The organism is Minwuia thermotolerans (genome assembly GCF_002924445.1).
Taxonomy (GTDB): domain Bacteria; phylum Pseudomonadota; class Alphaproteobacteria; order Minwuiales; family Minwuiaceae; genus Minwuia; species Minwuia thermotolerans.
Window position 1 is genome coordinate 1 of sequence record NZ_PIGG01000014.1, and the last position, 174,679, is coordinate 174,679.

At 67.8% G+C, this 174,679-nt stretch carries 159 protein-coding genes and 1 other RNA gene; 74 read left to right on the forward strand and 86 right to left on the reverse strand.

Annotated features, from left to right (window positions below):
* Nucleotides 1-177: 177 nt before the first annotated feature.
* The 19 genes from CWC60_RS02355 to CWC60_RS02445 all read right to left on the reverse strand — a co-directional run bounded on the left by CWC60_RS02355 (nucleotide 178) and on the right by CWC60_RS02445 (nucleotide 21,712).
* A complete protein-coding gene (locus CWC60_RS02355; protein WP_109792458.1) occupies nucleotides 178-1,380 on the reverse strand; it encodes a CaiB/BaiF CoA transferase family protein in 1,203 nt (400 codons plus the stop codon).
* 42 nt (nucleotides 1,381-1,422) lie between these two features.
* The gene (locus CWC60_RS02360) at nucleotides 1,423-2,181 is read right to left on the reverse strand and encodes an SDR family NAD(P)-dependent oxidoreductase (RefSeq protein ID WP_109792459.1); all 759 of its coding nucleotides are present in this window, start codon (nucleotides 2,179-2,181) and stop codon (nucleotides 1,423-1,425) included.
* A gap of 135 nt (nucleotides 2,182-2,316) precedes the next feature.
* A complete protein-coding gene (locus CWC60_RS02365) occupies nucleotides 2,317-4,083 on the reverse strand; it encodes an aminopeptidase P family protein (RefSeq protein ID WP_109792460.1) in 1,767 nt (588 codons plus the stop codon).
* Nucleotides 4,080-4,928 carry a 50S ribosomal protein L11 methyltransferase gene (locus CWC60_RS02370; protein WP_109792461.1) on the reverse strand — a complete coding sequence of 283 codons (849 nt, stop codon included), beginning with the start codon at nucleotides 4,926-4,928 and terminating at the stop codon, nucleotides 4,080-4,082. Before CWC60_RS02370 ends, CWC60_RS02365 begins: the two co-directional genes overlap by 4 nt.
* Nucleotides 4,921-5,643, reverse strand: a complete 723-nt coding sequence (locus tag CWC60_RS02375; RefSeq protein WP_164516326.1) for a DUF1194 domain-containing protein — start codon at nucleotides 5,641-5,643, stop codon at nucleotides 4,921-4,923. Before CWC60_RS02375 ends, CWC60_RS02370 begins: the two co-directional genes overlap by 8 nt.
* Nucleotides 5,640-6,476, reverse strand: coding sequence for a class I SAM-dependent methyltransferase (locus CWC60_RS02380; RefSeq protein WP_109792463.1), 837 nt, complete (start codon nucleotides 6,474-6,476; stop codon nucleotides 5,640-5,642). Before CWC60_RS02380 ends, CWC60_RS02375 begins: the two co-directional genes overlap by 4 nt.
* Before the next feature lie 11 nt (nucleotides 6,477-6,487).
* Nucleotides 6,488-8,377, reverse strand: a complete 1,890-nt coding sequence (gene asnB, locus CWC60_RS02385) for an asparagine synthase (glutamine-hydrolyzing) (RefSeq protein WP_109792464.1) — start codon at nucleotides 8,375-8,377, stop codon at nucleotides 6,488-6,490.
* An 18-nt stretch (nucleotides 8,378-8,395) separates the two neighbouring features.
* A complete protein-coding gene (locus CWC60_RS02390; protein WP_109792465.1) occupies nucleotides 8,396-9,565 on the reverse strand; it encodes an ABC transporter permease in 1,170 nt (389 codons plus the stop codon).
* A complete protein-coding gene (locus tag CWC60_RS02395; RefSeq protein WP_109792466.1) occupies nucleotides 9,562-10,587 on the reverse strand; it encodes an ABC transporter permease in 1,026 nt (341 codons plus the stop codon). Before CWC60_RS02395 ends, CWC60_RS02390 begins: the two co-directional genes overlap by 4 nt.
* Nucleotides 10,588-10,607: 20 nt before the next feature.
* The gene (locus CWC60_RS02400; protein WP_109792467.1) at nucleotides 10,608-12,521 is read right to left on the reverse strand and encodes an ABC transporter substrate-binding protein; all 1,914 of its coding nucleotides are present in this window, start codon (nucleotides 12,519-12,521) and stop codon (nucleotides 10,608-10,610) included.
* Entirely contained in the window at nucleotides 12,518-14,416 is a 1,899-nt protein-coding gene (locus tag CWC60_RS02405) for an ABC transporter ATP-binding protein (protein ID WP_109792468.1), read from the reverse strand. Before CWC60_RS02405 ends, CWC60_RS02400 begins: the two co-directional genes overlap by 4 nt.
* Nucleotides 14,417-14,929, reverse strand: a complete 513-nt coding sequence (locus CWC60_RS02410) for a hypothetical protein (RefSeq protein ID WP_109796324.1) — start codon at nucleotides 14,927-14,929, stop codon at nucleotides 14,417-14,419. It abuts the gene before it with no gap.
* Complete coding sequence (locus CWC60_RS02415; protein ID WP_109796323.1) at nucleotides 14,926-16,032, reverse strand: glycosyltransferase family protein; 1,107 nt, start codon at nucleotides 16,030-16,032, stop codon at nucleotides 14,926-14,928. The genes CWC60_RS02410 and CWC60_RS02415 overlap by 4 nt, the downstream gene beginning before the upstream one ends.
* Before the next feature lie 11 nt (nucleotides 16,033-16,043).
* On the reverse strand, nucleotides 16,044-16,619 hold the full coding sequence (locus CWC60_RS02420; protein ID WP_109792471.1) for a histidine phosphatase family protein: 576 nt from the start codon (nucleotides 16,617-16,619) through the stop codon (nucleotides 16,044-16,046).
* Nucleotides 16,607-17,689: a glycosyltransferase family 4 protein gene (locus CWC60_RS02425; RefSeq protein ID WP_109792472.1), complete on the reverse strand. Its 1,083-nt coding sequence runs from the start codon at nucleotides 17,687-17,689 to the stop codon at nucleotides 16,607-16,609. The genes CWC60_RS02420 and CWC60_RS02425 overlap by 13 nt, the downstream gene beginning before the upstream one ends.
* Entirely contained in the window at nucleotides 17,689-18,891 is a 1,203-nt protein-coding gene (locus CWC60_RS02430; protein ID WP_109792473.1) for a glycosyltransferase, read from the reverse strand. The genes CWC60_RS02425 and CWC60_RS02430 overlap by 1 nt, the downstream gene beginning before the upstream one ends.
* A gap of 11 nt (nucleotides 18,892-18,902) precedes the next feature.
* Complete coding sequence (locus CWC60_RS02435; RefSeq protein ID WP_109792474.1) at nucleotides 18,903-19,685, reverse strand: TylF/MycF/NovP-related O-methyltransferase; 783 nt, start codon at nucleotides 19,683-19,685, stop codon at nucleotides 18,903-18,905.
* Entirely contained in the window at nucleotides 19,685-20,428 is a 744-nt protein-coding gene (locus tag CWC60_RS02440) for a phytanoyl-CoA dioxygenase family protein (protein WP_109792475.1), read from the reverse strand. Before CWC60_RS02440 ends, CWC60_RS02435 begins: the two co-directional genes overlap by 1 nt.
* A 66-nt stretch (nucleotides 20,429-20,494) precedes the next feature.
* Nucleotides 20,495-21,712, reverse strand: coding sequence for a glycosyltransferase family protein (locus CWC60_RS02445; RefSeq protein WP_109792476.1), 1,218 nt, complete (start codon nucleotides 21,710-21,712; stop codon nucleotides 20,495-20,497).
* Nucleotides 21,713-21,896: 184 nt separating this feature from the next.
* Between CWC60_RS02445 and CWC60_RS02450 the strand changes: the two genes are divergently transcribed.
* The 4 genes from CWC60_RS02450 to CWC60_RS02465 are packed head-to-tail and all read left to right on the forward strand — an operon-like array spanning nucleotide 21,897 to nucleotide 26,103.
* On the forward strand, nucleotides 21,897-24,623 hold the full coding sequence (locus CWC60_RS02450; RefSeq protein WP_164516328.1) for an ABC transporter ATP-binding protein: 2,727 nt from the start codon (nucleotides 21,897-21,899) through the stop codon (nucleotides 24,621-24,623).
* Between the two features lie 28 nt (nucleotides 24,624-24,651).
* On the forward strand, nucleotides 24,652-25,128 hold the full coding sequence (locus CWC60_RS02455) for a cyclic nucleotide-binding domain-containing protein (protein ID WP_109792478.1): 477 nt from the start codon (nucleotides 24,652-24,654) through the stop codon (nucleotides 25,126-25,128).
* Between the two features lie 10 nt (nucleotides 25,129-25,138).
* Nucleotides 25,139-25,630, forward strand: coding sequence for a class I SAM-dependent methyltransferase (locus CWC60_RS02460; protein ID WP_109792479.1), 492 nt, complete (start codon nucleotides 25,139-25,141; stop codon nucleotides 25,628-25,630).
* 2 nt (nucleotides 25,631-25,632) lie between these two features.
* Nucleotides 25,633-26,103 carry a PaaI family thioesterase gene (locus CWC60_RS02465; RefSeq protein ID WP_109792480.1) on the forward strand — a complete coding sequence of 157 codons (471 nt, stop codon included), beginning with the start codon at nucleotides 25,633-25,635 and terminating at the stop codon, nucleotides 26,101-26,103.
* Between the two features lie 3 nt (nucleotides 26,104-26,106).
* On the opposite strand, the gene CWC60_RS02470 is transcribed toward CWC60_RS02465, so the two are convergent.
* From CWC60_RS02470 to ribA, 6 genes are all read right to left on the reverse strand, one after another.
* On the reverse strand, nucleotides 26,107-27,312 hold the full coding sequence (locus CWC60_RS02470; RefSeq protein ID WP_109792481.1) for an MFS transporter: 1,206 nt from the start codon (nucleotides 27,310-27,312) through the stop codon (nucleotides 26,107-26,109).
* Nucleotides 27,313-27,344: 32 nt separating this feature from the next.
* Complete coding sequence (locus CWC60_RS02475) at nucleotides 27,345-27,812, reverse strand: PaaI family thioesterase (protein ID WP_109792482.1); 468 nt, start codon at nucleotides 27,810-27,812, stop codon at nucleotides 27,345-27,347.
* A gap of 64 nt (nucleotides 27,813-27,876) precedes the next feature.
* The gene (locus CWC60_RS02480) at nucleotides 27,877-28,938 is read right to left on the reverse strand and encodes a COX15/CtaA family protein (protein ID WP_109792483.1); all 1,062 of its coding nucleotides are present in this window, start codon (nucleotides 28,936-28,938) and stop codon (nucleotides 27,877-27,879) included.
* A 126-nt stretch (nucleotides 28,939-29,064) separates the two neighbouring features.
* Entirely contained in the window at nucleotides 29,065-30,516 is a 1,452-nt protein-coding gene (locus tag CWC60_RS02485; RefSeq protein WP_109792484.1) for a DegQ family serine endoprotease, read from the reverse strand.
* 302 nt (nucleotides 30,517-30,818) lie between these two features.
* Nucleotides 30,819-31,265 (reverse strand): hypothetical protein, encoded by a 447-nt coding sequence (locus tag CWC60_RS23440; RefSeq protein WP_164516329.1) that lies wholly within the window; start codon nucleotides 31,263-31,265, stop codon nucleotides 30,819-30,821.
* A 112-nt stretch (nucleotides 31,266-31,377) separates the two neighbouring features.
* Nucleotides 31,378-32,451, reverse strand: coding sequence for a GTP cyclohydrolase II (gene ribA / locus CWC60_RS02490; RefSeq protein ID WP_206419733.1), 1,074 nt, complete (start codon nucleotides 32,449-32,451; stop codon nucleotides 31,378-31,380).
* A 305-nt stretch (nucleotides 32,452-32,756) separates the two neighbouring features.
* Here ribA and CWC60_RS02495 point away from each other — a divergent pair, with 305 nt between their 5' ends.
* Nucleotides 32,757-33,443, forward strand: a complete 687-nt coding sequence (locus CWC60_RS02495; RefSeq protein ID WP_109792605.1) for a response regulator transcription factor — start codon at nucleotides 32,757-32,759, stop codon at nucleotides 33,441-33,443.
* 47 nt (nucleotides 33,444-33,490) lie between these two features.
* On the forward strand, nucleotides 33,491-34,975 hold the full coding sequence (locus tag CWC60_RS02500; protein WP_109792486.1) for a cobyric acid synthase: 1,485 nt from the start codon (nucleotides 33,491-33,493) through the stop codon (nucleotides 34,973-34,975).
* 4 nt (nucleotides 34,976-34,979) lie between these two features.
* Here CWC60_RS02500 and CWC60_RS02505 read toward each other — a convergent pair whose 3' ends face one another.
* The 4 genes from CWC60_RS02505 to CWC60_RS02520 are packed head-to-tail and all read right to left on the reverse strand — an operon-like array spanning nucleotide 34,980 to nucleotide 38,808.
* Nucleotides 34,980-35,864 (reverse strand): AEC family transporter, encoded by an 885-nt coding sequence (locus CWC60_RS02505; protein ID WP_109792487.1) that lies wholly within the window; start codon nucleotides 35,862-35,864, stop codon nucleotides 34,980-34,982.
* A gap of 12 nt (nucleotides 35,865-35,876) precedes the next feature.
* A complete protein-coding gene (locus CWC60_RS02510) occupies nucleotides 35,877-37,148 on the reverse strand; it encodes an HlyC/CorC family transporter (protein WP_109792488.1) in 1,272 nt (423 codons plus the stop codon).
* Nucleotides 37,149-37,150: 2 nt separating this feature from the next.
* On the reverse strand, nucleotides 37,151-38,257 hold the full coding sequence (aroB, locus tag CWC60_RS02515) for a 3-dehydroquinate synthase (RefSeq protein ID WP_109792489.1): 1,107 nt from the start codon (nucleotides 38,255-38,257) through the stop codon (nucleotides 37,151-37,153).
* Complete coding sequence (locus CWC60_RS02520; protein WP_109792490.1) at nucleotides 38,254-38,808, reverse strand: shikimate kinase; 555 nt, start codon at nucleotides 38,806-38,808, stop codon at nucleotides 38,254-38,256. Before CWC60_RS02520 ends, aroB begins: the two co-directional genes overlap by 4 nt.
* A gap of 174 nt (nucleotides 38,809-38,982) precedes the next feature.
* Here CWC60_RS02520 and CWC60_RS23445 point away from each other — a divergent pair, with 174 nt between their 5' ends.
* From CWC60_RS23445 to CWC60_RS02535, 4 genes are read left to right on the forward strand one after another with little or no spacing between them, the layout of a single operon-like run.
* Entirely contained in the window at nucleotides 38,983-39,123 is a 141-nt protein-coding gene (locus CWC60_RS23445) for a hypothetical protein (protein ID WP_164516330.1), read from the forward strand.
* Nucleotides 39,104-40,786 carry a hypothetical protein gene (locus CWC60_RS02525; protein ID WP_109792491.1) on the forward strand — a complete coding sequence of 561 codons (1,683 nt, stop codon included), beginning with the start codon at nucleotides 39,104-39,106 and terminating at the stop codon, nucleotides 40,784-40,786. The genes CWC60_RS23445 and CWC60_RS02525 overlap by 20 nt, the downstream gene beginning before the upstream one ends.
* The gene (locus CWC60_RS02530) at nucleotides 40,770-41,708 is read left to right on the forward strand and encodes a site-specific tyrosine recombinase XerD (RefSeq protein ID WP_206419735.1); all 939 of its coding nucleotides are present in this window, start codon (nucleotides 40,770-40,772) and stop codon (nucleotides 41,706-41,708) included. Before CWC60_RS02525 ends, CWC60_RS02530 begins: the two co-directional genes overlap by 17 nt.
* Nucleotides 41,709-41,753: 45 nt before the next feature.
* Nucleotides 41,754-42,731, forward strand: a complete 978-nt coding sequence (locus CWC60_RS02535; protein WP_109792493.1) for an HpcH/HpaI aldolase/citrate lyase family protein — start codon at nucleotides 41,754-41,756, stop codon at nucleotides 42,729-42,731.
* A gap of 129 nt (nucleotides 42,732-42,860) precedes the next feature.
* On the opposite strand, the gene ggt is transcribed toward CWC60_RS02535, so the two are convergent.
* From ggt to CWC60_RS02555, 4 genes are all read right to left on the reverse strand, one after another.
* Complete coding sequence (gene ggt / locus CWC60_RS02540; RefSeq protein WP_109792494.1) at nucleotides 42,861-44,537, reverse strand: gamma-glutamyltransferase; 1,677 nt, start codon at nucleotides 44,535-44,537, stop codon at nucleotides 42,861-42,863.
* Nucleotides 44,538-44,625: 88 nt separating this feature from the next.
* A non-coding RNA gene (ssrS, locus tag CWC60_RS02545) (6S RNA) lies at nucleotides 44,626-44,786 on the reverse strand.
* Nucleotides 44,787-44,832: 46 nt separating this feature from the next.
* Nucleotides 44,833-45,162 (reverse strand): cell division protein ZapA, encoded by a 330-nt coding sequence (locus tag CWC60_RS02550; protein ID WP_109792495.1) that lies wholly within the window; start codon nucleotides 45,160-45,162, stop codon nucleotides 44,833-44,835.
* A 4-nt stretch (nucleotides 45,163-45,166) separates the two neighbouring features.
* Nucleotides 45,167-45,466, reverse strand: a complete 300-nt coding sequence (locus tag CWC60_RS02555; RefSeq protein ID WP_109792496.1) for a hypothetical protein — start codon at nucleotides 45,464-45,466, stop codon at nucleotides 45,167-45,169.
* 326 nt (nucleotides 45,467-45,792) lie between these two features.
* Between CWC60_RS02555 and tkt the strand changes: the two genes are divergently transcribed.
* From tkt to CWC60_RS02575, 4 genes are read left to right on the forward strand one after another with little or no spacing between them, the layout of a single operon-like run.
* On the forward strand, nucleotides 45,793-47,745 hold the full coding sequence (tkt, locus tag CWC60_RS02560; RefSeq protein WP_420891144.1) for a transketolase: 1,953 nt from the start codon (nucleotides 45,793-45,795) through the stop codon (nucleotides 47,743-47,745).
* Nucleotides 47,746-47,763: 18 nt separating this feature from the next.
* Nucleotides 47,764-48,771, forward strand: coding sequence for a type I glyceraldehyde-3-phosphate dehydrogenase (gene gap / locus CWC60_RS02565; RefSeq protein ID WP_109792498.1), 1,008 nt, complete (start codon nucleotides 47,764-47,766; stop codon nucleotides 48,769-48,771).
* Nucleotides 48,772-48,786: 15 nt separating this feature from the next.
* Entirely contained in the window at nucleotides 48,787-49,980 is a 1,194-nt protein-coding gene (locus CWC60_RS02570) for a phosphoglycerate kinase (protein ID WP_109792499.1), read from the forward strand.
* A 22-nt stretch (nucleotides 49,981-50,002) separates the two neighbouring features.
* The gene (locus tag CWC60_RS02575; RefSeq protein ID WP_109792500.1) at nucleotides 50,003-51,025 is read left to right on the forward strand and encodes a class I fructose-bisphosphate aldolase; all 1,023 of its coding nucleotides are present in this window, start codon (nucleotides 50,003-50,005) and stop codon (nucleotides 51,023-51,025) included.
* Between the two features lie 327 nt (nucleotides 51,026-51,352).
* Here CWC60_RS02575 and CWC60_RS02580 read toward each other — a convergent pair whose 3' ends face one another.
* On the reverse strand, nucleotides 51,353-51,946 hold the full coding sequence (locus CWC60_RS02580) for a superoxide dismutase (RefSeq protein WP_109792501.1): 594 nt from the start codon (nucleotides 51,944-51,946) through the stop codon (nucleotides 51,353-51,355).
* A 193-nt stretch (nucleotides 51,947-52,139) separates the two neighbouring features.
* On the opposite strand from CWC60_RS02580, the gene CWC60_RS02585 reads away from it, so the two are divergent.
* The 3 genes from CWC60_RS02585 to CWC60_RS02595 all read left to right on the forward strand — a co-directional run bounded on the left by CWC60_RS02585 (nucleotide 52,140) and on the right by CWC60_RS02595 (nucleotide 54,426).
* Nucleotides 52,140-52,910, forward strand: coding sequence for an SDR family oxidoreductase (locus CWC60_RS02585; RefSeq protein ID WP_109792502.1), 771 nt, complete (start codon nucleotides 52,140-52,142; stop codon nucleotides 52,908-52,910).
* A gap of 177 nt (nucleotides 52,911-53,087) precedes the next feature.
* Nucleotides 53,088-53,813: a glutaredoxin family protein gene (locus CWC60_RS02590; protein ID WP_109792606.1), complete on the forward strand. Its 726-nt coding sequence runs from the start codon at nucleotides 53,088-53,090 to the stop codon at nucleotides 53,811-53,813.
* 16 nt (nucleotides 53,814-53,829) lie between these two features.
* Entirely contained in the window at nucleotides 53,830-54,426 is a 597-nt protein-coding gene (locus CWC60_RS02595; protein ID WP_109792503.1) for a 2-hydroxychromene-2-carboxylate isomerase, read from the forward strand.
* A gap of 4 nt (nucleotides 54,427-54,430) precedes the next feature.
* Here the strand turns inward: CWC60_RS02595 and CWC60_RS02600 are convergent, their stop codons facing one another.
* Genes CWC60_RS02600 through CWC60_RS02610 form a run of 3 tightly spaced genes read right to left on the reverse strand, consistent with a single transcriptional unit; the run spans nucleotide 54,431 to nucleotide 56,619 of the window.
* Nucleotides 54,431-55,171 (reverse strand): SDR family oxidoreductase, encoded by a 741-nt coding sequence (locus CWC60_RS02600; RefSeq protein ID WP_109792504.1) that lies wholly within the window; start codon nucleotides 55,169-55,171, stop codon nucleotides 54,431-54,433.
* A 23-nt stretch (nucleotides 55,172-55,194) separates the two neighbouring features.
* Complete coding sequence (locus CWC60_RS02605) at nucleotides 55,195-56,079, reverse strand: class I SAM-dependent methyltransferase (protein ID WP_109792505.1); 885 nt, start codon at nucleotides 56,077-56,079, stop codon at nucleotides 55,195-55,197.
* Nucleotides 56,080-56,085: 6 nt separating this feature from the next.
* Entirely contained in the window at nucleotides 56,086-56,619 is a 534-nt protein-coding gene (locus CWC60_RS02610) for a peptidylprolyl isomerase (RefSeq protein ID WP_109792506.1), read from the reverse strand.
* A 109-nt stretch (nucleotides 56,620-56,728) separates the two neighbouring features.
* Between CWC60_RS02610 and CWC60_RS02615 the strand changes: the two genes are divergently transcribed.
* Nucleotides 56,729-57,223: a DinB family protein gene (locus tag CWC60_RS02615; protein WP_109792607.1), complete on the forward strand. Its 495-nt coding sequence runs from the start codon at nucleotides 56,729-56,731 to the stop codon at nucleotides 57,221-57,223.
* A 4-nt stretch (nucleotides 57,224-57,227) separates the two neighbouring features.
* Here CWC60_RS02615 and CWC60_RS02620 read toward each other — a convergent pair whose 3' ends face one another.
* The 12 genes from CWC60_RS02620 to CWC60_RS02675 all read right to left on the reverse strand — a co-directional run bounded on the left by CWC60_RS02620 (nucleotide 57,228) and on the right by CWC60_RS02675 (nucleotide 67,199).
* On the reverse strand, nucleotides 57,228-57,776 hold the full coding sequence (locus CWC60_RS02620) for an NUDIX hydrolase (RefSeq protein ID WP_109792507.1): 549 nt from the start codon (nucleotides 57,774-57,776) through the stop codon (nucleotides 57,228-57,230).
* Between the two features lie 347 nt (nucleotides 57,777-58,123).
* On the reverse strand, nucleotides 58,124-59,605 hold the full coding sequence (gene ccmI, locus CWC60_RS02625) for a c-type cytochrome biogenesis protein CcmI (RefSeq protein ID WP_109792508.1): 1,482 nt from the start codon (nucleotides 59,603-59,605) through the stop codon (nucleotides 58,124-58,126).
* Between the two features lie 6 nt (nucleotides 59,606-59,611).
* Nucleotides 59,612-60,100 (reverse strand): cytochrome c-type biogenesis protein, encoded by a 489-nt coding sequence (locus tag CWC60_RS02630; RefSeq protein ID WP_109792509.1) that lies wholly within the window; start codon nucleotides 60,098-60,100, stop codon nucleotides 59,612-59,614.
* On the reverse strand, nucleotides 60,097-60,669 hold the full coding sequence (locus CWC60_RS02635; protein WP_109792510.1) for a DsbE family thiol:disulfide interchange protein: 573 nt from the start codon (nucleotides 60,667-60,669) through the stop codon (nucleotides 60,097-60,099). Before CWC60_RS02635 ends, CWC60_RS02630 begins: the two co-directional genes overlap by 4 nt.
* A gap of 2 nt (nucleotides 60,670-60,671) precedes the next feature.
* Nucleotides 60,672-62,669 carry a heme lyase CcmF/NrfE family subunit gene (locus CWC60_RS02640; protein WP_109792511.1) on the reverse strand — a complete coding sequence of 666 codons (1,998 nt, stop codon included), beginning with the start codon at nucleotides 62,667-62,669 and terminating at the stop codon, nucleotides 60,672-60,674.
* Entirely contained in the window at nucleotides 62,669-63,130 is a 462-nt protein-coding gene (gene ccmE, locus CWC60_RS02645; RefSeq protein ID WP_109792608.1) for a cytochrome c maturation protein CcmE, read from the reverse strand. The genes CWC60_RS02640 and ccmE overlap by 1 nt, the downstream gene beginning before the upstream one ends.
* An 8-nt stretch (nucleotides 63,131-63,138) precedes the next feature.
* On the reverse strand, nucleotides 63,139-63,321 hold the full coding sequence (ccmD, locus tag CWC60_RS02650) for a heme exporter protein CcmD (RefSeq protein ID WP_109792512.1): 183 nt from the start codon (nucleotides 63,319-63,321) through the stop codon (nucleotides 63,139-63,141).
* A gap of 37 nt (nucleotides 63,322-63,358) precedes the next feature.
* Nucleotides 63,359-64,102, reverse strand: a complete 744-nt coding sequence (locus CWC60_RS02655; protein WP_109792513.1) for a heme ABC transporter permease — start codon at nucleotides 64,100-64,102, stop codon at nucleotides 63,359-63,361.
* An 81-nt stretch (nucleotides 64,103-64,183) separates the two neighbouring features.
* Entirely contained in the window at nucleotides 64,184-64,852 is a 669-nt protein-coding gene (gene ccmB, locus CWC60_RS02660) for a heme exporter protein CcmB (protein WP_109792514.1), read from the reverse strand.
* A gap of 2 nt (nucleotides 64,853-64,854) precedes the next feature.
* Nucleotides 64,855-65,499: a cytochrome c biogenesis heme-transporting ATPase CcmA gene (gene ccmA / locus CWC60_RS02665; protein WP_206419738.1), complete on the reverse strand. Its 645-nt coding sequence runs from the start codon at nucleotides 65,497-65,499 to the stop codon at nucleotides 64,855-64,857.
* A gap of 11 nt (nucleotides 65,500-65,510) precedes the next feature.
* Nucleotides 65,511-65,870 carry a dihydroneopterin aldolase gene (locus CWC60_RS02670; protein WP_206419739.1) on the reverse strand — a complete coding sequence of 120 codons (360 nt, stop codon included), beginning with the start codon at nucleotides 65,868-65,870 and terminating at the stop codon, nucleotides 65,511-65,513.
* Between the two features lie 132 nt (nucleotides 65,871-66,002).
* On the reverse strand, nucleotides 66,003-67,199 hold the full coding sequence (locus CWC60_RS02675) for an acyl-CoA dehydrogenase family protein (protein WP_109792515.1): 1,197 nt from the start codon (nucleotides 67,197-67,199) through the stop codon (nucleotides 66,003-66,005).
* Between the two features lie 136 nt (nucleotides 67,200-67,335).
* On the opposite strand from CWC60_RS02675, the gene CWC60_RS02680 reads away from it, so the two are divergent.
* Nucleotides 67,336-69,321, forward strand: a complete 1,986-nt coding sequence (locus tag CWC60_RS02680) for an acetyl-CoA carboxylase biotin carboxylase subunit (RefSeq protein ID WP_109792516.1) — start codon at nucleotides 67,336-67,338, stop codon at nucleotides 69,319-69,321.
* A gap of 1 nt (nucleotide 69,322) precedes the next feature.
* Here CWC60_RS02680 and CWC60_RS02685 read toward each other — a convergent pair whose 3' ends face one another.
* Nucleotides 69,323-70,735, reverse strand: coding sequence for an MATE family efflux transporter (locus CWC60_RS02685; protein WP_125182709.1), 1,413 nt, complete (start codon nucleotides 70,733-70,735; stop codon nucleotides 69,323-69,325).
* A gap of 129 nt (nucleotides 70,736-70,864) precedes the next feature.
* Here CWC60_RS02685 and CWC60_RS02690 point away from each other — a divergent pair, with 129 nt between their 5' ends.
* From CWC60_RS02690 to CWC60_RS02700, 3 genes are all read left to right on the forward strand, one after another.
* Nucleotides 70,865-71,161 (forward strand): acylphosphatase, encoded by a 297-nt coding sequence (locus tag CWC60_RS02690; protein WP_109792611.1) that lies wholly within the window; start codon nucleotides 70,865-70,867, stop codon nucleotides 71,159-71,161.
* Nucleotides 71,162-71,258: 97 nt separating this feature from the next.
* Entirely contained in the window at nucleotides 71,259-72,110 is an 852-nt protein-coding gene (locus CWC60_RS02695; RefSeq protein WP_164516331.1) for an LLM class F420-dependent oxidoreductase, read from the forward strand.
* Nucleotides 72,111-72,626: 516 nt separating this feature from the next.
* Nucleotides 72,627-73,865: a sensor histidine kinase gene (locus CWC60_RS02700; protein ID WP_109792519.1), complete on the forward strand. Its 1,239-nt coding sequence runs from the start codon at nucleotides 72,627-72,629 to the stop codon at nucleotides 73,863-73,865.
* On the opposite strand, the gene CWC60_RS02705 is transcribed toward CWC60_RS02700, so the two are convergent.
* Both CWC60_RS02705 and CWC60_RS02710 read right to left on the reverse strand, forming a co-directional pair.
* On the reverse strand, nucleotides 73,829-74,674 hold the full coding sequence (locus CWC60_RS02705) for a branched-chain amino acid aminotransferase (protein WP_109792520.1): 846 nt from the start codon (nucleotides 74,672-74,674) through the stop codon (nucleotides 73,829-73,831). The two genes, CWC60_RS02700 and CWC60_RS02705, sit on opposite strands and share 37 nt — an antisense overlap.
* Nucleotides 74,675-74,707: 33 nt before the next feature.
* Nucleotides 74,708-75,331, reverse strand: coding sequence for a S24 family peptidase (locus tag CWC60_RS02710; protein ID WP_109792521.1), 624 nt, complete (start codon nucleotides 75,329-75,331; stop codon nucleotides 74,708-74,710).
* 178 nt (nucleotides 75,332-75,509) lie between these two features.
* Between CWC60_RS02710 and CWC60_RS02715 the strand changes: the two genes are divergently transcribed.
* Nucleotides 75,510-76,499 carry a quinone-dependent dihydroorotate dehydrogenase gene (locus tag CWC60_RS02715; RefSeq protein WP_109792522.1) on the forward strand — a complete coding sequence of 330 codons (990 nt, stop codon included), beginning with the start codon at nucleotides 75,510-75,512 and terminating at the stop codon, nucleotides 76,497-76,499.
* Nucleotides 76,496-77,404 (forward strand): DMT family transporter, encoded by a 909-nt coding sequence (locus tag CWC60_RS02720; RefSeq protein ID WP_109792523.1) that lies wholly within the window; start codon nucleotides 76,496-76,498, stop codon nucleotides 77,402-77,404. Before CWC60_RS02715 ends, CWC60_RS02720 begins: the two co-directional genes overlap by 4 nt.
* Here the strand turns inward: CWC60_RS02720 and CWC60_RS02725 are convergent.
* The 3 genes from CWC60_RS02725 to CWC60_RS02735 form a co-directional block, all read right to left on the reverse strand.
* Complete coding sequence (locus tag CWC60_RS02725) at nucleotides 77,396-78,628, reverse strand: pyridoxal-phosphate-dependent aminotransferase family protein (protein ID WP_109792524.1); 1,233 nt, start codon at nucleotides 78,626-78,628, stop codon at nucleotides 77,396-77,398. The two genes, CWC60_RS02720 and CWC60_RS02725, sit on opposite strands and share 9 nt — an antisense overlap.
* A gap of 105 nt (nucleotides 78,629-78,733) precedes the next feature.
* A complete protein-coding gene (locus CWC60_RS02730; RefSeq protein WP_125182710.1) occupies nucleotides 78,734-79,696 on the reverse strand; it encodes a hypothetical protein in 963 nt (320 codons plus the stop codon).
* Nucleotides 79,697-79,765: 69 nt separating this feature from the next.
* The gene (locus tag CWC60_RS02735; protein ID WP_109792526.1) at nucleotides 79,766-80,176 is read right to left on the reverse strand and encodes a PaaI family thioesterase; all 411 of its coding nucleotides are present in this window, start codon (nucleotides 80,174-80,176) and stop codon (nucleotides 79,766-79,768) included.
* Nucleotides 80,177-80,346: 170 nt separating this feature from the next.
* On the opposite strand from CWC60_RS02735, the gene CWC60_RS23450 reads away from it, so the two are divergent.
* Together CWC60_RS23450 and CWC60_RS02740 are read left to right on the forward strand one after the other, a co-directional pair.
* Nucleotides 80,347-80,535 carry a hypothetical protein gene (locus CWC60_RS23450; protein ID WP_164516332.1) on the forward strand — a complete coding sequence of 63 codons (189 nt, stop codon included), beginning with the start codon at nucleotides 80,347-80,349 and terminating at the stop codon, nucleotides 80,533-80,535.
* Nucleotides 80,536-80,594: 59 nt separating this feature from the next.
* The gene (locus CWC60_RS02740; protein ID WP_164516333.1) at nucleotides 80,595-82,289 is read left to right on the forward strand and encodes an extracellular solute-binding protein; all 1,695 of its coding nucleotides are present in this window, start codon (nucleotides 80,595-80,597) and stop codon (nucleotides 82,287-82,289) included.
* A 70-nt stretch (nucleotides 82,290-82,359) separates the two neighbouring features.
* Here CWC60_RS02740 and CWC60_RS02745 read toward each other — a convergent pair whose 3' ends face one another.
* Nucleotides 82,360-83,511: a C4-dicarboxylate TRAP transporter substrate-binding protein gene (locus CWC60_RS02745; protein ID WP_109792528.1), complete on the reverse strand. Its 1,152-nt coding sequence runs from the start codon at nucleotides 83,509-83,511 to the stop codon at nucleotides 82,360-82,362.
* A 197-nt stretch (nucleotides 83,512-83,708) separates the two neighbouring features.
* On the opposite strand from CWC60_RS02745, the gene CWC60_RS02750 reads away from it, so the two are divergent.
* The 4 genes from CWC60_RS02750 to CWC60_RS02765 all read left to right on the forward strand — a co-directional run bounded on the left by CWC60_RS02750 (nucleotide 83,709) and on the right by CWC60_RS02765 (nucleotide 85,697).
* Nucleotides 83,709-84,128 carry a secondary thiamine-phosphate synthase enzyme YjbQ gene (locus tag CWC60_RS02750; protein WP_206419740.1) on the forward strand — a complete coding sequence of 140 codons (420 nt, stop codon included), beginning with the start codon at nucleotides 83,709-83,711 and terminating at the stop codon, nucleotides 84,126-84,128.
* A gap of 85 nt (nucleotides 84,129-84,213) precedes the next feature.
* A complete protein-coding gene (locus tag CWC60_RS02755; RefSeq protein WP_109792530.1) occupies nucleotides 84,214-84,840 on the forward strand; it encodes a TetR/AcrR family transcriptional regulator in 627 nt (208 codons plus the stop codon).
* A complete protein-coding gene (locus tag CWC60_RS02760; protein ID WP_206419741.1) occupies nucleotides 84,833-85,324 on the forward strand; it encodes an SRPBCC family protein in 492 nt (163 codons plus the stop codon). The genes CWC60_RS02755 and CWC60_RS02760 overlap by 8 nt, the downstream gene beginning before the upstream one ends.
* A 22-nt stretch (nucleotides 85,325-85,346) precedes the next feature.
* A complete protein-coding gene (locus tag CWC60_RS02765) occupies nucleotides 85,347-85,697 on the forward strand; it encodes a DUF1428 domain-containing protein (protein WP_109792532.1) in 351 nt (116 codons plus the stop codon).
* Nucleotides 85,698-85,738: 41 nt separating this feature from the next.
* On the opposite strand, the gene CWC60_RS02770 is transcribed toward CWC60_RS02765, so the two are convergent.
* The 3 genes from CWC60_RS02770 to CWC60_RS02780 all read right to left on the reverse strand — a co-directional run bounded on the left by CWC60_RS02770 (nucleotide 85,739) and on the right by CWC60_RS02780 (nucleotide 90,607).
* A complete protein-coding gene (locus tag CWC60_RS02770) occupies nucleotides 85,739-88,165 on the reverse strand; it encodes an HWE histidine kinase domain-containing protein (RefSeq protein ID WP_109792533.1) in 2,427 nt (808 codons plus the stop codon).
* A gap of 136 nt (nucleotides 88,166-88,301) precedes the next feature.
* Nucleotides 88,302-89,486 (reverse strand): acetyl-CoA C-acyltransferase, encoded by a 1,185-nt coding sequence (locus CWC60_RS02775; protein WP_109792534.1) that lies wholly within the window; start codon nucleotides 89,484-89,486, stop codon nucleotides 88,302-88,304.
* Nucleotides 89,487-89,596: 110 nt separating this feature from the next.
* The gene (locus CWC60_RS02780) at nucleotides 89,597-90,607 is read right to left on the reverse strand and encodes a zinc-dependent alcohol dehydrogenase family protein (protein WP_109792535.1); all 1,011 of its coding nucleotides are present in this window, start codon (nucleotides 90,605-90,607) and stop codon (nucleotides 89,597-89,599) included.
* 117 nt (nucleotides 90,608-90,724) lie between these two features.
* Here CWC60_RS02780 and CWC60_RS02785 point away from each other — a divergent pair, with 117 nt between their 5' ends.
* Genes CWC60_RS02785 through ruvX form a run of 3 tightly spaced genes read left to right on the forward strand, consistent with a single transcriptional unit; the run spans nucleotide 90,725 to nucleotide 92,441 of the window.
* Entirely contained in the window at nucleotides 90,725-91,171 is a 447-nt protein-coding gene (locus CWC60_RS02785; RefSeq protein WP_109792536.1) for a TM2 domain-containing protein, read from the forward strand.
* A gap of 8 nt (nucleotides 91,172-91,179) precedes the next feature.
* Entirely contained in the window at nucleotides 91,180-91,983 is an 804-nt protein-coding gene (locus tag CWC60_RS02790; protein WP_109792537.1) for a phytanoyl-CoA dioxygenase family protein, read from the forward strand.
* Between the two features lie 5 nt (nucleotides 91,984-91,988).
* The gene (gene ruvX, locus CWC60_RS02795) at nucleotides 91,989-92,441 is read left to right on the forward strand and encodes a Holliday junction resolvase RuvX (protein WP_420891145.1); all 453 of its coding nucleotides are present in this window, start codon (nucleotides 91,989-91,991) and stop codon (nucleotides 92,439-92,441) included.
* 1 nt (nucleotide 92,442) lies between these two features.
* On the opposite strand, the gene CWC60_RS02800 is transcribed toward ruvX, so the two are convergent.
* On the reverse strand, nucleotides 92,443-93,309 hold the full coding sequence (locus CWC60_RS02800) for an alpha/beta hydrolase (RefSeq protein ID WP_164516334.1): 867 nt from the start codon (nucleotides 93,307-93,309) through the stop codon (nucleotides 92,443-92,445).
* Nucleotides 93,310-93,482: 173 nt separating this feature from the next.
* Between CWC60_RS02800 and CWC60_RS02805 the strand changes: the two genes are divergently transcribed.
* A complete protein-coding gene (locus tag CWC60_RS02805; RefSeq protein ID WP_164516335.1) occupies nucleotides 93,483-93,896 on the forward strand; it encodes a nuclear transport factor 2 family protein in 414 nt (137 codons plus the stop codon).
* On the opposite strand, the gene CWC60_RS02810 is transcribed toward CWC60_RS02805, so the two are convergent.
* The 5 genes from CWC60_RS02810 to CWC60_RS02830 form a co-directional block, all read right to left on the reverse strand.
* Nucleotides 93,890-94,471, reverse strand: coding sequence for a uracil-DNA glycosylase family protein (locus tag CWC60_RS02810; protein ID WP_241147890.1), 582 nt, complete (start codon nucleotides 94,469-94,471; stop codon nucleotides 93,890-93,892). The genes CWC60_RS02805 and CWC60_RS02810 overlap by 7 nt on opposite strands.
* 75 nt (nucleotides 94,472-94,546) lie before the next feature.
* Nucleotides 94,547-95,830 carry a 2Fe-2S iron-sulfur cluster-binding protein gene (locus CWC60_RS02815; protein WP_109792541.1) on the reverse strand — a complete coding sequence of 428 codons (1,284 nt, stop codon included), beginning with the start codon at nucleotides 95,828-95,830 and terminating at the stop codon, nucleotides 94,547-94,549.
* An 82-nt stretch (nucleotides 95,831-95,912) separates the two neighbouring features.
* A complete protein-coding gene (locus CWC60_RS02820) occupies nucleotides 95,913-97,412 on the reverse strand; it encodes a hypothetical protein (protein WP_109792542.1) in 1,500 nt (499 codons plus the stop codon).
* A 105-nt stretch (nucleotides 97,413-97,517) separates the two neighbouring features.
* On the reverse strand, nucleotides 97,518-99,305 hold the full coding sequence (locus CWC60_RS02825; protein ID WP_109792543.1) for a multiheme c-type cytochrome: 1,788 nt from the start codon (nucleotides 99,303-99,305) through the stop codon (nucleotides 97,518-97,520).
* A 2-nt stretch (nucleotides 99,306-99,307) separates the two neighbouring features.
* Nucleotides 99,308-100,813, reverse strand: coding sequence for a cytochrome c3 family protein (locus tag CWC60_RS02830; protein ID WP_125182711.1), 1,506 nt, complete (start codon nucleotides 100,811-100,813; stop codon nucleotides 99,308-99,310).
* 124 nt (nucleotides 100,814-100,937) lie between these two features.
* Here CWC60_RS02830 and CWC60_RS23200 point away from each other — a divergent pair, with 124 nt between their 5' ends.
* A complete protein-coding gene (locus CWC60_RS23200) occupies nucleotides 100,938-101,264 on the forward strand; it encodes a hypothetical protein (protein ID WP_125182712.1) in 327 nt (108 codons plus the stop codon).
* A gap of 58 nt (nucleotides 101,265-101,322) precedes the next feature.
* On the opposite strand, the gene CWC60_RS02835 is transcribed toward CWC60_RS23200, so the two are convergent.
* From CWC60_RS02835 to CWC60_RS02845, 3 genes are all read right to left on the reverse strand, one after another.
* Nucleotides 101,323-102,138 carry a hypothetical protein gene (locus tag CWC60_RS02835; protein ID WP_109792545.1) on the reverse strand — a complete coding sequence of 272 codons (816 nt, stop codon included), beginning with the start codon at nucleotides 102,136-102,138 and terminating at the stop codon, nucleotides 101,323-101,325.
* Nucleotides 102,135-103,742: a cyclic nucleotide-binding domain-containing protein gene (locus tag CWC60_RS02840; RefSeq protein WP_164516336.1), complete on the reverse strand. Its 1,608-nt coding sequence runs from the start codon at nucleotides 103,740-103,742 to the stop codon at nucleotides 102,135-102,137. Before CWC60_RS02840 ends, CWC60_RS02835 begins: the two co-directional genes overlap by 4 nt.
* A gap of 209 nt (nucleotides 103,743-103,951) precedes the next feature.
* Nucleotides 103,952-104,935, reverse strand: a complete 984-nt coding sequence (locus CWC60_RS02845) for a multiheme c-type cytochrome (protein ID WP_109792547.1) — start codon at nucleotides 104,933-104,935, stop codon at nucleotides 103,952-103,954.
* A 199-nt stretch (nucleotides 104,936-105,134) separates the two neighbouring features.
* On the opposite strand from CWC60_RS02845, the gene CWC60_RS02850 reads away from it, so the two are divergent.
* From CWC60_RS02850 to CWC60_RS02865, 3 genes are all read left to right on the forward strand, one after another.
* A complete protein-coding gene (locus CWC60_RS02850) occupies nucleotides 105,135-105,443 on the forward strand; it encodes a tetratricopeptide repeat protein (protein ID WP_109792548.1) in 309 nt (102 codons plus the stop codon).
* Between the two features lie 291 nt (nucleotides 105,444-105,734).
* Nucleotides 105,735-106,859 carry a porin gene (locus CWC60_RS02855; RefSeq protein ID WP_164516337.1) on the forward strand — a complete coding sequence of 375 codons (1,125 nt, stop codon included), beginning with the start codon at nucleotides 105,735-105,737 and terminating at the stop codon, nucleotides 106,857-106,859.
* Nucleotides 106,860-107,230: 371 nt separating this feature from the next.
* Nucleotides 107,231-107,863 carry a hypothetical protein gene (locus CWC60_RS02865; RefSeq protein ID WP_125182713.1) on the forward strand — a complete coding sequence of 211 codons (633 nt, stop codon included), beginning with the start codon at nucleotides 107,231-107,233 and terminating at the stop codon, nucleotides 107,861-107,863.
* Nucleotides 107,864-107,882: 19 nt separating this feature from the next.
* On the opposite strand, the gene CWC60_RS02870 is transcribed toward CWC60_RS02865, so the two are convergent.
* Entirely contained in the window at nucleotides 107,883-108,905 is a 1,023-nt protein-coding gene (locus CWC60_RS02870) for a histone deacetylase family protein (protein ID WP_109792552.1), read from the reverse strand.
* A 55-nt stretch (nucleotides 108,906-108,960) separates the two neighbouring features.
* Between CWC60_RS02870 and CWC60_RS02875 the strand changes: the two genes are divergently transcribed.
* Entirely contained in the window at nucleotides 108,961-110,235 is a 1,275-nt protein-coding gene (locus CWC60_RS02875) for a D-amino acid dehydrogenase (protein WP_164516338.1), read from the forward strand.
* Here the strand turns inward: CWC60_RS02875 and CWC60_RS02880 are convergent.
* From CWC60_RS02880 to CWC60_RS02915, 7 genes are all read right to left on the reverse strand, one after another.
* Nucleotides 110,208-111,080: a hypothetical protein gene (locus tag CWC60_RS02880; protein WP_109792554.1), complete on the reverse strand. Its 873-nt coding sequence runs from the start codon at nucleotides 111,078-111,080 to the stop codon at nucleotides 110,208-110,210. The genes CWC60_RS02875 and CWC60_RS02880 overlap by 28 nt on opposite strands.
* The gene (locus CWC60_RS02885) at nucleotides 111,070-113,295 is read right to left on the reverse strand and encodes a glycosyltransferase (RefSeq protein WP_109792555.1); all 2,226 of its coding nucleotides are present in this window, start codon (nucleotides 113,293-113,295) and stop codon (nucleotides 111,070-111,072) included. The genes CWC60_RS02880 and CWC60_RS02885 overlap by 11 nt, the downstream gene beginning before the upstream one ends.
* A gap of 31 nt (nucleotides 113,296-113,326) precedes the next feature.
* A complete protein-coding gene (locus CWC60_RS02890; RefSeq protein WP_109792556.1) occupies nucleotides 113,327-114,421 on the reverse strand; it encodes a hypothetical protein in 1,095 nt (364 codons plus the stop codon).
* Entirely contained in the window at nucleotides 114,418-115,050 is a 633-nt protein-coding gene (locus tag CWC60_RS23205; RefSeq protein WP_125182714.1) for a hypothetical protein, read from the reverse strand. Before CWC60_RS23205 ends, CWC60_RS02890 begins: the two co-directional genes overlap by 4 nt.
* Nucleotides 115,051-115,391: 341 nt before the next feature.
* On the reverse strand, nucleotides 115,392-115,853 hold the full coding sequence (locus tag CWC60_RS02905; RefSeq protein WP_109792559.1) for a hypothetical protein: 462 nt from the start codon (nucleotides 115,851-115,853) through the stop codon (nucleotides 115,392-115,394).
* Between the two features lie 56 nt (nucleotides 115,854-115,909).
* A complete protein-coding gene (locus CWC60_RS02910) occupies nucleotides 115,910-116,863 on the reverse strand; it encodes an outer membrane beta-barrel protein (protein WP_109792560.1) in 954 nt (317 codons plus the stop codon).
* A 353-nt stretch (nucleotides 116,864-117,216) separates the two neighbouring features.
* Complete coding sequence (locus CWC60_RS02915; RefSeq protein ID WP_109792561.1) at nucleotides 117,217-118,191, reverse strand: NADPH:quinone oxidoreductase family protein; 975 nt, start codon at nucleotides 118,189-118,191, stop codon at nucleotides 117,217-117,219.
* A 126-nt stretch (nucleotides 118,192-118,317) separates the two neighbouring features.
* Here CWC60_RS02915 and CWC60_RS02920 point away from each other — a divergent pair, with 126 nt between their 5' ends.
* The 18 genes from CWC60_RS02920 (at nucleotide 118,318) to CWC60_RS03005 (ending at nucleotide 144,245) form a co-directional block, all read left to right on the forward strand.
* Entirely contained in the window at nucleotides 118,318-119,061 is a 744-nt protein-coding gene (locus CWC60_RS02920; protein ID WP_109792562.1) for a cytochrome c biogenesis CcdA family protein, read from the forward strand.
* Between the two features lie 138 nt (nucleotides 119,062-119,199).
* The gene (locus CWC60_RS02925; protein ID WP_109792613.1) at nucleotides 119,200-121,995 is read left to right on the forward strand and encodes a molybdopterin oxidoreductase family protein; all 2,796 of its coding nucleotides are present in this window, start codon (nucleotides 119,200-119,202) and stop codon (nucleotides 121,993-121,995) included.
* Nucleotides 121,992-122,726: a 4Fe-4S dicluster domain-containing protein gene (locus CWC60_RS02930; RefSeq protein ID WP_109792563.1), complete on the forward strand. Its 735-nt coding sequence runs from the start codon at nucleotides 121,992-121,994 to the stop codon at nucleotides 122,724-122,726. Before CWC60_RS02925 ends, CWC60_RS02930 begins: the two co-directional genes overlap by 4 nt.
* 57 nt (nucleotides 122,727-122,783) lie before the next feature.
* Nucleotides 122,784-123,713 (forward strand): dimethyl sulfoxide reductase anchor subunit family protein, encoded by a 930-nt coding sequence (locus tag CWC60_RS02935; RefSeq protein WP_109792564.1) that lies wholly within the window; start codon nucleotides 122,784-122,786, stop codon nucleotides 123,711-123,713.
* 88 nt (nucleotides 123,714-123,801) lie between these two features.
* Nucleotides 123,802-124,632 (forward strand): FAD binding domain-containing protein, encoded by an 831-nt coding sequence (locus CWC60_RS02940; protein WP_109792565.1) that lies wholly within the window; start codon nucleotides 123,802-123,804, stop codon nucleotides 124,630-124,632.
* Entirely contained in the window at nucleotides 124,629-127,385 is a 2,757-nt protein-coding gene (locus tag CWC60_RS02945) for a molybdopterin-dependent oxidoreductase (protein ID WP_109792566.1), read from the forward strand. The genes CWC60_RS02940 and CWC60_RS02945 overlap by 4 nt, the downstream gene beginning before the upstream one ends.
* Nucleotides 127,382-128,818, forward strand: coding sequence for a 6-hydroxynicotinate reductase (locus CWC60_RS02950; protein ID WP_109792567.1), 1,437 nt, complete (start codon nucleotides 127,382-127,384; stop codon nucleotides 128,816-128,818). Before CWC60_RS02945 ends, CWC60_RS02950 begins: the two co-directional genes overlap by 4 nt.
* Nucleotides 128,815-129,801 (forward strand): UPF0280 family protein, encoded by a 987-nt coding sequence (locus CWC60_RS02955; RefSeq protein ID WP_109792568.1) that lies wholly within the window; start codon nucleotides 128,815-128,817, stop codon nucleotides 129,799-129,801. The genes CWC60_RS02950 and CWC60_RS02955 overlap by 4 nt, the downstream gene beginning before the upstream one ends.
* Entirely contained in the window at nucleotides 129,798-130,838 is a 1,041-nt protein-coding gene (locus tag CWC60_RS02960; RefSeq protein ID WP_109792569.1) for an aromatic ring-hydroxylating dioxygenase subunit alpha, read from the forward strand. The genes CWC60_RS02955 and CWC60_RS02960 overlap by 4 nt, the downstream gene beginning before the upstream one ends.
* The gene (locus CWC60_RS02965) at nucleotides 130,835-131,269 is read left to right on the forward strand and encodes a MarR family winged helix-turn-helix transcriptional regulator (protein ID WP_109792570.1); all 435 of its coding nucleotides are present in this window, start codon (nucleotides 130,835-130,837) and stop codon (nucleotides 131,267-131,269) included. The genes CWC60_RS02960 and CWC60_RS02965 overlap by 4 nt, the downstream gene beginning before the upstream one ends.
* A 4-nt stretch (nucleotides 131,270-131,273) precedes the next feature.
* Entirely contained in the window at nucleotides 131,274-133,337 is a 2,064-nt protein-coding gene (locus tag CWC60_RS02970; RefSeq protein ID WP_109792571.1) for a hydantoinase/oxoprolinase family protein, read from the forward strand.
* Nucleotides 133,334-135,094 carry a hydantoinase B/oxoprolinase family protein gene (locus CWC60_RS02975; protein ID WP_109792572.1) on the forward strand — a complete coding sequence of 587 codons (1,761 nt, stop codon included), beginning with the start codon at nucleotides 133,334-133,336 and terminating at the stop codon, nucleotides 135,092-135,094. Before CWC60_RS02970 ends, CWC60_RS02975 begins: the two co-directional genes overlap by 4 nt.
* An 84-nt stretch (nucleotides 135,095-135,178) precedes the next feature.
* Nucleotides 135,179-135,448, forward strand: a complete 270-nt coding sequence (rpsT, locus tag CWC60_RS02980; protein WP_109792573.1) for a 30S ribosomal protein S20 — start codon at nucleotides 135,179-135,181, stop codon at nucleotides 135,446-135,448.
* 472 nt (nucleotides 135,449-135,920) lie between these two features.
* Nucleotides 135,921-137,330: a chromosomal replication initiator protein DnaA gene (gene dnaA, locus CWC60_RS02985; protein ID WP_109792614.1), complete on the forward strand. Its 1,410-nt coding sequence runs from the start codon at nucleotides 135,921-135,923 to the stop codon at nucleotides 137,328-137,330.
* Between the two features lie 149 nt (nucleotides 137,331-137,479).
* Nucleotides 137,480-138,592, forward strand: a complete 1,113-nt coding sequence (dnaN, locus tag CWC60_RS02990) for a DNA polymerase III subunit beta (RefSeq protein ID WP_109792574.1) — start codon at nucleotides 137,480-137,482, stop codon at nucleotides 138,590-138,592.
* A gap of 10 nt (nucleotides 138,593-138,602) precedes the next feature.
* A complete protein-coding gene (gene recF, locus CWC60_RS02995) occupies nucleotides 138,603-139,757 on the forward strand; it encodes a DNA replication/repair protein RecF (protein ID WP_109792575.1) in 1,155 nt (384 codons plus the stop codon).
* A 10-nt stretch (nucleotides 139,758-139,767) separates the two neighbouring features.
* On the forward strand, nucleotides 139,768-142,194 hold the full coding sequence (gene gyrB / locus CWC60_RS03000; protein WP_109792576.1) for a DNA topoisomerase (ATP-hydrolyzing) subunit B: 2,427 nt from the start codon (nucleotides 139,768-139,770) through the stop codon (nucleotides 142,192-142,194).
* A gap of 101 nt (nucleotides 142,195-142,295) precedes the next feature.
* Nucleotides 142,296-144,245, forward strand: coding sequence for a transglycosylase domain-containing protein (locus CWC60_RS03005; protein ID WP_109792577.1), 1,950 nt, complete (start codon nucleotides 142,296-142,298; stop codon nucleotides 144,243-144,245).
* A 47-nt stretch (nucleotides 144,246-144,292) separates the two neighbouring features.
* On the opposite strand, the gene CWC60_RS03010 is transcribed toward CWC60_RS03005, so the two are convergent.
* From CWC60_RS03010 to CWC60_RS03025, 4 genes are all read right to left on the reverse strand, one after another.
* Complete coding sequence (locus CWC60_RS03010; RefSeq protein ID WP_109792578.1) at nucleotides 144,293-145,153, reverse strand: alpha/beta hydrolase; 861 nt, start codon at nucleotides 145,151-145,153, stop codon at nucleotides 144,293-144,295.
* A 97-nt stretch (nucleotides 145,154-145,250) separates the two neighbouring features.
* On the reverse strand, nucleotides 145,251-146,957 hold the full coding sequence (locus tag CWC60_RS03015; RefSeq protein WP_206419744.1) for a long-chain-fatty-acid--CoA ligase: 1,707 nt from the start codon (nucleotides 146,955-146,957) through the stop codon (nucleotides 145,251-145,253).
* A gap of 169 nt (nucleotides 146,958-147,126) precedes the next feature.
* On the reverse strand, nucleotides 147,127-147,603 hold the full coding sequence (locus tag CWC60_RS03020; RefSeq protein ID WP_109796322.1) for a hypothetical protein: 477 nt from the start codon (nucleotides 147,601-147,603) through the stop codon (nucleotides 147,127-147,129).
* 95 nt (nucleotides 147,604-147,698) lie between these two features.
* Complete coding sequence (locus tag CWC60_RS03025) at nucleotides 147,699-148,544, reverse strand: CmcJ/NvfI family oxidoreductase (protein WP_125182715.1); 846 nt, start codon at nucleotides 148,542-148,544, stop codon at nucleotides 147,699-147,701.
* A gap of 220 nt (nucleotides 148,545-148,764) precedes the next feature.
* Between CWC60_RS03025 and CWC60_RS03035 the strand changes: the two genes are divergently transcribed.
* Together CWC60_RS03035 and CWC60_RS03040 are read left to right on the forward strand one after the other, a co-directional pair.
* Nucleotides 148,765-149,889 (forward strand): alpha-D-ribose 1-methylphosphonate 5-triphosphate diphosphatase, encoded by a 1,125-nt coding sequence (locus CWC60_RS03035; protein WP_109792583.1) that lies wholly within the window; start codon nucleotides 148,765-148,767, stop codon nucleotides 149,887-149,889.
* 86 nt (nucleotides 149,890-149,975) lie between these two features.
* On the forward strand, nucleotides 149,976-150,545 hold the full coding sequence (locus CWC60_RS03040; RefSeq protein WP_164516339.1) for a PAS domain-containing protein: 570 nt from the start codon (nucleotides 149,976-149,978) through the stop codon (nucleotides 150,543-150,545).
* A 6-nt stretch (nucleotides 150,546-150,551) separates the two neighbouring features.
* Here CWC60_RS03040 and CWC60_RS03045 read toward each other — a convergent pair whose 3' ends face one another.
* Complete coding sequence (locus CWC60_RS03045) at nucleotides 150,552-151,664, reverse strand: PQQ-dependent sugar dehydrogenase (RefSeq protein ID WP_109792585.1); 1,113 nt, start codon at nucleotides 151,662-151,664, stop codon at nucleotides 150,552-150,554.
* Nucleotides 151,665-151,782: 118 nt separating this feature from the next.
* Nucleotides 151,783-152,325, reverse strand: a complete 543-nt coding sequence (locus CWC60_RS03050) for a PAS domain-containing protein (protein ID WP_109792586.1) — start codon at nucleotides 152,323-152,325, stop codon at nucleotides 151,783-151,785.
* Nucleotides 152,326-152,409: 84 nt separating this feature from the next.
* Here CWC60_RS03050 and pyrF point away from each other — a divergent pair, with 84 nt between their 5' ends.
* The 7 genes from pyrF to CWC60_RS03085 all read left to right on the forward strand — a co-directional run bounded on the left by pyrF (nucleotide 152,410) and on the right by CWC60_RS03085 (nucleotide 158,990).
* Nucleotides 152,410-153,129, forward strand: a complete 720-nt coding sequence (pyrF, locus tag CWC60_RS03055) for an orotidine-5'-phosphate decarboxylase (protein ID WP_109792587.1) — start codon at nucleotides 152,410-152,412, stop codon at nucleotides 153,127-153,129.
* The gene (locus CWC60_RS03060) at nucleotides 153,126-153,770 is read left to right on the forward strand and encodes a phosphoribosylanthranilate isomerase (protein WP_109792588.1); all 645 of its coding nucleotides are present in this window, start codon (nucleotides 153,126-153,128) and stop codon (nucleotides 153,768-153,770) included. The genes pyrF and CWC60_RS03060 overlap by 4 nt, the downstream gene beginning before the upstream one ends.
* Nucleotides 153,771-153,783: 13 nt before the next feature.
* Nucleotides 153,784-155,004 (forward strand): tryptophan synthase subunit beta, encoded by a 1,221-nt coding sequence (trpB, locus tag CWC60_RS03065; RefSeq protein WP_109792589.1) that lies wholly within the window; start codon nucleotides 153,784-153,786, stop codon nucleotides 155,002-155,004.
* On the forward strand, nucleotides 155,001-155,834 hold the full coding sequence (gene trpA, locus CWC60_RS03070; protein ID WP_109792590.1) for a tryptophan synthase subunit alpha: 834 nt from the start codon (nucleotides 155,001-155,003) through the stop codon (nucleotides 155,832-155,834). Before trpB ends, trpA begins: the two co-directional genes overlap by 4 nt.
* Complete coding sequence (accD, locus tag CWC60_RS03075) at nucleotides 155,831-156,841, forward strand: acetyl-CoA carboxylase, carboxyltransferase subunit beta (protein ID WP_420891146.1); 1,011 nt, start codon at nucleotides 155,831-155,833, stop codon at nucleotides 156,839-156,841. The genes trpA and accD overlap by 4 nt, the downstream gene beginning before the upstream one ends.
* Complete coding sequence (locus CWC60_RS03080; RefSeq protein WP_109792592.1) at nucleotides 156,838-158,112, forward strand: bifunctional folylpolyglutamate synthase/dihydrofolate synthase; 1,275 nt, start codon at nucleotides 156,838-156,840, stop codon at nucleotides 158,110-158,112. The genes accD and CWC60_RS03080 overlap by 4 nt, the downstream gene beginning before the upstream one ends.
* An 89-nt stretch (nucleotides 158,113-158,201) precedes the next feature.
* On the forward strand, nucleotides 158,202-158,990 hold the full coding sequence (locus tag CWC60_RS03085; RefSeq protein ID WP_206419745.1) for an enoyl-CoA hydratase/isomerase family protein: 789 nt from the start codon (nucleotides 158,202-158,204) through the stop codon (nucleotides 158,988-158,990).
* Nucleotides 158,991-159,035: 45 nt separating this feature from the next.
* Here CWC60_RS03085 and CWC60_RS03090 read toward each other — a convergent pair whose 3' ends face one another.
* Nucleotides 159,036-159,839 carry a metal-dependent hydrolase gene (locus CWC60_RS03090; RefSeq protein WP_109792594.1) on the reverse strand — a complete coding sequence of 268 codons (804 nt, stop codon included), beginning with the start codon at nucleotides 159,837-159,839 and terminating at the stop codon, nucleotides 159,036-159,038.
* A gap of 171 nt (nucleotides 159,840-160,010) precedes the next feature.
* Here CWC60_RS03090 and CWC60_RS03095 point away from each other — a divergent pair, with 171 nt between their 5' ends.
* A complete protein-coding gene (locus CWC60_RS03095) occupies nucleotides 160,011-161,081 on the forward strand; it encodes an AI-2E family transporter (RefSeq protein ID WP_109792595.1) in 1,071 nt (356 codons plus the stop codon).
* Nucleotides 161,082-161,084: 3 nt separating this feature from the next.
* Here CWC60_RS03095 and pyc read toward each other — a convergent pair whose 3' ends face one another.
* Nucleotides 161,085-164,537: a pyruvate carboxylase gene (gene pyc / locus CWC60_RS03100; protein ID WP_109792596.1), complete on the reverse strand. Its 3,453-nt coding sequence runs from the start codon at nucleotides 164,535-164,537 to the stop codon at nucleotides 161,085-161,087.
* Nucleotides 164,538-164,739: 202 nt separating this feature from the next.
* Between pyc and CWC60_RS03105 the strand changes: the two genes are divergently transcribed.
* From CWC60_RS03105 to CWC60_RS03135, 7 genes are all read left to right on the forward strand, one after another.
* Entirely contained in the window at nucleotides 164,740-165,705 is a 966-nt protein-coding gene (locus CWC60_RS03105) for a sulfotransferase (RefSeq protein WP_164516340.1), read from the forward strand.
* A 49-nt stretch (nucleotides 165,706-165,754) separates the two neighbouring features.
* Nucleotides 165,755-167,428 (forward strand): choline dehydrogenase, encoded by a 1,674-nt coding sequence (betA, locus tag CWC60_RS03110; RefSeq protein WP_109792598.1) that lies wholly within the window; start codon nucleotides 165,755-165,757, stop codon nucleotides 167,426-167,428.
* Between the two features lie 109 nt (nucleotides 167,429-167,537).
* A complete protein-coding gene (locus tag CWC60_RS03115) occupies nucleotides 167,538-168,560 on the forward strand; it encodes a TAXI family TRAP transporter solute-binding subunit (RefSeq protein ID WP_164516341.1) in 1,023 nt (340 codons plus the stop codon).
* Nucleotides 168,553-169,935 carry a leucyl aminopeptidase family protein gene (locus CWC60_RS03120; protein WP_206419746.1) on the forward strand — a complete coding sequence of 461 codons (1,383 nt, stop codon included), beginning with the start codon at nucleotides 168,553-168,555 and terminating at the stop codon, nucleotides 169,933-169,935. Before CWC60_RS03115 ends, CWC60_RS03120 begins: the two co-directional genes overlap by 8 nt.
* Nucleotides 169,932-170,783, forward strand: a complete 852-nt coding sequence (locus tag CWC60_RS03125) for an FG-GAP repeat domain-containing protein (protein WP_109792600.1) — start codon at nucleotides 169,932-169,934, stop codon at nucleotides 170,781-170,783. Before CWC60_RS03120 ends, CWC60_RS03125 begins: the two co-directional genes overlap by 4 nt.
* Before the next feature lie 9 nt (nucleotides 170,784-170,792).
* The gene (locus CWC60_RS03130; RefSeq protein WP_109792601.1) at nucleotides 170,793-171,617 is read left to right on the forward strand and encodes a M48 family metalloprotease; all 825 of its coding nucleotides are present in this window, start codon (nucleotides 170,793-170,795) and stop codon (nucleotides 171,615-171,617) included.
* Nucleotides 171,618-171,773: 156 nt separating this feature from the next.
* Nucleotides 171,774-172,157, forward strand: a complete 384-nt coding sequence (locus tag CWC60_RS03135; RefSeq protein ID WP_125182716.1) for a hypothetical protein — start codon at nucleotides 171,774-171,776, stop codon at nucleotides 172,155-172,157.
* Nucleotides 172,158-172,321: 164 nt separating this feature from the next.
* Here the strand turns inward: CWC60_RS03135 and CWC60_RS03140 are convergent, their stop codons facing one another.
* Complete coding sequence (locus CWC60_RS03140; protein WP_109792603.1) at nucleotides 172,322-173,500, reverse strand: CaiB/BaiF CoA transferase family protein; 1,179 nt, start codon at nucleotides 173,498-173,500, stop codon at nucleotides 172,322-172,324.
* 5 nt (nucleotides 173,501-173,505) lie between these two features.
* The gene (locus tag CWC60_RS03145) at nucleotides 173,506-174,366 is read right to left on the reverse strand and encodes an enoyl-CoA hydratase/isomerase family protein (protein WP_109792604.1); all 861 of its coding nucleotides are present in this window, start codon (nucleotides 174,364-174,366) and stop codon (nucleotides 173,506-173,508) included.
* Nucleotides 174,367-174,679: the final 313 nt, after the last annotated feature.

A 174,679-nucleotide genomic window follows, 5' to 3' on the forward strand; every position in this document is an offset into this window, starting at 1 on the left:
GACATGGTTCTGAGGGGCGTTCCGATCCCGGACGAGCGCCTCGAGACGAGAGCGGTCATCCGGAGAAACTTCGAAGCTGATACCCGTGCGCATGCCGCAGACTCGCACGCAAAGCCGACAAGGGGAATCCCCATCGGGACTCCACTGTCGGGTTCAATCCACTAGGTGAGAATCCCCCTACTCCGCCGCGACCGCTGACTCCCCGCCCGCAACCGCGCCGCTGGCCCGGAAGCCGGCGATCTCGGCGTCCGAGTAGCCCCATTCGCCCAGGATCGCCGCGCCGTGCTCGCCGATGGCGGGCGCGCGGGTGAACGGGCCGGGGCCGTCGATGCGCGGCTGGCCGGGAATGTGCGGCATGGGCACGGTCCCGGTCTGGGCGTGCTCGACCCAGGCGATGGCCTCGACCGCCCTGACGTGCTCGTTCGCCATCAGGTCGCCATAGGTCTGGACGGGCGCGTTCATCAGCCCGGCCTCGGTCAGCGCCGCGGCCCAGTCGGCGGTGGAGCGGGTGGCGAAGACCTCCCGGATCATGGGCATCAGCACGGCCTCGTTCTCCAGGCGCTTCTCGCGGCTGTCGAAGCGCGGGTCGTCCTTCCATTCCGGCTTGCCCATGACGTCGCAGAGGGTGCGGTAGTGCGCCTCCCGCATCGCCGTGATGTTGATGAAGCCGTCGGTGGTCTCCATGGTGCCGACGGGCACGTAGAGCGGCTGGCTCGGCCCCTTCTCCAGATGGAACTCCATGATCTTGGCGGCCTGGAAGGCGGCGGCCGACTGCATCAGGTTGTTGTCGATGTAACAGCCCCCGCCGAAGCGGAACTTGCGCATCAGCGCCGTGGACAGCGCCTGGAAGCCGTAGAGGCCGGTGATGACGTCGACGGGGATCATGTTGAGCCGCTGGGGCAGGCCGTCCTTGTCGCGGTTGACGGTCATCAGCCCCGAATAGGCCTGGATCACGGCGTCGGTCACGGGCCGGTTCGAATAGGGGCCCTGCTGGCCGAAGCCGGTCACCGAGAGGTAGATGACGTCGGGGTTGAATTCGCGCACCTGCTCGTAGCCGAGGCCGAATTTCGCCATCACGCCGGGGCGGAAGGCCTCCACGATGACGTCGGCCTTCTCGGCGATGCGGCGCGCGACGCCTTGAGCGTCCGGGTTCTTCATGTCCATGGCCAGCGAGCGCTTGCCGCGGTTGAAGGCGATGGAATGGGCGCACTGGTCGCCATAGACCGCGCCGAGCCCGCGTCCCCAGTCGCCCTCCGGCGGCTCCACCTTGATCACGTTGGCGCCGTGCTGGGCCAGCAGCATGGTGGCGTGCGGGCCGGCGATGCCCTGGGTGAAGTCGAGCACGTTGACGCCGTCGAAGGCGCGGGGGTCGGTGGACATCGGGCGGTGATCCTCTCCTGATTGGCGTTTTCTGTTTAGCGCCTAGTGGCTGCCGCCGTCGATACGGATGATCGCGCCGGTGGTGTAGCCGGCGTGCTCGGAGGCGAGATAGAGCGCGGCGCCGACGATCTCGTCGGGCTTGCCGCCGCGCTGCAGCGCGATGGAGCTGCGCGCGCGCGCCTCGAAGGCTTCCATGTCCCAGGCTTTCGAGATGTCGGTCAGGAACGGGCCGGGCATGATGCAGTTGACCCGCACGGTCGGGCCCAGCGCGTCGGCCATGGCCTCGGTCATGGCGTTCAGCCCCGCCTTGGCCGCGGCGTAGGTGATGATGTTCTTCTTCGGCCGGATCGCGGCCACCGAGGAGATATTGACGATTGCGCCGCCGCCGTCCGCGATCATGCGCTCGCCGATATTGGCCATCAGGCGGAACGGCCCCTTCAGGTTGAGATCGAGGACCTTGTCGTAGAGCGTCTCGGTGATGCCGACGGGGCGGTCGTAGATCGGCGACATGCCGGCATTGTTGATCAGCACGTCGACCTTGCCGAATTCGTCATAAGCGGCGTCGGCGAGACGGTCGCAGTCCTCCCAGTCGGCGACATGGACGCCAAGCGGAAGCGCCTTCCGGCCCAGCGCGCGGATCTCGTCGGCCACGGCCTCGCAGTTCTCCAGCTTGCGGCTGGCGATGACCAGGTCGGCCCCCGCCTCGGCGAAGCCCAGCGCCATCTCGCGGCCCAGCCCGCGGCTGCCGCCGGTGATCACCACCACCTTGCCGGACATGTCGATGATGTGTTTCGCGGTCATGGTCCCCTCCCCCGAGATTGACCGCGCCATTCTTTCAGGAAGCCGCGCGGCTGTCATGGGGGTCCCTCGATGGGCCTCCCCGAGCACGCATTCCCTGTCACCCCCGCCCCCCTGTGCGGGGGTCCGGGGAGCCGGTCAGATCGGCCGCGTCGCCTCGGTCAGCCAGTGGGCGGTGTCGGCATCGAGGGCGCCGAGCCTTTCGCGCACCCCGGCGTGATAGGCGTTGAGCCAGTCGCGCTCCGCCGCGGTCAGCAGGTCGGCGTCGATCAGGCGGCGGTCGATGGGCGCATGGGTCAGGGTCTCGAAGCCCAGGGTCTCGCGCTCGCCGCCCGGCGTCTCCACCGCGACCACCGTGACCAGGTTCTCGATGCGGATGCCGTATTCGCCGGTGCGGTAGTAGCCGGGCTCGTTGGAGACGATCATGCCGGGCTCGAGCGGGACAGCGTTCGGCAGCTTGGAGATGCGCTGCGGCCCCTCGTGGACCGACAGATAGCTGCCGACGCCGTGGCCGGTGCCGTGGTCGAAGTCCAGTCCCGCCTGCCACAGCGGCAGGCGCGCCAGGGTGTCGAGCTGGCTGCCGGTCGTGCCCTTCGGGAAGCGCGCCGTGGCCAGCGCGATATGGCCCTTGAGCACACGGGTGAAGCGCTCCCGCATCTCGGCGCTGGGCTCGCCGATGGCGACGGTGCGGGTGATGTCGGTGGTGCCGTCGAGATACTGCGCGCCGGAATCGACCAGGAAGAGCTCGCCCGCCCCCAGCGTGCGGTTGGTCTCCTCGGTCACCCGGTAGTGGACGATGGCGCCGTTGGGGCCGGAGCCGGAAATGGTATCGAAGGACAGGTCGCGCATCAGGTTGTCCTCGCGGCGGTAGCCCTCCAGCTTCTCCGCCGCGGTCATCTCGTCGACCGTGCCCGGCGCCTGCGCGTCCAGCCAGGCGAGGAACTTCGTCACCGCCGCGCCGTCGCGGACATGGGCGGCGCGGGCGCCGGCGATCTCGGCTTCGTTCTTGCGCGCCTTGGGCAGCGCGGTGGGATCGCTCCCCCGGACCAGTTTCGCGCCCGCGGCGGCGAGGCGCTCGGTGACGGCGGCGACGGCGGTGGCCTTGTCCACCAGCACGGTCCTGTCCGCCAGCCGATCGAGCCCGTCCAGGAAGTCGCCCGGCGCATGACGGCGCACCTCCCCGCCCAGATGCGCGATGGTCGCGTCCGACAGCTTCTCCGGCGCCATGTAGAGATCGACCGCCGCGTCGGCGTGCAGAATGGCGAAACCGAGCGGCAGCGGCGTACGGGGGACGTCGCCGCCGCGGATGTTGAGCAGCCAGGCGAAGGACTCCGGCAGTGTCAGCACGGCGGCGTCGACGCCCTTCCCGGCCAGTTCCGCGGCGATCTCCGCGCGCTTCTCGGCCGACGGCCTGCCGGCGAACCTGTCTTCGTGGGGCACGACCGGCGCCATGGGCGCGGCGGGGCGTTCGGTCCAGATGGCGTCCACCGGATTGCGGTCCACGGGAACCAGCGCGGCCCCGGCGGCATCGGCGGCCTTCGCCAGGCGCTTCAGCCCTTCCTCCGTGTGCAGCCAGGGGTCGTAGCCCAGCCGGTCCCCGGCCTTCAGCGCTTCCCGCAGCCAGTCGCCCGCGGGCTCCTCGGTGATGTGGCGCGGCTCGAAGAGGTCCAGGTCGACCTGGTCGCGCACCTGCAGGGTATAGCGGCCATCGACGAAAACGGCGGCGCGGTCGTCCAGCACGATGGCGAAACCCGCGGAACCGGTGAAGCCGGTCAGCCAGGCCAGGCGCTCGGCCGAGGCCGGCACCCATTCGCCGAAATGCTCGTCATTGCGCGGAACGATGAAGCCGTTGATCTGCTGCGCCGCCAGTTCCGCCCGCAGCCGGCCGATCCGTTGCTTCGTCATCGTCTCTCCCCCGGGCGGTGGAGACGCAGCGCGCTCCAGCCGTTTTCACGCCAGTGCTCTGCCAGCACCAGCCCTTCCATGCGATAGCGTGACATGACCATCGGCATCTGCCGGGTCAATAGTCCCGCCAGGATCAGATCCCCGCCCGGCGCGACCCGGGCGGCGATGCCGCCGGCCATGTCGACCAGCGGCCGCGCCAGGATGTTGGCGAAGACCAGGTCATAGGGCCCGCGCGCCGCGACCCAGCGCTGGCGGACGCCGTCGGCGACTTCGAAGCGGCAGCGGTGGGCGGCGTCGTTGATCCAGGCGTTCTCGCGCGCCACCTCGACCGAGCGGCGATCGATGTCGGTGCCGGTGCAGACGGCGCCGGTCAGGCGAGCCGCGGCGATGGCCAGAATGCCCGCCCCCGTGCCGACGTCGAGCACGCGGCAGATGGGGCGGCGGCGCGCGACGCCCTGCAACAGCGTCAGACAGCCCGAGGTGCTTTCGTGGCGGCCGGTGCCGAAGGCCTGACCGGCCTCGATCACCAGGTCGATGATCCCGGCTGGCGGCGGCGAGTCCCAGCCGCCGCGGATGTGGAAGCGGCCGATACGGATGGCCGGCAAGGCGGCCTGCGACTGGGCCACCCAGTCCTGCTCGACCAGCGGCTGGATCGTGGTCTCGCCCGGCAGCGGCCATTCGGCGGGCTCGTGATCCAGGATCGCCTCGACGCGCCAGCGTCCGTCGTCGGCGCGGAACACCGCCGTCGACAGCGGCAGTTCGCCCAGCGCCCGGTCGATGTCCTCCAGGCTGGCCAGGTCGGTGAGCGTCACCGCCTGCCAGTAGCCGTCCGTTCCGTCATTCATAATGGCGTCGTCCGCTGTCCTCGAAGGCGATGGGCGTGCCCAGGATCTCCCGCACCAGCTTCAGGCGGATGGCCCGGGCGAAATCGACATAGTCCGTCGCCGTGACCAGAAAAGCCCCGGGGCCGACGATGACGTCGGAGCGGAAATAGTGATCCAGCCGCGGCTCCTCGTTCAGGATGGCGACGGCATTGATCTGCACCCCGGCGCTGCGGGCCAGTTCCCGCGCCTCGGTCGGCAGCCGGCCTTCGTTGGAGCCGCCATCGCCGGAAATGTCGATGACGTGGCGCAGTGCCGCGTGCTCGAGCTCCGCCAGCAGGGCCACGCCATGCGCCATGGCCTCGCCCAGCGCGGTGCGGCCGCCGACCACCTGCCGTCCGGTCGCGGAAATGCGGTTGGCGAGCCGGTCGGCGTCCGCCTGCTCCCGGATCAGAATCCACGGGATGACCTGCGCCTGGGCGCCGGCGCCCGACCACTGCACCAGGGTAACCGCCAGGCCGCGCGGCGCGCCGGTCAGGATGGCGTATTGCACCGACGGATGGCGGAAGGCCGTCGCCAGCCCCGCCATCTGCAGCCGGAATTCGCCATTGTCGACGCTGGTCGAGGTGTCGACCGACAGCACCAGCGCCATGTCGATCCGCTCCTGCGCGGCGGCGGGCGCGGGAAGCGCGGCAAGAAGGAGCGCGAGACCGGACAGCCATCCGACAGCCCGCCTCATCGGGGCTTCAGATGGGCCCAGAGATGCCATCCCATCAAACGCCCGCCCGGCCAGTTGGTCACCGGCAGGGGCGGCGCGTACATGAAGCGCTTGTAGGTCCGCGTCACGCGGAAATGGGGGAAGTCCTTCTCCAGTTCCGCGCGGTCGTAGACCTTGCTGTAGGGATTGCCGGCGCCGTCGGTACTTCGGTGGATAAAGTTCGACATCTTCAGATATTCGCCGAGCCCGGCCTGTTTCGCGTTGTCGTAGTGCTCGGCGTAGATGCCGGAGCCGCGCATGCCCATCGTCATCATGGCAGCGAGCCCGAGGCGGCGCAGCACGGCGATCGCCAGCAGGTAGTTCAGCGACCACTTCGCGTACATCATGACCACCAGTTCGCCATCGTCGCGGATCAGGCGGCGCAGTTCCTTTTCGGCCGTCGCAATATCCGGCACGTGGTGCAGCACGCCATGGCTGAAGATGATGTCGAAGCTGTCGTCCGGATAGGGCGCGTCCAGGATCGAACCCTGCCTGATCTCGTCGAAGGGCAGGCCGCGCAGGCCGAGGCGCGTGCGGGTTCGGTCGACGGCCTCGTTGGTCAGGTCCAGACCCGACCATTCGCCGCCGCGGCGGATGATCTGTTCGGAATCCGCGCCCTGCCCCAGGCCGATCTCCAGCACCTTCTTGCCGCGCCAGTCGATGGCGTCGAGGCAGCCCAGGATGTGGCCTTCCTTGGCGTAGCGGAAGGCGTCGTAACGGTCGAAGAAGTCGAGATAGTCGTCCTTCAGCCCGCCGACCTGATGATCGCCGCAGGGGTGCGTCTCCCAGAAATCGGCGACTTGAGCTTCGTTCATCCGGCGGGGCCTCAGGGGTTCAGGGCATAGCGGCGCAGGAACAGTTCCAGCGTGACGAGCGTCCAGATCAGCTTTTCGTGATTCTGACGGCCCTGTTCGTGGTCGTCCAGTATCCGGGCCAGCTCCGTCCCTTCGTAGAACACCGCCGAGCGGCTGTCAGCCCCGGCAAGATGGTCGCGCACCCAGTCGCGCATGGTGGTGCGGAACCATTCGTTCACCGGTACGCGGAAACCGACCTTGGGCCGCTCCAGGATTTCGCGCGGCAGGATGCGGCGCATGCCTTCGCGCAGCAGCCATTTGTCCTCGCCGCCGCGGATGCGGCAGTCGTCGGGCAGGCTGGCGACCAGTTCCGCCAGTTCGTGGTCCATGAAGGGCATGCGCGCCTCGATCGAGGCCGCCATGGTCATGCGGTCGCCACGCTCCAGCAGGTTGTCGGGCAGCCAGGAGGTCTGATCGAAATGCTGCAGCCGCCGGAGCGGACTCGCGCCTTCACGGACCTCGAAGGGGGTGGGGTCGAGCCCGGCCGGTTCGATGCCGGCCTTCAGCAGCCGCGCCAGCGCCTTCGGCCCCAGCACCCCGAACCAACGCGGGAAGCGGTCGCGCACATCCCGCTCCGACAGACTGTCGAACAGCGTCTTGATGCGGCGGAAGCGGTAGGGGAGCGCGGCGACCACGGGCCGGACCAGGCCTTCATGCAGGACGCCCGGCATCAGCGCGTGATAACGCGCAGCGTGACGCTCGGCGCGGTGCTTCGGATAGCCGGCCAGGATCTCGTCCGAGCCTTCGCCGGTCAGCACCATCTTCACCGACTTGCGGGCCTCGGCCGACAGCAGGTGAATGGGGATGTCGGAGGGCTCGGCCACCGGCGCATCGCGAAAGCCGATGAGCTCGGGCAGCCAGTCCATCAGCGTGTCCGCCGAGACCTCCAGTTCGTGATGGCGCGTGCCGAACTGCCCCGCGATCTGGCGGGCGTAGCCGAGTTCGCTGTATTCGCCCTCGGCGAAGCCGACGGAGAAGGTGTTGACCGGCGGCCCGCTCACCCGGCTCATCAGCGCGACGATAGCCGAACTGTCGATGCCGCCCGAGAGGAACGCGCCGAAGGGCACATCGGCGATCATGCGCAGTGAGACGGCTTCCTGCAGCTTGTCCATGAAGGCGGCTACCGGATCGCCCCCGGCGGCGCGCGGCTCGACCCGGCTGTCCGGCGTCGTCCAGTAACGGCTGACCGTGACTTCACCGCCCTCGCAGACGGCGATGCTCGCGGGCGGCAGCTTCTCGATCCCTTCGAAGAAGGTATGCGGGCCGGGCACGTAACGGTAGTTCAGGTAATGCGGCAGAACCGAGCGGTCGAGCCGCGCCTCGACACCCGGCGCAGACAGCAGCGCCTTGATCTCGGAAGCGCAGTAGAATCCGCCCTCCGGCCGCCGCGCGAGGAACACGGGCTTCTTGCCGAAGCGGTCGCGGACGACCGTCATGCGGCCCTGCTCATGCTCCCAGATGATGTGGGCGAACATGCCCCGCAGCCGCTCTGCCGATCCCGGTCCCCATTCGGCGTGCGCCGCGAGTACGACCTCGGTGTCGGAAGTGGTCCGGAAGGCGTGGCCCAGCGCCGCCAGTTCCGTGCGCAGGGCCTGGAAATTGTAGACCTCGCCATTGAAGACGATCGACAGCCGCCGCCCGTCGGGCGCGGTGTAATGCATTGGCTGGTCGCCGGTCGAGAGATCGATGATCGCCAGCCGTCGGTGACCCAGCGCTCCCTGCCATGCGCCGTCGGGACTGGTCGCCAGCAGCGCGCCCTCGCCGTCCGGACCGCGATGGGCGATCCGGTCGGTCATGGCCTTCAGCGCTGCGGCGCCGGGCGCGGAGCCGGCCGGCAGATACCAGCCGGCGATACCGCACATGCTGCGCCTGCCTTGCCGCTACTTGTAGGGATCGGCGGCGTCGCGCAGACCGTCGCCCATGAAGTTGAACGCCAGCACGATGATGATCACCGGCGCCATGGGCCAGAGCAGCCAGGGCGTCAGCACCACGGCGTTGAGGTTCTGCGCCTCGTTGAGCAGCACGCCCCAGGAGGTGATCGGCGGCCTCAGGCCGATGCCCAGGAAGGAAAGCGCTGTCTCGCCCAGGATCATCGCCGGAATCGAGAGGGACGCCGAGGCGATCAGGTGGCTCATGAAGCTGGGCAGAAGGTGGCGGCCGATGACGCGGGTCGGACTCGCCCCCATGAGCTGGGCCGCCACGGTGAAGTCCTCCTCGCGGAGCGCCAGCAGCTTGGAACGGACCGCGCGGGCCAGCGATGGCCAGTCGAACAGCGCCAGGATCACCGTGATGCCGAAGAAGATCAGCAAGGGCGACCAGTTGGCCGGCAGCGCCGCCGACAGCGCCATCCACAGAGGCAGTTCGGGGAAGGAACGGATCATCTCGATGATCCGCTGGATGATGTTGTCGACCCAGCCGCCGTAATAGCCGGAGATGCCGCCCATCACGATGCCGAGGATGAAGGACAGCGTGATCCCGAACAGACCGACGGTGAGAGATATCCGCGCGCCATGGACGATGCGGCTGAAGATGTCGCGTCCGAGCCGGTCGGTGCCGAGCAGAAAGAACGAACCGCCCTCGGCCGGGCAGACGAAATGGAAGCTGCCGGGCACGAGGCCGAAATAATCGTAGCTGTCGCCCAGACAGAAAAAGCGCAGCGGCTGCACTTTTTCCGGGCTGGGTGTGTAGATGCGCTGACGCATCACCTCGTCCTTCTCCAGGTCGTAACCATAGACGAAGGGACCGACGAAGCTGCCGTCGTGGAACAAGTGGATCGTCTGCGGCGGCGCCAGGATGTGCTTGGCATCGCGGGTGTTGAGGTCGTAGGGCGCGATGAATTCGCTCATCAGCACCGAGAGGTAGAACAGCGCCAGCACCGCGGCTGAGATCATCGCCAGCTTGTGGCGGCGGAACTTCCACCACATGAGCTGCCACTGGGAGGCGAGGTAGAATTTCTCCTGCTCCGGCGTCAGCGTCTCGCGCGACTGGGGGTCGAAGGGCTGATCGTCGACCCAGTGACGCAGCTTGTCCTCGGAGTCCGAAACGCTCATTTCGCTACGCCCCCGCCCAGCCGGATCCGGGGATCGAGCATCGCCAGAAGAAGGTCGGAAATCAGCATGCCGACCACGGTGAGGAACGCCAGGAACATCAGGATGGAGCCGGCAAGATACTGATCCTGGCTCTGCAGCGATTGCAGCAGGATCGGGCCGAGCGTCGGCAGCTGCATCACCACGGCGACGATGGCCGAGCCGGAAACGACGGCGGGCAGCAGGTTGCCGATGTCGGCGATGAACGGGTTCAGCGCCATGCGCACGGGGTACTTGATCAGCAGCCGGCCGGGCGGCACGCCCTTGGCGCGTGCAGTCACCACATACTGCTTCTGCAGTTCGTCCAGCAGGTTGGCGCGCAGCCGCCGGATCATGCCGGCGGTGCCTGCGGTGCCGATGACGATCACCGGCGCCACCAGATGCGCCAGCACGGAACCCGCCTTGCCGAGCGACCAGCCCTCCGAGAGGTATTCGGGGTCCATCAGGCCGCCGATGGAGACGCCGAACCAGAGATTGCCGAAATACATGATGATCAGCGCCAGCAGGAAGTTCGGCGTCGCCAGGCCGAGATAGCCGAGGAAGGTGAAGCCGTAGTCGCCGATCGAGTACTGCCTTGTCGCCGAATAGACGCCGATCGGGAACGAGACGATGTAGATGAACAGGATCGTGGTGAAATTGAGCAGCATAGACAGGAACAGACGGTCGCCGACCACATCGGCCACGGGCAGGTCCTGTTCGAAGGCCCAGCCCCAGTTGCCCTGCAGGATGCCGTCAAAGCCGTTGGGCCCCGGCCAGAGCCCGACCCACATGCCGTACTGGACGATGGCCGGTTCATCGAGGCCGTATTGCTGACGCAGGAATTCGACCCGCTCCAGCGCCGCGGCCTCGCCCTGGGCCTGCAGTTCCTTGACCAGGTTCGACAGGTAGTCGCCCTCGGGGAGCTGGATGATCACGAAGGTCACGATCGAGATCACGACCAGTGTCGGGATCATGATCAGCAGGCGATGGATGATGTAGGTGAACATCGTCTGGTCTCGTTCCGTCTTCAGCGGGCGGCGGTGCGCAGGGATTCGGGCTCGTACCAGAACGTGTCCGGATTGTAGATGCCGAAATAGGCGCCCGGATCCCAGTGGTAGACGCCCTTCTTCGGCACATTGCGCAGGCCGCGGCGCACCACGACCGGCTGCGGTACGGAGGTGACGACGCCGATGGAGTAGACCTGCTCCACGTTGATCTCCAGCATCTCGTGCCAGATGCGGCGTTTCTCGGCGGTGTCGGTCGACAGCTTCCAGTCCTTGTAGAGCTCCAGAAGCTTCGACGGCAATTCCATGTCCGGCGGCGAGCCCATGGTGCCGCCCGATTCGTGATGCAGTCCCCATTTCGGCCACTGCAGGCCGAGCTGACTGGTCGGCGCCAGTTCCTCGGGACTCATCTCCGGCGTGGCCAGGCCCGCCTGGATGCCGTTCCAGACCGAAACCATCGCCAGGCCCGCGGACACGCGGTTGCGGAAGGTGTCGCGCTGCGAGGGCTTGATGAACAGCTTCACGCCGACTTCGCGCCAGGTCTCGCCGATCAGTTCCAGGATGTCGATCTGCTGCGGATCCTCGCCCGAAGTCTCGACGATCACTTCCAGCTTGCGCCCGTCGGGCAGCAGGCGGATGCCGCCGCTCCGTTCCGTCAGGCCGAGTTCGTCGAGCAGTGCGTTTGCGCGCTCGGGGTCGTATTCCGCCCAGCGTTTGGCGTAGCTCTTTTCATAAAGGCGGCTGCGCGGCAGCACGGTGTTGTTCTGTTCCCGCGCATCGCCGAAATAGATCACCTCGTTGATCAGTTCCCGGTCGATGGCGAGGGAGAGGGCGCGGCGGAACCGGACGTCGCGGAGCAGCTCTCGGTAGTATGGATCCCCGTAGTTGAGGTTGGGGAACAGAGCCATTTCCGCGCCCATGGCCGTCTCCCAGGCGTAGACGTCGTAATTGCCGCGGTCCTCGGCCTCCTTCAGGAAGGTCCAGTCCACCAGCCGGATCCCCAGCGCCTGCAGATCGGTCTGACCGGAGCCGGCCTGGGCCGGAATCAGCGCCGGCGAGGCGACGGTCAGGATCATGCGGTCCAGATAGGGAAGCTGCCGGCCGTTCTCGTCGACCTTGTGAAAGTAGGGATTGCGCACCCCCTCGAAGCGGCCCGTCGACTTGTCTTCAGTGCGGTTCTTCCAGGGCTGCAGCGTCGGCTGTTCGATGTTGTCGAAGCGGTACATCCGGTCGCGGCGGTTGTGCAGGGAGGCCCAGTTGGGCCGCTGCGCCGCCTCCACCTTGCGCGCCAGCTCTTCGGGATCGGCGTGGTTGACGTGGAACTGCTTCAGGTAGTGGGCCGGCCGGTAGATGAACAGCGGCGAGGCGCCGGCGAGGCGCGGCAGGAACTGCGGGTTCGGCGCCGGCCAGGTATACCGGACGGTGTATTTGTCGGGGAACTCCACCACCGGGGAATGCCCCTCGACCTGCAGATAGGCCGGAACGCCGCCGGGATTGAGTTCCTCGTTGAGGACCAGATCCTCCCAGAAATAGCGGAAATCATCCGACGTCAGCGGATGACCGTCGGACCACTTGTGTCCGCGGCGCAGGTGGAAGGTGAAGATGCGGCCTTCCTCGACCGTGAAGTCCTTCGCGATGTCGGCGACGAAATCGTAGTTCCGATCATAGCCGACCAGCCGGGCGTAGCTGTAGACTACCATGTGGCGCAGATAGCGGTCGCGCGGGATCAGGATGTTGAGATCGCCGCCATGCAGGCCGGCAGACCTGTTCTGGCCATAGCTGACCACCAGTGGCTCGTCCGGCAGCCGCTCATTGACCGGCGGCAGTTCGCGGGACTCGACCTGCTGCTCGAACCACGGGGTTTCGATGTAGCTCTCTGCCGCCGCGCCGGTGACCGCGCTGAGCCCGACGAACAAGGCTGCGAGCCATCGGATCATGCCGCGATCTCCCTGATATCGGCGGTGCGCGCCGCGCGGACCCAGTGTCCGCCGCCGATGTCGATCAGCTCGAGCTCGGTCGAACCATCGACGGTGAAGGGCCGCGGCCACTCCGAAGGGATCGAGGCCTTGCCCTCCATGAGCGCCGTCAGGTCGAGCCGTTCGTCGGGATCGGGCTTCGGCACCGCGTTGAGCAGCGCGCGCGTGTAGGGGTGGATGGGGTTGTTGAACAGGGTCTGGCGTTCGGCCGTCTCCACCAGCCGCCCCTGGCACATCACGGCGATCCGGTCGGCCATGTAGTCGATGACGGCGAGGTTGTGGGAGATGAACAGGTAAGTCAGCCCCAGCTCTTCCTTCAGATCCTTCAGCAGGTTGAGCACCTGCGCCTGGATGGACACGTCGAGGGCGGAAACGGGTTCGTCGCAGATCAGCAGTTCGGGCTGCAGCGCGAGCGCGCGGGCGATGCCGATGCGCTGGCGCTGGCCGCCGGAGAAGCTGTGCGGATAGCGGCGCAGGAAGCGCTCGTCCAGGCCGACAAGGTTCATCAGTTCGCGCACCCGCTCGACCCGCTCCTCCTTGGCGCAGACCTTGTGGATCACCAGGGGTTCGGAAATGATGTCCAGGACCGTCATGCGCGGATTGAGCGAGCTGAACGGGTCCTGGAACATGAACTGGACCTTCCGGCGGTAGTCGAAGAGCCCCTTCCCCTTCAGGCTCAGCACGTCGACCATGTTGCCGCGGTCGTTGAAGGTGACCTCGCCGCTGTCCGGGCTGAGCGCGCGCATCAGAACCTTCGAGGTCGTGGTCTTGCCGCAGCCCGACTCGCCGACCAGGCCCAGGCATTCGCCGCGTTTGATGTGAAAGCTGACATCCTCGACGGCCAGCACGCGGGCGGCCTCCTTGGAGGTCAGAACGCCGCTCTTCTTGATGGCGAAGCTCTTGGAAAGTCCCTTGACCTGCAGCATCGGCTTGTCGGAATCGGCCTGGTCCGTGGGCCAGTGCGCCTTCTTCTCCATAAGCTTGCTGCCGACCTTGGTCTTGATCTCCCGGATCGGGACGAGGCGCTCGCCAGGCTCCATGTCGAAGCGCGGCACGGCGCGGAGCAGCGCCTTCAGATAGGGGTGCTCGGGGGCGTCGAAGATATCGTGCAGCGTCCCCCGCTCCATCACCCGTCCGTGGTACATGACGACGATCTCGTCGGCCATGTTGGCGACCACCCCCAGATCGTGGGTGATCATCAGGATGGCCATCTTCAGTTCTGCCTGAAGATCGTTCATCAGCTTCAGGATCTGCGCCTGGATGGTCACGTCCAGCGCGGTCGTCGGCTCGTCGGCGATCAGCAGCGCCGGCCGGCAAACCAGCGCCATGGCGATCACCGCGCGCTGGCGCAGGCCGCCGGACAGCTCGAACGGATAGGTCCGCATCGCCTTGGCCGGATCGGGAAAGCCGACCAGGCCCAGCATTTCCTCGGACACCTCGCGGGCGTACTTTTCGCCCTTCTCATTGTGCAGGCGCAGCGCCTCCGACACCTGGTCGCCGACGGTGTGCAGCGGCGACAGGCTGGTCATCGGCTCCTGGAACACGATCGAGACCTTGGAGCCGCGCAGCCGCCGCATCTGGGCGCCGTCGCGTTTCAGCTTGGTGATGTCGACGAAGCTGCCCGGCTTCTCGGGATCGAACAGCAGGATCTCGCCCTGATCGATGCGCGCGGCCTTGGGCAGGATGCCCATGATCGCCTGGGAAATGACCGTCTTGCCCGAGCCCGATTCGCCGACCAGCGCGACCGTCTTGCCCTGGGGCACCCGGAAGGAGACGCCGTCGACCGCCCTGATCACGCCTTCGGATACATGGAACTCGACCTTCAGGTCGCGCACGCGCAGCACGTTCGTGCTCATTCAGAACGGTCCCCCAACCTGTTCGGGAAGGTCCAAGCCCATGGCGCCCGCATTCTGCCGTGTCATGGCGTCAAAACCGATTCCGCGCTCCGCGGCGGCGGAAAAGGCCGCTTCGGCCAACCGGTCGAAGTCCTGCATCGCCGAATCCACGCGTATCGCTGCGCCGCCCCCCTTGATGTTCAATTGCATCCACCCCGACGTTCTATCGCGCCAGGTTGAATAAAATCTCAACGTCACCTCGTCCAACTCGTCCCATCGCACCGACCTCGCCAGCGGACCGCGCTGACGGACCGCCTCCGCATCGACGATCGTGACGCTCAACTGCCGCGCCACCGTCCTGACCGCAAACCCAGCAAAAAGAAGGCCAAGTGCACCGAGCAGCCAGACCATGACAGAAGAAAGTGGGACAAACAATGCCGGACCGGCAAAGACTGTGAGGCCGATCACCGCCCTGAGATAGTCTCCGCGAAGCGCCCGCGGCGGATAGCGGTATTCCCCTGCCCCTTGGGTCATTGGCGCGCCAGAAGGGTCTCGGCGGCGCACGTCAGCCCGTCCAGATCGACGGCGCCCGCGAAGACCGGCGCCGGAGCCGACAGCGCTGTCCGGACGGCGGCGGCGAGCGCCGGCGCAGCCAGGCCGGATTCATGCACCACGCGCAGCCCGAAGGGCGCCAGCGCCGCCGCCCGGCGCAGCTGTTCGGTCTCGCTCTCGCCTTCGAACGGTACGACCACAGCCCGGGTTCCGCACTGCATAAGATCTACGGCCGTGTTGTAACCCAGTTGGGACACCGAAAGCACCGCCCCGCGCAGACGGGCTCGGAAATCCGGCGCCACTGATTCGAAGACCGAACCCGATGCGGCCGCCGCCCGCCATTCCTTCAACCGCGCGGACGGCGTTCCCGCGCCATGCCGGAACCGCCAGCGGTACGGAACCTTGCCGCGCAGCAACGCCGAGGCCCCGACCGCAGCCTCGAACAGCCGCTCCCCTGATGCCCCGCCACCGGCCGAGACCAGAATTTCGCCCTCGCCGGCCGGCCCCGGCATGGGCTCCGCAAGATATCCGGTGTGCACGATTCGTCCCCGGAAAGCGCCGATCCCCGGTACGCTGTCGACGATCGGCGTCAATCGGGCATCGCCATGGACCAGCAGCAGGTTGAAATACTGCTGCAGCCAGGCCAGCGCTTCGGACTCCCGAGCGGGGCGGCGGTTGACGATGTCCCGGACCGAGCAGGCGATGGTCCGGCAGCGCCCTTGCGCCTGGTCGAGCAGCGCCAGCAGTTCGAAGCGAAGCTGGCGGCGGCCGAGCGGAAAAAGTTCGATCACCAGAATGTCGGGCCGGCGTTCTTCGAAGATCGCCAGCAGTTTGTCGCGGCGGCGGCCGAGAAACTCGTCGTCGACGTCCCGCCCCTCCCCATCGATCAGGCCGGAGAACCGCAGGTCCTTCGCCCGAACCGGCGGCAACTGGCGGAACTCGACGTCGGACGGCAGCGCGATCTGGGGCGCGGGCGGCCCGCCGGAAACCAGGGTGACCGCCGCGCCGTGCTCGGCCAGGGCGCCGGCCAGCATGGCCATGCGCTTCAGATGGCCGACGCCCAGCAGGTGCTGGACATGGATCATGACCCGATCCGTCATCGCCGGAGCGGCAGGTTGATGGTGACGGGCCGCAACGCGCCGGCCGCGAAATCGAGGACCTGTCCCGCCGACCAGTCGATCTTCTCCGGCGGATCGGCGGTCATGTCCCAGCCCCAGGCGCGGGCCAGCGCCGCCCGCATGACACCCTTGTGGGTGACGAGAATGGCCCGGTCCGTGTCCAGTTCCGCCAGAAAGCCGAGCAGCCGCTCGCCCACTTCGCGCGGGGTTTCGCCGCCGGGCGGCCGCATGTCCAGCCCCCTCGCCTCCAGCGCCGCCAGACCCGCAGGGTCGTCCGCACGAAGTTCGGCGTGGGTACGGCCTTCCCATTCGCCGAAATCCATCTCCGTCAGCCGCGGTTCGATCCGCGCCCTGTCGAGTCCGAGAAGTTCGGCGGTCCGACGCGCCCGGCCGAGCGGGCTGACAAAGGCCGGGGCGCCGGCGAAGTCGGCCGGCAGGGTGTGGCCGCGTTGCTCCAGGCGGCCCTCTGCGGACAGCGGCACGTCCGTCCGGCCCTGGATGCGGCGCCCGGCGTTCCAGTCCGTGCGCCCGTGGCGGATCATCAGGATGCGCATATCCGCCCCAGGATGCTGTTGAGCCGCGCCGCGGCGGCGGCGAAGCCGTGGCGTGCGCCGGCATGTCCCCAGCCACGCTGACGCAGACGGCTGTATAACGCGCGCTGGGTCATCACCCGCGCCAGGACACGGCCGAAGGCGACCGGGTCGCGGGGCGGAACCAGCAGCCCGTTGACGCCGTGGCGGACGACCTCGGATACCCCGCCTTCATTGCCCGCCACCACAGGCAGACCCCGCGCCGAAGCCTCGATCAGGGCCATGCCATAGGCCTCGTTGACCGCCGGCCAGACCAGCAGATCGTGTTGACGATAGACCCGCGCCAGGCGTCCGGCCGGCAGCGCGCCCACGAAATCCACCCGGCCGCGGTACGGTGCGAAGGCCTGGCGAACATGCCGGGCGGCGACGCCATCGCCCACCACGGTCAGCCGCCAGGGAAGGTGGCGTACGCCGGCGAGGGAACGGGCCAGCAGACGATAGGAATGCAGCTTGTCGCCCGGGCGCATCATGCCGACGGCCAGCAGCCGCCGCGGCAGCCGGCCCGCCTCCCGCCTCGGCCCGGCGCGCAGGGGGGCGAACGGGGTCAGGTCGAACAGCTTCTCCGGCGCGACGATGCGAGCCAGTCCGGCCCGGTCCCGCGCGGTCAGGCAGAGCACGCCGTCGGCGCGCGCGATGGCGTCCAGCGCGGCCCGCGCGAAATGCGCGTGCGGCCCGATCAGACGCCGTGCCGAATGGCTCGCCTCGGCCACGACATAGGGGATAGACAACCGTTCGCAGATCATCGGCCCGATCAGATCCGGCGCCTTGTAGTAGACGTGATAGGTGAACCAGAGGTCCGGTGGATCCTCAAGCAGGCGCGCAGCCAGCATCGCCGCCTCCTGCCGGGCCTGGGAGACGATGCGGCCCTGCGCCGCCGCGTCGCCCGCCGCCTCCCGGGAACGCAGCCGGCTGGCCAGGAAGACCTCGTGGCCGGCGGCGCGCAGCGCGGCGATCATCTGCCGCGCCATCGCCCGGTCCCCCGAAGGACGCGGATGGTCGGGTGGCTTCAGCGGCGCGTAGAAGGCGATACGCATCACGCCGCCGCCAGCCCGAAACGCTGCGCCAGCCGGCCGATGCAGCGGTCGAGGTCGAAATCGCGTCGCACGATCTCCTCGCCCCGGCGGCCCATGCGCTCCGCCTGTCCCGGGTCGGCCAGCAATTCCTCGATTGCGGCGGCGAGTCCGGCAACGTCTCCTTCTGCGGCGAGACGACCGTTCTCCCCGTCGAGGATCAGTTCCGGAATGGCCGAGACGGCGGTCGCGACCACCGGCAGCCGCTGGCTCTGCGCTTCCACGATCACGTTGGGCAGTCCATCGCGGTCGCCGTCGCCGGTGACGCGGCTGGCGAGCGCGAACAGGCTCGCTTCCCGGCAGGCGGCCAGCACGGCCGACTGCGGCTGCGGGCCGCGCCATTCGACGCGGTCGGCGAGGCCGAGTTCGGCGGCCCTGGCCTGCAGCTTTCCGATCTCGCCGCCGCCGCCGATATGGACGAAGCGGAAGGGCGCCCGGACCCGCGCCAGGGCTTCGAGCAGATCGCCATAGCCCTTCTTCGGCACCGCCCGGCCGACCGAGAGGATCACCGGGGGCGCGGCCTTCGCCGGGGCGGACGGCGGCGGAAAGCGATTCAGGTCGAGGCCGTGATAGACCAGTTCCACCCGGCCCTCGGGCGCCAGCGCGGCGAGGTGGTCCGCGTTCACGCCTGTGCAGGTCACGGCCCAGGCGCAGGCCGCCAGCTTCTCGCGCTTCTCCCATTCGGGGCTGGTCCAGATATCCTTGGCGTGGGCGGAGACCGACCAGGGCAGACCCCGCAGCAGTGCGGCGTATCTCGCGACCGACGCCGGCGTGTGCAGGAAATGCGCGTGCAGCCAGGCGACGTCCGGCGGAAGTTCGGCTGCCATGACGAAGGCCTGGCCCAGCCGGCGCACCCGGTTGGCGGTCGGGTCGCGGGCGAAATCGCGCTCCCACAGCTTCAGCACCTGGCCGTAGGCCGGCAGCTCGCGGCAGGCAGCGATGGCACGCCGAACCCTTTCCGGCTCCTCCCTGAGATACTCGGGCAGATAGGCGACCGGCGCCTCGATCTCATCGTGGACCGGATGGACCGCCTGGTCGGTCGGATGGCGCAGCGACCAGATATCGATGGCGAGGCCGCGCCGCTCCAGCGCCCGGATCTCCTGTGCGATGAAGGTTTCCGACAGTCGCGGATAGCCTTTCAGGATGAACGCCGTGCGCCCCGCCATCGCGCGCCGGCTCAGCCGGCCTTGACGGCGATCCGCGCCGCCGTGTCGATGCGGTGCAGGAAGGGCCGCCCGCCATGCTCGTCGAAATACCGGTCCGTCGCCTGCCGCGCGCCCTCATAGGCGCCGTAGTCGTCGATGATCAGGAAGCCGCCGGCCGTCAGCCTGGGGTAGAGATGAACCAGTTCGTGATAGGTCGACTGGTACCAGTCCGTATCGAGCCTGAGCAGCGCGATCTCCTCCGGCGCGCGGTCGGGGATCGTGTCCTCCACCTTGCCCTCGACATAGTCGATCATCTCCGCCGGGTAGCCGGTCGCCGCCATGTTGCGCCGGACCTCATCGAGGGGTGCATAGGCCCATTCGTTGTGATCGCCCTTCTGCTGCATCTCCCAGCGCGCGATCGTGTCGGAGCCGTCGCGCTGGCGGACGTCGATCGGGTCCGGCTTCGTCATGCCGGCGAATGTGTCGTAGAGGCGGATGCGGCGGTCGGTGACGCCCAGATGCTTCAGGGTGAGCGCGATCGTCATGGCGCTGCCGCCCTTCCAGACGCCGCATTCCACGAACTCGCCCTCGATACCGAGGCCGACGATGTGACGCGTCGCGTTGAACAGGGCGTAGACGCAGTCCGGCGTGGTCATCGTGTAATCGCCGACGCGGGCGAAGATCTCGGCGAACTCCGGTTCGACGTCACGCGGCAGCTTGATCTGGCGGTTGCGCAGCGCATGCTGGGGAAGCTTGCGGAAGGTGAAGTCGTAGCCGAACTTCAGCGCAAGCTTTTTCAGCGGTTTCGCGGACATCAGGCGGCGGTGGCGGGGTTGCGCCCCAGGCGCGCCGCCCGGGCCTTGCGGTAGGGCTCGGGCAGGCGAAGCTCGGTGTCCCGATGGCGGAAATGGAACCCGAGGCTGATGCGCGGCTCGTCAGTGGTGTTGTGGAAGGAGCCGTGCACGGTGTAGGTGTGCGCCACGACCGCGTCGCCGGGCTCCAGGATCATCGGCACCGGCTCGCGGAAGGCGCTCATGTCGCATTCCAGGTTCTCCAGACCGAACTCGTCGGTCGCCACCCAGTGGTACATCCGGCCCAGCCTGTGGGTGCCCGGTACGAACCAGATGCAGCCATTGTCCTCGTTCGTCGCCGTCATGGGCACGAACAGGCAGCAGACCCGGGAATCCGACAGGCCCCAGTAGACGCCGTCCTGATGCCAGTGCTTGGTACGCACCTCGTTCGGCAGCTTGGTGAAGGCGAAGCTCTGCAGCAGTTCCGAGGGGCCGTTGAACCGTTCGATCGTGCCCTGCACCACATCGGAGCGCATCGCGTTCTCTATCGCGGCGGATTTGAGATGGATGTCCTTCTGCGACCGGTGGTTCTGGCTGACCAGACCCTCCACGTCGGCGCGGATCGCGCCCAGCGTCTCCGCCGGAACATGGCCGCGCAGGATGACATAGCCGTCACGGTTGAACGCTTCCGCGGTCGCCGCGTCCAGCCCCGGACCGGGCTCGGCGGGCACGAAGGCCTGGGGTTCGATGAAATCGTTGATTGCCATGGCGGCTATCTAATCACTTTAGGCAGTGCGGGAAACCATCTTGCCGGGTCCGGAACGTCGCGGCGGCTATCCCACCGCCCGCTCGGCGCGGCTGAGCCGCGGCTTGGCGCGGACCAGCCAAGGCTCGGCCAGGCGGTTGACGTTGGTCAATCCCTCGAGCAGGCCCGGAACCACCACCTCGGAGGGGCGCTTCTGGCGCGGCATCCGCCTGAGCGCGGCCGCCATGGCCGCGGCGTCGCGCTCCCCGTCGTCGGCAATCATCTGCACCAGATCGAGTTCGGCGGCGCGCTCGGCGCGGATCGTCTGCTCCAGCCGGGGCACGCGGCGCGGCACGATGATGGCGCGCTTGTCCAGCGAGAGTATCTCGCAGAAGGTGTTGTAGCCGCCCATGGCCACCACGCCGGCGGCGCTGGCCATAAGGTTCTCGAAATGCGGATCGAAGGTGATCGCCTCGACGCGCTCCAGCTGGGCGGCGCGCTCGTGGAAGCTGGCCTGCAGTTCCGGCGGCATGAACGGGCCGAGCGCCAGCAACGCCGGATAGGGTAACAGCGGGTCGCTTTCATAGGCTTTCAGCACCCAGTCGATCAGCCCCTCGCCGTCGCCGCCGCCGCCTGTGGTCACCAGCAGGAACGGGCGCTGCGTGATCTCCGGCAGAGAGACAGACGCGGCCGTCCCGGGCCGGCGCGGCAGATAGCCGGTATAGACCATCTTGGACTGCACCTTCGGCGTCAGTTCCATCCCTTCGAGCGGATTGCAGATCTGGGGCAGGCCGTAGACCCAGATATCGTCGTAGAGATCCTCCAGCGCGGGCATGACGTTCTTGCGCTGCCATTCGGGCGCCAGCAGCTTGGGCTCGTCCATGACGTCCCGCAGGCCCAGCACAAGACGCGTGCCTCGGCTCTTCAGCATCTCCAGCGTCGCCTTGACCTCACCGCGCAGACCCAGCGGCTCCTTGTCGACAATGAAGATGTCGGGATCGAAGCTGGCCGCGGTGTGGCGGATGATCGAGGCGCGCAGATCGAGCGTGTCCTCGATGTCCATATGCAGGTTCAGCGAGGTGTACTCGCCGTTGCGCAGCTTGATGACACCCGGCACACGCACGAAGTCGACGCGCGCGCGAAAGTCGAAACTGCCGATGATCGGCGAGCCGGAGAGAATAAGAACCGACAGGTTCTTGTGGTTCTCGACCAGCGAATGCGCGATCGTCCGGCATCTGCGCAGATGACCCAGCCCGAAAGTGTCGTGACTGTAAATCAGCACGCGCGATCCACGGCTTGTAGCCATGCGAATCCCCGATACGCCCCAGATTTTCGCCGGACTATGCCAGATCGTTGCAAGAACCGTAAATGATCAAATTGTCGGCTGTCACAGATTGTGGGTGCCTGTCCGGTCAACTAATGTTGCGTGGCGCGCATGGCCTGGAGGGGTACGGATGCGGGCCACTCAGCCCGCATCAGAGGGGAAGCGGATGGAACGGAACGTCTTCAGCTTCATTCTGAAGTACAGCTACAAGCAGCAGATCGTGCTTGTGGCTATGGCTGTGATCAACATGCCGCTGACCCTGCTGGGCTACACCCTTGTCGAGAACATCGTCAACGAGGGCATCCAGGGTTTCCGCAAGGTCGAGCGCGAGGTGACCAACGCCGCCGGCGAGGTCGCCACCAAGACGGAAAAGGTGCCGATCGATTTCCCCGAGGCTGTCTTCGGCATCGGCCCGGAATTCGATCAGGTCACCTTCCTGTTCATCCTTGTCGGCGTCTTCCTGGCCAACATCCTGCTGCTGCAGGGCATCAAGTACGCGCTGAACGTCTATCGCGGCGTCACCGCCGAGCGCATGCTGCGCCGCCTGCGCTACAACCTGTTCAACCGCATTCTCCGCTTTCCCCGCCGCACCTTCCGGAAGGTGAGCCAGGGCGAACTGATCTCCATGATCACCGCCGAGGTCGAACCGCTCGGCGGTTTTGTCGGCGAGTGCTTCTCCCTGCCGGTGATGCAGGGCGGCATCATGCTGATGTCGCTGGGCTACATGCTGATCGCGGACTGGAAGCTGGCGCTGGCGGCCGTGGCGCTGTACCCGCTGCAGTTCTACATCATCCCGAAGCTGCAGAAGCGCGTGAACATGATGGGCAAGGAACGCGTGCGCCGCGTCCGCAAGCTGTCCGAGAAGATCGGCGAGAGCGTCACCGGCGTCACAGAGATCCACGCCAACGACACCTCCAACCTGGAACTGGCCAACTTCTCCCACCACCTGCACGGCATCTACACGGTGCGCCTCCAGATCTACATCTGGAAGTTCGTCATCAAGTTCGTGAACAACTTCATCCAGCAGCTCGGCCCGGTGATGTTCTATTCCATCGGCGGCTATCTGGTGATCATCGGCGACCTGGATCTGGGCACGTTGTTCGCCGCGATCAGCGCGCACAAGGAGATCGGCGCGCCGTGGAAGGAGCTGCTGGGCTACTACCAGCGCCAGGCGGACGCCCGCATCAAGTACGATCAGGTGGTCGAACAGTTCCAGCCGGCCGGCCTGATGGCCGCCGACCGGCTGATGGAGGAGCCGGAGACGGTGCCGCACCTGCGGGGCGACATGAAGCTGTCCGGCGTTACCCTGACCGACGAGCAGAACAACAACCTGATCGACGGTCTTTCGGCGACGACGGCGCTGACGAAGCGGATCGCGCTGGTCGGCGGCGGCGGTTCCGGGCGCGAGGAACTGTTGCAGCTGCTCGCCCGCCTTGAGGATCCCGACCGCGGGACCATCGCCTATGGCGAGCACGACCTGTCGACCCTGCCCGAAGCCGTCACCGGGCGGCGCATATCCTTCGTCGACGGCGCGCCGGTGATCTTCAACATGAAGCTCGGCGACAACCTGTTCTACGGCCTGCGCCACCGGCCGAGGTCGGAAGACGCCTATGAGGGCGAGGAAAAGACCGAGCACGAGCGCTATCTCCGCGAGGCGCGGGCGTCGGGCAACCTCGACTACGACCCTGCCGCCGACTGGACCGATTACGACGCCGCCGGCGCCAGCGACCTCGCGAGCCTGCGGGCCGAGGGCATCGAATCGCTGAAGGTCGTCGGGCTCGACGAGGACATCTACCAGTTCGGCCTGCGCGGGCGCATCGATCCCGACAAGCAGCCCGACGTCGCCGAGGGCATCCTGAAGGCCCGGGCGGCGCTGGAGGACCGAATGTCGGACCCCGAGGTCGCGGCGCTGATCGAGCGCTACGATCCCGAAACCTACAACACCAACGCCACGGTGGCGGAGAACCTGCTTTTCGGCACCCCGGTCGGTGACACCTTCGACGTCAAGAACCTGGCCGAACACGAGTACATCCGCGAGGTGCTGCGCAAGGTCGACATGGAACGCGAGATGATCGCCATGGGCTATCAGGCCGCGGCGACCATGGTGGAACTGTTCTCCGACCTGCCGCCGGACCACGAACTGTTCCAGCAGTTCAGCTTCATCTCGGCCGACGACCTGCCCGAGTACCAGGCCCTGCTGGCCCAGTACAGCAAGGAGCAGATCGACGACATGCGGGAGGAGGAGAAGCTCCGCCTGATGTCCCTGCCCTTCAAGCTGATTCCGGCGCGGCATCGTCTCGGCATCATCTCGGAACCGGTGCGCGAGCGTATCCTTCAGGCGCGCAAGGCCTTCGCCGAGAACCTGCCCGACGATCTGACGGGTTCGGTCGATTTCTTCCATCCGGACGAATACAATGCCGCCGCGAACATCCTGGACAACATCCTGTTCGGGAAGATCGCCTACGGCCAGGCGCAGGCCCAGGAAAGGGTCGGCGCGCTGATCCGTCAGCTGATGGCGGAACTTGAAATCGTCGACACGGTCGCCGAGGTCGGGCTGGAGTACGACGCCGGTATCGGCGGCTCGCGGCTTTCGGCGTCCCAGCGGCAGAGGCTGGCCCTGGCCCGCGCGGTCGTGAAGCGTCCAGACGTGATGATCCTGTCGGAGGCGACGGCCTCGCTCGACAGCAACAGCCAGGCGCGCATCCTGGACGGACTGCTGCGGCGCTTCGAGGGCGGCGGCCTGATCTGGGGCGTGCACCGCGCCGCGATGGCCGAACGCTTCGATCACGTGATCGTCGTCAAGGGCGGCAAGGTCGTGGAGAGCGGGTCGTACGAGGAACTGAGCAAGGACGGCACCGCGCTGCGCGAGATGATCGACAACGAGGCCGCCTGAGTACCGGCGTTCGGGGAGGACCGACCCTATGAGCCTGAATGAAGAAGTCGAACTGCTCAGGCAGATTCCGATGTTCCAGAAGGTGGAGCAGTCGAAGCTGAAGCTGCTCGCCTTCACCTCGGAGCGCCTGGTGTTCCAGCCGGGTCAGGTGATCTGCGAACAGGGCGAACGCGGCGACAGCATGTACGTCATCGTCGACGGCGACGCCGACGTGATCGTCAACCTGCCCGCCGGGCCGCTTACCGTGGCGCAGCTGCACAAGAACAGCTTCTTCGGCGAGATCGCGATCCTGTGCGATATTCCCCGCACGGCGACCGTCAAGGCGACCACCGAGCTGACGACGCTGCGCATCACCACGGACCTGTTCTACCGCCTGGTCGCGGAGTTCCCGCAGATGTCGATCGAGATCATGCGCGAAATCGCGGCGCGTCTGGACCGTACCACGCGGGACCTGCAGTTGACGCAGAAGGAACTCGCCGAAGTCCGCGAACATCAGGGCGGCTGATTCCCGCCCCATGTCCCGCCTCGATTCCTTCATCCAGCGGCTGCAGGCGCAGCGCGCCTGTCTCGACGCCGCCGCGGCCATGATCGCTGACCTGCCGGGGCCGGCGCTGGAACTCGGCCTGGGCAATGGCCGGACCTACGATCACCTCAGGACACTGCTGCCCGGGCGCCGCATCTTCGTCTTCGAACGCGAGGTCAGGGCCCAGCCGGACTGCGTGCCGCCGGCGGCAGATCTGTTTCTGGGCGACTTCACCGAGCAACTGCCCGGCGCCATGGCGCGCATGGGCGAACCCGCGGCCCTGGTCCATGCCGATATCGGCACCGGCGACAAGGCGGCCAGCCTGGCGCTGGCCCGTTCCATCGCCGGCGCGGTCGTCGATCTGATGCGCCCGGGCGCCGTGCTGCTTTCGGACCAGCCCTTCGAGGATCCGCGCCTGCATACCGCGCCCCTGCCCGACGGGGTGGCTGCAGGCCGCTACCACCTGTCCATCGCAACGGAGTGACCATGACTGACGTCCAGGACCGCGCCCGGCGCGTATTGGAGATTCTCGAGCGCCGACCGCTCGCGCCGGCGACGGAACTGCTCGGGTTCAGGCCGATCGATGTCGATCCCGATCGCGGCTACGCTCGCATCGGCTATACGGCAAAGCCGGATTTCTGCAATCCGCTGGGCGTCATCCAGGGCGGCTTCCTGACCGCCATGGTCGACGAGGCTATGGCCATCGCCTGCGTTGCGATGGCGGATTTCGCCGTCTTCGTACCGACGCTGGAACTGAAGGTGAGCTTCCTCAACGCCGGCTATCCCGGGCCGATGGAGGCCGAGGGCCAGGTGCTGCGCCTGGGCAAGTCGGTCGCCTTCCTGGAGGGCTCGCTGTTCGACGGCGACGGCAAGCTGCTGATACGCGCCTCGGCCACCGCGCGGGTCACGCGGCGCGACAGGATCGACGCCGCGAGAAAGGCCGGCCGCGGCGGCTGAACCTCAGGCGGCGGCGGCCGGCCGGACGACCGGCCGCTCGTCGATCGGCCAGTGCACCAAGCCGGCGAGAATGCCCAGCGCGATGCTCATCCACCAGACGATGTCGTAGGACCCGGTGGCGTCGAACAGCATGCCGCCCAGATAGGCTCCGCCGAAGGAGCCGATCTGGTGGCTGAAGAAGACGACGCCGGCCAGCATGCCCATGTACTGGGGACCGAAAATCTGGCCCACCAGTCCCGTGGTGAGCGGCACCGTGGACAGCCACAGCACGCCGATCATGGCCGAGAAGACCAGCACAACCTCGACGGTGGTCGGCATCAGGACCAGGAACAGGATCGCCACCGCCCGCGCGAAGTAGAGGAAACTGAGCAGGTACTTCTTGGAATAGCGGTCGCCCAGCGCGCCGGCGGCCAGGGTGCCGCCGATGTTGAAGGCCCCGACCGTCGCCAGGGCGACGCCGCCCACCCAGGGCTCCAACCCCGAATCCGCGACATAGGCCGGCAGATGCAGGCCGATGAAGGCGACATGGAATCCGCAGACGAAGAAACCGCCGATCAGCAGCCAGTAGCCGCGATGCCCGCCGGCTTCGCGGATGGCCTCGCCGAAGCTCTGGCTGGGCCCGGCGGTGTAGGCGGGGGGCCGGCCGGCGAGCGGCAGGGCCAGCGGAATGATCAGCGCAACCGCCGCCGCCATCATGACGAGGGTGAAGACATAGCCGTAGCTGCCGATGAACAGCGGCGCGAGCGGCGAGATGGCCAGCTGCCCGGCGGAGCCGCCCATGGTGACGATCGACATCGCCAGCGTTCGGCGATGAACCGGGGTATGCCGCGCGACCGTCGCCATGCCGATGCTCATCGATGCCAGGCCCTGGGCCAGGCCGATCAGGACGCCGCCGGTCAGGTGCATCAGCAGCGGCGTCGTCGCTTCCGCCATCAGCAGCAGGCCGACGACGTAGAGCAGGCCGCCCAGCGACAGAACCCGGCCGGAGCCATAGCGGTCGGCGAGGCCGCCGGCGAAGGGCTGGGTCATCCCCCAGACGATGTTCTGGATGGCGAAGGTGAGCCCGAAGATCTCCCTGCCCCAGTCCATCTGGCTGGAGATCGGCTCAAGGAAAAGGCCGAAGGTGGATCGCATGCCCATGCCCAGGAACACGATCAGCGCCGCCGCCAAGATCATCAGCCAGAGTGGCCGCGCCGTTGCCCCCGTCATGTGCTTTTCCCCTTCGTTCGCGAACTGGCCGGTTATCTGTCGCGCGGCGACGGAATTTCCAGCATCAGGCAGGTCGTGGTGGCGTGCGCCAGCAGCCGGCCTTGGCTGTCAGTGATGCGGCCCTCCGCCGTTGCCGTCGTGCGGCCGACATGAATGGTCTGCCCGGTGGCGCGCACGGGGCTGCCGTCATGGGCCATCACGCGGATATAGTTCACCTTCAGCTCCAGCGTCGTGAAGGTACGGCCCGCCGGCAGGGCCGACTGGATGGCCATGCCGGTGCACGAATCCAGCAGCGTCGCAGCATAGCCGCCGTGGACGATACCGTTGGGATTCAGATGCCGTTCGCTCGGACGGGCCTCGAAGACAGCCTTGCCGAAATCCGCTTCCACCAGGGTGAAATCCAGGGTCCGCCCGATGCTGGCGATGTCACGTCCGCCGTCCATCATGGCGCGGATCGCCTCCAGTCCGCTCAACCCGGCGAAATTCGGCCGCTCGTTCATGGCGTTTCGTTCCCTCACTGCTTTACGGGAACGGAAACTGGCGCGGGCGGAGGGAAAGTCCAGATCACGCGGGGCGGCGGCCTGTCCAGCCCATGCGCAGGGCGTAAACGGCGGCAGTCCAGACCAGCACAGCCATGGCCTGGTGCAGCGCCCCCAGCCAGACCGGCACCACCATCAGCAAGGTGGCGATGCCCAGGACAATCTGGATCAGAACGAGGTGCAGCGCCGCCGTTGCCGCGGAACGCGCAGGTCGCCCGATGCGGCGGCCGGCGAAAAACAGCCAGACCGCAGCGGCGGCGATCAGATAGCCGACGGTCCGGTGCAGGAACTGGATCGTCGTGACGTCTTCGAACGCCGCCAGCCACCAGGGCGAGGTGTCGAACATGTACGGCGGGATCAGGTCGCCATCCATGGTCGGCCAGGTGCTGTAGGCAAAGCCCGCATTGGTGCCGGCCACGAAGGCGCCGATGACAATCTGCACAGCCGCCAGAACGCCAAAAACCGTCGCCGCCGTCCGGAAGCCCGCCGTGACGGCGGGCGGCGCGGCGCCCCGGCCGCGCAGCGCCCATGCGGTCCAGATCAGCAGGGCGTAGATCGCGAAGGCCAGGAACAGGTGCGCCGCCAGCCGGTATTGGCTGACGTCCGGATTGTCGATCAGGCCGCTCTGGACCATGTACCAGCCGAGCGCACCCTGGGAGCCGCCCGCCAGCAGCAGGAAGATGAACCAGGGCGCCTGGGATCGGCGGATCCGTCCCGTCGCCAGGAAGAACACCAGAGGCGCAAAGAAGGCGAGTCCGATGATCCGGCCAAGCAGCCTGTGGGCGAACTCCCAGGCGTAGATTGTCTTGAAATCCGCCAGGCTCATCCCCGCATTGACCTTCTGGTATTCGGGGAAGGCCTTGTACTTCTCGAACTCCGCCTGCCAGGCCGCCTCGCTCAGGGGCGGCAGCCAGCCGGTGACGGGCCGCCACTCGACCATGGAAAGACCCGATTCGGTCAGCCGGGTGATTCCGCCGACGACGATCATGACGAAGACGAGGGCGGCCACGGCGTAGAGCCAGAGGACCACCGCGCGCTGGTCGCGGTCTGCGCGCACCCCGGCTCCGGAATCGATGATTGTGCTCATGAAGGGAATTAAGCCCCGGGACGCCCCCGCTTCGATGCGCCGATTGCCGCATCCGACCGGAAACGCAAAACCCCCGGCGGCGTCGGCCGCCGGGGGTTCCGGAAGATCACTGGCCGGAAAGCCGGCTCAGGACTGGTTCAGGCGCACCGCGATGAACAGCCGGTCCTCGCCCCGCTGCACCAGCAGAAGGACGGAGCGGTTCTCGTTCTTCGCCGCCGCATCGACCTCGGCGGCAACCTCCTTGGGGTTGGTGACCTCTTCCTGGTTCACCTCGATGATGACGTCGCCCGGGCGCAGGCCCTTCTCGGCCGCCGACGAATCGGGATTCACCTCGGTGACCACCGCGCCGGTCTCGCGCTCGATGCCGAACTCCTGGGCCAGGGCCTCGGTGATCGGGCTGAGCGTCAGGCCGAGCGAACCGACGGTGCTGCTGGTATCCTCGCGCGGCTCAGACGGCTCGGTCATCGACAGCTGTTTTTCAGCCTGCTCGAGTTCACCGAGTTCGACCTGGAAGGTCTGCAGTTCGCCCTTGCGCCAGACCTCCACCGGCACGGTCTTGCCGACGGCGGTTTCGGCGACGATGCGCGGCAGCGCACGCATCTCATCGATCTCCTGGCCGTTGAACTGGACGATGACGTCGCCCGACTTGATGCCGGCCGCGCCGGCCGGGCTGTCGTCGGTGACACCGGCAACCAGGGCGCCGCGCGGCTGCTTCATGCCCAGGCCCTCCGCCAGTTCCTCTGTTACGGTCTGGATGCGGACGCCCAGCCAGCCGCGCTTGGTGCGGCCAAACTTCAGCAACTGCTCGACCACCGGCTTGGCGAGGTTCGCCGGCACCGCGAAGCCGATGCCGATGGAGCCGCCGGTCTGCGAGAAGATCGCGGTGTTGATGCCAATCACCTTGCCGTCAGTGTCGAACAGCGGTCCGCCGGAATTGCCCTTGTTGATCGAGGCGTCTGTCTGGATGAAGTCGTCATAGGGTCCGGAGCGGATGTCGCGGCCGCGCGCCGAAACGATGCCGGCGGTGACCGTGCCCCCCAGACCCAGGGGGTTGCCGATGGCCACGACCCAGTCGCCTTCTTCGGCCGTGTCGGAATCGCCCCAGCCGGCGACTGTCAGCGACATGCCCTCCGGCGGTTGGACGCGCAGCAGCGCGACGTCGGTCTTCGGGTCCGTGCCCACCAGCTCCGCGTCCAGGCTCTCGCCGTCATGGAAGAACACGCGGATCTCGTCGGCGCCGTCGATCACGTGATTGTTGGTGACGATCAGACCTTCCTTGTCGATCACGAAACCCGAACCGACAGAGGTCAGCGGCCGACGGTTGGGTCCCTGCTCCTGGCGGCGGTCGAAAAAGTCCTTGAAGAACTCCTCGAAGGGCGAGCCCTCCGGCACCTGCGGCATCTCGAAACCCTCGTGCGGGCCCGCCTTGCCGGCCTGCTGGGTCACCTGAATATTGACGACGGCCGGCTTCAGCCGCTTGACCAGCGGCGCGAAGCTCTCCGGCGTCGACTTGGCGAAGCTCGCGGTCGCCGCCATCAGCATGGACAGCAGGACCAGCAGGGCCACGCCGTAGCTCATCAACCGGCCGGGCTCCGGACGGGGCGCGACAGCGGCCCCGCGCCCGACGGGTCGATCGATGCGATTGGTTGTCACTGTGTATTGCTCCTAGCCGGGTATCTGGGGAAACAGGCTTCAACGCATTTATGGGTGGCCCACACGTGCTTCAAGCCTGCGCTTGCCCCCGTTTGCTTTCCAATTGTGGCGTCAGCTTGACCCAATTGGACAATGATATGGCGTGTTGACCCGCACCGCCAATCGCTTCTCGCCAACGTGATCGGGCCGGACGTGCATTCACGCGTCCAGGAGATCGCTCCGCAAGATCAGGCGGGGATGTCGATCTCGTAGGCTCCGACGCCGCCGCCGCCGCCCTGTGCGCCATAGGCGCTGGCCGCGCTGCGGTGCTCGGCCAGGGCGCGACCGTCGGCCGGCGCAACCTGCCCGTCCAGCAAGGCGAAGACATGGCCACCAAGATCGTCGCCGCTGACCGCTTCCAGGCCGACATCGGCCGCCGAGGCGGCCATGCCGATCGGGCCGCCGAACAGCAGCCCCCCGGCAATACGCGCAGGAGCGCTGATCTGGTCGCCGGTGAAGTGGCGGTAAATCGCGCCGATTACCGGCAGATGCTGCAGCGGATTGACGACGTCCAGAATATCCCAGAACCCGAGCTGGCTCTCGCCGGCGGCGCCTTCCGGCTGCGCCGCCGGCTCAGGCGATACCGGCGGCGGCTCGCCCCGCATCGGAAACATGTTCATGGGATAGATGACCATGACCGTCCGAAAGCAAGGCACAGGCCAGTAGAGGGACCGCGGAATTCCGCCGCCGCCGCGATCGCGGCATTCGGTCGCCCGGCAGAAAATTCACCCCCCGGCGGGCCGGCGCCTAAAGAAAGTGCCCGGTGCGGCTTTTCTTCGTCGCCAGGTAGTCGGCGTTGTGGGGATTGGCGGGAAAGCTGTGTGGCACGCGCTCGACCACCTCGATACCCTCGGCGGCCAGACCCGCGACCTTTTCCGGATTGTTGGTCATCAGCCGCACGGCGGAGAAGCCGAGCCGCTTCAGCATCTCGGCCGCGGGCGCGAAGAGCCGTTCGTCGGTCTCGAAACCGACCCTGAGATTGGCGTCGACGGTGTCGAAACCCTGGTCCTGAAGCGCGTAGGCGCGCAGCTTGTTGATCAGGCCGATGCCACGCCCTTCCTGCGCCATGTACAGCAGGATGCCGCCGCCTTCCGCCGCGATCGCCGCCAGCGCGCCGCGAAGCTGCTCGCCGCAATCGCACTTCATGGAGCCCAGCAGATCGCCCGTGAAACATTCGGAATGCACCCGGGTCAGCACCGGCCGGTCGCGCGGCGGGTCGCCAACGACGATGGCGAGATGCTCCAGACCGCCGTCAGCGGGCCGGAACGCGGTCAGCCGGGTGTTCTCCGCGTCCCACAGCGGCACCCGGGCCGCCGCCACCCGCTTCAACTCCGCCGCCGCATCCGCCTCCCGCGCCATGATCGCCCCGGCCGCAACCGTCATCAGACCGTGGCTGTCCGGATCCGCACCGGCGGCGAGGGGGGCGACGATGGCGGCAGGCAGCAGGCGTGCGATCTTGCAGAGCTGCACCGCGGCGACGGCGAAGGCGGGCGGCGAGTCCTTCACTTGCGGAAACGGGCCGCGAAGTCCGCCGCTCAGGTCGTGTTCCGGATCGGCGATCTCGGCGGCGAGGTCGCGGTTCAGCCGCTCGTCCAGCGGCACGAGCTGCACCGGATGGCCCGACGGCAGGATATGCAGCACATTGGCCCGGCGCGCCGTCAGCGCCAGCTGCGCCGGACCGCCGGCGAACATCGTCATCTCCCGGAAATCGGCTGCGCTCGCCGTCTCCACGGAAACGGCGACACCGGCCGAGACCTTGTCCCCGATGCAGACCGGGAGACCCCGGCGCAGATCGGCGGCGGCGCGGTCGACCTCGCGCACGGCGCGAAGGCGCTGTTCGGATGGCGGGGCGGGGGTAATTGCGTTCTCCTCCGGTTCGGTGCGGGAAGCTATACTCCGTCGTCGCCGCTTCTTGAAGGCTCGGCGCGCGCAATCCGGCCCGGCGCCGCAATGGGCGCCACATTTCGATCACTTGCCTTCACACGTTGATGTGACCTGAAATCGAATATGTAACGTATTGGTGATGGCCCGGCGTTGTGGCGATGAAACAGGTTGAACGGCGTGTTGGCCGATCAGATTTGTCTCATGTCTCGAGAATTGATTTGACACTGAGGGGTTGGACCATGATGGGCGGCAAGAGGATCCTGCTGATCGACGACGACGAGGCGCTGCGCACGACGCTGGCCGAACAGCTGGGTCTGCACGAGGAATTCGAGACGCGCGAGGCCAGCTCCGGCCAGGCCGGGATCGAAATGACGCGGCAGGAGCATTTCGACCTCATCCTGCTGGATGTGGGCCTGCCGGACACGGACGGGCGCGAGGTCTGCCGGGCATTGCGCAAGAACGGGTTCAAGATGCCCATCATCATGCTCACCGGCGCGGATTCGGACGCCGAGGAAATCCTGGGGCTGGAATCGGGCGCCAACGACTACATCACCAAGCCGTTCAAGGTCGGCGTGCTGCTGGCCCGGATCCGCGGACAGCTCCGCCAGCACGAGCAGAGCGAAGATGCCGTCTTCACCATCGGTCCCTACAGTTTCCGGCCCGCCCAGAAGATGATGGTCCACAAGCAGTCGGAGAAGAAGGTCCGGCTGACCGAAAAGGAAACCTCGATCCTGAAATACCTGTTCCGCGCCGGCGAGAAGGCGGTCGGGCGGGATATCCTGCTGCACGAGGTCTGGGGCTACAACGCCGGGGTGACGACGCACACGCTGGAAACCCACATCTACCGCCTGCGCCAGAAGATCGAGCCATCGCCGTCCGAGGCGCAGATCCTGGTGACCGAACCCGGCGGCTACAAGCTGGTGCCCTGACGAAACGCTTTCCCCGGCGCGCCGCAACGGCTATCGCCTGAGCGGTAATGGTTCGGGAGGGCGCGAACGTGGCCAGGGCCGCCATCATGGTGCAGGGCACCGGCTCCAGCGTCGGCAAGTCGATGCTGGTGGCCGGCCTGTGCCGGCTGTTCGCCGACCGGGGTCTTGCGGTCCGGCCATTCAAGCCGCAGAACATGTCCAACAACGCTGCGGCGACCGCCGACGGCGGCGAGATCGGGCGCGCCCAGGCGACCCAGGCGCTGGCCTGTCGCGTGCCGCCCACCGTGGACATGAATCCCGTGCTGCTGAAACCCGAGAGCGAGATCGGGGCGCAGGTCGTCGTCCAGGGCCGGCGGCTGACGACCGCACGCGCCCGCGACTACGCGAAGCTGAAGCCGCAACTGCTGGAGAAGGTGCTGGAGAGCTTCCGCCTGCTGTCGGCCGAGGCGGACCTGGTGATCGTCGAGGGCGCCGGCAGCACCGCTGAGGTCAACCTTCGCGCCGGCGACATCGCCAACATGGGCTTCGCCGAGGCCGCCGACATCCCGGTCGTCCTGGCCGGTGACATCGACCGCGGCGGGGTGATCGCGCAGATCGTCGGCACGCACGCGCTGATTCCGGAGGCCGAACGGGCGCGCATCCGCGGCTTCCTGGTCAACAAGTTCCGTGGCGACTCCAGCCTGTTCGATGACGGCCGCGACCTGATCGCCCGGCGCACCGGCTGGCCCGCGCTGGGTGTGGTGCCATGGTTCGCCCATGCCGACCGCCTACCCGCGGAGGACGCGATGGAGCTGGCCGGACGTTCGCGCCGGCGCGAGGGCGCGTTCCGTATCGCCGTGCCCGCCTTCAGCCGTATCGCCAATTTCGACGACCTCGATCCGCTGGCCGCGGAGCCGGGCGTCGACCTGGAGATCGTCGCCGCCGGCCGCGCCCTGCCCGGCGATGCGGACCTGATCCTGCTGCCCGGCTGCAAGTCGACCACCGGCGAACTGCGCCATCTGCGCGCCCAGGGCTGGGATATCGACATCCTGGCCCATGCGCGGCGCGGCGGGCGCGTGCTCGGCCTCTGCGGCGGCTATCAGATGCTGGGCCGGACCGTGGCCGATCCCGAAGGCGTCGAGGGTCCGGTCGAGACGGTGGAGGGACTGGGCCTGCTGGACGTGACGACGGTGATGACGGCTGAGAAGCGCACTGTTCCGGTGGCGGGCAGCCACCCGGCGAGCGGGGCGGCGGTCTCGGGCTACGAAATCCATATCGGACGCACCGAAGGTCCCGACCGGTCGCGGCCCTGGCTGGAGATCGAAGACCGCCCGGAAGGCGCGGCCAGCGCCGACGGCCGCGTGCTCGGCAGCTACGTCCACGGGCTGTTCGGCGACGACGGTTTCCGACGGGCCTTCCTCGCCGGCCTCGGCGCCGAGGCGGACAACACGCTGGTCCACGCCAGCCTGGTGGAGCAGACGCTCGACGAACTCGCTGCGCATCTGGAGGCGCATCTCGATTTCGGTGCGGTCGCCCGTATCGCCGGGCTGTAGACGCCTACAGCCGTCCCATGGCGAACAGCAGCAGGAACGGCATGGTCAGGAAGGAGATGGCGGTCGAGATCAGCACCGAGCCCGCCACCGCGCCCGGGCGTTGCTCGTAGGCCGCCGCGAACAGGTAATTGAAGACCGCGACCGGCATCGCCGACTGGATCAGGATGACGCCGCGCGCCGCGCCTTCCAGCGACAATAGTTCGGCGACTGCGAACCCGACACACAGTCCGACCGACAGGCGCAGCACGGCCACAACCGCGCCCTCGCGAAGACTGCGTGCCTCCAGCGAGGCGAGCGAAACGCCCAGCGCGATCAGCATCAGCGGGATGGCGATCCCGCCAAGGACATCCAGCGTGTTCTGCAGCCAGGCGGGCAGCGCCGTGCCCGTCGCCATCAGCGCGATGCCGATCAGGCTGGCGTGGATCACGGGCGTGCGCAGGACGGTGCGGAAGGTCATGCGTCCCGAGACCAGGGCGATGCCGCCGGTGAAATGCCAGGCCGCATTGACCGCGAAACAGGCAATGCCGAGGGCCAGCCCTTCCTCCCCGAAGGCGAAAAGACAAAGCGGCAGCCCCATGTTGCCGACATTCGCCATCATCATCGGTGTCAGGAAAGCCCGGAGCGACATGCGGAAAAGCAGCAGCGCGAGCCCACCCGCGACGCCGAAACCGACGAGGGTAAGGGCGACCGCCAGCATCATTTCCGACAACGCCCCGGCGCCGACCTTCAGGCCGGCCAGGGTCGCAAGGATCAGCGCCGGCGTGCTGACATTGGTGGCGATGGCCGTGATCGTGGCGGTGTCGAAGGGCAGCCGCATCCGGCCCCAGACAAAGCCGATTCCGGCGATGAGGAAGACAGGCGCAATGATGGCGGCGAGTTCGGCAGTCAAGCGCGGCGGCCGCTATTCTTCGCTCTCGGGCGGGGTGATCCTGAGGCGGTTGATGCGGTTGCGGCGGCGCTCCAGGACCTCGAAGGTGAAGCCGTGGAAACGGAATATCTGGCCCTTGTCGGGCAGCGCCTGCGCTTCGTAGACGACCAGTCCGGCGATGGTCGTCGCCTCCTCGTCGGGCAGATTCCAGTCGAAGCGCCGGTTGAGATCGCGGATGGTGACCGAACCCTCGATCTCGTAGGTGCCGTCGGGCAGCGGCTTGATGCCGGCCGTGACCGGATCGTGCTCATCGGAGATGTCGCCGACGATCTCCTCGAGAATGTCCTCCAGGGTCACGATGCCCTGCAGCGAACCATATTCGTCGATGACGAGGGCGAAATGCGCGTGACGGCGCCGGAAGGCGTTGAGTTGCTCGCGCAGGGTCGTCGTTTCGGGCACGAACCAGGGCTCCCGGGCGATCTCGTCGATGTCGAGTTTCGATGGATCGCCGTCGTTCTTCACCAGTTCCCGGGCCAGATCCCTGGCGTGGAGGACGCCGACGATCTCCTCCTGCTCGCCGCGCCACAGCGGAATGCGGGTGTGGTTGCTGGCCAGCGCATCGGCGACGATCTGCTCGGGCGGGTTGTCGGCGTTCAGCGTCACCACCCGGCGGCGGTGCATCATGACTTCGGAAACGTCGACGTCGTCGAGTTCCAGGATGGAACCCAGCATATCCTTGGCGGTCTTGCGAACCGTGCCCTCGCGGGCGTGCAGTTCGATCGTCCCCTTCAGTTCGTCCTCGACCGAGATGTCATTGTCCGCCAGCCGGTGTGCGCCCAGGGCGCGCAGCGTCAGGCGAACCACGAACTGGACCGCATAGACCGCCGGCGAAAGCACCCGGACAAGGAGATCGACGGCCGGCGCGACGGCCAGCGCGAAGCCGTCCGGGTTGCGGATGGCGTAGGTCTTGGGCAACACCTCGGCGAATATCAGAACCAGCAGAGTCATGACGATGGTCGCCACCGCCACGGCTGCGTCGCCGACCAGCACGATCAGCACGCTGGTCGCCAGCGAAGACGCCAGGATATTGACCAGATTGTTGCCGAGCAGGATGGAGCCGATCAGGTTCTCCTTCTGCTCGACCAGCCTGCTCACGCGGACCGCACGCTTGTTGCCCATCCGTCCGAGATGATGCATGCGCGCCCGCGACGCCGCGGTCAGCGCCGTCTCGGAGCCCGAAAAGAACCCCGACAGCACGAGCAGCAGCACGATCGCCGCGATGGAGATGATGATTTGCCAGTCCATGGTCAGGCAGCCTCGCCGGAAAGGTAGGCGCTGACCGCGGGGGCTTCCACGTCACGGGTGACGAAGGCCTCGCCGATGCCGCGCACCAGTACGAATGTCAGACGGCCGTCGCGGACCTTCTTGTCCTGCGCCATGTGATGCAGCAGCCGTTCCGCTGGGACGCCGTCCAGACCCCGGTCGGCCGGGCGGACAGGCAGGCCGACGGCGGTGAAGTGGCGGCGCACGCGCTCGACATCCTGTCCGTTGCAGAGCCCGAGCCGCGCCGACAACTCGAAGGCCTGGACCATGCCGATGGCCACTGCCTCGCCGTGCAGGATGGTGCCGTCATAGCCGCCCTCGGCCTCCAGCGCGTGGCCGAAGGTGTGGCCGAGATTGAGCAATGCCCGCTCCCCGCTCTCGCGCTCGTCGGCGGCGACGATCCGGGCCTTGGCCTGGCAGCTCCGGGCCACGGCCTCGATCCGCGCCGCCCGGTCGCCCTCGATGAGGGCGGGACCGTTGACCTCCAGCCAGTCGAAGAATCCCCGGTCGCCCAGCAGGCCGTATTTCACCACCTCGGCGTAACCGGCCAGCACTTCGCGCCGCGGCAGCGTATCCAGCGCCGCGACGTCCGCCAGCACCAGGCGGGGCTGGTGAAAGGCGCCGATGAGGTTCTTGCCCTGGGGGACGTTGACGGCGGTCTTGCCGCCGACCGAGCTGTCGACCTGGGCCAGCAGCGTCGTCGGCGCCTGGATGAAATCGACTCCGCGACGCAGGATCGAAGCGGCGAAACCGGCCAGATCGCCGATGACGCCGCCGCCCAGGGCCAGGATCATGTCGTCGCGGCCGACGCGCCGGTCGATCAGGGCGCCGCAGAGATGCTCCAGTTCGGCGAAGGACTTGGTCGCCTCGCCCGGCGGCAGCACGATGGCGGCGGTCTCGATCCCGGACCGGACGCAGGATGCTTCGACCGTCCCCAGATGGGCGTCCGCGACATTCCGGTCGGTGACAATGACGACGCGCGGCCGGGACAGGACAGCCTTCATCGCGTCGCCGGCCGCGGCGAGCAGCCCGGCGCCGATGGCGATGTCATAGCTCCGGGCCCCGAGATCCACCCGCACGGTCCGGGTCATGGCTGATCGGCTCCGATGACCTGCATGATTCGGTCGACCACCAGGTCATGGGCGTCGCCGCCGCTTTCCACGGTGAAATCCGCCTCGGCATAGACCGGGTAGCGCTCCTCCATCAGCCGGCCCAGCGTCTCGCGCGCGCTGCTCCCCTTCAGCAGCGGCCGGTCGGCGCGCCGCGCGCAACGCCGCACCAGCGTATCCAGATCCGCCTTGAGCCAGATCGAGCGGGCGCGGTCGCGAATCATCCGCCGGGTCTCAGGATGCATGAAGGCGCCGCCGCCGGTGGCGATGATGATGCCGTCCTGATCCAGCAGCCGCGCCAGCACGCGGCGTTCGCCATCGCGGAAATGCGCCTCGCCGAAGCGCTCGAAGATCTCCGGAATGGACATGCCGGCGGCGCGCTCGATCTCGTCGTCGGCGTCCACGAACCGCCGCGACAGCCGCTGCGCCAGGCGGCGGCCGACCGTGCTCTTGCCCGCGCCCATCAGTCCGACGAGCACCAGCGAAGGCTCCCGCGTCTGTTCCGGCATCGGCGCCGCGCCCGCATTGGGCATCGACAAGCTTCCTTTCTCCCGCCGGCCAGTGCGCGGATTTGAATGCGCCACACATGGCCGATAGACTTTTCGCGTCCGCTTCATATTCTACAGGTTGCCGTACGCCGGCAATCTCGGACGGCGAGGCCGGACTGGTAAACCCGTTGTCGTAGCTCAGGGAAATTCCGCCGAACCATGCGCCGCTTTCTACTCATCATTGTCGTCCTTGTCGTGGCGCTTGTCGCCGGCGGCGCGATTTTCGTCGCGACCTGGGACATCCCGCCGCCCACCAAGGAAGTCCGCAAGGTGGTGCCCAATGACCGTTTCTCGCGCTAGGGCCGGCCTCGGCCTGGCCGCCGCCGCGGCCATCCTGCTGGCCGTCGCCGGTGCAGCCGCGCAGAACCCCCCACGCAGCCTGGTGCCGGACGCCGCCCCGTCGGAGCGTCCCGGCCCCGTCAGGGAGTCGGACGTCCGCGTCGACCGCCTGGAGGCGCCCGGACGCGCGTCCGTCGGGCTGCTTGGCCCCGGCGAAAGCGGCCTGCCGGAGGATCTCTGGAACGGCGCCGACCGCGCAACCGTTGCGGCGCTGCTGCGCCGCCTGCCGCCCTATTACCGCTCGGCCACAGCCCGGGATCTGGCGCGGCGGCTTCTGCTGTCGACGGGCCGCATGCCGGCTGGCGGGATATCCGACGCGGAACTGCTGGCCCTCAGAATGGAGCGTTTGCTGACCATGGGCCAGGCGCAGAGCGTCGTGGCCCTGGCCGAGGCGGCCGGCGGCGGCATCTCCGAGCCGGAGGTGGCGGAAATTCTGGCGGAAGCGCAGTTCGCACTGGGCGAGGTCGACAGCGCCTGCGACACCGTTCAGGTGGCCGTCCGCGCCGGCGGCAGCGGTTACTGGCAGCGGGCTTCCGTCTTCTGCGACTTGCGGGCCGACCGCCGCGCCGACGCGGAACTGATGCGTTCGCTGATCGCCGAGTCCGGCGACCCGGACACAATCTTCCGCGACCTGGCCGACGCCGTCGCCGACGAGACCCCCGTCACCGTCGAGGCTGACCCGTCGATGCGGGCGCTGCATCTGGCGATGCTGCAGGCCGCGCCCTCGGCAACCCTGACCCGGGCCGAGAACCTGCCCCCCTATCTGGCCGCCATCGTCGCGTCGGGCTCCGGACACGATCCGGCAACGCGGATTGCAGCCGGCGAACGCGCGGTCGCCCAAGCGGGGCTGGCGCCGTCTGTGGTGATGCTGGTCTACGACATGGAGGGCGCCGCCGATTCGCCCAGCCCCTATCGCGAGCCCGTGGTCTCGGCGATGGTCACGCAGGAGACGGCGGGCCGCGCCGAGGCGCTGAACGAGCTCTGGAGCCGCGCCGCCAAATCCGGCGACCACGACCTGGCCGCCGGCTACGCTCAGGGCATTCTCCAGCGCCTGGAGCCCGGTTCGGCCGTCGCCTTCCTGGCGCCGGCGGCGATCCGCATGTCGCTGCTGAACGGCGGCTACGAGCGCGCCGAAGCCTGGATGCGCATCCTCGACCGCGGCGCCAGCAGCGGCGGCGGCGATCTGGTCCAGGCCAACACGGCTTTCCTCCCGCTGGCGCAGGTGGCCGGGCTGACCGGCACGGATACGCGCAAGCTGCGCGTATGGTGGTCGGTGACCACCGACCAGCCGCAAGGCAGGACGCGCGCGCTCAGGGTGCTGATGGCGCTGGACGCACTGGGCCGGCCGGCGGATGCGGACCTCTGGGCCGACCTCCTCGCCGGGGACATGCAAGCTGTCGCCGGCGTCGACGAACCGGCATTGTGGCGGCAACTCGTCATGGCCTCGGGCAACGGCGCGACGGGCGTGGCCCTGCTGGCCGCGCTGGCGCTGACCGGAACCGACAGCGCCGGCGAACTGGATCCCGTCACCCTGTCGACCATCACCGGCGTCCTGCGCCGCGCCGGTCTGCAGGCGGAAGCGCGGCAGTTGGCGATCGAGGCGGTCATTGCCCAGGGGGACTGACCTCCCTGCGCCGCGGCCGGACGATGCCCGGCTGATCGAGTTGTTTCTCGACATGATGACGGCCGAGCGCAACGCCGCAGCCAATACCATCGCCGCCTACCGCCGCGATCTGGACGGGCTCGCCGGCTGGCTCGCCGGGCGCGGACGCGCCATCGCGGACGCGGACACGGAGGCGCTCCGGGCCTGGCTCGGTCATCTCTCGCGTCAGGGTCTGGCGGCGGCGACCCAGGCCCGCCGCACCTCCTCGGCGCGCCGGCTCTACGCCTTCCTGCTGGCCGAGGGGCTGCGGGCCGACAATCCGGCCCTTGCCCTCGACGCGCCGAAGCGCGGCCGGTCCCTGCCGAAGACGCTCTCGGTGGAGGAGATCGGCCGGCTGATCGCGGCGGCGCGCGCCCGGCGCGATCATCGCGGCGTGCGCCTGATCTGCCTGATCGAGATTCTCTACGCCGCCGGGCTGCGGGTCAGCGAACTGCTCACCCTGCCCCACCCGACGCTCAGCGGCGACGGCCGTTTCCTGATGGTGCGCGGCAAGGGCGGCAAGGAGCGGCTGGCGCCCATGAGCCCTGAGGCGCTGGCGGCGCTGGCGGATTATCTCGCGGTCCGTGCCCGCTTCCTGACGGGCGGACGGCCGTCGGACTGGCTGTTTCCGTCGCGCGGCGCGGCGGGCCACCTGACCCGTCAGCACTTCGCGCTGGAACTGAAGAAGCTGGCCGGGACGGCCGGCATCCGCCCGGCGCGCGTCTCGCCGCACGTCCTGCGCCATGCCTTCGCCAGCCACCTGCTGGCCGGCGGCGCGGACCTGCGCAGTCTCCAGAAGCTGCTGGGCCACGCCGACATCTCGACCACGCAGATCTATACACACGTGCAGGACGAGCGTCTGACGGACCTGGTTCGAGGCGCGCATCCGCTTGCCCGGCGCTGAGCCACGGTCTATAGCCGGGAGAACTTTCTTCCAGGGGGAATTGCGATGAGCTTCAAGATCGTCGAACAGACCACGCCGCGCCTGAATCGCTGCGAGCTTTCCGTGCCCGGCTCCTCGCCGCAGATGTTCGAAAAAGCCGCAAAGTCAGATGCCGACGTCATCTTTCTCGACCTGGAGGACGCGGTCGCGCCCGATGACAAGCCGCAGGCGCGCAAGAACATCATCGAGGGACTCAACGACATCGACTGGGGCAACAAGACGATGTCGCTGCGCATCAACGGCCTCGACACCCATTACATGTACCGCGATGTCGTCGACGTGCTGGAGCAGACCGGCGAGCGGCTCGACCTGATCATGATCCCGAAGGCCGGCACAGCGGCCGACATCTACGCCGTCGACATGCTGGTCACCCAGATCGAGGCCGCCAAGGGCCGCAAGAAGCGCATCGGCTTCGAGATGATCATCGAGACCGCGCTGGGCATGGCCAATGTCGACGAGATCGCCGCCGCCAGCCCGCGCAACGAATCGCTGCACTTCGGCGTCGCCGACTACGCCGCCTCGACCAAGGCGCGCACCACTTCCATCGGCGGCCCGAACCCGAACTATGGCGTGCTGACCGACGCCGACGACGCCGGCAAGCGCGACTATCACTGGGGCGACATGTGGCACTACGCCATCGCCCGCATGGTGGTCGCCGCCCGCGCCAACGGCCTCCGGCCGATCGACGGTCCCTTCGGCGACTTCTCCGATCCGGACGGCTATCGCGCCCAGGCGCAGCGCGCCGCGATCCTGGGCTGCGAGGGCAAGTGGGCGATCCATCCCAAGCAGATCGCCATCGCCAACGAGGTCTTCACCCCGTCCGAGAAGGAAGTCGAGAAGGCCCGGCGCATCCTCGCCGCCATGGAGCAGGCCCAGAAGGAAGGCCGCGGCGCCGTGGCGCTCGACGGCAGGCTGATCGACATCGCCTCGATCAAGCAGGCCGAGGCCATGGTCAAGCAGGCGGAGCTGATCTCCGGCGGCTGACGGCCGCCGGAACTCGAGACGATCCCCATCCCTTTCCCTCCCCCCTTGCCAAGGGGGAGGGTGGATCCGCGCAGCTGATCCGGGTGGGGGATTTTCGCTTTCAGAGGATCGGCGTACCCGCGGCGCACCCTACTCCGTGCCCAGCACGACGCCCTCGCGGCGGGGATCGGCGCCGCCGCGCCAGGCCCCCTCTACCTGCTCGATGCCGTGCAGGCCGCTGTTGAGGCCGCGCACGTTCACCACGTGGCCCATGGCCTCCAACGCGCGCCGCATGTCTTCGACCTCGGCCACATCTTCCAGGTCGGTCGCCCCATTGCGGTTGACGAAGTTGGGCAGGTCGATTGCCTGCTGCACCGTCAGGCCAAGATCGAGCACGCCGATCAGGGTCCGGGCCACATAGCCGATGATGCGGCTGCCGCCCGGCGAGCCGATGGCCAGGCGGAAGCCGCCTTCCCGATCCAGCACGATGGTCGGCGACATGGAGCTGCGCGGGCGTTTGCCGGGCTCGACGCGGTTGGCGACGGCCAGCCCGTCCGCGTCCTCGGGCGCAAAGGAGAAATCCGTGAGCTGGTTGTTGAGCAGGAAGCCGCGCACGAATATCCGCGATCCGAAGGCGTTCTCCACCGACGACGTCATCGAAACCACGTTGCCCGCCGCGTCCGCGATGACGAAGTGCGTCGTCGCCGGCTGCGTCAGATCATCGCCGTCGCGCAACCCCCGCTGCCGGGGCAGGCCGGGAGCCGCGTCGCCCGAAGCCACCGTCACATCGATCTCCGCGGCGCGGCGGGCGAGGTAGTCGGGATCGAGCAGTTCGGCCACGGGAACATCGACGAAATCGCTGTCGGCCAGGAACCGGGCGCGGTCGGCATAGGCGCGCTTCTCCGCCTCGGCGACCAGGTGGACCAGCACCGGCGCTGGTCCGGCGCTGCCCAGGTCGAATCGGCTGAGCATGCCGAGGATCTGCGCCACCGCGACGCCGCCCGAGGTCGGCGGCGGCATGCCGCAGACCCGATGCGCGCGGTATGGCATGCAGACCGGCGGCCGCCGTTTCGCCGCGTAGCCCGCCAGATCCGCTTCGCTCAACAGCCCCGGATTGTCCGCATGGCCACGAACCGCGGCGACGATGTCGGCGGCGACCGGGCCTTCGTGCAGGGCGTCGGCCCCGCCCTCGGCGACAAGTGACAGCGTCTCGGCCAGCGCCGGGTTCCGCAGTACGTGGCCGACGGGCCAGGCCGCGCCGTCTGCATCGTAGAAGTACGGCGCCGCGGTCGGCGAGGCCTTGAGGTAGCGGTCGCGGTCCAGCAGGTAGTGCAGCCTGGGCGTCACTTCGAAACCGTCGCGCGACAGGCGGATGGCGTCTTCGAACAGCCGCGCCCATTCGAGCCTGCCGTGATCCGCGTGCGCCAGCTCGAGCATGCGCAGCACGCCGGGGGCGCCGACCGAGCGGCCGCCGACCACCGCCTCGAAGAAGTCCAGCGGCGTGCCGTCGTCGTTCAGGAAAAGGGCCGCCGTGGCGGCCGCCGGCGCCGTTTCGCGGCCGTCATAGGCCTCCAGCCGGCCGCTTTCGGCGCGCCAGTGCAGCATGAAGGCGCCGCCGCCGATGCCCGACGATTGCGGCTCGACCAGGGTCAGCACCGCCTGCACGGCGATCGCTGCATCCACCGCCGAGCCGCCGTCGCGCAGCACCGCCATGCCGGCTTCGGCAGCCAGCGGGTGCGCTGCAGCCACCATGGGCGGGCGCGTCTCCGCCCTGACCGATCCGAGGGCGGCCAGCAGGGCAACGGTGATTATCAGAATGCGGATCATGGCTCCCTCCACCGAATTCGCCGGCCGGATCCGGGCCAGGCGCAGGCTCGGCCGCCGCGGAGGGAAAAACCGAAGCAGATCGGTTCGGGCGGCCCCGCGAAAGCCGTCGACATATGCAAGCACCTCTGTGGCCTGGCTAACCAGGTGGGCGCCGTTGTGTCCGGGACCACGGCCCCGGACAGTGACAGCTCCCTAGAGGACTTCATTGGCCCAGGGGCTTCGCTGGTCTGACGAACCCCGCAGTGGTCCGCCCGAGCCGCCAATGTAGTGCGAATCGCGGAAAGTGCGAGTGCTCTCAGCCGGTGGAGGAAAAAGATTCCATGCGCTCGGCCAGCGCCTCCAGCCGATCCGCGATCTCCCGGGCCCGGCCGTCATTCGCTTCGCCGTCCGATCCGCCGCCGGCGCGCGCGGCGTCCAGTTCCTCATAGGCGGTCGCGAGTTCGTCGGCGATCATCAGCGCTGTCATCATCATCAGCCGCGCGTCCGGCACCTTCATCCCGCCGTCGACCAGTTCCGTGGCGCGCTTGTCGACGAAGGCGGCGAGTTGACGGACGCGATCCTCCTCACCCTCGCCACAGCCGATGACATGGTCCCGGCCGTTGATGGAAACGGTCACGTGCGGCATCGGCTCAGCCCTTCTCGATCAGGGAAAGCTGCTCGAGCGCGCGATCCACCTGCCCGGCCATGCGCGCGGCCTCCCGCCGGAGCCGCTCGACCGTGGCCTCGCGCTCCGCCAGACGGTCCCGCAATTCGGCATTGTCGCCCTTCAGCGCTTCGACCTCGGCGGCCAGCCGCGCACGCGCGTCGCCGTCGGAAGATTCTGCGGCTGTTCGACGCACAACGTCCGCCGAGCCGGCCTGTTCCAGACGCTCGATGGCTGAGGCGATGCGCTCCCACGGGTCCGAATTCCGGGGCCTGAGGTCATTCATGGACAATTATCATCGGTCCTGCATGGCGTTAGCCGCCGCTGCTAACACGTTACCATAGAAACAAGCCTGATTTGCCGTCAACAAGCTCCCGCACCGGCCGTTCCGGTTTTGGCGAATTCGGGTTCGCCGTGGTTGACGCCCGAACGACCGCCCGGCATTTTGCCGCCGCTTTCGGGTCGCGCCAGTCAGCGGGCGGCCCGGGCATCTTGTGCCCGGCAGCGAACGTCATTTCACCAGCGAGGCGTTCCGGCCGGGCGTGAAGGTTCGTCGGACATGCCGTCCAGAAGCGCCGAGGCCCAGAACGTATGAATGTTGATCCGCGCGAGATGGCGAACGCCATCCGAGCCTTGTCGATGGACGCTGTCCAGAAGGCGAACTCCGGCCATCCCGGCATGCCCATGGGCATGGCCGACGTAGCGACGGTGCTTTTCAGCAAGTACCTGGCGTTCGATCCGCGCCGGCCCGACTGGCCGGACCGCGACCGCTTCGTGCTGAGCGCCGGTCATGGCTCGATGCTGCTCTATTCGCTGCTCTACCTGACGGGCTACGCGGACATGACCATCGACGAGCTGAAGAGCTTCCGCCAGTTCGGCTCCCGCACCGCCGGCCATCCCGAATACGGCCACGCCGCCGGCGTCGAGACCACCACCGGTCCGCTGGGCCAGGGCCTGGGCAACGCCGTCGGCATGGCGCTGGCGGAGCGCATCCTGAACGCGCGCTTCGGCGATACGGTGGTCGATCACTTCACTTACGTGATCGCCGGCGACGGCTGCCTGATGGAAGGCATCAGCCACGAGGCGGCCAGCCTCGCCGGCCACCTGAAGCTGGGCAAGCTGGTCGTTCTCTTCGACGACAACAGCATTTCCATCGACGGCTCGGTCGACCTCACCTGTTCCGACAACCAGATGGCGCGCTTCGCCGCCCACGGCTGGCACGTGCTCGACTGCGACGGGCACGACCACAAGGCGGTCGCCGACGCGATCGAGGCGGCCCGCAACGAGCCCCGGCCCTCGCTGATCGCCTGCAAGACCATCATCGGCTACGGCGCCCCCAACAAGCAGGGCACGGCAGCCACCCATGGCGCCCCGCTGGGCGATGAGGAGATTCAGGCGGCGCGCGAGAAGCTCGGCTGGCCTTCCGCGCCCTTCGAGGTGCCCGACGACGTGCTCGACGCCTGGCGGCTGGTCGGCGCCCGCGGCGCCTCCCGCTCGGCGGCCTGGGACGTGCGCCTGGCGGAGATCGACCAGGACCGCCACGAGACCTTCAAGCGCATCATGTCGGGCCGCCTGCCCGACGGCTGGGAGGCCGGGATCGAGGCGCATATCGCCAAGCTGCTGCAGGACAAGCCGAACGTGGCGACGCGCAAGGCCTCCCAGATGGCCATCGAGGCGCTGCAGCCGGCGCTGCCCGAAATGGTCGGCGGTTCGGCCGACCTGACCGGTTCGAACCTGACCAGGACCGGCACCATGACGGCGGTGACGCCGGGCGACTTCGCGGGTTCCTACATCTACTACGGCGTGCGCGAACACGGCATGGCCGCGGCGATGAACGGCATGGCGCTCCATGGCGGCGTCATCCCCTACGGCGGCACTTTCCTGGTCTTCAGCGATTACTGCCGCCCGTCGATTCGCCTTTCGGCGCTGATGGGTCAGCGGGTGATCTACGTGATGACCCATGATTCCATCGGCCTGGGCGAGGACGGTCCGACGCACCAGCCGGTCGAGCATCTCGCCGCGCTGCGCGCGATCCCGAACGTGCGCGTCTTCCGTCCGGCCGACGCGGTGGAGACGGCCGAGTGCTGGCGGCTGGCGCTGTCGCACGATTCGGGCCCCTCGGTGCTCGCGCTCTCCCGCCAGGGCACGCCGCAGGTGCGCGCGGAAGCAAAGGATCTCTCCGCCCGCGGCGGCTATATCCTCAAGGAGGCCGCAGGCGAGGCGAAAGTCACGCTGATCGCGACAGGGACAGAAGTCGCGCTGGCGCTGGCGGCGCGCAAGCAGCTCCAGGCCGACAACATCCCGACCGCAGTCGTTTCCATGCCCTGCCGCGAGATCTTCGATGCGCAGGACGAGGACTACCGCAACCAGACGCTCAGGCCCGGGACGGTACGCATCGCGGTGGAAGCCGCTTCCCCCTTCGGCTGGGAACGCTATGTCGGGGAGAATGGCGGCTTCGTCGGCATGACCGGCTTCGGCGCCTCGGCGCCCGCCGAGCAGCTCTACGAACATTTCGGCATCACCCCCGCCGCGATCGCGGAGGCCGCCAAGGGGCGGCTCGGCTAGTCAGGAAGGAAAAGAAGAATGACGCTACGTGTCGCCATCAACGGATTCGGCCGCATCGGCCGCCTGGTTCTGCGCGCCCTTGCCGAATCGGGCCGCAACGACATCCAGGTCGTCGCCATCAACGATCTCGGCTCGATCGAGGCGAACGCCCATCTGTTGCGCTACGACACCGTGCACGGCCGCTTTCCGATGAAGGTGACCACCACTGACAGCGGCATGGACTACGGCAAGGGCGAGATCAGGGTGCTGGCCGAGCGCGATCCGGCCAAGCTGCCCTGGGGCGACATGGGCGTCGACATCGCGCTGGAGTGCACCGGCCTGTTCGCCTCGAAGGAGAAGGCGTCGGCCCACCTGCAGGCGGGCGCAAAGCGCGTGCTGGTCTCGGCCCCGGCTTCGGGCGCCGACCTCACGGTCGTCTACGGCGTCAACCACGACAAGCTGGAGAGCGGCCACGAGGTGGTTTCCAACGCCTCCTGCACCACCAACTGCCTGGCGCCGGTGGCGCAGGTGCTGAACGATTCGATCGGCATCGAAAGCGGCTTCATGACCACCATCCATGCCTATACCGGCGACCAGCGGACGGTGGATACCCTGCACAGCGACCTGCGCCGCGCCCGCGCCGCCGCATCCTCGATGATTCCGACCTCCACCGGCGCGGCCAAGGCCGTCGGGCTCGTGCTGCCGGAACTGGCGGGCAAGCTGGACGGCACGGCGATTCGCGTGCCGACGAACAACGTCTCGCTGATCGACCTGACCTTCCAGGCCTCGCGCAAGACCACCGCCGAGGAGATCAACGAGGCCATGAAGCAGGCATCGGAAGGCCGGCTGAAGGGCGTGCTCGACGTCAATGACGAGCCGCTGGTCTCGGTCGACTTCAATCACTCGCCGGCCAGTTCGACCTTCGACCTGACCCAGACGCAGGTCATCGACGGCACCTTCGTGCGCGTGCTGAGCTGGTACGACAACGAGTGGGGCTTCTCCAACCGCATGGGCGACACCGCGGTCGCCATGGGCCGTCTGATCTGAGCGGAGGGCCATCGCATGAGCCGGTTCCGCACGCTCGATGACCTCAACGCGGCGGGCCGGCGCGTGCTGGTACGCGTCGACCTGAACGTACCCGTCCGTGACGGCCGGGTCAGCGACCACACGCGGATCGACCGCGTTCTGCCAACGATCCGGGAACTCTCCGACAAGGGCGCGAAGGTCATACTTCTCGCCCATTTCGGCCGCCCGAAGGGGGAGCGGAAACCGGAACTGTCGCTGGAGCCGGTCGCTGCCGCGGTAAGCGAACGCCTGGGCCGCCCGGTCGCATTCGCTGCAGACTGCGTGGGCGAGCCCGCGGAGAAGGCCATCGCGGCGATGAACGACAGCGACGTGCTGCTGCTGGAAAACACCCGCTTCCACGCCGGCGAGGAAAAGAACGACAGCGATCTGGCCGACCGGATGGCGGCGCTGGGCGACGCCTTCGTCGCCGACGCCTTTTCCTGTGCGCACCGCGCCCATGTCTCGACGGAGGGCCTGGCGCGGCGGCTTGAGACGGTGGCGGGACGCTGCATGGAGGCGGAGCTGACCGCTCTGGAGAGCGCGCTGGGCGACCCCGAGCGCCCGGCGGCGGCGCTGGTCGGCGGGGCCAAGGTATCCACAAAGCTGGACGTCCTGGAGAACCTCTCGGGCAGTGTCGACCTGCTGATCATCGGCGGGGCCATGGCCAACACCTTCCTGCTGGCCCGCGGCTTCGAGGTGGGCCGGTCGCTCGCCGAGCCGGATCTGGTCGCCACCGCCCAGCGGATCATGTTCGCGGCCGAGAACCGGGGCTGCGAGATTCTGCTGCCGCTGGATGCGGTGGTGGCCGACAAGCTGGCGGCGGATGTCGATTCGGATATCGTCGACATCGCGGCGGTGCCGGCCGACCGCATGATCCTGGACGTCGGGCCGAAGAGCATCGCCCAGACCGTCGCCCGGCTGGAAAACTGCCGTACCCTGATGTGGAACGGCCCGATGGGCGCCTTCGAGACGCCGCCCTTCGACCGGGCGACGGTCGAGATCGCACGGGCGGCGGCGCGCCTGACGAAGGCCGGCAAACTCAATTCCGTCGCCGGCGGCGGCGACACTGTTGCGGCGCTGAACCACGCTGACGCGACCGCCGATTTCTCGTATGTATCCACTGCCGGCGGCGCGTTTCTGGAATGGATCGAGGGGAAGGTCCTTCCGGGCGTCGCCGTCCTTCAACGATGACCGAGCGGGAGCAAGAGAGAAGATGTCCGATCGCGACCTGAATGCCATTGCCACGAAGATCGTCGCCGACGGCCGCGGGGTTCTGGCCGCCGACGAATCAACCGGCACCATCAAGAAGCGGTTCGACCAGATCGGCGTCGAGAACACCGAAGAGAACCGCCGCGACTACCGCGAGATGCTGTTCCGCGCCGAAGGGCATGGCCAGTACACCGGCGGCGTCATCCTGTTCGACGAGACCCTGCGCCAGAAGGCGGCCGACGGGACGCCGCTGGTCGATCTCATCCGCAACGCCGACGTCGCCCCGGGCATCAAGGTCGACAAGGGCGCCAAGCCCCTGCCCTTCGCGCCCGGAGAGACCGTGACCGAGGGTCTGGACGGGCTGCGCGAGCGGTTCGAGGAGTACCGCAAGCTGGGCGCCGAGTTCGCCAAGTGGCGCGCGGTCATCAGGATCACTGACGATCTGCCGAGCGACTACTGCATCGCCGCCAACGCCCATGCCCTGGCGCGCTATGCCGCTCTCTCCCAGGAAGCCGGCATCGTGCCGATCGTTGAGCCCGAGGTGCTGATGGACGGCGGCCACGACCTCGCCCGCTGCCAGAAGGTGACCGAGGACACGCTGGAGGCGGTGTTCGCCGAGCTCTACGCCCAGCGCGTGGCTCTGGAAGGCATGCTGCTGAAGCCGAACATGGTGATCTCCGGTCAGGACGCGGCCGACCGGGCCGGCATCCAGGAGGTGGCCTACGCAACCCTGCAGACGCTGAAGCGCTGCGTACCGGCCGCCGTGCCCGGCATCGTCTTCCTGTCGGGCGGCCAGACCGAGGAAGAGGCGACCGCGCACCTGGACGCCATGAACCGGATGGGCGGCGACCTGCCCTGGAAGCTCAGCTTCTCCTATGGCCGCGCGCTGCAGCAGTCGGCGCTGAAGGCCTGGAGCGGCAAGCCGGAGAATGTCGCCGCCGGACAGCGCGCCTATCTGCACCGCGCTCGGATGAACTGGGCCGCCGCCCGGGGTGAATGGCACGCGGAACTGGAAAAGGCGGCCTGAGACCGACCGCGGGAACCCTACCGCTCGCAACGACACCGGAAAAAGGAAAGGCCGCCCCCGCGCCGACGGGAACGGCCTTTCGCTGTTGCTGTCTCCCGGCCATGGAGGGTGTTAGGCCCCTCCGGCGGCGGGAGAACCATGTCGTCCGGAAACCGTTTCCCCGACCCCCGGTAATGACCGCAACGGGTGAATGGATAGCATGATTCCGAACGCATGTGGTGTGTCCGGGCTGTGACATGGGCGGTGAAACGAAAAAGGGCCCGGACGGCGGTCCGGGCCCTGTCGGTCATCGGCTGCGCGGAGGCGGGTCGTCCCCCGCCCGCAGCTTCAGCCCTTCATGTTGGCGTTGACGAAGTCCCAGTTGACCAGGTGGTCGAAGAACGCCTGCACATAGTCGGGCCGCCGGTTCTGGTAGTCCAGGTAATAGGCATGCTCCCAGACGTCGACGGTCAGCACCGGCGTCAGGCCGTCGGTCATCGGCGTGCCGGCGTTGGAGGTGTTGTGGATCTTCAGCTTGCCGCCGTCGAGCACCAGCCAGGTCCAGCCGGAGCCGAAATTGCCGGCCGCCGAGGCCTTGAACTTGGCAGCCATCTCTTCGGTCGAACCGAACTCGGCCTTGATCGCGTCGGCGATGTCCCCCTTGGCCTCGCCGCCGCCGCCGGGCGCCATGCCGTTCCAGAAGAAGGTGTGGTTCCAGATCTGGGCGACCTGGTTGAACAGCCCCTGATTGCCCTGCTTGTGGGCTTCCATGATGGCTTCCTCGACCGAGGCGTTGTCCAGCGGCGTGCCCTGGACCAGTTCGTTGGCCTTGGTCACATAGGCGTTGTGGTGCTTGCCGTGATGAAAGTCGAGCGTGTTGGCCGAGTAGTGCGGCTCCAGCGCGTCCTTGGCATAGGGCAGGTCAGGAAGTTGAAATGCCATGTCGGATCTCCCGTTCTCGTTGGAATTGGACGGCGCCGCCCCCCGGCGCGACGATCCCCTTGCGCTTTTTCAAGTGGTGCGCCTGTGCCCCGAATAAAGGGGGGCTAGGTTGCAGAGGTCAAGACTTCTCGCCGGATTGCGCGGCTGTTATTCAGAACCCAACGGCACGAAACAACCATCGGGAGGATCATCCATGCGGGTCAAGGGCAAGGTCTGCGTCATCACGGGCGGCGCATCCGGTATCGGCAAGGCGCTGGCCGAGCGCTTTCACGAAGAAGGCGCCAAGGGCGTGGTCGTCGCCGACATGCAGGCCGATAAGCTGGAGCAGGTCGCCGCCAGCGTGAACGGACTCGCGGTCGTCACCGACGTGTCGAAGGAAGAGGACATCAAGCGGCTGGTGAAGGCGGCCGAGGATGAATACGGCCATATCGACGTCTTCGTCTCCAATGCCGGCATCGCCCGCATGGGCGGCGAGGAAAGCTCCGACGCCGACTGGCAGCAGAACTGGGACATCCACGTCATGGCCCACGTCTATGCCGCGCGCGCGGTGGCCGAAAAGATGGCTGCCCGCGGCGAGGGCTATCTGATCAATACCGCCTCCGCCGCCGGCCTGCTGACCCACGTCAACTCCGCCACCTATTCGGTGACCAAGCATGCGGCGGTCTCCTTCGCCGAATGGCTGTCGATCAACTATGGCGACCGGGGCGTGCATGTCTCGGTTCTGGCGCCGCAGGCGGTGCGGACTGCCATGACCTCGGGCCGCAACGTCTCGGTGGCTTCGGTCGACGGCATGATCGAGCCCGAGCAGCTTGCCGACTGCGTGATCGAGACGATGGACAAGGAAGAGTTCCTCATCCTGCCCCACGAGCAGGTGCGCGAGTACATGAAGCGCAAGGCCCTCGACGTCGACCGCTGGCTGTCCGGCATGCGGCGCTTCAAGGCCAAACGCCCCGAATCCGGCTGAGGCAACGCCCGTGCGCCGCGCTTGAAGCGGCGCGCGAAACCGCCATGTGCCCCGCAACCCCTTGACCAAGAAGGGGAGCACGAACAACGGCAGCGTTGCGGGAGCACTGAAATGGCGGACGATCAGCGAACAGCGAAGGCGGACGCGGAGGACGGCCAGGTCGCCGAGCTTCATCGCATGGTCATGCCCGATCACCTCTGCCCCTTCGGCCTGAAAGCGAAGGATCTGCTGGAACGCGAGGGCTTTGAGGTCGACGACCACTGGCTGGAAACCCGCGAGGAAACCGACCGCTTCCAGGAGAAGCACGGCGTCGACGCCACGCCGCAGATCTTCATCGGCGGCGAGCGCATCGGCGGCTATGACGAGCTGAGGATCTGGCTGGGCAAGGACGATCCGCCGGAGGAACAGGACGACACGACCTACCGGCCGGTGATCGCCTTGTTCATCATGGCCTTCCTGATCGCCGTCGCGGTCCGGATCGCCACCGGCGCGGAACTTCTCGCCATCCAGACGCTGGAATGGTTCGTCGCGACCGCGATGAGTCTGCTGGCCCTGCAGAAGCTCGACGACGTCGAGAGCTTCTCGACCATGTTCCTGAACTACGACCTGCTGGCCCGGCGCTGGGTGCGCTATGGCTACATCTATCCCTACGCCGAGGCCTTCGCCGGCATCCTGATGCTGGCGGGCGCGCTGATCTGGCTCGCCGCGCCGGTGGCGCTGTTCATCGGCCTGGTCGGATCGGTGTCGGTCTTCAAGGCCGTCTATGTCGACAAGCGCGAACTGAATTGCGCCTGCGTCGGCGGCAGTTCCAACGTGCCGCTCGGCGCGATCTCCTTGACCGAGAACCTGATGATGACTGTCATGGGGATATGGATGCCGCTGAAGATATACGTACTGCAGTGAACCACGGTCGGTTGCCATGTCCGCGATAGAGTTCTTCTGGGATCCCGGCAGCACCAACACCTACTTCGCCTGGAAGCTGCTGCCGCCGATCGCGGCGCGCTACGGCGCGGCCATCGTCCCGCGCGCCTTCAATCTCGGTCACGTCTTCCGCCATCATGACTATGTCCTGATGGACGAGCCGCCGGCGAAGATCGCCAACCGCAAGCGCGATCTGGAGCGCTGGACGGCGAAGTACGGCCTCGCCTTCCGTTTTCCCGACGTCTTTCCGATCAAGACCAGCCGCGCGCTGCGCGGCGCCCTGGCCATGCGGGGCCGCGGGCTGGAGCATGAATTCATTACCGCCGTGCTCGAGGCCTACTGGGAGCGCAATGACCATTCGATTGCGGAGATCGCCGGCCTCACCCGCCTTGCCGAGAGGCTGGGCGTCGATCCCGAAGCGTTCGAAGCCGAGGTGGAAAGCCCCGCCGTCCGCGAGTTGTTGATCGCGGAAACGGAGGAAGGCCTGGAGCGCGGCGTTTTCGGCGCGCCCTCTTTCCTGATCGGCGACGAACTGTTCTGGGGCAAGGACCGGATGGATTTCGTCGAGGACGAGCTCAGACGCCAGGCCGGTTGACGATCTAATAGGTCGCGCGGCCCCCGGAGATGTCGATCGCCTGGCCGGTGGTGAAGCTGCAGTCCTCGGAGGCGAGCCAGGTCACCAGCGCCGCGATCTCGGAAGGCTCGACGAAACGGCCCATCGGAATCTTCGAAAGCATGAAGTCGATGTGCTCCTGGCTCATCTGCTCGAAGATCGCCGTCCGCGCCGCGGCCGGGGTGACGCAGTTGACCATCACGTTGCGGTCCGCCAGTTCCTTGCCCAGCGACTTGGTCAGCGCGATGACCCCGGCCTTCGAGGCCGAATAGGCCGAGGCATTGGGATTGCCCTCCTTGCCCGCGACCGAAGCGATGTTGACGATCCGGCCATAGCCGTTCTCGATCAGCTTCGGCGCCACGGCGCGGCAGCACAGGTAGACGCCGATCAGGTTGATCTCGACGATCTGACGCCATTCCTCGGGCGTGTAGTCCCAGACCTTCCGGTTGGCGCCGGCGATCCCGGCGTTGCAGACCAGAATGTCGAGGCCGCCCAGCGCCGCCATCGTGTCGGCCAGAGCGCCATCGATGGCCGCATGGTCGGTGACGTCGACCACCGCGGGTGTCGCCCCGATCGCCGTAGCGGTCTCCGCGGCCAGGGCTTCGTCGCGGTCCCAGATCGACACCGCCGCGCCGGAGGCAATGAAACGCTCGGCGATCGCACGGCCGATGCCTTGCGCCCCGCCGGTCACGATGGCTCTTCGGCCCTTCAGATCGATCGCGTTCATGAACCCCTCCCGCTCCGTGCCGGTCAGGCTGCCGGCTTCTCCATGGTCAGCAGCAGCCGCCAGGCCGCGATATCCTCGGGCGGCTGGCCCGCATAGTCCCTGTGCACCGGCAATCCCGCCGGGTCCTCGACGCTCCAGCGCTCAGCGGCCAGCGTGCGGAAACCGACGCCTTCCAGGATGGCGATCATCTCGCCGGCCGGAATGCGGTTGATGTACTGCACGTCGTTCTCCAGCCAGCGGCTGAACGCGGCTTTCGAATGTCGCAGATAATGCTTCTTCGAGCGTGAGGGATCGTAGTGCGCGAGGTGATCGTCCAGCCCGACCTGGGCCGCCATGCGCCCGCCCGGCTTCAGCACCCGGTACCAGTCCTCGGCGGCGCGCCGGAAGCCGTCGGCGGCGACATGTTCCAGCACGTCGACCGAATAGATCATGTCGAAGCGGCCATCCGGGTAGGGCAGAACGCCGTCATGATCGATGACGTAGTGCATGTCGAGGAGGGCATAGACGTCGTCAAAGCTCTCCGCCCCTTCGAGACCGCCAAGGCGGGCCTCGGCCCGCTCCCGCTGCGCCGGCGTCAGGTGCAGGCCCGCGAGCCCCTGACGGACCTGGGGCAGCGCCGCCCGGAATGCGGCGAAGGCCCGGTTGTCCCAGACGTCGAAGCAGTGAACCTCGGCCTCATGGATCAGCGCGGGAAAGACGCTGTAGGCGTGCATCCAGCCCGTGCCGAGTTCCAGAAAGACCGGACGCTCCGGCAGATCCGCCTCGGCAATCCGGTCGAGTACCCAGCCGGCCCGCTCCATCGACAGCTTGCGCTCGGTCTTCCGGTTGCCGAGCCAGCGGTACAGCGCCTTGGTGGCGCCGTTGAGCGAAAAGGCGCGAAGCGCCGTGGCCGCCAGGTAGTAGTTCAACGATGGTCAGTCCTTTGCGTCGGCCGCCACCTGCACGGTCACCATCTTGTCGGGATTGCGCGGCGGCTCGCCCGTGGCGATCGCATCGACATGCTCCATGCCTTCGGTCACCTGACCCCACACGGTGTACTGGCCGTTCAGGAACGAGCCCTGATCGAACATGATGAAGAACTGGCTGTTGGCCGAATTCGGGTTCTGGGTCCGGGCCATGCCCACGGTGCCGCGTTCGAAGGGTGTGTTGGAGAACTCGGCCGGCAGGTCCGACTTCTTCGAGCCGCCGCGGCCGGTGCCGGTGGGATCGCCGGTCTGCGCCATGAATCCGGGAATGACGCGATGGAAGACCACGCCGTCATAGAAGCCTTCGCGGGCCAGTTCCTTGATCCGCTCCACGTGCTTCGGCGCCACGTCGGGCAGCATCTCGATGACCACGCGGCCATGTTCCAGGTCGATGTAGAGTGTGTTTTCCAAATCCGCCGCCTCGCCATTGGTCGTCGTCGCGATAGATAGTACGGTTACAAGCGCCAGCATCAGTCGACGCATTCGCAGACTCCTTCGGGTTGCATCGCGCCCTTTGCGCTGGCGCGTTTTCGATGTGTACCGGGTTTCGAACGGCGATGAAACCGCCGATCGGCGGGCATGGGAGGGTTTGATGTTTCCGGCCTATTTCCAGCGCATGGCCCGCTACAACCGTTGGGCCAACGGCCTGATCTACGATGCGGCGGCGAAAATCCCCGACGAGGCCTACCGCCGCGACGTGGGCGCCTTTTTCGGCTCCGTTCACGGCACGCTGAACCATCTGCTGGCAGCCGACCGTATCTGGCTGAAACGGCTGACGGGCGAAGGCGAGGCGCCGGCGCGGCTGGACGCGGTGCTTTTCGACGACTTCGGCGCGCTCAGGGACGCCCGCGAGACCGAGGACGAACGGCTGCTGGCCTGGACCGGGCGGCTCTCGCCGGAGGACTTCGAACGCGATTTCAGCTACCGCAACATGGCGGGCGAGATCTTCGCCAATCCGCTCGACCTGATTCTCGGCCACGTCTTCAATCACCAGACCCACCATCGCGGCCAGGCGCACGCCATCGTCGGGCATCTGGGTTTCGAGCCGCCTTCGATGGATCTCGTCTATTTCGGCCGGCAGGGCTGACCGCTCAGGGCGGCGTCATGCGGCCGGTTTCGCCCGGCGGGTTGCCGAATGTTGCGAAGTCGTCGCGGTCCCAGACCTCGCGGACCTGATCCAGCGCCCAGCGCACGCTGGGGAAGGCGAGTTCGTCCCAGGGAATCTCATCGAAATCGAAGAGGGCGACCTCGAGGGATTCCGGCCCCGCTTCGAAGCCCGGCGCGGCCAGCTCGGCCTTGTAGATGAGCTGCACCTGGGAAATCCGGGGAATGTTGTAGACCGCCAGCAGCGGCCCCATGCGCAGTTCCACGCCGGCCTCCTCCCAGGCTTCCCGCGCGGCGCCCTCGGCCGAGGTCTCGCGCTCCTCCATGAAGCCCGCCGGGATGGTCCAGAAGCCCCGGCGCGGCTCGATGGCCCGGCGGCAGAGCAGCACCTTGTCGCCGTGGCGGCAGACGGCGCCGACGACGATCTTCGGATTGACGTAGTGCACCCAGCCGCACTCGTCGCAGACCATGCGTTCCCGGTCGTCGCCGGCGGGCACCTGCTGACTGAAGTTTTCCCCGCCCGGTAGGTGTCTCATGACTGCTCCATCTGCCTCGGCGGCGGACGGCGCCATCCCCCGTTGCCCCGCCGGAACCGGTTGTATCCTTTCGGCACATTTCGCCGTAGCGGGATGCTAGTTGGAAGGCGGCGGCAAGTCCATTCGCCCCGCATTGGGACATGAGGCGCCGACCGTCCGGGCAGCAATTTCAGGGGAACCGCCTGACTCCGGCGGTGAACTGGCCATGGCACGCCGATTGCTGATGGCAATGCGTGGCGCCTGGCGTCGTAGAGTTTTTCAGTCGCCGCAGCATTCCCTTGATCGGCATGACGGAAGTCATGACCGCACTTCCAACGGAGACGCCAGCCCCTCGGCGTCTCCGTTTTTTATTGTCCCTGCTGAAGCCGTTCGATCTGGGCCTGGACGGCTGTATGGGCGTCGCTGCCCGGCGCCAGGGTGCCCAGCAGTTTCCGCCATGCCTGCACAGCGGCCTCCGGCCGGCCGGCCTCGGCCTCACCCCGGCCGACGAACCACAGGGCATCGGGGTTGTCGGGATCGACCTCGAGCACCGCGCGGAACGCCTCGACCGCCCTGGGCGACAACGGGCCATCACCGCCGGCGTCCACGAGCGCACCGGCCAGCGCCAGCCGGGTCTCCGTATCCTCCGGGCGAAGCCGTGCCGCGTTCTCATAGGCTTCGATCATGGCATCGGTCTCGCCCAGCACGCCGCGCGCGCGGGCGAGACGCATCCAGCCGTCATAGTCGTCCGGGTTCTCTTCCAGCCTTGCGGCCAGTCCCTCGACCATACCGCGGATCATCGCCTGGCGGTCGTCGGCCGACATCTCCTGCGCCGCCTGGATGTCCTCGGCGGACGGGCCGGGCGCCGCGGCATCGCCGCTCCGGGCCGGTGCGGGCGGGGCGGAAGGACCGGGCGCGGCGCCGGCCGCGGCCATCCGGTCCATCAGCTCCGCCGGCGGCTCGACGTCCAGATCGCGCGCCACCTCGGCGATGCGTTCCCTGAGCGCGGGCAGCCAGGGCGCGTCGGCCGGCGAATCCTGCGCCAGCGACACCCAGCCGTCATAGGCCCCCTTCAGATCGCCGCCCTGTCCGCGCGCCAGAGCCAGGTAATAGCGCGCGCCGGGATGATTGGCGTCAATCTCGACGGCGCGGCGGAAAGCCGCCTGCGCGCGCTCGATGACGACTCCGTTCGAGGAAAAGACGAGCGCCTCGCCGAGTTGCATGTGCGGGGCCGGATCGCTCGCGGCCTCCGGCAGGGCCGCCGCCTTCGCATAGGCCCCCGCGGCGTCGCCATAGCGGTCCATGACGCCATAGCTGCGGCCGAGCAGCATCCAGCCCTCGAAGTTCTCCGGATCCTCCTCCAGGCGGCGCTCCAGATTGCCCACCATGTTGGAAACCGATTCAAGGCCCTGTTCGGACGACGGCGCCCCCGGCTGCGCCGCGGCCATGCGGGCGGCGCCCGCCGGGACTTCGATGCGCTGGGCCAGCGGCTGGGCGGGCAGGTCCGGATTGCCGATGGCGAGATAGAGCGCCCCCGCGCCGAGCGGCACCGCGACGGCGATGACGAGCCCGACGATCAGGGGCGCGCCGCCGCCTTCACGCACGTCCGGTTCGGCGTCGCGCGAAGCCTGCAGCATGCGCCGTTCGATCTCGTTGCGGGCGGCGCGCGCCTCGGCCGGCGAGATCACCCCGCGCGCTTCCTCGGCGCGCAGTTCGTCGATCTGGCTGCGGTAGACGGTCATGTCGTAGTCGCCGCGGCGCGCGGCGCCCCGCCCGGCGCCGACCAGCGGGCGCAGCACGAAGAGAAGCACGGCGAGCGTGATCGCGGCGATCAGGATCCAGAAAAGCAAGTGCAGCTACCTTTGATCGGAAAGGGCGCGGTCCAGTTCGGCGCGCTCGGCCTCGGTCAGCGGCGCCTCGTTGCCGCCGCCGGTCCTGCCCGCCGCCCGCCGGCGCCGCAGATAGACCGCCGAGATGATGAGGCCGGGAACGAGGATCAGCAGCGGACCGAACCACAGGAGGTAGGTCGTCGCCTTCATCGGCGTATCCAGCAGCACCCAGTCGCCGTACCGGGCCACCATGTAGTCCCGGGCTTCCTCATTGGTGTCTCCGGCGGCGATGCGCTCGCGCAGCAGCACGCGCAGGTCGCGCGCCAGCGGCGCGTGGCTCTCGCTGATCGCCTGGTTCTGGCAGACGAGGCAGCGCAGTTCCTTCATCAGCTCCTGCGCGCGAGCCTCTTTCTGCGGATCCTCCAGCGGCTTCTCGGTGAAGATCGCCAGTGCGGGCATGGCGAACGCCAGCAACGCGGCAAGCAGGAGGAACTGAAATGGCCGAAGCAAAGTCATTTCCGCAGCTCCGCCAGCAGAGGCCGCAGCTTGTCGCGCAGGATCTGCGGCGTGATCGGACCGATGACCTTGTCGACGATGACGCCGTTGCGGTCGATCACGAAGGTCTCCGGCACGCCATAGACGCCGAAGTCGATGCCGACACGGCCGTTCACGTCGGAGCCGATGCGGTCATAGGGATCGCCGAAACGGTCCAGCCAGGAAATCGCCTCGTTGGGCCTGTCCTTGTAGTTCAGACCGTAGATCGGCACCTCGCCGGACTTCTGCAGTTCCATCAGGATCGGATGCTCCACCCGGCAGGCCACGCACCAGCTCGCGAAGACGTTGACCAGGGCCGGTTCGCCGCCCAGATCGGCGCGCGAGAGGCCGTTGTCCTTGCCTGGCAGCGGCGGCAGGTCGAACTCCGGCGCCGGCTTGTCGATCAGCACGGACGGGATGGACTTCGGATCCAGCGAAAGCCCCTGGAACAGGAAGCCGCCGATCACGACGAAAACCGCGATGGGAAGCAACGCCCAGAGCCAGCGCAGGGACGAGCCGCCCGTCGGCTGTTCTTCGGCCTGTTCGGACATGTTCAGTCTCCAGCGCCTGCGATGGCGGCGTCGCCCGGCGCCTGTGCCGCGCGGCGTGCCGGGGCGCCAATGCGGTGTCGGCGATCGCTGAGCGAAACGAGGCCGCCGGCGACCATGAACAGCGTTCCCAGCCAGATCCAGATCACCAGCGGCTTGTAATATAGCCGGACGGCATAGCCGCCCTCGCCATCGGGCTCGCCCAGCACGGTATAGAGGTCGCCGGCGAAGTTTGAGCGGATGGCGGCCTCAGTGGTTTCCATGGGCGGACTGGTGAAGGTACGCATCTCGGGCTGCAGCACGGTGACGGGCTGGCCGTCCCTGGTGACGACGAAGGCGCCGGAAAGCGATTCGTAGTTCGGGCCCGGCACCGTCTGGGCGCCGACGAAGGTCAGATCGTAGTCACCCACGGTCTGCGTGTCGCCCGGCCGCATGATGGTCTGGATTTCCTCCTGCCAGGTCTCCGAGGCGGTGATGCCGAGCACCATCAGCGCAACGCCCAGATGCGCCAGGCTCATGCCGAAGCTGGCCCGGGGCAGGCCGCGCGCGCGCCGCCAGCTCTCGCGGGGGGAAACCCGGAACAGCTTCACCCGCTCGCCCAATTCCCAGAGCACGCCGAAGCCGAGCCAGACGACCAGGACCATGCCCAGCACCGCGAGAAGCGATATGTCGAAAGCCGCCCACAGGGTCGCCACCGCGGCGACGAATGCGGCCATGGCGACGAACCGCAGGCGTTTGAGGATGCCGATCAGGTCGCCCCGCTTCCAGGCCATCATCGGCCCGATGGCCAGCGCCGCCACCAGCGGCGTCATCAGCGGCACGAAGGTCGCGTTGAAATAGGGCGGACCGACCGAGACCTTCTCACCGGTGACGGCGTCGAGGAACAACGGATAGAGCGTGCCGAGCAGGACCGTGAGACAGGCGGTGGTGAGCAGCAGGTTGTTCAGCACCAGCGTGCCTTCGCGGCTGACCGGCTGGAATACCCCGCCGCCCTTCAGCAGCGGCGCGCGCAGCGCATAGAGCACCAGCGAACCGCCCACGACAGCCCCAAGGAAGGCGAGGATGAAGACGCCGCGCGCCGGATCGGTGGCGAAGGCGTGGACCGAATTCAGCACGCCCGAGCGAACCAGGAACGTGCCCAGCAGCGAAAGCGAGAAGGCGAGGATCGCCAGCAATACCGTCCAGCTTTTCAGCGCGTCGCGCTTCTCCACCACGATCGAGGAGTGCAGCAGCGCGGTCGCCGCCAGCCAGGGCATGAAGGAGGCGTTCTCCACCGGGTCCCAGAACCACCAGCCGCCCCAGCCAAGTTCGTAATAGGCCCAGTAGCTGCCCAGCGAGATGCCGCAGGTCAGGAACATCCAGGCCGCCAGCGTCCAGGGTCTGACCCAGCGCGCCCAGGCCGGGTCGACGCGGCCCTCGATCAGCGCCGCCACGGCGAAGGAGAAGGAAACCGACAGGCCGACATAGCCGAGGTAGAGGAAGGGCGGATGGATGGCCAGCGCCGGATCCTGCAGCAGCGGGTTAAGCCCCTGCCCCTCGAAGGGCGCCGGGTCGATCCGCTCGAAGGGGTTTGACGTGAACAGGATGAAGGCGAGGAAGCCGACGCCGATCATCGCCTGCACCGACAGCACCCGCGCCTTCAGCGTCGGCGGCAGGTTATCGCCGAATCGCGCCACGGCGGCGCCGAATAGCGTCAGGATCAGGATCCAGAGCAGCAGCGAGCCTTCGTGATTCCCCCAGACGCCGCTGATCTTGTAAATCATCGGCTTCAGTGAATGGCTGTTGGCGACGACGTTCGCGACCGAGAAGTCGGAGGTCACGAAACTCACCGTCAGACAGCCGAAGGCGAACAGCACCAGCAGGAACTGCGCCTGCGCCGCCGGCGTCGCGATGGCCATCCAGCCGGCGTCGCGCCGCGCCGCGCCGATCTGCGGCACGATGGCCTGCACGGTGGCGACGATGATCGCCAGCACCAGCGCGTATTGTCCGAGTTCGGGGGCCATCAGTTCACGGCCTTCGCGCTGCTCATCTGCATCTTGCCCTCGCAATTGCCCGGGCCCTGCATCGTCGCGGCGATCTCGGGCGGCATGTAGTTCTCGTCGTGCTTGGCCAGCACCTCATGGGCGACGAAGCGGCCGCCGCCGTCAAGCTCGCCAAGGGCGATGACGCCCTGACAATGCCGGAACAGGTCGGGCAGGATCTTGTTGTAGGAGACCTCGATGGCGTTGACCCCGTCCGTCACCCGGAAGCGGGTGATGATGCCTTCCTTCTCGATCGAGCCGTCCTCGACCAGACCGCCGACGCGGAACCGCTTGCCCTCGGGAAAGCCGTTCTCGACCAGCTGGGTCGGGCTGCGGAAGACATCCAGCTCCTCGTTCAGCGCCATCAGGGAGAACCCGACCGCGCCCCCCACGAACAGCAAGCCGATCAGAACCAGCGCCAGCCGCTGCCGTTTCCTGCTGATTTTCCTGCTCAACGCTTCTCCGCCTTTCTCCGCCGCCGGGGGCTCAACGCCTCCAGCGCCCGCGCCTCGCGCTCGGCGCGCTTCGCGCCGCGCACGCTGACGACCAGCAGCACGACCATCACCAGCGCCGTGGCGCCATAGGTCGGCCAGACATAGGCCGCATAGCCGCCCATCGCGAGAAACTCGCTCATCGGGCCCTGTCTCCGCTCGCCGTGAACATCTTTCCCCTCATTCCGCCGGCTGCATCGCCTGATGGCGCGCGGCCTGGGCCATGCGCATCATCCGGCTGCGCCGGCCGTGGATTTCACCGCGCACCCGGTAGATCAGGACCACCACATAATACGCCAGGAAACCCACTATCATCAGCAATAGTGGCCAAAGCATGGAATTGTCGACCCGCGGACCATCCACGGTGATCAGCGTGGCGCCCTGGTGCAGCGTGTTCCACCATTCCACCGAGAACTTGATGATCGGAATCATGACCACCCCGACGATGGCGAGGATCGCCGCCGCGACCGCCGCCTTGGCTTCCTCCTCGAAGGCCTGCCAGAGCGCCATGTAGCCGATGTAGATGAAGAACAGGATCAGGACCGAGGTCAGGCGCGCGTCCCAGACCCACCAGGTGCCCCACATCGGCTTGCCCCAGAGCGAACCGGTGAGCAGGCACAGGAAGCAGAAGGCGGCGCCCACCGGCGCCGAGGCCTTGGCGATCATGTCGGCGACCGCGTGACGCCAGATCAGCGCCACGGCGCTGGATACAGCCATGCCGACATAGACGCCCATCGCCATCATCGCCGCCGGCACGTGAATGAACATGATGCGCACCGTATCGCCCTGCTGGTAGTCGGGCGGCGCGAAGAACAGGCCCCAGATCAGCCCCGCGCCGATGCAGGCGACGGCCACCGCCGCCGCGAAAGGCAAGATCGCCGAGGTCAGCCTGAGAAAACGCGTGGGATTTGCGAGCTTGTGCATCTGGCTCCCTAGATAGGACGGACCGACCCGCCGGAAAGTGATCCCCGTCTCAGCCCCGCTGCACAGGATTCACCTGAAAAATCAATCGAGCGCAAGCCTTAGCGCCCATGCTGCGGCCATCGGCGCCATCACAATCGCGCCAAGCAGGATCGCGGCGAGGAAGAACAGGTTCGCGGCGGGATCGAAGTCCTGCAGCGCGGCCTCCACCGCACCGACGCCGAAGATCAGCACGGGGATGTAGAGCGGCGTGACGATAAGGGTGAGCAGCACGCCGCCGCGGCGGACGCCGACCGTCAGCGCCGCTCCGATGGCGCCGATCAGGCTGAGCGTCGGCGTGCCCAGCGCCATGGCCGCGACCAGCGTGGCGAAGCCCTCGAAGGGCAACTGCATCAGCAGCGCCAGCACCGGGGTCGCCAGGATCAACGGCAATCCCGTGGTCAGCCAGTGCGCGGCGATCTTGGCGGCGACGATCACCGGCAGCGGCACCGGCAGCAGCGCGAGGTGGTCAAGGCTGCCGTCCTCCAGGTCCGCCTGGAACAGCCGGTCGAGGGAAAGCAGCACCGACAGCAGCGCCGCGACCCAGATCACGCCCGAGGCGATGCGCGAGAGCATTTCCGGCTCCGGCCCGATCCCGAGCGGGAACAACATGATCACCATGACGAAGAAGGCGATGACCAGCAGGCTCGCCCCGCCCTGGCGGCGCGCCAGCAGCAGGTCCCGGCGCACGACGGCGAGAAAGGCGGCAAGCATGATCAGTCCTCCGCCTCCGCGTACCAGTCGTCGATGTTCTCAGGCGGCGTGATCTCGAATTGCTCGCCTTCGACGCCGGGCAGCGGGGTGTGGGTCGCGGCGACGATCAGTCCGCCGGCGGAAAGGTGGTCCGCCATCACCCCGCCCAGGGCCGCGACCGCGTCCCGGTCCAGCGCGGTCACGGGTTCGTCCAGCAGCCAGAGCGCCGCCGGCTCGATCAGCAGCCGGCTCAGCGCCACGCGCCGGCGCTGGCCCGCCGACATGTAGCCTACGGGCAGATCGGCCAGTCCCTCGATGCCGAAACGCGCCAGCGCCTCCTGCGGGTCAGCCGCGCCGCCGCCCTTCAGGCGCGCCGCAAGGGCCAGATTTTCCGCCGCGGTCAGCGCGGGCTTCATGCCGTCCTTGTGGCCCGCATAGAGAAGTTCCGCACGGAATGCGTCCGGATCCGCGGCGATCGGCTCGCCGCGCCAGCGCACCTCCCCGGCGAACGGCCGCGCCAGACCGGCGATCATCCGCATCAGGGTCGACTTGCCGGCCCCGTTGCGGCCGGTCAGGGTCAGCATGCCGCCGGCGGCGACGGCAAAGCCGATGTCGGCGAAGATCAGGCGATCGCCCCGCATCGCCGCCAGTCCGATCCCTTCGAGCACGGGATCCGGCCTCAGCGCGCGCGCGTGCGGCTCATCTCCGCACCGACGCTCTCGACGTCGCCGAAGACGTCCAGCTTCTCGATCGTGACCCGGGCGCTGACGACGCGGGGATGGGCCAGGGTCATGTCCAGCACCCGGTCGCCCAGGATCTCGACGAGATCGATATGGCCGGAACCGGCAATGTCCTTGATGCCGTTCAGCAGATCCTCGTAGGAGACGACGCCACTGATCCCCTCGTCGTCCTCGTCGCGGACGGTCTCGGCCTCCAGGTTGATGCGCACGCGCTGGGCGTGACCGCGTTCATGCGCATGGACGCCGATTTCCATGGCCAGCACCAGATCGCGGATGAAGATCCTGTATGTATCCGGCACACCCGTCCCCCGGCCCTGACCTCGTGAGCGTTGCCACTAACGATTTAACGGACCGCCGGTCAAGCGCGCCGCGCCCGCGCCTGCGCCTGCGCGCGGCGGTACGAAGCGGACCGGCCAGGGCCCCGGAACAGACTAGCGGAAGATTTCGCCGGCGATGATCATCTTGCGCACCTCGGTGGTGCCCGCGCCGATCTCCAGCAGCTTGGTGTGGCGGAAGAGGCGGTTGATCTCCGATTCCCAGATGTAGCCCGTCCCGCCGTGGACCTGGACCGCGAGGTCCAGCAGGCGGTTCATGGTGTTGGCCGTGTACATGACCGACGCGGCAGTGATCTTGTGCACGTCGCCGCGCCCGCCTTCGCCCTCGGCCAGGTCATTGACCGCGGCCAGCCCCTTGTAGGTGAACAGGCGCACCGCCTCGAGCATCACGTACATGTCGGCGATGTGGCTCTGCACCATCTGGAAGCTGGAGATGGGCTGGCCGAACTGCTTGCGTTCCCTGGCGTAATCGACCGTGAGTTCGTAGGCCCGCTCGCAGATGCCGAGGCAGATGGGCGAGATCATCGCCCGCTCCAGGTCCAGTCCGGACATGACGACGACGTGGCCCTTGTTCTCCTCGCCCACCATGTTGGCCGCCGGCACACGGCAGTCTTCGAACACCAGTTCGCCGGTCTGGCTGCCGCGGAAGCCCATCTTGATCAGCTTCTGGGCGACCTTGAAGCCCGGCATGTCCTTCTCGATGACGAAGGCGGAAATGCCCTTCGCGCCGGCCTCCGGGTTGGTCTTCGCATAGACCAGCAGGATATCGGCGACGGGGCCGTTGGTGATGTAGAGCTTGGAGCCGTTGAGGATGTAGTCGTCGCCGTCGCGGCGCGCCGTCGTCCGCATCGAGCCCAGCGCATCGGACCCGGCGCCCGGCTCGGTCAGGCCCAGCGCGCCGATCAGCGAACCGTCGGCCAGGCCCGGCACGTAGCGTTTGCGGATGTCCTCATTGCCGTTGCGCAGGATGTTGTTCATGCACAGGTTGTCATGCGCCACCCAGGCCAGGCCGAAGGCCGGGTTCCAGCGGCTGATCGCCTGCAGAAGCAGCCCGGAGCCGAAGACGTCGAGGCCGGCGCCGCCCAGTTCCGGCGGCGCCGTGACGCCCAGGAATCCGACCTCGCCCAGCGCCCGGAACTCGGCGTCCGGCCACCATTCCTCGTTGTCCATGCGCGCGGCGAGCGGGTAAATCTGCTCGCGCGCGTAGCGGTCCGCGGTGTCGAGCAGCGTGCGCTGCTCCTCGGACAGGTCAAAGGCCGGGGCCGCAGCCTCGTTCGGTATTGCGTTGTTCATGTCTCTCTCCCCAAGTGCCGGCGATTAGAACCGAGGCGCGCGCGCTTGTCACCCACCCGGCGGTCTTTCCGCCGTTGTCGGCCCTGTATCGAGGCGCTAGAAGGAACGGCAGAGTTTGGGGGAACCAGCGGACAAGATGTTCAAGAAGATTCTGATTGCCAATCGCGGCGAGATCGCCTGCCGCGTCATGAAGACCGCCCGGGCCATGGGCATCCAGACGGTCGCCGTCTACTCCGACGCCGATGACGGCGCGCTGCACATGCGCCTGGCTGACGAGGCCGTCCACATCGGTGGCGCCGCGGCCTCGGAGAGCTACCTGGTCATCGACCGGATCATCCAGGCGTGCAAGGAGACCGGCGCCGAGGCGGTCCATCCCGGCTATGGCTTCCTGTCGGAGAACCAGAAGTTCTACGCCGCCCTCGAGAAGGCCGGCATCGCCTTCATCGGCCCGGGCCAGAAGGCCATCGCGGCGATGGGCGACAAGATCGAATCGAAGAAGCTGGCCATGCAGGCCGGCGTCAGCACCGTACCCGGCCACGCCGACATCATCGACGACCCGGAGGAAGCGGTGAGGATCGCCGCCGACATCGGCCTGCCGGTGATGATCAAGGCCTCCGCCGGCGGCGGCGGCAAGGGCATGCGCGTCGCCTGGAGCGAGGAGGAGGTGCGCGACGGCTTCAAGTCGGCGAAGTCCGAAGCCGCCTCCAGCTTCGGCGACGACCGCGTCTTCATCGAGAAGTTCATCGAGGAGCCGCGCCATATCGAGATCCAGGTGCTGGCCGACGGCCAGGGCACGACGCTCTATGTCGGCGAGCGCGAATGCTCGATCCAGCGCCGCCACCAGAAGGTCATCGAAGAGGCGCCGAGCCCCTTCCTGGACGAAGCGACCCGCCGGGCCATGGGCGAGCAGGCCGTGGCCCTGGCGGAGGCCGTCGACTATCGCAGCGCGGGCACGGTCGAGTTCATTGTCGACAAGGAACGCAATTTCTACTTCCTGGAGATGAACACCCGGCTTCAGGTCGAGCATCCGGTCACCGAGCTGGTCACCGGCATCGACCTGGTCGAGCAGATGATCCGCGTCGCCGCCGGCGAAAAGCTGCAGCTCACCCAGGACGACATCCGCCTGAATGGCTGGGCCATCGAGAGCCGCATCTACGCCGAGGATCCCTATCGCGGGTTCCTGCCATCGATCGGGCGGCTGACCCGCTACCAGCCGCCGAAGGAGAACCGCATCGTCCGCGTCGACACCGGCGTGGTCGAGGGCTCCGAGATCACCATGTTCTACGACCCGATGATCGCCAAGCTGTGCACCTATGGCGCGACCCGGGCCGAGGCGATCGACAACATGATCGACGCCCTGAACGGTTTCCGGATCGAGGGCATCAGCCACAACATCAACTTCGTCAACGCCGTCTGCAATCACGAGCGCTTCCGCGAGGGACGGCTGTCGACCAACTTCATCGCCGAGGAATATCCGGAAGGTTTCGTCGGCGCGCCCCTGAAACAGGAGACCGAGCGGCAGCTCGTCGCCGTGGCCGTCGTCGCGCACCTGCGCGATCTGGCGCGCGGCACCTCGATCTCCGGTCAGGTGCCCCATTTCGTCGCCAGGATCGGTCAGGACTGGCGGGTGCAGTGCGGCGAACAGAACTTCACCGTGCGCACCACGGTCGGCGACTACGCCACCGACGTCACCGTCGACAACGACCACATGATCGTCGAAAGCCGCTACCGCCCCGGCCAGGCGCAGTTCGTCGGCAATGTCGGTTCCCGGCGCATGCAGGCGATGATCACCCGGACGCTGGAAGGCTATCTGCTGACCTTCGACGGCGCGACGCGGGAGTTCATCATCCGCACGCCCACGGGCGCGGAGATGGCGGCGCTGATGCCGGTCAAGGAAGCCGTGGACATGTCGAAGTTCCTCGTCTGCCCGATGCCCGGCGCGCTGATGCAGATGCACGTCGAGGTCGGCGACGAGGTCAAGACCGGCCAGCCCCTGGCCGTCATCGAGGCGATGAAGATGGAGAACGTCCTCCGCGCCGAGACCGACGGCGTGGTCAAGGCCGTCAACGCCAGGCCCGGCGACAGCCTGGCGGTCGACGACATCATTCTCGAACTGGAATAGCTCAGGCGGGCGCGGACGCCGCCCGGGACCAGAGCAGGCGGCGGCCGGACAGCACCATCGCGGCGGCGAAGGCGAGGCCCGCGCCGGCGGCCGCGAGCGACAGCTCGTCGATCCCGCCGCCCGCGCGCTGCGCCACCAGCGCCCCCACGCCGAGCGCCAGAGCCAGCCGCAGGGCGCCCGCCAGGAACGGCCAGATGGCGCTCCCCACCCCCAGCAGGGCGAAGAACAGCCCGAAGGCGAAGCCCATCACCGGCAGCGTCGGGCCCATGGCGCGCAGATAGGCCGCGCCGGCGGCGACGACCGCCGGTTCGTCGCTGAACAGCCGCATCCAGCCTTCGGGCAGGAGAATGGCGACGCCTGCGAACACCAGCCCGATCAGCGCCGATATCCCGCAGCCCGCCCAGGCGATGGCGCGCACACGGTCCTGCAGCCCCGCCCCGGCATTGGTGGCGATCATGGCGATCACCGCGCTGCCGACGCCGAAGGTGATCGGGATCTGCAGCAGCTCCAGCCGGTTCGCCGCGCCGAAGCCGGCCAGCGCCGCCGGCCCGAAGAGGGCGAACAGCGAGGTCAGTCCCAGGAACGTCGCCTGCAGCTGGATGGTGTTCAGCGAGGCCAGCACGCCGATCTTCAGGATCGCGCCGAAATGCCGCCGGGCGGGCCGGAAATCGGCGGCGGTCAGGCGGAACAGGCCCCGGCCCGAGAACAGGTAGACCAGCAGGATCAGGGCGCCGACGCCATAGGTGGCGAGCAGCGCGATGGCCGCGCCGACGACCCCCATCGGCTCGAACGGGCCGAGACCCAGGATCAGCACCGGCGAGAGCATCAGGTGGACCGCCTCGCCGGCCACGATGGCGCCGGCGGGCACCGTCATGATGCCCATGCCGCGCACGGCGTTGGCGGTCAGGTTCATCAGCCAGACCAGGGCGATGCCGCCGAAGACGATGGCCGAGTATGTCACCGCCGCCTCCAGCGCTGCGCCTTCCGCCCCCAGCGCCCGGAAGATCTCCGGCCCCAGGCCGATCATGATGGCGCCCGCCCCGGCCGCCACGATGAGCGCCAGCATCACCGCATGGGCGGCGATGCCGGCGGCTTCCCGCGTCCGCCCCGCCCCCAACGCCGCGCCGATCGAGGCGGCGGTCCCGGCCCCCAGGCCGCTCGCCGACATGGTCTGCATCAGCAGGAAGATCGGGAAGACCAGCGAGACGCCGGCCAGCGCGTCTGTGCCGATCCAGCCGATGAAGACGGCGTCGAAGGAAATGAAGGCGACCCGCGCCGCGGCCTCGCCGAAATTCGGAAAGGCGAGCCTGAGCAGCGTCGGCGTCACCGGCCCCTCCAGCAGCAGGCGCGTGCGCGGGCTGACCGCTTCAGGCGGCCCGGACGCGGCGGCGGCGGTCGTTTCGGCCTGGCTCATGATGCGGCGGCTCTCCCCTTCCGGATCGGCGGACAGCTTCGGGCCATCCTCCGGGCGGCGCAATTACCTCCGGGGTCATCGCCGTGCTAGGCTTGGCCGGAGGTTTCGCCGGTTCGGGGAGACATGACCATGGCGGAAGGCAGGACAGCGGCGGTGCTGGCGCGCATCTCCGGGCGGGTACAGGGCGTCTGGTTCCGCGGCTTCGTCACGGAGAACGCGGCAAAGCTGGGCGTCCGCGGCTGGGTCCGCAACCGCAGCGACGGCACGGTGGAGGCGCTGTTCGTCGGCGATGGTCCTGCGGTCAACGAACTGCTGCGCCGCTGCCGCGCCGGCCCGCCGGCGGCGAAGGTCGAGCACGTCAACGCGCGGCCGCTGGACGTCCCCGATCCCGAACCACAGGGCTTCGAGCAGCGCCCCACGGAGTGAGGGCGAGCGAGGCCCGCCATGACCCGGGGCGGACTTGCGCGCAAAGACTTCGCGTGATCCGATAGGCGTTCATCTGATGCGTGGGGAGGCGCGGACCATGAAACTCGGTGTGTTCTGCTACAACACGGAATATTCCATCCGGCCCGACAGGCTGGCGGTGATGCTGGAGGAGCGGGGCTACGAATCGATCTGGCTGCCCGAGCACACCAACATCCCGACATCGCGGCGTTCGCCCTTTCCGGGCGGCGGCGACCTGCCGAAGCCCTACTACCACATGATGAATCCCTGGGTGTCGCTGGGCGCGGCGGCCGCGGTGACGAAGAACCTGAAACTCGGCACCGGCATCTCGCTGGTGATCCAGCACGACCCGATCGTGCTGGCCAAGGAGATCGCGACACTGGACGTCATTTCCGGCGGCCGGGTGCTGTTCGGCATCGGCGGCGGCTGGAACGCCGAGGAGATGGAGCAGCACGGCGTGCCCTTCGACCGGCGCTGGAAGGTGCTCAGGGAGAAGATCGAGGCGATCAAGGCGCTCTGGACCCAGGAGAAGGCCTCCTATGACGGCGAGTTCGTTAGGTTCGAGGAGACCTGGTCCTATCCGAAGCCGGTGCAGCAGCCGCATCCGCCGATCATCCTCGGCTCCGCCACCGGCCAGGGCCGACAGCGGGTGGTCAACTACTGCGACGGCTGGATGCCGATCAACGTGCTGCTGGAGGACATGCCGGCGGCCGTCGACGACCTGCGCCAGCGGGCCGAGGCGGCGGGCCGCAACCCCGACGATATCGAGCTGTCGATCTTCGCCCAGGTCGGCGTCGACGAGGATCTGCTGAAGCGCTATCGCGATCTCGGCATCGGCCGGTCGGTGATCGGCGTGCCGACCTCCCGCCCGGAGAAGGTGGAGGCGGTTCTGGACCGCTTCGCGCCGCTCATCGGCGAGCTGGCGGCCTGAAAAAGATTCTCAACAGTTTCCGGATTCCGTTTCCGTAAAGTGCCGGCCTTGACTATACTCGATTGATAAAAATCAACTGCACCGTGCAAGAAATCCGTGCAGGCACAAGGGAAAGCTGCAGCAGGTGCAGAAGGCACTCCCTGACTGCAGACAAGGCATCGGGCAGGGAGGCGTTCCAGGCATGCCGGCCGAGAACGTTCTTTCGCATCCGCCCAGGGCGCTGGCGGATGTCTGGCGACAGCTACGTCTCGACCATGAGCCGCGGCGCGGGACCCTTTCCCGCCGCGACGGTTCCGCCGGGCTGTCGGATCCATCCATCGCGCCCCTTCCCCGCCGCGCACGCGCGCGCAACCGGCCCGGCTTTGCCCCACCCTGTCGGGCGGGACGCGGCGGCCCGGCTGCGTGTCCGGGCGAGGCGCCGCGGCCCCGCTGAACCCACGTTCAACCAATCGAGAAGCCGGCAAGCGGCGCTATTTCCGGAACCAGCAGCCATCCCATGCAGAAGACCCTTCCCAGATGACCGGCCCTGCTGCACGCGCGCCGATCGTCGTGCGCTTCCTTGCGCTGGCGGCGGTCCTGCTGGCGGCTGGGCCGGGCGTCGTGGCGCTGCTGGCCTGGAACGCCGGCGGCGGCGGAACGGCGAGAATGGCGGCGCTGGCGGCAGCAGCGGTTCTGTGGGGCGTGGGGGCGGCCGCGATCGCCTGGCTGCTGACCGTCCGGCCGGCCCTGGCGCGGCTGCGGAAGGGCGAGGCGGACGAGGCCGAGTTTCCGGAGCTGGCGGCGCGGCTGCGCACGGCCGAGCGCGAGCGCGAACTGCTGGCCAGTCTCTCCGACGCCTATAACCGTCTGATCATCGATGCGCAGAACAATGACCAGGGCCGTCAGCAGGAGCGCGACCGGCTGTTCCACGACATCGAAGCGCAGAAGGCCGATCTGGTCGCGGCCCGCGACGCCGCCGAGAACGAGGCCCTGGGCCGCAGCCGCTTCTTCGCGGGCATGACCCACGAACTGCGGACCCCGCTGACGGCCATCATGGGTTTCTCCGAAGCGATCGAGAAGCAGATCTTCGGCCCGGACCGCCTGGACAAGTACAGCGAATACGCCCGGGACATCCGTGTCGGGGGCGAACACCTGCTGGAGACGATCAACCACCTGCTGGACCTGGCCAAGGCCGAGGCGGGCAAGTTCGAATTGCAGGAAAGCGAAATCGACGTCGCCGGCGTGATCGAGGAGTGCATCAGCCTGCTGCGGCAGATGGCGGAGAACAAGAAGATCAAGCTGGGCCATGTCCGCGACATCACCCTGCCGCCATATCTCGCGGACGGTCAGATCGTGAAACAGGTGATCATCAATCTGCTGTCGAATGCGATCAAGTTCACCCCGCCGGGCGGCTCGGTCACCATTCAGGCGGGAGTCGACGCCGCCGACGTGCTGTTCGTAGCGGTCCGCGACACGGGCGTGGGCATCGCGCGCGACGACCTGAAGCGCGTCTTCGAACCGTTTCACCAGGGCGCCGGCAACAACGACAGACGGGGCACGGGGCTCGGCCTGTCGCTGTCGCGCGTCTTCGTCGAACTGCACGGGGGTCAGCTGCGCGTGGACAGCGTCGAGGGCCGCGGCACGACAGCTGTCATCCACCTGCCCGCCTGGCGCTGGCGCCGCCCCGGCGCCGCGGCGGGCGCGTCCGATCCGGAAGCCGACGGCGCCGGCGCGGACACTCAAATCACGCGTTCGGTCGCGGCCCAGTCGAAATAGGCCTCCCGGGCGCGGCGCGCCACCGGGCCGGGCTGCAGCTCCCGGTCCTCGTAGCGCACCATGGGCGTCACCTTGCCGTAGTTGCCGGTCGAGAATATTTCGTCGGCGGCCATCAGGTCCTCATGGGTGAGGGTGGTTTCCAGCACCTCGAAGCCGGCCTCCCCGAGCAGGCGGATGATGCGCTGGCGTGTGATCCCGTTCAGGAAGGTGCCGTTCCAGACCGGCGTCATGGCGACGCCGTCGCGGACGATCCACAGGTTCGCGGTCGCAAGCTCCGCGATATTGCCTGACGGATCGCGGATGACGGCGTTGTCGAAACCCCGATCGGCGGCTTCCTTGAGCGCCCGTTGCGAATTGGGGTAGAGGCAGCCGGCCTTGGCGTCGGTCGGCGCCATGTCCCGCGCCGGCCGGCGTCGGCTGGACAGGCAGGCGGCGAAGCCGTCCCCGCCCGGCAGCGGCGATTCGTACACCGCCAGGGCGAACTCGGTCGATTCCGGGATCGGCGAGACGAAGCCCTCCCGGGCGAAGAACATGGGCCGGACGTAATATTCGCCGTCCTTCGGCAGTTTGCGGATCGCCTCCCGGCACAGACCGTCGACTTCGTCCAGCCCGATCGGCGGCGCCAGCAGCATCGAGCGCGCGGACCTGATCAGCCGCTCGCAATGGGGCCTCAGATCCGGCGCCAGGCCGTGGAAGGCGCGCGCGCCGTCGAAGACCATGCTGGACATCCAGAAGGCGTGATCCATCGGCCCGGTGAGCTTCGGGGACTCATCCAGCCACGCGCCGTCGTAATAGAAAATCTGTTTCATGGCCGCCTCCCGCCGCTCGCCGATCCGGCCCTGCTAATATTGGCTCCATGCGACGCGGTAAAGCCATCTGAGATTCTTGCGGTCGACAGTCCGTTCCGTTCCGGCGCCGTTCAGACTGCGGAGCGAGACCCGCCGGGCCGTCCGGCGCACCAATTCCATCACCAGAACCTCGCCGTCGTCGGTGCAGATCGCCACCCTGTCGCCGCGTCGGCATTCGGCGGACGGGCAGACGATGATGAACTCGCCATTGCGGAAGGCGGGCGCCAGGCTGTCGTCGGTGACTTCCAGGGCGAAGGCCGCCGGATCGCCGCCGCAAGGAAAGTCCACCTGCTCCCAGTCGTCGCCATCGGGCCGGCCGAGTTCGTCGAAATGGCGGGCGTTGACCATGCCGGTGGGCACGCTGTGCAGCCTGGAGGGCATGATGGCTTCGGAGTGCATCATCGCCACGAAGTCGCACATACGGGTTTCCGTGGCCGTCAGGATCTTGGCGATGCTCTCGGTCGACGGCCAGCGCGCCTTGCCGCTGCGGGCGCAACGCTTGGACTTGTTGAAGGCGGTCGGGTCGAGACCGGACCGCCGCGCCAGCGCGGACGGCGAAAGGCCGTGTTTTGCGGCCAGCCGGTCGATGGCTGTCCAGATGCCTTCATGGGTCAGCATAGGGGAAATGGTCCGAACGCTGCCCGCCTCTGTCGACCTGAACAAACGTCAAACAAGGGGGCACGGCCCGCACGCGGGCGGATTCGATCGCGATTGTTGCATTTCAGCATGAGGCGCTCCGGGTCACCTGACCGCGATACGGATTTCCGAGCGGGCGCGATTGAACTAGTCTCCGGCGATGTTTCCCTACCCGATCGTCAGACCGCTGCTTTTCGCCCTGGACGCGGAGCGGGCCCACCGCCTGACCCTCGGCGCCATACGCCTCGGCCTCGCCGGCCGGGTGCGGGCGCCCGGCCCGCCGGTGCGGATCGGCGGCCTGACGCTGGCCAACCCGGTCGGGCTTGCGGCCGGATTCGACAAGGATGCCGAGGCCGTGGACGGACTGCTCCGGATGGGCTTCGGCTTCATCGAGGTCGGCGGCGTGACCCCCCGGCCCCAACCCGGAAACAAGCGTCCGCGCGTTTTCCGCCTTGCCGAAGACCGCGCCGTCATCAACCGCTATGGCCTCAACTCCGCCGGCGCGGAGGCGGTCGCGCGCAATCTCGAGAAACGCCGCGCGGTCGGCGTGGTCGGCGTCAACCTGGGCGCCAACAAGGAGAGCGAGGACCGCATCGGCGACTATGCCGAGTGCCTGACAGTGCTGGGAGGGCTGGCGGATTTCGCGACGGTCAACGTGTCCTCGCCCAATACGCCGGGGTTGCGCGCGCTGCAGGGCAAGGCGGCTCTGACCGGTATCTTCGACCGGCTGCACCGGGCGCAGTCGGGCGGCCGTGCAACGCCTCTCTTCCTCAAGCTCGCCCCCGACCTGACGGCCGGGGACATGGACGATATCGCCGAGGTGATCGACGATCTGGGCGTCGCCGCCCTGGTGATCTCCAACACCACTGTGGCGCGGCCGGAGGGCCTGCGCGGCGCCAACGCCGGAGAGGCCGGCGGGCTGAGCGGCGCGCCGCTGATGCCCCTGTCGACGGCGGTGCTGCGCGCCTTCCACGAACGCCTGGAAGGCCGCGTGCCCCTGATCGGCGTCGGCGGCATTCTCTCCGGCGACGACGCCGTGGCCAAGCTGGAAGCCGGCGCCTCGGCGGTGCAGGTCTATACCGGTCTGATCTATCGCGGGCCGGCGCTGATCGGGGAGTGCGCCGAGGCGATCGCCGCGCACCGGTCATGAAGGCGCCGCGGCCGCGCCGTTCCGACACCGAGACCGGCATGCTGCTGATGGCGCTGGCGATGCTGACGCTGCCCTGCATCGACGCCATCGCGAAACACACCGGCGAGCGGCTGCCGGCGGCGGAGATCGCCCTGGCGCGCTTCGTGATGCAGTCACTGATCCTGCTGCCGCTGGCCAGCCGCGCCGATCTGCTTCGCGCCCTGCCGGTATGGCCGGCGCATGCCGCCCGCGGCGTGCTGATCGCCGGCGCGACGATCCTGTTCTTCACGGCGCTGCAGTCGCTGCCCATTGCCGACGCCATCGCCATCTTCTTCGTCGAGCCGCTGCTGCTGACCTTGCTGTCGGCGGTGTTACTGAGCGAGAAGGTCGGCTGGCGGCGGCTGACCGCCGTGGCGGTCGGCTTCGGCGGCGCGCTGCTGATCATCCGCCCCAGCTTCGAGGCGGTCGGCTGGCCCGCCCTGCTGCCCGTCGGCGCAGCCGGCTGTTTCGCGTTCTATCTGGTGCTGACCCGCAAGCTGGCCCGCAGCGGCGACCCCGTGACCATGCAGCTGACGGCCGGCTTCTCCGGCGCGGCGACGGCAGGCGCGGCGCTTCTGTTCGGCGCGTTCAGCGGCTTCATGCCGGCGGTCTTCGTTCCCGTGGCGCCGGACTGGGCCGAAGTCGCCTGGCTGGCGCTGCTGGGCTGCGTCGCCACGGGCGGCCATATCCTGGTCGTGCACGCCTTCCGCCGCGCCGACGCCGGCATCCTGGCGCCGTTCCAGTATCTGGAAATCATCAGCGCGACGGCGCTGGGACTGGTGATCTTCGGCGACTTCCCGGACGCGGTGACCTGGGCCGGGATCGCGGTGATCGTCGGCTCCGGGCTCTACGTCTTCCACCGCGAGCGGAAGCTGGCGCTAATCTGAGGCGGGATCGAGCCACCGGCGGCCATCGGGGCGGCGGTCGGGATCGGCCGCCGTTTCCGACAGGAACTGCACGGCCTCGGTCAGGCCGCTCTCGTGCGGTATCTCCAGCCGCCGCAGCGTGGCCTCCACGCCCGCCAGCGCGCCCAGGATCATCGGGTCGTTGAGATCGCCCATGTGGCCGATGCGGACGACCTTCCCCGCCAGCAGTCCAAGTCCGCCGCCGATGGCGACGTCGAAACATTCGCGCGCGGTGAAGCGTATCATGTCCGCATCCGCACCATCGGCGCAGCGCATCACGGTGAGCGAATCCGCGCGCTCCGCCGGCCTCAGCGCGTTGAACTCCAGCGCGCCGCCCCGGGTCCAGCAGGCGGCGCAACGCCGGACGGCCTCCGCCAGGCGGCGATGGCGGGCGAAGACGGCGTCGGTCCCCCACTCGTTGATCATCGCGATCGCTTCCAGCAGGCCGAAGAACAGGTGCTCCGGCGCAGTGCCAGCGAAACGCCGGTACTGCTCCATGTCCAGGCGCGCCTTCCACGACCAGTAGTCGCGCAGCGTCCCCCCCTCCCGGGAGACGGCGTAGGCGCGGTCGCTGACCGCGTTGAAGGACAGCCCCGGCGGCATCATCAGGCCCTTCTGGCAAGCGGCGATGATGACGTCGATGCCCCATTCGTCCATGGGCAGCGGCGTGGTCATGAAGGAGGCGATGGCGTCCACCACCAGCAGCGCCGGATGGCCGGCGGCGTCGATGGCGCGGCGCAGCGCCGGCATGTCCGAGGCCACCCCCGTGGCGGTCTCCACATGGACAGCCAGCACGGCCTTGATATCGTGGCCGGCATCGGCGCGCAGCGCCTCTTCCACCCGATCGGCGTCGATGCCGGTGCGCCAGTCGCTCTCGAAGGTCTCGACGTGCAGACCGAGCGTCTTCGCCATCTCCCCCCAGGTGCGCGAAAAGCGCCCGGTCTCCGGCATCAGGATGGTGTCGCCGGGCCGGAACAGGTTGACGAAGGCCGCTTCCCAGGCGCCGTGGCCCGAGGCGGTGTAGAAGAAGACCTCGCCCGAGGTGCCGAACAGCGGCTTGATCTCCGCCAGGCACTGGGTGGCGATGTCCATGAAGTCGGGACTGGAGAAGTCCAGCGCCGGCCGGTGCATGGCGCGCAGGATGCGGTCCGGCACATTGGTCGGTCCTGGCACCTGGAGGAACTGGCGTCCGGGTCGTTGCGGCATTCAGGGATGTCCGAAGGGTTGCGGTTGCCGTGCTATTGACCCGATTGCGGGTGCAAGTCAAACGAGCTTCGCTAACGGACCGGATTAGCTGGATTTCATACAGCTTCAGCCCGGCAGCGGCGCAGGCTTGCGGAAGCGCAAATGGTAGATCATGCGCAGCACCGCGATGGCCGTCTTGACCTGCCCCATCTCCAGATGCAGCGCCGCGATGCCGAGCAGATTGCCGGCCGGATCCTCCTGCGCGGCGTGGTGGAGCAACGCGTCGAGCTGCGCCCGTTCCGGCTGGCCGAGACGGGGCAGTTTCGTTCCGAACATCGCGGAGATGTGGGCCACCAGCCGCTCGGAACCGAGCTGGGGCAGGTCCGGATGCGCCGCCAGCGCCACCCGCGCGTAGACTGCCGCCGCCCGTTTCATGTCGTTGGAAAGCAGCCGGTGCAGCGCGAAGTTGAGCAGTTCAGCGTAAAGCCGGGCGACGTCGCCGCGGCGCACCTCGACCAGCGGCACATCGGCCTCCCCGCCGGACGGCCGGGGCAGCCACCCTTCGGGCAGCCCGGCGACCATGTCGTTGGCGGCGGCGCGCCGGATCACCTGGTCCAGGCCGGGGCCGGTGGCCATGCCGGCGCGGATCCGTTCCGACCAGCCCTTGAGCAGGGCCGCGGCCTGTTTCGTGCGCCGCATCATCACGATGCCGGCGGATGGGCCCTCGGCGTCCATCGCCACCGCGATCTCCGCCTTGTCCAGGGCGGCGAACGCCGGATCGACGTCGTCGGCCCGCAGCCGGCAATGCGAATCGAGATGGAGCGCCCGGTCGAAGATGCCGCGCTCCAGCGCCAGCAGGCAGCAGTCGGCGGTGTTGGCGTCAGGCAGGTCGGCGGCCGAGACGACGATGTTGAACAGCCCGCTGCGCCAGAGCCTGTGCCCGGGACAGTCGGTGACCACGGCGATCGGCGCATCCGGGTGGCGCTGGCGCACCGACCAGGCGGCCATCAGCGTGCGGTCGACCTGCCGTTCGTCCGAAACCGCGGTCAGCAGCACGAGCCGCGCGTTTCGCCTCCTGGTCTCGGACATTTCCATGGGCCATCCCGTGCAAGGTGGTGAATCCACTCTAACCGGGCGGCGGCGGCGGAAACACCCGCATCAGACTCCGAGTATCTTCCAGACACCCGACGAGACCAGCGCCGTCTGCTCGCCGACGGTGAGCCGGCCGGTGACGAAGACCAGGCTGCGGGTCACCCGTTCGACATTGCCCTTGCCGATCACCAGTTCGCCTTCGCGCACGCCGGCCAGGAACTGGTTGTCCAGTTGCACGGTCGCCGTCGGCCTGCGGCCGATCTCGTTGTGCACGGTCCGCCCCAGCAACTGGTCCATGAAGCTCATCAGCATGCCGCCGTGCACCACGCCGCGCGCGTTCAGGTGCTTCGGCGCCACGTAAAGGGCGAAAGTGAGGGAGCCATCCGCTTCCCGTCTCTGATATGTGGGGCCGATCATGGAAGAGAACGGACCGGCATCGGTCAGGGGCTCGAAGCCGGCTTCGATTGGGTCGGTCATGCAGCCTCGGTTCAGCTAGATTGAATCGTGTGATCTGGCGACAGGCACGAACAGGCGGGAGCAGGCGTTGGCCATCATCGACGGTTTCTTAACGAAGTGGCGCGCAATATGGAACGGCCTCGGCGCGCGGGTCCAGCGGATCGGCCGCGCCGGCGGGATGGAGACGGTTCATGTTCGACCTGCCGGTCCTGATCACGGAGAGCAAGGAGGGCTATCGCATCGCGGTAGCCATCAACGACGATTCCGTGATCTCGCGCCGGATGTCGCGGGCCGACCTGGAACAGCTCCGGGTGCGGATCGACGCGGCTCTCGGCGTCACCAGCACCGACTTCGACGACTGGCTGGAGGTGGATTCCTAGTCATCGCGGCCGCTCTGGCCGGCGTCGCCGCCACGGCCCAGTCGCACCACGGCATCGCCATGCACGGCGAGCCGGCCTATCCGCCCGGATTCCCCCATTTCGGCTATGTCGATCCGGCTGCGCCCAGGGGCGGTACGCTCACCCTGGCGGCGCAGCAGGGCAGCTTCGACAGTCTCAACCCCTTCATCTTCAGGGGCCAGGCGGCGGAAGGCTGGCGTCTGGTCTTCGAGGCGCTGACCAAGCGCTCTCAGGACGAACCCTTTTCCCTCTACGGCCTGATCGCCGAGGAGGTGGAGATGGATCCCGCGCGCAAGTGGATCCGCTTCCGCCTGCGCCAGGGCGCGCGCTTCGCCGATGGCGAGCCGGTCAAGGTGCACGACATCCTCTGGTCGTGGGAGACACTCCGCGACAGCGGCCGCCCGAACCATCGCCTCTACTACAAGGAAGTCGCCCGCGTGGAGGTCGACGGCCGCGACGTCACCTTCCATTTCCGCAGCGGCGACAACCGGGAGCTGCCCATGCTGATGGCGCTGATGCCGGTGCTGCCCAGCCACTGGTTCGAGGCCAATGGCTTCGACCGCACGACGCTGACGCCCATCCCCGGCAGCGGCCCCTACGAGGTCGGCCGGGTCGAGCCCGGCCGCCGCATCGAGTACCTCCGGCGCGAGGACTACTGGGGCCGCAAGCTGAACGTGAACCGGGGCGACTACAATTTCGACCGCATCATCTACGAGTTCTTCCGCGACGGCACGGCCCGGTTCGAATCGCTGAAGGCCGGCGTCTACGACGTCCACTACGAGGACGATCCGGCGCGCTGGGTGGAAAGCTACGACTTCCCCGCCATGCGCGACGGACGCTTCCGCCGCCTCGAACTGCCCATGAAGCGGCCCGCCGGCATGCGCGGCTTCGTCTTCAACACCCGCCAGCCGCCCTTTGACAATCCCGGGGTGCGGGAAGCGCTGACGCTGGCATTCGACTTCGAGTGGGCCAACGAAAACCTCTATTACGGCGCCTACCGGCGGAACGAGAGTTATTTCGAGAACAGCGACCTCGCTGCCAGCGGACTGCCCGACGCCGCGCAGCGCCGCCTGCTGGAACCCTGGCGGAGCGAGGCGCCGCCCGACACCTTCGGGCCGGCGGTCGTCCCACCGCCCACGCCAGATGCCGCGGCCCGCCGGGAGAACCTCAGACGGGCGCTGGATCTGCTGGACGAGGCCGGCTGGCGGATCGGAACCGACCGGGCGCTTCGGAATGCCGATGGCAGGCCATTTGCCTTCGAGATCCTGCTCTACCAGCCGGATCAGGAACGGCTGGCGCTGCATTTCGCGCGCTCGCTGGAGCGGCTGGGCATCAGCGCCGACGTGCGCACCGTCGACCCCGCGCAGTTCGAGCGCCGCCGGCGCGGCTTCGAATTCGACATGATCATCAACCACTGGTACCAGTCGCTCAGTCCCGGCTCCGAGCAATGGTACTACTGGGGTTCGGCCCAGGCGGACGAACCCGCCAGCCGCAACTATGCCGGCGTTCGCTCCGCGGCGGTGGACGAGATGGTCGCGCGGATGACCGCGGCGGCGACGCGCGACGAACTGCGCGCGGCCTCGCGCAGCCTCGACCGGCTACTGCGCGCCGGGCGCTACGTCATCCCCCTCTACTGGGAGCCCGCGGTGCGGATGATCGTCGACAGCGGCCTGCGCCGCCCCGGCGAAACGCCGGTCTACGGACCGGTGCTGACGACCTGGTGGCGGGCCGAATAGTCGCCGGAATCGAAAGGGGGCGGCAGATTGCTCCGCCGCCCCCATACGGGTCTTCGATCGGTACGGACGGTCAGTCCATGCCGTAGGTCGAGGCATCGACCTTGCTGTAAATCTCGTCGGCATAGAGCTTGGTCAGCGCCTCGAGATCATCGCCCTTTCCGGCAGTGAGCTTTTCCCACTTCGCCAGCAGTTCGCGGAACTTCGCGACCTTCGCTTCGGCGTTGTCCACGCCGTAGTCGTTCTTGAAGGTTTCGACGATCGTGGCGACATCGTTGCGCGCGAACTCGCGGCTCGTCTCCAGCAGTTCCGGCGAAGGCTCGTGGACCTCGATGCCCATGCCCTTGCCCTTCTCCACGTTCCGATAGCCGCGCTGCACGTACTCATAGGTGAAGTAGGCCGTCGAATAGGCGGAAGCGTCGAGCAGGGCGCGGCGGCCCGACTCGGACAGATCCTGCCACGCATCGCGGTTGGCGTTGTTCAGCGCCACGCCCGCGAACAGGCCGCCGGGCACCCGCATGGTAATGTGGCTGGTCACGTCGAAGAGCTGCAGGTTCGACAGCTCGGCGGTCGAGAACATGCCGCAATCGAGCACGCCTTGCTCCATCGCCGAATAGATGTCGTTGCCCGGCATGGAGACCTTGATGCCGCCCACGGCCTCGGCCCAGCGGCCGAAGTTCGCGCCGCCCGAGCGGTACTTCTTGCCCCGCGCCTGCTCCAGCGTCACGACCGGGGTATTGCAGTGCAGCACGTAGATGCCGCTGGCGCCGGTGCCCAGATAGACCTGGTTCTGCTGGCGCCATTCCTTCTGGCAGTCCGGGCATTCGAAGAAGACATATTCGCTCATGGCGCCGGCCACGGCCGCCGGTGCGCCGGACTGGTCGTCGGCCAGGGTGGACACCATGTTGAGATCGGCGGCCAGATTGGTGTTGGCGTATTCGGCCGGATAATACGGCGGCAGGACATAGCCCAGATCGGCGATGCCGTCGCGCAGGCCCGGCGGCGTTTCCTTCAGGTTCAGCAGCGACAGCGGAAAGACCTTGATCTTCAGATCGCCGTTGGTGAATTCCTCGGTCTTCTTGGCCAGCAGTTCGGCCGATTCGGCGGCGACGCTGCCCGGCGGGAAGCCGGTCGCCAGTTTCAGGGTTTCGGCAGTAGCCGCCGTGGAGACGACGAAGGCGCCCGCCGCCAGAGCCGCAATGACGCGGCCTTTCAGGTTACTCATTGTGATCCTCCCCAGGAATGAGCCTGTATGAACGCCGCCCCAAACTCCCCGGGACGGCAAAGTGCGATCCTATGCGAATTGCGTGCAATCCGACACCCCCTCCGATGCCGGTGCATGGCGCACGCGCCGACAGGCGGTTGCGCGCAGCCCGGCGGAGCCTAGAAAGGACAGCGGGCGACGGCAGAAGAGGCGGCGCGGTGAGACAGCATCTGGGCGAACTGGAATTCGGGACGCGCGGTCGGGGACTGCTCGACATCACCCGCGAGGTCGATGCCTGGCGGCGAGGAACCGGACTGACAGTCGGGCTGCTGACCCTGCATGTGCGCCACACCTCGGCATCGCTGCTGATCCAGGAGAACGCCGATCCCGATGTCCTGCGGGATCTGGAGGATTTCTTCAGCCGGCTGGTCGCCGACGATCCCACGCTCTATCGCCATACGGCGGAAGGGCCGGACGACATGCCCGCCCACATTCGCGGCGCACTGACCGCCACCAGCCTCTCCGTGCCGCTGGCGGCCGGGCGGCTGCAGCTTGGCACGTGGCAGGGCATCTATCTGTTCGAACACCGCACCCGGCCGCACAGCCGCAGGGTCGCGCTGCATCTGATCGGCGAATAGCAATGCTGGCGGGCCAGAACCAGAGGAGAATTCAGCGCTTGATTACATACCAACCAGTTGGTATTTAACTGGCAAGGAGAGCGCCATGAATGCACGACCGGCGGGCGACGCCCACAACCGGCTTCTCGATGCCGCCATCGTCGCCATCAGAACCCGCGGCTTCGCCGCGACCAGCGTGGATGAACTCTGCCGCGCCGCCGGCGTGACCAAGGGCGCGTTTTTCCATCACTTTGCCAGCAAGGCGGCACTGGGCGTCGCTGCCGCGGAACACTGGAGCGAGACGACCGGCGCCCTCTTCGCCGCCGCTCCCTATCACGGCATGGCCGATCCTGCAGCGCGCGTACTGGCCTATGTCGACTTCCGCAAGGCGCTGCTGCAAGGGGGAACCCCGGACTACACCTGCCTGGTCGGCACCATGGTCCAGGAGGTGCACCAGAGCCATCCCGATATCCGCGCCGCCTGCGACGCCAGCATCAGCGGGCATGCGGCGACACTGGAAGCAGATATCGCCGCCGCACTCGAAGCGCGCGGCCTCACCGGCCGCTTCAGCGCCGAAAGCCTCGCGCTATTCACCCAGGCCACGATCCAGGGCGCCTTCATTCTGGCAAAGGCCCGCAACGACTCGGCCGTCGCCGCCGACGTCCTCGATCACCTGCGGCGATATCTCGAGAATGCCTTCAATGCCAACACGGAAGGAAACGGCCATGACTGAAGACACCGCCGCCGGGGCATCGCACGAGCTGGAAATCAACAGGCTGCTGCGGGCGCCACGCGCTGCGATCTACCGGGCCTGGACAGAGCCGCAACTGCTGAAGCGCTGGTTCTGCCCAGCCCCGTGGACCATCGCCGAGGCCCGGGTCGACGTGCGCGCCGGCGGTTCAAGCCATATGGTCATGCAAGGTCCCGACGGTGAACGCATCACCATGCGTGGGGTCTATCTGGAGGTGGTGCCCGGCGAACGGATCGTCTTCACCGACGCCTATGTCCGGGCCTGGGAGCCTTCCGAAAAGCCCTTCTTCACGGCGTCGGTCGACCTCACCGACGAGGATGGCGGCACACGCTATATCGCCCGCGCCACGCATTGGACCGAGGCCGACCGGAAGGCGCATGAGGAGATGGGTTTCCACGAGGGCTGGAACATCTGCGCCGACCAGCTGGAAAGATTGGCGCAGGAACTGGCCGCGGCGCCGGCATGATCGCATGAAAGAGGATCGAAACATGACCTATGTCGACGGATTCGTGGTCGCCGTACCGACGGCCAACAAGGAGCGCTACCGCGCCATGGCCGAAGAAGCCGCCCCGGTCTTCATGGAGCACGGTGCGCTGAAGCTGGTGGAATGCTGGGGCGACGACGTGCCCGAGGGCGAGGTGACGTCCTTTCCCATGGCGGTGAAATGCCGGGAAGACGAAACCGTCGTCTTCTCCTGGATCCTCTGGCCCTCGCGGGAAGTGCGGGACGCGGGCATGAAGAAGGTCATGGAAGATGCGCGCATCGCCGGCCAGATGGAAATGCCCTTCGACGGCAAGCGCATGATCTTCGGCGGCTTCGAGATGATCGTCGACCGCTGACGACGCACAGCGCCAGACGGCGACCGACGTGCCCTGGGGCTTCAGCCGATATCCAGAATCCGGGCGAGACGGGCGAGCAGCCGGGGCCCGGAAAGCGGCTTGTCGATCCGCGGGGCATCGGCCAGAGCGTCCGGCGTCGCCAGGGTATCCGAATAGCCGCTGGCCAGAAGGAAGGGGATGCCTCGGTCGCGGAGCTTCAGCGCCACCGGCCACACCAGCTCGCCGTCCAGATTGATGTCGAGGACGGCGGCGTCGAAGCGGTCGGCTTCGACCCAACGCTGCGCTTCCTGCAGACTGGTGAGAGGCCCGATGACCGTGACGCCGGCCGAACGAAGCGTGTCCGCAACGTCCTGGGCGACCAGCCGTTCGTCGTCGCAGACCAGGATACGCCTTCCGCGCAGCGCGTCAGCGGGCGGCGGCCGGACCCCGGCCCCATCCAGCGAGCGTTCTTTCTGCGGCGGCCGGGCGAGACGGGGCGCGCCGTCCATCAGTTTCTGCAGCGGCAGCCGCGCCGACATCACCAGGCCGGTTCGCCGGTAGTCGAGATAGAGCGCGCCCCCGAGTTCCTCCGCGAGCATCATGTGGATCAGGCTGGAGCCGAACCCGGTCCTTTCCGGAGGGGCCGTGATGGCCGGCCCCCCGGTCTCGCGCCAGTCCAGTTCCAGCATGGCCCCTCCATCCACGTCCCGCACGCCCCAGGCGATCTCCAGATGGCCGGTCTCGACGGACAGGGCGCCGTACTTGGCGGCGTTGGTCACCAGCTCGTGCAGCGCCAGCGACAGACTCTGCGCCGCCTTCGGACTGATACGCAGGTCCTCGCCTCTGACATCGATGTGCGCGCCCTGCTCGCGCCGATAGGGCTCCATGGTCTGCTCGACCGCCGAATGCAGGCCGGCCCCTTCCCAGCGCGATTCCGCAAGCAGCGAATGCGACCGCGCCAGCGCCGACAGCCGGCCGCCCAGCCGCTCCACCGCGTCGGGTTCGACCTCCCACAGGCTCTGTCGCGCGATGGACTGCACGACGGAGAGGACGTTCTTCACCCGATGGTCGAGTTCAGCCATCAGCATCCGCTGATGCGATTCCGCCTGGACCCGGGCGGTGATGTCGAAGTTCACGCCGATGACGACCCGGTCGTCGGGATTGCCCGTCTCGAGCGGCTTGCCCGCGCCGAACAGCCATCGTTCCCGGCCTTCGGCGTCACGCACCCGGAACTCCGTGTGCTGGATGCCGTCGGCTGCGATCGCCGCCAGCTCGCCGCGCAGGCGCGGCAGATCCGCCGGGTGAATGCGCGACTCGACCTCTTCGAACGGATAGTCGTCCTTGCCGGGATCAAGACCGAGCAGCGCGCGCAGGCGATCGTCGACCTCGGTGCGGCGGCGTTGGAAGTCGATGCGCCAGACGCCCATCTCGCCCGCATCCAGCGCCATCCTCAGCATCTTGTTGCTGCGGGCCAGTTCCTCGCTGACCCGCGCCCGCTCGACCATGGTCCAGACCCGGCCGGCGGTTTCCTCGGCCATGCGAACGTCCCAGTCGGACCATTGGCGAACCTCAGGGGCGTGCACGACCAGAATGGCGACCAGATCCCCGCGCCGCCGGACCGGCACGTTGACGAGCGCGCGGACGGACCGCCGTAGAAGGCGGGTGCGGCCGGCCGGATCGACCGCGAGCGGATCATTCTCGACATCGGTGACCACCAGCGGTTCGCCGGCTTCGAGGATGGCCCGATGCGCGCGCGCCAGCGCCTTCAGCGGATGCCTGCCGGCATAGCTGTCCAACCCGTCGGCGCACCAGTCGCAGGCCACCACCGCCGATCGTTCGGTCAGGTCGATCTCGGCGAAGGCGACACGTCCGGCGGCCAGATGCTCGCCGAGCAGGCGGTTGGCGGTCGACATGATTTCCCCGGGCGCCTGAAGGGCGCGCAGGCTGTCGCTCAGTTCCAGCAGGAAGGCGTGACGCCGTGCAGCCAGGACCTGCTCCGTGGTCTCATGGCAGACCACTAGCACGCCGCCGACGCCTCCGGGCGCGGCCTCGTCGTCGATCGGGCTGTAGCCATAGGTCCACCACACGTCCTCGCGCCGGCCATGGCGGGTGATCGGCACGTAGTGATCTTCATGCCAGGTCGCGCCGCCGCCGGCCATGACATGTTCGATCTGCGGCCCGGTAACGGCCCAGATCTCCGCCCAGGTTTCGCGTCCCGGCGCGCCGAGAGCGGCCGGATGCTTCTCTGGCCCGAGATACCCCCGATAGGCGTCGTTGTAGAACTGGATCAGCTTCGGGCCCCACCAGATGAACATAGGGTGGGACGAGGTGAGCAGAAGCCGCACGGCGACCCGGAGACTCTGCGGCCACGAATCCGGCGGCCCCACAGGGGTGGAGGCCCAGTCATGGGCGCGCATCAGCGCCCCCATCTCGCCGCCCTCCCGAAGAAACTCGGGCGGCCGGCCGCTCCGCAGATCAGCTACACGCATGGCGTTCCGCCCGGATTTTCCGAAACCGTAGCAGCCGGCCGTCGGCCGGGCAATTGACGCAGGGGAAGCCGCGGAAACGAAGCGGGGGCTGCCGGTCACCCGGCAGCCCCCTGTCTTCGTGCGTTCGATAGAGGCGTCAGGCGACCTCGAACAGGCCCGCCGCGCCCTGGCCGCCGCCGATGCACATTGTGCAGACCACGTACTTCGAACCCCGGCGCTTGCCCTCGATCAGGGCGTGCCCGACCATGCGGGCGCCGGACATGCCGAAGGGATGGCCGATCGAGATGGCGCCGCCATTGACGTTCAGGATCTCGTTCGGGATTCCCAGCTTGTCGCGGCTGTAGAGCACCTGCACCGCGAAGGCCTCGTTCAGCTCCCAGAGGTCGATGTCATCCATCTTCAGACCGGTGCGCTCCAGCAGCTTCGGCACAGCGTAGATCGGGCCGATGCCCATCTCGTCGGGCTCCAGGCCGGCGACCGCGAAACCGCGGAAATAGCCCAGCGGCTGCAGGCCGCGCTTTTCGGCGACCTTGGCGTTCATCACCACGGCGGCGGAAGCGCCGTCGGAAAGCTGCGAGGCGTTGCCCGCGGTGATGAAGGCGTCCTCGCCCATCACCGGCGCCAGGCTGGACAGACCTTCCAGGTTGGTGTCTGGCCGGTTGCCCTCGTCCTTCTCCAGCGTGACCTCCTGCTCGGACGTCTCGCCGGTCTGCTTGTCGACCACGACCTTGGTGGTCTTCATCGGCACGATCTCGTCGTCGAACTTGCCGGCCTGCTGGGCGGCGGCGGTGCGCATCTGCGACTGCAGGCCGTACTCGTCCTGGTATTCGCGCGAGACGTTGTAGCGCTTGGCCACGACCTCGGCGGTCTGGATCATCGAGTAGTAGATGCCCGGATGGGTCTTCTCCAGCCACTCGTCCTTGGAGCGGTAGCGGTTGGCGTGCTCGTTCTGCACCAGGCTGACCGATTCCAGGCCGCCGGCGACCAGCACGTCCGCCTCGTCCGCGATGATCCGCTGGGACGCCATGGCGATCGTCTGCAGGCCCGAGGAGCAGAAGCGGTTCACCGTCGCTCCCGGAACGCTGACCGGCAGGCCGGCGCGCAGCGCGATCTGGCGGGCGATGTTGCCGCCGGTGGCGCCTTCGGGATTGGCGCAGCCCATCAGCACGTCCTCGACCTCGGCGCCGTCAATTCCGGCGCGCTCGACCGCGTGCTTGACCACATGGCCGCCCATTTCGGCGCCCCCGGTGTTGTTGAAGGCCCCACGATAGGCCTTGCCGATCGGCGTGCGCGCCGTCGAGACGATGACTGCTTCATTCATGGCGTTTCTCCCCGCAATGGTCGGGCCCGCTGTCCCGGCAGTGACTGAATGGGCGGAACATAACGCGGCGCACCGCCGAAGTCATGCGGCACTGTTGACGATGGTACGCTTCAGATATCAATGGCGATCTTGCCGAAGTGGCGGCCGTCCTTCTGGTGCGCCAGGGCCTCGCGGATGTCGGCGAGCGCGAAGCTGTCGGAGATCAGCGGTCGAATGGCGTGCGCCTCCATGGCGCGGTACATGCGCAGATGCATCTCCCGGCTGCCGACGGTGATGCCCTGGATGCGGCTGTTTGTCATCAGCACGTAGCCCATGTTCACCTGGTCGCTCTGGCCGGCCAGAATGCCGATCATGGCGATCGCGCCGCCGATGCGGATGGACTTGAGCGACTGGGTCAGCGTGCCTGCGCCGCCGACCTCGACCACCAGGTCGATGCCCGCGCCGCCGGTCAGGCTCTTCGCCGCCTTCCCCCAGTCGGTGATGTCGAGATAGTTGAGCACGTGGTCGGCGCCGAGTTCCTTCAGGCGGGCGGCCTTGACGTCCGAGGATGTGGTGGCGATCACTCGCGCCCCCATCGCCCTGGCGAACTGCAGCGCGAAGATGGAGACGCCGCCGGTGCCCTGCGTCAGGACCCAGTCGCCGGGACGGATGCCGCCCTTTTCGACCACGGCGTGCCAGGCTGTCAGACCCGCGCACACCGTGCTCGCCGCCTCCGCGTCGGACAGCCCGTCGGGGGTCGGCACCAGACCGTGTTCGGGGAAGCAGCCGAACTCCGCAGCGCAGCCCTGGGCCGAACCGCCCAGCGCCAGCGCCTGGGCGTGGGCCGAGGGTTCGCCGCCCTGCCAGTTCGGAAAGAAGATCGGTGTGACCCGGTCCCCGACCTGGTAGCGCCGGACGCCCTCGCCCACGGCCGCAACCTCGCCGGCGCCGTCGGACAGCGGGATCAGGCCCGACTGCTTCTGCTTCGAGCCATAGCCGCCCTCGACGGTGACGAGGTCGCGGTAGTTCAGGCTGCTGGCCCTCAGCCGCACCTTTACCTCGCCGGGACCGGGTTCCGGCTCTTCCATTTCGGCGACCGACAGGTTGGCGATCCCGGGCTGCTGCAACAAGGCGGCTTTCATTTCCGCAACTCCTCCCCTGAAAACATGTCTCTCCCATGATGGTGCGGCTTCGTTCGAGTTTCCAATTCCACCCGCCCGGGGGTAACTTTCCGAACGCGGGTCAGCACGGAGGGCGCCATGAAGGGCGAAGTTCTGGAATACGACATCGACGCCGACCACGGCCTGATCTCGGCCGATGACGGCAATCGCTACCAGTTCCGCGGCATGGACGTCCGCGCCGACCGTCCGCCGCGCCCCGGCGACCGCGTCGATTTCCAGACCGAGGGGAACGACGCCCGCGAGATCTACGTCCAGAAGCCAGCTGTCCCTGCGGATGGCAAGAACAAGATCGTGGCTGGCCTGCTGGCGATCTTCATCGGCGCGCTGGGCATCCACAAGTTCTATCTGGGCTATTCGACAGCCGGAATCATCATGCTGGCGGTGTTCCTGCTGGGCTGGATCGCGCTGGGCATTCCCAGCATCATCATCAGCATCATCGCCTTCATCGAAGGCATCATCTATCTCGTGAAGTCCGACGAGGAGTTCCACCAGCGCTACGTCGCCAACAAGCGCGCCTGGTTCTGAGGCCGGGCGTGCTGACCGAAGCGGAGGTCGGGCACTACCGGGACCGGGGCTATGCCGTACCGGCGAACTACCGGGTGCCCGATGCGGCCCTGGCAGGCATGCGCCGGGATCTTGACCGCCTGATCGAGGCCAACCCCCATGTCAGCCCCGACGCCATGTTCTGCCCCCACGAGCCGGACCACGGCACGCAGGGCCTGAAGGGGGACCGCGTGTGGCTGGAGCACGCCGGCACGCCCGAGATCCTGGACATGGTGGAACAGGTGATCGGCGGCGACTTCCTGCTCTGGGGCACCACGGTCTTCGGCAAGCCGGCCCATTCGGGCAAGGAAACGCCCTGGCACCAGGACGGCGAGTACTGGCCGATCCGGCCCCTCGCAACCTGCTCCGTCTGGATCGCACTGGACGCCGCGACCCCCGAGAACGGCTGTCTTCGGGTCATTCCCGGCAGCCACCGGGACCGCCGGCTGCGCCGCCACCGGACCAATGACGGCGGCCACCTGACGCTCAACCAGCAGCTGGAGGCCGACGAGTACAGCGAGGCCGACGCGGTCGACATCGTGCTGGCGCCGGGGCAGATCTCGCTTCACGATATCTACATGGTGCATGGCTCCCGCCCGAACCGCTCGCCGCGGCGCCGGGCCGGCTACGTGCTGCGCTTCATGCCGACGACCTCGCATTTCGACCGGCAACTGGGGGCCGAGATCGCGAAGCGCACCGGAGGCGCAGTCGATTTCGCTACCCGCCCCCTCTACCTGATGCGCGGCCGCGACGTCTGCGGGCGCAACGAGCTGGCCGAACGGAGCCCGGCATAGGCGTGTTGCTGGAGAGCGCCGCCCGGCTGAAGGCGGCCTGCGCCGGCCGGCGGCTGCTGGGACTCGACCCGGGGACGAAGACGATCGGCGTCGCCGTCGCCGATCCCGGACACCAGGTGGCGACGCCACTGACCGTGATCCGGCGGACGAAGTTCACGGCCGACCTGGCGGCGCTGCAGGCGTTGATCGCCGAATACGACATCGGCGGGCTTGTGATCGGGCTGCCGCTCAACATGGACGGGACGGCCGGCCCCAGGGCGCAGTCCGTCCGCGCCTTCCAGCGGAACCTGGAGTCGGCCCTGGATCTGCCCATGATCCTGCACGACGAACGCATGTCGACCCAGGCCGTCGAACGCAGCCTGATCGGGCAGGACGTCTCGCGCCGCCGGCGCGCCGAGGTGATCGACGCCCACGCCGCCGCCTATATCCTTCAGGGGGTGCTGGACGCCCGGCCGTAAGTCACTGTTCGCTGCGGGCCAGACGGGTCTCGGCGCGCCGATCGGCGCCGCTCGGCAGGCGCGGGCCGCCGCGGACGATCCAGTGCCAGACGTCGTGCTGCACGATGGGCCCGTTCAGGTCGCGGAACAACAGGTGCCAGCCCTTCGGATAGAAGGCGAGATCGGGTTCCACGGTCATGCGGTCCAGCGTCTTCTCCACCGATGCCTGGGGCACGATCTCGTCGCGTTCGCCGTACAGCACCAGAAGGGGTGTATCGATCTTCGGCGCGGCCTCGTAGGCGGCGTCCATCAGGTCGACGAGGCCGGAAATGGCGTCGACCCGTGCGCCCTTGATCACCAGCGGATCCCGCCCCAGTCCGATCAGCATCTCGATGTTGTCGGAGGCCTGCTTGCGGATGCCCTCTCCGGTCAGCACCACGCCCGGTATGATCGTGCGCAGAATCTCGAGACCGCTCGCCATCCAGTTCGCCATGGTCTTGCGGCTCCAGACGGCAGGCGCGGCCAGGACGGCGCCGTCCACCTCGGGCGGATCGGGCCGGCCGAGCAGCGCCATGATCACCGCGCCGCCCATGCTCTCGCCGACAAGGTAGAGCGGCTTGCCGGGATGACGCTCCCTGACCACGCCGATGACCTGGCGCAGATCCCCCGTCAACGTGTCGACGCCCGGCCAGATTCCCCGCCGGTCGGCCTGCCCGAAGCCCCGCTGATCATAGGCGTAGACCGTCAGGCCGTTGGCGGACCAGCGCCCGGTCGATTCCGCCCAGGCATTGCTGTAGTCATTGAAGCCGTGCAGCGCGACCACCACCGCAAGCGGCTCCGGGCCCACGGCGCGGTGAACGCGGACCGGCAGACGATAGCCGTCGGCCATGACCAGTGCATCTCCGGTCAGCGCCGCCTCCGTCCGCGGCGGCCCCGCCGTCTGATAGGTCGGACCGCAAGCGCCGATCTGGACAAGCAGGCCGAGGACCGGGACTATCGCAAGGAACCGCAGGACGCGGTGAAGCCCGCGCCGCCGGCATGAGGTCTCGAGGTCTGTGGTCGATGTCATGGGACGATAGTAGAGGCAAAGGCCTGATCGAGGCGAACGCGGCGTTCTACCGCGCCTTCGCCGATGGCGACCTGCGGGCGATGAGCGCGTTGTGGGCCGACCACGATGATCTGGTCTGCATTCACCCGGGCCATGAGCGGCTCACGGGGCGCAGCCCGGTACTGGCCAGTTGGTTCGCGATCCTGGAGAACCCACCGCCGGTCCGAACCTCGGACGCGCGCGCCGTGCCGCTGGGACAGGCCGGACTGGTCACCTGTACCGAAGCCATCGGGAACAACCGCCTGGCCGCGACCAACGCCTTCGAATGGGATGGCGAGGCCTGGCGCATGGTGCTCCACCAGGCCGGTCCGGTGCTGGCCGAGGACCGGCGCGAACCCGGGCGGGGGCCGTCGGGCGCCGTTCACTGAAGCAGTGCCGCGACACGCGCCCGAAGATGGGGCAGCACATCGGCCTCGAACCATGGATTGCGTTTCAGCCAGCCATTGTTGCGCCCGGACGGGTGCGGCAGGGGCAGGAGACCGGGCGCGTAATCCCGCCACGCGCCGACGGTTTCGGTCAGCGTCGCGCGGCGGCGCCCGCCCAGATACCAGGCCTGCGCGTACTGGCCGATGCAGATGGTCAGCTCCACGTCGCCCAGCATCGGCACCAGCCGCGAATGCCAGGTGGCGCGGCATTCGGGCCGGGGCGGCAGATCCCCGGACCGACCGGTACCAGGATAGCAGAAGCCCATGGGCACGATGGCGATGCGCGCCGGGTCGTAGAAGACGTCCTTTTCGACGCCGAGCCACTGCCGCAGCCGGTCTCCCGACGGATCGTTCCAGGGAATGCCGGTCTCGTGCACCCTTATGCCCGGCGCCTGCCCCGCGAGCAGGATACGCGCACCCGGCGCGGCGCGCAGCACCGGCCGTGGCCCGGCCGGTAAATCAGCGCATTTCCGGCAGGCCCGGATTTCCGCCAGCAAGGTCTCCAGCTCGTCGCTCAACAATCCGCCATGTCTCAATGAAAACGCGCCGGCCCGGGGACCGGCGCGCTCAATGACGCGGAAATGTGGCGCCAATCAGGCGTCCAGTTCCATGTCCGTCTTCGGTACCGAGATGCAGGTCAGGCAGGAGCCCTTGTCGACATCGGCGCTCGGCTCGGTGGCGTAATTCACCTCGCCGGCCAGCACGGCAGTGATGCAGGTGCCGCAGGCGCCGGCGCGGCAGCCCGAATCCATGTCGATGTCATTGGCTTCGGCGAACTCGAGAATTGTGTCAGCCGATCCGTCCCAGACCAGTTCCTTTTCGGAACGCGTGAACTTCAGCTTGAAGCCGGAGCCGGAGACAGGCGCGGCGGCCCCGTCCTCGGTGTCCGCGGTCTTCTTCGACTTCACCGTCGCGGGACCGAAGGCCTCGAAGTGGATGCGAGATTCCGGCACGTCCCACTCGCGCAGGCCGTGGAACAGGCTCTCCATCATCGGCGGCGGGCCGCAGAAGTAGTAGTCGTAGTTGTTGGACGGCAGAACCTCACGGAACAGGTCCGCGCCGACACGGCCCTCCAGGTGGTAGTCCCTGCCCTGCTCGTCGTTGTCATCGGGCTTGGAGTAGACGATACGCACGTGGACGTTCTCGTTCTCCCGGTCGAGCCGCTCCAGATGCTCGCGGAAGACATGCTCGGCGCTGTTGCGGACGCCGAGGAAGAACCAGGTCTCCCGTTTCGAACCCGATTCCACGATCGCATTGAGCATCGAAAGCACCGGCGTGATCCCGATGCCGCCGCCGATCAGCACGACCGGGGTCTGGCGGTGCATGTCGAGGAAGAAGTCGCCGTTGGGCGCCTGGACGTCGAGGATGTCGCCCTCGTTGACGTGGTCGTGGAAATAGTTGGACGACGACTTGCCCACATCGGCCTTCGCCGGATCCTTCGGCGGCGGGTTGCGCTTGATCGAAACCCGGTAATACTCGCTCTTCGGGCTGTCGGAGAGCGAATAGCAGCGGGTCGTCACCTTCTTGCCCGACGGCAGGTTGAGCTTGAAGGTCAGATACTGTCCGGGTTCGAAGGGCGGCAGCGGCCGTTCGTCATGCGGGCGGAGGTAGAAGGAACAGATGTCCTTGTTCTCGGGATTCTTGCGCTCGACGCGGAACTTGCGCACGCCATTCCAGGAAAGCTCGTTCTTCTGCTTGTCGAATTCGCGCGCCGCCTTGATGCGGTCCACCCGCTCGCGCAGATAGGCGATCTCGGCCTGGATGCCCCGGTCGGTGACGCCGGCGGCTCTGAAATTGTTGTAGATCAGGGACAGAACGTACAGGCCCATAAGGGCCAGCACGGCTATCGCGACGTAGTTCACGGCTCCCAGTTCCATCCTGCCCTATCCCTCCTGTAAGACGGCGGCGGATCCCCCCGCCCGGACCGGCGGGGCCCGATCGCCCCGCCCTGTCGGACCGTCAGAACTTGCGGCGCACCTCGAAACGGATGCCGCTGACATCATCGTCATTCTGGCGGATACCGTACATCGCGTCGGCCCGCAGAATCCATGCCTTCGATACAGGGAGCTGCCAGCGCACGCCGAGCGCGTACTGGTCGCCGTTGATGTTCGTGTTGTCGGCGTGCTCCTGGACGGTCGCCGCCTCGAGCACGAGTTGCTGGTCCAGATTGAACAGATACTGCACGCCGATGGCGCCGCCGAAGGTGCCGGCCGCAGTGTCGTCGAGGAACGGGAACCCGGTCAGGCCGTCGGTCTCGAAGTTGATGCCGGTGTTGATCAGCAGGCCTTCCGCATTCGCCAGCGCCTGCGGCCGTTTGAAGCCGACGAAGAAATTGGCGTAGGGGACCAGCGTATAGGGCTTGCTCGTCATCCAGCTGGTTTCCAACAGCAGGGCGGCGCCCTGTCCGAGCGTCGGCTGGCCGTCATCGCGGTTCTGGTGGCTGAAATAGCCCCGGACCGAGTATGACAGGACGTTCTCATAGCGGGTCGACCATGACAGGCCGATGCTGAGCAGGTCCTGGTCGCCCAGCTTGTCGTCGTCGACGTCGATGAAGCCGAGACCGCCTTCGAAATAACCTTCCAGCGCCTCGATGAAGATGTTGGTGCCGTAGACGTTGGAATTGTGCTCGTTGCGCACGCCCGCGCCATTGACGATGCCGTTGTTCTCGACATCGTCGAAGCCAGCGAAGAACGAGATGTCCATGTTGGAGATGTCGAGCTCCGGCGAGTTCAGCGCCGGGATCGCATAGGCGATGCCCAGGACCTGGTCGTCCATCCAGATGCCGTTCTGGTAGAACAGCGGCACCAGGCCGAAGGAGAACGGATAGTCGCCGTCATAGTAGCGGCCCGTGAAGCCCGCAGCGATGGCGCCCGCGTCGCCCTCGAAGAACAGGGTCTCCAGGTTCAGGTCCGTCTGCAGGTCGCACTTGTCGGCGCTGTTGCCGCCGAAGAACTCGCAGCGGGTGAACTGACCGCCATTGTCGAGCGGCCGCAGGAAGGTGTGAATGCGCTCCGTCGAGGTGATCTTGAAATCGATGTCGAGGTTCAGACGCGTGGCGATCTGGCCGACTTCCGCATTGCCGTTGTCATTGAAGGCGATGGCGGTCCGGATGTCACCGAAGGCCTGGATCGCGAACTGCGTCGGATTGAGCTTGCCGAAGACGTAGCTCGGTTCATCGAGCTGGCCGGAAATGTACTGAGGCTGGCCAAGCTCGAACAGCGGCCTGGGCGCCTCGACCTCCGACTTGCCGCCGTAGATCGCCAGCTGCGCTTCGATGTCGTATTCGGTGTCCTCGTAGTTCGGATCGGGCTTGAAGGCCCCCTCCTCCAGCGGCACGCGCTTGGCGCCCGCGGACATTTCCGGATTGTAGTCTTCCGCCGCCCACGTTCCGCCGGCGGCGTAAACCAGTATCGCCGCGGCGGCGGTCGCGCCCGCGACGAATTTCCTGCCAAGAAGCACTCGATTCATCTTCCCAAACCCCCCGGGCCCACCCTCCGGCCCCAAATCGAAACAAGGTCCTGACCGGCCGCCGCGTTGTCGGCGGCGGCCGGCCGGCTGTGGCGGCTACTGGACCTCGATCTCCACAGTGTAGGGATGCATGTCCAGCATCCACTGGTTCATCGACTGCTCCATCTCCTTCGTCGCGCCGACGAAGCGCATGAAGTAGATGGGTTCCGCGCGGCTGCGCATCCGAGCCGAGAGCTTGTAGGTGCCCGGCTTGGTGAGCAGTTCGCCCGGCACCGAATATTCGGCGTCGCGGGACGACAGCGGCGGGATCGAACGGGCCTCCATCCGCACGAACTGCGGGTGGTTGAGAACCGTTGTCGGCACGTTCGGCTGACGCAGGAACGGCCGCTGATCGACGTCGAAGTTCACCGGCAGGAACATCTCCCGATCCGTTCCCTTCACGTTGGTGGTCAGGAACTTGGTCTGAAGATTGAACAGCTGGCGGTCATGCTCGATCTTGCCCTGCTGGACGTCCTCCGAATGAAGGTCGGCCATGTCGCCGGCGCTGTCCACGTAACCCGATTCCCAGATGCGGTTGCCGTCCGGATCGGTCAGCGCGACGTTCAGCCAGATCTCCGGCTGGGCGCCCAGGCTGCCCGAGGGCAGATTGTGGCCCGAGTTCGTGTTGGTGACCTTGTAGGCGAACTGGAAGTCCTGGCCGACACGCGGGGCGCCGTCGAAGAACGGGCCGTCGAGATGGCTGCCGTTCTCCATCACCGCCCGGCGCAGTTCCTTCTTGTATTCCAGCCCTTCGAGGTTCTCCTCGATGATGTAGCGGGCCTCGAAACGATCGTCCTCGGAAGACCAGACCTCGGGGAAATCGACCTCGATCTCGCCGTTGTATACCTTGTCCTCGAACTCCTCGGTGCCCCAGCCGGCGCGCCAGTCGAACTGCAGCCATTCCTCGATGGTCCAGTTCTCGGCGACCGGGTTGTGCGGGAAGATGCCCGGATGGGCGATCGGGTAGCCCGGACCGTAGAAGGCGTGATTGCTGCGGCGGCGGTCCGGATTGATCTCCTCGCCGTTCACCACTGCGGCCGGCCCCTGAGCATATCCTTCGGCCCTGCCCGGAACCTTGCCCATGTGGCATTCCTGACAGGTGATGCCCTCACGCAGAGCCGGGCTGTCGCGGTACTGGTCCCAGACCACCTCAAGCTTGATGCCCAGGTTCACGGCCACCTGGTGGCAGCTGGCGCAGAACTCGGATTTCGAGATCTGCTCGAACTTGACCACCTCGGTGTGGATCTGGTTGCCGCGCTCCTCGTCGGAGGTGGCGACGCGGTAGAAGCTCTTGTCCTTGATGACCTTCTTGAGCGTCTCGCCGTCGGAGTTGGTGTAGACCGGCGCGTAGATGCGGCCGGGCTCGATCCGCCGCTCGCCGTTCACCTTGTAGTAGGTGTTGTTGACGCGGTGGCAGGTGATGCAGGTGATGCCCTCGCGCGCCACCTGGCTGCGCTCCCACAACGGCGCGGCACGCGATTCGCCGAGCGTCGTGCCGACGCTCTGATGGCAGCGCACGCAGAAGGTGCCGATCGTGCCCTGAGTCAGGTTCGTGATCGCCTGCTCGAACTTGTGGAACATGGGCGAGATCGACGCGTAGGCGTGGTTCGAAGACGACCACTCCCTGTAGATCTCCTCATGACAGGCGGCGCACTTGGACGCGCTGGGGAACATGTCCTCGCTGAACAGTTCCGTATGCGCCTCGTCGCCAAGCTTCTGCGCCTCGGTGTCGCTCTGCGCCTGCGCGCTGGAGACCCCGAAGGCCAGAAATGCCGCCATGGCCAGCCCGCCGAAGCGTGCGACCAGGGCGCGGAATTCCGTCCGTCGTCCTGATGCGTTCATCATCCTCAACCTCCGTCCTGGCCGGGCCGTTCCGGTTCTTGTGCTGTCTGCTGGAAGCCCATCGTCCGAATGAAACCCGGCTCCAGATGATATTCGTGGCAAAGCTGACAGTCCTGTCGAACTTTTGCCTCGGTATGACACTGGGTGCAAGTCTCCTTGCCGATCGGTTTGAACCCGGGCGCGAAGTCCGTCGCATCGAAGTGTTTGAACGACGCGGCGTAATCCGCTTCGGGATTCAACTTGTGGCATGTTGCGCATAGTGTTCCCGGGCCGAGCAGATTGACATGGGGGCCGTGGTCGTATTGCACGTAGGGACGATCTTCCACTGGTTGATAACCCCATTCGACCATCAGCTTGGCCGCATCTTCTCCACCTTCGCCTGATTTGTCGGTGACCTCAGTCACAGCGTGGCACTTGGCGCAGTTGCCCAGGCCGGTATCGCCCAGAAGTGTGGTCTGAAGCAGCTCCGCCTGTTCGATCACAATCTCGTCAGCACCCGCCGCTTCGGCCGCCCGCGGCGCGTTCACGGCGAAGTCGAACCAAGCCCGGGCGATCGGATCGGCGTGGCCCGTCGGACGGTAGCTGACCGACACCCCTTCCGATTGCCAGCCGCCGCCGGTCAGTTCGCTCGGCGCCTCGTACTCCATCTTCTGCATCCAGGCGCAGGCAGCGCGGCGCAGGAGTTCGCCATCGAGGCCGGCCAGCAGACGTTCCGGACGGGCGTCGCCCGGCACTGCCTCCAGCCGCTCGACCATCGGTTCGAGCCCCGACTCGGCCAGCGCCATGAAGAACTCGCCCACGGGTTCGTTGTACTCGTAGTTGTCGTCCGGCGGTGCGCCCAGCATCAACGCCATGGGCGGCGAGAGATAATCGCCCCAGTCCTCGTAGAAATACTCGTCGAATTCGACTTCGTCCGGGTCGCCGCCCTCGGCGCGCGCCCTCAGGAACTCGACCTGATCCGGTGTCGGCCCGCAGACCTCCGCCACCTGATCCATGTCGAAGGGATCTTCTTCCAGATACGGCAGGGTGATCAGACGCAGCGAACGGTCGGTGATTCCCTCCAGATGGCAGCTGGCGCAGTTCTGCTCGAAGCTGCCCGGCGGCACGTCGAGCCCGGCACGCTGAACATCGTGGCAGGTCACGCAGGTCGGCTGCTTGTCCTCGGCCAATTCCTTCGGAAAATACTGGCTGAAGTGATTGACGTGATTGAACTGGATGGAACCGCGGCGATCATGCGGAAAACCGGCGGCGAAAGCCGGATGATCCCTGGAGAAGGAACTGACGGTGCTCTGGTGACAGCTGTTGCACTGGGCGTCCTTCATCGGCGCGATGTTCGCGTCCTTGCCCTTGTGCTCGGTGTGGCACATCACACAGTCGGTGCGCGTCTCCGCGCTCGGCGAATCGGTCGCGAAACCGCCCCCGCCGTCGAAGACCGCGTTGTGGGCGGTGGTGGCCGGTCCGCCGAACGCGTGGCAGTCGGTGCAGCTCTCGCCGACGGTCTGATGGGTCACGAAGGCCTCGGCCCAGGCGATCACGCCCTTGCCGTGCGCTTCATGGCAGGAGGTGCAGCCCGTTTCCTCCAGCGCGAAGTTCGAATGTGCCCGCGACAAGGGGCCCGGCATCAGCGAGGACAGATTGGCCTGGTCGCCCTGGAAGGCGGAAGGCTCGAAACGCAGCACCGCGAAGATCGCGGCGACCACCAGGATCGCCACCAGGGTCGAGATCCGGAAACGCCGCCGGCGCAGGGACGGCTGCGGCGTGCACGGCGGATGCTGCATGCAGCACGTGCCGTCAGGCATCGGCCCGTCGGCGCAGGGACCGCCCGCAGACGGCGACCGCCGGCACTCCCAGCGGTCGCCGTTGCGGAACGGCGTGCATTCCGTGGTGCCCCCGCATGAACCGTCGAAGTTCGGCCCGTTCGGACAGGGCTGTCCGAAGCTGCACGCACGGCCGCAGACATAGGGAAATGTCGGCCGCTCATACGTGCTCTTCTGGTAGCTGTAGCGATCGGAGTCCGTGATCATAGCAGGTACACGTGAACCAGAATGATGTGCCAGACCATCAATACGAGCACGCCGGCGGCCATGGGCACGTGGAAGAGAAGCCAGATCTTTGCCGCGCCGTTGACGGCCCAGGCGAAATCAAGCCGGTTCTTGATGTGAGCCAGCTCTTCGAGCTCGCCCAAATAGCCGCGCTCGGTCTCATCGAGATAGCGCGAGATGGCCGCGGTTTCGCGGCGGATGAAGGCGCGGCCGGACTGGAAACCGAAAAAATGGCTGACCAGGTAGCGCGGCCGCCGGAAGTACCACGACAGGGTTTCGGCGTAGAACCGCGGCAGGGTATCGGAGGCCGTCTTCTCCGCTGATTCGACGACGATCGCTTCGGCCCGGTTGCGGATCTCGGCGACCTCGTAGGGGATGCGCTCCCAGATCACCTCCAGGCCGTTCTCCGTCAGGCGGCGCGGGATGACCCGCTGCATCCAGTAGCCCAGAATGCCCGACAGGCTGGCCAGATAGAAGAAGACCGCGAGGACCTGTTCGTAGACGCCGTTCGGCCAGAACGAGCCGGTGTGAACGAAGAACACGGCGATGGTCAGCGTCCCGAACACGGCGTGAGCCATCGTCCAGTAAGCGGACCGCCCGAGCGGCACCATCGACAGCTTCTTGCGCCAGTTGAAGATGAACAGGAAGACCATCAGGCCGGCCAGGGTGTAGCCGGTGACGATCGCCGGCTCGCCATTGGCCAGCCAGGTCTGCCACGAATTCCAGATCAGGAAGACGAAGGCCGCGACGGCGACCAGCCAGAACAGGACCGTTGCGCGATGCACCGACCTCATTGGTAGCCCCCCCTGAACGGATCCGGCCCCCGGAAATCAACCCGGCGCAGCGCGTCGTGCGGACAGGCCCGCTGGCACGCCGGTCCGCCGGGGTTGCTGGAGCAGAAATCGCACTTGGTCGCCTTCATGATCGGCTTGTGCTCGCCGTCGACCAGCGGCTCGCCGCGCTGATTGGCGACCTGGACCAGGCGGATGTTGTCATAGGGACAGGACGCCGCGCAGGTGCCGCAGCCAATGCAGGTGTCGTCGTTGACCACCACCGAACCGTCGGAGATCGAGCGGTGGATGGCGCCCGTCGGACAGCCGATCATGCACACCGGGTCGGCGCAGTGCATGCAGGCGTTGGCCACCATCCAGTGGTCGAAGGTGGCCCCGTGGCGGATGAAACGCGGATTGCCGCCGTGGGTGGCGGCGCAGGCGCGCACGCAATCGTCGCAGCGGGTGCAGCGGTTGAGGTCGATCAGCATCGCCCGCGTGCCATTGATGAAGCGCCGGCCGACGGCCCATTCCTTGAGCGCGTCGGCGCTGATCTCGTTGCCGGCCAGATGCCGCAGCTTGGTCTGCGGCGGCTCCATTTCCTTGAAGACGAATTCCTCGAGCACCTGCCGCGGAATGCGCAGGATGTCGAGATAGCCGAGCGCCGTGAGCGAAGTCTCCAGGACGATGCTGTCGTCCTTGTCCTTCCAGGCCCGATAGAGCTCCTCCAGACCGTAGACATCGCCGGCGCCGAGATAGGTCAGCGTCCGCTCGCCATTGCCGATGCGGGCGGAGACCCGCGCGAAGCCGGCGCGGACCATGAGGATGCCGTCGGGATAGTCGCCTTCGCGCGCGATCGGCGTGCCGTGCTCCATCTCGCGCCCCTGGGCCAGCATCCGCTTGTAGCTGGTGTGCCAGTCGAAGGCGCCATGGGTCTCGAACAGCGTCGCATCCTCGACCGCCTTGAGCTGCTCGCCGGTGAGGTGGCGGAACATCGGCGCTTCCTTCAGCGCGTTGTGCAGCGCGTTGCGGCGGTAGGCGAGGTCGATCTTTTCCTTCCACGTGGTGTCGAAGCGGCGGAGTTCCCGCAGGCCCTGCCATCGGATTTCCAGCACGCGCGCTTCCGTCTCGGCGAAGATCGAGGCGGTGCGCGGCACGCGGCCCAGCGCGGCCAGCTCGCCGAAGATCATCTCCGGGCCGAGCTGCGCTGTCTGGTGCTCGTCCAGGATGGCCGGGATGTCCTGCAGATAGACGCCGGCCATGGCGCCGGAGGAGCTGGCGGCCTGCGTGTTCTGATAGCGTTCGGGGTCCCGGACCTCGGGCCGCCAGTTGTTCGTCCAGAGCTGGCCCAGCGCCTCGAAGAAGCCCTTCTTCTTGACGCTCAGGCGGCCCAGCATGTTCTGCGGCAGGTTGGGGTTGAGCACCACCCGGAGATGGCCGTCCAGGATCAGGAAGGCGGAATTGCCGTAGTCGCCTTCGCGGACCACGATCTCGCCGGGCTGATAGGTCGTCACGCGGGTGTCGTTGAGCAGGATGCCGCGGAGCGGCGTATTGCCCGGAAACCGGTCCTCGTCGATGTCGCGGAAGATCGGAAACGTCATCAGCTCGTCGACGACGGCTTCCGTCATGTCCGGTCCGAATGGCGTGGCCCACCGTTGCGGCCGGGCCATCGTTTCGACGGCTGTCACCATGTTTGCCTTGCCCCTCTCAGTCGCGGCGTCCGTCAGACACCACCGAACCGATCCCCCGGTAAGAATCGCCGAACCGCCGCCGGAAGGCAAGCCCCCCCGGCGGCGGTCGATGTGGCGATCAGCCTTCTATCGCAAGAGCATACCCCTTACTTGTACTCGCTCTTCGGCGGAATCATGGACCCGACCTGGCCGGAAAGGTCCATCTTGTCGCCATAGATCTTGCCGACCAGCGCCTTGGCGTTCGCCTCGGTGGGCTGGGCCAGCAGGGCCTTGGCTTCCGCCAGATCCAGCGCCCCCAGGGCCGCCCGCGCCTTCTCGGCCCGGGCCTCCTGCGCGGCGATGTACTTGGCGTGCTGGGTCTTCTGCATGGCGTTCGCCGCCTGCACCAGCGAGGCCGCCTGACCGGTCACGTACCAGCGCGACAGTTCGGCCGGGGTCATTTCCTCGTTGTCCTGGGTGCTGTGATAGAAGCGGTGGCGAATCGTACCCTGGCTGTACTTGACCAATTCGAAGTCCGGATTCAGCGGATGGCCGGCGTCCAGCATCTTGCCCGCCGTGTCGCCTTCCAGGGTCTCCCGCGCCATGCCGTGGCAGTTGAAGCAGTTCGCCGCCACGTCATAGTTCACGTCGGTCGGCATGTCCGGCACGTCCTCGCGCCAGCGCGGCAGCCGCATGCCCGCCTCGCGCGCCTTGGCGAAGCGCTCGGCCTTGTGCAACGGGGTCTCGTCTTCCTTCTTCGTGCCCTTCGGCCCGTAGACATTGTGGATGTTGATGTATTCCGACCCCGGGCCGTGGCAGCTCTCACAGGAAACGCCGAAATTGTTGCCTACGCGGCCGCCAGGGCGATTCGGCGCCTCGGTGTAGTGGCACTGCCCGCAGGTGTCGGAGCGCTTCATCGAACGCTCGCCAAGGGCTTCCGTGACCTTGTCGGCCAGGTCGCGCTTGTGGATGTCCTTGTAGGATTCGGCGTGCGGGGTCTTTTCCCACACGGCATATTCGGGCGAGTGGCAGTCCTTGCACTCTTCCGGTCCGACGTTCTCCGGCGCGGCCTGGGCGGCGCTGCCGGCGATCATGAGGGCCATGGCGGCAGCCACGGCCAACCCCAGTTGTCTCAGCCCAGACATCAGCATGTCTGTCACCTCTTGAGTTGTAATGCCTTGCACGGTCTCACGGGCCGTCCCTGCGCGCGTTCTTTTACGGTACGCTTATCGATGCGACCCCGACGGCAGTGTAGCAGCACGCGGTCGCGATGAAAGAGTTGATTCATGACGGTCCAGTGAGGATAAGCCTCTCGAATCGCTTGCCCCTTCAAAGCTAGGGACCACGACCATGCAGCGCCCCTTCGCCATCATCGCCGTCTGCGCCGCCGCGGCCTCCGCCGCCATGGCGATTTACGGATTCAACCGCTTCTCCGGAGAGACCGGATCGCCGGTCGGCGCCGGCAGCGTCTCCGCTCTCGAAGCGGCCGTCGAGCGCTCGCCGGGCAATGCGGAGGCCTGGAAGGCGCTCGGCCGGGCCCATCGCGCCGCCGGCCAGCCCCAGGCGGCAGTGGCCGCCTATGTCCGCGCGGCCCGGCTGGCGCCGAGAGACCGGGAGGTGATCGCGGCCCTGCGCGACCTCGCCGGCGCCGCGCGCTGACCCGCCGTCATGTGGCCAACGCGCAACAGAGTGGCGGAAACTGGCGGCGCGCCAAGCCTTCCCGGCACCGCCGGCTCAGCAGTTCGTCCTGATTTTTTCTTTTGTTTCAATCAATTAGATATCTTTTTCGCCGGTACAATCACCCGCCGCACGCGGCGATCGACCGGGCCGCAACGGCTTGCACCCACGGCTTTGCTGGCGTAACAGACATCAAGTCGCAATTCGGAGGGCACAAGTCTCATCGGAACCGCGGCGAAGGAAGTGCGTTTTTCCTTAAGGAGGGCAATCAAGGTGAACCACAAATATCTACTCGCCGGTGTGGCCGCTGCGGCTCTGTTGACCGCCGGCAACGCCTATGCTGCTGCTCATGGCAGCGTGGAAGACCAGCTGAAGGCGCAGTCCGCTGCGATCGACGCGCTGTCGAAGGAAGTCGAGGCTCTGAAGAACTCGACCGTCGAGCAGGGCATCGGTCAGGGCGTCAAGGGTGTCGAACTCACCATCTCCGGTCATATCAACCGCGCGATGATGTTCATCTCCGACGGGAACGACAACTCCACGCTGACTCACGTCGACAATGACGCCGCGTCGTCGCGCATCCGCTTCGACGCCGATGCGCCCGTCTCCGCCAGCACCACCGTCGGCGCGCGGCTCGAGATGGAGATGGAATCCAACTCCTCCGCTCAGGCGGTGCTGGACAACGAAGTGATCGAAGACACCTTCGCCACGCGTCAGGCCTATGTCTTCGTCAAGGGCGGCTTCGGCACCCTGGTGATGGGCCATCAGAGCGAGGCGACGGACGGTATCGTCCACAACTCGTTCAACTTCGCGGCGAACGCGGGCATCAATCCGGAGTACACGAACGGTATCGCCAATGTCGGCGTCAACTTCCTCTCCATCGGTGATGGCGACCGCGTCGACGCGGTCCGCTACACGACCCCGTCGTTCGGCGGCGCCGCCGCGTCGGTTTCCCATGCCGTCAACGGCCAGGTCACCGCGGCGCTGCGCTACTCGGGTCAGATCGGTGGCGTCGGCGTTCTGGGCGGCGTCGGCTGGGACTCGAACTTCGGCAACGACACCTATGCCGGTTCGCTGGGTCTGAACTTCGGCGGCATCGCCCTGAATGGCGCGGTTGGCTACCAGGACAACGAGAACGCCGAAGAAGACTTCATGTACTATGTCGGCCTGGCCCACAAGGGCAACTACTCCGACCTGGGTCCGACCTCGCTGGGCGTCGACTTCCACGTGAACAATGGCGGCGTTGGCGGCGGCGACAACAACAAGCGGGTTGGCGTCGGCCTGGTCCAGGGCGTGGCCGCAGGCGCCGACGCCTTTGTGGGTGTCGGGCACAACTTCGGCGGCGACGGCGCCATCGAAAGCGCCCAGACCGTCATGGCCGGCATGATCATCCGGTTCTGATGCGTCGGCTTCTTCGCCCTCTGGTACTGGTTGGTGTCGCGGTCGGTCTTCTGGCCGGCTGCGGCCCCCACCAGCCGCTTGACGACCCGCCACCCCAGCATGGAGAACTCAAGCCCGGTCCGGGCGTGTTCACCGGCGCGGACGGCAAGTTCGTCATCGTGGGCGGGGGCAGGAAGAAGCGCGATTACTGATCGCCGGCTCCGGCCGGTGTCACGAAAAAGGGCGGCCTCGCGGTCGCCCTTTTTTGTTGCCTGAACGGCCTGCCCCGGCCGCCGGACGGTGGCCGCGCCCCCGACCCGGATGCAAGGCGGGTTGCGTGGCCGCGCCCTTCGGCGCATGAATCGCCCATGCGCTTTCCTGGCCTGAGTATCGTGACCGTTCTCCTCTCCGCGTTTCTGGGGACGGCCCAGGCGGCCTGCGGCGCATCGGCGCCGCAGATCGGGATCGCGCTCGCCTTTCCCGCCCCCGGCATCAGCCATGAACTCGCCTCCGACGAGATCCCGCAGGCGATGCGGGCGCATGGGCGCGGGGCGCGCGCCGGCACGGTGCGCCAGGTCGGCGCCACGGCCTTCACGCTGAACACGGAGGTGCGCATGTCGGTCGCCGCGGCCGAGCAGCGCCGCGACTGTTTCCGGCTGAAACGGCTCGACATCCGCCTCGACGTGCTACAGCTCGACGTCTTCATCGCTTCCGAACTCGCCCCGGGAACCTGTCCCTATCGGGTCACCATGGCGCACGAACAACGCCATGTTGACATCTACCGGGCCGGCGTGCGGCGGCTGAAGGAAGAACTGGAGACGGCGCTTGGCGGTTCGACCCTGCTGCGCGCCATCCCCGCCGCCAGCATCGAGCAGGCGATGGAGCGCTTCCGCATCGCGATCGACACGATCGTCTCCGACGCCCGGCGCAAGAACAGCGAGGAGATGGCGCGGGACAACGCGCGCCTCGACACCCCGTCCAGCTATCGCGAGGAGCACGCCAGGTGCCCGGCCAGCGACTGGTAGATCCGCAGGCCGGCGGCCGCTAACGGTCCAGATAGCCGGACAGGAACGCGGCCAGGTTCGCGCCGAGCTCGGGACAGAGATAGCCGCCCTCCTGCACGATCAGCGCCGGCGTGGCCGCGCGGCCGATGAGCCGGCCGGCGCGGCGAAAGCCCTCCGTCGTGACCGAAAGAATGCCGAGCGGATCGTTCTCCTGCGCGTCCAGGCCGAGCGAGACCACGACGCAGTCCGCACCGTATCGGCGGATCGCCGCCAGACCCTTCTCCACCGCGGCCAGGTAGTCCTGGTCCCCCGCGCCGCGTGCGAGCGGCAGGTTGAGGTTGTAGCCTTCGCCTTCGCCCCGTCCCCGCTCGTCAGCATAACCGCTGAAAAACGGATAGAAGTCGCCAGGATGCGCATGGACAGAGACGAACATCACGTCTCGCCGGCCGTAGAAGATACCCTGCGTCCCGTTGCCGTGGTGGACGTCGATATCCAGGATCGCGACCGTCCGCCCGGCGGCCACGGCCTGCTGCGCGGCGATGGCGGCGTTGTTGAGAAAGCAGAATCCGCCGGCCATGTCGGCAAAGGCGTGATGCCCGGGCGGGCGGCAGAGCGCGTAGACCGGAGTCTCGTTCTCCAGCAGGAAGCGCATCCCGGTCAGCGCGCAGTGCGCTGCCGAGCGCGCCGCCTTCCAGGTGCCCGCACCGATGGGGCAGGCGGTGTCGGCCATGTGCCAACCGGCCTGACCGACCACGTGATCCGGCCGGTGCGCCATGTGGCGGCCCGGATGCACGTTGGCGATCACCTCGGGGCTGGCGTCGGGCAGCGCCGACCAGCGTTCATGAGCGGTTTCGAGGAACTCGAGATAATCGACGCCGTGGACCGCCGCGATTTCCCGCCGGCCGAAATTTCCCGGGGCCTCGATGTCGTGGCCGGCGGCGCGGACTGCCTCCAGGAACCGCTCGGCCCGTTCGGGGCGTTCGGGACTGTCGAGCAGGCGGCCGCTCGAGATAAATGCGCGCGGCGCATGTTCTTGCTGATCGGAACTGTATATGACCTTCATGCGCGAACGATGGGCGAGGAACGATCACGAGGCAAGCAGACAGCTTGAAGGCGATTTGACCGAAGGATCCGACATCATTGTCCTCGGCGCCGGCGTCGTCGGAATCACCACCGCCTGGGAACTGGCGCGCCGGGGCCACGGCGTGACCGTGATCGACCGCCAGACCGAGCCCGCGACCGGCGCCAGCCATGCCAATGGCGCGCAGATCAGCCCCTCCGAGGCGGTGCCGTGGGCGAGTCCGTCGAACCTGCGCCTGGCGCTGGCCTGGATGCGTCAAGCCGATGGTCCCTTCAAGCTGCGCCTGACCGCCGATTCGCGTCAATGGTGGTGGCTGCTGCGCTTCCTGGCGAGCTGCCGCGAGGATGTCTGGCGGCGAAATGCGCGGCGCATGGTGCGGCTGGCGCTGGCCAGCCAGCGCCGCCTGGACGAGATCGTGGAGGAGGTCCGCCCCGAATTCGACCGCGAGCGCCGGGGCATCCTGCGCGTCTACGACAGTGACGCGGCGCTGCGCGAGGCCGAGGGGATCGTCGACTTCATGGCGCCGCTCGGCGTCGGACTGCGCGCCGTCGGACCCGACGAAATCCTGGACATCGAGCCGGCGCTCGGTGCCGCGATCGCCAGCGGTGCGGTGGCCGGCGGCCTTTACGCCGAAAGCGACGAAAGCGGCGACGCCCAGGCCTTCACCCGCGCCCTGGCGCACGCCGCCGCAGGGCTTGGCGTCCGCACCGTCCTGGGTCAGCAGGTGGAGCGCATCGACACGCATGGCGACCGCTTCCACTCTGTCGTGGCGGGCGGCGTCCGGCACATGGCCGACCATCTGGTGATCTGCCTGGGGCTGGACACGCCGCCGCTCACCCGCAGCCTCGGCTTCGACCTGCCAATATATCCGTTGAAGGGCTACTCGGCGACCCTGCGTCTGGCCGCGACGAACAGCGCGCCGCGGGTCAGCGTGACCGACGAGACCCGGCGGATGGTCGTCAGCCGCCTGGGCGACCGCATCCGCGTCGCCGGCAAGGCCGACCTCGTGGGTCATGACGCCCGGCTGGACCCGAGGCGCGCGGAGCAACTCGTCCGGGATCTGCGGCGGATCTATCCCGACCTGGACCATGACGGGCCGCCGGAATTCTGGGCCGGCCTGCGCCCCATGACGCCGACCGGTGTGCCGATCATCGGCCGGAGCCCGGTGGACCGCGTGTATCTCAACACCGGGCACGGCTCGCTCGGCTGGACCATGGCCTGTGGATCGGCGGTCCTGATCGCCGATCTGCTCGAGGGCCGAAACGGCGAACTGGACCCCGCGGACTACGAATCGGGGCTTCCGGCGGACTGATCCTCGCCGCCATAGGCATAGACCGGCGACATGTTCACCACCGAGATCGCACGCCATTTGCGGATCAGGTAGCGGAAGCGGAGGTCGTAGTAGAAGCGCCGGTCCTCGAGCCCCGTCAGCCGGCTGATCGCGGGACCGAACGGCGGCAGGGATTCGTATGTCAGGCGGCGGCGGCGCAGGGCGCCCAGTTCGCTGCGCGAGGTGGTCACGATCAACGGCGCGAAGCGGCGGTTGATCGCGACGGCTTCGCCGATCTCTTCGGCCAGTCCGTCGATCTGGTCCTCCGGCGTCTCAATCAGGTTGAAGGCGATGGTCCGCAGTTCGCCGCGGGGCAGGCTGAACGCCGCAAGCCCGGGCGAGGGCCGGTAGCTCAGGGCCGAAGGCCGGCGAATCCGGTCGAAGATCGCCGCCGCCCGGCTGGCGGCCTCGTCCCCTGCCGTCCCGCCCGTCTCCGCGGCCGGAACGGTGTCGGTCGGCGCGCCGCGCCGCATCCAGTTCCACAAGCCGCGCCGCGGCTCGGCCACAGCGGGCGCCGGCTCCGGCGCCGGAGCGGACGCGGCCGGTGGGAGGTCCATGGCCTCCCGGACAGGGATCCGCAGCAGCGTGCCTTCCACGCCACCGTCCCGCGCCGCGGTCAGCAGATGGTGCTGATCCTCCACCAGCCGTCGATGATTGCGCTCGCGCACGGAATAGCCGGCCAGAAGCTGCGCCTGCCGTTCGACCTGCTGGCGCAGTCTCTCGTTCTCGCTGGCGAGCGCGGCGTAACCCCGGCGAAAGGCGTCGCACAAACCCGCCACGACCGCCTGTTCATCCTCGCCGCCGCGCTTCCGATCGTCAGCCGTCACGTTCGTCCCCGTCCCTTGCCGGCCAGCCGTAAAGCGCCAGTGTCCGGTCGATCATGGCTTCAAGGCCGAACTCGCGGCGTACGTAAGCAGCCGCTCTCTCGCCGAAGCGGTAGCGCATGTCGGCGTCGCTCACCAGAGCTTCGAGCGCATCGGCGATCCCGCCGGGCTCGTCGCACGACAGCAGAATGCCGGTCTCGCCGTCAACGAAGGTCTCGGCCGTCCCCCCCGAGGGCGTCGCCGCCACCGGCCGGCCAAAGGACTGTGCCTCGATCAGGACGTTGGGCAGCCCTTCGGTCCGCGAGGTGAGCAGCAGAAGGTCCATGGCCGCATACTGAGCCCACATGTCGCTGCGCCGGCCGGCGAGGATGATGCGGTCGCCGAATCCCGATTCGGCCAGGCGTCTCTCAAGCCGCACCCGCATCGGTCCGTCGCCGACCAGCCTGCCATCGACATGCCGGTGCCGCCGGCAGAGTTCGATTACCGTTTCCAGCCAGAGTTCCGGCCGCTTCTCTTCGGTCATCCGCATGACGCCGCCGACGACCACCCGCTCTCCCGAGGGCAGCGCCGGACCGATATCGTGGCGCATGGCGTCGAAGTCGTAGCCGTTCGGCAGATGCCGGATCGCGGTCACCGGCGCCCCCAGCCAGCGGGCATAATCGCGCCTGCCCGCCAGGCTGTTATTGAGCAGGGTGACCCGCGGGTTCGCGGCCAGCAGCCGCATCCAGTCCCTGAGATAGGGCCGGTTTCGTCCTTCCTTGCGGTCGGGGGCAAGACTGCGCGTGCCGATGATGATGCGCGGGACGCCCGCCAGCAGCGCCGCAAGGGCTGTCATCGCGCCGGTCATGTCCTGCCAGCCATGGGCCACCGCGGGGCGGCGGCGCTCGAACAGGCGGCAGAGCGCTGCGATCGGTTCGGCGAGATTCGCGGGCAGCAGCGCCAGAAGAGGCTCGGCCGGCGCCATCGGCACGGGCAACTCGATCGCCCCGCCATTCCGGCCGGCGAAGAGATCCAGAACCTCGACGCCCGCCGCGGCGAGTTCTTCGCCGAAGGCCGCATTTCCCGACCGGCCCGGTTCCTGGAGCGTTGCGACCGCAAGTTCCGGATCGCCGCCGCGCCGCCGCGCCAGGCCCAACGCCGTCTTGGCCAGCTGTCGTTCTGCCCCGCCTGCCCCGAGGGTGCCGGAGACGAGCACGACGCCGCGCCCGGGCGGCGCATAGGGACGAATGCGGTCGCACATGCCGACCATCCGCCTCAGCACGATATCGGGCAGGATCACAGCGTGGTCGGCGAGATACGGCCAGGCTTCCGGCTCGACCGTTCCGAGAGCGCGAGCGATGTCTTCGAACCGGCGGCGCTGGGTCTGGGTCACCTGCCTGCGCCAGCGCGGGTCGCCACTGCCACGATACAGCAGGAGCGCATCGGAAACCCGGCCGTCGGCCAACAGGTGGCCGGCGGCGCGACGGCGGCGGCGCAGCGACTCCTGTCCCTCCGTTCCGATCATGCGCTGACGCAGTTCCGCCGCCACACGCGGAAAGCGGAAGCGGTCGAACAGCCGCGCCACGGCAAGCCCCTCATCCGCCCGCAGCAGAGCGGCGACGCCATTGGCTGCGGTCCTGGCGGCCTCTGCCGTCTGCCCCAGACGTCGATGCGCCGAAACGGAAAGCTCGAGGCTCTGGATGTCGGGCCCCGCGTCGCCCTCAGCCTCGTCGAGGGCGTCGAGCACCTTGTCGAAACGGCGCACGCGCGCCTCCAGACGCGCCAGGCCGCGGCGCGCGACCGGGTTGTCCGGTTCCTGGACCAGCAACTCCTCGAACAGTTGGCGCGCCTGCTCGTCGCGTCCGAGCTGCAGGGCCGATTCGGCGGCGCGTTCGGTGATGAGCGGGAGACGGGGCTCCGGCGCGGCGAGCGCGATCTCCAGCACGCGGAGATGATTGCGGCTGCGGCGGTGCTCGTCGAGCAGATGCAGCCGGAGACCGTCCATGTCCGGCCGGGCGGCGAGCACGCGCTCGAACTCTGCCGAGACAGGCACGGAAAGCCGCGCGCAACACGTCCGCAGCGCCGCGAGCACCGCATCGTCGCTGACGCCTTTCTCCAGCGCATGGCGGTAGAGCGGCAACGCCTCCGCGAACCGCCCCCTCAGGCGCAGATGCTCGGCGATGTCGAGGGTGCGCCGGATGGCGGCGCCGGGCTGTCGGTGGGTTATGGTGCGGCTCATCGGCCCAGTTTCGGCCGCACCGGCGAAAACCTCAATCGGGCACCAGCGCGGCGATCGCATCGGCGGCGGCTTTCGCGCCGTTGTCGCGGTAATGCGCCGGCCGGGGCGGCGAACGCCGCGACATCACGCGCGAGAAGGCCGCGCCGAGACGCTCGGCAAGATCCTGTCCGGGGGTGGCGGGAACAAGCTCGGCCTCCCCCCGTTCGGCCGCATAGGAGGCCCGGAGCGCCTGATCGTCCACTTCCATCTGATTGGGCACGAACACCGCCGGCAGGTCGGAGGCCATGATCTCGTGGAAGGAATTGTAGCCGGTGGCGCTGGTGACCAGGTCGAAGGCGTTGAAGAACCTGGCCAGAGGATAGGTGTCGAGCACTGTCACATCTTCGCCGTAGTGCGGCTGGGCGCCGGCGATCTTCCAGCGCGCGAGGAAGATGCGGGCATTGCGCACATGGCGGGCCGCGGCGATGGCCGCGGCGGCGGCGTTCCAGTTCCGCTCCACGCCGGCGCCGAGCTGAATCAGCACCGCGCGTTGGCCATCGGCGATCCCGAGACGGGACCGCGCGGCGGCGCGGTCGAGCATTTCTCCCGTGTCCAGCAGCCGGATCGGCGCGGTCGCGACGAAGCCGAACGGCGGCGGCGCCAGTTCATTGGCGCGTGTCGTCGGTCCGAGGTCCTTCTCCCCGGCCAGTTCACCGGGTTCGACAACAAGATCGCAGAAAGCCTGGGCCTGGAGATTCTTGTAGACCTGGCGGCGGTCGCGCCACATCGGCCGGCGGATCCAGACCAGCCTGCGCCCCTCGTCCGACCCGGCCACCGCATCCTGCACCCATGGGAAAATGGCGGTGCCGTCCTGCACGATCACCCGGCAATCATAGAAGCGCATCAGGCTGTCGAACTCCTGGCGGAGTTGCGCAATCCACGCGTTGCGGGAAATCTCGAGAACCTCATGGCCGGGGATGTGTTCGACCACCGCACCCGGCAGCATGTCGAAGGCGTCAAGAGCCGGCGAATTCGAGATCACGACCGGGGTGACGTCGGCCGGCAGCCTCCGCGCGATGGCGAGGATCCGGGTGGCGTGGCCCATACCGGTGCCGTTGATGCAGACAAAGGCGACGGTGCGGCTCACGCGGCGGCCCCGGCAAGGCGGACAACATCCGCCACCCACGCTTCCGCCGCCCGCTCCGTCGAGACGCCGCAATCCGGCTCCGCTTCCCTCATCTGGCCGGGCCGCCAGTCCGAAATACGCCGGGCCGCGGACAGACGGCCGGCGGCATTCGACGCCGCCTTGACCGGGACACCGCCGCGCCCGGCCAGCGCCAGGAAGGGCGTCATCCAGTTGCGCCGGCCCGCGTGAACCATGAAGTCGGCCCGGGCGACCAGCCATGACGGCGCCACCTCCCCGCCGAGCAGGACATGGACGCCCGGCAGTTCACGCGCCGCTTCCTCGCCAGCCGCTGCGTCGCGGGCGACGATGCGGGGCAGGACGCCACCGTCTTCGGCGAGTTCGCCAAGCCAGCGAACGAGGTCGACATCGGGTTCCGCGCCGCCATCGAACAGGGCCAGGATAACTGGCGCCGCCTGGTCCCGGCGCGGCGGCCGCTCCAACCGCGCCGCGACCCGCTCCGGCGCCGGCACCCGAACTATGCCGAGATCCTCGGCGTCGAAATCCTGGGAGTCCTCGAGCCGCAGGAAACGGACAGACCGGAACCCATGTTGACGGAGCAGTTCGGCGGTGAACAGCAAGGTAAAGCGCAACTGCGCCGGGTCCGTATCGTCCGGATGCGGCGCGAGGACGAGAGCCGTGCGCCAGCCGCCCCGGAAGTCCGGGCGGAGGGCCGCGGCGATCGCGACATCCGGCGATTCGAACAGGGCCGTCTCGCCACGACCGCCCAGCGGGGCGTCGTCCGACAGCGTGCGGAGATCGACCTCCCCGGCCGGAGGCCGAGAAGGCGCGAAAACAGACCGCCGGCCTCGCCCTGAATCAGGCGGGCCGGCGGAACTTCGGATAGGGATTCAGGTGTCACGTCCCGGGGGCTGTAAGGCCATGTTTGTCATCGGACCGGGACATTCCCTTCGCCGGTCCGGAAATGGGGCGATCAGCTCCCGACGAGGATTTCTTCGATCTGGCTGACATCCAGGGCTTCAACCACATCCCCGACATCACCCAGGCTGCCTGTGTCGGGAGGCGCGATGTCGCCCTCGGCAATGAGCGTCTGAACTGCGGCGTCAAGCACGCCGGCATCCGACAGCGCCTGGACATCGACGCCCCGATCCGACAGCAGCCGGATCCCCTCCTGCGCCACATCCTCTGCGCTGCGCTGCCCGCCCGCCTGAGCGACCTGAACGTAACGTTCGGCTTCGCCGAGCGCTGCGTTCGCCTGCTCGTCCAGTTCGAACCTCAGGCCCCGGTCGGACACGACGGGCGCCTTGTGCGCGCCATCATCATCGCGGGTTACGGCGCCAGCGAACTTTGCCGGCACGATGGCTGCGACGACCGTCTGGAGAACGACCAGCGCGCCCTTCAGCCAAAGCCCTGCAACCTTACGAAACTTTGTCATCGTTCAACTTCCCCGAACCACTTCTATCCTTGCTCACGCGCCTTCCCGAGATCCTGTCACCGCCCGGTCGAAAACAGCAGCCGTACACCAATGCTGGCCCTCGGGCCGGTGAAACTCTGGTTGTTGATGTTCGACGACTGGTCAACAACGCCCGCTTCGGCGAATGCCCGGACATTCCGGGAGAAATCATAGTCCACACGGCCGAAGGCCTCGATGATCTCGTCTTCCCGGGTCAGACCGCCCTGAACGGCCGGATTGCCCGAGTCGAAGTCCTTTACCCTATAGCGCAGGCGTGCGCTCAGGGCTGTACGCTCCGTCACATGATGGCTCGCACGGACACCCGCCAGGAAGGACGTCGTCGCATTGAAGTCGGTCTCTGCATTTTCCCGGATGGCGCCGAGTTCGGCGCCGAGATAGGTCGCATCCTGGAACGGATACCAGTAAGCGCGCAGGAAGACGTCGCCGCGCGCCTGGTCCAGACCGCCGAAGTTCTGGTCATCGAAATCACGATAGGCGACGCGGCCCTGCGCCGACAGTGTGTAAACCCGGCTCGGGTTGTAGGTCAGGCTCAGCAGCGCGCCGTTCTCGACGAACTGGTCCACACCGTCCTTGCGGCGGTAGTTGCCGAAATAGCCGGCACGCGCCGTCATTGCACCGAAGCGCTTGGCCACGTCGGCGAAACCGCCGACGCCCAGCGAATCCTGGTCGGTGCGGTCGATGTGCTGGAAATAGAGCAGGTTGCCGCCGACGCGCACGGAAACGTTGTTGTCCAGCCGACCCTGAATGGTCACGCGATTATTGGTCGAAAGCCGAACGTCACTCTCCCGGATCGCGGCGTTGAGCTCGTCCGCCACGAAGTTGTCGAGATATTCGGCCTGGTTGATGGACAGGAAAGTGGTCGACCAGTCCGCGGCGCCGGCGCCGCTGGTCACCGCCGACAGCCCCAAGGCCGCCGCGAAGATCGCCCCTCCGGCCGACATCGTTTTCTTGTGCTTACGAAGCTCGATCATCCGTCGACACCTTCAAATTCACCCATCCTGTTACTGCGACCCGCAGTTAGCTCGACTGGATAGCCGCAAAAGGGGTCAACAACAACCCCGAAGGGCCAAGGATTCCCTAAACTTGCGTCTTGTTGCGAATTTGCAGCATCGCCATTTCTTGCATCCGCCGCCAACCCGCCCGTTCCAGCCGCCCTGCAGTCTCCCTCGTCAAACGCATTCCGCCCGCGGCGCTGTCGCGGGCATGGAGCGGCACGATACGGCCCGTCGGTTAACAAGCTGTTGCGACCCGCCCCGCAACAAACCGCCCCTCCGCCATGCAACCGAGGCATATCATAGTACCATTGCCCTGCCGCGTCCACGAATCAGGTCGTGAGCACCACCTTACCGATGACCTCCCGCCGTGACAGCAGCGCCAGCGCCCCGGCCGCCTCCGCCAATGGAAGACGGGCATGAACGTGAGGATTGATCCGCCCCGCGCCCGCAAGTTCCAGCATGTGGGCGATGATCGCCCGGCCCGCCGCAGGATCCCGGCGGCCATATTCCCCGGCCCTGACGCCGATCACCGAACAGCTCTTCAACAACGCGTAGTTCGCGGGCACCTCCGGGATGGCGCCGCCCGCGAAGCCGATGACCAGAAACCGTCCCCCCCAGGCGATGCAGCGCAGGGACTGGAACAGGACGTCTCCGCCCACCGGGTCGTAGACGACGTCTGCGCCGGCGCCGCGGGTGATCTCCTGCACGCGGTCGCGGAAGTTCTCGCTGCGGTGATCGACGACCACCTCCGCACCCTTGGCCCTTACAGCCTCGGCTTTCGCGTCGCTGCCCACGACGGCGATGACCCGGCTCCCGAGCGCCGCGGCGAGCTCCACCGCTGCGAGGCCGACGCCGCCGGCCGCGCCGTGCACCAGAACCCACTCGCCGGCCTTCAGGCGGCCACGGCTGATCAGCCCGACATAAGCCGTGTTGTAGGCGGACCAGAACGCCGCGCCCTCGGCGAAGTCCCAGTTTCCGGGAAGCGGCACCGCCCATTCGGCCGGCACCACCGCTTCCTCCGCATACAGGCCATTGCGCGCGTGGATGATCACCCGGTCGCCCGGCGCGAACGCATCGACGCCCTCGCCCGTCTCCACAACCTCGCCCGCGCCCTCCATGCCGGGGACGAAGGGCGGATCGGGCCGGAACTGGTACTTGCCGGCGATCATCAGGATGTCCGGGAAATTCAGTCCCGCGGCGCGCACGCGCACGCGAATCTCGCCCGGCCCCGCCGACGGCGCCGGCAGATCCTGCAGCTTCATGATCTCGGGCGGGCCGAGTTCGTTCACCATCATCGCCTTCATGGGATCGCACTATAGGCGCTGGCGCGGATGGTGGAAGCGCAGGCGGCGCTTGACGGCCATGTGATTGGCGCGATAGCTCCCGCGCCCGGTAACGGTGCGTTCCTCGGCACACAGGGCGGGCGGCACATGGCGGCGGGCTTCGGCGAATATCTCACGGCGGCGGGAGGCGGGTTCATCTCGTTCCTGAGCCCCTGCGTCCTGCCCCTCGTACCCGCCTATCTCTGCTATCTCGCCGGCACCAGCTACGAAGAACTGTCGGAAAAGGCCGGCCGGGACCGCGCCGTGACCCGCCGGGTTGTGTGGATGTCGGTCTTCTTCGTCCTCGGCTTCTCGATCGTCTTCGTCGCCCTCGGCGCCGGCGCCAGCGCGGTGACGCAGTTCCTCCGGCCGAATCTCGATCTGCTGGGCAAGATCGCCGGCGCCATCATCATCGTCTTCGGCCTGCACATGGTCGGCGTCTTCCGGATCGCCTTCCTGAACCGGGAAGCGCGTCTGGAGACGGCGACAAAGGGTCTGCGGGCGCCGGGCGCGGTGGTGCTCGGCATGGCCTTCGGTTTCGGCTGGACGCCCTGCATCGGCCCGATCCTGGCGACCATCCTGGCGCTGGCGGCAAGCGAACAGAACGTCGCCGCCGGCGCCTCGTTGCTGGCGGTCTATGCGCTCGGCCTCGGCATTCCTTTCGTGCTGGCCGCCATCGGCGTGCAGGCCTTCCTCGGCTTCCTGGTCCGTTTCCGCCGGCACCTGCGCACCGTCGAGATCGTCACCGGCCTGCTGCTGATCGCGACGGGCGTGCTGATCTTCACGAATCGACTTCAGGTCATCGCCATCTGGATGCTGGAGGCCTTTCCCGTGCTGGGCGAGATCGGCTGAGGTGACAGCCATTGCGCCGCCGCGTCAGGATCGGCGAAACTCCACCTGAAATCTGGTAAATCCGGACCGGGGAAATTCGGGGAGGCCGCGGTGCCCGACAACGCGACCGACAGACGTATCGCCAAGACCACCTGCTACATGTGCGCCTGCCGGTGCGGCATCGACGTGCATCTGGAGGGCGGACGCATCCGCTATATCGCCGGCAACCGCGATCATCCGGTGAACAAGGGCGTGCTCTGCGCCAAGGGCTCCGCGGGCATCATGCATCACTATTCGCCGGCGAGGCTGCGCAAGCCGCTGAAGCGGGCCGGCCCGCGCGGCGAAGGCCGCTTCGAGGAGATCGAGTGGGAGGACGCGCTGGACCAGGCCACGGCCTGGCTGGCCCGCGCCCGCGCCACCGATCCGCGCAAGCTCGCCTTCTTCACCGGCCGCGACCAGAGCCAGTCGCTGACCAGCTACTGGGCGCAGATGTTCGGCACGCCCAACTACGCCGCTCATGGCGGCTTCTGCTCGGTCAACATGGCGGCGGCCGGTATCTACACGATGGGCGGGTCGTTCTGGGAATTCGGTCAGCCGGACTGGGAGCGCACGAAACTGTTCCTGCTCTTCGGCGTCGCCGAGGACCATGACAGCAACCCGATCAAGATGGGCCTGGCGAAGCTGAAGGAACGCGGCGCGCGCATCGTCTCGGTCAACCCGATCCGCACCGGCTATTCGGCCATCGCCGACCAGTGGCTCGGCATCCGTCCCGGTTCGGACGGCCTGCTCGTGCTGTCGCTGATCCACGAGGTTCTGAAGGCGGGCCGCGTCGATCTGGACTATCTGATCCGCTATACCAACGCCGCCTGGCTGGTGATCGACGCACCGGGCGAAGCCGACGACGGCCTGTTCCTGCGCGATGCGGGCGGCGCGGAGATGGTGCTGGACCGGCGATCGGGCGAGGCGGTTTCCAAGGGGGCGACACGGGGCCCGGCGCTGCGCGGGCGTGTCGATCTGGGTGGCGGCCGCAGCGCCCGGCCGGTCTTCGAGCGCATCGCCGAAACCTATCTGGACAACGACTACGCGCCCGATGCGGTGGCCGGACGCACCGGCATCGACGCCGGCACGATACGTGCGCTGGCCGACGAGATCGGCCGCGTCGCCTTCGACGAGGAAATCTCGATCGAGCAGCCCTGGACCGACATGAACGGCGAGCGCCACGAACGCTTCGTCGGCCGGCCCGTCAGCTTTCACGCCATGCGCGGCATCTCGGCCCATTCCAACGGCTTCCAGACCTGCAGGGCGCTGCACCTGCTGCAGATCCTGCTCGGCGCCATCGAATGTCCGGGCGGGTTCCGCTTCAAGCCGCCCTACCCCAAGCCAATGGAGGCGCACCCGAAACCGACGGGCGCCAGCGTCGTCGGCGCGATCACGCCGCATCAGCCGCTGGCCGGGCCGCATCTGGGTTTTCCGCGCGGGCCCGATGACCTGTTGCTGGACGAAGCGGGTGGCGCGCTGCGTATCGACAAGGCCTTTTCCTGGGACGCGCCGCTGGCCGCCCACGGCATGATGCAAATGGTGATCGCCAACGCGTTCGAGGGCGATCCCTACCCCATCGATGTCCTGTTCCTCTACATGGCCAACATGGCCTGGAATTCCTCGATGAACACGGCCGGAACCATGGAGATGCTGACCGCCGTGGACGAGGTGACCGGCGAGTACCGCATTCCGAAGATCATTGTCTCCGACGCCTACCAGTCGGAAATGACGGCCTATGCCGATTTGATCCTGCCCGACACGACCTACCTGGAGCGCCACGACTGCATTTCCCTGCTCGACCGCCCGATCGGCGAGCCGGAGCTGGTCGCCGACGCGATCCGCTGGCCGGTGCTCGAACCCGACCGGGAGGTGCGCGGCTTCCAGTCGGTGCTGATCGATCTGGCGTCGCGCCTTGGCCTGCCCGGCTTCATCGCCGAGACCGGCGCGCCGGCCTATGCCGATTATGCCGACTACATGGTGAATCACCAGCGCCGGCCCGGGGTCGGCCCCCTCGCCGGCTGGCGCGGCGCAGAGGGCGAAGATCAGGGCCGCGGCGAACCCAATCCCGATCAGATCGACCGCTATATCGCCAACGGCGGCTTCTGGAGCACGGAGATCCCCGAGGAGGCCCGCTTCTTCAAGTTCGCCAATCGGGCGTACCAGGACTTCGCCGTCGAAATGGGTTTCTACGACGCGCCGCAGCCGGTGACCTTCCAGCTCTGGCTGGAGCCGCTGCAGAAATTCCGCCTCGCCGCCGAGGGTCATGGCGAACGGCAGCCGCCGGGACATCTGAGACAGCGGATCGTGGAGGCCTTCGCCCCGTTGCCGATCTGGTATCCGCCGCACGAGGGCGAGATGATCGACGGCGAGGCGTTTCCCCTGCACGCGCTGACCCAGCGGCCCATGGCCATGTACCACAGCTGGGGTTCCCAGAACGCCTGGCTCAGACAGATACACACCGCCAACGCGCTCTACGTCCCCGACGCCATCTGCAGGGAGATGGAACTGGAAGACGGCGATCTGGTCGACGTCGTCTCCCACCACGGCCGCATCCGCGTCGCCGTGCAGCGCATGGCGGCGGTCAACGGATCGACGGTCTGGACCTGGAACGCCATCGGCAAGCGGCCCGGCGCCTGGCGGCTGGACCCGGACGCGCCGGAGGCCGAGCGGGGTTTCCTGCTCAACCACCTGATCCACGAACTGCTGCCCCGTGGCGGCAGCGGCCACCGGATCGGCAATTGCGACCCGATCACCGGCCAGGCCGCATGGTTCGATCTGCGGGTCCGGCTGGAGAAGGTGGCCGACCACGATCTCGCCCGCACCCTGCCCCGCTTCCCGGCGCAGCAGCCCGCACCCGGCGCGGAGCCCGCACCGGCGATGCAGGCCTGGCACCCGTCCCGCCCGGTGAAACGATGACAGGGCTACCCGAAGGAACAGGGAAGAAGCTCGGCCTGGTGATCGATCTGGACACCTGCGTCGGCTGTCACGCCTGCGCCGTGAACTGCAAGGAATGGAACACCGGCGGCGACCTGGTCCCGCTCGCCGACGCCGATCCCTATGGCACGGCTGTCTCGGGCGCCTGGCTCAACCGCATCCACAGTTTCGAATGTCGCCAGGGCGAGGACACGCGGCTGGTGCACTTCCCGAAGTCCTGCCTGCACTGCGACGACGCACCCTGCGTCACCGTCTGTCCGACCGGCGCATCGCTGAAGCGCGCCGAGGACGGCATCGTGCTGGTCGACGAGGACCGCTGCATGGGCTGCGGCCTCTGCGCCTGGGCCTGCCCCTATGGCGCGCGCGAAATGGATCCGGCGGCCGGGGTGATGAAGAAGTGCACGCTCTGCGTCGACCGCATCTATTCGGAAGACCTGCCGGAGGAAGACCGTATCCCCGCCTGCGTCCGCACCTGTCCGGCGAACGCGCGCCATTTCGGCGATCTCGCCGACCCGGATTCGGATGTCAGCCGGCTGGTCGCCGAGCGTGGCGGCATCGACCTCATGGCCGAAATGGGCACGAAGCCCGTCAACAAGTACCTGCCGCCGCGCCGGCGCGAGACGCCACCGCCGGTTCGGGCCCCCGCTGAGACCGGCGAAGGGCTGACCGGATTCTGGAAATGGCTCGACGGCGCGCTGGAGAAGCTGGGATGACATCCATGTATTACCGGGGCAAAACCTGCCGCCTGAGACTGTATCGGACTGCGTGACATGTACCCTGCCTTCTCCATCATCGTCTTCACCGTGCTGTCAGGCGCCGGCTTCGGCGCCATGGCGGCCGCGACGCTGCTGGTGAGTTACCTGGGCGTACTGGGCTTCGACATCACGATGATCCTGGGTTTCGTGCTGGCCGGCATCGGGCTGGGCGGCTCGGTGCTGCACCTGCAGTCGCCCTGGCGCGCGCGCTACTCGCTCAGCCAGTGGCGGACGAGCTGGCTGAGCCGGGAAGGCGTCTTCGCCCTCGCCACCATGGTGCTGGCCTTCATCGTGATCGTCGGCCATCTGCTGCAGCCGATCCAGGCTCATGAAGGCTTCGGCGCATGGCGTATTTCGGGCATCATCGCCGCCCTGCTCTGCTTCGCCACGGTCCGCGCCACCGGCATGATCTACCAGTCGCTGAAGGCGGTGCCGGCCTGGTCGAGTCAGCCGACCAGCCTGATGTTCCTGATCTTTGCCGCCACTTCCGGCGGCCTGATCGCGCTCTCCGCCGCCGGACCGTCGTCGAACATGGCCTATGGCGTGGCCCTCTTCTTCCTGTTCGTGGCCTGGTATTTCAAGGCCGTGATCTGGGCCCGCGTCGACCGTCTGGAACCCACGGCGACCGTCGGCTCGGCCACGGGCCTCGGCGACCATGACGACGTTCGCCTGTTCGAACGGCCCCATGTCACCGAGAACTGGCTCACCTCGGAAATGGGCTTCCGCGTCGCGCGCCGCCACGCCATGAAGCTGCGCATCCTTGCCGTCGCGGTGGGCGGCGTCCTGCCGGGCGCGATCATCGGCGGCGTGCTGGCCGGTCTGCCGCACCCGGCGGTCTGGCTGGCGGCGTTGCTGACGATCGGCGGTCTGATGGTCGAACGCTGGCTGTTCTTCGCCGAAGCGAAGCACGCCATGACCCTCTATTACGGCGAACAGTCCGTCTGAACCCGGTTGACGCTGCGGAATCGGGTTGCGCCGGCGGGCGCCACGCGCTTAGCATTGTTTGTACACAAACGAATTTGGGACCCGCCGGATGCCGGAATTCGTCAGACCCGCCGGACTGGAGGAGGCGCTGGAGCGCCTGTCGGGCGGCGTCTGGACGGTGCTGGCGGGCGGCACCGACTTCTACCCCGCGCGCGTCGGCCGAGCGGTCTCGGAACCGGTCATGGACGTCACCGCGATCCGCGGCCTGCGCGGCATCGAGGCGACGGCGGAAGGCTTCCGCATCGGCGCGCTGACCACCTGGACCGACATACTGCGCGCCGATCTGCCCCCGGCCTTCGACGCCCTGAAGCTCGCCGCGCGCGAGGTCGGCTCGGTGCAGGTCCAGAACGCCGGCACCGTCGCCGGCAATCTCTGCAACGCCTCCCCCGCCGCCGACGGGGTGCCGCCGCTGCTGATCCTCGACGCCGAGGTGGAACTGGCTTCGGCGGCCGGCCGCCGCCGCATGCCGCTGGCCGGGTTCATTCACGGCAACCGCCGCACCGCGCGCCGCGCCGATGAACTGCTGGTCGCCGTCCACGTGCCGCAGCAGGCGGCCAACGGCCAATCGACATTTCTCAAGCTCGGCGCGCGCAGGTATCTCGTCATCTCCATCGTCATGGTCGCAGCGCGGCTGGCGCGCAACGGTGACGGCCTGACCGATGCCGCGATCTCGGTCGGCGCCTGCGCTGAGGTGGCGCAGCGCCTGCCGGCGCTGGAGCGCGACATGCTGGATGGAACGCTGCCGGGCGACTGGCCGACACCGGCGCATCTCGATGCGCTGAGCCCGATCGACGACATCCGCGCCGACGCCCCCTATCGCCGGATCGCCGCGGCGGAGGCGGTGCGTCGCGCCGTCATCGGCCTGGGAGGCTCGGTATGAGCGTCGCCAGCACCGTCGATACCAGCGAGGTCACGCGGTTCCGGGTCAACGGCCGCGCAGTGGAACTGCCGGACCATCCCGCCACCCGCCTGACCGAGGCCCTGCGCGAACGGCTGGGCCTCACGGGCACCAAGGTCGGCTGCGACGCCGGCGACTGCGGCGCCTGTACCGTGCTGCTCGATGGCGAGCCCGTGTGCGCCTGCATGACCGCGCTGGGACAGGTGGAAGGCCGCCGGGTGGAAACGGTGGAGGGCCTTGCCGGCGACGGCGGCATGCACCGGCTGCAGCGCGCCTTTCTCGACCACGGCGCGGCCCAGTGCGGCATCTGCACGCCGGGCATGCTGATGAGCGCGGCGGCGCTGCTGCGCGCCAACCCATCGCCCACCGAGGCCGAGGCGATGGACGCGCTGGGCGGCGTGCTCTGCCGCTGCACGGGCTACCGCAAGATCATCAACGCGGTCCTCGACGCCGCGCCGCCCGCCGTCCGGCACGGCGGCTCCTCCGTCGGCAGCGCCATCCCGCGTCTCGACGGCGCGCCCAAGGTGCTGGGCCGCGAGCAGTTCGGCGATGACGCCGCCCCAGGCGACGCCCTGCTGATCCGCGTCATCCGGTCACCATACCACCGGGCGCGCTTCCGTTTCGGCGATCTGGACGGCTTCCTGCTGGCCAATTCGGGACTGAGGCGGGTCTTCACGGCGGACGACATCCCGGGCGAGAACCGCTTCGGCGTGATCCCGCCCTTCGCCGACCAGCCGGTCTTCGCGACGGGCGGTCAGGCGCGCTTCCGGGGCGAAGCCGTCGCCGCCGTGGTCGGCGAGCGCGACGACGTGCAGGCGCTGGACCCGGCCGATTTCCCCGTCGAGTGGGAAGAACTCGAACCCTTGCTCGATCCGGCATTGGCCCGCGCGACGAACGCCCAGAAGGTCCATCGCGACCGCGCCGGCAACATCCTCGTCCAGGGTTTCGTCGAGCGCGGCGATGTCGACGGCGCGCTCGCTGATGCAGTCCACGTCGTCCGTGACAGCTTCCGCACCGGCTTCGTGGAGCATGCCTATATCGAGCCGGAGGCCGGATTCGCCCGGATGGACGGGGAGACCGTCGTGATCCACGCCTGCACCCAGGCGCCGCACATGGACCGGGAGGCGGTTGCGGCGATCCTCGGCCTGCCCGAGGAACGGGTTGTCATCGTGCCGACCAGGGTCGGCGGCGGCTTCGGTTCGAAGCTGGACATTTCGGTGCAGCCGATCCTGGCCCTTGCCGCCCTTCGGCTGGGCCGGCCGGCGCGCATCGCCTACACCCGGCCCGAATCCATGGCCTCCACCACGAAGCGCCATCCGGCCGAGATGGAGGTAGCGATCGGCGCCGACGCGGATGGCCGGATCACCGGGCTCGTCTTCGACGGCGTCTTCGATACCGGCGCCTACGCTTCATGGGGACCGACGGTCGCCAACCGCGTTCCCGTTCACGCCTCGGGCCCCTATCTCACGCCCAACTACCGCGCGCGGACAGTGGCGGTGCATACCAACAACCCCGTGGGCGGCGCCTTCCGCGGCTTCGGCGTGCCGCAGGCCGCGATCGCGCAGGAATGCCTCTACGACCGTCTGGCCGACGCCTGCGGGATCGACCGGCTGGAGTTCCGCATACGGAATGCGCTCGCGAGCGGCGACCCGACGGTGACCGGCCAGCGCTTCGAGGCCGGCGTCGGCATCCGCGCCTGCCTGGAGGCGCTGCGCGACGACTGGGCGCGGGCGAAGCGGGAGGCGGCGGCTTTCAACACAGAACATGCGGCGACGCCCTTCCGGCGCGGGGTCGGTCTCGGCGCCTGCTGGTACGGCTGCGGCAACACCGCCCTGCCCAACCCCTCGACCATCAAGGCCGGCGTCACCCGCGACGGCGCCGTGGTGCTGCATCAGGGCGCAGTGGATATCGGCCAGGGCGCGACGACGGTGATCGCGCAGATCTTCGCCGACGCCCTGGGCCTGCCTGTCGAAAACGTGCTGATCGTCGTGGGCGACACCTCGGTGACGCCGGACGCCGGCAAGACCTCGGCCTCGCGCCAGACCTTCGTTTCCGGCCGAGCCGCCATGGCCGCGGGCGCGGCCCTGCGTCAGGCGATCCTGCGCCACGCCAATGTCTCCGAGGCGGCGGCGCTGCGCGTCGAGGACGGGCACATCGTCCTGCGCGAGAAGGAGGTCGATCACGATCTCGACCTCGCGGCCCTGCCCGCCGACGCGGCCGGGTTCGTCATGCTGGTCGAGGAAAGCTACGACCCGCCGACCACGCCGCTGGACGAGAACGGCCAGGGCAGCCCCTACGCGGTCTACGGCTATGGGGCGCAGCTCGTGGAACTGACGGTCGACACAGCTCTCGGCACGGTGAAGGCCGACCGGATCACCGCCGCACACGATGTCGGCCGGGCGATCAATCCGGTGCTGGTGGAAGGGCAGATCGAGGGCGGCATCGCCCAGGGTCTCGGCATGGCGCTGATGGAGGAATACGTGCCGGGCGTCACAGAGAACCTGCACGACTATCTGATCCCCACCATCGGCGACATGCCGCCGGTGAAATCCATCATCGTCGAGGAGCCCGACCCGGAAGGCCCCTACGGCGCCAAGGGGCTGGGCGAGCACGTGCTGATCCCGACCGCGCCGGCGATCCTGAACGCCATCCGCGACGCCACGGGGGCCGTCATCCGGCGCACGCCGGCGACGCCGTCGCGCGTGCTCGCCGCCATCCGGGAGACCCGCCGATGAATGACCAGGTGGTGAAGAAGGACGGCAAGATCCGCTGCGACGCCTGCCCGGTGATGTGCTTCATCGCAGAGGGCAAGTCCGGCGCCTGCGACCGCTACGCGGTGAAGGACGGCGAACTGATCCGCCTCGATCCGCTGACCATCGTCAGCAACGTCGAGGCCCAGGGCGGGCGGTTCGTACCCTTCCTGGACGGGGCCGAGGACTGGGACGGCGAGATCATCCGCACCGAAGACGCGACCATCACCGCCATCGGCGCGGGCACGACCTATCCGGACTACAAGCCCGCGCCCTTCATTGTCGCGAAGGAGACCGAGGGCGTCGACATGGTCACCGTCGTGACCGAAGGGATTTTCAGCTATTGCGGCGCCAAGGTGAAGATCGATACCGACCGCTGGCTGGGGCCGGAGCGGAACATTGTCCGCGTCGACGGCGAGCCCGTCGGCCATGTCACGACCGGCGAGTACGGCTCCCAGATGTTCTCGCTGGGCGGCGTCCATCATCTGACGGGCGGCGGCAAGAAGGAAGGCCGCGTCACCTGCCGCACGCTGATGGACCTCTGCAACGGCGAAGCGGTCGACATGACCGTCGACGGCGGCGCCGAGGTGACGGTGCAGGCGGGACGACCGCCGGTCGTCAATGGCCACGCCGAAGAGCGCATGCGCGTCGGCTGCGGGTCCGCCACCATCGGCATGTTCGCGAAGCAGTGGCATGGCCTGGTGGACGAGGTGGTCGTGGTCGACGACCACATCACCGGCGTTATCTCCGAGCACCAGGCCGGCAAGGTGCTTGGCTGGGAAGACACCGGCATCCGCATCCGCGGCCGCAAGTCGACGCCCGGCCGCTACTTCCAGGTGGCCGAGCCCGGCACCGGCTGGGGCGGCACCGACGTCACCGATCCGCTGACCATCGTCGAGGGCTTCAACCCGAAGCTCGCGAAGCCGGGTCAATCCATGCTCATGGTTTCCACCACCGGCGAGCAATGGGCCTATTTCATCCTCGACGAGGAGCTCAAGCCCGTCGAACACGACCTGCCGGAAAGTCTCCGCCATTCGGTCGAGCTGATCGAGGAGAACTGCGAACCGGCGCTCTGCTCGGTGCTGTTCATGGGCGGCGCCGGCGGCTCGCTGCGCGCGGGCGTCACCGAGAACCCCGTGCGGCTCACCCGCTCGGTGCAGCAGGCGCTGACGAAGGTCACCTGCGGCGGCGCGCCGGCCTATCGCTGGCCCGGCGGCGGCATCACGGTGATGGTCGACGTGACGGCGATGCCGGCGAACTCCTTCGGCTACGTCCCGACACCGGCCATCGTCGCGCCCATCGAGTTCACGCTGCGCCTGGACGATTACCTGGAGCTCGGCGGCCATGGCGGAGAAGTCAAACGCCTGGATGAGGTGGTCGGGCGCGGCGGCTACCGCGTGGAGGGGCGGCGGCCATGAACGGACCCCAGGCCGCCATGCTGCCCGACGGCCGCCGTCTGCACCTGCAGCACGGTCCCATCGACCTCGTCATCGGGGCGGACGGGCAAACGGCGGATATCCGCAACGCCTACCGCGCAGCGCGCGGCCGGTTCGAGACGATCCTTCCCGGACTGGTCGAGGAACTGAACGTCCTGCGCCGCCCGCTGGAAGACCACGCCTGGCCGGCAGGGCCGGTGGCGCGGCGCATGGCCGACGCGGTAGCGCCGCACGGAAGCGTCTTCGTCACGCCCATGGCGGCGGTCGCCGGTTCGGTTGCCGACGAGGTGCTGGCCGTCATGCGGGACGCTGCGCCGGCGCTCAGGCGCATTCACGTCAACAATGGCGGCGACATCGCGCTCTGGCTGGCGGCGGGCGAACGCTATGACGTCGGCCTCGTCGCCGACCCGCGCGACGGGCGTCAGGTCGGCACGGCGCGGCTGACGGCGGCGGATGGCGTGGGCGGCATCGCTACCTCCGGCCGCCACGGGCGCAGCCTGAGCCTCGGCATCGCCGATTCCGTGACGGTGCTGGCCCCGAGCGCGGCGGCGGCGGATGCGGCGGCGACCCTGATCGCCAACGCGGTCGATCTGCCCGGCCACCCGGCGGTCGAGCGCGCGCCGGCCCGCGAGATCGATCCCGACAGCGACCTGGGCGAACGACCGGTCGTGATTGGCGTCGGCCGGCTGCCGGGAGACGACATCGACGCCGCGCTGGCGGCGGGCCGACGCGCCGCCGACGACATGGTCCGCCGGGGTCTGATCCATTCTGCGGCTCTATGGCTGCGCGGCCGTTCGGTGCACACCGAAGCTGTCACCTCCGCCCTGCGCGGGTGGCCGGCGAAGCGCCTGACGACTGCCCGGCACTTTCGCGACAGGCCCGGGTCCCGATTCCGGACGCCCGCACAAGGCGGGCATGACGCGAAATGGGCTGGTGCGGGTGCAAACGAGAGGAAAGCCCGATGACCTATGTCCGCAATCACTGGTACGTGGCCGGCTGGTCGTCGGAATTCGGCGATGACTTCACGACGGCGACGATCCTGGAACAGGACCTCGTGCTCTACCGCGCCGCGGACGGCGAGGTCGTCGCCTTCGAGGACCGTTGCCCCCATCGCGCCCTGCCCCTCTCCATGGGCAAGCGGATCGGCGACACGATCCAGTGCGGCTATCACGGCCTGACCTTCGGACCGGACGGGACTTGCGTCCGAGTGCCCGGTCAACGCTCGATCCCGCCCCAGGCCTGGGTCCGGCGCTTCCCGACGCACGAGCGTCACGGCATCGTCTGGATCTGGATGGGCGACGCCGCGCTGGCCGACCCCGCCGACATCTTCGATCTGCCGCAGCTCTCCGATCCCGGCTGGGCGGCAGTCCAGGGCGACGCGCTCCGCATCGCCTCGAACTATCTCAACGTCGCCGACAATCTCTGCGACCCGGCCCATGTCAGCTTCGTTCACCCGACGACGCTCGGCAACGCCGCGAGCGAGGACGTGCCGGTCAAGGCCCGCCGCCGCGGCGATGTGGTCGAGATCTCGCGCTGGATCCGCAACGGCCCGCCCATCGGCTTCTTCCAGGCCTGGGGCGGCTTCGAAGGCAATGTCGACCGATGGCACTACTACTATCTTCACGCGCCATGCATCGCCGTGATCGACTTCGGCAGCGCCGACGCGGCCCTGGAATTGTCCGAGGACCGGCGCGGCGAGGGCGTGCAGATCTTCGCGTTGCATTTCATGACGCCGGTCGACGCAACGAATACCATCGACCGCTGGATGCACGTCCGCAACACGGCGACCGACGTGCCGGCGGCCGGCGAGAAGATATCCGACCTGCTGCGTGTCGCCTTCGCCGAGGACAAGGCGATCCTGGAGGCCATCCAGCGCAACGAACTGAAGCCATATGACCGGGCGCCGGTCCGCGTGGCGCTCGACGCCGGCTCCAACCATTACCACCGCATCGTCGGCGAGATGCTGGCGGCGGAACAGGACAGGGCGGAGGCCGCGGAATGAGCGAGACCATGGCCCTGGCCGACGACTACCGCCTGGACGACCAGGTCGGCTTCCGCCTGCGCCAGGCGACCCAGCGCCACACGGCAATCTTCGCCGAACACATGGTGGAGGGGCTGACGCCGACGCAGTTCGCGGCCATGGCGAAGCTGCGCGAACTGGGTCCCGCCTCCCAGAACCTGCTGGGCCGGCGCACGGCGATGGACGCGGCGACCATCAAGGGCGTGATCGACCGGCTGCGCGAGCGAGGCTTGGCGGAGACGCGCCGCGACCCCGCGGACGGCCGGCGGCTGCTGGTGGCGCTGACGCCGGAAGGCAGGCGCGTCGCTGCGGAGGCCATCGCGGCCGGGCGCATCATCACCGAGGAGACGCTGGGACCGCTCAACGCCACCGAGCAGCGGCGCCTGCTCGACCTGCTGGCGAAGCTGGGCTGACACCATGAGCGATACCGGCGACAACAAGGGCGAGATCATTGTCGGCGTCGATGTCGGCGGCACCTTCACCGACATCCTGCTGTTCGACCGGGGTCGGGGCCGGGTCCGCGTCGCCAAGGTGCCGACCACGCCGGAGAACCAGGCTGGCGGCGTCATCGCCGCGCTGGAAGCCGTCGAAGCGGATCTGCCTTCTGTCGACCTGATCGTTCACGGCACCACGACGACGACCAACGCCATCCTGGAGCGGAAGCTGGAGCCGACGGGCTTGATCACGACGCGTGGCTTCCGCGACGTGCTCGAGGTCGGACGGCGCACCCGGCCGCAGCCCTATGGCATGACCGGCGTCTTCCGCCCCGTCATCCCGCGCGACCTGCGGCTGGAAGTGACCGAGCGATCCGACGCCGGCGGCAATGTCGTCACGCCGCTGGACGAGGACGAGGTGCGCGAAGCGGCCGAGGCGCTGAAGGCGAAGGGCTGCACCTCGCTGGTCATCCACTTCCTGCACGCCTACGTCAACCCTTCTCACGAGCGCCGCGCCGCGGAGATCGCCGCCGGGATCTGGCCCAACGGCTACATCACCACCGGCCATTCGCTGCTGTCGGAGTTCCGCGAGTACGAGCGCGGCGTCACCGCGGCCGTGAACGCCGCCGTGCAGCCGATCCTGCACCGCTATGTCGACCGGCTGCAGAGCGAGCTGAAATCCAGAGGCTTCCAACGCGACCTCCTGGTCATGAACGGCAATGGCGGCATGGTCTCCGCCCGCACCGTGGCCCGGGAAGCGGCCAAGACGGTGATGTCCGGGCCGGCCTCGGGCGTCATGGCCGCGGCCTATACCGGGCGGCGGGCCGGATTCCGCAACCTGATCACCTATGACATGGGCGGCACCTCGACGGACGTGGCGCTGATCCGCGACACCGCCCCGCCGGTGAGCCACGAGCTGGAGATCGAATACGCCCTGCCGATCCACGTGCCCATGGTCGACGTGCAGACCATCGGCTCGGGCGGCGGCTCCATCGCCCGGATCGACGAGGCCGGCCTGCTGCAGGTCGGGCCCGAGAGCGCCGGCGCCGATCCGGGACCGATCTGCTATGGCCGCGGCGGACGGCAGCCGACGATTTCCGACGCCCATTTCGTGCTTGGCCGCATCAATCCCGCGCATCTGCTCTCGGGCGGCGGAGGCGCCACCGCGGAGGACATCGCGAAGGTCTTCGCCGCGGTCATCGGCGCGCCCCTGGGGCTGGACGCGGCGGAGGCGGCCGCCGCGGTGCTGCGCATCGCCAACATGAAGATGGCAGGCGCCGTGCGCATGGTCTCCATCGCCCGTGGCCACGATCCGCGCGATTTCGCCCTGCTGGCCTTCGGCGGCGGCGGGCCGCTGCATGCGGTATCCATCGCACGGGAACTCGGCATCCCGCGCGTGCTGGTGCCGCCGCGGCCCGGCATCACCAACGCGCTGGGCTGCGTCGTCGCCGACGTCCGCCACGATTTCGTCAACACCGTGAACCACCCGCTGGACGGCGTCGACATCGCCGACTGCCGCTCGATCCTTGCGCGCCAGATCGAGACCGGCCGCCGTCTGGTGGCGGAGGAGCCCGTCGAGGTCGACGACATCCGTATCGCCCACTCGGCCGATATGCAGTTCATCGGCCAGACCCACATCCTGTCGGTGCCGCTGGACGGACCGGACATCACCCGGGAGAATCTGCAGGCGCGCTTCGAGAAGGCCTACTACGAGCGCTTCCACGTCGCCCTGCCGGAAATCCGGGCCAACCTGGTCAACCTCAACACGTCCGTCATCGGCCGCCGGGGCGAAATCGACCTGGCCAGCCTGATCGATCCGGCCGGCCGGCGCGGGAGCCTGGAGGCGGCGCAGAGCGGCAACCGGCCGGTCTTCTTCGATGGCGCATGGGCCGAGACCCCGGTCTACTGGCGCGACCACCTGCCGGCGGACGTGACGATCGACGGCCCGGCCATCGTCGAGCAGATCGATACAACCGTCGTCATCGATCCCGGCGCCCGGGCCACGGGCGACCCGGACGGCAACCTGATCATCGAGGTCCACACATGACCGAACCGCTCGACCCCATCACGCTCAGCGTCATTCAGAACGGCCTGCAGCAGGTCTGCGACGAGATGGACATGAGCTTCTCCCGCTCCGCCTTCTCGCCGGTGATCGCGGAAGCCAACGACCGCTCGGACGGCATCTACGCCGCCGACAACGGCGAACTGATCGCCCAGGGACTGATGGGCCTGCCGGTCTTCGTCGGCACCATGCAGGAATCGACGCGGAACCTGATCGAGTTCATCCGCGACGGCCGCGCCCTGCCGCCCGAGGACGGCGACATCTACATCGTCAACGATCCCTATCTGGGCGGCACGCACCTCATGGACGTGCGCTTCGCCATGCCCTTCTACCGCGATGGCGAGATCTTCTGCTGGCTGTCGAACACCGGCCATTGGCCCGACATCGGCGGCGCGGTGCCGGGCGGCTTTTCGGCCAACGCCACCGCAGTGGAGCAGGAGGGGCTGCGCCTGCCGCCGGTGAAGCTGTTCAAGCGCGGCGAGATGGATCCGGAGATCTACGCCATCATCTGCTCCAACATCCGCATCGCCGACCAGCGGATCGGCGACATTCGCGCCCAGGAGGCTGCCCTGCTGGTCGGGCGGGCGCGGCTGAACGAACTGCTCGACCGTTTCGGCGACGAGACGGTGAAACAGGCGATCGCAGAACTGAAGCGCCGCGGCGCCCGGCAGATGCGCGCCAGGATCGCCGAGATACCCGAAGGGGTCTACCGGGCCGAGGCCTTCATCGATTCCGATGGCGTGGTCGACGAACCGCTGGTCATCAAGCTGACGGTCGAGAAGCGCGACGGCGCCCTGCGCTTCAGCTTCGCCGGCTCCAGCCCGCCCTGCCAGGGGCCGATGAACTCGGTGATCGCCACCACCCGGTCCTCGGTCTATCTCGCCATGCGCCACATCTTTCCCGACGTGCCGATCAACGCCGGCGCCTTCGAGCCCCTGGAGATCGAGGATCCGGAGGGCACCTTTCTCTACGCGCGCTATCCGCGGCCGGTATCGGGCTGCGCGGCGGAGGTCAGCCAGCGCATCGCCGAAGCGGTCTTCGCCGCGCTGGTGCAGGCCCTGCCCGACAGGGTCACGGCCGCCCCAGCGGGATCGAGCGGCAACTTCGCCCTGGGCGGGCACGATCCGGCCCGGGGACGCTCCTACGTCATGTACCAGATCTCCGGCGGCGGCTATGGCGGCAATGCCGACCATGACGGACTGACCAACGGCTGCTCGACCATCGGCATCTCCAAGACGCCGCCGATCGAGGTCATGGAGCAGTACTATCCCGTGCTGTACCACGAGTACGGCCTGCGGGAAGGTTCGGGCGGCGCCGGGGAGAAGCGCGGCGGCTTCGGCCTGAAATACACCGTCGAAGTGCGTCGCGGGGAGGCCACCGCCTCCTTCGTCATGGACCACGGCCGCTTCGGGCCGCAGGGAGTTCTGGGCGGCTGCGACGGAATGCCCAACAGCGTCACCGTGCATCGCGGCGGACGCTCCTACGTGCCCGAACATCTCTCGAAGGACCAGGACATCCGGGTTGCCGCGGGCGACAGGATCGAGGTCGGCACGCCCGGCGGCGGCGGCTACGGCGACCCCTTCCGGCGTCCCGCCGCGAAAGTGCTGGCCGACATCCGCCTTGGCTACTACACATCCGACCAGGCACGGGAGCTCTTCGGCGTCGTGCTCGATCCCTCCGGCCGGGACGTGGACATGGCGGCCACGGCGCGGCGGCGCGCGCATCCGCAGGCGGCGGAGTAGGCGCGGCGCGGCGCTTGACGCACCGGGACGGCGCGTCTATAAGCCCGGCCTTCGAATTGACTGAATCCGCCTTTGGGACTGGACATGGCAAACATCAAATCATCCGAGAAAGACATCCGCCGCACGGCGACGCGCACCGCGCGCAACGTGGCCCGGCGCAGCCGGATGCGGACCTATGTCAAGCGGGTCGAGGTCGCACTGGCCGCCGGCGACGCCGAGGCCGCGAACAAGGCCCTCCAGATCGCGCAGAGCGAACTGGACAAGGCCGCGCAGAAGGGCGTCATCAAGCGCAATGCCGCCGCCCGGAAGGTGTCCCGCCTCAACGCGCGGACCAGGGCCCTGGCTTCCGCCTGATCGATCTTCCGGAAGAAATTCCCGTTTCTGGTGTGCCGCGGACCCCGTCCGCGGCACATTTCATTTCAGTGACATTTTTTTTGCCCGGCGGCGAAAATTGAATCGCCAATGATTCCAACCGCAGAGCGCCGAGAAGCGGGATTTCTTCCTAATTGCGGAGTTTTCTCTCAACCGAGGCCTCTTGAAAGCCGCCCGCCATCCGATCTAAAGTTCGCTTCGCGGGACAGACCGGGAGATGACGGAGTGGGCCGAGACAAGAACAGATCCGGATAAATACGGACGAACCCCACAGACCGTCTGCCTTCTCGAGTCCTGATGTCAAAATCAGCGTTGCGTCAACAGACTGTACATCGGTCTGAACAGGCTTTTTTGCGTTTTCGGCCTCGCCAGCCGCAGTATTCGACAACACGGGAGCGCGAAGTTGACTTTCGAGGCGGACAGGATTTCCGAGGACATCGACGACGCGCCGGCCATGGACGACAGCGAAGCGCTGCATCTGCTTTGGCAGCGCGTCGGAGGGCGCGTTCGCAAGGCTGTCGGGGACGCCGCCTTCAAGAGCTGGCTGGCGCCTCTGCGCCCCGTGGCGCTGCACGATGACCGCGCCGTACTGCTCGCTTCGACCGCGTTCTTGAAAGATTGGGTGAGGAACAACTACCAACAGTTGTTGCTGCGCGAATTCCAGCGTGACGTGCCGCACATCCGCGAGATCGCCATCCATGTCGGCCTGGAAGCTGCTGGCCGCGGGACGGCGAAGGAGGGCGTGACCGCCGGAGAGGCCGGCAGCGACGAAGCCGAGGCTGCGGCCGCCCCCGCGCGGGCGGCCGAACCGGCGCGCGAAGACACGGCCGTGGAGGGGCTGACCGGCCTTCTGGACGCCGCCCTGACCTTCGACAACTTCGTCGTCGGCAAGGCCAACGAACTGGCCTACGCCGCGGCGCGGCGGGTCGCGGATTCCGACGACGTGGCCTTCAACCCGCTGTTCCTCTATTCCGGCGTCGGCCTGGGCAAGACCCACCTGATGCAGGCCATCGCCTGGCACATCGTGCGCGCCAAGCCCGGACGCCGGGTGATGTACCTGTCGGCCGAGAAGTTCATGTACCAGTTCATCCGCGCGGTCCGCTTCAAGGACACCATGGCGTTCAAGGAGCAGTTCCGCTCCGTCGACGTGCTGATGATCGACGACCTGCAGTTCTTCACCGACAAGAACTCCACCCAGGAGGAATTCTTTCACACCTTCAACGAGCTGGTGGACCGCAAGCACCAGGTCGTGATCTCCGCCGACCGTTCGCCCTCCGACCTGGACGGCATGGAGGAGCGCGTGCGCTCCCGGCTGGGCTGGGGACTGGTGGCCGATATCCACCCCACCGACTTCGAGCTCCGCGTCGGCATCCTGGAGCAGAAACTGGCGATGAACGCCGACGTCCATGTTCCCGAGGATGTGCTGCAGTTCCTGGCGCACAGGATCACCTCCAACGTGCGGGAACTGGAAGGCGCACTGAAGCGGGTCATCGCCCATCACGAGCTGATGGGCCGGGAAATCACGCTGGACCTCGCCCGCGACGTCCTGGCCGATCTGCTGCGCGCCAATTCGCGCAAGATCACCATCGACGAAATCCAGAAGAAGGTGGCCGAGCACTTCTCCATCAAGATCACCGAGATGTCGTCCAGCCGCCGCGCCCGCGCCGTCGCCCGGCCGCGCCAGGTCGCCATGTATCTCTCCAAGAAGCTGACCACGCGCAGCCTGCCCGACATCGGCAGGCGCTTCGGCAACCGCGATCATACGACGGTGTTGCACGGGGTGCGGAAGATCGAGGAACTCATCCAGAGCGACTCCAGCCTGGCCGAGGACGTGCGCCTGCTGGAGGCCGCACTTTCCAACTGAGCGGGCAGGCCGCGGACCGGCCCCGCCGCAGGCCGGTAAAATCCATGGAATCGTTGGCGAATCGTGACGCCAGCGTGCTATAGAGAACTGCTCTGGCGGCTGCCGGCCGTCAGGTTCCCGTTCGAACCAGTTCTGGCAAGACATTACCGATGAAACTGACCATTGAACGCGCCGCTCTCCTGTCCACGCTGGGCCATGTGCAGAGCGTGGTGGAACGGCGCAATACCATCCCGATCCTGAGCCACGTGCAGATCGAGGCGGGCTCGGACGCGGTCAGGTTTCGCGCCACCGACCTGGAGCTTGCCATCGTCGAGGAGAACGACGCCAGGGTCGACACGCCCGGCACCGCGACGGCGCCGGCGCACACGCTCTACGATATCGTGCGCAAGCTGCCTGACGGCGCGGACGTGGAACTGAGTCTGGATCAGGAACGCCGCCGCCTGGTGCTGCAGTCAGGCCGTTCCCGCTTCGCGCTGGCCTGCCTGCCGAACGAGGACTTCCCGACGTTCGAGGATGACGAGCTGCCGCACAGCTTTCACATGGCGGCCGAGGAACTGCGCACCCTGGTCGAGCGCACGCGGTTTGCGATTTCCACCGAGGAAACCCGCTACTATCTGAACGGCGTCTACATGCACGCCAGCGATGACGGCAAGAAGCTGCGCGCCGTCGCCACGGACGGTCACAGGCTGGCGCGCTTCGAGATCGACGCCCCGGCGGGCGCGGAGGCCCTGCCGGGCGTCATCGTGCCCCGCAAGGCGATCGCCGAGATCCACCGGCTGCTGGGCGACACCGACAAGGACGTCGCCATTTCCGTCAGCGAGACCAAGATCCGCTTCGCGCTGGGCCGGTCGGTGCTGACGTCGAAACTGATCGATGGCTCCTTCCCCGACTATGAGCGGGTGATCCCGTCCAACAACGAACGCCGCCTGGAGGTCGACGCGAAGATCTTCACCAGCGCGGTGGACCGGGTCTCCACCATCTCGACCGAGAAATCGCGGGCGGTGAAACTCTCCATGGACAGCGAGCGGCTGGTGCTGTCGGCCAACAGCCCCGACGCCGGCAGCGCCTCCGAGGAGATCGCCGTCAGCTACGATGCGCCGGCCATGGAGATCGGCTTCAACTCGCGCTATCTGATGGAGATCGCGTCGCAGATCGACGGCGAGAGCGCGCTTTTCGAGCTTTCCGACGCCGCGGCGCCCACCATCATCCGCGATCCGCAGGATGCTTCGGCGCTCTACGTCCTGATGCCGATGCGGGTCTGAGCCGGCGGCGATGCCGGCCACAGCCCCCGAAGCCGCCGACCGGGCCGAACCGGCGGCGGTGCGGCGTCTTACCGTGACGGATTTCCGATCCTACGACCGGGCGACGATGGAGCCCGATAGCCGGCCGGTGGTGCTCACAGGCCCGAACGGGGCGGGCAAGACGAATCTGCTGGAGGCCGTCTCCATGCTGTCACCGGGCCTCGGCCTGCGCCGCGCACGGCTGACGGAAATGACCCGGCGGGGGGCCGAACGCTGGGCCGTGGCCGCCATGGTGGAGCGTCACGGAGAGACGGTCGCCGTCGGCACCGGGATCGCCGGCGATCCGGGGCAGGAGAAACGGGTGGCGCGGCTGGACGGGGAGAGCGTCGGGCCGATGCAGTTGAGCGGTGTCACCCCGGTGACATGGCTGACGCCGCAGATGGACCGGCTGTTCCTGGACGGGGCCGCGGTCCGGCGGCGGTTCATGGACCGCCTGATCCTGGGGTTCGACCCGGACCATGGGGCCCGGGCGAACCGCTACGAACGCACAATGCGGGAAAGGCTGCGCTTGCTGAAGGACGGCAACAGGGACGACCGCTGGCTGGGGGCGCTGGAAGCCCAGATGGCCGAGCACGGCGTCGCCATCGCCGCCGCCCGGCTGGCCTGGGCGAAACGCACCGCCCGGGCGGTGCGCGCCGGCATCGGCCCCTTCCCCGCCGCCGAGATCGCGCTGGAGGGGCTGGAGACGGCGCTGGACGGTCGCCCGGCGGTCGAAGTGGAGGAGGGTCTCATGGCCGGCCTCCGCGACGGCCGCGAGGAGGACGCCCGCGCCGGCATGACCCGCCTGGGGCCCCATCGCAGCGATCTGGCGGTGCGGCACCTGTCCAGGGACGCCGCGGCCGAACAATGCTCGACCGGCGAGCAGAAGGCGCTGCTGATCGCGCTGATCCTGGCGGACGCGCGCATGCAGGCGGCCGAACGGGGCGTCACGCCGATCCTGCTGCTGGACGAAGTGGCGGCCCATCTGGACGCCGACCGGCGCGCCGCGCTCTACGACGAGATTGCTGCTCTGGGCAGCCAGGCTTGGATGACGGGCACGGAAGGCCATCTTTTTGACATGCTGGGCGAACGGGCGCAGCACTACGAAGTACGTGACTCGGCGCTGACGCCGGCGTCGCGGAGCTGAGAGGACCGACATGAGCGACAAGACCAACGGCGACAGCGAGGAATACGGCGCGAGTTCCATCAAGGTGCTGAAGGGCCTGGACGCCGTACGCAAGCGCCCGGGCATGTACATCGGCGACACCGAGGACGGCTCGGGCCTGCACCATATGGTCTTCGAGGTCGTCGACAACGCCATCGACGAAGCGCTGGCGGGCCACGCGGATACCGTCGAGGTGATTCTGGACGCCGACGGCGCCTGCATCGTCACCGACAACGGCCGTGGCATTCCCGTCGACCTTCATGAAGGCGAGGGCATGTCGGCGGCGCAGGTGATCATGACCCAGCTGCACGCCGGCGGTAAGTTCGACCAGAATTCCTACAAGGTCTCCGGCGGCCTGCACGGGGTCGGCGTGTCGGTGGTCAATGCGCTGTCGGAATGGCTGGAACTGACCATCCGCCGCAACGGGCGCATCCACTACATGCGCTTCGTGCACGGCGAGCCCCAGGGCGACCTGGAGGTGATCGGCGAGTACGAAGGCCGTTCCGGCACCATGGTCCGCTTCCTGCCCAGCCTGGACACCTTCAAGGAGATCGAGTTCGACTTCGGCATCCTGGAGCATCGCCTGCGCGAGCTGGCCTTTCTCAATTCGGGCGTGCGCATCCTTCTGGAAGACCGCCGCCACGTCGAGACGCGGCGGGAGGAGCTCTACTACGAGGGCGGCACCGAGGCATTCGTCAACTATCTCGACCGCAACCGCTCGGCGCTGATCAAGAAGCCGATCATGATGAAGGGCGAACGCGAGGGCGTGACCGTCGAGGCGGCGCTGCAGTGGAACGACGGCTATCACGAGAACGTCCTCTGCTTCACCAACAACATCCCCCAGAAGGACGGCGGCACGCACCTGGCCGGCTTCCGCGCGGCGCTCACCCGCTGCGTCAACACCTTCGCCGCCAACAGCGGCATCGCCCGCAAGGAGAAGGTCTCGATCACCGGCGACGACGCCCGCGAGGGACTGACCTGCGTCCTGTCGGTCAAGGCGCCGGACCCGAAATTCTCCAGCCAGACCAAGGAGAAGCTGGTTTCATCGGAGGTTCGCCAGCCGGTGGAGAACCTGGTCGGCGATGGCCTGAACCTGTGGTTCGAGGAGAACCCGACCGAGGCCCGCGCCGTGGTGCAGAAGATCGTCGAGGCCGCGGCGGCGCGCGAAGCCGCGCGCAAGGCCCGCGAACTGACCCGGCGCAAGTCCACCCTCGACCTGGGCGGCCTGCCCGGCAAGCTGGCGGACTGCCAGTCGCGGGATCCGCAGGAAAGCGAGCTCTACCTGGTGGAGGGCGACTCGGCGGGCGGTTCCGCCAAGCAGGCTCGCGACCGCCGCACCCAGGCGGTGCTGCCCCTGCGCGGCAAGATCCTGAACGTGGAGCGCGCCCGCTTCGACAAGATGCTGGGTTCGACGGAGATCACCGCCCTGATCACGGCCATGGGCACCGGCATCGGCCGCGAGGACTTCGACATCGCGAAGCTGCGCTACAACAAGATCATCATCATGACCGACGCCGACGTCGACGGCGCCCACATCCGCACGCTGCTGCTGACCTTCTTCTACCGTCAGATGCCGGAGCTGCTGGAACGGGGACACCTCTTCATCGCTCAGCCGCCGCTCTACAAGATCACCAAGGGCAAGTCGTCGGTCTATCGCAAGGATCAGCGCCAGTACGAGGACTACCTGATCGAGAATGGCCTGGCCGAAGCGACCTTCGTCGATTTCAACGGCGTCCAGCACGGCGGCGGCGAACTGCACGAACTGGTGGGCCGGGCGCGGCGCGTGCGGCGGCTGCTGGACTCCATCGGCAAGAAGTATCCCGACTGGGTGGTCGAGCAGCTCGCCATCGCCGGCGGTCTTTCCCCTGCGGTCTTCGGCGATCCCGACAGGATGACGGAGATCGCGGCCTCCGTGGCAAAGCGGCTGGATGTGCTGTTCCCCGACTATGAGCGTGGCTGGGAAGCGCGCCGGGCCGGGGACGGCAGCCTGATCTTCGAACGTGAGGTACGCGGCGTCCGCGAAGCCTATGTCCTGGACCGGCGGCTGATCGAAAGCGGCGAGGCGAAGCGCCTCGACGAGATGACCGCGGAGATGCAGGCGCTCTACGAACGGCCGGGCACGCTGATGATCAAGGACAGGGAACACGCCATCTATGGCCCGGTCACCCTGCTGGCCGCAGTGCTGGATGCCGGCCGGCGCGGCCTTACCGTGCAGCGCTACAAGGGCCTTGGCGAGATGAACCCGGACCAGCTGTGGGAAACGACCCTGGATCCCAATGCGCGCACGCTGCTGCAGGTCAGGGTCGACCATCTGGAAGATGCCGATCAGGTCTTCTCCACCCTGATGGGCGATGTGGTCGAACCGCGCCGCGACTTCATCCGCGAAAACGCGCTCTCGGTGGTCAATCTGGACGTCTGAGCGGGGTCCGAGCGAAATTGAGGCGGCAGCGCAGCGCCCGGTTCCGGCCAGGCCGGGCATTTGCCACACCCACGCCACGGCGGATGTGAAATGAAGCGCGCATGTTTCGCTGGATCCTGAAGTGGGGCGGCCTGGCAGGCGTTGGCGCCCTGGCGGTGCTGCTCGTCCTGCTGCTGCACGACCTCCCCGCGCCGAAGGAGCCCATCACCGGCGGCACTGTCGCCGTGCTCGACCGCGACGGCGGGGAACTGGCCGTGTACGGCGCGCCCGGCAGCCGCGCGGTGCCGCTGGAACGCCTGCCGGAACACCTGATAGACGCCGTCATCGCCATCGAGGACAGGCGCTTCCACAGCCATTTCGGTCTCGACCCGCTGGGCATCGCCCGGGCGCTGTGGACCAACGTCACCTCGGGGCGCGTCGTCCAGGGCGGCAGCACGATCACCCAGCAGCTCGCCAAGAACCTCTATCTCGAGTCCGACCGGACCCTGAAGCGCAAGGCGCAGGAGGCGGTGCTGGCGCTGCTGCTGGAGGCGCGCTTCAGCAAGGACCGCATCCTGGAACTCTATCTCAACCGGGTCTATCTGGGCGCCGGCACCTATGGCGTCGAGGCGGCGGCGCAGCGCTATTTCGCCAAGCCGGCAGCCCGGCTGACGCTGCGCGAGTCGGCGCTGATCGCCGGTCTGCTGAAGGCGCCAAGCCGCTATGACCCGACCCGCAACCCCAGCGGGTCCGCCGAGCGCATGCGCCTGGTCGTGGAATCCATGGTCGACGCCGGACGGCTGTCTGAGGAAGAGGCGAAGGCCGTGCTCCAGTCCCCGCCCGTCCCGGTGGCCCGGCCGCGCCAGGACAACCTGCAATACGCGACCGACTGGGCGCGCGAACAGGTCGCCCTGCTGGCCGGCGACTGGTCGGGCGACATCAAGGTCTGGACCACCATCGACCGGCGCATCCAGTCGGCGGCGGCAGACGCGCTGGCGCGGCACCTCGGCGGCGAGGGGCAGAAACGCAAGGCCGGCCAGGGCGCGGTGGTCGTGCTCGACCAGGACGGCGCCGTCCGCGCCATGGTGGGCGGCAAGGACTATGGCCGCAGCCAGTACAACCGCGCCGTCCGTGCGCGGCGGCAGCCCGGTTCGGCCTTCAAGCCCTTCGTCTATCTGGCGGCGCTGGAGAACGGCTGGTCGCCGAACGACGTCATCGAGGATTCACCCGTCGCCGTCGGCGACTGGCGGCCGCAGAACTACGGCGACAGGTATCTCGGCCGCGTGACGCTGACCGAGGCGCTGGCGCGTTCGGCGAATACCGCCTCGGTGCGCCTGTCGGAGTCCATCGGACGCGACAAGGGCATCGAGATGGCCCATCGGCTCGGCATCAACTCCGACATCCCGGACCATCCTTCGGTCGTCCTGGGCACGGCGGAGGTCAACGTGCTGGAACTCGCCGCCGCCTATGCGCCGATCGGCAATGGCGGCCAGGGCGTGCTGCCGCACATCGTGCTCCGCATCGAGGACGAGAACGGCCAGGTGCTGATGCGGCGCAGGGGCGGCGGCCCGGGTCGTGTGCTGGCGGCACGGGACGCGGCCCGGATGGCGGCGATGCTGCAGGCGGTGATGACCTATGGCAGCGGCCAGGGCGCCAGGATCGACCGGCCGGCAGGCGGCAAGACGGGCACCACCCAGGACAACCGCGACGCCTGGTTCGTCGGCATCACCGCCGACATGACCGCCGCCGTCTGGGTCGGCAACGACAACAACGCGCCCATGCAGAGCGTCACGGGCAGCGGCCTGCCGGCCAGGATCTGGCGCGACGTCATGCTGGCCGCCCACCGGGGCATGCCGGCCCGGCCCCTGCCCGAAGCGCCGGGCGTACTGGCGACGCTGCGGGACACGGTCGACCCGCCGGCGCGCGCGGACGACGAGGCCGGCGGTCTCTGGGGCCGCATACGGGACTTCCTGGATGGCCGCGCCGGCGGCAGGGAGCGCGGCAGCGGCAACACGGGAAACCGGGAGGAAAGCTATCCGGGGGCCGACTACGAGGTCCAGTCGTCCCCCTGAGCGTTCAACGCCCCCGTTCCGCGCGGTTCAGCAGGCGCGCCGTCGGCTCAGGGCCGCAGATGCTCGACGAACCAGTCGCGGGCGGCGCCGGCGGCCTGATCGATATGGCTGAGATAGGGGTCGTAATGGCGGCAGTCGAGCCGGACGAGCTTCTTCGGCTCGCCGGCCAGTTCGTAGGTCTCGATCTGCCCTTCGACCGGCGTCTGGGTGTCGCGGGCGGCGACGATCATCATCAGCGGCGTCGGTGCGACACGGGCGGCGAACTGGTGCGGCTCGTATTCCCGGATCATCTCCAGGCTGCGAAGCGTCAGCTTGTTGGGATACCTGCCTTCCTTGTCCGAGGCCTTCGCCCATTCCTCGGTTTCAGAGCCCTCCATGGCGGCGGGAACGGTTTCAGGGGCGCTCCCGGCGTAACGCGCCTCGCGGTCCTTCGTCATCCGTTCCAGCGTGCGGGCCCGCGCCTTCTCCGGCACCCAGGCCTCGAAGGTGCGTGCGCCGTGGGTGAAGGGAACCTGGGAGACGACGCACTTCACCCGCCGGTCGAGGGCGCCGACGGTCAGCACGTGCCCGCCCGAATAGCTGGTGCCCCAGATGCCCAGACGCTCGGGATCGATGCCGTCCAGCGTCCGGGCGAAACTGATGGCGTCGCGCATGTCGCGGACCTGCGCCCAGGGATCGGCCTCGCAGGCGGGCTCGCCGCCCGAGTCCCCGAAACAGCGATGGTCGTAGCAGAGCACGGCCAGCCCCGCCTGCTGGAACACACGCGCCACGTCGTCCAGGTTCATGCGCCGGATCGCCGAGAGCCCGTGGCTCATGACGACGACCGGCGCGCCGGCCGCCGCCGGATAGAACCAGGCGGCGAGATCGACGCCGTTGGCCCGGAATGAGATGTCCTGTCGTTCCGCCATTCTCCGCCTCCCCTCGGTGATGGTCACCACGCCATTCTAGGCGAATGGCCGCGACCCTCAACCGAGGACATCAACATGGCAGGGCGGCGGGAAACCGTCAGGCCGCGGCGGCCTGGCGCTTCTTCTCCTCCTCCTCGTAGAGCTCCTTCTTGGAGAGCTTGCCGACGAGGGTCTTGGGCAGTTCGGCGCGGATTTCCATGTCGGAGATCATCTCGTGCTTGCCGAGCTTGTCCTTCAGGAAGTCCTTGAGTTCCTCGAGGGTGAAGCCGGAAGCGCCTTTCTTCAGCTTGATGAAGGCCTTGGGCGACTGGCCGCGGTATTCGTCGTGGATACCGATGACCGACACCTCCTCGACCGAGGGGTGCTGATAGATGGCTTCCTCGATATTGCGCGGATAGACGTTGAATCCGCCGCACAGGATCATGTCCTTGGTGCGGTCGACAATGAAGAGATAGCCGTCCTCGTCCATGTAGCCCACGTCGCCGGTGCGGAAGAAGCCGTCCTCGGTGAATGCCGTGGCGTTCTCCTCGGGCTTGTTCCAGTAGCCCTTCATGACATTGGCGCCCTTGATGCAGATCTCGCCGCGCTCGCCCATGGGCAGGGTCTTCGCCGGGTCGTCCACGTCGACGAACTTGAGCTCGATGCCGGGCATGGGAATGCCGCAGGAGCCGGGCTTGGCCTTGCCCTCCATCGGCGTGGAGACGCCGGCAGGGCTGGTCTCGGTCATGCCCCAGCCCTCGGCCAGCTTGCAGCCCGTCAGCTTCTCGAACTTCTGCGCCACCTCGACCGGCAGCGGCGCGCCGCCGGAGGCGCAGAACTTCAGCGAGGAAAGATCCATCTTCTCGATGCCGGGATAGTTCACGATGGCGTTGAACATGGTCGGCACGCCCGGGAACATGGTCGGATCTTTGGCCTCCAGATCCTTGATCACCGCTTCCAGCTCGAAGCGCGGATGCAGGATGATCTCGGCACCGAAGCGCATGGCCAGCAGCATGTTGATCTGCAGAGCGTAGATGTGGAACAGCGGCAGCACGGCCAGGATGCGCTCCCGGCCTTCCTCCAGCGCGCTCTCGCCCGCCGAATTGTTGGTCACGTACATACTGGTGGCCGCGGTCAGGTTGGCGTGGGTCAGCATCGCGCCCTTGGGCAGGCCGGTGGTGCCGCCGGTGTACTGGAGCACCGCCACTGTCTCGTCCAGATTCGTCACCTGGTGAGGGGCGAAACGGCCATCATTGGCGATCAGCTTCTTGAACGTCAGATGCCGTTCGTCGGACGGCACCTTGGCGATCTCCTTGCCCTTGGCGAGCGGAAACAGCCAGTTCTTCGGCCAGGGGAGCACATCGGTCAGGCTGCCGGTGACGATCTTCTTGAGCCGGGTGCGACCCAGCATCTTGGCCATCTGCGGGTAGAGCGCGACCAGATCAAGCGTGACCATGATGTCGGTCTGGCTGTCCTCGATCTTGTGTTCCAGTTCCTTCTCGGCGTCGAGCGGCGAGTAGTTCACCACCGTGCCGCCGGCCTTCAGGATGCCGTAGAAGCTGACGACGTAATGCGGGGTATTCGGCAGAAAGAGACCGACATGCACGCCGGGCCCGACGCCCAGCGCCTGGAACCCCTTCGCGGCCCGGTCAACCATATCGGACAGCTCGGCGTAAGTGGTCTTCTTGCCCATGAAATCGAGGGCGTTGCCGTCGGGCCAGGCCTTCACCGCGTCATCAAGGATCTGATAGACGGGAAAGGTCGCGATCGGCGCGTCCCACTGAACGCCCGCCGGATAGGATTTGAGCCACGGATGCTCGGCCAAAACGGTCCTCCCAATCATGTCGCCGCCGCCTGCGCCCTGGACGGCAGGCGCTCGAATGAATTGCGCACTCCATACAGTGTGCGCCAGAACGTCGCAACACGCAAAGGCGGCGCAGCACGCCGGCGGGAACGGCCCGGCGGGCCGGCGGGGGAACTGGCGAGGGGGGGGGTCAGGCGCTCTCGTGAAGGGCGGCGGCTGCCGGTGCGGCGCGGCGGGGGAAGAAGCAGCGCCAGGTGCGGGCCAGCGCCAGTGCCGCAGGAAATACCGCCGCCGTATTGAAGGCGACATTGGCCTCATAGCCCATGGACCACGAGCAGATGTTGTCGATGACATACCAGAGGGCGATGGTGCCGGCGACCAGGACAAAGGCCCAGGGTTCGCCGCGCCGGAAAGGGCCGTTGACGACCATGGCCAGCGCCATGAGCCAGGCCAGCATGATGCAGCCGGTCATCGCGAAGGCAAAGTGGGCATAGCGCATCGCCTCGGGACCGAGTTCGGGCGGCGGGACCGTGACCCCGTAGAACATGGGCAGGAACAGAAGCTGCATCGTCGAGGGCAGCAGAACCAGACCGGCCGCGAACAGCGCGGTCGCGCCGATCGTCGCATTGAGCACATGTCGCCAGAGCGCCGGAACTTGGTCGGTCATGAAGATGGTCTCCCGCACGGGGTCGAACCGTCAGCAGACCACGACTTTCATAACGCCCGGTTAACGACGGCCCTGGGGGCCGGAGCTCTGGCGTGTCAGTCGCCGAAGAATAGGAAGGCCCGGACCTCGATGCTTTCCCGCGCCGGGGCGCCGGCTGGCGTTGCCGGATCGTCGAAAGCGGTGTGCGGCGTGAACCGCGAGCGCCCGTCGGTGGCCGAGTCGTAACTCTTCAGGAACAGCACCTCGTCGACGCTCATGTCCGGGAACCAGACCCAGCGATGGGCGGGATTGTGCGCAGTCTCGTAGATCTCGCCCACCCGGTCGTCATAGACGAGATCGGTCGGGATAAGATCATCGGGCGCCAGGCTGCCGGCTTCGGCCACGGCCAGCGGCGCGCGGTTCACCGGGCCCGTGATCGGACGCCAGACGTTCACCTCGGCAAAGCGGCCTGACAGCAGATCGTCCGCCTCGGCGCCGGCAAGCTGACGCACGCGCTCGGGTCCGGATTTCTCCGTGTAGTCCACATGGGCGCGGCGCACGGGCTCGCGCTTGCCCAGCTCCCGGCTGCGCGCACCGTCATCGATGCGGATGGTGTGATCGAAGATCAGCACCCGGCGGGCGCCCGTCTCCCGCTTCAGCAATGCCTCAAGCTCACGGTAGTAGACGTCCTCCACCTCGGCCTCGTCATAGAAGTTCCGCACCGCGCTCGGCGCCTCGCGCAGCGCGAAGCCGTCCCGGTCCAGATCGAAGCCGCCGGCCGCATGCCGGCCGTTGCGGATGGCGACCCGCACCGGCTGGTCCGGATGGGTCCGCTTCGACACGCCGCCGCCCATGGGCGGGATGAAGACCTTGTGGCGCCTGCCGTCGATCGGGGTATAGACGATGTCCGCCTCGACGATGTCGCGGCTGGCGGCGACCTGCTTCAGCGCGGTATCCGGCATGTTGCTTGTTCCTCCGGGGCGTTTGTTCGCTGACCACCAAGATTGTCCGGCGGGGCCGGCTTTTCCAGCGAGGAGTTCTCACCCGCCGGCCTAGCTTTGCTAGCGCGTAGGACGTGCCGGCGATGCAGGACCCGCCGCGCCCGGCCTGCGGAATGTCGGAGAAGCCTCGGGAAAATGTGACAATCTCCCTGTGGCACATGACGGCCGGGGGCGAAGCGGAATGAACGATAGCTGGATCATCACAGGCGGCGAAGTACTGACACCGGAAGGGCTCCGCGGCGGCGACATCGCTTTCTCGAACGGCGTGATCGGCGATGCGTCGCCAGATGCGCGGATCTTCGACGCGGGCGGCCTGCTGATCCTGCCCGGCATCGTCGACATCCACGGCGACGGCTTCGAGCGCCAGATCATGCCGCGCCCGGGCGTCAGCTTTCCGCACGAAGTGGCGCTGCCGGAGACCGACCGGCAGCTTGTCGCCAACGGAATCACCACCGCCTTCCACGGCCTGACAATTTCATGGGAACCGGGGCTGCGAAGCCTGGAGGGCGCCCGCGGCTTCATCGAAGCATGGCGCGCCGTTCGCTCCGGCCTGCGTGCGGACACCCGTCTGCATCTGCGCTGGGAGACCTTCGCACTCGACGCCGCCGATACCGTCTGCGGCTGGTTCGGCCTCGATCCGAAGCCGATCGTCGCCTTCAACGATCACACCACCGGCACTGTGCGGATGGGCCGGACGCCGGGCAAGCTGGACCAGTGGGCCGCAAGGGCGGGTCTGTCGGTCGAGGACTACAGCGCACTGCTGGACGGCGTCTGGGCCCGGCGGGACGAAGTCCCCTGCGCAATCGACCGCATGGCGGCGCGGGCGCGGGAACGCGGTCTGGTGTTGCTGGCCCATGACGAGACATCGCCGGCCGAGCGGGAGCGCTTCCGCGCCCTGGGTGCGAAGACCTCGGAGTTCCCCATGACCCGGGAAACGGCCGCGGCGGCGCGGGCCGCGGGCGAACATGCCGTGCTGGGTGCGCCCAACGTGCTCAGGGGCGGCAGCCACACGGGGGCGCTCGACGCCGCGGAGGCAGTGGCCGAGGGCCTCTGCACCGTACTGACCTCCGACTACTTCTACCCCGCCCCGCTGATCGCCGCTTTCCGGCTGGCTGAAGCGGTCGGACTCGAGCGGGCCTGGCCGCTGGTTGCGCGCAACGCCGCCGAGGCGGCGGGCCTGGTCGACCGAGGCGAACTCCGGCCGGGACTTCGTGCCGATGTGATCGCGGTCGAGACAGTTCCGGACGCCGCGCCCAGGGTCGCGGCTGTGTTTGTCGCTGGCCGGCAGGTCCACCTGGCGCCCTGAAGCCCTCGCCGTGGATTTCATTGGGCCGGATGCAGGCGGGCTTGCTATCATCGGCGCGGAACCGTGTTCGCCGTGGAAAGCCCGCGATGTTCGAGGATGCTCTCGCGACAGCGGTCGCCGGAGGCGACCAGCTTGGCCTGAACCGGCTGTTCGCAGACGAAGGACTGGAGCCGCCGTTGATCACATGGTCGCCGGCGACCAATGAACTCCCGGCCGCGCCGCTCAGGTTTCTCAACGACTACTGGCGGGGACTGCCGAAGACCGGCGGTCTGCCGCAGGCGCGCGCGGTCGATCCGCTGGCGATGAAGCCGGCGCTCGGCTACATCATGCTGCTCGACGTGCTGGATGGCGGCGCGGATTTCCGCTACCGCGTCTATGGCAGCAGGATCGCCCAGCATTCCGGATTCGACATGACCGGCAAGAAGACGTCCGAGATCGGCTCGAGCAACTACGTCTCGGTCTTTTTCCTGTGCATGTACCGCGCGGCGATGATCCGCCGGGAGGCAGTCTACACGCGCCACAATCCTGCGGCCCACGTATCGGTGCGGACCTGGGACCGGCTGCTGCTGCCGCTCGCCGGCGACGAGGGGTTGGTCCAGCGCATCCTGGCCGGCAATGTCGCGGGCGACTGGCGTCCGGTGTTCGCCGCCGGCTGAGCGCCCCTATTCGGCGGGCGACATACGGTAAAGAGCGCCCTCGCCTTCCGCCAGGAACCAGATCGCGCCGTCGGGCCCCTCCGCGATGTCGCGGATCCGTTCGTAGTCGCCCTCGAACAGCCGCTCCTCCCCCGTGATCCCGTCGCCGTCGCGCTGCAGGCGGCTGATGAAATCGAACTTCAGGGAGCCGACGAAGATGTCGCCCTCCCAATCGGGCCAGAGCCGGCCGGAATAGATGGCCATGCCCGACGGCGCGATCGACGGATCCCAGTAATAGACGGGCTGTTCCAGGCCCGGCGCGTGCGTGCCGACGCCGATCTTCGCGCCCGAATAGTGGGTGCCATAGGAGATCCGGGGCCAGCCGTAGTTGCGCCCCTTCTCCGGCCGGTTGATCTCGTCGCCGCCCCTGGCGCCGTGTTCGTTGATCCAGAGGCGGCCCTCGGCATCCAGGGCCGCGCCCTGCGGATTGCGGTGGCCCAGGGACCAGATCTCGGGCAGGCCGCCGCCGTCGGCGAAGGGATTGTCAGCCGGTATGGAACCGTCGCGCCCGATCCGGATGACCTTGCCGTTGTGGGCCTGGAGATCCTGCGCCGCATCGCTGCGGCCGCGATCGCCGATCGTCAGGAACAGTGTGCCGTCCGGAGCCTCGATGATGCGGCCGCCAAAATGCTGGCCCCGTTCGCTGGCGCGGTCGAGGCGGAAGATCACCCGGACATTCTCCAGCCGCTCGCCATCTTTCGACAGCCGCGCCACCGCCAGCGCCGTCGCCTGGCCCTCGGGACGCGGTTCGGCGTAGGAAAGGAATATCTCCCGGCTGTCCGCAAAATCGCGCGCGACCACGAGATCGAGCAGACCGCCCTGCCCTTCGGGCGAAACCTCCGGCACGCCTGCGACTTCGTTGCGGCCGTTCCCATCGCGGTCGACGCGCCAGAGCACCCCGGTGTCCCGCTCGGTGATCAGCATGCCGGCCCCGGGAAGGAAGTCCACGGCCCAGGGCCGGCTGAGATCGCCGACGACCCGTTCGACCCTGACCTTGCCGGCCGAGGTCTCATGGATCTCCGCCGCGAAGGCCGGCAGCGCGATCAGCGCCAGGGCCACGGTAAACAGGCTCGCTCGCATGGGAGATCCTCGTGTTGCATGATGGCGGACAGCGCCGGTCGCGATCGGCCGATCGGATGGATGTAGGGCCGGCGTGCGTCAGGTTGAAGGCCGGACCGGCGCCGATCGGATGCGGGGCTCAGGCGGAATGGACGAAGGCAAGCTGGTTGAGCGACCAGTCGTCGATGCGGTAGGCGGCGCCTTCCTTCAGTTCCAGCTTCTCTGAGACGACCTGGAAGCACAGCAGCCGGTTCACTTCTCCGTGCTGGCCATAGGGCATCGCGATCCGACGCGATTCACGCGCGATCTCGTCCTGGGCGACCACGAAATCGTGACTGGAGTAGATCGGCTGCACGGCCCGCGCGCAGTCCCGCAATTGCTCGACGATCAGCTCGGCATAGGGCGTGCGTCCCATCAGGTCATAGGGCGTGAGACCGACGGTGGGCCGGCCGACCGCGCGGCGCATGGCCTCGCCCGTCAGGCGATAGGTCGGCGACAGATCCTCGCCGACCTCGAACAGGATGACCGACTCGGCCAGCGCGGGCACCATGAACGGATCGATCAGGCTGCGGTCCGGCAGTCCCCCGGCGGCATCGCGCTGATCGAACCAGCGCCGCAGGTGCTCCCGGAATCCTGCCTCCGCGACATCGTCGATGGATATATGGGCCTGCACGATGGACATGGGTGGATCGCCAACCTCTCTGGCAACGAATGCGGCGCATCAAGGCATCTACAACGCGGCGATCCCAACTGCTATACCGCCCGCATGTTTGATGGAAGCCCATCCGAGAATCCGGTCCTGCTGGCCGTCGACACCGACGATGCCGGGCAGGCGCGCGGCATCGTCGCCGAACTTCAGGACGAGGTCGGCGGCTTCAAGCTCGGGCTGGAGTTCTTCGCGGCACACGGCCCACAGAGCGTGCGCGAGACCGCGCCCGCCGGGCGGCGGCTGTTCCTGGACCTGAAGCTGCATGACATCCCGAACACTGTCGCCGGGGCGGTGACCTCCGCCGCCAGCGCCTGCCGGCCCGACCTGCTGACCGTCCACGCCCAGGGCGGGGCGGCGATGATCCGCGCCGCGCGGCAGGCTGCCGAAGCCTTCGGCGCGGCGCGCCCGGCCATTGTCGCCGTCACCGTTCTGACCAGCCTCGATGATGCGGACCTGGAAGCGATGGGCGTCGCCGGCGGCGCGACCGATCAGGTCGTGCGCCTGGGCCGGCTGGCCGTCGCGGCGGGGGCGGACGGCCTGGTCTGCAGTCCGAAGGAAATCGCTCCCCTGCGCGAAGCGCTCGGACCGGACCCGATGCTTGTCGTGCCGGGCATCCGCATGGCCGGCGACGCGCTCGGCGACCAGAAGCGGATCATGACGCCGCGCGACGCCATGGCCGCCGGCGCCACCTATATCGTGGTCGGCCGTTCCATCACCGCCGCCGAAGACCGCCGCGCCGCCGCGCGGCGGGTGGCGGCGGAGGCAGGCGCGGCATGAAACTGCAGGCCAAGATCTGTGGGCTGAACACCCCCGAAGTGGTCGATGCTGCGGTGCGCGGCGGCGCCGACGCCATCGGTTTCGTCTTCTATCCGCCGTCGCCACGGAGCATCTCGCCCGAGACTGCGGCGAGCATCGGCCGCCAGACCGGCCGGGCGACCCGGGTCGGCCTGTTCGTGGACCCCGACGATGGCTGGCTCGACGCGGTGCTGACGGGTGCGGCGCTGGACATGATCCAGCTCCACGGTTCGGAGACGCCCCAGCGCGCGGCGGCCATCGGCTCCCGCACCGGCCTGCCGGTGATGAAGGCCATCAGGATCCGTGGACCGGAGGATTTCGGCGCCGTCGACGCCTATGACGGCGCCGCCGACTGGCTGCTGTTCGACGCCAAGCCGCCAAAGGGCCAGGGTCATGGCCTGCCGGGCGGCAACGGCGTCGCGTTCGACTGGCGGCTGCTGGCCGGACGCAAGTGGAACCGCCCGTGGATGCTTTCGGGCGGACTGGACGCGGAGAACGTGGCCGAGGCGGTCCGCATCAGCGGCGCAGCCTGGGTCGATGTCTCCTCCGGCGTAGAGAGCGCACCCGGGACGAAGGATCCCGCGCGGATCGCGAAGTTCCTCGACGCCGTCAAATCCCTCTGAAAGAGGACCGAGCATGAACGTGCAGAACAACCCCAACTCCTTCCGGAACGGCCCCGACCAGCGCGGCCATTTCGGCGCGTATGGCGGACGCTACGCCGCCGAGACCCTGATGCCACTGCTGCTGGAGGTGGAGAAGGCATGGAACGACGCGAAGGCCGATCCGGCCTTTCAGGTCGAGCTCGACGAGTACCTGAAGCACTATGCCGGCCGGCCGAGCCCGCTCTATTTCGCGGAGCGCCTGACGGAGTACTTCGGCGGCGCGAAGATCTATTTCAAGCGCGACGAGCTCAACCACACCGGCAGCCACAAGATCAACAATTGCATGGGCCAGATCCTTCTGGCCCGGCGCATGAACAAGCCGCGCATCATCGCCGAAACCGGCGCCGGCCAGCACGGTGTGGCGGCGGCGACCGTGGCGGCGCGCTTCGGCCTGCCCTGCACCGTCTACATGGGCGCCGTCGACGTCGAACGGCAGCAGCCGAACGTATTCCGCATGAAGCTGCTGGGCGCCGAGGTGATCCCCGTGAAGTCCGGCTCCTCGACGCTGAAGGACGCCATGAACGAGGCCCTGCGCGACTGGGTCACCAATGTCGAGAACACCTTCTACATCATCGGCACCGCGGCGGGGCCGCACCCCTACCCGGAACTGGTGCGCGACTTCCAGTCGGTGATCGGCAACGAAGCGAAGGAGCAGATGATGGAGCGGGAGGGCCGCCTGCCCGACACGCTGGTGGCCTGCATCGGCGGCGGCTCCAACGCGATCGGTCTGTTCCACCCATTCCTGGACGATCCTGAGGTCGAGATCTACGGCGTCGAGGCCGCCGGGCGAGGCCTCGAGACCGGCGAGCACGCCGCCTCGCTGACCGGCGGGCGGCCGGGCGTGCTGCATGGCAACAAGACCTATCTGCTGCAGGACGACGACGGTCAGATCACGGAGGCGCACTCGATCTCCGCCGGGCTCGATTATCCGGGCATCGGTCCGGAACACGCCTGGCTGAAGGATGTCGGCAGGGTGAAGTACGTCTCCGCCACCGACGACGAGGCGCTGCAGATGTTCCAGCTCTGCGCCCGCAAGGAGGGCATCATTCCGGCGCTGGAGCCGGCCCACGCCCTGGCCCACGTCGCCAGGATTGCGCCGGACCTGCCGGAGGATCACATCATTCTGATGAACATGTGCGGCCGGGGCGACAAGGATGTCTTCGCGGTCGCCCAGGCCCTGGGGGTGGAGATATGAGCCGGCGCATCGAGGCGCGCTTCGCCCAGCTGAAGGCGGAGGGGCGCGCCGCCCTGATGCCGTACGTCATGTCGGGCGACCCCGACCGCGAGACGGCGATGCGGATCCTGCACGGCCTGCCCGAGGCCGGGGCCGACCTGATCGAACTGGGCATGCCGTTCACCGACCCCATGGCCGACGGCCCCTCGGTTCAGGAGGCGGGGCTGAGGGCCCTGGCCGGGGGACAGACCCTCGCCCGCACGCTGGAGATGGTGACCGAGTTCCGCCGCGGCGACCCGGCGACCCCGATCGTCCTGATGGGCTATTTCAACCCGATCTTCTCCTATGGCGTGGACCGCTTCGCCGCGGACGCCGCGACGGCGGGGGTGGATGGTCTGATCGTCGTCGACCTGCCGCCGGAGGAGGACATGGACCTGCTGGCCGCAGCCGGCGCGAAGGATATCTCGCTGATCCGCCTTGCGACGCCGACCACCGACGACCGCCGCCTGCCGACCGTTCTCGAGAACACGTCCGGGTTCATCTACTACGTTTCCGTCGCCGGCATCACCGGCGCGGCGAGCCTGGACACGGAGGCCGCGGCGAAGGCCGTGCGCCGCCTGAAGCGCCACAGCGACCTGCCCATCGCCGTCGGCTTCGGCATCAAGACACCGGAGCAGGCCGCGGCCGTCGCGGAGGTCGCGGACGCCGCCGTCGTCGGCTCGGCGATCGTGAATCGCGTGAAGGAAGCGGGCGGCGACCGTGACAGGGCCGTCGCGGGCGTCCTGCAACTGGTGCGCGACCTGAGCGCCGGCGTGCGCTCGGCCCGCCGAGAGACCGTACCGGCAGAATAGGAAGATCCATGAGCTGGCTGACCAACACCGTACTGCCCAAGATCGGGCTGGGCCGAAAGAAGGACAGCCCCGACAATCTCTGGGAGAAATGCCGTTCCTGCGGCCAGATGGTCTTTCACCGGGACCTGGAGCAGAGCCACCGCGTCTGCCCCCATTGCGACCATCACATGCGGCTCAAGGCCGGCGCGCGGCTGCGCCTGCTGTTCGACGACGGCAAGTTTACCCGCGTGCGGACGCCCGAACCGCCGCTCGATCCCCTGAAATTCAGGGATGCGCGGCGCTATACCGACCAGCTCAAGGAAGCCCGCTCGGCCTCCGGCTCGGACTTCGCCGTCGAGGTCGGCTTCGGCCGTATCGGCGGACTGGCGGCTGTCATCGCGGCGCAGAACTTCTTCTTCATGGGCGGCTCCGTTTCGGCCGGCGAGGGCGAAGCGATCATCGCGGCGGCCGAGAAGGCCGTCGAGAAGGATGCGGCGCTGGTGGTCTGCGCCGCCTCCGGCGGCATGCGCATGCAGGAGGGCATCCTCTCGCTGATGCAGATGCCGCGCACCACGGTGGCGCTGCAGCGGCTGAGGGACGCCGGTCTGCCCTATATCTGCGTGCTGACGGACCCCACGACCGGCGGCACCACCGCCAGCTTCGCCATGATCGGCGACGTGACCATCGCCGAGCCCGGCGCCCTGATCGGCTTCGCCGGCCCGCGGGTAATCGAACAGACCATCCGCGAACAACTGCCCGACGGCTTCCAGCGCGCCGAATACCTGCTGGATCACGGCATGGTCGACATGGTGATCCACCGCCATCAGCTCGCCGAGACCGTCGCCCGCGTCATCTCGCTGCTGCGGGTCAAGACCGTGGAGCCGCCAAAGCCCCTGCCGAAGCCCGACGCCGAGGTCGCCATCCCCATGCCCAACGAGGCCGTCGAGGAGACCCCGTCGGCCGGAGCCGGAACGAAGGCCGAGGGTAAGTCGGAGAAGAAGACCGGGGGCAAGTCCGAGAAGAAGTGAGCGCGCCGCTGAGCGATGCCATTCTGGCCCGGATCGACAGCCAGTCGGTCCGCAAGATGGAACTGGATCTGGAGCGTCTTCCCGCGCTGCTGGAGCGGCTGGGCGATCCGCTCGACCGGCTGCCGCCGGTCATCCACGTCGCCGGCACCAACGGCAAGGGATCGGTCGTCGCCTTCCTGAGGGCGATGCTGCGCCATGCCGGTCTCGACGTGCAGTGTTTCACCTCGCCCCATCTGCACAGGGTCACCGAGGAAGTCACGCTGTCCGGCGGCGAAATACGCGACGCCGAGTTCGCCCGGCACCTGCTGCGCGTCGAGGACGCCAATGACGGCGGCGTGCTGAGCAGCTTCGAGGCGCTGACGGCAGCCGCCTTCCTCGCCTTCGCCGAGGATACCGCCGACGTGCTGCTGCTGGAGACGGCGATGGGGGGCCGGCTGGACGCCACCAACGTCGTCCGCCAGCCGGCGCTGACCGTGATAACGCCCATCGCGCTGGACCACATGGCCTATCTGGGCGATACCATCGCCGAGATCGCCGCGGAGAAGGCCGGAATCCTGAAACCCGGTGCGGCCTGCGTCGCCGGCCCCGAACATCCGGACGCCGTGGCGGTCATCGAACAGCGGGCCCGGGCGCTCCAGGTTCCCCTGCGTCTCGCCGGCCGCGACTTCACGGTCGATCCCGAATCCGGTCTCTATAGCGGCCAGAGCGAAATCGCGCTCCCCGTCCCCGGCCTCGCCGGGGCCCATCAGTGGCGCAATGCGGCGCTCGCCGTCGCAGCGCTGGAGTCGTTCCGCCCCGGCCTGTTGCCCGAGGCCGCCGCAGGGCTCGCCAAAGCCCAATGGCCGGCGAGGATGCAGCGTCTGGACATCCAGGGGCGCGAGATCTGGGTCGATGGCGGCCACAACCCACATGCCGCCGCCGCGATGGCGGGCGCGCTGCAGGTTCTGCCGCCGAAACCGCTCTGCCTGATCGTCGGCATGCTCGACAGCCGTCCCGTCACGCCCTTCCTGGCTGCGTTCCAGCACCTGCGCCCGCTGGTGATCGGCGTCGCCGCCGGCCGGCAGCCGGTCTACACCGCCGGCCGTCCCCATCCGCCGGAGGAGATCGCATTCGCCGCGGGCCGGCTCGGCCTGGAGGCGCGGGTCGCCGGGTCCCTCGCCGAAGCCGTCGGGATCGCGCGGCGGGAACGCGGCGCGCCGCGCACGCTGGTGACCGGTTCGCTCTACCTCGCCGCGGAGATGCTGGCGGAGGCCGAACCGCCCATCGCCTGACTGGCCCCCGGCCGCGGAAGCGGGCATCATCTCCGGCGACGGGCCGCCGGCCGGCGGCGCCCAGCACGATCGATCCCGGGGAGGGGATGATGACGCAAGACATGCTCTACGAAGTCCGCAACGGCGCAGCCTGGGTGACGCTGAACCGTCCGGACGCGCTCAATGCGATGAACCAGAACATCCTCGACGGCTATTCGGAAGTCATCGAGAAGGCGGAGAAGGACCCGGAGGTGAAAGCCGTGGTGTTCACCGGCTCGGGCCGCGCCTTCTCCGCCGGCGCCGACCTGAAATACGTCCTGCAGTTCATGGGCTCGGGCGACCCGGTGAAGGTGCGCACCTTCATGAAGCAGGCCTACGAGGCCTTTGCCCGGGTCGGCGAGTGCGAGAAGCCGACCATCGCCGCGGTCAACGGCATCACGGCGGCGGGCGGCCTGGAACTCACCCTGGCCTGCGACCTGGTGATCGCCGCGGAGTCGGTGAAGATCGGCGACGGCCACATCAATTTCGGCATGCTGCCGGGCGGCGGCAGTGCCATCAGACTGCCGCGCAAGATCAGCGAAACCCGGGCCAAGTATCTGCTGTTCACCGGCGAACTGCTGCCAGTGCAGAAGGTGGCCGACTGGGGCCTGGTCAACGAGATCGTGCCCGACGACCAGCTCATCCCGCGCGTCGAGGAACTGGTGGCCAAGCTGACCTCCAAGAGCCCGCTGGCCATGCGGCTGATGAAACACCTCGTCGACCAGGCGCTCGACATGCCGCTGGACCGCGCGCTGCAGACGGAGATGCAGGTCTGGGAGGCCTATGGCCAGTCGGAGGACGTGATCGAGGGGCTGACGGCCTTCACCGAAAAGCGCAAGCCCGCCTACAAGGGGCGTTAGGAACCGGCCGCGCCCCGGAGTGTCGCTCCGGGGCATCGCCGGGAATCAGAACTCCCGGCTTTCGCCCGGCTGCATCACGATGACCTCGACCGGGTGGTCGCCGAGCGCCTTGACGAGTTGCTCCGGCGTGCCTTTCAGCGGCGGGAAGGTGCCGTAGTGCATGGGCATGACCCGCGGGATTTCCTTCATGAGGTTCCGCAACGCATAGGCCGCGTGGGCGGGGCCCATGGTGAAGTGACCGCCGATCGGCAGCAGCGCCAGATCGGGCCTGTAGTAGGAACTGATGAAGCGCATGTCGCCGAACACGCCCGTGTCGCCGGCATGGTAGATCTTGTAGCCGTTCTCCAGACGGATGATGTAGCCGGCAGGCTCCCCGCCCGGGAAGACCTTGCCGTCGAAGCCCACCGTGGAGCTGTGCTCGGCCCGGGTCATGGTGATCACGATGTCCTTGCCGATCGGCGCGATGCGCCCGGACTTGTTGAACCGGATCAGGTTCTTCGGGTCCATGACCTTCAGCGAGTTGTAGGTCGACCCCATGTCGGCGTTCATGGCCACCTTGGCGCCCGTCATCTTGGCGATCTCGAAGGTGTCGCCGACATGGTCGCCATGGCCGTGGGTCACCAGGATCAGGTCCACCTGGCCCAGTTTCGAGAGATCCTTCTGGTCTTCGGGCGTCTTCGGATTCTTCGAGATGAAGGGATCGATCAGGATCACCTTGCCGCCGGGCGTCGTGATCTTGAACGCCGACTGGCCGTACCAGTGCACGCCGACGCCTTCGGCCGCCGCCGCCGTCGCCAGCGTCGCGCCCACGGCCAGCGCCGCCGCGAACCGGATTACTCTACGAAGCATCTGCGCCTCCTCTGCTGGACTTGTTCCAAGTCTCGACAAGCCATGATGACCGAATTCGCAGGGCCGTCGCGTTCACGCTCGTGTGAGGCGGCCGGCCCGACCGCCGCAGGCGCGCCTTGACGCCTCCTGCCCGCTCGGGTGTAACCGTCCCCGACGACAGGAGCATGACGCATGAACACGGACGGTGGCCGCAGCGGCAACGATTACAGGATGCTGCTCGTCGTCGGCGTCAGCCTCGCCGTGGCGGGTCTGCTGATCTACGCGCTGCCGGTGCTGTGCCTGATCTTCGCCGGGATCATCTTCGGCATCTTCCTGTCGGCGGCGGCGGACGTGCTGTCGCGGCGGCTGCGCCTGCCGCGCGCGCCGGCCCTGCTGATCATCCTGATCGTGCTGCTGGCGACCGGCATGGCGATGGTCTTCGTCATCGGCCCGCAGGTGGTGGAGCAGGCGGGCGAACTGGCCCGCCGCGTGCCCGAACTCTGGCGCGCCAGCGAGGCGGCGATCCGGCGCAGCGAGATCGGCGTGACGATCCTGAACCTGGTGCGGGAGGCGATGGGCGAGCCCGACGCCCTGCCCGACCTGTCGGCCATCATCGCCGAGAGCACCCAGATGATCGGCCGGCTGACCGGCATCTTCTCCAGCGTCGTCGGCACGCTGTTCGGCGCGATCATCATGATCGCCATGGCCGCCTACATCGCCTTCGAGCCAAAGCTCTACCGCCAGGGCGTGCTGTTCGTGACCCCCGCCCACCGCCGCGGCATGGTCAACCACATGATGGACCGGGTCGCCGTGGTCGTGGCCTGGTGGTTCGTCGGTCAGGGGCTTTCGATGCTGGTTCTGGGCAGCATCATGACGCTGGGCCTGTGGGTCATCGGCGTGCCCTTCGCGCTGCTGTTCGGCCTGTTCACGGCACTGATGACCTTCATCCCGAATCTGGGCCCTGTGATCGCCGCCATCCCGGTGCTGCTCATGGCGCTGACGCAGAGCATCGAGCAGACCCTGCTGGCGCTGATCCTGATCGTCGTGCTGCAGAACGTGGAGGGCCTGCTGCTGACGCCCATGGTCCACCGCCGAATCATCGCCCTGCCGCCGGCGCTGGTGCTGGCGGCGCTGCTGGTCCTGGGCAGCCTGGTGGGCCTGATCGGCGCCCTGATCGCCATGCCGCTGGTGGCCACCATGATCGCGGCCTTCGAGGCGGCGAAGCGCTATGAGAACCATGAGGCGCTCGAGGGATCTGGCTGACAGTCAGGCGAACTCCACCAGCAGGTCCTTGGCGTCGACCTGGGTTCCGGCGCCGGCATGGATGCTGGCCACCTCGCCGTCGCGTTCGGCGCGGATCGCGGTCTCCATCTTCATTGCCTCGATGGTCAGCAGCAGGTCGCCCGTCTGCACCTTCTGGCCCTTCTCCACCGCCACCGTCGCCACCATGCCCGGCATCGGCGCGGCGACGTGCTTCGCGTTGCCCGGCTCGGCCTTCGGCCGCTGCTCCACCGAGGCGGCGGCGCTGCGGTCACGCACCTTGACCCGGCGCGGCTGGCCGTTCAGCTCGAAGAAGACGCGCACCACGCCCTCCTCGTCCGGCTCGCCCACGGCCTGGCAGCGGATCACCAGCGCCTTGCCCTTCTCGATCTCCACCAGGACCTCGTCCCCCGGCTCCAGTCCGTAGAAGAAGACCGGCGTCGGCAGCCGGTCGACGGGCCCGAAATCGGCCTGGAACTTCGCGAAGTCCGTGAAGACCTTCGGATACATCAGATAGGACTGGAACTCCTCGTCGGTGATCTCGCGCTCCGCGGCCGCCTCGGCCTCCTTGCGCAGCGCGGCGAGATCGGCCGGCGGCACGCTGGCGCCCGGCCGCTCGGTCAGCGGTTTCGTCTCGCCCAGCACCTTCTTCTGCAGCGCCGGGGGGAAGCCGTTCGGCGGCTGGCCCAGATCGCCGTGGAAGAAGGACACCACCGAATCGGGGAAGCTGAAGGGCTTGTCCGGATCCTCGATGTCGGCGCGGGTCAGGCCGGCCGAGACCATCGCCAGCGCCATGTCGCCGACGACCTTGGAGGACGGCGTCACCTTCACGATGTCGCCGAACATCTGGTTCACGTCGGCATAGGTCCGGGCCACGTCGTGCCAGCGCTCGGCCAGACCCAGGCTGCGCGCCTGTTCGCGCAGATTGGTGAACTGCCCGCCGGGCATCTCGTGGAGATAGACTTCCGACGCGCCGAAACGCAGGTCGCTCTCGAAGGCGCCGTAGCGCCGGCGCACGGCCTCCCAGTAGTCGGAGAACTGCCGGATGACGGCCGGCTCGAGCCCGGTTTCCCGCTCGCCGAAGCGCAGCGCCTCGACGATGGAGCCGAGATTGGGCTGGCTGGTCAGGCCGGAGAAGCTGTCCATCGCCGCGTCCGCCGCATCGACGCCGGCCTCGGCCGCCGCGATCACGCTGGAGGCCGAAATGCCTGAGGTGTCGTGGGTGTGGAAGTGGACGGGCAGGCCCGTCTCCTCCTTCAGCGCCTTGACCAGCACCCGCGCCTGGGCCGGCTTCAACAGCCCCGCCATGTCCTTGATGCCAAGGATGTTGGTGCCCGCGGCCTTCAACTCGCGCGCCATGTCGACATAGTATTTCAAGTCGTAGCGCGGGCGCTCGGGATCGAAGATGTCGCCCGTGTAGCAGACCACCGCCTCGCACAGCTTGCCCGACTCGCGCACTGCGTCGATGGCGACGCGCATGTTCTCCACCCAGTTCAGGCTGTCGAAGACGCGGAAGACGTCGACGCCGCTCTCGGCGGCCTGGTGAACGAAGCCCTTCACGACATTGTCGGGATAGACCGTGTAGCCGACACCATTGGCGCCGCGCAGCAGCATCTGGAACAGGATGTTCGGGATCCGCTCGCGCAGATCCGACAGCCGTTCCCAGGGGCATTCCCTGAGAAAGCGCATGGAAACGTCGAAGGTCGCCCCGCCCCAGCACTCGATGGAGAACAGGCCGGCGAGATTGCGCGAATAGGCCTCGGCCACCTGCACCATGTCGAAGCTGCGCATACGCGTCGCCAGCAGGGACTGGTGGGCGTCGCGCATGGTGGTGTCGGTCATCAGCAGCCGCTTCTGATCCAGCATCCAGTCGGCGAACTTCTCCGCCCCAAGCTCGTCCAGCAGATCGCGCGTGCCCTTCGGCGGGGCGTCATTGCGCGGCGCCGGCACCACAGGCGCGTGGCCCATGCTGGGCTTCGCGCGGCCCTCGACCTCCGGATTGCCGTTGACCATGACGTCGCCGATGAAGTTCAGCAGTTTCGTCGCCCGGTCCTGACGTACGGGGAAGTCGAACAGCTCCGGCGTCTCGTCGATGAACTTCGTCGTGTACTCGTTGGCGACGAACTTCGGGTGATTGATCAGGTTCTCGACGAAGATCAGGTTGGTGGCCACGCCGCGGATGCGGAACTCGCGCAGCGCCCGGTCCATCCGGCGGATCGCTTCCTGCGGCGTCGGCGCCCACGCGGTGACCTTCTCCAGCAGGGAGTCGTAGTAGCGGGTGATCACCGCGCCGGAATAGGCGGTGCCGCCATCCAGGCGGATGCCGAACCCGGTCGCCCCGCGATAGGCCAGGATCCGGCCATAGTCGGGGATGAAGTTGGCTTCCGGATCCTCGGTGGTGATGCGGCACTGCAGGGCGTGGCCGTTGAGGAAGATCTTCTCCTGCGGCGGCACGCCGGTCTCCTCGACCTTGCCGACACGGCCGCCCTCGGCGATGCGGATCTGCGCCTTGACGATGTCGATGCCGGTGACTTCCTCGGTCACCGTGTGCTCGACCTGAATGCGGGGATTGACCTCGATGAAGTAGAACTCACCGGTGTCGTAGTCCATCAGGAACTCGGCGGTGCCGGCATTGACATAGGCGGCCGAGCGGGCCAGGCGCAGCGCGCTCTCGCACAGCTCGGTGCGCTGGGCGTCGCTGAGATAGGGCGCCGGCGCGCGCTCCACGACCTTCTGGTTGCGCCGCTGGACGGAACAGTCGCGCTCCCATAGGTGCACCACATTGCCGTGATGGTCGCCCAGCAACTGCACCTCGACATGTCGGGCGCGGCGGACCAGCTTTTCCAGATAGACCTCGTCATTGCCGAAGGCGTTGCCCGCCTCGCGCCGGCCCGCGGCGACCTCGTCCTTGAGTTCGGCAGCGCTCTCGATGACGCGCATGCCGCGTCCGCCGCCGCCCCATGACGCCTTCAGCATCAGCGGATAGCCCACCTCGCCGGCCATCCGGGCCACCTCGTCCAGATCCTCGGGCAGCGGGCCGGTCGCCGGCACCACGGGCGTGCCGGCCGCGATCGCGGCCTCGCGGGCGGCGACCTTGTTGCCCAGGGCGCGCATGATGGCCGGGGGCGGTCCGATGAAGGTCACGCCGGCGTCCGCGCACGCCTGGGCGAAGTCAGGGTTCTCCGAGAGCAGGCCATAGCCCGGATGCACTGCATCCGCGCCCGAAAGCTTCGCCACGCGGATCATCTCCTCGATCGACAGATACGCCTTCACCGGCCCCAGCCCCTGGCCGATCAGATAGCTCTCGTCGGCCTTGAAGCGGTGCAGCGCCAGCTTGTCCTCGTCGGCGAACACCGCGACGGTGGCGATGCCCAGTTCGTTGGCAGCGCGCATCACACGGATGGCGATCTCGGATCGGTTGGCGACCAGGATCTTGTTGATCTTGCGGAACTCGGTCATCGCTGAACCCCCTCTATCCCCCGCGCCCGGCGGTCATGTTGGGCGATCGCAGGGCGCTTGGCAAAGCGGAAGTTGCACCACCCCGAGGCGAAGGCGACGGCGGTCACGAACCCGCGGCCAGGCCCGGCCTTCATCGTTAACCACGATTTTACGAAGACGCGTCAGCATGGTGCGCAACTACGAAACTTCGGAAGGCCCCGTCATGACCGATCGCATCGACTTCTTCATCGCCGGCTCGGAGCGCAGCGGCACCACGGTGACCGGCGCACTGCTGGACAAGCAGCCCGAGGTCTGCGGCCTGCAGGGCACCACGGTCATGACGCGGCTGGAGCACCTCTACGGCCTGGTCTGCCGCGTCATCCGCCAGGGCGGCGAATTCGAGGGCGTCGATCCGGCCAACTGCGACTCGCTGCTGGAATTCGTCAAGCACCAGCCGGTGACGCCGTTCCTCCACACCTGCTACTACAACATCACCTTCTACGAGAACCTGATGAACTCGTCCCTGTCCGACGTGACCAAGGATGTCTTCGCCCATCAGGCCTATCTGAAGGGCTTCCGTTTCGACCGCTACATGGCCCGTTTCGACCCGGCCAATCCGAGCTGGGCGAACACGGTCGCGGCAATGTTCTCGGAATTCGTGGAATCCACCGAATCCAGGGGCAGGATCTATGGCGAGCAGACCCCCGACAATGCGTTGCACCTGAAGGTCATCCAGCGCATGTACCCGGACGTGAAGTTCATCTTCATGGTCCGCCATCCGGTCACCGGCGTGGCCTCGCTCTGCGACCGCTACCGCCAGGTCTCGGATGCGGTCAACCAGTACCGCAAGCCGTTCGTCCACTTCCCGTTCAACGACCCCGAAATCGTCGGACGGACGCTGTTCGTTAAGTTCGAGGACATCCTCAACCATCGCGAGGTCACCCTGCAGTCCATGGGCGACCATCTTGGCTTCACGCCGACCGAGATCGAGGGCGAGCACAATTCGAAGGTCTTCAGCCAGTATGTCGGCAAGTCCCTGGAATGGGACCGCTATTTCCGTTCGGCCGTGAAGTACAACGAGGTCGAGCGCACGGCGATCTACGAAAAGAACAAGGACATTGCGGACCTGTTCTATTCGGCAGACGAAACCGCCGCGATCATCGGCTATCAGGCCGAGGCCGCGGCCTGAAACCACGGCGCCGCTTGGCAAGCAAGGCGGCGGCCGCTAAGCACGCCGCATGACGGATGATGCGTCGGTCCTGGCGGAAGCGGATTATGTCATCGTCGGCTCCGGCAGCGCCGGGTCGGCGCTGGCTGCGCGCCTGAGCGAGTCGGGCCGCCATTCGGTCATCGTGCTTGAACACGGCGGCAGCGACGCCGGCCCCTTCATCCAGATGCCGGCGGCCCTTTCCTATCCCATGAACATGGCCCGCTACGACTGGGGCTATGTCACCGAACCCGAGCCCCATCTGGGCGGACGGCGGCTGGCCTGTCCGCGCGGCAAGGTGATCGGCGGCTCGTCGTCGATCAACGGCATGGTCTATGTCCGCGGCCACGCGCAGGACTACGAGGGCTGGGCGCAGGCCGGCGCACGCGGCTGGGCCTGGCGCGACGTCGTCCCCTATTTCCGCCGCATGGAAACGAGCCATGGCGGTGAGGCCGGCTGGCGCGGCGAGGACGGGCCGCTGCACGTCAGCCGCGGGCCGATGACCAACCCGCTCTACCGCGCCTTCATCGAAGCGGGCCGCGAGGCGGGCTACGAGACCACAGACGACTACAACGGCCGCAAGCAGGAAGGCTTCGGGCCGATGGAGATGACCGTCTGGCGCGGCCGGCGCTGGTCGGCGGCGAACGCCTATCTGAAACCGGCGCTGAAACGACGGAACCTGCGGCTGATCCGCTGCCTGGTAGAGCGGGTGGTTTTCGACGGACGCAAGGCCGTCGGTGTCCGCGTCCGTCAGACCGGCCGGCCGCGGACCGTGCGCGCCCGCCGCGAGGTGATCCTCGCCGCCTCCTCGATCAATTCGCCGAAGCTGCTGATGCTCTCCGGAATCGGGCCGGCGGCGCACCTGCAGGAGCATGGCATCGAAGTGCTGGCGGACCGGCCGGGCGTCGGCGGCAACCTGCAGGACCACCTGGAGATCTACATCCAGAAGATCTGCAAGGAACCGGTCTCCCTCTACCCCAGCCTTAACCTCGCCGCCAAGGCCTGGATCGGCGCGCGCTGGCTGTTCACGAAGACCGGTCTCGGCGCCACCAATCACTTCGAGGCGGCGGCCTTCATCCGCTCCCGCGCCGGTATCGAGTACCCCGACATCCAGTATCATTTCCTTCCCGTGGCCATTCGCTATGACGGGAAGGCGCCGGCGAAGTCTCACGGCTTCCAGGTCCATGTCGGCCCCATGCGCTCACCCTCCCGCGGCCGCGTGCGGCTCGCTGCGCCCGACCCGGCGGCAGCCCCGTCGATCCAGTTCAACTACATGTCGAACGAGAAGGACTGGGCCGACTTCCGCACCTGTATCCGTCTCAGCCGCGAGATCTTCGCGCAGCCCGCCTTCGAGCGTTTTGCCGGACCGGAGATCGCGCCGGGCGACGAGGTCACCACCGACGAAGCCCTCGACGATTTCATCCGGGGCGCGGTGGAGAGCGCCTACCACCCCTGCGGCACCTGCCGCATGGGCGACCCCGACGACGCGGAAGCGGTGGTCGACCCGGAGGGCCGCGTGATCGGCGCGGACGGTCTGCGCGTCGCCGACAGTTCCGTCTTCCCCAGGATCACCAACGGCAATCTCAACGGGCCGTCGATCATGGTGGGAGAGAAGATGGCGGATCACATCCTGGGCCGCGATCTCCTGCCTCCCGACGACCGGGAACCGTGGCTGCACCCGGACTGGGAGGCGCGCCAGCGCTGAGACGCCAGGTCCGGGCCATCCGTTCACGGAAAATTTGCCCTCCACGGCGTTTAATGCGGGCGGATTACCTTGCTGCAGCGTGGAAGAAGGGTATAAGGGCGCCATGGGCATGACGAAGGCGAGAGACGCGCTCATTGCGGTCCTCTGCGGACTGGCTGTTCTCCTGCCCGGTTCCGCCGGTCTGGCCGGCGAACACGATAATCCCCGCTTCTTCACCATCGGCACCGGTTCCTCGGCCGGCACCTACTTTCCGATCGGTTCCCTGATCGCGTCGGCGATTTCGCGTCCGGGGGGAAGCTCGCCCTGCGGCCAGGGGGGCGCCTGTGGCGTTGACAATCTCATCGCGACGGCGATCACCACGCTCGGTTCGTTCGAGAACCTGGAGGGGATCGCCACCCGGAAGCTGGATTCGGGCCTGGCGCAGGCCGATGTGGTCGCCTGGGCCTTCGAGGGCGCGGAGATCTTCACCGGCCATGGCGTCTTCCCCGACCTCAGGGCGATCGCAAACCTCTATCCCGAGCATGTGCATCTGGTGGCGCGGAAGGGCCTCGGGATCAAATCCATCTCCGACCTCAAGGGCCGCAGGGTCGCGATCGACCAGGACGGTTCCGGCACCCGCATCAATGCGCTGCTGATCCTCGCGGCCTTCGGCGTCGAACACGACGATATCGAGGCGGTGAGCGCCGGCCCGGAACTGTCCATCACCAGCCTGCTGGAGGAACGCATCGACGCCGCCTTCTTCGTGGTCGGCTATCCCTCGGCGGCGGTTTCGGAACTGCTGGACACGGGCCGGTTCGAACTCGTGGCGATCGACGGCGCCGCGGCCAGACAGCTTCTGTACGCCAACCGCTACTACACGGCGAGTTCCATTCCCGCCGGCGTCTACGGCGCCAATCCCGTCACCCCGACGCTCTCCGTGGGCGCACAATGGATCACGCACGCCGATATTCCCGACGACCTCATCTACGACATCACCGCCGCGTTGTGGCACGAGGAGAACCGCGACCTTCTGGATACGGGGCATCTCAAGGGCGAGCAGATCAGACTGGAAACCGCGCTCGAGGGCCTTACCATCCCCCTCCATCCGGGCGCCCGGCGCTACTACGTGGAAATGGGTCTGATCAGTGAGTGATTTCGGTTTCGTCGAGCAGGCTGCGGAGGCGCGGCCTTTGCATCTGGTCCCGGCCGCGGCTGTCAAGGACTGGATGGCGCGCCAGCCCGATCCGGTGCGGAACTGGCTGTCGGGCCGGGAAGGCGGGCTGAAGGCGGGCGTGCTGGAGCGCCTGCCGGGCCCGGACGGCGCCCAGGCCGGGGCGCTGGCGGTCACCGCCGACGAACCCGGTATGTGGGCGATCGGCGATCTCGGCAAGCGGCTCGGCGGCGGCGACTGGACACTGGACCTCTCCGCGCTTCCGAACGCCGAAGCCGACGGTCTCTGTCTCGGCTGGGCGTTGGGAACCTACGACTTCGACCGCTACAGGAAGCCGAAGGACGACGGCCGCGCCCGGCTGGTCTGGCCGGAGGGCGCCAACCGCGAGGCGGTCCTCGCCATGGCGGGGGGCGTCTGCCTGGCGCGCGATCTGATCAACACGCCGGCCGAACACATGGGACCGAGCGAACTGGAATCGGCGGCGCGGAACCTCGCCGACCGCTTCGGCGGGGCCACGGCGGTCGTCGCCGGCGACGATCTGCTGGCGCAGAACTTCCCCATGATCCACGCCGTCGGCCGCGCGGCCGATGACGCCCCCCGGCTGATCGATCTGACCTTCGGCGACGAGAACCGTCCAAGGCTCACGCTGGTCGGCAAGGGCGTCTGTTTCGACACCGGCGGGCTGGACCTGAAACCGGCCAGCGGCATGGAGCTGATGCGCAAGGACATGGGCGGGGCGGCCACCGTGCTGGGCCTGGCGCACGTGATCCTGTCGGCGAAGCTGCCGGTGCGCCTGCGCGTGCTGATCTCGGCGGTCGAGAACGCGGTTGCCGGCAACGCCTACCGCCCCGGCGACATCCTGCAGAGCCGGAAGGGCCTGACCGTGGAGATCGGCAACACCGACGCCGAGGGCCGCCTGGTGATGGCCGACGCCCTGGCGCTGGCCTGCGAGGAAAGCCCCGACCTGCTGATCGACATGGCGACACTGACCGGCGCGGCGCGGGTCGCCGTGGGCACGGAAATCGCCGCCTTCTTCGCCCGCGACGACGCCCTTGCCGATGCGGTCACGGCCGCCGGCCGCGCCGTGGCCGAACCCGTCTGGCGGCTGCCGCTGCACGACGACTACCGCCACATGCTGGACAGCCCCTTTGCCGACATCAACAACGCCGGCTCGGGCCGTTTCGCCGGCGCGACCACTGCGGCGCTGTTCCTGAAGGAGTTCGTGGCCGACCCGGACCGCTGGCTGCATTTCGACATCATGGCCTGGAACAGCCGGAACCGCCCCGGCCGCCCGCGCGGCGGCGAGGCCATGGGGCTGAGGGCGCTGTTCCACCTGATCCGGAACCGCTACGCATGAGCCGGGGCGGGCCGGCGCTGCTGGCCGCTGCCCTGTTCTGCCTTCACCTTTCAACGATTTCAGCAAAGGAACGGCCGCCGGGGGCGCTGCCGGATTCGGTCGTCGCCACCGGCGAAGGTCCCGTCCGGCGCGCCTGGCTGGCCGAGCCCACGGAACGCTACTCTCACGGCGTGCTGGGCGACGCGATCGAGGCCGGCGCGCTGATGGCCGAACTGGCCGGCGGTCGCAAATTGGGGATCCGCCTTTCCGAAGAGACCGTCTTCGAGGACCGGCATGTCCGCCTCGCCGACTTCAATGGCGACGGCGTCGACGAGATGGTGGTCGTCGAGAGCCACCTGGCGCATGGCGCAGCGCTCGCCATCTACGGCATCCGGGAGGGCCGGATCCAGCTCGTCCTCCGCGACGCGTGGATCGGACAGGCCAACCGCTGGCTCAATCCCGCCGGCATCGCCGACTTCGACGGGGACGGCCGGCTGGAGATCGCGATCGTGGTGACGCCCCATATCGGCGGCACGCTGAAGCTGCTCCCGCCCGGCGCGAAGGGCTTCGAGACGGTGGCCAGCCTGCCGGGTTATTCCAATCACGCCATGGGCTCCCGCGAGCAGGGCCTCAGCGTCGTCGCCGACGTCGACGGCGATGGCGTGGCCGACCTGATCCTGCCGAAGAACGGCCGGCGGTCTCTGCAGGCCCTCCGCTTCGCAGGCGGCCAGTCCGCCGTGCTGGACAGCGAGAGGCTGCCGGCGGCCCTGACCGGGGCATTGAGCGCGGCCACCGGCCCGGATGGCGCATTGGTGGTCCGCGCGCCCGTCGAAGGCGGGACAGTGGTCGAATGGCGTCCCGCCCCCTAGATTGAATGCATGAGAGCGGTCCGGGAATGGTCCCTGTCCCGCCTGCCCCTGGCGGGAATGGGCGGCGTCTGGGTGATCGCCGCCAGCGCCACCTTCGGCGTCTGGGGCGGCGTCGCCGTCGCTGTGGCGGTGGCGCTGGCCATCGTGGCGCTGCCGCACCTGCCCGAGATCATGGAACTCCGCATCGCCCACGCCCGGCCGCTGCAACGGCGCATGTCGGAGCGGTTCGGGACGCGCCTGGCCGAGATATCCCGGGCAGCGGGGCTCGCGCAGCCGCCGGAGATCAGGGTCATCGACGGCGCCCCCAATGCATTTTCCATCGGCGACCGGCGCCACTGCGTGATCCTGATTTCGCGCAGTCTTCTGGAGCTGTTGTCGGAGCGGCATCTGATCGCGGTGATCGCCCACGAGGTCGCCCATGTCGCCGCCGGGGACGTGCGTCTGATCCGCTTCGGCGAGGCCATGAGCCGGGTGACCTTCGCCGCCGCCGTGCTCGGCCTGCTGACGGGCGCGGTCACCTACATGATCACGGGCGAACAGATGGCGCCCGACTGGGTGTACTGGTTCCTGGCCTTCGCCCCGGCGGCGACATCCCTGCTTCAGACAGCGCTTTCGCGCCGCCGCGAGTACGCCGCCGATGCCCGCTCGGTCCGGCTCACCGGCGATCCGGGCGCGCTCAGCCAGGCGCTGGCGCGCATCCAGTTCGCGAACGGCGCACATATGAAGGACACCATCGAGGAGTTCGCCGGCGTCAGGGGCCGGTCCTGGATGCGCACCCATCCGCCGGTTCCGGACCGGATCGACCGGCTGCAACGGATGGCGGGCCGCAACTGACCGCCGGCCAGTGAAGAATTTCTCGGGCCGGACCGGTCGACAGATCGGCGCCACGGGTAGTATGATGCCATTCGGCAACGCAGGGTCGCTGGAATATCGGTGCCGATAGTGCTTTGCGGTAGTAGCGTGAGAACAAGAACAAAGGACGCAGAGGTAGTGTCGCGTCGAACGAAATATCCCCTGGCCATTGTGCCCGGCCGCACGCCGGAGCGCGGCTCGCATGCCAAATTCAACGAGAACGCACCGCTCACCCATATGGAAGAGCATGCGTTGGCTCTCCTGTTCAGAGCCGTCGAACTCACCATGCCCGGTTCATCGGTGTCACGCCTTCGGGCGCGGCGCTTCGACCTGCCGGACGGCCGGGGCGGCTCCGCACTCGGCGACCTCGTGCAGACAAATGTCGAACGGGAACAAAATCGCGTCCGCTGCGTGTTCGCCATGCTCGATGGTCGGGCGCTGGAGTTCACCTTGCAGCTCAGCAGCGACGAGTTCGCCTTCATTCAGGCCCGGCCGGGGAGGTTCTCGACCGCGAAGCATTGAACCAGGAATACGCCATTCCGGGGGCGCACCCGACCGCGCGAAGCGTCATGCGGCCGGGACCGCCTCCGGAACAAGCCGGGGCGCACGCCGCAGAAAACAATCCGCAGGGTCGCATCATGAAGCGGGGATTGTGACGTGGGCCCCGGCATCGGGGCGCGCGCCGGTCAGGGCCGCCACGGCGAACGGCCGTCCTTCAGCGCCGAGCGGATCAGTTTCCCATGCTCGTCGGTCGCCGGCGCCCGTCCGGCGGGCCGCTTCGCTTCTCCCTCCAGCCAGAGCGGGCTGTCGATGACCTCCGCCATCAACGCCCCGTCAGCCGTGCGGCGCACCGCCGCCGAGGGCCGGGCCTGCGCGTCGGCCACCGCGTCCTGCGGCGAGTAGACCGGCCCGACGGACAGGCGTTCAGCCTCGAAGCGGGCGCGCCAGTCGGGCCAGTCGCGCTCAAGGAAGATGTCGTCCAGCAGCGTCGTCAGCGCCGCCGCGTTCTCGCGCCTCCCCTCTATGGCGGAAAATCGCGGATCGTCCGCAAGTCCCGGATGCTCGATCACTCGGAGCAGGCGCTGCCAGTCGCGTTCCGGCTCCAGCGCACTGACAATGAACCACTTGCGGTCGCGGGCGCGGTAGGTGTTCACCAGCGCCGAGAAGGGCGCGTGGCGCGGCCGGCGCCGCGGAATGTCGCCGCCCGCCAGCGCCGCCTGGGCCAGGCAGGCGTTGGACCACAGGCCGTTGGCGATCAGCGAGGACTGCACCTCGCGGCCCCGTCCCGTGGACTGTCGCTCGTACAGCGCCAGCATGATCGCACCGAACAGCGCCACCCCGGTCGGATGATCTCCCTGACCCGCGACCGAGGGCGCGGGCGGTCCGTCCATGTCGGGGCGGACCTGGTCCATCAGCCCCGAACGCGCCCAGTAGGTGGAGAGGTCGAAGCCCGGACTGTCGGCCTCGGGTCCGGTCTCCCCGAAGCCGGTCAGCGAGGCGTATATCAGGCCCGGATTGAGCCCGCGCAGGTCGCCCCAGGCAATACCGAGCTTCCGCCGCACCGGCAGGGGATGGTTGACCACCAGAACGTCGGCCTGCGCCGCCAGGTCGAGGAAGACCTGCCGGTCGGCGTCGTCGCGCAGATCGAGCGCCAGACCCAGCTTGTTGCGGTTGTCGAGCTGCCAGTGATAGTCGACGTCCGCCGTCGGAAAGCCCGGCAGGCCCAGCAGACGGCGGTAGCCGTCACCCCCCGGCGGTTCCACCTTGATGACGTCGGCCCCGAAATCGCCCAGCAGCGTCGCTGCGGACGGCCCGGCGATGAAGCTCGCCGCGTCGATGACCTTCAGCCCGTCCAGAATGCCCATGCGCGTCAGCCGGCCTCGTCCAGCCAGGCGTTGAAGCGCGCCTTGCGCCGTTCCATGAACGCGGCCTTGCCCTCCGCCGCGTCCGGGTGGTGATCGGTGACCGCGGTCTTGCCGGCGATGTCGTCAAGCGTCTGCAGCCAGCTCATCTCCGCGGCGTTGTAGACCGAGCGCTTCAGCAGGCGCATGGCGACCTGCGGACCCTCGGCCATCTCCACGGCCAGTTCCCCGGCGGCCGCCATCAGCCTGTCGGCGGGTACGACCTCGTGGACCAGACCCAGTTCCAGCGCCTCCGCGGCGGGCACGATCTTCTTGCGCATCAGGAAGTCCATGGTCTTCGCCAGACCCATGTGCTGGACCAGCAGATAGGGTCCGCCCTCGTCGGGCAGCAGCGCGAAACGCAGGGTGCCGGACCCCAGCCGCGCCTCCTCTGCGGCGATGCGGAAGTCGCAGCAGAGCGCCAGCGAGAAGCCGGTCTGAATGGCGACGCCATTGATCGCGGCGATGGTGATCTTGTCCATCTCCCGGATGACCGTGTTGAGCTGCTGCGAGATCGTGCGCAGCGCCGAATAGGTGCCGATGCCCGTGTCATGGCCGCCCGGGATCAGCCGCACCTGACCGTCGTCCGTCTCCCGGTCCAGCTTGGCGTAGCCCTTCAGATTGTCGCCGGCGGAGAAGCTGTCGCCGGAGCCGGTGAAGACGACAACGCGGACGGCGTTGTCCATCTGCGCCTCGGTCAGGGTCTCGATCAGTTCCCGCTTCATCACCGAGGTGGTGCCGTTCTTCTGCTCCGGCCGGTTGAAGCGGATCCAGAGCACGCCCGGCTCGGTGATCCAGGTCTCGTAGCCCTTGAAGCTGCCGGTTCTCATTCACTCGCCCTCCCCTTTTTCGACGCGCGCTGCGGCGCATTGCGGGGGAGCATAGACGGGAAAGGCGGGGGTCCGGAACAGCGCGCGACGCATATCCGTTCGCCAGCGCCCTTGGACTTGATCCAAGGGCCCAGCGAAAAAAGAACTGGGTCCTGGGGTCAAGCCCCAGGACGCCATCCCTTGCTTGGTCCGTTCTAGTGGATTGAACCCGACAGTGGAGTCCCGATGGGGATTCCCCTTGTCGGCTTTGCGTGCGAGTCTGCGGCATGCGCACGGGTATCAGCTTCGAAGTTTCTCCGGATGACCGCTCTCG

Coding starts and splice junctions, on each gene's coding strand:
- CWC60_RS02470 (WP_109792481.1), bottom strand. CDS start 27,312: ATGACGGGGGCAACGGCGCGGCCACTCTGGCTGATGATCTTGGCGGCG.
- CWC60_RS02475 (WP_109792482.1), bottom strand. CDS start 27,812: ATGAACGAGCGGCCGAATTTCGCCGGGTTGAGCGGACTGGAGGCGATC.
- CWC60_RS02380 (WP_109792463.1), bottom strand. CDS start 6,476: ATGAACGAAGCTCAAGTCGCCGATTTCTGGGAGACGCACCCCTGCGGC.
- CWC60_RS02390 (WP_109792465.1), bottom strand. CDS start 9,565: ATGAGCGTTTCGGACTCCGAGGACAAGCTGCGTCACTGGGTCGACGAT.
- CWC60_RS02765 (WP_109792532.1), top strand. CDS start 85,347: ATGACCTATGTCGACGGATTCGTGGTCGCCGTACCGACGGCCAACAAG.
- CWC60_RS02770 (WP_109792533.1), bottom strand. CDS start 88,165: ATGCGTGTAGCTGATCTGCGGAGCGGCCGGCCGCCCGAGTTTCTTCGG.
- CWC60_RS02680 (WP_109792516.1), top strand. CDS start 67,336: ATGTTCAAGAAGATTCTGATTGCCAATCGCGGCGAGATCGCCTGCCGC.
- CWC60_RS02935 (WP_109792564.1), top strand. CDS start 122,784: ATGTACCCTGCCTTCTCCATCATCGTCTTCACCGTGCTGTCAGGCGCC.
- CWC60_RS02960 (WP_109792569.1), top strand. CDS start 129,798: ATGACCTATGTCCGCAATCACTGGTACGTGGCCGGCTGGTCGTCGGAA.
- ggt (WP_109792494.1), bottom strand. CDS start 44,537: ATGATCCGCATTCTGATAATCACCGTTGCCCTGCTGGCCGCCCTCGGA.
- CWC60_RS02400 (WP_109792467.1), bottom strand. CDS start 12,521: ATGATCCGATGGCTCGCAGCCTTGTTCGTCGGGCTCAGCGCGGTCACC.
- CWC60_RS02840 (WP_164516336.1), bottom strand. CDS start 103,742: ATGACGGAAGCCGTCGTCGACGAGCTGATGACGTTTCCGATCTTCCGC.
- dnaA (WP_109792614.1), top strand. CDS start 135,921: ATGGACGACAGCGAAGCGCTGCATCTGCTTTGGCAGCGCGTCGGAGGG.
- CWC60_RS02525 (WP_109792491.1), top strand. CDS start 39,104: ATGACCGTTTCTCGCGCTAGGGCCGGCCTCGGCCTGGCCGCCGCCGCG.
- CWC60_RS23445 (WP_164516330.1), top strand. CDS start 38,983: ATGCGCCGCTTTCTACTCATCATTGTCGTCCTTGTCGTGGCGCTTGTC.
- CWC60_RS02460 (WP_109792479.1), top strand. CDS start 25,139: ATGTCCCGCCTCGATTCCTTCATCCAGCGGCTGCAGGCGCAGCGCGCC.
- tkt (WP_420891144.1), top strand. CDS start 45,793: ATGGCGAACGCCATCCGAGCCTTGTCGATGGACGCTGTCCAGAAGGCG.
- CWC60_RS03130 (WP_109792601.1), top strand. CDS start 170,793: ATGAGAGCGGTCCGGGAATGGTCCCTGTCCCGCCTGCCCCTGGCGGGA.
- CWC60_RS02535 (WP_109792493.1), top strand. CDS start 41,754: ATGAGCTTCAAGATCGTCGAACAGACCACGCCGCGCCTGAATCGCTGC.
- CWC60_RS03025 (WP_125182715.1), bottom strand. CDS start 148,544: ATGCCGGATACCGCGCTGAAGCAGGTCGCCGCCAGCCGCGACATCGTC.
- CWC60_RS03140 (WP_109792603.1), bottom strand. CDS start 173,500: ATGGGCATTCTGGACGGGCTGAAGGTCATCGACGCGGCGAGCTTCATC.
- CWC60_RS02690 (WP_109792611.1), top strand. CDS start 70,865: ATGGCGGAAGGCAGGACAGCGGCGGTGCTGGCGCGCATCTCCGGGCGG.
- CWC60_RS02615 (WP_109792607.1), top strand. CDS start 56,729: ATGTTTCCGGCCTATTTCCAGCGCATGGCCCGCTACAACCGTTGGGCC.
- CWC60_RS02440 (WP_109792475.1), bottom strand. CDS start 20,428: ATGGCAATCAACGATTTCATCGAACCCCAGGCCTTCGTGCCCGCCGAG.
- CWC60_RS02885 (WP_109792555.1), bottom strand. CDS start 113,295: ATGAGCCGCACCATAACCCACCGACAGCCCGGCGCCGCCATCCGGCGC.
- CWC60_RS02635 (WP_109792510.1), bottom strand. CDS start 60,669: ATGTCCGAACAGGCCGAAGAACAGCCGACGGGCGGCTCGTCCCTGCGC.
- trpA (WP_109792590.1), top strand. CDS start 155,001: ATGAGCCGGCGCATCGAGGCGCGCTTCGCCCAGCTGAAGGCGGAGGGG.
- CWC60_RS02905 (WP_109792559.1), bottom strand. CDS start 115,853: ATGACAAAGTTTCGTAAGGTTGCAGGGCTTTGGCTGAAGGGCGCGCTG.
- CWC60_RS23440 (WP_164516329.1), bottom strand. CDS start 31,265: ATGGTCATCTATCCCATGAACATGTTTCCGATGCGGGGCGAGCCGCCG.
- CWC60_RS03090 (WP_109792594.1), bottom strand. CDS start 159,839: ATGCTTCGTAGAGTAATCCGGTTCGCGGCGGCGCTGGCCGTGGGCGCG.
- CWC60_RS02520 (WP_109792490.1), bottom strand. CDS start 38,808: ATGCCCAATGCGGGCGCGGCGCCGATGCCGGAACAGACGCGGGAGCCT.
- CWC60_RS02655 (WP_109792513.1), bottom strand. CDS start 64,102: ATGCACAAGCTCGCAAATCCCACGCGTTTTCTCAGGCTGACCTCGGCG.
- CWC60_RS02730 (WP_125182710.1), bottom strand. CDS start 79,696: ATGTCCGAGACCAGGAGGCGAAACGCGCGGCTCGTGCTGCTGACCGCG.
- CWC60_RS02580 (WP_109792501.1), bottom strand. CDS start 51,946: ATGGCATTTCAACTTCCTGACCTGCCCTATGCCAAGGACGCGCTGGAG.
- CWC60_RS02455 (WP_109792478.1), top strand. CDS start 24,652: ATGAGCCTGAATGAAGAAGTCGAACTGCTCAGGCAGATTCCGATGTTC.
- CWC60_RS02425 (WP_109792472.1), bottom strand. CDS start 17,689: ATGCGTATCGCCTTCTACGCGCCGCTGAAGCCACCCGACCATCCGCGT.
- CWC60_RS02705 (WP_109792520.1), bottom strand. CDS start 74,674: ATGAAACAGATTTTCTATTACGACGGCGCGTGGCTGGATGAGTCCCCG.
- CWC60_RS02610 (WP_109792506.1), bottom strand. CDS start 56,619: ATGCGTCGACTGATGCTGGCGCTTGTAACCGTACTATCTATCGCGACG.
- CWC60_RS02735 (WP_109792526.1), bottom strand. CDS start 80,176: ATGACCGACCCAATCGAAGCCGGCTTCGAGCCCCTGACCGATGCCGGT.
- CWC60_RS02465 (WP_109792480.1), top strand. CDS start 25,633: ATGACTGACGTCCAGGACCGCGCCCGGCGCGTATTGGAGATTCTCGAG.
- CWC60_RS02370 (WP_109792461.1), bottom strand. CDS start 4,928: ATGAATGACGGAACGGACGGCTACTGGCAGGCGGTGACGCTCACCGAC.
- CWC60_RS02755 (WP_109792530.1), top strand. CDS start 84,214: ATGAATGCACGACCGGCGGGCGACGCCCACAACCGGCTTCTCGATGCC.
- CWC60_RS02715 (WP_109792522.1), top strand. CDS start 75,510: ATGTTTCCCTACCCGATCGTCAGACCGCTGCTTTTCGCCCTGGACGCG.
- CWC60_RS03145 (WP_109792604.1), bottom strand. CDS start 174,366: ATGAGAACCGGCAGCTTCAAGGGCTACGAGACCTGGATCACCGAGCCG.
- CWC60_RS02825 (WP_109792543.1), bottom strand. CDS start 99,305: ATGATGAACGCATCAGGACGACGGACGGAATTCCGCGCCCTGGTCGCA.
- CWC60_RS02800 (WP_164516334.1), bottom strand. CDS start 93,309: ATGGCCGACGGCTATCGTCTGCCGGTCCGCGTTCACCGCGCCGTGGGC.
- CWC60_RS02760 (WP_206419741.1), top strand. CDS start 84,833: ATGACTGAAGACACCGCCGCCGGGGCATCGCACGAGCTGGAAATCAAC.
- CWC60_RS02945 (WP_109792566.1), top strand. CDS start 124,629: ATGAGCGTCGCCAGCACCGTCGATACCAGCGAGGTCACGCGGTTCCGG.
- CWC60_RS02710 (WP_109792521.1), bottom strand. CDS start 75,331: ATGCTGACCCATGAAGGCATCTGGACAGCCATCGACCGGCTGGCCGCA.
- CWC60_RS02355 (WP_109792458.1), bottom strand. CDS start 1,380: ATGTCCACCGACCCCCGCGCCTTCGACGGCGTCAACGTGCTCGACTTC.
- CWC60_RS03105 (WP_164516340.1), top strand. CDS start 164,740: ATGACCGATCGCATCGACTTCTTCATCGCCGGCTCGGAGCGCAGCGGC.
- CWC60_RS02805 (WP_164516335.1), top strand. CDS start 93,483: ATGTCATGGGACGATAGTAGAGGCAAAGGCCTGATCGAGGCGAACGCG.
- CWC60_RS02495 (WP_109792605.1), top strand. CDS start 32,757: ATGGGCGGCAAGAGGATCCTGCTGATCGACGACGACGAGGCGCTGCGC.
- CWC60_RS03095 (WP_109792595.1), top strand. CDS start 160,011: ATGAACACGGACGGTGGCCGCAGCGGCAACGATTACAGGATGCTGCTC.
- CWC60_RS02845 (WP_109792547.1), bottom strand. CDS start 104,935: ATGCTGATGTCTGGGCTGAGACAACTGGGGTTGGCCGTGGCTGCCGCC.
- CWC60_RS02870 (WP_109792552.1), bottom strand. CDS start 108,905: ATGAAGGTCATATACAGTTCCGATCAGCAAGAACATGCGCCGCGCGCA.
- CWC60_RS02835 (WP_109792545.1), bottom strand. CDS start 102,138: ATGAGGTCGGTGCATCGCGCAACGGTCCTGTTCTGGCTGGTCGCCGTC.
- CWC60_RS02405 (WP_109792468.1), bottom strand. CDS start 14,416: ATGAGCACGAACGTGCTGCGCGTGCGCGACCTGAAGGTCGAGTTCCAT.
- CWC60_RS02500 (WP_109792486.1), top strand. CDS start 33,491: ATGGTTCGGGAGGGCGCGAACGTGGCCAGGGCCGCCATCATGGTGCAG.
- CWC60_RS02950 (WP_109792567.1), top strand. CDS start 127,382: ATGAATGACCAGGTGGTGAAGAAGGACGGCAAGATCCGCTGCGACGCC.
- CWC60_RS03005 (WP_109792577.1), top strand. CDS start 142,296: ATGTTTCGCTGGATCCTGAAGTGGGGCGGCCTGGCAGGCGTTGGCGCC.
- pyrF (WP_109792587.1), top strand. CDS start 152,410: ATGTTTGATGGAAGCCCATCCGAGAATCCGGTCCTGCTGGCCGTCGAC.
- CWC60_RS03020 (WP_109796322.1), bottom strand. CDS start 147,603: ATGACCGACCAAGTTCCGGCGCTCTGGCGACATGTGCTCAATGCGACG.
- ccmB (WP_109792514.1), bottom strand. CDS start 64,852: ATGCTTGCCGCCTTTCTCGCCGTCGTGCGCCGGGACCTGCTGCTGGCG.
- betA (WP_109792598.1), top strand. CDS start 165,755: ATGACGGATGATGCGTCGGTCCTGGCGGAAGCGGATTATGTCATCGTC.
- CWC60_RS02510 (WP_109792488.1), bottom strand. CDS start 37,148: ATGGACTGGCAAATCATCATCTCCATCGCGGCGATCGTGCTGCTGCTC.
- CWC60_RS02700 (WP_109792519.1), top strand. CDS start 72,627: ATGACCGGCCCTGCTGCACGCGCGCCGATCGTCGTGCGCTTCCTTGCG.
- CWC60_RS02815 (WP_109792541.1), bottom strand. CDS start 95,830: ATGGAACTGGGAGCCGTGAACTACGTCGCGATAGCCGTGCTGGCCCTT.
- CWC60_RS02375 (WP_164516326.1), bottom strand. CDS start 5,643: ATGAGGCGGGCTGTCGGATGGCTGTCCGGTCTCGCGCTCCTTCTTGCC.
- CWC60_RS02720 (WP_109792523.1), top strand. CDS start 76,496: ATGAAGGCGCCGCGGCCGCGCCGTTCCGACACCGAGACCGGCATGCTG.
- CWC60_RS02620 (WP_109792507.1), bottom strand. CDS start 57,776: ATGAGACACCTACCGGGCGGGGAAAACTTCAGTCAGCAGGTGCCCGCC.
- CWC60_RS02785 (WP_109792536.1), top strand. CDS start 90,725: ATGAAGGGCGAAGTTCTGGAATACGACATCGACGCCGACCACGGCCTG.
- CWC60_RS02685 (WP_125182709.1), bottom strand. CDS start 70,735: ATGAGCCAGGCCGAAACGACCGCCGCCGCCGCGTCCGGGCCGCCTGAA.
- CWC60_RS02965 (WP_109792570.1), top strand. CDS start 130,835: ATGAGCGAGACCATGGCCCTGGCCGACGACTACCGCCTGGACGACCAG.
- CWC60_RS02430 (WP_109792473.1), bottom strand. CDS start 18,891: ATGGCGGGGCGCACGGCGTTCATCCTGAAAGGCTATCCGCGACTGTCG.
- asnB (WP_109792464.1), bottom strand. CDS start 8,377: ATGTGCGGTATCGCCGGCTGGTATCTGCCGGCCGGCTCCGCGCCCGGC.
- CWC60_RS03045 (WP_109792585.1), bottom strand. CDS start 151,664: ATGCGAGCGAGCCTGTTTACCGTGGCCCTGGCGCTGATCGCGCTGCCG.
- CWC60_RS03115 (WP_164516341.1), top strand. CDS start 167,538: ATGACGAAGGCGAGAGACGCGCTCATTGCGGTCCTCTGCGGACTGGCT.
- CWC60_RS03035 (WP_109792583.1), top strand. CDS start 148,765: ATGAACGATAGCTGGATCATCACAGGCGGCGAAGTACTGACACCGGAA.
- CWC60_RS02675 (WP_109792515.1), bottom strand. CDS start 67,199: ATGAACAACGCAATACCGAACGAGGCTGCGGCCCCGGCCTTTGACCTG.
- CWC60_RS02640 (WP_109792511.1), bottom strand. CDS start 62,669: ATGGCCCCCGAACTCGGACAATACGCGCTGGTGCTGGCGATCATCGTC.
- CWC60_RS02600 (WP_109792504.1), bottom strand. CDS start 55,171: ATGAACGCGATCGATCTGAAGGGCCGAAGAGCCATCGTGACCGGCGGG.
- CWC60_RS03010 (WP_109792578.1), bottom strand. CDS start 145,153: ATGGCGGAACGACAGGACATCTCATTCCGGGCCAACGGCGTCGATCTC.
- CWC60_RS02940 (WP_109792565.1), top strand. CDS start 123,802: ATGCCGGAATTCGTCAGACCCGCCGGACTGGAGGAGGCGCTGGAGCGC.
- CWC60_RS02485 (WP_109792484.1), bottom strand. CDS start 30,516: ATGAGCTACGGCGTGGCCCTGCTGGTCCTGCTGTCCATGCTGATGGCG.
- CWC60_RS02360 (WP_109792459.1), bottom strand. CDS start 2,181: ATGACCGCGAAACACATCATCGACATGTCCGGCAAGGTGGTGGTGATC.
- recF (WP_109792575.1), top strand. CDS start 138,603: ATGCCGGCCACAGCCCCCGAAGCCGCCGACCGGGCCGAACCGGCGGCG.
- CWC60_RS02550 (WP_109792495.1), bottom strand. CDS start 45,162: ATGCCGCACGTGACCGTTTCCATCAACGGCCGGGACCATGTCATCGGC.
- trpB (WP_109792589.1), top strand. CDS start 153,784: ATGAACGTGCAGAACAACCCCAACTCCTTCCGGAACGGCCCCGACCAG.
- CWC60_RS02445 (WP_109792476.1), bottom strand. CDS start 21,712: ATGGCTACAAGCCGTGGATCGCGCGTGCTGATTTACAGTCACGACACT.
- gyrB (WP_109792576.1), top strand. CDS start 139,768: ATGAGCGACAAGACCAACGGCGACAGCGAGGAATACGGCGCGAGTTCC.
- CWC60_RS02410 (WP_109796324.1), bottom strand. CDS start 14,929: ATGACCCAAGGGGCAGGGGAATACCGCTATCCGCCGCGGGCGCTTCGC.
- CWC60_RS02395 (WP_109792466.1), bottom strand. CDS start 10,587: ATGTTCACCTACATCATCCATCGCCTGCTGATCATGATCCCGACACTG.
- CWC60_RS02365 (WP_109792460.1), bottom strand. CDS start 4,083: ATGACGAAGCAACGGATCGGCCGGCTGCGGGCGGAACTGGCGGCGCAG.
- CWC60_RS02695 (WP_164516331.1), top strand. CDS start 71,259: ATGAAACTCGGTGTGTTCTGCTACAACACGGAATATTCCATCCGGCCC.
- CWC60_RS03040 (WP_164516339.1), top strand. CDS start 149,976: ATGTTCGAGGATGCTCTCGCGACAGCGGTCGCCGGAGGCGACCAGCTT.
- CWC60_RS02915 (WP_109792561.1), bottom strand. CDS start 118,191: ATGAAGGCGATGATGGTGAACGAACTCGGCCCGCCCGAGATCATGAAG.
- CWC60_RS02570 (WP_109792499.1), top strand. CDS start 48,787: ATGAGCCGGTTCCGCACGCTCGATGACCTCAACGCGGCGGGCCGGCGC.
- CWC60_RS02780 (WP_109792535.1), bottom strand. CDS start 90,607: ATGAAAGCCGCCTTGTTGCAGCAGCCCGGGATCGCCAACCTGTCGGTC.
- CWC60_RS23450 (WP_164516332.1), top strand. CDS start 80,347: ATGTTCGACCTGCCGGTCCTGATCACGGAGAGCAAGGAGGGCTATCGC.
- CWC60_RS03085 (WP_206419745.1), top strand. CDS start 158,202: ATGACGCAAGACATGCTCTACGAAGTCCGCAACGGCGCAGCCTGGGTG.
- CWC60_RS02775 (WP_109792534.1), bottom strand. CDS start 89,486: ATGAATGAAGCAGTCATCGTCTCGACGGCGCGCACGCCGATCGGCAAG.
- aroB (WP_109792489.1), bottom strand. CDS start 38,257: ATGACCCGGACCGTGCGGGTGGATCTCGGGGCCCGGAGCTATGACATC.
- CWC60_RS02415 (WP_109796323.1), bottom strand. CDS start 16,032: ATGATCCATGTCCAGCACCTGCTGGGCGTCGGCCATCTGAAGCGCATG.
- CWC60_RS02745 (WP_109792528.1), bottom strand. CDS start 83,511: ATGAGTAACCTGAAAGGCCGCGTCATTGCGGCTCTGGCGGCGGGCGCC.
- gap (WP_109792498.1), top strand. CDS start 47,764: ATGACGCTACGTGTCGCCATCAACGGATTCGGCCGCATCGGCCGCCTG.
- CWC60_RS03050 (WP_109792586.1), bottom strand. CDS start 152,325: ATGTCCATCGTGCAGGCCCATATATCCATCGACGATGTCGCGGAGGCA.
- CWC60_RS02920 (WP_109792562.1), top strand. CDS start 118,318: ATGGCGGCGGGCTTCGGCGAATATCTCACGGCGGCGGGAGGCGGGTTC.
- CWC60_RS02955 (WP_109792568.1), top strand. CDS start 128,815: ATGAACGGACCCCAGGCCGCCATGCTGCCCGACGGCCGCCGTCTGCAC.
- CWC60_RS02850 (WP_109792548.1), top strand. CDS start 105,135: ATGCAGCGCCCCTTCGCCATCATCGCCGTCTGCGCCGCCGCGGCCTCC.
- CWC60_RS02740 (WP_164516333.1), top strand. CDS start 80,595: ATGCACGGCGAGCCGGCCTATCCGCCCGGATTCCCCCATTTCGGCTAT.
- CWC60_RS02910 (WP_109792560.1), bottom strand. CDS start 116,863: ATGATCGAGCTTCGTAAGCACAAGAAAACGATGTCGGCCGGAGGGGCG.
- CWC60_RS02725 (WP_109792524.1), bottom strand. CDS start 78,628: ATGCCGCAACGACCCGGACGCCAGTTCCTCCAGGTGCCAGGACCGACC.
- CWC60_RS02480 (WP_109792483.1), bottom strand. CDS start 28,938: ATGAGCACAATCATCGATTCCGGAGCCGGGGTGCGCGCAGACCGCGAC.
- CWC60_RS02970 (WP_109792571.1), top strand. CDS start 131,274: ATGAGCGATACCGGCGACAACAAGGGCGAGATCATTGTCGGCGTCGAT.
- CWC60_RS02420 (WP_109792471.1), bottom strand. CDS start 16,619: ATGCGCATCCTGATGATCCGCCACGGGCGCACGGACTGGAACGCCGGG.
- CWC60_RS02435 (WP_109792474.1), bottom strand. CDS start 19,685: ATGTCCGCGAAACCGCTGAAAAAGCTTGCGCTGAAGTTCGGCTACGAC.
- CWC60_RS02595 (WP_109792503.1), top strand. CDS start 53,830: ATGTCCGCGATAGAGTTCTTCTGGGATCCCGGCAGCACCAACACCTAC.
- CWC60_RS02450 (WP_164516328.1), top strand. CDS start 21,897: ATGGAACGGAACGTCTTCAGCTTCATTCTGAAGTACAGCTACAAGCAG.
- CWC60_RS03060 (WP_109792588.1), top strand. CDS start 153,126: ATGAAACTGCAGGCCAAGATCTGTGGGCTGAACACCCCCGAAGTGGTC.
- CWC60_RS02555 (WP_109792496.1), bottom strand. CDS start 45,466: ATGAATGACCTCAGGCCCCGGAATTCGGACCCGTGGGAGCGCATCGCC.
- CWC60_RS02930 (WP_109792563.1), top strand. CDS start 121,992: ATGACAGGGCTACCCGAAGGAACAGGGAAGAAGCTCGGCCTGGTGATC.
- CWC60_RS02590 (WP_109792606.1), top strand. CDS start 53,088: ATGGTCATGCCCGATCACCTCTGCCCCTTCGGCCTGAAAGCGAAGGAT.
- dnaN (WP_109792574.1), top strand. CDS start 137,480: ATGAAACTGACCATTGAACGCGCCGCTCTCCTGTCCACGCTGGGCCAT.
- CWC60_RS03125 (WP_109792600.1), top strand. CDS start 169,932: ATGAGCCGGGGCGGGCCGGCGCTGCTGGCCGCTGCCCTGTTCTGCCTT.
- CWC60_RS02585 (WP_109792502.1), top strand. CDS start 52,140: ATGCGGGTCAAGGGCAAGGTCTGCGTCATCACGGGCGGCGCATCCGGT.
- ccmD (WP_109792512.1), bottom strand. CDS start 63,321: ATGAGCGAGTTTCTCGCGATGGGCGGCTATGCGGCCTATGTCTGGCCG.
- CWC60_RS02925 (WP_109792613.1), top strand. CDS start 119,200: ATGTGCGCCTGCCGGTGCGGCATCGACGTGCATCTGGAGGGCGGACGC.
- CWC60_RS02630 (WP_109792509.1), bottom strand. CDS start 60,100: ATGACTTTGCTTCGGCCATTTCAGTTCCTCCTGCTTGCCGCGTTGCTG.
- CWC60_RS02975 (WP_109792572.1), top strand. CDS start 133,334: ATGACCGAACCGCTCGACCCCATCACGCTCAGCGTCATTCAGAACGGC.
- CWC60_RS02575 (WP_109792500.1), top strand. CDS start 50,003: ATGTCCGATCGCGACCTGAATGCCATTGCCACGAAGATCGTCGCCGAC.
- rpsT (WP_109792573.1), top strand. CDS start 135,179: ATGGCAAACATCAAATCATCCGAGAAAGACATCCGCCGCACGGCGACG.
- pyc (WP_109792596.1), bottom strand. CDS start 164,537: ATGACCGAGTTCCGCAAGATCAACAAGATCCTGGTCGCCAACCGATCC.